At 59.9% G+C, this 227,324-nt stretch carries 204 protein-coding genes, 46 pseudogenes and 1 other annotated feature (2 of these 251 running past the window's edge); of the genes and pseudogenes, 141 read left to right on the forward strand and 109 right to left on the reverse strand.

Annotated features, from left to right (window positions below; genetic code table 11):
- The 5 genes from BJG93_RS33790 to BJG93_RS33810 all read left to right on the forward strand — a co-directional run.
- Positions 1–48, forward strand: partial view of a hypothetical protein gene (locus tag BJG93_RS33790; RefSeq protein WP_027196681.1) — the 3' portion only. The gene continues 411 nt to the left of window position 1, outside the view; 48 of the gene's 459 nt are visible here — the last part of the coding sequence; its start codon lies off the left edge, out of view; its stop codon occupies positions 46–48.
- A 343-nt stretch (positions 49–391) separates the two neighbouring features.
- A complete protein-coding gene (locus BJG93_RS36615) occupies positions 392–541 on the forward strand; it encodes a DUF3717 domain-containing protein (RefSeq protein ID WP_407675371.1) in 150 nt (49 codons plus the stop codon).
- Between the two features lie 121 nt (positions 542–662).
- Positions 663–1,682, forward strand: coding sequence for an ATP-binding protein (locus tag BJG93_RS33800; protein WP_027196682.1), 1,020 nt, complete (start codon positions 663–665; stop codon positions 1,680–1,682).
- Positions 1,683–1,792: 110 nt separating this feature from the next.
- A complete protein-coding gene (locus BJG93_RS33805) occupies positions 1,793–2,743 on the forward strand; it encodes a hypothetical protein (protein WP_027196683.1) in 951 nt (316 codons plus the stop codon).
- A gap of 7 nt (positions 2,744–2,750) precedes the next feature.
- Complete coding sequence (locus tag BJG93_RS33810) at positions 2,751–4,046, forward strand: vWA domain-containing protein (protein WP_027196684.1); 1,296 nt, start codon at positions 2,751–2,753, stop codon at positions 4,044–4,046.
- Positions 4,047–4,118: 72 nt separating this feature from the next.
- On the opposite strand, the gene BJG93_RS33815 is transcribed toward BJG93_RS33810, so the two are convergent.
- The gene (locus BJG93_RS33815) at positions 4,119–4,505 is read right to left on the reverse strand and encodes an H-NS family nucleoid-associated regulatory protein (protein WP_231337709.1); all 387 of its coding nucleotides are present in this window, start codon (positions 4,503–4,505) and stop codon (positions 4,119–4,121) included.
- A 64-nt stretch (positions 4,506–4,569) separates the two neighbouring features.
- Positions 4,570–5,034 carry a hypothetical protein gene (locus tag BJG93_RS33820; protein ID WP_027196686.1) on the reverse strand — a complete coding sequence of 155 codons (465 nt, stop codon included), beginning with the start codon at positions 5,032–5,034 and terminating at the stop codon, positions 4,570–4,572.
- Between the two features lie 269 nt (positions 5,035–5,303).
- Between BJG93_RS33820 and BJG93_RS33825 the strand changes: the two genes are divergently transcribed.
- From BJG93_RS33825 to BJG93_RS33875, 11 genes and pseudogenes are all read left to right on the forward strand, one after another.
- Positions 5,304–6,350 (forward strand): CpaF family protein, encoded by a 1,047-nt coding sequence (locus BJG93_RS33825; RefSeq protein WP_027196687.1) that lies wholly within the window; start codon positions 5,304–5,306, stop codon positions 6,348–6,350.
- A gap of 17 nt (positions 6,351–6,367) precedes the next feature.
- On the forward strand, positions 6,368–6,760 hold the full coding sequence (locus BJG93_RS33830; RefSeq protein ID WP_027196688.1) for a hypothetical protein: 393 nt from the start codon (positions 6,368–6,370) through the stop codon (positions 6,758–6,760).
- 6 nt (positions 6,761–6,766) lie between these two features.
- On the forward strand, positions 6,767–7,078 hold the full coding sequence (locus tag BJG93_RS33835; RefSeq protein ID WP_027196689.1) for a VirB3 family type IV secretion system protein: 312 nt from the start codon (positions 6,767–6,769) through the stop codon (positions 7,076–7,078).
- A complete protein-coding gene (locus BJG93_RS33840; protein ID WP_027196690.1) occupies positions 7,072–9,534 on the forward strand; it encodes a VirB4 family type IV secretion system protein in 2,463 nt (820 codons plus the stop codon). The genes BJG93_RS33835 and BJG93_RS33840 overlap by 7 nt, the downstream gene beginning before the upstream one ends.
- A gap of 27 nt (positions 9,535–9,561) precedes the next feature.
- Positions 9,562–10,296 (forward strand): type VI secretion protein, encoded by a 735-nt coding sequence (locus BJG93_RS33845; RefSeq protein WP_027196691.1) that lies wholly within the window; start codon positions 9,562–9,564, stop codon positions 10,294–10,296.
- 17 nt (positions 10,297–10,313) lie between these two features.
- Positions 10,314–11,354: a type IV secretion system protein gene (locus BJG93_RS33850; protein ID WP_027196692.1), complete on the forward strand. Its 1,041-nt coding sequence runs from the start codon at positions 10,314–10,316 to the stop codon at positions 11,352–11,354.
- On the forward strand, positions 11,351–12,745 hold the full coding sequence (locus BJG93_RS33855) for a TraI domain-containing protein (protein WP_027196693.1): 1,395 nt from the start codon (positions 11,351–11,353) through the stop codon (positions 12,743–12,745). Before BJG93_RS33850 ends, BJG93_RS33855 begins: the two co-directional genes overlap by 4 nt.
- Positions 12,742–14,612, forward strand: a pseudogene (traD, locus tag BJG93_RS33860) (conjugative transfer system coupling protein TraD). The gene BJG93_RS33855 and the pseudogene traD overlap by 4 nt, the downstream one beginning before the upstream one ends.
- Before the next feature lie 9 nt (positions 14,613–14,621).
- On the forward strand, positions 14,622–15,140 hold the full coding sequence (locus tag BJG93_RS33865; RefSeq protein WP_027196694.1) for a hypothetical protein: 519 nt from the start codon (positions 14,622–14,624) through the stop codon (positions 15,138–15,140).
- A gap of 22 nt (positions 15,141–15,162) precedes the next feature.
- A complete protein-coding gene (locus BJG93_RS33870) occupies positions 15,163–15,381 on the forward strand; it encodes a hypothetical protein (RefSeq protein WP_082194600.1) in 219 nt (72 codons plus the stop codon).
- Positions 15,371–15,976, forward strand: coding sequence for a DUF4400 domain-containing protein (locus tag BJG93_RS33875; protein WP_027196696.1), 606 nt, complete (start codon positions 15,371–15,373; stop codon positions 15,974–15,976). Before BJG93_RS33870 ends, BJG93_RS33875 begins: the two co-directional genes overlap by 11 nt.
- Positions 15,977–16,048: 72 nt before the next feature.
- On the opposite strand, the gene BJG93_RS33880 is transcribed toward BJG93_RS33875, so the two are convergent.
- Positions 16,049–16,456, reverse strand: a complete 408-nt coding sequence (locus BJG93_RS33880) for a hypothetical protein (RefSeq protein ID WP_027196697.1) — start codon at positions 16,454–16,456, stop codon at positions 16,049–16,051.
- A gap of 295 nt (positions 16,457–16,751) precedes the next feature.
- Between BJG93_RS33880 and BJG93_RS33885 the strand changes: the two genes are divergently transcribed.
- From BJG93_RS33885 to BJG93_RS33895, 3 genes are all read left to right on the forward strand, one after another.
- Positions 16,752–17,639, forward strand: a complete 888-nt coding sequence (locus tag BJG93_RS33885) for a hypothetical protein (RefSeq protein ID WP_027196698.1) — start codon at positions 16,752–16,754, stop codon at positions 17,637–17,639.
- 14 nt (positions 17,640–17,653) lie between these two features.
- Positions 17,654–19,360 carry an ATP-dependent helicase gene (locus BJG93_RS33890; RefSeq protein WP_027196699.1) on the forward strand — a complete coding sequence of 569 codons (1,707 nt, stop codon included), beginning with the start codon at positions 17,654–17,656 and terminating at the stop codon, positions 19,358–19,360.
- Between the two features lie 216 nt (positions 19,361–19,576).
- Positions 19,577–20,089 carry a hypothetical protein gene (locus tag BJG93_RS33895; protein WP_154671794.1) on the forward strand — a complete coding sequence of 171 codons (513 nt, stop codon included), beginning with the start codon at positions 19,577–19,579 and terminating at the stop codon, positions 20,087–20,089.
- 63 nt (positions 20,090–20,152) lie between these two features.
- Here the strand turns inward: BJG93_RS33895 and BJG93_RS33900 are convergent, their stop codons facing one another.
- The 3 genes from BJG93_RS33900 to BJG93_RS33910 all read right to left on the reverse strand — a co-directional run bounded on the left by BJG93_RS33900 (position 20,153) and on the right by BJG93_RS33910 (position 22,106).
- Complete coding sequence (locus tag BJG93_RS33900; RefSeq protein ID WP_027196701.1) at positions 20,153–20,545, reverse strand: bactofilin family protein; 393 nt, start codon at positions 20,543–20,545, stop codon at positions 20,153–20,155.
- Between the two features lie 13 nt (positions 20,546–20,558).
- Positions 20,559–21,392, reverse strand: a complete 834-nt coding sequence (locus tag BJG93_RS33905) for a hypothetical protein (RefSeq protein WP_027196702.1) — start codon at positions 21,390–21,392, stop codon at positions 20,559–20,561.
- A 90-nt stretch (positions 21,393–21,482) separates the two neighbouring features.
- Positions 21,483–22,106, reverse strand: a complete 624-nt coding sequence (locus BJG93_RS33910; RefSeq protein WP_027196703.1) for a hypothetical protein — start codon at positions 22,104–22,106, stop codon at positions 21,483–21,485.
- Between the two features lie 632 nt (positions 22,107–22,738).
- Between BJG93_RS33910 and BJG93_RS33915 the strand changes: the two genes are divergently transcribed.
- From BJG93_RS33915 to BJG93_RS33965, 11 genes are all read left to right on the forward strand, one after another.
- Entirely contained in the window at positions 22,739–23,005 is a 267-nt protein-coding gene (locus tag BJG93_RS33915) for a DUF7696 family protein (protein WP_027196704.1), read from the forward strand.
- A complete protein-coding gene (locus BJG93_RS33920) occupies positions 23,002–24,405 on the forward strand; it encodes a recombination directionality factor (protein ID WP_027196705.1) in 1,404 nt (467 codons plus the stop codon). Before BJG93_RS33915 ends, BJG93_RS33920 begins: the two co-directional genes overlap by 4 nt.
- Positions 24,406–24,589: 184 nt before the next feature.
- The gene (locus BJG93_RS33925) at positions 24,590–25,075 is read left to right on the forward strand and encodes an NADAR family protein (RefSeq protein WP_027196706.1); all 486 of its coding nucleotides are present in this window, start codon (positions 24,590–24,592) and stop codon (positions 25,073–25,075) included.
- An 85-nt stretch (positions 25,076–25,160) separates the two neighbouring features.
- On the forward strand, positions 25,161–26,579 hold the full coding sequence (locus BJG93_RS33930; RefSeq protein WP_027196707.1) for a metallophosphoesterase family protein: 1,419 nt from the start codon (positions 25,161–25,163) through the stop codon (positions 26,577–26,579).
- Between the two features lie 219 nt (positions 26,580–26,798).
- Positions 26,799–27,404 (forward strand): hypothetical protein, encoded by a 606-nt coding sequence (locus BJG93_RS33935; RefSeq protein ID WP_027196708.1) that lies wholly within the window; start codon positions 26,799–26,801, stop codon positions 27,402–27,404.
- Positions 27,392–29,713: a nuclease SbcCD subunit C gene (locus tag BJG93_RS33940; protein WP_027196709.1), complete on the forward strand. Its 2,322-nt coding sequence runs from the start codon at positions 27,392–27,394 to the stop codon at positions 29,711–29,713. The genes BJG93_RS33935 and BJG93_RS33940 overlap by 13 nt, the downstream gene beginning before the upstream one ends.
- Before the next feature lie 78 nt (positions 29,714–29,791).
- A complete protein-coding gene (locus BJG93_RS33945) occupies positions 29,792–29,998 on the forward strand; it encodes a hypothetical protein (RefSeq protein WP_027196710.1) in 207 nt (68 codons plus the stop codon).
- Between the two features lie 141 nt (positions 29,999–30,139).
- Positions 30,140–31,012 (forward strand): hypothetical protein, encoded by an 873-nt coding sequence (locus BJG93_RS33950; RefSeq protein ID WP_231337710.1) that lies wholly within the window; start codon positions 30,140–30,142, stop codon positions 31,010–31,012.
- Positions 31,013–31,077: 65 nt separating this feature from the next.
- Positions 31,078–32,862 (forward strand): adenine nucleotide alpha hydrolase family protein, encoded by a 1,785-nt coding sequence (locus tag BJG93_RS33955; RefSeq protein WP_027196711.1) that lies wholly within the window; start codon positions 31,078–31,080, stop codon positions 32,860–32,862.
- Between the two features lie 70 nt (positions 32,863–32,932).
- Positions 32,933–33,910, forward strand: a complete 978-nt coding sequence (locus BJG93_RS33960; RefSeq protein ID WP_027196712.1) for a deazapurine DNA modification protein DpdA family protein — start codon at positions 32,933–32,935, stop codon at positions 33,908–33,910.
- Positions 33,861–34,937 carry a zinc-dependent alcohol dehydrogenase family protein gene (locus tag BJG93_RS33965; RefSeq protein ID WP_071336752.1) on the forward strand — a complete coding sequence of 359 codons (1,077 nt, stop codon included), beginning with the start codon at positions 33,861–33,863 and terminating at the stop codon, positions 34,935–34,937. The genes BJG93_RS33960 and BJG93_RS33965 overlap by 50 nt, the downstream gene beginning before the upstream one ends.
- 159 nt (positions 34,938–35,096) lie before the next feature.
- Here BJG93_RS33965 and dapF read toward each other — a convergent pair.
- The 3 genes and pseudogenes from dapF to BJG93_RS33980 all read right to left on the reverse strand — a co-directional run.
- Positions 35,097–35,699, reverse strand: a pseudogene (dapF, locus tag BJG93_RS33970) (diaminopimelate epimerase); the annotation flags it as partial.
- Between the two features lie 202 nt (positions 35,700–35,901).
- A complete protein-coding gene (locus BJG93_RS33975; protein ID WP_027196713.1) occupies positions 35,902–36,636 on the reverse strand; it encodes a metallophosphoesterase family protein in 735 nt (244 codons plus the stop codon).
- 99 nt (positions 36,637–36,735) lie between these two features.
- Entirely contained in the window at positions 36,736–37,176 is a 441-nt protein-coding gene (locus tag BJG93_RS33980; protein WP_027196714.1) for a hypothetical protein, read from the reverse strand.
- Positions 37,177–37,256: 80 nt separating this feature from the next.
- On the opposite strand from BJG93_RS33980, the gene BJG93_RS33985 reads away from it, so the two are divergent.
- On the forward strand, positions 37,257–38,279 hold the full coding sequence (locus BJG93_RS33985) for an IS110 family RNA-guided transposase (protein ID WP_071336750.1): 1,023 nt from the start codon (positions 37,257–37,259) through the stop codon (positions 38,277–38,279).
- Between the two features lie 449 nt (positions 38,280–38,728).
- Here the strand turns inward: BJG93_RS33985 and BJG93_RS33990 are convergent, their stop codons facing one another.
- The gene (locus tag BJG93_RS33990) at positions 38,729–40,168 is read right to left on the reverse strand and encodes an IS1182 family transposase (protein WP_027196716.1); all 1,440 of its coding nucleotides are present in this window, start codon (positions 40,166–40,168) and stop codon (positions 38,729–38,731) included.
- Positions 40,169–40,559: 391 nt separating this feature from the next.
- Here BJG93_RS33990 and BJG93_RS33995 point away from each other — a divergent pair, with 391 nt between their 5' ends.
- Positions 40,560–41,720 (forward strand): extracellular catalytic domain type 2 short-chain-length polyhydroxyalkanoate depolymerase, encoded by a 1,161-nt coding sequence (locus tag BJG93_RS33995; protein ID WP_034478976.1) that lies wholly within the window; start codon positions 40,560–40,562, stop codon positions 41,718–41,720.
- 145 nt (positions 41,721–41,865) lie between these two features.
- Here the strand turns inward: BJG93_RS33995 and BJG93_RS34000 are convergent.
- Positions 41,866–42,114: pseudogene (locus tag BJG93_RS34000) on the reverse strand (IS3 family transposase); the annotation flags it as partial.
- 681 nt (positions 42,115–42,795) lie between these two features.
- Between BJG93_RS34000 and BJG93_RS34005 the strand changes: the two are divergent.
- Positions 42,796–43,149 (forward strand): BON domain-containing protein, encoded by a 354-nt coding sequence (locus tag BJG93_RS34005; protein ID WP_027196718.1) that lies wholly within the window; start codon positions 42,796–42,798, stop codon positions 43,147–43,149.
- A 34-nt stretch (positions 43,150–43,183) separates the two neighbouring features.
- On the opposite strand, the pseudogene BJG93_RS36730 reads toward BJG93_RS34005, so the two are convergent.
- The 12 genes and pseudogenes from BJG93_RS36730 to BJG93_RS34060 all read right to left on the reverse strand — a co-directional run.
- Positions 43,184–43,329, reverse strand: a pseudogene (locus BJG93_RS36730) (XdhC family protein); the annotation flags it as partial.
- A gap of 446 nt (positions 43,330–43,775) precedes the next feature.
- Positions 43,776–44,912 (reverse strand): phosphorylase family protein, encoded by a 1,137-nt coding sequence (locus BJG93_RS34010; RefSeq protein WP_027196719.1) that lies wholly within the window; start codon positions 44,910–44,912, stop codon positions 43,776–43,778.
- On the reverse strand, positions 44,909–45,358 hold the full coding sequence (locus BJG93_RS34015; RefSeq protein WP_027196720.1) for a response regulator: 450 nt from the start codon (positions 45,356–45,358) through the stop codon (positions 44,909–44,911). The genes BJG93_RS34010 and BJG93_RS34015 overlap by 4 nt, the downstream gene beginning before the upstream one ends.
- Positions 45,355–46,257 carry a hypothetical protein gene (locus BJG93_RS34020; RefSeq protein WP_202904073.1) on the reverse strand — a complete coding sequence of 301 codons (903 nt, stop codon included), beginning with the start codon at positions 46,255–46,257 and terminating at the stop codon, positions 45,355–45,357. The genes BJG93_RS34015 and BJG93_RS34020 overlap by 4 nt, the downstream gene beginning before the upstream one ends.
- A gap of 111 nt (positions 46,258–46,368) precedes the next feature.
- Positions 46,369–48,339, reverse strand: a complete 1,971-nt coding sequence (locus tag BJG93_RS34025; protein WP_202904074.1) for a hypothetical protein — start codon at positions 48,337–48,339, stop codon at positions 46,369–46,371.
- Positions 48,340–48,730: 391 nt separating this feature from the next.
- Positions 48,731–49,744 (reverse strand): tyrosine-type recombinase/integrase, encoded by a 1,014-nt coding sequence (locus BJG93_RS34030; protein WP_027196616.1) that lies wholly within the window; start codon positions 49,742–49,744, stop codon positions 48,731–48,733.
- Positions 49,737–50,711, reverse strand: coding sequence for a tyrosine-type recombinase/integrase (locus BJG93_RS34035; protein WP_027196615.1), 975 nt, complete (start codon positions 50,709–50,711; stop codon positions 49,737–49,739). The genes BJG93_RS34030 and BJG93_RS34035 overlap by 8 nt, the downstream gene beginning before the upstream one ends.
- Positions 50,708–51,667, reverse strand: a complete 960-nt coding sequence (locus BJG93_RS34040) for a tyrosine-type recombinase/integrase (protein ID WP_027196614.1) — start codon at positions 51,665–51,667, stop codon at positions 50,708–50,710. The genes BJG93_RS34035 and BJG93_RS34040 overlap by 4 nt, the downstream gene beginning before the upstream one ends.
- Positions 51,668–52,199: 532 nt before the next feature.
- The gene (locus BJG93_RS34045; RefSeq protein WP_154671791.1) at positions 52,200–55,457 is read right to left on the reverse strand and encodes a hypothetical protein; all 3,258 of its coding nucleotides are present in this window, start codon (positions 55,455–55,457) and stop codon (positions 52,200–52,202) included.
- A gap of 119 nt (positions 55,458–55,576) precedes the next feature.
- Positions 55,577–56,104: a hypothetical protein gene (locus tag BJG93_RS34050; RefSeq protein ID WP_154671790.1), complete on the reverse strand. Its 528-nt coding sequence runs from the start codon at positions 56,102–56,104 to the stop codon at positions 55,577–55,579.
- Positions 56,105–56,759: 655 nt separating this feature from the next.
- Positions 56,760–58,514, reverse strand: a complete 1,755-nt coding sequence (locus tag BJG93_RS34055; RefSeq protein ID WP_231337711.1) for a pyrroloquinoline quinone-dependent dehydrogenase — start codon at positions 58,512–58,514, stop codon at positions 56,760–56,762.
- Between the two features lie 431 nt (positions 58,515–58,945).
- Positions 58,946–59,914, reverse strand: coding sequence for a LysR family transcriptional regulator (locus BJG93_RS34060; RefSeq protein ID WP_027196611.1), 969 nt, complete (start codon positions 59,912–59,914; stop codon positions 58,946–58,948).
- Positions 59,915–60,063: 149 nt separating this feature from the next.
- Here BJG93_RS34060 and BJG93_RS34065 point away from each other — a divergent pair.
- From BJG93_RS34065 to BJG93_RS34090, 6 genes and pseudogenes are all read left to right on the forward strand, one after another.
- Positions 60,064–60,623 (forward strand): annotated as a pseudogene (locus BJG93_RS34065) (flavodoxin family protein).
- Complete coding sequence (locus BJG93_RS34070; RefSeq protein ID WP_027196610.1) at positions 60,620–60,919, forward strand: hypothetical protein; 300 nt, start codon at positions 60,620–60,622, stop codon at positions 60,917–60,919. The pseudogene BJG93_RS34065 and the gene BJG93_RS34070 overlap by 4 nt, the downstream one beginning before the upstream one ends.
- Positions 60,920–61,038: 119 nt before the next feature.
- A complete protein-coding gene (locus BJG93_RS34075; protein WP_027196609.1) occupies positions 61,039–62,064 on the forward strand; it encodes an aldo/keto reductase in 1,026 nt (341 codons plus the stop codon).
- Positions 62,065–62,163: 99 nt separating this feature from the next.
- Positions 62,164–62,607, forward strand: a complete 444-nt coding sequence (locus BJG93_RS34080) for a putative quinol monooxygenase (RefSeq protein WP_231337712.1) — start codon at positions 62,164–62,166, stop codon at positions 62,605–62,607.
- Positions 62,608–62,641: 34 nt separating this feature from the next.
- Positions 62,642–63,034 carry a DUF1330 domain-containing protein gene (locus BJG93_RS34085; RefSeq protein WP_202904071.1) on the forward strand — a complete coding sequence of 131 codons (393 nt, stop codon included), beginning with the start codon at positions 62,642–62,644 and terminating at the stop codon, positions 63,032–63,034.
- Between the two features lie 197 nt (positions 63,035–63,231).
- Positions 63,232–63,916: pseudogene (locus BJG93_RS34090) on the forward strand (carboxymuconolactone decarboxylase family protein).
- A 528-nt stretch (positions 63,917–64,444) separates the two neighbouring features.
- Here the strand turns inward: BJG93_RS34090 and BJG93_RS34095 are convergent.
- The 5 genes from BJG93_RS34095 to BJG93_RS34115 form a co-directional block, all read right to left on the reverse strand.
- On the reverse strand, positions 64,445–65,011 hold the full coding sequence (locus BJG93_RS34095) for an SOS response-associated peptidase family protein (RefSeq protein ID WP_322786947.1): 567 nt from the start codon (positions 65,009–65,011) through the stop codon (positions 64,445–64,447).
- A 14-nt stretch (positions 65,012–65,025) separates the two neighbouring features.
- Positions 65,026–65,508: a hypothetical protein gene (locus BJG93_RS34100; RefSeq protein ID WP_231337713.1), complete on the reverse strand. Its 483-nt coding sequence runs from the start codon at positions 65,506–65,508 to the stop codon at positions 65,026–65,028.
- A gap of 77 nt (positions 65,509–65,585) precedes the next feature.
- Complete coding sequence (locus tag BJG93_RS34105; protein WP_034478923.1) at positions 65,586–65,912, reverse strand: H-NS histone family protein; 327 nt, start codon at positions 65,910–65,912, stop codon at positions 65,586–65,588.
- Positions 65,913–65,921: 9 nt separating this feature from the next.
- Complete coding sequence (locus BJG93_RS34110; RefSeq protein WP_027196605.1) at positions 65,922–66,116, reverse strand: hypothetical protein; 195 nt, start codon at positions 66,114–66,116, stop codon at positions 65,922–65,924.
- 37 nt (positions 66,117–66,153) lie between these two features.
- Complete coding sequence (locus BJG93_RS34115) at positions 66,154–66,348, reverse strand: YqaE/Pmp3 family membrane protein (protein ID WP_027196604.1); 195 nt, start codon at positions 66,346–66,348, stop codon at positions 66,154–66,156.
- Here BJG93_RS34115 and BJG93_RS34120 point away from each other — a divergent pair.
- The 4 genes and pseudogenes from BJG93_RS34120 to BJG93_RS34140 all read left to right on the forward strand — a co-directional run bounded on the left by BJG93_RS34120 (position 66,259) and on the right by BJG93_RS34140 (position 69,302).
- Positions 66,259–66,570: a hypothetical protein gene (locus BJG93_RS34120; RefSeq protein WP_162162786.1), complete on the forward strand. Its 312-nt coding sequence runs from the start codon at positions 66,259–66,261 to the stop codon at positions 66,568–66,570. The genes BJG93_RS34115 and BJG93_RS34120 overlap by 90 nt on opposite strands.
- 274 nt (positions 66,571–66,844) lie before the next feature.
- Positions 66,845–67,396, forward strand: a complete 552-nt coding sequence (locus BJG93_RS34125) for an ATP-dependent DNA ligase (RefSeq protein WP_063828921.1) — start codon at positions 66,845–66,847, stop codon at positions 67,394–67,396.
- Positions 67,397–67,492: 96 nt separating this feature from the next.
- A pseudogene (gene ligD, locus BJG93_RS36620) lies at positions 67,493–68,744 on the forward strand (DNA ligase D).
- A gap of 336 nt (positions 68,745–69,080) precedes the next feature.
- Entirely contained in the window at positions 69,081–69,302 is a 222-nt protein-coding gene (locus BJG93_RS34140) for a site-specific integrase (protein ID WP_154671789.1), read from the forward strand.
- Positions 69,303–69,635: 333 nt separating this feature from the next.
- Here the strand turns inward: BJG93_RS34140 and BJG93_RS34145 are convergent, their stop codons facing one another.
- A complete protein-coding gene (locus BJG93_RS34145) occupies positions 69,636–70,529 on the reverse strand; it encodes a LysR family transcriptional regulator (protein ID WP_027196601.1) in 894 nt (297 codons plus the stop codon).
- A 101-nt stretch (positions 70,530–70,630) separates the two neighbouring features.
- Between BJG93_RS34145 and BJG93_RS34150 the strand changes: the two genes are divergently transcribed.
- The 5 genes from BJG93_RS34150 to maiA all read left to right on the forward strand — a co-directional run bounded on the left by BJG93_RS34150 (position 70,631) and on the right by maiA (position 74,973).
- Positions 70,631–71,044: a (R)-mandelonitrile lyase gene (locus BJG93_RS34150; protein ID WP_027196600.1), complete on the forward strand. Its 414-nt coding sequence runs from the start codon at positions 70,631–70,633 to the stop codon at positions 71,042–71,044.
- A gap of 11 nt (positions 71,045–71,055) precedes the next feature.
- The gene (locus BJG93_RS34155) at positions 71,056–72,039 is read left to right on the forward strand and encodes an aldo/keto reductase (RefSeq protein WP_027196599.1); all 984 of its coding nucleotides are present in this window, start codon (positions 71,056–71,058) and stop codon (positions 72,037–72,039) included.
- 15 nt (positions 72,040–72,054) lie between these two features.
- On the forward strand, positions 72,055–73,140 hold the full coding sequence (locus tag BJG93_RS34160) for an NAD(P)-dependent alcohol dehydrogenase (RefSeq protein WP_027196598.1): 1,086 nt from the start codon (positions 72,055–72,057) through the stop codon (positions 73,138–73,140).
- Positions 73,141–73,161: 21 nt separating this feature from the next.
- Positions 73,162–74,253, forward strand: coding sequence for an FAD/NAD(P)-binding protein (locus BJG93_RS34165; protein WP_051374355.1), 1,092 nt, complete (start codon positions 73,162–73,164; stop codon positions 74,251–74,253).
- 69 nt (positions 74,254–74,322) lie between these two features.
- A complete protein-coding gene (maiA, locus tag BJG93_RS34170; RefSeq protein WP_027196597.1) occupies positions 74,323–74,973 on the forward strand; it encodes a maleylacetoacetate isomerase in 651 nt (216 codons plus the stop codon).
- Positions 74,974–75,013: 40 nt separating this feature from the next.
- Here the strand turns inward: maiA and BJG93_RS34175 are convergent, their stop codons facing one another.
- The 3 genes from BJG93_RS34175 to BJG93_RS34185 all read right to left on the reverse strand — a co-directional run bounded on the left by BJG93_RS34175 (position 75,014) and on the right by BJG93_RS34185 (position 78,073).
- Entirely contained in the window at positions 75,014–75,625 is a 612-nt protein-coding gene (locus tag BJG93_RS34175) for a TetR/AcrR family transcriptional regulator (protein WP_027196596.1), read from the reverse strand.
- A 201-nt stretch (positions 75,626–75,826) separates the two neighbouring features.
- The gene (locus BJG93_RS34180; RefSeq protein ID WP_154671795.1) at positions 75,827–76,705 is read right to left on the reverse strand and encodes a DMT family transporter; all 879 of its coding nucleotides are present in this window, start codon (positions 76,703–76,705) and stop codon (positions 75,827–75,829) included.
- Between the two features lie 180 nt (positions 76,706–76,885).
- The gene (locus BJG93_RS34185; RefSeq protein WP_034478912.1) at positions 76,886–78,073 is read right to left on the reverse strand and encodes a CaiB/BaiF CoA transferase family protein; all 1,188 of its coding nucleotides are present in this window, start codon (positions 78,071–78,073) and stop codon (positions 76,886–76,888) included.
- Positions 78,074–78,354: 281 nt separating this feature from the next.
- Between BJG93_RS34185 and BJG93_RS34190 the strand changes: the two are divergent.
- The 4 genes and pseudogenes from BJG93_RS34190 (at position 78,355) to BJG93_RS34205 (ending at position 82,744) form a co-directional block, all read left to right on the forward strand.
- Positions 78,355–78,818: pseudogene (locus BJG93_RS34190) on the forward strand (RBBP9/YdeN family alpha/beta hydrolase).
- Between the two features lie 401 nt (positions 78,819–79,219).
- Positions 79,220–80,077 (forward strand): LysR family transcriptional regulator, encoded by an 858-nt coding sequence (locus tag BJG93_RS34195; protein ID WP_051374354.1) that lies wholly within the window; start codon positions 79,220–79,222, stop codon positions 80,075–80,077.
- Between the two features lie 127 nt (positions 80,078–80,204).
- Entirely contained in the window at positions 80,205–80,480 is a 276-nt protein-coding gene (locus BJG93_RS34200; protein ID WP_027196594.1) for a hypothetical protein, read from the forward strand.
- 377 nt (positions 80,481–80,857) lie between these two features.
- Positions 80,858–82,744 carry a tannase/feruloyl esterase family alpha/beta hydrolase gene (locus BJG93_RS34205; RefSeq protein ID WP_231337715.1) on the forward strand — a complete coding sequence of 629 codons (1,887 nt, stop codon included), beginning with the start codon at positions 80,858–80,860 and terminating at the stop codon, positions 82,742–82,744.
- A 393-nt stretch (positions 82,745–83,137) separates the two neighbouring features.
- On the opposite strand, the gene BJG93_RS34210 is transcribed toward BJG93_RS34205, so the two are convergent.
- The gene (locus tag BJG93_RS34210; protein WP_071336744.1) at positions 83,138–83,785 is read right to left on the reverse strand and encodes a TetR/AcrR family transcriptional regulator; all 648 of its coding nucleotides are present in this window, start codon (positions 83,783–83,785) and stop codon (positions 83,138–83,140) included.
- Between the two features lie 243 nt (positions 83,786–84,028).
- Between BJG93_RS34210 and BJG93_RS34215 the strand changes: the two genes are divergently transcribed.
- From BJG93_RS34215 to BJG93_RS34240, 6 genes and pseudogenes are all read left to right on the forward strand, one after another.
- On the forward strand, positions 84,029–85,723 hold the full coding sequence (locus BJG93_RS34215; RefSeq protein ID WP_071336743.1) for an AMP-binding protein: 1,695 nt from the start codon (positions 84,029–84,031) through the stop codon (positions 85,721–85,723).
- 29 nt (positions 85,724–85,752) lie between these two features.
- On the forward strand, positions 85,753–86,436 hold the full coding sequence (locus tag BJG93_RS34220) for a nitroreductase (protein WP_027193605.1): 684 nt from the start codon (positions 85,753–85,755) through the stop codon (positions 86,434–86,436).
- 110 nt (positions 86,437–86,546) lie between these two features.
- Positions 86,547–87,317, forward strand: coding sequence for an SDR family NAD(P)-dependent oxidoreductase (locus BJG93_RS34225; protein WP_027196592.1), 771 nt, complete (start codon positions 86,547–86,549; stop codon positions 87,315–87,317).
- A gap of 376 nt (positions 87,318–87,693) precedes the next feature.
- Positions 87,694–89,172, forward strand: a complete 1,479-nt coding sequence (locus BJG93_RS34230; RefSeq protein WP_082194592.1) for an MFS transporter — start codon at positions 87,694–87,696, stop codon at positions 89,170–89,172.
- An 87-nt stretch (positions 89,173–89,259) separates the two neighbouring features.
- Entirely contained in the window at positions 89,260–90,447 is a 1,188-nt protein-coding gene (locus BJG93_RS34235; protein WP_027196591.1) for an acetyl-CoA C-acyltransferase, read from the forward strand.
- Between the two features lie 854 nt (positions 90,448–91,301).
- Positions 91,302–91,911, forward strand: a pseudogene (locus tag BJG93_RS34240) (IS21 family transposase); the annotation flags it as partial.
- Here BJG93_RS34240 and BJG93_RS34245 read toward each other — a convergent pair.
- Positions 91,868–91,978 (reverse strand): annotated as a pseudogene (locus BJG93_RS34245) (IS5/IS1182 family transposase); the annotation flags it as partial. The pseudogenes BJG93_RS34240 and BJG93_RS34245 overlap by 44 nt on opposite strands.
- Positions 91,979–92,076: 98 nt before the next feature.
- Between BJG93_RS34245 and BJG93_RS34250 the strand changes: the two are divergent.
- The 4 genes from BJG93_RS34250 to BJG93_RS34265 all read left to right on the forward strand — a co-directional run bounded on the left by BJG93_RS34250 (position 92,077) and on the right by BJG93_RS34265 (position 95,491).
- A complete protein-coding gene (locus BJG93_RS34250; RefSeq protein WP_174566143.1) occupies positions 92,077–92,343 on the forward strand; it encodes an alpha/beta fold hydrolase in 267 nt (88 codons plus the stop codon).
- 234 nt (positions 92,344–92,577) lie between these two features.
- Complete coding sequence (locus tag BJG93_RS34255) at positions 92,578–92,841, forward strand: hypothetical protein (protein ID WP_027196590.1); 264 nt, start codon at positions 92,578–92,580, stop codon at positions 92,839–92,841.
- Positions 92,842–93,078: 237 nt separating this feature from the next.
- The gene (locus tag BJG93_RS34260) at positions 93,079–94,806 is read left to right on the forward strand and encodes a methyl-accepting chemotaxis protein (protein WP_071336742.1); all 1,728 of its coding nucleotides are present in this window, start codon (positions 93,079–93,081) and stop codon (positions 94,804–94,806) included.
- A 343-nt stretch (positions 94,807–95,149) separates the two neighbouring features.
- A complete protein-coding gene (locus BJG93_RS34265) occupies positions 95,150–95,491 on the forward strand; it encodes a DUF4087 domain-containing protein (RefSeq protein WP_051374353.1) in 342 nt (113 codons plus the stop codon).
- Between the two features lie 248 nt (positions 95,492–95,739).
- Here BJG93_RS34265 and BJG93_RS34270 read toward each other — a convergent pair whose 3' ends face one another.
- Positions 95,740–96,720, reverse strand: coding sequence for a lysozyme inhibitor LprI family protein (locus tag BJG93_RS34270; protein WP_034478907.1), 981 nt, complete (start codon positions 96,718–96,720; stop codon positions 95,740–95,742).
- 347 nt (positions 96,721–97,067) lie between these two features.
- On the opposite strand from BJG93_RS34270, the gene BJG93_RS34275 reads away from it, so the two are divergent.
- Entirely contained in the window at positions 97,068–97,811 is a 744-nt protein-coding gene (locus BJG93_RS34275; protein WP_154671787.1) for a hypothetical protein, read from the forward strand.
- 311 nt (positions 97,812–98,122) lie between these two features.
- Here the strand turns inward: BJG93_RS34275 and BJG93_RS34280 are convergent, their stop codons facing one another.
- From BJG93_RS34280 to BJG93_RS34345, 14 genes and pseudogenes are all read right to left on the reverse strand, one after another.
- The gene (locus tag BJG93_RS34280) at positions 98,123–99,568 is read right to left on the reverse strand and encodes an IS1182 family transposase (RefSeq protein ID WP_027196586.1); all 1,446 of its coding nucleotides are present in this window, start codon (positions 99,566–99,568) and stop codon (positions 98,123–98,125) included.
- A 396-nt stretch (positions 99,569–99,964) separates the two neighbouring features.
- Complete coding sequence (locus tag BJG93_RS34285) at positions 99,965–100,882, reverse strand: hypothetical protein (protein ID WP_231337716.1); 918 nt, start codon at positions 100,880–100,882, stop codon at positions 99,965–99,967.
- Complete coding sequence (locus BJG93_RS34290; RefSeq protein ID WP_051374351.1) at positions 100,882–101,916, reverse strand: PAAR domain-containing protein; 1,035 nt, start codon at positions 101,914–101,916, stop codon at positions 100,882–100,884. The genes BJG93_RS34285 and BJG93_RS34290 overlap by 1 nt, the downstream gene beginning before the upstream one ends.
- A gap of 396 nt (positions 101,917–102,312) precedes the next feature.
- Positions 102,313–102,678 (reverse strand): hypothetical protein, encoded by a 366-nt coding sequence (locus tag BJG93_RS34295; RefSeq protein ID WP_231337717.1) that lies wholly within the window; start codon positions 102,676–102,678, stop codon positions 102,313–102,315.
- Positions 102,679–103,261: 583 nt separating this feature from the next.
- On the reverse strand, positions 103,262–103,609 hold the full coding sequence (locus BJG93_RS34300; RefSeq protein WP_082194591.1) for a hypothetical protein: 348 nt from the start codon (positions 103,607–103,609) through the stop codon (positions 103,262–103,264).
- A gap of 301 nt (positions 103,610–103,910) precedes the next feature.
- A complete protein-coding gene (locus BJG93_RS34305; RefSeq protein ID WP_027196583.1) occupies positions 103,911–104,942 on the reverse strand; it encodes a WD40 repeat domain-containing protein in 1,032 nt (343 codons plus the stop codon).
- Positions 104,939–106,042, reverse strand: coding sequence for a CobW family GTP-binding protein (locus BJG93_RS34310; protein ID WP_082194590.1), 1,104 nt, complete (start codon positions 106,040–106,042; stop codon positions 104,939–104,941). The genes BJG93_RS34305 and BJG93_RS34310 overlap by 4 nt, the downstream gene beginning before the upstream one ends.
- A 232-nt stretch (positions 106,043–106,274) precedes the next feature.
- A pseudogene (locus BJG93_RS34315) lies at positions 106,275–106,999 on the reverse strand (ATP-binding protein).
- Positions 106,996–108,495, reverse strand: coding sequence for an IS21 family transposase (gene istA / locus BJG93_RS34320; RefSeq protein ID WP_027196582.1), 1,500 nt, complete (start codon positions 108,493–108,495; stop codon positions 106,996–106,998). The pseudogene BJG93_RS34315 and the gene istA overlap by 4 nt, the downstream one beginning before the upstream one ends.
- A 322-nt stretch (positions 108,496–108,817) precedes the next feature.
- Positions 108,818–109,760: pseudogene (locus BJG93_RS34325) on the reverse strand (IS5 family transposase).
- Between the two features lie 89 nt (positions 109,761–109,849).
- Positions 109,850–111,571, reverse strand: coding sequence for a nodulation protein NodU (nodU, locus tag BJG93_RS34330; RefSeq protein ID WP_071336795.1), 1,722 nt, complete (start codon positions 111,569–111,571; stop codon positions 109,850–109,852).
- 13 nt (positions 111,572–111,584) lie between these two features.
- Complete coding sequence (gene nodS / locus BJG93_RS34335) at positions 111,585–112,214, reverse strand: nodulation methyltransferase NodS (protein WP_034476973.1); 630 nt, start codon at positions 112,212–112,214, stop codon at positions 111,585–111,587.
- Between the two features lie 192 nt (positions 112,215–112,406).
- Positions 112,407–114,317, reverse strand: coding sequence for a carbamoyltransferase family protein (locus tag BJG93_RS34340; RefSeq protein ID WP_071336794.1), 1,911 nt, complete (start codon positions 114,315–114,317; stop codon positions 112,407–112,409).
- A gap of 51 nt (positions 114,318–114,368) precedes the next feature.
- Positions 114,369–114,581, reverse strand: a pseudogene (locus BJG93_RS34345) (hypothetical protein); the annotation flags it as partial.
- Between the two features lie 225 nt (positions 114,582–114,806).
- On the opposite strand from BJG93_RS34345, the gene BJG93_RS34350 reads away from it, so the two are divergent.
- The gene (locus BJG93_RS34350) at positions 114,807–115,754 is read left to right on the forward strand and encodes a LysR family transcriptional regulator (RefSeq protein WP_071336740.1); all 948 of its coding nucleotides are present in this window, start codon (positions 114,807–114,809) and stop codon (positions 115,752–115,754) included.
- 58 nt (positions 115,755–115,812) lie between these two features.
- On the opposite strand, the pseudogene BJG93_RS34355 reads toward BJG93_RS34350, so the two are convergent.
- Positions 115,813–115,978 (reverse strand): annotated as a pseudogene (locus BJG93_RS34355) (IS3-like element ISBvi4 family transposase); the annotation flags it as partial.
- An 82-nt stretch (positions 115,979–116,060) separates the two neighbouring features.
- Here BJG93_RS34355 and BJG93_RS34360 point away from each other — a divergent pair.
- Positions 116,061–116,168 carry a nitrogen fixation protein NifQ gene (locus BJG93_RS34360; RefSeq protein WP_231337738.1) on the forward strand — a complete coding sequence of 36 codons (108 nt, stop codon included), beginning with the start codon at positions 116,061–116,063 and terminating at the stop codon, positions 116,166–116,168.
- A 144-nt stretch (positions 116,169–116,312) separates the two neighbouring features.
- Here the strand turns inward: BJG93_RS34360 and BJG93_RS34365 are convergent, their stop codons facing one another.
- From BJG93_RS34365 to BJG93_RS36170, 10 genes and pseudogenes are all read right to left on the reverse strand, one after another.
- Entirely contained in the window at positions 116,313–116,798 is a 486-nt protein-coding gene (locus BJG93_RS34365; protein ID WP_027193785.1) for a hypothetical protein, read from the reverse strand.
- A gap of 78 nt (positions 116,799–116,876) precedes the next feature.
- Positions 116,877–117,174 (reverse strand): annotated as a pseudogene (locus BJG93_RS34370) (ferredoxin family protein).
- A pseudogene (locus BJG93_RS34375) lies at positions 117,171–117,755 on the reverse strand (hypothetical protein); the annotation flags it as partial. The pseudogenes BJG93_RS34370 and BJG93_RS34375, both read right to left, overlap by 4 nt.
- 15 nt (positions 117,756–117,770) lie before the next feature.
- Positions 117,771–118,907, reverse strand: a complete 1,137-nt coding sequence (nifV, locus tag BJG93_RS34380; protein ID WP_071336739.1) for a homocitrate synthase — start codon at positions 118,905–118,907, stop codon at positions 117,771–117,773.
- 220 nt (positions 118,908–119,127) lie between these two features.
- Positions 119,128–119,468, reverse strand: a pseudogene (locus tag BJG93_RS34385) (glutamine synthetase); the annotation flags it as partial.
- Between the two features lie 298 nt (positions 119,469–119,766).
- A pseudogene (locus tag BJG93_RS34390) lies at positions 119,767–120,454 on the reverse strand (glycosyltransferase); the annotation flags it as partial.
- A complete protein-coding gene (gene nodB / locus BJG93_RS34395) occupies positions 120,432–121,124 on the reverse strand; it encodes a chitooligosaccharide deacetylase NodB (protein ID WP_082194449.1) in 693 nt (230 codons plus the stop codon). The pseudogene BJG93_RS34390 and the gene nodB (BJG93_RS34395), both read right to left, overlap by 23 nt.
- Positions 121,121–121,753 carry a NodA family N-acyltransferase gene (locus BJG93_RS34400; RefSeq protein ID WP_027193781.1) on the reverse strand — a complete coding sequence of 211 codons (633 nt, stop codon included), beginning with the start codon at positions 121,751–121,753 and terminating at the stop codon, positions 121,121–121,123. The genes nodB (BJG93_RS34395) and BJG93_RS34400 overlap by 4 nt, the downstream gene beginning before the upstream one ends.
- On the reverse strand, positions 121,750–122,397 hold the full coding sequence (locus BJG93_RS34405) for a response regulator (RefSeq protein WP_154677404.1): 648 nt from the start codon (positions 122,395–122,397) through the stop codon (positions 121,750–121,752). The genes BJG93_RS34400 and BJG93_RS34405 overlap by 4 nt, the downstream gene beginning before the upstream one ends.
- Complete coding sequence (locus BJG93_RS36170) at positions 122,394–122,516, reverse strand: hypothetical protein (protein WP_018423232.1); 123 nt, start codon at positions 122,514–122,516, stop codon at positions 122,394–122,396. Before BJG93_RS36170 ends, BJG93_RS34405 begins: the two co-directional genes overlap by 4 nt.
- Before the next feature lie 381 nt (positions 122,517–122,897).
- Here BJG93_RS36170 and BJG93_RS34410 point away from each other — a divergent pair, with 381 nt between their 5' ends.
- Complete coding sequence (locus tag BJG93_RS34410; RefSeq protein WP_027193780.1) at positions 122,898–123,845, forward strand: LysR family transcriptional regulator; 948 nt, start codon at positions 122,898–122,900, stop codon at positions 123,843–123,845.
- Positions 123,846–123,904: 59 nt separating this feature from the next.
- Here the strand turns inward: BJG93_RS34410 and BJG93_RS34415 are convergent.
- A pseudogene (locus BJG93_RS34415) lies at positions 123,905–124,027 on the reverse strand (IS3-like element ISBvi4 family transposase); the annotation flags it as partial.
- A gap of 218 nt (positions 124,028–124,245) precedes the next feature.
- Positions 124,246–124,560, reverse strand: a pseudogene (locus BJG93_RS34420) (transposase); the annotation flags it as partial.
- A 397-nt stretch (positions 124,561–124,957) separates the two neighbouring features.
- Here BJG93_RS34420 and BJG93_RS34425 point away from each other — a divergent pair.
- The 4 genes and pseudogenes from BJG93_RS34425 to BJG93_RS34440 all read left to right on the forward strand — a co-directional run bounded on the left by BJG93_RS34425 (position 124,958) and on the right by BJG93_RS34440 (position 127,091).
- A complete protein-coding gene (locus tag BJG93_RS34425; protein WP_027193778.1) occupies positions 124,958–125,194 on the forward strand; it encodes a hypothetical protein in 237 nt (78 codons plus the stop codon).
- Between the two features lie 216 nt (positions 125,195–125,410).
- Positions 125,411–125,554: pseudogene (locus BJG93_RS34430) on the forward strand (ATP-binding protein); the annotation flags it as partial.
- A gap of 169 nt (positions 125,555–125,723) precedes the next feature.
- Entirely contained in the window at positions 125,724–126,512 is a 789-nt protein-coding gene (locus BJG93_RS34435) for a helix-turn-helix domain-containing protein (RefSeq protein ID WP_231337507.1), read from the forward strand.
- Positions 126,513–126,710: 198 nt separating this feature from the next.
- On the forward strand, positions 126,711–127,091 hold the full coding sequence (locus tag BJG93_RS34440; protein WP_027193775.1) for a CBS domain-containing protein: 381 nt from the start codon (positions 126,711–126,713) through the stop codon (positions 127,089–127,091).
- A 128-nt stretch (positions 127,092–127,219) separates the two neighbouring features.
- Here the strand turns inward: BJG93_RS34440 and BJG93_RS36625 are convergent, their stop codons facing one another.
- Positions 127,220–127,486 (reverse strand): group II intron maturase-specific domain-containing protein, encoded by a 267-nt coding sequence (locus BJG93_RS36625; RefSeq protein WP_407675373.1) that lies wholly within the window; start codon positions 127,484–127,486, stop codon positions 127,220–127,222.
- Between the two features lie 466 nt (positions 127,487–127,952).
- On the opposite strand from BJG93_RS36625, the gene nifA reads away from it, so the two are divergent.
- Positions 127,953–129,788: a nif-specific transcriptional activator NifA gene (gene nifA / locus BJG93_RS34445; RefSeq protein ID WP_051374168.1), complete on the forward strand. Its 1,836-nt coding sequence runs from the start codon at positions 127,953–127,955 to the stop codon at positions 129,786–129,788.
- A gap of 420 nt (positions 129,789–130,208) precedes the next feature.
- Here the strand turns inward: nifA and BJG93_RS34450 are convergent.
- The 14 genes and pseudogenes from BJG93_RS34450 to BJG93_RS36635 form a co-directional block, all read right to left on the reverse strand.
- A pseudogene (locus tag BJG93_RS34450) lies at positions 130,209–130,938 on the reverse strand (IclR family transcriptional regulator).
- An 11-nt stretch (positions 130,939–130,949) separates the two neighbouring features.
- The gene (locus BJG93_RS36300) at positions 130,950–131,153 is read right to left on the reverse strand and encodes a hypothetical protein (protein WP_322786929.1); all 204 of its coding nucleotides are present in this window, start codon (positions 131,151–131,153) and stop codon (positions 130,950–130,952) included.
- 41 nt (positions 131,154–131,194) lie between these two features.
- Entirely contained in the window at positions 131,195–131,368 is a 174-nt protein-coding gene (locus BJG93_RS36305; RefSeq protein WP_322786928.1) for a hypothetical protein, read from the reverse strand.
- A gap of 395 nt (positions 131,369–131,763) precedes the next feature.
- On the reverse strand, positions 131,764–132,063 hold the full coding sequence (locus tag BJG93_RS34465) for a ferredoxin family protein (RefSeq protein ID WP_027193773.1): 300 nt from the start codon (positions 132,061–132,063) through the stop codon (positions 131,764–131,766).
- Positions 132,060–133,370: an FAD-dependent oxidoreductase gene (locus tag BJG93_RS34470; protein WP_027193772.1), complete on the reverse strand. Its 1,311-nt coding sequence runs from the start codon at positions 133,368–133,370 to the stop codon at positions 132,060–132,062. The genes BJG93_RS34465 and BJG93_RS34470 overlap by 4 nt, the downstream gene beginning before the upstream one ends.
- A gap of 11 nt (positions 133,371–133,381) precedes the next feature.
- Positions 133,382–134,485: an electron transfer flavoprotein subunit alpha/FixB family protein gene (locus BJG93_RS34475; protein WP_027193771.1), complete on the reverse strand. Its 1,104-nt coding sequence runs from the start codon at positions 134,483–134,485 to the stop codon at positions 133,382–133,384.
- Positions 134,482–135,330 carry an electron transfer flavoprotein subunit beta/FixA family protein gene (locus BJG93_RS34480; protein ID WP_027193770.1) on the reverse strand — a complete coding sequence of 283 codons (849 nt, stop codon included), beginning with the start codon at positions 135,328–135,330 and terminating at the stop codon, positions 134,482–134,484. The genes BJG93_RS34475 and BJG93_RS34480 overlap by 4 nt, the downstream gene beginning before the upstream one ends.
- Positions 135,331–135,346: 16 nt before the next feature.
- Positions 135,347–135,685, reverse strand: coding sequence for a nitrogenase stabilizing/protective protein NifW (gene nifW / locus BJG93_RS34485; RefSeq protein WP_027193769.1), 339 nt, complete (start codon positions 135,683–135,685; stop codon positions 135,347–135,349).
- 5 nt (positions 135,686–135,690) lie between these two features.
- Positions 135,691–135,843, reverse strand: coding sequence for a hypothetical protein (locus BJG93_RS34490; RefSeq protein WP_154671662.1), 153 nt, complete (start codon positions 135,841–135,843; stop codon positions 135,691–135,693).
- Entirely contained in the window at positions 135,840–136,976 is a 1,137-nt protein-coding gene (gene nifV, locus BJG93_RS34495) for a homocitrate synthase (protein WP_027193768.1), read from the reverse strand. The genes BJG93_RS34490 and nifV (BJG93_RS34495) overlap by 4 nt, the downstream gene beginning before the upstream one ends.
- Before the next feature lie 216 nt (positions 136,977–137,192).
- Positions 137,193–137,465, reverse strand: a complete 273-nt coding sequence (locus tag BJG93_RS36630; RefSeq protein WP_407675303.1) for a hypothetical protein — start codon at positions 137,463–137,465, stop codon at positions 137,193–137,195.
- A 77-nt stretch (positions 137,466–137,542) separates the two neighbouring features.
- Positions 137,543–137,917, reverse strand: coding sequence for an iron-sulfur cluster insertion protein ErpA (gene erpA, locus BJG93_RS34505; RefSeq protein ID WP_071336678.1), 375 nt, complete (start codon positions 137,915–137,917; stop codon positions 137,543–137,545).
- Positions 137,918–137,983: 66 nt separating this feature from the next.
- Positions 137,984–138,118: pseudogene (locus BJG93_RS34510) on the reverse strand (iron-sulfur cluster assembly scaffold protein); the annotation flags it as partial.
- A pseudogene (locus tag BJG93_RS36635) lies at positions 138,110–138,459 on the reverse strand (aminotransferase class V-fold PLP-dependent enzyme); the annotation flags it as partial. The pseudogenes BJG93_RS34510 and BJG93_RS36635, both read right to left, overlap by 9 nt.
- Positions 138,460–138,843: 384 nt before the next feature.
- Here BJG93_RS36635 and BJG93_RS34520 point away from each other — a divergent pair.
- The 16 genes and pseudogenes from BJG93_RS34520 to BJG93_RS34595 form a co-directional block, all read left to right on the forward strand.
- A complete protein-coding gene (locus BJG93_RS34520) occupies positions 138,844–139,011 on the forward strand; it encodes a hypothetical protein (protein ID WP_154671661.1) in 168 nt (55 codons plus the stop codon).
- A 147-nt stretch (positions 139,012–139,158) separates the two neighbouring features.
- A pseudogene (locus BJG93_RS34525) lies at positions 139,159–139,335 on the forward strand (sigma 54-interacting transcriptional regulator); the annotation flags it as partial.
- Positions 139,336–139,532: 197 nt separating this feature from the next.
- The gene (nifB, locus tag BJG93_RS34530) at positions 139,533–141,128 is read left to right on the forward strand and encodes a nitrogenase cofactor biosynthesis protein NifB (protein WP_071336688.1); all 1,596 of its coding nucleotides are present in this window, start codon (positions 139,533–139,535) and stop codon (positions 141,126–141,128) included.
- A 41-nt stretch (positions 141,129–141,169) separates the two neighbouring features.
- Positions 141,170–141,364: a 4Fe-4S binding protein gene (locus tag BJG93_RS34535; protein ID WP_071336676.1), complete on the forward strand. Its 195-nt coding sequence runs from the start codon at positions 141,170–141,172 to the stop codon at positions 141,362–141,364.
- A 50-nt stretch (positions 141,365–141,414) separates the two neighbouring features.
- On the forward strand, positions 141,415–141,822 hold the full coding sequence (locus BJG93_RS34540) for a HesB/IscA family protein (protein WP_231337718.1): 408 nt from the start codon (positions 141,415–141,417) through the stop codon (positions 141,820–141,822).
- 15 nt (positions 141,823–141,837) lie between these two features.
- Positions 141,838–142,419, forward strand: a complete 582-nt coding sequence (locus tag BJG93_RS34545) for a hypothetical protein (protein WP_231337719.1) — start codon at positions 141,838–141,840, stop codon at positions 142,417–142,419.
- Entirely contained in the window at positions 142,416–143,135 is a 720-nt protein-coding gene (locus BJG93_RS34550) for a HEAT repeat domain-containing protein (protein ID WP_027193761.1), read from the forward strand. The genes BJG93_RS34545 and BJG93_RS34550 overlap by 4 nt, the downstream gene beginning before the upstream one ends.
- Positions 143,128–143,508 (forward strand): nitrogen fixation protein NifZ, encoded by a 381-nt coding sequence (locus tag BJG93_RS34555; RefSeq protein ID WP_071336674.1) that lies wholly within the window; start codon positions 143,128–143,130, stop codon positions 143,506–143,508. The genes BJG93_RS34550 and BJG93_RS34555 overlap by 8 nt, the downstream gene beginning before the upstream one ends.
- Complete coding sequence (locus BJG93_RS34560) at positions 143,505–143,780, forward strand: nitrogen fixation protein NifZ (RefSeq protein WP_027193759.1); 276 nt, start codon at positions 143,505–143,507, stop codon at positions 143,778–143,780. Before BJG93_RS34555 ends, BJG93_RS34560 begins: the two co-directional genes overlap by 4 nt.
- Positions 143,777–144,148 (forward strand): DUF3024 domain-containing protein, encoded by a 372-nt coding sequence (locus BJG93_RS34565; protein WP_231337720.1) that lies wholly within the window; start codon positions 143,777–143,779, stop codon positions 144,146–144,148. Before BJG93_RS34560 ends, BJG93_RS34565 begins: the two co-directional genes overlap by 4 nt.
- A complete protein-coding gene (locus BJG93_RS34570) occupies positions 144,130–144,549 on the forward strand; it encodes an aminotransferase class V-fold PLP-dependent enzyme (protein ID WP_231337721.1) in 420 nt (139 codons plus the stop codon). The genes BJG93_RS34565 and BJG93_RS34570 overlap by 19 nt, the downstream gene beginning before the upstream one ends.
- A 108-nt stretch (positions 144,550–144,657) precedes the next feature.
- Positions 144,658–144,876, forward strand: coding sequence for a putative nitrogen fixation protein NifT (nifT, locus tag BJG93_RS34575; RefSeq protein ID WP_027193756.1), 219 nt, complete (start codon positions 144,658–144,660; stop codon positions 144,874–144,876).
- 1 nt (position 144,877) lies between these two features.
- On the forward strand, positions 144,878–145,156 hold the full coding sequence (locus BJG93_RS34580) for a hypothetical protein (RefSeq protein WP_027193755.1): 279 nt from the start codon (positions 144,878–144,880) through the stop codon (positions 145,154–145,156).
- The gene (locus BJG93_RS34585) at positions 145,143–146,306 is read left to right on the forward strand and encodes a DegT/DnrJ/EryC1/StrS family aminotransferase (protein WP_071336670.1); all 1,164 of its coding nucleotides are present in this window, start codon (positions 145,143–145,145) and stop codon (positions 146,304–146,306) included. The genes BJG93_RS34580 and BJG93_RS34585 overlap by 14 nt, the downstream gene beginning before the upstream one ends.
- A gap of 10 nt (positions 146,307–146,316) precedes the next feature.
- A pseudogene (locus BJG93_RS34590) lies at positions 146,317–146,592 on the forward strand (SIR2 family protein); the annotation flags it as partial.
- Between the two features lie 77 nt (positions 146,593–146,669).
- Positions 146,670–146,957, forward strand: a pseudogene (locus BJG93_RS34595) (2Fe-2S iron-sulfur cluster-binding protein); the annotation flags it as partial.
- A 333-nt stretch (positions 146,958–147,290) separates the two neighbouring features.
- Here BJG93_RS34595 and BJG93_RS34605 read toward each other — a convergent pair.
- From BJG93_RS34605 to BJG93_RS34615, 3 genes are all read right to left on the reverse strand, one after another.
- Positions 147,291–147,527, reverse strand: coding sequence for an FmdB family zinc ribbon protein (locus tag BJG93_RS34605; protein ID WP_071336667.1), 237 nt, complete (start codon positions 147,525–147,527; stop codon positions 147,291–147,293).
- Between the two features lie 18 nt (positions 147,528–147,545).
- Positions 147,546–147,854 carry a thioredoxin domain-containing protein gene (locus tag BJG93_RS34610; RefSeq protein ID WP_322791100.1) on the reverse strand — a complete coding sequence of 103 codons (309 nt, stop codon included), beginning with the start codon at positions 147,852–147,854 and terminating at the stop codon, positions 147,546–147,548.
- A gap of 291 nt (positions 147,855–148,145) precedes the next feature.
- Positions 148,146–148,820, reverse strand: coding sequence for an OmpW/AlkL family protein (locus BJG93_RS34615; RefSeq protein ID WP_071336666.1), 675 nt, complete (start codon positions 148,818–148,820; stop codon positions 148,146–148,148).
- A gap of 502 nt (positions 148,821–149,322) precedes the next feature.
- On the opposite strand from BJG93_RS34615, the gene hemN reads away from it, so the two are divergent.
- The 6 genes from hemN to BJG93_RS34645 all read left to right on the forward strand — a co-directional run bounded on the left by hemN (position 149,323) and on the right by BJG93_RS34645 (position 156,243).
- Complete coding sequence (gene hemN / locus BJG93_RS34620) at positions 149,323–150,726, forward strand: oxygen-independent coproporphyrinogen III oxidase (protein ID WP_231337739.1); 1,404 nt, start codon at positions 149,323–149,325, stop codon at positions 150,724–150,726.
- 477 nt (positions 150,727–151,203) lie between these two features.
- Positions 151,204–152,100 (forward strand): ubiquinol oxidase subunit II, encoded by an 897-nt coding sequence (cyoA, locus tag BJG93_RS34625; RefSeq protein WP_034476734.1) that lies wholly within the window; start codon positions 151,204–151,206, stop codon positions 152,098–152,100.
- A 3-nt stretch (positions 152,101–152,103) separates the two neighbouring features.
- Positions 152,104–154,110, forward strand: a complete 2,007-nt coding sequence (cyoB, locus tag BJG93_RS34630; RefSeq protein WP_231337722.1) for a cytochrome o ubiquinol oxidase subunit I — start codon at positions 152,104–152,106, stop codon at positions 154,108–154,110.
- 3 nt (positions 154,111–154,113) lie between these two features.
- A complete protein-coding gene (cyoC, locus tag BJG93_RS34635) occupies positions 154,114–154,722 on the forward strand; it encodes a cytochrome o ubiquinol oxidase subunit III (RefSeq protein ID WP_071336664.1) in 609 nt (202 codons plus the stop codon).
- Positions 154,723–155,055 carry a cytochrome o ubiquinol oxidase subunit IV gene (gene cyoD / locus BJG93_RS34640; RefSeq protein ID WP_071336663.1) on the forward strand — a complete coding sequence of 111 codons (333 nt, stop codon included), beginning with the start codon at positions 154,723–154,725 and terminating at the stop codon, positions 155,053–155,055.
- Positions 155,056–155,160: 105 nt separating this feature from the next.
- On the forward strand, positions 155,161–156,243 hold the full coding sequence (locus tag BJG93_RS34645) for a fatty acid desaturase (protein ID WP_231337723.1): 1,083 nt from the start codon (positions 155,161–155,163) through the stop codon (positions 156,241–156,243).
- Between the two features lie 9 nt (positions 156,244–156,252).
- Here BJG93_RS34645 and BJG93_RS34650 read toward each other — a convergent pair whose 3' ends face one another.
- The 3 genes from BJG93_RS34650 to BJG93_RS34660 form a co-directional block, all read right to left on the reverse strand.
- On the reverse strand, positions 156,253–156,765 hold the full coding sequence (locus tag BJG93_RS34650; protein WP_071336685.1) for an ankyrin repeat domain-containing protein: 513 nt from the start codon (positions 156,763–156,765) through the stop codon (positions 156,253–156,255).
- Positions 156,766–156,841: 76 nt separating this feature from the next.
- On the reverse strand, positions 156,842–157,450 hold the full coding sequence (locus BJG93_RS34655; RefSeq protein WP_027196574.1) for a hypothetical protein: 609 nt from the start codon (positions 157,448–157,450) through the stop codon (positions 156,842–156,844).
- Positions 157,451–157,486: 36 nt separating this feature from the next.
- Positions 157,487–157,906, reverse strand: a complete 420-nt coding sequence (locus BJG93_RS34660) for a group II truncated hemoglobin (protein WP_071336662.1) — start codon at positions 157,904–157,906, stop codon at positions 157,487–157,489.
- A gap of 379 nt (positions 157,907–158,285) precedes the next feature.
- Between BJG93_RS34660 and nifH the strand changes: the two genes are divergently transcribed.
- From nifH to BJG93_RS34745, 16 genes are all read left to right on the forward strand, one after another.
- Positions 158,286–159,167, forward strand: coding sequence for a nitrogenase iron protein (nifH, locus tag BJG93_RS34665; RefSeq protein ID WP_071336661.1), 882 nt, complete (start codon positions 158,286–158,288; stop codon positions 159,165–159,167).
- 103 nt (positions 159,168–159,270) lie between these two features.
- On the forward strand, positions 159,271–160,734 hold the full coding sequence (gene nifD, locus BJG93_RS34670; protein ID WP_231337724.1) for a nitrogenase molybdenum-iron protein alpha chain: 1,464 nt from the start codon (positions 159,271–159,273) through the stop codon (positions 160,732–160,734).
- Between the two features lie 62 nt (positions 160,735–160,796).
- On the forward strand, positions 160,797–162,356 hold the full coding sequence (gene nifK / locus BJG93_RS34675) for a nitrogenase molybdenum-iron protein subunit beta (protein WP_231337725.1): 1,560 nt from the start codon (positions 160,797–160,799) through the stop codon (positions 162,354–162,356).
- Positions 162,357–162,836: 480 nt separating this feature from the next.
- Positions 162,837–163,520 carry a hypothetical protein gene (locus tag BJG93_RS34685; protein ID WP_231337726.1) on the forward strand — a complete coding sequence of 228 codons (684 nt, stop codon included), beginning with the start codon at positions 162,837–162,839 and terminating at the stop codon, positions 163,518–163,520.
- Complete coding sequence (locus BJG93_RS34690) at positions 163,438–164,244, forward strand: AAA family ATPase (protein ID WP_231337727.1); 807 nt, start codon at positions 163,438–163,440, stop codon at positions 164,242–164,244. The genes BJG93_RS34685 and BJG93_RS34690 overlap by 83 nt, the downstream gene beginning before the upstream one ends.
- A gap of 331 nt (positions 164,245–164,575) precedes the next feature.
- Positions 164,576–164,737, forward strand: a complete 162-nt coding sequence (locus BJG93_RS34695; protein WP_231337728.1) for a hypothetical protein — start codon at positions 164,576–164,578, stop codon at positions 164,735–164,737.
- A gap of 500 nt (positions 164,738–165,237) precedes the next feature.
- The gene (gene nifE, locus BJG93_RS34700; protein WP_231337740.1) at positions 165,238–166,695 is read left to right on the forward strand and encodes a nitrogenase iron-molybdenum cofactor biosynthesis protein NifE; all 1,458 of its coding nucleotides are present in this window, start codon (positions 165,238–165,240) and stop codon (positions 166,693–166,695) included.
- Between the two features lie 50 nt (positions 166,696–166,745).
- Positions 166,746–168,137, forward strand: a complete 1,392-nt coding sequence (gene nifN / locus BJG93_RS34705; RefSeq protein WP_231337729.1) for a nitrogenase iron-molybdenum cofactor biosynthesis protein NifN — start codon at positions 166,746–166,748, stop codon at positions 168,135–168,137.
- A gap of 22 nt (positions 168,138–168,159) precedes the next feature.
- Positions 168,160–168,573 (forward strand): nitrogen fixation protein NifX, encoded by a 414-nt coding sequence (gene nifX / locus BJG93_RS34710; RefSeq protein WP_027193739.1) that lies wholly within the window; start codon positions 168,160–168,162, stop codon positions 168,571–168,573.
- Positions 168,566–169,051, forward strand: coding sequence for a NifX-associated nitrogen fixation protein (locus BJG93_RS34715; RefSeq protein WP_231337730.1), 486 nt, complete (start codon positions 168,566–168,568; stop codon positions 169,049–169,051). The genes nifX and BJG93_RS34715 overlap by 8 nt, the downstream gene beginning before the upstream one ends.
- 24 nt (positions 169,052–169,075) lie before the next feature.
- Positions 169,076–169,276, forward strand: coding sequence for a CCE_0567 family metalloprotein (locus BJG93_RS34720; RefSeq protein WP_018423155.1), 201 nt, complete (start codon positions 169,076–169,078; stop codon positions 169,274–169,276).
- A 25-nt stretch (positions 169,277–169,301) separates the two neighbouring features.
- Positions 169,302–169,613, forward strand: coding sequence for a ferredoxin III, nif-specific (fdxB, locus tag BJG93_RS34725; protein ID WP_027193737.1), 312 nt, complete (start codon positions 169,302–169,304; stop codon positions 169,611–169,613).
- 11 nt (positions 169,614–169,624) lie between these two features.
- Positions 169,625–170,185 carry a nitrogen fixation protein NifQ gene (locus BJG93_RS34730; protein WP_027196569.1) on the forward strand — a complete coding sequence of 187 codons (561 nt, stop codon included), beginning with the start codon at positions 169,625–169,627 and terminating at the stop codon, positions 170,183–170,185.
- A 297-nt stretch (positions 170,186–170,482) separates the two neighbouring features.
- Complete coding sequence (locus BJG93_RS34735; RefSeq protein ID WP_407675375.1) at positions 170,483–170,986, forward strand: globin family protein; 504 nt, start codon at positions 170,483–170,485, stop codon at positions 170,984–170,986.
- A 53-nt stretch (positions 170,987–171,039) separates the two neighbouring features.
- The gene (locus tag BJG93_RS34740; RefSeq protein ID WP_231337731.1) at positions 171,040–171,531 is read left to right on the forward strand and encodes a DUF2325 domain-containing protein; all 492 of its coding nucleotides are present in this window, start codon (positions 171,040–171,042) and stop codon (positions 171,529–171,531) included.
- A gap of 79 nt (positions 171,532–171,610) precedes the next feature.
- Positions 171,611–171,895 carry a hypothetical protein gene (locus tag BJG93_RS34745; protein ID WP_027196567.1) on the forward strand — a complete coding sequence of 95 codons (285 nt, stop codon included), beginning with the start codon at positions 171,611–171,613 and terminating at the stop codon, positions 171,893–171,895.
- Positions 171,896–171,939: 44 nt separating this feature from the next.
- Here BJG93_RS34745 and BJG93_RS34750 read toward each other — a convergent pair whose 3' ends face one another.
- The 5 genes from BJG93_RS34750 to BJG93_RS36640 all read right to left on the reverse strand — a co-directional run bounded on the left by BJG93_RS34750 (position 171,940) and on the right by BJG93_RS36640 (position 176,087).
- Complete coding sequence (locus BJG93_RS34750) at positions 171,940–172,728, reverse strand: ABC transporter permease (RefSeq protein ID WP_071336793.1); 789 nt, start codon at positions 172,726–172,728, stop codon at positions 171,940–171,942.
- Between the two features lie 3 nt (positions 172,729–172,731).
- Positions 172,732–173,646 (reverse strand): nodulation factor ABC transporter ATP-binding protein NodI, encoded by a 915-nt coding sequence (gene nodI / locus BJG93_RS34755; protein ID WP_071336792.1) that lies wholly within the window; start codon positions 173,644–173,646, stop codon positions 172,732–172,734.
- 271 nt (positions 173,647–173,917) lie between these two features.
- Entirely contained in the window at positions 173,918–175,276 is a 1,359-nt protein-coding gene (gene nodC, locus BJG93_RS34760) for a chitooligosaccharide synthase NodC (protein ID WP_071336791.1), read from the reverse strand.
- 14 nt (positions 175,277–175,290) lie between these two features.
- The gene (nodB, locus tag BJG93_RS34765; RefSeq protein ID WP_027193732.1) at positions 175,291–175,950 is read right to left on the reverse strand and encodes a chitooligosaccharide deacetylase NodB; all 660 of its coding nucleotides are present in this window, start codon (positions 175,948–175,950) and stop codon (positions 175,291–175,293) included.
- Positions 175,947–176,087 carry a GNAT family protein gene (locus BJG93_RS36640; protein ID WP_154671659.1) on the reverse strand — a complete coding sequence of 47 codons (141 nt, stop codon included), beginning with the start codon at positions 176,085–176,087 and terminating at the stop codon, positions 175,947–175,949. The genes nodB (BJG93_RS34765) and BJG93_RS36640 overlap by 4 nt, the downstream gene beginning before the upstream one ends.
- Positions 176,088–176,340: 253 nt before the next feature.
- Here BJG93_RS36640 and BJG93_RS34770 point away from each other — a divergent pair.
- Positions 176,341–176,514 (forward strand): annotated as a pseudogene (locus tag BJG93_RS34770) (group II intron reverse transcriptase/maturase); the annotation flags it as partial.
- 159 nt (positions 176,515–176,673) lie between these two features.
- A pseudogene (locus BJG93_RS36645) lies at positions 176,674–177,814 on the forward strand (IS4 family transposase).
- Positions 177,815–177,999: 185 nt separating this feature from the next.
- Here BJG93_RS36645 and BJG93_RS36735 read toward each other — a convergent pair.
- Positions 178,000–178,236 (reverse strand): annotated as a pseudogene (locus BJG93_RS36735) (IS110 family transposase); the annotation flags it as partial.
- 153 nt (positions 178,237–178,389) lie between these two features.
- On the opposite strand from BJG93_RS36735, the gene BJG93_RS34795 reads away from it, so the two are divergent.
- Complete coding sequence (locus tag BJG93_RS34795) at positions 178,390–179,736, forward strand: IS4 family transposase (protein WP_034476926.1); 1,347 nt, start codon at positions 178,390–178,392, stop codon at positions 179,734–179,736.
- Between the two features lie 54 nt (positions 179,737–179,790).
- Here the strand turns inward: BJG93_RS34795 and BJG93_RS34800 are convergent, their stop codons facing one another.
- The gene (locus BJG93_RS34800; RefSeq protein WP_082194445.1) at positions 179,791–181,179 is read right to left on the reverse strand and encodes an MATE family efflux transporter; all 1,389 of its coding nucleotides are present in this window, start codon (positions 181,177–181,179) and stop codon (positions 179,791–179,793) included.
- A gap of 307 nt (positions 181,180–181,486) precedes the next feature.
- Positions 181,487–182,584 carry an NAD/NADP octopine/nopaline dehydrogenase family protein gene (locus BJG93_RS34805; protein ID WP_082194444.1) on the reverse strand — a complete coding sequence of 366 codons (1,098 nt, stop codon included), beginning with the start codon at positions 182,582–182,584 and terminating at the stop codon, positions 181,487–181,489.
- Positions 182,585–183,099: 515 nt separating this feature from the next.
- On the opposite strand from BJG93_RS34805, the pseudogene BJG93_RS34810 reads away from it, so the two are divergent.
- Positions 183,100–183,802, forward strand: a pseudogene (locus BJG93_RS34810) (IS256 family transposase); the annotation flags it as partial.
- Positions 183,803–183,942: 140 nt separating this feature from the next.
- On the opposite strand, the gene BJG93_RS34815 reads toward BJG93_RS34810, so the two are convergent.
- From BJG93_RS34815 to BJG93_RS34825, 3 genes and pseudogenes are all read right to left on the reverse strand, one after another.
- On the reverse strand, positions 183,943–184,341 hold the full coding sequence (locus BJG93_RS34815) for a LysR substrate-binding domain-containing protein (protein ID WP_231337735.1): 399 nt from the start codon (positions 184,339–184,341) through the stop codon (positions 183,943–183,945).
- Positions 184,342–184,355: 14 nt separating this feature from the next.
- Positions 184,356–184,592, reverse strand: coding sequence for an IS4 family transposase (locus BJG93_RS34820; RefSeq protein WP_231337736.1), 237 nt, complete (start codon positions 184,590–184,592; stop codon positions 184,356–184,358).
- Positions 184,593–184,603: 11 nt separating this feature from the next.
- Positions 184,604–185,734: pseudogene (locus BJG93_RS34825) on the reverse strand (IS4 family transposase); the annotation flags it as partial.
- Positions 185,735–185,884: 150 nt separating this feature from the next.
- Here BJG93_RS34825 and BJG93_RS34830 point away from each other — a divergent pair.
- From BJG93_RS34830 to BJG93_RS34840, 3 genes and pseudogenes are all read left to right on the forward strand, one after another.
- Positions 185,885–186,625: pseudogene (locus tag BJG93_RS34830) on the forward strand (IS3 family transposase); the annotation flags it as partial.
- Positions 186,163–186,279, forward strand: a sequence feature (AL1L pseudoknot). It overlaps the preceding pseudogene by 117 nt.
- 681 nt (positions 186,626–187,306) lie before the next feature.
- A complete protein-coding gene (ltrA, locus tag BJG93_RS34835) occupies positions 187,307–188,824 on the forward strand; it encodes a group II intron reverse transcriptase/maturase (RefSeq protein ID WP_027193726.1) in 1,518 nt (505 codons plus the stop codon).
- 84 nt (positions 188,825–188,908) lie between these two features.
- A pseudogene (locus tag BJG93_RS34840) lies at positions 188,909–189,406 on the forward strand (IS3 family transposase); the annotation flags it as partial.
- Positions 189,407–189,771: 365 nt separating this feature from the next.
- Here BJG93_RS34840 and BJG93_RS34845 read toward each other — a convergent pair.
- The 7 genes from BJG93_RS34845 to BJG93_RS34875 all read right to left on the reverse strand — a co-directional run bounded on the left by BJG93_RS34845 (position 189,772) and on the right by BJG93_RS34875 (position 197,431).
- Positions 189,772–191,010: an SLC5/6 family protein gene (locus BJG93_RS34845; RefSeq protein ID WP_071336800.1), complete on the reverse strand. Its 1,239-nt coding sequence runs from the start codon at positions 191,008–191,010 to the stop codon at positions 189,772–189,774.
- Positions 191,011–191,352: 342 nt separating this feature from the next.
- Positions 191,353–192,429: a porin gene (locus BJG93_RS34850; protein WP_231337685.1), complete on the reverse strand. Its 1,077-nt coding sequence runs from the start codon at positions 192,427–192,429 to the stop codon at positions 191,353–191,355.
- 210 nt (positions 192,430–192,639) lie between these two features.
- Positions 192,640–193,434, reverse strand: a complete 795-nt coding sequence (locus tag BJG93_RS34855; protein ID WP_027193724.1) for an ABC transporter ATP-binding protein — start codon at positions 193,432–193,434, stop codon at positions 192,640–192,642.
- Between the two features lie 85 nt (positions 193,435–193,519).
- A complete protein-coding gene (locus tag BJG93_RS34860) occupies positions 193,520–194,218 on the reverse strand; it encodes an ABC transporter permease (RefSeq protein WP_027193723.1) in 699 nt (232 codons plus the stop codon).
- A gap of 4 nt (positions 194,219–194,222) precedes the next feature.
- Positions 194,223–194,912, reverse strand: a complete 690-nt coding sequence (locus tag BJG93_RS34865) for an ABC transporter permease (RefSeq protein ID WP_027193722.1) — start codon at positions 194,910–194,912, stop codon at positions 194,223–194,225.
- Positions 194,913–195,229: 317 nt separating this feature from the next.
- Complete coding sequence (locus BJG93_RS34870; protein ID WP_027193721.1) at positions 195,230–196,012, reverse strand: ABC transporter substrate-binding protein; 783 nt, start codon at positions 196,010–196,012, stop codon at positions 195,230–195,232.
- A gap of 519 nt (positions 196,013–196,531) precedes the next feature.
- Positions 196,532–197,431, reverse strand: coding sequence for a LysR substrate-binding domain-containing protein (locus tag BJG93_RS34875; RefSeq protein WP_027193720.1), 900 nt, complete (start codon positions 197,429–197,431; stop codon positions 196,532–196,534).
- 208 nt (positions 197,432–197,639) lie between these two features.
- Here BJG93_RS34875 and BJG93_RS34880 point away from each other — a divergent pair, with 208 nt between their 5' ends.
- The 7 genes from BJG93_RS34880 to BJG93_RS34910 all read left to right on the forward strand — a co-directional run bounded on the left by BJG93_RS34880 (position 197,640) and on the right by BJG93_RS34910 (position 205,716).
- Positions 197,640–198,785: an NAD(P)/FAD-dependent oxidoreductase gene (locus tag BJG93_RS34880; protein ID WP_027193719.1), complete on the forward strand. Its 1,146-nt coding sequence runs from the start codon at positions 197,640–197,642 to the stop codon at positions 198,783–198,785.
- Positions 198,775–199,137 carry a (2Fe-2S)-binding protein gene (locus BJG93_RS34885; RefSeq protein ID WP_027193718.1) on the forward strand — a complete coding sequence of 121 codons (363 nt, stop codon included), beginning with the start codon at positions 198,775–198,777 and terminating at the stop codon, positions 199,135–199,137. Before BJG93_RS34880 ends, BJG93_RS34885 begins: the two co-directional genes overlap by 11 nt.
- On the forward strand, positions 199,134–200,525 hold the full coding sequence (locus tag BJG93_RS34890; RefSeq protein ID WP_027193717.1) for an FAD/NAD(P)-dependent oxidoreductase: 1,392 nt from the start codon (positions 199,134–199,136) through the stop codon (positions 200,523–200,525). Before BJG93_RS34885 ends, BJG93_RS34890 begins: the two co-directional genes overlap by 4 nt.
- Positions 200,526–200,670: 145 nt before the next feature.
- Positions 200,671–201,015 (forward strand): RidA family protein, encoded by a 345-nt coding sequence (locus BJG93_RS34895; protein WP_027193716.1) that lies wholly within the window; start codon positions 200,671–200,673, stop codon positions 201,013–201,015.
- Between the two features lie 785 nt (positions 201,016–201,800).
- Positions 201,801–202,568 carry an ABC transporter substrate-binding protein gene (locus tag BJG93_RS34900; RefSeq protein ID WP_027193715.1) on the forward strand — a complete coding sequence of 256 codons (768 nt, stop codon included), beginning with the start codon at positions 201,801–201,803 and terminating at the stop codon, positions 202,566–202,568.
- A gap of 213 nt (positions 202,569–202,781) precedes the next feature.
- Entirely contained in the window at positions 202,782–204,185 is a 1,404-nt protein-coding gene (locus BJG93_RS34905; protein WP_051374128.1) for an MmgE/PrpD family protein, read from the forward strand.
- 370 nt (positions 204,186–204,555) lie between these two features.
- The gene (locus BJG93_RS34910; protein WP_027193714.1) at positions 204,556–205,716 is read left to right on the forward strand and encodes an enolase C-terminal domain-like protein; all 1,161 of its coding nucleotides are present in this window, start codon (positions 204,556–204,558) and stop codon (positions 205,714–205,716) included.
- Between the two features lie 655 nt (positions 205,717–206,371).
- Here BJG93_RS34910 and BJG93_RS34915 read toward each other — a convergent pair.
- The gene (locus tag BJG93_RS34915; RefSeq protein ID WP_154671658.1) at positions 206,372–206,770 is read right to left on the reverse strand and encodes a porin family protein; all 399 of its coding nucleotides are present in this window, start codon (positions 206,768–206,770) and stop codon (positions 206,372–206,374) included.
- Positions 206,771–206,980: 210 nt separating this feature from the next.
- On the opposite strand from BJG93_RS34915, the gene BJG93_RS34920 reads away from it, so the two are divergent.
- Positions 206,981–208,321: an EAL domain-containing protein gene (locus tag BJG93_RS34920; RefSeq protein WP_051374127.1), complete on the forward strand. Its 1,341-nt coding sequence runs from the start codon at positions 206,981–206,983 to the stop codon at positions 208,319–208,321.
- Positions 208,322–208,335: 14 nt separating this feature from the next.
- Positions 208,336–209,265, forward strand: coding sequence for an HTH-type transcriptional regulator ArgP (locus tag BJG93_RS34925; RefSeq protein WP_027193713.1), 930 nt, complete (start codon positions 208,336–208,338; stop codon positions 209,263–209,265).
- 295 nt (positions 209,266–209,560) lie between these two features.
- Here the strand turns inward: BJG93_RS34925 and BJG93_RS34930 are convergent, their stop codons facing one another.
- Positions 209,561–210,799, reverse strand: coding sequence for an SLC5/6 family protein (locus tag BJG93_RS34930; protein WP_071336799.1), 1,239 nt, complete (start codon positions 210,797–210,799; stop codon positions 209,561–209,563).
- A complete protein-coding gene (locus BJG93_RS34935; RefSeq protein WP_231337686.1) occupies positions 210,786–211,661 on the reverse strand; it encodes a fatty acid desaturase family protein in 876 nt (291 codons plus the stop codon). Before BJG93_RS34935 ends, BJG93_RS34930 begins: the two co-directional genes overlap by 14 nt.
- A 421-nt stretch (positions 211,662–212,082) precedes the next feature.
- On the opposite strand from BJG93_RS34935, the gene BJG93_RS34940 reads away from it, so the two are divergent.
- Together BJG93_RS34940 and BJG93_RS34945 are read left to right on the forward strand one after the other, a co-directional pair.
- Entirely contained in the window at positions 212,083–212,748 is a 666-nt protein-coding gene (locus tag BJG93_RS34940; protein WP_071336786.1) for an O-methyltransferase, read from the forward strand.
- A 123-nt stretch (positions 212,749–212,871) separates the two neighbouring features.
- Positions 212,872–213,564 carry an alpha/beta fold hydrolase gene (locus tag BJG93_RS34945; protein ID WP_231337687.1) on the forward strand — a complete coding sequence of 231 codons (693 nt, stop codon included), beginning with the start codon at positions 212,872–212,874 and terminating at the stop codon, positions 213,562–213,564.
- A gap of 93 nt (positions 213,565–213,657) precedes the next feature.
- On the opposite strand, the gene BJG93_RS34950 is transcribed toward BJG93_RS34945, so the two are convergent.
- Positions 213,658–214,203, reverse strand: a complete 546-nt coding sequence (locus BJG93_RS34950) for a hypothetical protein (protein WP_154677420.1) — start codon at positions 214,201–214,203, stop codon at positions 213,658–213,660.
- Between the two features lie 189 nt (positions 214,204–214,392).
- Positions 214,393–215,023: pseudogene (locus tag BJG93_RS34955) on the reverse strand (LysE family translocator).
- 500 nt (positions 215,024–215,523) lie between these two features.
- On the opposite strand from BJG93_RS34955, the pseudogene cysS reads away from it, so the two are divergent.
- Together cysS and BJG93_RS34965 are read left to right on the forward strand one after the other, a co-directional pair.
- Positions 215,524–216,932: pseudogene (gene cysS / locus BJG93_RS34960) on the forward strand (cysteine--tRNA ligase).
- A 699-nt stretch (positions 216,933–217,631) separates the two neighbouring features.
- Positions 217,632–217,763: pseudogene (locus BJG93_RS34965) on the forward strand (DUF1488 domain-containing protein); the annotation flags it as partial.
- Between the two features lie 142 nt (positions 217,764–217,905).
- On the opposite strand, the gene BJG93_RS34970 reads toward BJG93_RS34965, so the two are convergent.
- Positions 217,906–219,084, reverse strand: a complete 1,179-nt coding sequence (locus tag BJG93_RS34970; protein ID WP_027193710.1) for a tyrosine-type recombinase/integrase — start codon at positions 219,082–219,084, stop codon at positions 217,906–217,908.
- Between the two features lie 58 nt (positions 219,085–219,142).
- On the opposite strand from BJG93_RS34970, the pseudogene BJG93_RS34975 reads away from it, so the two are divergent.
- From BJG93_RS34975 to BJG93_RS35020, 10 genes and pseudogenes are all read left to right on the forward strand, one after another.
- Positions 219,143–220,125 (forward strand): annotated as a pseudogene (locus BJG93_RS34975) (DNA-binding protein); the annotation flags it as partial.
- A 53-nt stretch (positions 220,126–220,178) separates the two neighbouring features.
- Positions 220,179–220,337 carry a hypothetical protein gene (locus BJG93_RS34980; RefSeq protein WP_167544182.1) on the forward strand — a complete coding sequence of 53 codons (159 nt, stop codon included), beginning with the start codon at positions 220,179–220,181 and terminating at the stop codon, positions 220,335–220,337.
- Positions 220,338–220,479: 142 nt separating this feature from the next.
- Positions 220,480–220,935 carry a type II RES/Xre toxin-antitoxin system antitoxin gene (gene parS / locus BJG93_RS34985; RefSeq protein WP_027193709.1) on the forward strand — a complete coding sequence of 152 codons (456 nt, stop codon included), beginning with the start codon at positions 220,480–220,482 and terminating at the stop codon, positions 220,933–220,935.
- Entirely contained in the window at positions 220,932–221,402 is a 471-nt protein-coding gene (locus tag BJG93_RS34990) for an RES family NAD+ phosphorylase (protein WP_154677419.1), read from the forward strand. The genes parS and BJG93_RS34990 overlap by 4 nt, the downstream gene beginning before the upstream one ends.
- A 646-nt stretch (positions 221,403–222,048) precedes the next feature.
- A pseudogene (locus BJG93_RS34995) lies at positions 222,049–222,516 on the forward strand (acyl-CoA dehydrogenase family protein); the annotation flags it as partial.
- Between the two features lie 110 nt (positions 222,517–222,626).
- A pseudogene (locus BJG93_RS36650) lies at positions 222,627–223,653 on the forward strand (CaiB/BaiF CoA transferase family protein).
- Between the two features lie 278 nt (positions 223,654–223,931).
- Positions 223,932–224,570 carry a nitroreductase family protein gene (locus BJG93_RS35005; RefSeq protein ID WP_027193706.1) on the forward strand — a complete coding sequence of 213 codons (639 nt, stop codon included), beginning with the start codon at positions 223,932–223,934 and terminating at the stop codon, positions 224,568–224,570.
- Positions 224,571–224,798: 228 nt separating this feature from the next.
- Positions 224,799–224,918 (forward strand): annotated as a pseudogene (locus BJG93_RS35010) (helix-turn-helix domain-containing protein); the annotation flags it as partial.
- Between the two features lie 39 nt (positions 224,919–224,957).
- Positions 224,958–225,182 (forward strand): annotated as a pseudogene (locus BJG93_RS35015) (thiamine pyrophosphate-binding protein); the annotation flags it as partial.
- 1 nt (position 225,183) lies between these two features.
- Positions 225,184–225,318, forward strand: a pseudogene (locus tag BJG93_RS35020) (integrase); the annotation flags it as partial.
- Positions 225,319–225,410: 92 nt separating this feature from the next.
- Here BJG93_RS35020 and BJG93_RS35025 read toward each other — a convergent pair.
- Positions 225,411–225,590: pseudogene (locus BJG93_RS35025) on the reverse strand (transposase); the annotation flags it as partial.
- Positions 225,591–226,030: 440 nt separating this feature from the next.
- Between BJG93_RS35025 and cynS the strand changes: the two are divergent.
- Both cynS and BJG93_RS35035 read left to right on the forward strand, forming a co-directional pair.
- A complete protein-coding gene (gene cynS, locus BJG93_RS35030) occupies positions 226,031–226,474 on the forward strand; it encodes a cyanase (protein WP_027193704.1) in 444 nt (147 codons plus the stop codon).
- Between the two features lie 144 nt (positions 226,475–226,618).
- A pseudogene (locus BJG93_RS35035) lies at positions 226,619–227,119 on the forward strand (IS6 family transposase); the annotation flags it as partial.
- Positions 227,120–227,191: 72 nt separating this feature from the next.
- Here BJG93_RS35035 and BJG93_RS35040 read toward each other — a convergent pair.
- A pseudogene (locus BJG93_RS35040) lies at positions 227,192–227,324 on the reverse strand (IS6 family transposase); its annotated part runs 52 nt beyond the window's last position; the annotation flags it as partial.

Here is a 227,324-nt window from a genome sequence, read left to right on the forward strand (position 1 = left end):
ATTGCCAGAATCGATGCAGCACGAGCCGCGCAGACAGCGTTGCTCTGACGGCCCTTTCCTGAACCAAAGCCGGCGCATGCGCCGGCTTTTTTTTCGCCCGCCGGCCCGACGGGAAATGTCTAAGCGGGGTCAATCTGCTCATCATTCGGGCAAAACCGTCGCGCGGGGGCCTCTCATACTGGCTCTGTTACCCGCGTCCATGACGCATCGACCCGCCGGAGATCCGGCAACAACTCTGCCCCTGGGGATCGCGTCCCTTCGGGCGTTGTTCAGGGGCGCTTCCTTCGAGGACTCTTCCCATGAACCATCCGAGCGCTGTTTCCGGAGCACAGGATGTTTCGATCGCGCAGATCGAGATCGCAATCAATGTCTGGCGCAACCGCAACCCGCCGTGTCCGATGATGACGTGCTGGTGCTGTGCGTCGAGGCACGTTGCCTTGCCGATCTCTACGGCGCGATGATTTTCACGCGCGAGACGTCGGTCCCACGCGAAACCCTTACGCAGGCGCAAGTGGCGGCATTGACCGGCGCGCACGCGTAACGCTTTATCCAGCGTCGATCGACGCATCGAACGGCCGCGCAAGCGGCACTCAACTCGCCCAATTGGGACCACGTCCCCTGGGGCGTCGTTTCGTGGGGCATTTTCCGTTTAAGGCTCCCCCATGAAAGTCAATCCTTCGCAACTCATCCAGCTTCTCACCTCGTTCATTCCGAGGCGTCTGCCGGTTCTGATCACCGGCCGACCTGGCATCGGCAAGAGCGATATCGTCGACCAGGCAGCACGAGCGACTGGTCATGAGCTCCTCATCAGCCACCCGGTTGTCGAGGACCCGACCGACTCCAAAGGCCTGCCGTTTCCCAATGGAAACATTGCCCGCTTCCTGCCGTTCGGTGACCTTGAGCGCGCTCTGCGGGCGACGTCGCCTCTGCTCTGGTTCCTTGACGATCTCGGACAGGCGTCGCCCGCCGTGCAGGCAGCAAAGATGCAGCTGCTGCTTGCGCGTCGCATCGGTGAGCACGTTTTGCCTGACTGCGTCACCTTCGTTGCGGCGACCAACCGGCGCAACGACAACGCGGGCGTGACGGGCATCCTCGATCCCGTGATCTCGCGTTTCGCAACCGTCGTGGAACTGGAGCCAACGATCGACGACTGGACAGCGTGGGCAGTGCAAAACCACATCTCTCCGGAGTTGATCGCGTTCCTGCGCTTCCGCCCCGATCTGCTGTCCGTGCAGAAGACGTCGCGCGACATCGAAAATGCGCCGAGTCCCCGTACCTGGGGGTTCGTCGCGAGGACGATGGGCGTCGTGCCGAAGGAGCTTGAACTGATCTCCTATGCGGGATCGGTGGGCGAGGCGGCCGCGACCGAACTGATGAGCTTTCTGGCCATCTACCGCGAGCTGCCGTCGCCCGACGCCATCATCCTTTCACCCGATAATGCGGCGATTCCGGAAACGCCCGCCGCGCTCTACGCGATCAGCACAGCCCTGGCCGCGCACTCGACCGAAGGCAACTTCGACCGCGTGCTGACCTACAACGACCGGCTCATCGATGCGGGCCGCCGTGAATTTGCGGCGCTTCTCGCGCGCGACGCGGTTCGGCGCAAGCCTGAACTGCAGAACACGTACGCGTTCATCCGTGCGCAGGGTGGTCCACTCGGTCAGATCATCCGCGGCCAGTAAGCGCGCGCCTTTCCCGTTTTCCGCTTTTTTCTGTTGCCACGGCCCGCCACGCGCGGCCCGTGGCTTTTTTCTTTTGCTGCATCCAATCCCTTTCTATCCTGGAGTTTTCCATGAACATCACTGAACTGAAATCCCGCGTCATGCTCTCGGCCGTCACGGTGTCTGCCTGGCAGGCGCGCTGCTTCGACGTGAAAGCGACCGAAGAAGTCGAGAAGAACCATCAGGCGAAGGATATCGGGCGCTTCAACAAGCGCCTGTTGCCCGAACATGCGCCGAGCTACAAGGAAGTGGTGTCGATCGGCACTCGCATTCGCCGCTATCACTACGACCACTCGCTGAAGTACGACCAGTTGGGCGTGCGCCTTCTGCCGACGACGATCTACATGGACTTCGCCGACCAGATGCGCAAGATGAAAGACGAGTTCGACCTCGCAGTTTCCGTCTTTCTGACCGACTACCTGAACCTCAAGGAGCAGGCACGGGTGGAACTAAACGGGCTCTTCAACGAGGCGGACTATCCCACGCTTGCCCGCATGTCGGAGAAGTTCGGCGTGAAGCTCGCCGTGCTGCCGTTTCCTGACGCGAGCCAGTTTGGCGTCGATCTGACTGCCGATGTGCTGACCGATCTTCGTTCGGAAATCGACCAGCACGTGCTTGCCTCGATCTCGACGGCGAACAACGATCTGGTCGGGCGTCTGTACGAAGCGGTCTCGAAACTGGCCGACAAGCTGTACGGTGCCACCGATGTTCGTCTGGGCGTCACCAACCAGGTGCGCGAACTGTGCGAGCTGCTGCCGAAGCTGAACTTCACGAACGATCCGAAGCTCAACCACATCCTGGAGCAGGCGAAGACGCATCTCGCGGTTCACACCGGCGCGGATCTGAAGGAATCGCGCGTGCTGCGCTCACAGGTCGCGGCCAAGGCCTCCGAAATCGAGGGGCTGATGGCAGCGTTCATGGGCGGGGCGCCCGAGCCGATGGCGCATCAGCCTGCGGCGTTCGCGCCGTTGGAGCAGGTTGCGCAGCCGGAACCCACCCCGCTTCTGCGACTCGTCGCGTGAGGCGGCCATGGACCCGCGTATCTCGAGGCAACGCACCGCACTGGTTCTCGATCAGCCATTCTTCGGGGCGCTCGCGCTCCGGCTGAAGGTTCTCGAAGATCCGTCCTGCAAGACGTTCTGGACCGACGGGGAATCGCTGGGCTACAACCCGGCCTACCTCGGTGGCCTGAACGATCTGGAGACCCGGGGCGTGCTCGCGCATGAGGTGCTGCACGTGGCCAACGGCCACTGCTGGCGTCAGGGCGATCGCGATCCGGAACTTTGGAACGACGCGTGTGACTATGCGATCAATCCGATCGTGCTTGAGGCAGGCATGCTGCTACCAAAGCGTGCGCTCGTCGATGCCCGTTTCAGGGGCAAATCGGCCGAGGAGATCTATGGAATCCTCGCGCAGGAGAAGCGGCAGAAGGAAAAGCAGCAAAAGCAGCAGCAGGAGGGGAAGGGCAAGCAGGACGGTGGCAAACCGGATGCGCAGTCTGGCCAGCAATCGGCTCAACCGCCGAAGCAGCCGGACGGCGCAACCGGGGGCAACAGCCCGCCACAGTCCACCAACGCGAACGGCGCGACCACTCCGGGCGCGAGCCCCAACCCTCACGCGACTCCCGATGCCGCACCCTCCTGTGGCGAGGTCCGCCAGTACACCGGCGAGGACAAGGCCCTGAAGGAAGCTGACTGGAAGGTGGCCGTGCTGCAGGCCGCGAAAGCGGCCAGGATGCGTGGCGCGCTGCCCGGAGCGCTGGAAGCGATGGCGACGGATGCCGTCGAACCCGTGGTCGACTGGCGGCCGATCCTGCACCGCTTTGCGCAGGAATCGTCGCCGACTGACTACAGCTTCGCGATGCCCAATCGCCGCTATCTGCACATGGGCCTGTATCTGCCGTCGTTGAACGAGCCAGCAGTTGGTGATGCTGTTTTCGTTCGCGACTCGAGCGGCTCGGTGTGGGATGAGACGCAGGCGCAGTTTGCTGCGGAAATCATCGCTGTGAATGCTGGCGTGCAGCCGCGCCGGCTGATTGTGATGGACTGCAACACGCGCGTGACACAGGTACAGATCTTCGAGCGCGGCGACGCGGTCGAGTTTGACCTGTTACCCGTGCGCGGCGGCGGTGGCACGTCGTTCGTCGAGCCGTTCGAGCGGCTGGCGAAAGAGGGCATCCGGCCGGCCTTCCTCGTCTATCTCACCGACATGGACGGCCGCTTTCCGGACGATCCTCCGGACTATCCCGTGCTGTGGGCTTCGACGACGCCGCTCAGGCGCGCGAAGAAGCCGCCATTTGGCGAGACGGTCGAGGTGATCTGTTAGTGACGATGTTGTCCATCTCCTTAACCCGAACCCGGCCGCGCGCCGGGTTTTTTTTCGCCTGTTCTCTCCGTTTCAGAAGAAGAGGTCAAGCTGGCGCGGGTCGATCTCACCGGTTTGAGCGGCGGGGTGTGGAGCTGGCCTCGCCTCAATACGGAAGAAGTCGGGATTGACGCCGGCATTTCGGGCCGCCCGCAGCCAGTCGGGCATATCGCCCACGCCGTTCCATTCGTTGCCGCGCGCGTCGCGATAAAGCGGCGGGTGGTCGATGTCATGCTGGATCGACTGCGCGAGTGCTTCGAGCGTAATGCCGAACTCGTCCATTCGCCGGCGAAGCCAGATGATGAGCCGCTCGCGCGCCTCGCCGTCTGCGATTTTCCCTTTCATCGTTGTGCTGTGCAGTGAAAGCAGGCAAGAAAAAGCCCGCACATAGGCGGGCTGAATCCATATCAGCGGAGACATGGAGGAGACGGGGGTAAGTATAAACCCGTATTCGAAACCGTGCACGTTGGGTGCGAACCGGTGTTCATGTCCGCCTGGGGGCGATCTGATCGAATGAGTCGCCCGCGCGGAAGCGGTCCAGTCTGTCGCTCGCGTCGGCGATCGCGGCGACTGGCGCGCGCCGAAGCTGAAGGTCGTAGGTACTGACGATCGTCGCGAATTGCGCGAAGCCATCATCATCCAGCATCCACACACCTCTATCGCGACCGCGGTCGAATGCCGAGGCAATCACCTCTTCGGCGCGCTGCATCTGTTCGAACGTTGCCGAGCCGTATCCGGCTTCCGCCAGCAGCCCCACAAGGATCATCACCTGGCACAGTGTCTGGGCGGCGCTCACGTTGCCTTGAGCTCGTCGCATTGCATCGAGGGCTATGTGCACCTGCAGGGAAAGTTCATCCGCCTGGACGCGCGGCATCGGCAACAGCAGGGTTTTCGAGCGGCGGGCACGGGCGGCCTGCGGGCTTGTGTAAAACGGAATTGTTCTTGCCATCGAGAATTGATGATTGGAAAGGCAATTGCGCCGCGGACATATCCACAATTTCCAGCTGCAGTTAGCCCCGAAAGCTATACGGTTTTTGTGAGCTTTCCGGGTTAAACCCATCAGCCGGCTGACGCGAGCGAGCCCGGCGCGATGCACAGCCGCGTGCATCAAGGCATCTATCGTCGGCGACGCGCAGCACGACGCTTCCCCCGAAAGCTCGCTGATTTGATCGTTCTTTCGGTCCGCTTCAGGTCGCAGCCAGCCTGAACAATAGCAGCATGTCAGAAGCTGCCGAGAATCCCCTGCTCAAACTGCGCCCGCTCGAAGAGAGCGCGGTACGCATGTTTTTCGAGTCGCTGCGTCCGTTGCGCGAGTACTTCGACGCGCCCGACGTCGCTGAAATCATGATTAACGATTTCAGCAACATCTGGATCGAACGCCGCGGCCAGATGCATCGGCTGGATCTCGCCCTCAATGAAGCGGTGCTTGACGGCGCGATCAGCGCGCTGGCGGCATCGGTCGACAAGTCAGCGGTCGCTGGCACCGCGCAGGGCATTATCAACGCGGGTCACAAGAACCTGCGTATCGCATCGGTGATGCGGCCCACCGCGATCGACGGCAATGCGCTGTCGATCCGCAAGCATCGTGACCAGCACCTGTCGCTTCACGACTACGTGAACATGGGGGCGTTTTCCCTTGTGAACGCCCGCCAGGACAAGGAACTCGATCTCTTCCCGCCGGGCATCCAGGACGATGCCCTGCGTGAGGCCCTGACCGCGATGGTCCGATCCCGCCGCAACGTTCTCGTCGCTGGCGGCACGTCCTCGGGCAAGACCACGTTGCTCAACGCGCTCAATGCCCAGATTCCCGAGGACGAACGCGTCATCACGGTCGAGGACACGATGGAACTGAAGCTGAGCGCACCGAACCGCGTGCGGCTTCTGTCGAACCCAGACAAGGGTGTGACCACCCAGTTGCTCGTCGCCCTGTGCCTGCGCTTTCGGCCCGACCGGATCATCGTGGGCGAAGTGCGCGGCGGCGAGGCCTACGACTTTATCCAGGCACTGAGCACCGGGCACGACGGCGGCATGGGCTCGATCCACTCGAACGACGCGCGGGGCGGTCTGAGCCGCCTTGAAAGTCTCGCCATGCTCGGCGTGCCGCCGGGTAGCCGCTGGGAACTGGCGGATATGCGCAAGGCAGTGGCCGACTGCTTCCACTACGTCATTCACCTTCGCCGTACAGGCGAGCTGCGTCACGTTTCTGAAATCCTGGAAATCCGGGGATTCAAGGACGGCGACTACGTTCTCAACCGCGTTTTCTAACCCATCGGAGTTGCCGAATGAAGAAATACCTGCCTGAGTTTCTCGCAACCGCGCGCGCGCGCGCGCGAGCGTTGAGCCGCTTTATCTGGACGCGTTTCCTCACGCGCCGGGAACTGCGTTCGACCGTCGTTGCGGCATCGCTCACCGCGATGGCACCCTTCGCCTCGGCCACCGACCTGACCGATCTCGGCTCGGCGACGGACGTCATCTGTCTGATCTCGGCCTATATCAGTGGCCCCTGGCTGTATGGCATCGGCATTGTGCTGATCATCGTCGGCGCCGTCGCGATCGGCAATTCGGAAAGCACGATCGGCAAGATCATTTCCACAGTCTTCGTTGGCCTCGGCCTCGCGGCGTGTGCCATTCCGATCGTGAAAAACCATCTTCACGTCACCTATACCTGCACCTGAGTCCCCATGCGTCAGCCCACACGCGTGAGCCGTTCTCTTTCGCTGCCTCGCCAGATGGGCGGGGCAGATCGCGGACTCGCGATTGCAAACGGCACGATGACCATGCTGCTCTGCTACACCAGCATGACGCCGACGTTTCTCGTCGTTGGCATCGCTGTTCACTGGCTGTTGCGCTGGAAAAGCTCGAAAGATCCGTGGTGGAAACAGGTCATGCTCGTCTACAACCGCTATGCGGACGTTTATGAGCCACTGCCGACGACCAGGTTTTCGGCCCGGTTCAAACGGCCCTATGGTTTCGACCAGGACCTGCCATGCTGAAGAAAAGTCTGAAGCGTCGCTCGATCCAGGAAATCGCCCCATGGGCGACGATGGTTACGCCCGAACTGATCCTCGACAAGGACGGGTCGCTGCTGACCGTCTATACGTTTGATGGCGTGGACGCCGACAGCCCGAACGCATCCGACATCTCGGCCGCGCGCGATAACCTGGATCACGCATGCAAGAACTTCGACCACCGCATCACCGCATGGTGGAAGCTCTCTCACCGGCGTGTCAAAGGCGACATCGGCGGGACGTTCGAGTCGTCCATGGACGCGCGCGTCGACGAAATCAACCGCGCCCACGTCGCCAGCGGCCGATATTTCCGCAACACGCACTCACTTGCGCTCGCCTTCACGCCCGAAACCGGGGTCAACAAGATCTTCGAGAAGGTCGCGTACCACATGACGGTGGGCGGCAAATCGATGCCGCTGGCCATCTTCGAGACCGTCAAGGACTCGGTGCTCGCGCGAAGTGCCTTCGCGTTCGATATCGAGCGGCTGACCGCGGACATCAAGCGGTTCGAAGGCGTCATCGATGCGTTCAAGGGCGGGGTCACGCGCCTGAGAATGAAGCGTCTGCAGTTGCAGAACGCGCTCGCGTTCCTCCATCAGGCGGCCAATCCATCGGTGCCTCCGCGGCGCGTCCGGTATCCCGTCACGATGCTCGATACCCACCTGACCGAGAGCGAAGTCACGATCGGTGCCGACACGCTGATGTTCGAATCGGCGCACGGCAAACGGTACGCGAAGATCGTCGCCGTGAAAGAGTGGATGGGCTTTCAGGAGGCGGCGCTCGACGTGCTCGCGGAAGTCGACGCCGAACTGGATATGTGCGTGATGTTCCGCTTTCTGAGCACGACGAAGGCGAGCGCGTACATCGAGAAGATCCGCAAGTTCTACAAGGTCGCCGCGTTCAACCCGTGGTCGATCATCAAGGCGTATTTCTCGAAAGAGGAGCAGAAAAACGACGAGGGGCGGGAGCGCCTCGCTGACGAAGCGGAAAAGGCGCTGGCCAAACTCGTCGCGGACGGGCAGCAGTTCGGCTTTGCGAACATCTCGGTGATCGTTTATGGCGATACGCTCGAGGAGTGCGACGACGCGACGCGGGAGGTGATCGGCCGCATCGGTAACGCGGGGTTCGGCGTCATTCTTGAGCGGGACAATCTCTTTGCCGCATGGCAGACGACATTGCCGGGCCGGTGGGACCAGCAAAGGCGCCTGCAGTTTGTCGAAACACCCGCTGTTTCCGACATTGCGCCGGTGCGCAGCGTATCGGAAGGCGATACGGTCAATGCGTGGCTCACGCAGCAGTCCGGCGAGAAGACGGGGCCACTTACGATGCTGCCCACGCGTCACAGGACGCTGCAACGTGTGAGCCTGCACCATCCGGGCGGCAAGTCGCACGCACTCGTGATTGGCCCGATCGGCGCCGGCAAATCAATCTTCCTGAATTTCCTCGTCTCGCAGACCGGGCGCCACAAGGCGCGGCGAATCCGCTTCGACAAGGACCGCTCGACCCGCATCCCGACCGTTCTCGCGGGTGGAAAATTCGTCGACGCGACGGGGCGCTTCGAGGCCTCGACCTCGGTCAATCCGCTCTCGCTCCTGCATGATGAAAAGCACTTCGCGTACGTTGCCGAGTGGGTGCAGATGGCGATCGAGGACGATGACTTCAGATGCTCGCCGCAACAGCAACGCACGATCTTCGAGAAGGTTACCGTCCTCGGCAAAGGCTACGCGCGCGAACTGTGGACACTGTCCAACCTGAACGCCCTTCTGCCGGCGGAGCTGCGCGACCGGCTTGCGGTATGGACACAGGGCGAGAAGAACGGTCGCTTCTTCGATCACGTCGACGACGCGTTCTCACTGTCCGACGACATCTCGATTGAAATGGGAGATCTGTTCCAGAACTATCCGGTCGCCGCGGCACTTTTCATGGACTACGCGTTCTACCGGATCGCGCAGTGGCTTGACGGCAGGCGCTACACCGTCATCGAGGTCGAGGAGGCGGGCTTCTTCTTCCAGTATCCGCGCTTCTACCAGCGGCTGGAAATCTGGGCGGTGACGATCCGCAAGCTGAATGCGACCTTACTGCTCGCGACGCAGTCGCTGTCCCAGGTCGCGCGGATACCGAACTTTGAAATTCTCAAGGAAAACATCCCCAACATCTTCTATTTGCCCAACAAGGATGCAAAGAACAATCTGCATCTGTATCGCGATCTGTTTGGGCTGACGGAACACCAGATCGACATGCTGGCCAACGCCGTGCCGAACCGGGACTACCTGTGGGTGACGCCTGACCAGACCCGAATGCTGCAGGCGAGCTTCCCGAAGGAAACGCTGGCGATGTTGCGCTCCGATGGCCGCGCGCAAGCCGTGCTCGACAGGCACTACGCGCCCGGCGCACCGGACTGGCGCGAGGCGTACCTGCGCGAAATGATGACCCTCGACTGACCCGACGTGAAAAAAAGGAAATCAACGATGAAACAGATCCTTGGCCGCCTGACGCTCGGCGCAGGCCTGATGCTCGGTATGTCGCAAGCTGCGCATGCCGTGCTGCCCGTCATTGACGCGTCGAACCTCGCACAGAACATCATCACCGCGGCGAAGGCCGTCAAGACCGAGATCTATCAGGACAGCAACATCGCCTACCAGTACCAGATGATGGCTAACCAGCTGCTGCAGGCGACCAATCTCGACCCGGCTGCCATGAAGGCACAGTACGACCAGATCACGGGCGACATCAGCAAGTACAGGCAGCTTGCGAGCACTCTCACTGACATGTACGGAGACCTCAGCCAGGGTAGTCAGTGGATCAGTCACGTGCAGACCCTGATTTCCCGCTCGGGCAAGTCGAATGACCAGTGGTTCGCGGACATGGCGACGCTCTACAACCAGCGTGACAGCGAGGCGACGCGTCTTTTCCAGACAGGCAATGACGTGATGGTGCATGCCCAGACGCTGGCCAAACGCCGCGAGGACTTGCAGTCGCAGCTGTCGCTCACTCCGACAGCGCAGGCGACCGCCGAGATGACTACGCATTACCTGGACATTGTGTCGAGCCAGATGAGTGATCTGATCCAGATGACGGCCGGCAAGCAGCAACAGGATGCGCAGAAGCAGTCAATTGCCAACCAGGATGACAGGAATCGCGCGACGGCCGCCAGGAGCTTCCAGGACCAGCAGGACGCAGAACGCGCGTCCTACGGCTTCTGAAACGGCAGGGTCAAAATATGCTTCGTTATCTGAACCGGATTTTTCTAACGTTGCTTGTGCCGTTGTGCGTGTTGGCGTGCCCGCGCGTCGCGTTTGCCGACGATCCTACGACCCTGCCGGACGGCACGGTGGTTCCAGCTTCCAACGTCCCCAGTCCATCGACGTCGGCGGTCTCGGCTGCCTCGCTCGTCAAACCCGGAGAACTCGGAAAGGGCGCTTCAAAGGCGATCACGACGATCACCGCGATGTTTGCGTCGGTGGTCAGCACCGCGGCCGACGTGAGCAGGAGCATCAGCCAGGAATCGGACAAGTTCGCCAGTGGCCTTGCCGTGCTCACGATCGTGCTGGCCGCAATCCGCTTCGCCGCAACGAAAGACCCCGTCATGGCGTGGGTCGCGCTGTTCGAGGAACTCGGGATGCTGGGCATTTTTGCATCGTTCTACATCGGATACGCGACCTGGGTGCCATCGTTTTACAAGTGGTTCCAGACACTGTCGTCCGAGATCGCCGGTGGCACGAACATGGGCAGTTCGCTCAGTATCATCGGCAATGCCGCGAGTCAGCTCTTCGACTCCGTCGTACTGGCTTTCAAGGGTGCCGGATGGACCGAATACATCTCGGTGCTGGTCGGCGTCGTGCCGCTTCTTGCAGCGTATCTGCTCCTGTCGGTCACGGCGGTCGTGTTTCTGTTCTTCATCAACGTGGGACAGCTCCAGTTCGCATGTGGCGCGGTGATGGGCCAGATCGCGTTCGCGCTCGGGTTTTCGTCATTCACGCGCAGCTACTTCAAGTCGTGGCTCGACTTCATGATCAGCGCGGGCATGTATATGGTCGTGGCCGCCATCATGATGAAGCTGGTCACGGGTACTCTCGTCAACGCAGTCCATGACGCGGCCGCAGCGGGACTGAGCACGGCACTCTCGGCAGGCTACGTGTTTGACCTCGCGGTGTTCGTGTTCCTGGTGTCATTCGAGATCCCGAAGATTGCCGGGATGTTCGGTGGTGGGACAGGCGTAACCGGCGGGGCACTGGCCAAACTTGCGAAGCCGCTGCTATGACCGCGCACGCACCCATGAGCGTGGACGCGCTGATTGCACAGTATCAGCGTCGCGAAGATCTGATCGTCCAGTGTGCGAACGAAGCTAACCGGAGCGAGCTGGAGCGCAAGTGGCTCGCGGTGCTGCGCGGCTGCGCATCGTGGTTCTCGTCGTTGCCGCTAGGCCCGGATCTGTACCGCGAACCGGGTGGCGCCTTTCGCGCGACGATCGAGACGGCGTTCTATGCCATGCGCCTGGCCGGTGGCCAGAAGTTCGGCACCAACCTGCCTTCGGAAAAGCGCCGCCGCATCGAACCGCAGTACAACTATGCGGTGTTTTTGGCTGCGGTTTGCTCGCGGCTCGATGAACCATACCGGCACTTCGCCATCGAGCGCGAGAGCGACCGTGCACTGTGGAATCCGCCGGTTCACGGCCAGTTCGGTCCGTGGCTCGCCGGATCGTCATACCGCCTGACGCGGCACGACAATCCGCTACCGGTCGAACGGATGCGTACCGGCATGCTGGCACAGATGCTGGTGGGCCCCGAACTGCTGGCAGGTCTCGACGCCGAAGTGCTCGCCGAACTGTTTGGTGCGATCAACCCGAACATGCGCCCCATCGAGGCCGAGTCGCTCCTGCATAAGGTGGTCCGCCAGGGGGTAAGCACCGCCGATGAGTTCGACCGCAAGGCGCAGCGTGGGGTGTTCGCACCAGTGCAGTTCGCCGTGCCGTCAGCCGTGCACGTCGCCGCCGAGTTGGAGCCCGTTGCAGCGTCGCCGGCACCAGCCGCAGTCGTGCCCGCCGCGGCCGCACCGACCGCACCGACCACACCGACCACACCGACCACACCGACCACACCGACCACACCGACCACACCGACCACACCGACCACACCGACCACACCGACCAATCCGGCACCGACCAGTCCGGCTCCGCCCGTCGCCGCTCCCATTTCGCCCGCTCCGGCAGTTGCTCCGCCGTCCGGCACGGCCGTTGACCCATCGACGGGAGAAATTATTCCTTCCCCGGGACATGCGGACATGGCAACCGCCCTTTCCCCTGCACCGGCGGCCGCTGCGGTCGATCCCGCTGCCATGCGCACACCGGCAGCCGCGGCCAGTCAGTCGAAGCCGACGAAGGCGCCAGCATTCGACGAGGTACTCAAGGGCCTGCCTAACTCCGTGCGTGAACTGTTTCAGGCACTCAGTGAAGACGTGGCCAGTGGTAAGGCGGCCGTGCAATGGACCGAAAAGGGACTCGTCGTGCCAAAGCGTCTGATCGGCAGCTACGGCATTGCCGCGAGCACGCTCGTTGAACACATGCGCAAGCGCAGCCTGATGGTCGCCGATGCGCCGACCGAAGTCACGCTCGCACCCCGCGCGGGGCAACTCATACTCGCGAGCCCCCAGTGAACAGCTACATCAACCATTTCAGGCCCATCTACGAAGTACGCGCGGCGGCGTTCTGGCTGACGGCGATCGTACTATTGCCCGTGTCGGGCATGCCCTATGGCTGGGCGTTCGCACTGGTGGCGCTGGCGTTTTTCGGTGTGCGCTTCCTGCAGATCTGGCGCGCGCTGAATTTCCGCATGGCCATCTCGACCAAGTGGCTGACGACGCTTGAGGTGCCAAAGCTGCTGCAGATCCAGAAACGCATGCGCGCCGAAGCGAATTCGATGTATCTCGGCATCGGCTACGAGTGGACGCAGAAGCATTGCCAGATTGCCCATGACATCCTGCGCATGCCGACGACGGATATTCCGGGTTTGCCGCACTGGCTCAACCGGACGAAGACAGGCCGCAGGATCGAGGAAGCCATCGAGGGCATGTTCGCCCCCAAAGACAGCATCCGCGATCGCATGCCGCAGGGCTCGTCCTGGATTCACGGCATGGAGCCGAAAAAAGCGCTGGTGCCGTTTCACTACAAGGCGATGGGCGGTCACACGCTGGTCGGCGGCACGACAGGCGCGGGCAAGACGCGCGCTTACGAGGTGATCTCGACCCAGGTCATCCACCTGGGGGACGTGCTGATCATCGTTGACCCGAAGAACGACGCCGAGTGGAAACGGCGCGTCGAGAAGGAATGCCAGCGCGCCGGCCGGAAGTTCCTGTACTTCAACCAGGCCAAGCCCTCCGAATCGATCCGGCTGAACCCGATCGAAAACTGGTCGCAGCCGTCGGAAATCCCGAGCCGCATTGCACAGCTGATGGAAGAGGGGCCGTTCCGCGACTTCGCTTTCCTGTTTATCGACCGTGCCGTGAAGGGCGAGCTCTACATTGGCGACAAGCCGACCCTGCGCTCGATCCTCAAGTATGCGCAGTCGGGCATCACATCGCTGCTCGAAAAAGCCCTGAAACGCTTCTTCGTTGAACAGGGGCTTTCCGACTGGGAGCAGCAGGTCGCTACCGAAACGACGCGGCAGGGGCAGCGCAACAATGCCGCCTCGCTCGTGGACGGCATGATCGGGCTTTATAACGCGCAGTTCGCGTCACAGGAGCGTGGCAACGAAGCCATCGACGGGCTGATTGCGACCCACGTGCACGACCGCGAGCACTATATGCGGATCATCGCATCGGCGCTGCCGCTGCTGCAGATGCTGGCAACGGGCGAGACGGGCCTGATGCTCGCGCCCAAGGCCGACGACTTCGAGGACGAGCGCGAGATCTGGGACATCGACAAGGTCATCAAACAGAAGGCTGTGCTGTACATGGGGCTCGATTCGCTGTCGAACAACATCGTGCAGAAAGCGATCGCGTCGATGATCCTGTCCGATGTGGCGGCCGTCTGCGGCTCGATCTAAACTTCTACGATTCGCCGCCTGAAGTCGTGCTGATCATCGACGAGATTGCAGAAGCGATCAACGAACAGGTGATCCAGATCCTGAACAAGGGGCGCGGTGCGGGCTTCAAGGCGTTCGTCGCATTCCAGGCGCGAGCCGACCTCGAAGCCCGGCTTGGAAACGCCGCCAAAATGCTGCAGGTTTTGGGCAACCTGAACAACCAGATAATCCTACGATTGGAGGACAGCGATACGGCGCAGTGGTTCTCCGACAAGGTCGGCGAAACCGCGATTCGCAACCTGACGCTCACCGGCAGCACGAGCACGGGGAGCGAAGCGCATATCGGTGAATTTACTGGGTCCGTTTCACGTTCGCTTCAACTGGAGAAGGTTCCGCTGATTCCAACCCGCCTGATTCACGGCCTGCCGAACCTGCAGTACTTCATGCGCATTTCGGGAGCCGCGGTGTATCAGGGCCGTATTCCAATACTTCAAGGCTAAAAACCACGCATGTCTTCCGTATTCAAAAAAATCATCCGCGAACACAAGTTGTCGTCCCGCCTGATTCCCGTTTTTACCGTGGCGCCGGAGCTTGAACTCGCGTGCGCACGCGTGGCCGATTTCATCGGGGAGAAGTTCATGGGCGAGCGCGAGCCGCTCGTCAAGGAGATGCTGGACTGCGGGCTGGCCGCCTACAAGCGCACCCGTAAGACGGGCAACCCGCACATCGCGTTCATGCAGGGCCTGTTTTCCCGCGCACACCTGCTCTATGCGCGCCGCTACGTGGCGGTTGACGGCGACCGCTATCACGTCTGGCCGCCGATGTTCGAGCCTGTGACGACGTTCGAAGCCCGATACGCGAAGCTCGAAACGGGGATATTCGACGAGCGCTGCCCGGAATCGATCACCCAGCGCTCAGCCGCCTTCCAGCTGGCCGCGCGCGCCCTGACTGGCGAAAACTTCCGACTCTATTTCGAGGACTATGATGTCGGTCACGCTTTTTCTGATAGCGAAGCTCTCGAGGGTTGAACCGGACATCGCGCGCCGAGCGATGTCGACTGCCAGCGCGATCGACGAGATGGAAGGGGGGCGGCCGGCAGAGTTCTCGCGCGGACCGAACGCGATGGCCTTCGCGCTGGCGCTTTTTGTGGCGCGGCGGCCCGTGCATTTCTATCTGGGCCTCGCGGGGCTGGTCGGCTTTCCGGTCTACATCCTTGTGCGCATCGGGTCGTTCCTGATCGAGTGGGGGATGCACGCGTATGGCCAGTAGCCGGTTTGTCTCCCACGTCAAATGGTGGTTCTTCTTCGTCCCGCTGATTGCCGTGTTCATCATGCCGGCCATTCCTGACCCGTCGCTGTTTGCGGTGCCGCCCGAGGAAGCCGATTCCGTTGCGGCGATTGTCGGGGTCGAGCGGGGCGACGAGGTGGTTGAAAAAACCAACGAACGGTTCAGGGCCTGGTTCGTACAGACCGGTCTCGTGCGCGCAACCATGAACGCGACGCGAAGCGGCGATGTTGGCGATGGTGGAGTTTCCGACTTCGCCCGCACCTGGGTGCACAATTTCTGGCACGAGCTGTATCGGGTCGTCTACCGCGCGAGCGTCATGAAGCTGTGGATCTTCGGCACACTGATTTTCTGTCTGGCGGCGTTCTTCGACGGTGCGACGCGTCGCAAGATCAAGGCGTCGGCAGCGGGTTTTGCCAGTCCGCTGTCGTTCCACCTGGCCGGTCACGGCATCCTGCTGGTGTTCGGTGTTGCCTTCGCCGTTCTCGTCGCGCCCATCCCGGTGCTTGCGCCGTGCTGGATCGCCATCGCCGCGGTCCTCGGCGCGCTGTTGTGGCATGCGGCGTCGTCGTACCAGTAACCGGTTGCCCCAAAAGCTATACGGAAAACGGCATCATTCCGGGTTAAGGCCGTCAGCCGGCTGACGGCATATTCATTCCGGCTCACCTTGGGGGCAGAGCGTTTTCAACGCCCCATAAAGCCACGGCGCGTTGATCCGGCCCCAGGCGGCCCCGTCAAACCGCTGTCTGGCCACCACCTCACCCGATTCATCGAGCAAGGTCGTTGCCCTGCGCATGATCGTCAGACGCTCGCAATTGAGGACCTGTTCAGAGACCGCCTGGGTGAAGAACACCTGCTGCTGATATGTGGGAGGCAGTCTGGTGCTGACACGGGTTGGAAAGGTTTCCTTCTCGAGAAAGCTTATGAGTCCGTCGTCATGGCGTATCGAATCGAAATCGATGTAAATACGATGGGGCCTGTCGGCCTGTTGAACCCAGTTCTCAGCATGTGCGGCGATGGCACTGCAAAGCATGCAAAAACTGATGATTGTCTTTTTCATGTCGCGCTCTTAACTTGTGAGGACCGCGAGCCCCGGCCCGAATCCCCGTCGTCAAACACGCGACAGTCTACTCGACTGTTGATCGGAGTCGGGAGTGATTGTGGGTCACGCGACCACCGCGGCTAAAGCCGCTCACGCACGCAAGCATGGGCGAGGCGGTAGCTTGGTCTGATTCCCGACTGGTCGGAAAGACGCTTCAAATCATGCATGTTTTGACGGTCCAGGCGAGGTGAGGATCGCAACAATAGGGACATGCCGCGCGCGTGCGCGTGCACTTTCCACAGGGACCCCTCACATGAGCACCATCTCCGAAGAGACCAACCTCGACGCCGCAAACCAGCCGTCGGCTGACAACAGCGATGCGGCGGCGGGCCACCGGGCAACTGCTGACGATGCCGCAGGTGTCTCGCCGGCGAACCAGCATGCGACTACGGATGGCGCGGACGGCGGCGAGATCGAACTCGAGCTGCAGCAGATGGAAGACGCGGCAAACACCCTCGAGAAGGAAGGGATGATCAGCGATTCCGAAGCTGCGCAAAAGCGCGAGCAGGTCGCCCGTACGCGAAAGCTGTTCCGCGAATTGTCGCCGGCCGAGCGCGCCGCGATCGTGCGTCGCCGCCGCGAAATCGGCCGCGAACTGATGGACCGCCAGCTCTCCGGCGCCGCAGTGGTCGCCGCGACGGTGCGCCTGAATCACACGCGCCTGAAGCCGCTGTTTGAACAGTGGTGGCCATACCTGAACCGCATGAGCATCAACATGCAGCGCTTTGGCCGCTCGACGTTCGGCGCAGAGGACCAGGGCACGGTCACCGCGTGGCTGGAAAAGCAGGTCACCGACCTCGAAGCGTATGTCGATGAGCAGCTTGGCGTCGCTCAGGACTTCCGGGAGAAGACCGAGCAGAAGCTGCGTGAGCAGGGCGACATCGTGTTCGCGCCGACCGTGACGAAGCCGTCACTCTCGATCGAGGTCGAGGCGTATTCGCGCTTTTCGATGCGTCTGCTGTCGCTGCTGATGAAGTTCGACCGCGTGATGGACAACTTCGATTTTCTCGTCTGGAACGGCATTCGCGACCAGTCGGACGTCGACGAGGAGACGGCGCGATTTCTGCGCAAGTTCCATCCGATTGGCGTGCGTGGGTACATGACCCACCTGCGCCTGATGACCACGGTGCGCGGCCGCTGACCGTTGGAGCGATCATGCTCGATGGCCTGAATCCCCAGCAGCGCGAGGTTGCCGAACACCGCCGGCACTGTGTTGCGATCGCGTGTCCGGGCGCGGGCAAGACGAAGACGATTGCTGCCAAGGCCGCGCTCCTCCTCTCGCAGCGCACGGCGATCGTCGGTGCCGTCACGTTCAGCAAGGATGCGGCCGTGGAGTTGCGCGACCGTATCCTGGCGCTGGCGGGCAGTCAGGCGAGGAGTCGGCTCGTTGCCGGGACCTTCCACTCGCTGGCGTTCCGGCAGTTGGGTCAGCCCGGGGGCAAACGGCGGGACATTGCATCCGATGGCGATCGCATGGGTCTGATTGCCCGTGTGATCGCGGAGCTCGGGCTCGAATGGAAGCCTGAAGAAGTCGTGCCCGTGATCGAGCGGATCAAGACCAATTTTGGTCGCGTCGAGGCGGGCACCGCGGACGCGCAGCTCTATGAGGCGTATCAGGAAGCGCTTGCCCGCAACGGCAAGATCGATTTCCAGGACATGCTGCGTCTCGCGGTGGCGGGCATGGAGGCGGGAGACATCACACCATACGGCTTTACGGATCTGCTCGTTGACGAGTTCCAGGACACGGACCCGCTGCAATACCGGTGGGTTGAGCTTCACGCGAGAGCCGGGGCGCAGGTGACGATCGTGGGCGACGACGACCAGAGCATCTATGGTTTCCGCGCCGCGCTTGGCTTTCGCGGAATGGAAAGCTTCGCGGCGTCGTTCAATGCACAACGGGTGGTGCTGGGCAGCAACTACCGCTGCCGCAGTGAAATCCTCTCGGCCGCTGATCGGGTGATCCGCAATAACGCCGATCGCATTCCAAAGGTCCTGCAGGCCGAACGCGGCGCCGGCGGCTCGGTCGCGACGAGGCGCTCCGACGACGAATATGCGGACGCAGTGGCGGCGGTGGAATCTCTGCAACCGCTGCTCACGTCCGGGAAATCGTGCGCCATTCTTGCGCGCACGAACCGCATCCTCGACCCTATCGAGGCGGTTTGCCGATCGCATGGCGTACCGTACTACCGGGCGTCCGGCAGTTCGGTACTGAACCGGCCACAGGGCGCGCTGATGTGCAACCTGCTCGAAATCGTCGAGGGCCGCAAGCACAACGGGCTTGATGCGGTCCTGGGCTACATGGGGATGAGTTCGGCTCACCTCGGGGCACTGCACCGCGACATGGGGGCGGCGCTCGTGCAGCGGCAGAAGAAGGATCTGGTCGCGCTCGGGCTGTCTGAAGACACGGCCACCACCTACCGCGCTTTCATGAAGCGTCTGGGCGAATGGCAGCTGATGTGCGAGCGCCGTTTCTACTCGCTTGCGCTCGACGGCGTGCTGGAACTGATGATGACTTACGCGAAGGCCGATGCGGCGATTCGCGCGATCCAGGGCACATACGACGTGCTGTCGCGACTGAACGGCACGTTTGCCGAGCGGATCGAATATCTGAAGCGGGACAACAACAAGCCCGCGGACGGCGCGCTCGTACTCACCACGATGCACAGTTCGAAAGGACTGGAATGGGACCACGTCTGGATCACGCGTGCCGAAGAGGGGGTCGTGCCCGACGAGAAAAGCACCGAGTCTGAGGAACGCCGGCTTTTCTATGTCGCGATGACGCGCGCTCGCGACGGCTTGACCATCGCGACGATCAGGAAAAATCCCGTGTCGCGATTCGTCATCGAATCGGCCATCCAGTAGGCATTTATCCTCATGCTTAAGCGAGTGTTAGAAAAATTCGGCTACGCATCGATGCCGACGCTGAGTCTCGTGCCACGGTGCGACCCAGCCCGGCGAGCGTGCCCTGCGTGAACTGCACGCCGACGGATTCGAGCGGGAAAGGGCGAGGATCGACGCGCTGTGCCGTGGCATGAGGACGGTGACGGCTTTCACTACGCGATCGGCCGAGAGAACTGGATGCCGCTGGCGGTGGCCGGATTCTCGTTGACTGGCAACGGCGAGTGCCAGGCGTGGCTACAACAGACGCTACGGGCGCGCGTGGGTATTGGTGAGGACGTCCTCTCGTCGTTGTCCGCAGCTAACAGACCCGCGGCGGATTGCTTTCGCGCCGGCCTCGACAGATCCGAGGCACCGCGTGGTGCCGCATCGACAGCGGGTGCAGAGCAGGACATCGCACCGCTGCTCAAGGCAGATGAAATGGCGGAATTGTTTGCGCTCACGTGGATGCGCTATCACCTTGCGTCGCCTTTTGGCAGGCTCGGCAATTCGGCGGCGTACAACAGGCTCGCCGTGCATCACTCGCTGCGACACGCGGCGCAGACCAACCAGCATGCGCTAGATCGGGTGCTGGAATGGCTGACATTCTGGCTCGAAGCGCGCGGCATGCCGGTCGACGGCAAGGAGCACACGGTAAATGTGCCGGGCTATCAGGCGCTCTATTTCCGCTCCGATGCCACGATGTCGCCGTGATGCCTGACGCTGCAAAATAGAAGGGGCGCCGTGCGCCCCTTTCTTCTTTTCCCCTTCGGGGCATCAGACGTTCGATGCCGCTCGTGACAGCTGCTGCACGTTGCTTGCAGCGTTTTCTATGGTCAGGTCGCTCTTGCGCCTGAGCTGACCCTCGAGCGAGGCATGCGGGCCGAGCCGGATGGTGCCGTAGTAGAACACGTTGCCTTTTACGCGACCGTTGATTTGGAGAATGCCGCGTGCATGCACGTCGCCCTCGACTGTGCCGTCGATCCGGACGTGCTCGCCCTGAACCTGCCCCTTGACCATGCCGCCCTGACCAACGTGCAGCAGGCCAGCGTTGGACACCACGTCGCCGTCCACTATGCCGAAGAGACTCAGGCCATGATCAAGGATCACACTGCCGTGAACGGACAGGCCTGCGGAAAGCAGCGTGACGTTTGGACCTTGTGACTTCATCGCGGGGATACTCCTAGAAAAGTTGAACGTCGCCGGATTTCGCGGCAGGCGCTTTCGACGGCGTGGGCGTGGTGGTCGCCGGCGCGGCGGGCTGCTCGTTCGCCGCCGGCTCGTGACGCGTGATGTGATGCAGGGGGCGCAAGGCGGGCTTTGCGGATGCATGCGACTGCTCTGCTGGCGCGGGTGCAGCGGGTGCCGTCGGCGCTGCAGTCGCCGCTCCGGGCGCGGGCGAGGCAGTGGGTGTTGACGCATTCTGGCCCGGTGCCGGTGTTGCCGTCAGTGCCGGAGCCTGCGGTGCGGCGGCCGCGCGCTGAGCGTGGATCGGAGACGCAGCGGCGCCTTGTTCCGGACGGGTCGATTCGGCTGCCGTCCGCGGGTCGATGCGGGCGGCCGCCGGCGGCATTGCGAGCGAGCGGGCATCGACGTTCGCGAGACCGGACGGGCCGCTCGCTTTCTGCATGTCGAAGTCACCCGCCGTCAGTGGTTTCGCGGGCGCCGCATTGACAGGCATTGTGCTGTCGTCCGTGGACTGCGCTGCGGTGGAGGCGCGAGCTGATGCGGGAGCCACAGCCGCTGGTGCCGGTTGAAAGCTCTCATGTGTGGCGTGCCACACGCGCGCCGCGCTCATTCCGGCCAGACCGGCAAGGGCCGCGACGGCAACGCCGATCAGCGCAGGGCGTCTTGCGGTACGCAGTGCCGCGGTCAGCGTACCGCCATGAGAGCGCAGGAATTTGCCGCCTTCGGGCGCGGGTAACGCGGGCATCGCGGCGTTGTGGCTGGTGATGTCGATGACGACGGGTTGTCCTGAATACTGGGCGTGCAGTGCCTGAATTTGCCGTAGATCCATATGTTTTCCTCAGCAGGGTGACAGGTCGAGCGTATCCATCCGGCAGCAGAGTCAAGCGAGCCGGAATCCTGAAGGCGTGAAAGAGGTCGATCAGCTTTCGCGGCGCTGGCCGTCGGGGTCGTACTGGTCGTTGTCGGGCATGCACACCTGAACGATGTGCTTCAGTCGCCGCTCCGCGTTCGCGAGAATGTTCGCGCGATTCTGGTCCGTGATCTTTCGCTCGATCATTCGCTCGGTCGAGCGCACGAAGACCCGGTCATACTGGGTCAGGCATCGCACCAGCAGACCTGCGAGCGGACGCGTGATCGTCAGTTCGATCAGTTCGTGTGGCATTTCCAGGGGACGCGCTTCGTGGCGCGCCAGCCACTCATCGGTCTTGCCGAGCCAGTTCGAGGTATCACGCAATGCTTTTTCGAGGGCCTTGACCTTGCCCCCGCGTGCGACAGCAATCTTCGACGCGCAGAAGTTGTAGTCGGACCTGATGTAGTTGCGGGCGAACTGCGAGCTATACCGGAGCACCGTCTTGGCATCGGACTCCGGGTTGATCCGTCCAATCCGGCTGTCGCTCGTCAGGCGTGCGATGGGCGTCAAGCCGCTTGCGGACGGCGAGGGGGTAGCCGGTGCGGCAGGACTGGCGACACTCAGCGCTGTACGCCCGGTGCTGCCTTCCGGCTGCCGCTCGGGCTCGGGGGAAAGTTCAAGGACTGCGGCCATGGTTTTTTCGGATGTGGTCTCTCTCACCGTCCATTGTCAACGCGAGTCGTCTGACGAATGCAGGCAAAAGCTATGCCGTTTTCGTTATCTTTCGGGGGATCGAAGGCAGGGTTTTGCGCAATACTGACTCTACTTCTCGCGTCCCTGACGCATCGACACTGACCCGGCTAGCCCGGAGTCCGTCTTCTGTCCCAAGTCGTGCCCTGCGCATGCTCCGACCAGCTGGCAACTGGTGTGGAATCTTCTGCTGATGAGCGCCTAGCCCGCGCTCCCCATCTTTCAGTCATAAAACTCGTCGCCGGCCGCATTCATTTGCGCCGCGGCATCGTTCGGACCCGGATCATTCGGGTGTTCTCTCTCCAGAGCCCATCTGGGTAGAACGATCGTAGTGGACTGATCCGTGATCCTGCGGCGGAATGCATTTTCCGAAAATGGGCTGTTGCGCAGCGTGACCATGCTGCGCGAGGGCGACTTACGCCCTCGTATCTGAGCCTCACGGCTCCCTGAGCGCCACGACCCCGGAAGGGTTGTGGCGCTCGGGTCATTTCATCCGAATCCCGAAGCGCGTTCCTCTCACCGAGGAACGCGCTTTTTTTTCGTCCTTCTGTTCCTGTCCCGCACGGAGGTCTTCCATGCTTGCCGACCGTCTTGACGAGCGTATTGCCGAAGCGATCAGCCACACGATCGCTCAGGAACGCGCATCTGCTGATACCGCATCGCCCGCATGGCGAATGCGGTGCGAGGTAGCAAGGATCGCGACATATAGCGAACCCGAGCGCCGCATTTTTCTTTTACATGTTGCTGAGCGCCGCGGCGAGGCAGCGGCGCACGAACTGGAGCAGTCGGCCAGCGAAATGCGCACTACGGCAATCTTTTTTCTCGCGAGGAAACCCTCATGAACGCAGTTCCCAGCTTGCTCAACGGCCCTGCGCGCAGCGTCGTCGAAGAACGGGCCTTGCGCCCGCCGGTGATCGGACACATCCGGCCTGGCATCAAGGTGCTCACGTCGAGAGCCCGCGCCAACAATCGCGCCGTTGAAATCTATAACGACCTGGTTGCGGCGGGTGATTCGTTCGACACGATCGGCAAGGTGATCGAATCGAAGTGCAACCTGAAAAATGCTCTTGCGCCGAAGAACACGCCGTATTTCACGTGTCGCCGCTCGGACTTCACTAATCCCGACGTCGCCGACGAAATCCTCAGGCTGTATGGCGAGGATCGTGGCGAAGGCCTGAAGCTATACCGCTTCCCGGTGCTGTTCGCCTTCAACGACTGGATGCAGAACCTGCCGAACCAGATGGCCGTCTACGGCACGAACGGTCGCAAGTTCTTCTCGCAGTACGAGCGCGATGGCATCCGCTACTGCATGACGTACGCGAAGGTGGAACGCGATCAGCGTGCGCAACGCGCAGTTCGCCACTTCGGCGGCCGCACCGTCATCCGGCGGCAGGACGAAGCGATTCCTGACGGAATCTGCGACCCCGAACAGTGTCCGCAGTATCAGGCGCGACATTGCAACCTGTCGGCGAGCTTCATCTTCGCCGTGCCGGATATCAAGGGTCTGGGGCTCATCGAGTTGCCGACGAATTCGATCTATGTGCTTCAGAAGGCGTATTCGGCCATGCAGACCGTGCAGCTCGCCAGAGGCAAGCTGACCGGGACGCGTTTCTGGATCACCAAGCGCGAGTTCGATATTACGCGGATCAACGAGAACGGCGAAGCGGTCCGGGCGAAGCAGTTGCTGACCGTGCTCGACGCTGACATCGACATCGGTGCGCTGCTCGATGGGGCCGATGACGCGGTCCCGGCGATCGAAGCGGCCGCCAATGCCGTAGCGTTGCTGGAACCCGGCGGCAACGTTGTCCCAATCGGAGGCGGACTGACGGCGGCTGTTGCAGACGACGCAGGTGACGGGGTCACCGGTGAAGTCGACGACCGCTTGCCCACCGAACAGGAATCGGGACGGCCACAGCCAGTAGCTGTCGACAGCGGCTCTGAAGCGGGGCATGCGCATCAAACCACGCCTTCACTGCAAGCTGATGGGAACACCGAAGGTGTAGCCGAGTCGCTCGCGGACAAGCTGGACCGTATGTCGGACCTGCTCAAGCGTCTAGGCTTAAGCGCGGAAAACCGCAAGGAGGATTTCCGGGTTTTTGCGCACACAACCTATGGCCGCGGATGGGTCGAGCGGCCACAGGACGTCGACAGCATGAACGAGCGTCTTGAAAGGGCACTGGGTGATCGCACAGCGCTCGATCGCGAGATTGCGGCGATCAGGCAGCCGAAGTTCTTCGACTGACCTGCTTCATCCCTTGCCGCAAAGTCTTATGCCAGCCCTTCGGGGCTGGCTTTTTCTCCATTCCCATTGTCGAGAACATTTCAGCAAGCCGGTGTTTGCTAAAGCGTTTTCGACCGCGCATTTGCGCATCGAAACCATGCCGCCTGAAGCGGCCATTCCATGTCAATCACCAGGGAGGTCGTCCATGCGCACGATCGGGCGCTATACCGCGTTTTTCGGCGCGGACGATGTGTTGAGCAACTGGCATCCGTGCCGTTTCACCTATCACGGTGTGTCCTTCTCGTGTGTCGAGCAGTTCATGATGTACGCGAAGGCACGGCTTTTTGGAGACGACGCGTCCCCAGCGAGGATTCTCGCAACGCATGATCCCATGACGCAGAAGAGGGTCGGCCGCAAGGTCAAAAACTTCGATCTGGATGCATGGGTTGCGCGGCGAGAATCGATCGTCTTCGTTGCCTGCCGCGAAAAATTTGCGCAAAACCGTGAACTACGGTCCGTGTTGCTGTGGACAGCGCCGACGGTGCTGGTTGAGGCTAGTCCCTACGACCGGATATGGGGTGTTGGACTTGGCGAACGGGATCCACGCCTGACCGACGAGTCGCAATGGCGAGGCCAGAACCTGCTGGGCATCACGCTCATGAAGGTTCGGGACGTGCTCACTGCGCACTGACCACCTGCATTTTTCCTGCGTCCTTCCGGGCGCGCATTCCTTTCTGGCTGCCGTATGGCGGCCATTTTCATTTCGGGAGGCGATTTTGCGACTCGCACATTTCTCTGACCTGCATTACGCGCCGGACAATCTCGCGGAGTCGGATCGCTGTTTCAGCTTCGCCGTCGGCGACGCGATACTCAGTGGCGCGAAAGTCGGCGTCATCTCGGGCGACTCGACCGATCACCGGCTCGACGCACATGCACCGTCGCTCAATGCACTGGCTACGCAGATTCACCGGCTCGCGACCGCGATGCCTGTTCTCATGCTTCAGGGCACGTTCTCGCACGAGCCGCCAGGTACGCTCGATAACTTCGCGCTGATGGGCGGCACGCATCAGATCTTCGTGGCCGACCGGTTCTCACAGGTCGCGCTCATCGACGGCCGATTCTGGGCATCGACAGGGCCGGTGTTCTCGGATGACGAACTGCGCGGGTTTATTGGCGTGAAACCGGAAGTCGTCTTCACCTGCCTTCCCACAGTCAACAAGGGCCAGCTGGCTGCGAGCGTTGGCGCGCTCGAGGCCGGTACGGGAGTGGGCGACGTGCTTGCCGCATTTCTGGCGGCGGCAGGCCGGGTGAACAGACAGCTTCGCGCAGCAGGAATCCGCACCGTCGGTGTCTCACATGGCACGGTCAACGGCTGTACGACCGAGCACGGTGTCGTGATGGCGGGCTTCGATCACGAGTTCTCCCTGACCGCGCTGTTCGACGCCGACTGCGACGGCTTCATGCTCGGCCACATCCATAAGGCGCAGCAGTGGGAACGCGACGGCAGGCTTGTCGCATACCCCGGCTCGATTGGCCGGTTTCACTATGGCGAAGAAGGCGACAAGGGCTATCTGTCGTGGGACGTTGAACCGGGCAGTGCGACAGCAACGCTGGTGGCGACCCCGTCGCGTCAGATGATCTGTGTGGACTTCGACGGACCACCGGATATTGCGCAGCTTCAGGAGATCGCAGCGCACGCCGGCGACAAATTCGTGCGTGTGCGCTGGCAGATCGATGAAGAGCACCGTCAGGTTGTGGATCGTGACGCGGTCAGGGCGCTCTTTTCCGGCGCCGCGGACCTGAAGATCGAGTCACGCGTGTTGCCGGTTGTTCGCAGCCGCGCCCAGGGCATCAGCCTGGAGACGAGCGTCGAGGGGAAACTCGGGCGCTGGTGCGAACTGGCCAACATCGACGCAGGCCCGCTTCAAGACCGGTTGCAGCTGCTCGCCTCTGGCGACGTGGACGCGATCGCGGCCGGCGTGCTCGCCGGTATCGATTCTCAGCCTGAATCGCCCCCTGAGTTGCACCCTGAATCGCACCCTGAAACGTCGGCGCTCGCCACGGTGCTCGCGCACCCGGCAGCGTCGCTGGACACGGCAGACGAAGCCGCGGCCAGGCCCGTCGAATCGGAGACGCAGGTGCCCGTTGCACGGGCGTCGCTGGACTGGCTCAACGATGATCTGTTTGCGGCCTAGCCGCCATGGCGGGAGTGGCCTTCAAGGCACTCCCGCACGGAACACAGCCGTGTTCCGGAAGCCCGTCCGCCACCGTATCGCGGCGGGCTGCCGGAACAAGGTTCACCCGCGGCCCTGACGCATCGATCGCAGTCCGCTACATCTATCTTCTTCCCTAACCCTGGCGGGGATTCATCCCCTCAGGGGATGCACTCCGCCGATCTACTCCGGAGTGTCATCATGTTTGGTCTTTATCCCGCCGGCGCCCAATGGGTCCGGCATTTCTCATCTACCCGTACGCCTCGCGAGATCCAGAAGGTCCTGACGGACCACGCCGGCTACCGCGCGAGCATCTTCCACCTTCCGTTTGGAGAACAGCGCGGCGCGGTGATTGCGCAGTCCGACCGCTTCCTCGTCCTCGCTGCGGCCGTCAACGCGACAACGGCGGATCTCGCTGTTGTGCCTGACGTGCAGTTGCAGAACCTGCTGTGGTCGTTCAACACGGGCTATGCAAACCAGTGGGGCTCACGCGAGCTGTTCGCGCTGACTGGCATCGATAACTGGGACGCGCTGATCCGGCGCACCAGTGCGGCCTATGCCGCCGTCTGCAGGACGGTCGGCGAAGCGGTCGACGGATCATTGGAGAAGAGGGCGGCTGAAACGGCGGCTCAGGCGGCTCAGGTGGCTCAGGCGGCTCAGGTGGCTCAGGCGGCTGCCGGGAAACCTTCAGGCGCGCCTGATCCGATCGTTGGACGGATGTTCTCCAACGACGATAATGCGCCGTGGCTGCCGTCGGACTATCTGTACGACGCGCCGCTCCAGGAAGGTTTGTCATGCGCCCACTGAAACTGACACTGACGGGCTTCATTGGCGTTCGTGACGGCATGAAGCGCGACACCCTGACGCTCGATCTCGAAGCGCTTCCGGCAGGCCTGATTGCGCTGACGGGTCCGAACGGGGCGGGAAAGTCCACAATCATGGACAACCTGCATCCGTACCGGATCATGCCTTCGCGCGCGACCAAGCTCTCTGTCGACGGGTTTTCCTACTGGGACCACGTCTATGGCGCGCAAGCTCTCAAGGAATTCGAATGGGAGCACGGTGGTGTGCGGTATCGCTCGTCGTTTGCCTTCCGCAAACCCGGAAAGACGGGCAAGGCCGAGTATTTTTTGGCGTGGCGCGATGCACAGGGCGCTTGGCACCCGATGCAGACAGGGGACGGCACCGTCTCCGATGGCAAGGCCGAGTCCTATGATCTGTGCGTCGAGTCGGTGTGTGGCTCGCTGGGGTCATTCTTTACCAGCGTGTTTTCCGCGCAGAACCGGCGTCCGCTCGCATCTTATGGTGCGAGCGAGATCAAGGCACTGCTCGCGGAACTGCTGCACATCGACGATCTTCGCACGCTGTCGGCGAAAGCCGCTGACGTCGCGAAGGCGCTCGGCCGCGCGCTCGATTCCACGCAACAGCAACTCGTTGCGCTCGGTTCGAAACGCGATCGCGTTGCGCAGATCGATCAGGCCATCGCTTCCGATGCACAGTCCGTCACCTCGGCTCGCGAGAGCCGGGAGACGCTGAACGCAAAGGTGGCAAGCCTGACCGACCAGCGCGCCGTGCTCGCGGCCAGGCAAACTGCCAATGCCAGTGCGCAGGCCCGCTTGCGCGAGCTACGCACGCGGCGAAGCCAGATCACGACGGCCATGCAGACGCTTGTGACGGATGCGAGCGCCGACGAGCGGCGCCTGGATCAGCGGCGCACCTCCTTGCGCTCGGCAATTGCGCAGCACAATGCAGTGATTGCCCGACGTGACGCGATTCTGGGTGCCGCATCGGCACGCGACGCCGCCCAGGCGCGTATCGCGAGCGAAGAGGCACGGGTCGAGCCGATCCAGAGGGAGATTTCTGCCCTCGAGGAAAAGCAGCTCGCGCTGACCGCGGCGACGTCCAGTCTGAAAGGGCTGGAGTCGGAGGGGACGTCGAAGATGACTCTCCTGAGGTCGCTGGAACAGCAGGCGGGTGCGATCAGTACCGTGCCGTGTGCCGGTCATGCGATGCACAACGCCTGTCCCTTGCTCGCGCAGGCCCGTCAGGCAGATGGACAGGTTCAGGAGCACCGCATTTCGCTCACGAACCTTCGTGCGAACTTCCGTGCCAGACGCGATGAGATCGAACTGCTGACACCACAGGTGCAGCATCTTGCGGGAAGGCGTGCGGAACTGAAGGCGGTCAATGAAGCGATCGCGGCCGCGCGCCGCGACCTTCAGAAAGCCGTCGATCTCGCCGCACGCAAGCCGCTTCTCGATGCCGCAACCGAAGGTCTGGGCAAAGCCAGTGAAGAACTGGCCGCGCTCGGGGCCGAGGAAGCAACCCTGCGTGCCCGTCGCGAGGCTCAGCAGGCCCGGCTCTCGGAGGAGGTGAAGGAACTGGACGCGGAAGTCGCACGCCTCGGCGTCGACGACGTGACAGGCGCCATCACCGATATCGACCGGCAGCTCACGCAGTGCCGCGAAGCCATCACTGCAGCCGATGCACGGATCGAATCACTGATCCGTTCGCAGACGATGCGTGAGGTGGAGCGGCGGGCGATCGCAGACGAGCTTGCGGGCTTCGACGCGACACAGTCGCGCGCGAACCGCCTCTCCGATGAGATCGCCCAGTGGAAGCTGCTCGCCAAAAGTTTGGGCAACGAAGGCGTCATCGCCCTGACGATCGACGATGCCGGCCCGGCACTGACGAAGATGGTGAACGACCTGCTGCTCGCCTGCTACGGCATGCGCTTCACGGTCGAGATCCAGACGCAGCGTGCGCTCGCCAGCGGAGAACTGCGTGAGGGATTTGAAATCCTCGTGCATGACGCCGATCACGACAGCACCAAGGCCGTCACGGTGATGTCGGGTGGCCAGAAAGTCTGGATCAACGAGTGTCTGACGCGTGGCATCGCGCTGTATCTGGCAAGCAACGCTGGACAGCCTTACGAGACGCTATTCAGCGACGAGTCCGATGGTCCGCTCGATCCGCAGCGCAAGCTGCAGTTCATGCGGATGAAGCGGGAAGTGCTGCGGCAGGGCGGGTACGAGCGTGAGTTTTTTATCTCGCAAACACCCGATCTGGTTGCGGAAGCTGATGCGGTCATTGACGTCCAGGCGCTCGCTGCCTGACGTCGTTTCTTTTAACCCTGTGGGGAACGCTCCCCACAGGAGCGTTCCTTCGCCTGTTTCAACAACGAGGAATCCCCTATGCAAAACCTTCTGATGCTGCTCCTTGCGGCAGGCAGTTCATCGCTATGCGCATGCACGATTCACACCGGAGCGCGCGTCGAACCGGCGAAGCCGGCACCGACGATCGCTGTGCAGAAGCCGCGTGGCGAGCCCGGCGACTTCATCCTTTGCAAGGATGGCCGCGTGCTGGTTTTTCCGGCCGCGCATCCGAAGACCTGTTCCTGATCTCGCGAAGCCTCGACCTCGGCAGAGCGTCGGGGCTTATCGCATCAACCGTGGAGGCAACTATGAGAAAGCAGATTGCAGCCGCAACCGTGATCGGGGCCATGCTTGCACTGGCATGCCTGCTCTGGGAACAGCAGTCGATTGCTGCACTTCACCAACACGCGACTCGCGCGCCAGGCATTAGTCCGTCGCCGTTCGACCGGCAACTTCGTCGCGCCTGACAGCCGTCGTCGCATCTTTAACCCCTACCGGGCAGACCTCCCGGTCAGGGGGCCGCCCGGCATTCTTCAAGGAACCGAATTGTCCTATTCATGCAGTGATTTCCTCGACGATGTCATGCGCAGTCTGGTCGACTCGCGCGCGATCACAGAGGCACAAGTACCTGCCGGCGATCCCGGGAAGGCCTCTGACGTGGCGACCGCGGCGATCGTGACGATGCACCGCGCAGGCCTGTCTGCGCGCTTCATGCGCGAACTGTTGAACGCAGTCGAAACGCTGGGCGCCATCGCTGAAGTCTATGGCGTCGGCGCGCTAGCCTTCCTCTCCACCAGGCGTTACCGTTCCTCTTCCTGGGAAAGTGTCTGCGCAGCATCCGCCGCGGTGCCTGCGGAGTTCGCGCGGCACTTGCGAGACAACGCCCGTCCGCTGCAGATCGCCTATCAACGCCTCATGGCCTTGTATGACGGTCAGCCGGTCTGTATCGAGTGCCGCATGGAGGATCGCGAGTCGTGGGCATTCGTGCTTCCCGATGCGTCTGGCGCAAAGTCCTGGCGCATCCAGCAGTTCGACCCGGACGGTTTCGTTGGTCATCTTTGCTTCGACTCCCTCGACGGTGCAGTTGAAGACATGCTTCAGATGGGCTACCGCGTGATCGATCCCGGAGCACTCGATCGCATCGGTTCGACTGCCCGCTGGGCGCTAGGTGTCCGACGTGCGGCCATCATGCAAAAGCACCAGCAGGGCCTTGTTACGTACCGCCAGATGGTCGAAGAACTGTCTGCACTCACGACCTGACTTACTAACCCCTACGGGACACGCTCCCGCAAGGGGGCGTGCTCCACCTCCTAGCCGGAGCAATCATGTTCGACGAAATTCTTGAAAAGATGGAGGCAGCAATTGCCGTTCTCATGGACCTGATCCGCGCGGGCCATCCGTTGTGCGGCACCGCAAGCGGCAAGGACTCTACGTGCGCGACGATTCTGATGCTCGAAGCCGTTCGCCGCGTCGCCGAAGTGGGTCATGCTCAACCCGCGCACTACATTTCTTCGGCCAATACGACCATCGAGAACAGCAGCCTTGCGCGACATATCGAGACGATGCTGGAGGAGGTTGACGATTACGCGGCCGCGTACGGTCTCGGCGTGACGGCACACATTGCCACGCCGTCGCTCGCGATGCAGTTTGTCGTCTCTACCATTGGCCGCGGCACGCTGGTGCGCACCGTCGAAAACGGCGTGCGCGATGGCAAGCGCATCAGAGCATGTGCCACGGACTGGAAGCTGATCCCTCAGGGGCGGTTGCGCGCGGCGCTCGAGCGAGATGCTATGGCCCGGGGCGATCGCGAGATCTGCACCGTCCTCGGCAATCGCATCGCTGAAAGTGCCTCACGCGGCGCTGCCATGCTGGTGCGGGGGGAAAGCGCGATTGCACGCACGCGCGACGTCAACAGTGCGCTGACTATCTCGCCGTTACGCGACTGGTCGGTCGATGACGTCTGGATCATGCTGACTATGTTTGCCGACGAAGAGAAGCGCCCGTTTCCCTGCGCGTTCTCGGTGCGGTCGATCGAACGTCTGTCGGAGCTTTACCGCGCCGGAAACGATGGCATGTGCGGGGTCGTCCTCGGTGAAAGTGGGCAACGCACGGCGTGCAGTTCGCGATTCGGCTGCGTGTTCTGTTGCGTCGTCGGCGACCGCGACAAGTCGCTCGAATCCGTGATCCGTGAGCCCGAGCATGCGTACATGGCGGGCCTCAACGATTTCCGCAATTACCTGCTCGCGACGCAATGGGATCTGAAGCGCCGCGAGCTGGTGGGTCGGTCGCTGAGTCCTGCCGGATATGTGCGTGTGCAGCCCGATGTGCTGTCGTTTGGGGAGCGCATGAATCTGTTGCGCTATCTGCTCACGCTTGACGCGCTCGAAATCGAGCGCGCCGAACAGCACGATGCGGATCTCGCCGCTGGCCGGATCCCGGACACGCCAGAGAACCGTGACCTCTGCGACGTGCAGTTCGAGATGATCACGCCGGCGCAACTGGTCGCGATCGACTTCATGCTGTCCATGCACCACTACGCACCGCATGCGTTTCCGGCGGTGTCCACCTGGTACGAAGTCCACAGACTGGGGCGCCGCTACCGCATCCCCAAAGTTGACACGTTTCCAAAGGTGCCAATCACGAATCACGGATGGTTCCACGTCGGTCAGTTCAACGCAGATGCGCCAGCCGAAGGTTTGCGCGATTTTGCCGCGGAGCAGTGGAATCGCTACCGGCATCCGGGTCGCGTGTCCGCCCATGCACAGACGACTGCTGGCGAACGCGTTGTGTATTTCGAGCAAAGCGATCACCTCGACGTCGATGCCGAAAGAGCCTGTGAGTTTGTCACCTGCTCGTTTGATCCCGCGTGGTATGCGCGCGTGCAGGCCAACGCAGGCATCGAATCGGCACGCTTCTGGCTCAACGAAACGATCCTGACACTGCCTAGGGGCAAGGCGCAGCGATATCAGGAGATGGCGGTGCGCGGGCAGTATTTCGCACGACTCGCTGAGCGTCTGAACCTGACGCCGGCGGAAATCGATCAGTACCTAATCAGCAATGCCGTGAAGGAAGTGCAGCAACAGTTCGATCTTTTCTCGATGGCCGCGTAGCGGTCACATTCACCCTTGCGGGGCACGCCCCGCAAGGGGCTGCTCCGCGCTTACCATGGGAGTGGCTCACATGTACCGTGAAGCATCTGATATCGCAATGCCGGTTCACCAGCGTAACGCCAATGTAGCCGAGGGCCTGCTTGTCCGTGTCGGCATCCCGCACAGCGGCGGCCGCCTGGCATATCACGCATTCAACGAAGCATACGCGGGGATGGTTTCCGCTTCTGCTTTCTGGAATCCCAAAACGGGGCGCTTCCGCGTTCCTGAAGCGACGGACCTTACGGAAATCGATTTTGCCCTGGACAGCGCGGGGTTCACCGCCATGCGGCTCTTCCAGATGAAAGGCCGGCAGCGCGGCATCGCCGGCGTATATCCTTGGACGATGGAGCAATTTGTCGAACTCGCCGCCTTTTCCGGGGCGACGTGGGTCGCTCAGCCCGATATGTGCTGTGAGCCCGAGGTCTCCGCCGATCAGGCGGCGATCAACTATCGCATCAACGCGACGGCGACGCTGCTTGAGGGCATGCTTCGGGTCGTGTATGCGTGGCAGGACCAACTGGCTCGAACGATGAATGCGAATGCTGTGCAGAACATGGTTCGCATCCCCGTACCTGTCGCACAGGGGTGGACCGTCGACGATTACCGGCGCAGCATCGATCTCATGATGCAGGTGTGGGAACGCTGGATGCCCTGGATCGCGCCCCCGACCCTGATTGGTCTGGGCTCCGTCTGTCGACGGCACCTGACCGATCCACGGCATGGACTTTTCGCCATATTGGAGGGGCTCGAGGGACGTCTTCCAGCAGGGGTGCGCGTCCATCTGTTCGGGGTCAAAGGACCGGCGCTTGCCCGCGTCAAGATGTATCCCTGGGTGGCGAGTGTGGACTCGATGGCGGCCGATTTTTCTGCGCGTGTGAAAGCACGGCAGGCTGGGATCCCGAACACCATTGCGCACCGTGCGGCCGAAATGAATCGCTGGATGGCAGCCGCATCGAGACGTGCTGCACCTGCAGCTGGTGATCAGTTCCGCCTTGGCTTCAATGCCTGAATGCAACGCCATCTTCTCGATACCGCCCCGCGCGTTCCCGTCTGGAACCGCGGGCTTTTTTTTCTCGCTGGTTTGCGGGAAAGGTGAAGCGGACGAAGTCCTTATCCGTCTGCTGGCCGCGAGCCTGAATTACCTAGACCTGATGGTGGTGTCGGGGCGGTTCGGAAACGCTGGCATGCCTTCGTTCATTCCAGGCACGGACGGCGCGGGAGAAATCGTCGAAATCGGCAGCCGGGTCAAAGGATGGTCGGTGGGTGACAGGGTCGTGCCGGGTCTGATGGTGGACTGGGTCTCGGGTCCCATTACGCGTGCCGCGTCGGAGCGGTTGCGAGGCGTCACCATGCCGGGTTCGCTCGCGGACTACGCGGTCGTGCCGGCCACCTCTCTTGTTCGCATCCCGGAGCGGATGCAGTTTGTGCAAGGAGCCAGCCTGCCAATCGCGGCCACGACCGCGTCGAACGCGATGCTCGCTGGCAACGTCCGGCCAGGGTCTATCGTCGTGCTGCTGGGAACAGGCGGCGTAAGTCTGTTCGCGCTGCAGTTCGCGAAAGCAGCGGGCGCACGCGTCATCATTACGTCGTCATCGGACGAGAAACTGGAGCGCGCTCGCAAGCTGGGCGCAGACGTAACGATCAATTACAGGTCGACGCCGGAATGGGACGAGGTCGTCCTCTCGGAAACTTCTGGCGCTGGCGCGGACCTGATCGTCGAAACGATTGGCGCAGCTACCTTTCCCCGCTCACTTAATGCGGCAGCCGTCGCGGGGACCATCTTTGTAGTGGGTTTTGCCAGCGAAATAGATCTGATGATTCCCGTCTTGCCTATCAATCTGAAGACATTGCGTATCGTCGGGAACAATACTGGTTCGACGGCGAATCTCGCCGATGCGGTTCGCGCGATCGCGGAAACGGGAATCAAACCTGTCATTGACCGGACGTTCGATTTCGATGACGCCCCTGCCGCCTATCGATTTCTCGAGGGCGCGTCGCACTTTGGTAAAGTCGCAATAGAACTCGATGCACAATAAGGATTCCAGGTGGCGGCCGCTCCTGGGGACCGGCGGCCGGCTCGTGTCCGTTCCGGCTCGCATCCGGTCGTCATTTTCGCAGAAGCTTGCTCGACCTTAACTTGGCAAATGTTGCAGACTGCCAACTGACAGTCGTTATGCACTGAGCGCTGATTGTTGACGCTCCCAAATGCGCAAGCGGATGCGACCACGATCAATGACCTGAACGAAGTGCACATTGGTCTTATCGCGGAAAAGCGGGTTCGTCTCGATCATCGGCCCAATAGCTGCCACGTTCACAGACTCCAAATTCTCAACGAAAAAAGTGCAATGCGGATTGCCCATGCTGCAAGCCGTGGGGCCGCCGGAGAGGGGTAGCGCGATGGTGTCCAATTCCTCAGTGAGGGGAATATCCTGCCAATTAAAAGGCGTCCCCATATCGACCGATACGCGTTGATCTAGGTCCCGCGTACAGGTGACCAAGCCGCGATTCGTTCTCAGCACGAGGCAGGGCCTGTTTGATTCGCGCATGAGCATATCCGCGACGCCACGGGTTGCGCTGCCGCAGGTATCAAGCATGGAACCGTCGGCATTCCAGAACAGTAAATGCGCCGCTGCGTCGTCGCAGTCAAGGATGACGGCAAGCTGATTGAATCCGATTGCTCGATATCGATCACCCAACCTGCGAGCTACTTCGCTCGTTATCGGGTTGGCTTTGCCGCGCATGTCGAAAATAACGAAGTCGTCGCCGTGCGCATGCATCTTCGCGAAATGTACAGTCATATCGCAGATCTATTCTTGAATGCAAGACAGATTGTCAGCGATCGGAGCATCCAAGTCGAGTGGCCGGAAGCGGTCGACCACTGTCTGATGCAATCAGCATGCAGTCGAATCTGTTAAGACTACGATCGCCGGTACTCGACCCACTAGCGACGGTGGCCTTTCCCGAAAGCGGACATCCCACACTGAAACCGCGCGAACACTTTCAACAATATCCAGTTCGAAGGGCAGTTTCCCAATCAGGCCGTCCGTTCAGTGCGGCTACATTCGCAGCCTCATGCCAGTCATATTCGACGGCCCGAAAGTCGACGTCCCATCCCGGCGCAGTCCTCGTGACGAGGGCATAACGAGCGTGCGGGGACCCCATTTCCATACGGTGTGGAAACGGGAGGCTGTCCTCGTATGCTTGCAATCCAACACTGCCGGGATTTACGATCAGACGCCCGTCATCGAGTCTCATCGATCGTTGCAGATGCGTGTGTCCACAGAGAATCAATGTCGCGTTGGTGTTGCCAGCACGGCTTTCGACCTCATCGACCGTCGCGACCCGGCAACCGTGTTCTGTCACAGTATCGAGGAAGTAGCTCAAATCGCTTTCCGGCGTGCCGTGCACAAGCAACACGTCTTCGACAACTTTCAGTGTTGCCGGCAAATCGCGTATCCAAGCCAGTTGATCGTCCCGTAGAGAGCCCCGGGCAAAGCGGTCCGACAGGCCCATTCGAGACAGATCGTTGGAAAGGAGTTGTCTTTCATGGTTCCCCCTAATCGTGGGCAGCCCAAGAGGCTTCAACCGATCCGCCGTTTGACATGGATAGAGGGCGCCGGAAAAAATATCGCCGAGGTTGACGATCACGTCGGCGCCCTGCCGGTGGGCGTCATCCAACACAGCATCTAATGCCGCCAGATTGCCGTGAATGTCGGAGAGGGCTGCGATTTTCATAAGGCTGAACCATTCATTGAGTCGGGGATCACTTGATTGTCAGCGATTCAGGATGATGTGTCGAATGGCTGGAACTGGCCGGACACGGCAGTTTGCCGATCAGGCTGAATGAAGGTTGGCTACGCAATCGTGGATTGCCTGCGCGAACTGCGGATTGGACAAATCGATACCGACACGCGCGAGCGAAAGCAACAATTGCTCGACGCCTTCAATAACCCCGACGATGCGCCCGTTTTCCATGGGATCGCTAAAGCTAGGTAGCGCTTCCGGCAAGTTGGATTCGATACTTGCGATTCCGTCTTCAACCCTTAGGTCGATTCCGAACGGCAGCAAAAACGCTCGATGCTTATCCATTCTTTCGATCTCGACGTCGTCCACAGCCGCATTGTCAGCGATCCAGCCAGCGATGTCGAACGGCCGGTTGTGGCCGAACCCGGACCGATAGCTGAATTGAGCACCGCTTGCCGGCCCGCAGCGGATGATCGTCGCAAGTCGACCCAGATGGAATGGACACCGCCCTCCCTTCGGGGAGGTGGGCACATTGAGGGCCTCCAGAACCGAACGGCATCAACGTGCCAAAGTGGAGCTGCGACACAACCACTGAGGAACGGAGGCCCTAAATGAATGCTACGACATATGGACTGGATGTTGCAAAGCGGGTGTTCCAGATGTACTGGGTCGACGCACAAACTGGTGAGATAGCCAATCGCCGGTTTGGACGCGACGATCTAATCGCGTTTTTCGCGCAACGCCCAGCAGGTCGAGTGGCGCTTGAGGCTTGCGGAAGTGCTCACTGGTGGGCGCGTAAGATTCGGGCGCTGGGGCACGAGGTCGTGCTACTACATGCACAATTTATTCGGCCATTCGTACAAACGAACAAGACCGACGCAGCGGACGCTCGGGCGATTTGGACGGCTGTACAGCAACCCGGGATGCGCACGGTTGCTGCAAAGACAGAAGATCAGCAAACGATGCTGAGCCTGCACCGCATGCGCTCGTTGCTCGTCAAGTTTCGGACGATGCAGGTGAATCAGCTACGTGGGTTGCTCTACGAATTCGGCGCGACGTTTCGGGCCGGACGATTGGCAGGACTCACTGAAATCCGCGAACGCATGGCAGAGTTAGAGGACACGTTGCCACGACCGATCGTCCTTAATCTGCAAGATCAGCTACGACGTATCAACGCGTTTGAGGACGATATCAGTCAACTCGAGAAGCGCATCGGTGCCTGGCAGAAACAGGAAGCGGCGTGTCGCGCAATCTCCGAAGTGCCGGGCATCGGCAGACTCACCGCCACCGCTTTGGTCGCAACAGTTGGAGATGCCAAGACGTTCAAGTCGGGACGTGAGTTCGCTGCATTTCTCGGGCTTGTTCCTCGACAAAACGGTACGGGCGGCAAGGTTAGATTGGGCTCGATCTCAAAGCGAGGGGACCCATACCTGCGCACGCTGCTGATTCACGGGGCGCGCTCCGTCCTGTGTCACGCCAAGGTACCAACTGCTTGGCAGAAAGGAATTCAAGAGCGGCGACCTGGCAACGTAGTAGCCGTGGCTCTTGCAAATAAGATGGCGCGAATTGCTTGGGCCATACTAGCCCACGAGAGCAGTTACGAAAAGAATCACGTCAGTGTGAGAGCTGCGTAGCAGTATCAGACTTGGAACGTTGAGAAATTGGTAGGTTGCTAAGATTGATTCCATGTGATGGCAAAACAGGTCGGACCGCAAGAACGCAAACCTGAACACAGCCTTGTGCCTGTAGCACGCGGCCCAGATGAGGACGTTCTTGGCGCATTCCATCAGGGCTCGCGGCTTCGGCTTGCGGAAAGCCGAATATAAGACCGCAGCCGATACCTCTTTACGGCGTCACATCAAGATCAACTTGGCAAACCGGGCGGTGTCCATATAAGGCTGTGTAAAAACGCGAACCGATGTGGCTCTACGACTTCGCGGCGTCGACCACGGCCATTGCCGGCTGTTTTAACCCGCTGCATGGCTGGAGGACGTTCAGGCCGGTCAGAATGCGAAGATTCGTCGACGAGCCCAGAATCTCTCCGGCTCGCCGCGGTGCAGCCTGTTTGATGTAAGGCCTCTCCTCAGGCCCTCATCTTTTGCATTAACGCCGCAGTACCCAAGATCGCCATGACGCGCTTGAGATTGTATGCGAGCACATGCAGACTCATCTCCGTGCTGACATGCTCGCGGGTCTTCATCAGGAAGTGCGCAGCGCCCATCCAGAACTTGAGCGTGCCAAACGGATGCTCCACGGTCTGACGGCGTATGCGCATCATTTCCGGCCTCTGGTGAAGTCGCTGCTGCATCGCCTCGACTACGCCCTCATGCTCCCAGCGCTTTATCCGGCGGGCCTGCTTTCCGGATGTGCATTGCTTTCTGATTGCGCAGGTAACACAAGCCGAACTTGAGTAGCAATGCAGCGTCATGCCGTGCTCGATGTTTGTGAAACGCCAGGTGAGCCGCTGTTGCGCTGGGCAACGGTACTCATCATCTTCGGCAACGTAGACAAAGTCCTGCTTGCCGAAGTACCCATCTGCTTTACTGCCCGACGTTAGTGGTTTGGGAACGAAGGCCGTAAAACCCGCCTTATCGCATTGCAGAATTTCCTCGCCCTTGAAGTAACCCCGGTCAGCAACAACGGTCAGATTTTCGATGCCGGTAGCGGCTCGCGCCTGCGTGGCTATGTTCGTCAGCTGGTTACAATCATTGCCAAGATTGGTGACCTCGTGTGCCACGATCAGATGCGACGTGGCATCAACAGCGGTCTGAACGTTGTAGCCAACCATCCCTGTTCCCCGACCGCTGGTGGCCATGGAGCGCGCGTCCGGATCAGTCAACGAGACCTGTCCATCGGGTGAGTCGCGCAGTCGCTGCTCCATTGCCTTCAGGCCTTGCATCTGCTGCCTGAGCTTCTTGATCTTGTCGCTGATGCGGCTCGTCTTCGCCTCGGCGACATCGGATTGCGTCCGGTCCGCTGTTTCCATCGCCGCAAGGTAACGCGCGATGCTCTCATCAATCTGCTGCATGCGTGCCCGGACCTTACCGCTCGTGAAGTTGCGATCACGATTGTTGACGGCTTTGAACTTGCTGCCGTCAATGGCCACAATCGACTTTGTGAACAGGTCCAGGTTACGGCACAACACGATGAATTGCCGGCATACATTGCGGATCGCTTTGCCGTTGTCACGGCGGAAGTCGGCAATGGTCTTGAAATCCGGAGAAAGGCGGCCTGTTAGCCACATGAGTTCAATGTTGCGCTGAGTCTCACGCTCCAGACGCCGACTCGACTGAATGCGGTTCAGGTAGCCGTAGATATAGATCTTGAGCAGTACGGATGGATGATATGAGGGGCGCCCGGTCGTTGCGGGAGCGGCTCCCTCAAAGCCGAGCTCATGAAGATCAAGCTCATCGACAAAGACGTCGACTACGCGCACTGGATTGTCCTCGGACACATAGTCCTCAAGATACTCGGGCAGCAAGACAGCTTGCGTGCGGTCTTTGCCTTCAACGAATCGCTTCATGTGCCCGTCCGACCTGAATGCGTTACTTCAGTTTAGGCGATCAGCGTGCGTTTTCACACAAGCTGGACCCACTGCGGCCCTTCAAGTCGGCGCGAAATCAACGGCAGCCTTCAAGGGTGCAACGGCCATTCGCTTAGATCGGCTAACGCAAGAGGACTGTTGGCTTGGCCAGCCGTCCCAACAAGCGTCATGCTGATAAGGCTTACGATTACAAGCGCTGCAGGAGCGATTGTTGCTAAATATCGTCGCTCGCATCGCACGCCGCAATCGTCTGTTCGCGCTTTATTGATGACTTGCGTTAGCGAGTCTTAGGCGGAAGCTGAAACGGCCGGCAGTTCGACGGGCGGTAGCGGTGTTACTAGTTTTATTCCGCTCCGACGAGGAGACGACAATGATGACGATGGCGTTAGGCCTACGGTTAGCGTCGGCAGCTGTGTTAGCGATCGGCCTCGCCGGGTGCGGGGGTGGTGGCGATTCGGTCAGTACGCATGCCGGTGCGCCGGCACAGGCGAAGGCGTTAGCCGCCACCGGGAGCCCGACCGCGGACGGTGGATCGGGCGCGTCCACGATCGTAAAACTTCAGCGCTATCGGATCGACCCGACGAAGGTCTTCGTCGCGGGTATTTCGTCTGGCGGTTTCGCGGCGGTGCAGATGCACGTTGCTCACTCCTCGACCTTCAAAGGGGCCGCTGTCTACGCGGGCGGGGTGTACTGGTGTGCCGGCGCCGGGGGAGCAGCGTCAGCTTTGGCAAACTGTGGCGGCTTAACGCTTCCGTCGAATCGGGCGTCGTACAACAGCATGCTTACGGAATCCGAGGCGTATCTGGACGCGCAATCGTCCCTCGGTACCATCGACCCGGCGACGAATCTGCGTGAACAGCCCGTCTACCTCTGGTCCGGCACGCAGGACCAGGTCGTCAATCCGCTCGAGATGGCCGACCTCAACTCGGAATACCGACGTTATGGGGCCAATGTTCACTTTGACAATGCCTATCCCGCCGAGCACGGCTGGGAATCGCCTGACGGCGAACTTGCATGCGGCACGCTCGGGAGTCCCTACATGGTGCGCTGCCTGGCAAATGGCGCAGTCTACGATTCAGTAGAAACGTGGCTGACGATGTTCCTCGGTCCATTGAATCCGCGCAACAACGGAAAGCTGTCGGGTACGCTGTCTTCATTCGATCAGACGGAGTTCGGGGCGTCGCCAAACGTTTCGATGAGTTCAACTGGGAGCGTTTTTGTTCCCAAAGCCTGCGCGCAAGGGAACAAGTGCGGATTCGTGCTTGCCCTCCACGGCTGCCTGCAGGAGGCATCACTTATTGGAAACCGCTGGGTCACCGAGGCCGGCATCAATGAATGGGCCGACACAAACAAACTCGTGGTCGTGTATCCCGACACGATCGCGTCGTCTGCGCCAGGGCCGACGAACCCGAATGCATGCTTCGACTGGTGGGGCTACTCCAATCAGTACGACTCGAACTACGCACTCAAGAGCGGCTTGCAGATGTCGGTGCTCTACGCGATGGTGCAGCGCGTGACTGGCCGACCGTAGGGCCGTCGGGGCACGGTTCGAATCGGGCGGCCGGTCGCCGCTGGCAGCAGCGCTTATCTGGGTGCGAAATGAAGGATGAAGGTGGGGCCGTCGAGGGGACGTCCACCCGACGGAGATTTTTTTGGGGCGGTGGACGCCGTCTGGTTCAAGGTGATGCCGATGCGACAGCGCTGCTGCTCGCTTGCCGGTGATCGTTTTCCTCCGCTTCCACAGGCAAGATAAAGCCCAAGGGTTCCATCGATCGATGGTGATTGAACCAGGCCACCCATTCGAGCGTGGCAAGCTCGACGGATTCGCGCGCTTTCCATGGGGTACGGCGACGAATCAATTCCGCTTTGTGCAAACCATTGATCGTCTCTCCAAGCGCGTCGTCATGACTGTCGCCGGGACCGCCACGATCATCCGCAAAGACTGATGAAGCAACGTTCATCTGCGCCCAACGAACGACCGTTTGCTGGGCGGATCCGACGTTCGAACGTCCGAAGGCCCTGACTCCCGAATGACGCTTGATGGGCCGATCTTTGTCCGACGTCGATCGACGGCACGCGAGCCACTTCTGCCCTTCGACTTGGCAAGACCGCAGCGGCAACTTCCAAAGTAGCGGCTGTTCCCTCGGATGTCTATGCGCCACACAAGGCGCGCACGACGGTCAAAAGGAGAGCCTTGACCGCCTGCCCCGAAGTACTCAGCTTCAACGTCCGATAAAAAGACTACGAGCGTCATATCACGCGGGCGCTAGCTGGAGCGCAAACACGCGCCAGTTGCGGCGCTCAGCGTTCCTTGCCATGTGTACTGGAGTCAGGCGCCTCCGTGCAGCGCGTTGAGGCGTGACCTTTCAGCACGCTGATGGTGCACGTGGTGAGGTGGCTTGCAATGCGTCACGCGTTCGGCTGTGTGGTGAAACCTCGCCAGCGATACTGCGGCTGCTCATTCGCGAACTCGCCCGATGATCGGCCTGCCAGCGGGCGCGCGTCTGGATACGGGCTTTCCCTTAATCCTGCAGGCAGCTTTGTTAGAAGCCGAATGTTGGCTATCTTTGACTCACCATCTGCCAGGCGGAACGAGAGAGGCAATCATGAAAGCATGGAACGTCGTGAATCTGCTTGTCGTCGTGGGATGCGTGACGTTGACGTGGAACGTCTACGCGCAAGCCAGCAACGCTATGCCGATGGGCTCGGGTCCGGCTGCAAGTTCAGGCAAGGCGACGCCAGCGGACAAGAAGCTGGCTCGGGATGTACGCAAGGCGTTGTCGAAAGCGCCCAACTTCAACGTGTCGAACGTATTCGTCAAGGCGCGCGGCGGTGTGGTGACATTATCCGGCAGCGTGTCGGACGGTCCTCAGATCCAGCAGGCCGCGGAAGTGGCGAAGGGCGTGCCGGGTGTAACGTCGGTGAGTAACCATCTGACGCTCTATACGAAAGGGTATTGACCTTCGAGGCGGCGCCGGGAAGTACTGGCCGTTTTCAGCCGTGAATATTGCAAGAAGAGCCGACGCTTCGTGAAATTTCACGCGCTCCCTTAGCGCCTTCGATTTGCAATAGCCTTGGCAACGTTACGCCGTTCTTCGCCGCTGTCACTCGGCAAGAATCGACACGAGCATTTTAGGCGGGGCCGATCTACAGTCAAGTCGCGCCAGAGCACGGATTCATGTTCCAGGCACGGCTCCGGCGCTTCTGTGAGGGGGCTCAGCACCGCCGGTCGCGATCGGCGGTGCCCGACCCTGAGCCGACGGTGGACCCAGCAGCACATATTCGGCAGCTTCCAAACTACAGCGGCCTTTCACTCCTGCCAGCCGCTCGGCGGGTCATCGGCCATTGCGCTCGTTAGCTTTTTTTCTTCGAGTGGCTGCAGTAGCTCGCTGAGCAGCCACCCATTCACAAGAACGTGATCGACTCGATCGCCCGAAACGCCTACGCGTGCAGCGTAGGAGCACTATTGCACCGCGAACCCGCCGCACAATAGCTTACAAACCATGTATCTGCACCTCGAAGATTACTGCCTTCGAGCAAACGGAGTCAAAGCGACGGCGAAGTTTCCCCTCGATACCCTTTAGCTTTATCGAAAGAAGTCGTGGATCGCTTTTAGCATGAACTTAGCGGAAATGTATGACCCGTAAGAGTGAAGGTCATCATCTTTGCCGGAATTGCATAGATCCACTACTGTCTTGGCGCAAATGCATGGGGGCCTCCGCGGTGATAGCTCTGCCGCTTGGTGCACAGCAAAGATCTCCATATCCAAAGCGCCAACTTTTCTATGGATGACCTGAATTTGGTCCAAATGTCTTTGGTCAGCTATAACAGCAGACCCGCTGGTAAATACGCTCAAATCAGGTTTGACCTGAGTGGTGGGGCGCTTCCCGCCACGGAATCCAGCCTCCAATTCATCAAGAAGCTGGTCGGTATTGAGCAATGCTCGCAATCTGGGTAGTAACTGTGGATCGGTTCCTACTTGATAGGGCTCGTGCCTGAAACCGTCGGCTGTCCATTTACCCGACTGGTACTCGTATGCCATGCTGGATACCAATAGTTGGCCCATTTCCGCACGGTCCTTGAAGCCTCCGCAAATCCCACTCATACCAACCACACTTGGTTTGAAGCGCTCGATACAAAGTGACGCGGTGATTGCGGCATTAACCAAGCCCATTTTAGGCATTAGCACGACTGTGCCGTTCTTCGCTCCGATCGAAACATCGAAACAATCGATGCCTGCTCGCGTGACCTGCCGTCCTTCAAGTAGAGCCACGTATGGATTTCTTTCTTCTTGCAGTGCACAAAACACAACGAAATCGAAATCGACGTTTCGATTAAGTTGGATAATAATGGAATCAAGCGTCGACTGCCATCCCTTGGTGTTTGCATAATTAGCCAAAATGCATCCGCGTGCCTCGTAAAATTCTCTCAAATCGGGAAAATCATTCGGGTATGAGCTAATAGCCAACAAAAACGCATTTGCTTTGCCCGCTTTGACTATCGTTTCGAGGATCGCCTTCCCATTTTGCGTCGCAGCGCCCTTATCTACACTCGGCAACTGGAGGTCGATTATAAACAAGCCGATGTCAAACTGAAGCCCCGCAGCAAAATCCGTCATGTTCTTCGCACGAACGATGTTCGACGCGACGACTCCCTTCTTTTGAAGGTAAGAATAGATAGCCTTTGCCTTCGAATCATTGTCTTCAATAAGCATGACTTTCATCGGCATTTCCTCAAGATGGAGGTAATCACTTGAAGCGTTTGCTTCGATTTGTAGTGGTAAAGGACTGCGCCGATCACGTTTTGATTGTATTTTTCCCGAATTATCTCAGGAGATTTTTTTAATTTCACCTTAGTGCTGCCAATGTAAAAATCTGGATACTGCGTGACTATGACGATGTGAGGCGATTGACCTTTTCGTTTCAACGCGCGAAGGACTTCGATCCCCCCTTGAGCTTGATCGTGACCTTTTTGCATATCCTCCGCGCTTTCTCCAAAAGTGGAGAGTGCCATGTCTAAAATGATAAGATCATAGTCATTTTCCAAAACACTTAGCACCGCGCTGTTCACGCCATCTACGATCTCTGGATCAGCCTTAAAGACCTCTCGAACGCAAGTCAGAATCTCATCGCGCTTATGAGTCTCATCTTCCACAAGTAGGATATTCAAGAATCCACTCCGGCAGAAACCTCTTGCGCAATTTCAACGTGCATAGAAAAGCTCAATGTAAGTTGACGTTTATCGCCGTACGATCGATATTGGACCGTATGCATTCCCTCTGATACCCGCGTTATAAATTTTACTTTCTTAATTCCGGTATATCCTTCCGTCACCATATCGATCCCCGCCTCAGCAGATTCAATAGCCTTTTGGATTCGCTCTTTACATCGAATGAACTCGTCGCCCGGGACCGTCGATGTAATGTCAACGGAAAGATATTCGAGAACAGAAGATGGACTTGAGTGTTCCGAGCAAACGTTCACAGTGACCTCACTGTCCTTTTCCCCGTGTTTTTGAGCATTCTTAAGAAGTGCAGCTAAGCAGTCGTATATCCTGTGAACCGAGATTCCGGTGAATTTATGGTCCAGGGCATTCCCTGAGAACTTCATGTCGTTGTGGCGATTTAACTCAAGAGCGATGATTTGGCATAGATCGGGTACGGACGCGGAGACAAAACCTGTCTGGGGCACCTGAAACCAATCCGCCACCTTCTTAAACACCTCATTGACAGCATCATGCAACTCGAGTTTCATTTGTGTTTCGATAATACTAAGTGTGCCGGAAAAACATTTGTCAAGCAAAGAGGTGGCTTCTTGGAGCATCTTCGTTCTGATGAACCGCGCCGCATTTTCCAACTGTGGCGCGATCTGCTTCCAGCAAAAAGCCACGACAAGATCGTTAAGCAATTCGCTCCCGCCCGCCGCGCGCAAAGCGCTCGATAGATTTCGAAGATTCTCTTGGGTGGCGATATCGTCAGTATCCAAATCAGCACTGAAAAGTGATCCATTGGATCTAAATTGTAAGTGCTCCCTTCGTAATCTATCAACTAACTCCTTATAAGCATTCATCCAGGACGCGACAACCTTTCGCATGTATGGATTCGACATAATTACCGAAAATTCAGTTTTTCGGAGGACCGCATCTACGGTATCAGTAGTCACGCCGTCGAGTGTATTATGTCAAATTCTTCGGCCTAAGTAAGATTGAATTCCAAACTCGGCATTTAAACAAAACTGCTCGAATGCATCTTTAGCGATCTGCTCAATTAGGTAGTCATACTCATCGAACAATTCGATGAGCAATATGGTGCGTTCTGGATCCGTACTATCCAGTGATGATATGCGTGCTTTCCATTCTGGATACAGTGAGCGATATTGCTCCGTCGCCACAGTAGGGTTACTGTCAAGCCATTTTTTCATGGCTACACTGTCGACATACATTCGGCTACTATCAAAGTATTTTTGCAACTTCGACAACTGCGTTCTTGTCGAAATAGCGTCGGCCTCGATGATGTATTCCAGCATGCCGAGTTTATTTCCCACCGCTCGAAGTATGTCACCTCTGGTTTGTGCAGCCTGTGATGCATTAGCCACCAACGTGTACATCTTTTCTAACGTTACCTCATCCAACGAGCTAACTATATAGATCGCGACGTGCGGCGAGTCTGTTAGCAAGTCTTCGATAAACCTGAGAATTGAACCGCCATGCTCTGTCTTTACATGAGAAATGAAGTCAGTTCTAAATTCAAAATCTACGTCTGGGTCGATAGACTTTGCCTTAAATAACGCTAAGGCCAAAACAGTCACTAGACTCCGCGCTTCCGATGGTGCCGCAAGGTAGAGCGCGCGAATCTCGTCTTCCGCCAGCAAGGTCTGCAAGCCAAGCGTTTTTTCTAAAATTATTTTAATGTCCGTTTTTGACAATTGCAAAATGTTTAATTTGTCTCCGACAAATCGCAAAAACAGGTACGTTCGAGAGAATGCGTCAAGGGCCACTTCGCTCAGTTCTTCGACCCGAGCGTTATTCGCCATCAACAATAAGTTTTTGTTATCAAATGACTCGGCCTGCCTACGAGATTTTTCGCCAATGATTTCAGCAAGCAGCCTTGCACCGAAAACACGGTCCAATTTATTTCTAAATTGTGCAAATTTAGGGCGCTCCAGAAACGCGGATGCGACGCGATAGAGATTTAGCGAGGCCTCATTTTCGGGATTTTGCTCACGATAGTATTCTGTCACCACCTCGCCATTGTTATGCGCCTCGGTGTCCTGAGCGAAATCTTCGATTATCGCTGCTAGGTTCGGATCGAGACGATTATAAATCTCACGCTGTACTGTCGCAAAAATTTCACCAAGGTTTAGAATAATGAGAGTCGCATAAACAGTGTCGATTAGCGATGATTCAGTCGCGCGAAGCAAGAACGCTGGCAAATCCTCACTACTCAGGGGCGTTGGAATGAAGTTGCTTAAAGCCAAAGAACGCCTAAATTCCCCTTTTACCTTGGCAACGAGTCCGCTGACGCGACGCTGAGCAACCACAAAGAGCGAGATTTTGGAGCTGATATTTTCGAGCGCGCTAAAATGCATCCCAACATTGTTGCGATGTTCGATTTCGCGCTCAATTCCCGCTACGACTCTCAGTTGACTGGCGGTCAACGAAAAAGCACTTCGCAGGTATGCCAACTTGTATGACAGGTAATTCGAAGCACCAAAATTTTTTGACAGTTCGTGCAAGACATGCAACGCCTCGTCCCGGTCGATCTTTTCCAGAAATCTGAGCTTTCTGACGTAGCCAATTATTTCAACGATAGAGTCGGTCCACGCGTTCAGGTATCCAATGGTGTAGCAAAGTTCGCTTTGCCAGTCGATAGGAGGGAAACTCGTGAGGCGATATAAATCTTTACTGGCTTTCTTCTTTATGAGCGTGCGCTCCAATAAACCGCCAGGGCCCTTGAGTATGGCCCCAACAGTCATACTGTCGAAAAGAGAATTTCCCTGACGGATTGTCGCTATTTCGTCAGAACTGACATTGGATTTCGAGTAGTAGCCACGAAGAACATTTCTTTTGTTTTCATTTCTGATCTTGGCGATCAAGCGAAATATATCTGCGCTGCGGCGAAAATTTGGTCTATCGTAAATGTTATTATCCACTCAGGTCCCCGATATAGAGATGCTTGCGGCCACCGCGAGTTTGAACGCATGGCACCGCACCGCGTCGCAAATTATATGACGAAAATACTTGTAATTGCATTGCTTCGCGACAGTATGCTGAAGGTTCCGTCGGCACCCAACGATCGTTGAGGACGAGTGTGAAAAGCGAGTTGAGCTGGAACTAGGAGTTCACCGAACGCAGGAGCCGCCGTTCGGCTGGCGGGCGGTGTGACCGTCGGCAATTGGCCCCACCGCTGACATAGAAGCCGAGCCGCTCCAGCGTCCGCAAAGGCCGATTATGCCAAGTCGTTGATTATGGAAAGTAGCAGGTCGGAACTCGCGTCGAGAGCTGATGGAAAGCGGGCAAGCACGAATTCCGGCCTTTGCATAATCACAGCGCCTTCAGGAAGTTGAGCAGCGAGTCAGGTGCCCGATAGCGCGGGACCTTGCTGCCTGGTTCGTGAAGCCTGGCAAGCGCACGTTCCTTCATGTTCAGGTCGGCTTCGACGTAATGGTGTGTCGTGACGGGGCTCTCATGTCCGAGCCACAACGCGATTACGCTGATGTCGACGCCAGCCTGTAGTAGGTGCATGGCCGTGGTGTGTCGGATGGTATGGGGCGATACGTGTCGCTCTGCCAGGCCGGGAGAGGAACGGGCTGCGTTCCTGGCAGCCAACGTCAGCCTCAACGCAACATTGGCTCTCGTCATTGCGTGACCGTTCCGATTCGGAAGCAGTGGCGATGTCGGCTGGAATTCCGGATTGACCCGCAACCATGCCCGTGCCGCCTTCACGGTAGAGCGCCAAAGCGGCACACTGCGCTGCTTGCGTCCTTTGCCGCGCAAATGAATGCAGGCAGAACTGTCATCAAGGACCACATCCGCGACTTTCACCCCGGTAATCTCCGAGACGCGCGCTCCGGTGTTGTACATCAGCAGGAACAGAAGGTGATCGCGTTGGCTCAGCCAGGAACCGCCGGGCGTACCGATCACCGTTAGCATCTCCTCGCGCGACAGATAGCTAAATATCGGGCGCTCGAAGCGCTTGAGCGGAACGCCCAAGGCGCGCTCAATCGCTTGTAACGACGCGACATCGCGGTGCGCGGCAAACTTCAGGAACGACCGCAGCGCTGCCAGACGTGCATTGCGCGTGCGTACACAATTGTGCCTTTGACGTTCAAGGTGATCGAGGAAGGCCATGATCAGTTCCGGCGTCATATCGGCGAGTGCCATCGTGGCTGGCGGCTTGCCCAGGCTCGCCTCTACGAAGTCAAGGAAGAGTACGAAGCTATCGCGATAGGCTGCAATGGTTTGCTCGCTGAGTGCCCGCTGCTGGGTCAGGTATTCGGCGAACCAGGCTTGCACGAGCGCGGCAAACGAAGGCGCTGTCTTAGTTTGCCTATACATTGCCGTCTCCGGCGAGATCGGCGAAACGCTCAAACTTGCCGCCGGCCAAGGCCATCAATTCCGGAACAGCCGTCAGATACCAGTACGTATAGAAGATCTCGGCATGACCCATGTAGGTCGACAGCGCCAGCATCATCTGATCGATGTCGGTACCCTCGGCATGCCAGAGCATCATGCGTCGCACGGCGAAGGTATGCCGCAGATCATGAAGCCGTGGCGCCGTATGAGCGCCGCGGTTCACCCAGCCAAGGCTATCACGTAGCGAGTTGAAGACACGATGAGCCTGTCGCTCTCCAAGGGGCTGTCCCAGTCGCCGACCACGACTGCTGATCAGAAACGACATGTCAGGGGTATTGGCAATCTGCTGAATGCGTTGCCGTCGGTAGCGCCTTAACGCGGCAACGGTGCCCGGATGGATCGGCAGTTCTCGCGACTTGGCGAACTTGGTCTGTCGAATGGTCAGCATCCCACGCTTGAGGTCGACGTCGGCATCGCGCAAATGAATGGCCTCGGAGACCCGCAGGCCAGTCGAGGCCATCAGGCCGAACAAGGTCTCGTAGGTAACTGGCCGGAGACTTCCCTTTGGATCGAGCCGGCAGGCCGCCGCCAGCAACGCAACGATTTCGTCCTCATGGAAGATATGCGGGGCAACACGTCCCCGCTCAGGACCGAACACCGCTTCCTCCGGGATTTCGGTATCCGGTTCGAACTGCTTCAGGTAGCGGGCGAAGTGGCGAACTATCGCCAACCGGGCCGCCCAGGTCGCCGGCGTGTCACGGTGCCATTTATCCTGCCGGGCCCAATCCGTCATGAGGTCGGCCGTAAGTGGGCCACGGTGATGCCGATCGGCGGCGTAACGGGCGAAACTGGCTAGGAGCGTGTCCCGCGAGCGCAACTCAAATCCCAGGGAGCGCCTCTCGACGAAGTAGTCGTCGATCCGCTGCTGCAAGCTGATGCGCGCGCTCATGATTGACTCCCCGGCCACGGCAGAGCGACTGCCGACAGCTTCGGCGTGTCTAGCTTGGCGTAGATCAGGGTGGTATTGAGCGACCGGTGACGCAGCAGGTCAGCCACTTCCTTGAGCGAGCTGCCGTTCTCGACGAGGCGACAGGCCAGGGTATGCCGAAGTGCGTGGGCACTGGAGTGCAGCAGACCGCTACGACTGCAGGCCCGCTTGATCACCTTCTGGACCGCCGTCGAGGTAACGGGCTGGTCTCGCCCTGCTACTCGCCGGACAAAGAGGGCCGGGTGGCTGGTCGCTGGACGTTCGTGTTGCAGATAGTCAGCCAGCGCCTGCCCGCATGCCATCGGCAACGGCATGACGTCCTGGCGCAGCGACTTCGTGCCTCTCAACGTCACGGTGCCTTCGCGCCAGTCGATGTCGCGGATCATGAGATGTGCGATCTCGCCAGAACGCAACCCCATGTCCAGTGCCAGCCGGACCATCGCATAGCTACGCTTCGGCCAGCGCCGAGCGCCTGCAACGGCGCCCAGGAGGCGGATAACTTCTTCTGGCTTGAGCGCACGTGGCAGGGATGCCAGCTTCCAGTGGACCGGATTCAGAATGACGGTGGAGAGCTTGCCGGGTTGGTCTCCGCAAACGGTCCGGTAACGCAGATAACTACGTAACGTTGCTGCCAGATGGGAGGCATAAGAAGCCGAGCCGCCTGCTCTCAACTGCGCCGAAAGAAACTGGCGAACATCGTCGGGGCGCACCTTTCTGAAGTCGATAGCGCACCGCTCGAATCTGTCTCGCAAGAGCAAGCCGACAACACGAAGTCGGTTCTTACGGGTCTCGGCTGCCAGTCCCCGTACATCGCGCAGATATGCCTCGTAGCGATGCAATTCGGCAGTAATGTGCGGTGGGAATGATGCAAAAGACGGCGCGTTGGACTTGGCCGGGTACAAACGGGTTGGCTTCATAACGGTCCCCTCAGGTGGAACCGTTACTCCAGATCATCGCTGAGATTATGTCGAGTTCGTGGGGCGTCACCTGCCGCCACACCCTGTGATTACCGGTTCGTGCCGCCGACCAGCACAGCTACTTTCCATAATCAACGACTTGGCATAATCGGCCTTATGCGAAGCTTTCCATAAGGCCGATGAAGCACCGTTCGTCCTCGCAAATTGAAAGGCCGCTTGGTGGGTGGATCCGACATCTGAACGTCCGAGCAACGGTGCGGGCGAATGACGCCTCATGGCCGAACCCGGACCGATAGCTGAATCGAGAACCGCTTGCCGGCCCGCAGCGGATGATCGTCGCAACTCCACAGCGGCCGCTTTGCCACCCTTCGCCTGGTTGGCACTGACTGACGCCCGCCGGTCCCTCGGTTCCGCTTCGAGGTTGACATCCGGCTGTTATGTCAAATCCGCACTGGTCCGAAACGCATCACAACCTTGCGCCTCGAGCCGGCTCCAATATTGCCGGCTGCGATCGCCTCGAACCTGCTGCCCCTCAGTGCTGGAACGGCTCCGGCGCACTCTGTACTACGATCGCCGCCGGCTCCTGCGGGTCATGGCGGGGCGAAAATACCGTAATCACCGAGCGCTCGGTCCAGGCACTGCGCACGATCCTTTCCACGGCATGCTCTCGGGCGTGATAGCGGTGCTCCACCCCGCAGAGATCCAGCAGCACGAACCCCTCGAAATCGCCGAAGCGGTCGTAGACGAGCCCCGACACCTTGCCTGTGTGCGCGGTGCGCTCTTCCGTTGGGCACGGTACCTCGTGCGGCGGATGATGGGGAGGATGGTGCGCGGGCGGCTTCGGTACCGTACCCGTCGGTGATGGGAGAACGGTATTCGGGTCACCCCCAAAGCCGTCCACGCGTCCGCCGATGAGGGCGAGATAACGATCCCACACCGGCCGCCAACGGCTGACGGCGGAGATGCTTTGCGAGATCCACTTAAGCCACGCGAGCAGCCGCTCCTCGCGATACAGTAGCTGCTCGCGCGTGCGGATGACTACGTTGAACTGGAACTGGCCGCTCGTGCGTCGCCAATCGATGGTGTTCTTGCCCCGCGCTGCGAGCCGCGCCCCGCGAGCGATGATCGGAGGCGGCTCGAGCTCCGCATCGGTGATCTGGCGCACCTGGATCGTGTACGCATCACCTTTCTCGATGCCGGGCGGCAACTCCACCGTGAGCAAGCCGGCATTCGCGGCAGTGCCCTCCGGCAGAGGCACAAACGTCACGCCTTCCGCCGGGAAGCCGATCGTGTGCGCATCGTCAACCGAGAGGCGATGGCTGGCGTACAACTGCCCTGCGAGCCCGACGACTTCGGTGGCGCTCACGGCGGGAAGATACAAGCTCGCGAAACTGCCGGCCGGCGTGTTGCCCCAGAAAATCATCAGCTCGTCAGGTGAATCGGCACCCGGCGCTGACGGCTTGATTTCGACAGGATGCGGCATGCGACGCGATTCAATCAGCCCAGGATTAGGCCCATGGATCCACGCGATGTTGCGCTGCGCGAGCTTGTCGCTTTTTCCGGCGTCCGCCCCGATCGGAATCGGTGTGTCGTCGTAGCTGATCTCGGCCACGAGGCACTGGTGCGGGGCGCGCGTAATGACTTGATTGATCGACGAGAGCGCGATGCCGTTCCAGCCACCGTCCGGGTTACCCCCGGGCGGCGCCGCAGGAAGGAAAGATTGCTGGGGCTGATTGACGTCGATCCAGCAACCGTAGAACGTGTCCACTTCGACACCCGGATTCACGACGATGTTCTTCGCGTTCGGTGGGTCGTTCTGCGTGCTCATGTCTGCGGGCGAGGCGAGGTTTACGCGCGGCGACGCGAAGCACGGAACCGTGACGTACTCGTTGTCGCGCACGCCCAGCAACGCAATCTTATGGCCGTTCAGTGCGCCATCGGAGGCAGTGCGATAAGTCGTGTTCGGGTCGAAGTCGGTCAAGGTGGTCTGCGCGTTCAGCAATCGGAAGAACACACGTACGTTCGTGGCCTGGACGCCCGGTGTCTTGCCGAGAAGGCGCACGCGCGCAACGGCGAAGTTGAATACGAAGTTGCCGTCGTCATCCTTTTGCAAGAACTCGAGTGCCGAGCGCTTCTCGTCTTGTTCAAGGTTGTCGAAGCTGTCCCCCGACACGTTTCCATCGTTAGTGGTCAGGTTCTGAATGACCGAAGCGATAAAGGTAGTTGCGTCGGCCGCATTGGTGGTCATCGTCGCGCCGAAGCGGCTCGCGGTGCCGCCGTTCGGTACTGCCACCTTAAAAAAGCGCAGATCGAAGCTTAGCCAGGCAGGCTGCGTGGGAACCGCGGGGTTCACATTCGTGAGGAACGGATTCTCGCCTTTGGTCAGTACGAGCGCGGCCGAGTCGTTGCGTGTGATCGAGCCGACCGAGAAAGTGGCTGTGAGCGTAAGCGTCACGGACTGATCGAGCCCGAGCTGTTCGAAGGCCGCGTCGCTCGCGAAGGAAATCGTGTACGGGTAGAGGAATAGCTGCGTGACCGATGAAAATGTCGGGTCCGCAGGGATCACGGGTGCCGTGAACCTTCCGACGGTTGGAAGGTTCACATTGATCGCGGAGATCTGAGGACCCGTGAGAGTGGGGTTGAGCAGTGGATCCGCGGTAATCGTGATGACCGGTGCGGGAGTTGGCGTCGGCTTGAACAGATCGGCGAAGGAATTGAAACCGAGTTCGGCGCCGGTGAAACCGTCCAAGGCCACCCAGTACGCATTCGGGTACTGCGCCGTGCCCGGAAGCTGAACCCGCACTTCGTCTTCGCCGTAGGTACTCTTGTCAACGATGAGGGTGCATGCCTGGTCGAGAGGCGCGTAGCCGCAATTGGCCCCGGATGCAGGGCAATCTGCTGCGCCTGCAGGCTTCACGATCGCGCATATGTAGTATGCAAACGTGAAGCCACCGGGCGGCGTGGCCTGATTGAATCCGACGAAGTTGTCGGAGGCGTCGAAATAGATGCGCGTGAGATTCTTGCAATTGAGGTCGCACGGGTCGCAGACCTCGGGATCACCGCCACCAGCCGCGGGATCCACAATCATCTCGGCGATCTCGTGGCTTACCACCATTGCATAGACATCGGCCGTGTCGGCGAGCGTGAGGCCCGTGGAGAAGACGCCTGCAACGATGTACGGGATATCGGCCTTGTCGTGATAACCCGCGTTGCCGCTCACGTCTTTGGCGGAAACGCCGCTGGGTACCACGACGAAGATGCACGAGTCGTCGCCCAATCCGTTGTTGCTCTTCAGCGAGTTCACCCAACCCTTGAGGTCATCGTTGTTGAAACTGGTGCCGTTGAGGCTAACTGTCTTCGTCAGCAGCGTCGACGAAATCGCTGCCTCGTTCTGGCCATACAACGAGCAATATTCCTGGATCGGAACGATTGCGTGCTTGGCGTACGCCACGATCTGATTCATGTCGGCCGTCGAGACAACCTTGCTTCCGCCAGACGTGTTGAAAGTGATCTGCGCCAAGTGGACTGTGCCGCTGAAGAGCGCGTCCCGTTTGGGCGGGCGCACTGTCGGGAACGGATGCGCGCGCAGCACTTCTGCGATCGCCTTGTGCCGGCGAAGTGCGGGAGCATCCGGGTGGATGCGATGAAGCGCACGCAGCAATGGGATGGGAACGCCAGTTCCAAAGCCCTCGAGATCTGCATCGATGGCAAAGAGCTCAGGTGCGTGCTGCTGCAGGTGTCGCGCGTTCTTGAGCGATCGGGTATGGCAGCGAAGGGGAGCGATAGCCATTGGAGCTTCTCCTTGGTTGTCGTACAACTCCGTAGGCACTCCTGCGTCGAGGTTCGCGCTGCGTCACCGCACGCTTCGCCGCAGGAAGAAGCAGCGCAGCAGCGACATTGGAGCTTTAGTCAGTGATACCTTGCACTCCGCCACGGTCGCGGTCCCTTCGGCGGGTTGGTTATCGGCGTGCCGTCGGCCCGCAATGAGCGCATCACACAGGCTTGCAAAGCAGGGACACGAGGAACTATACGAAAGCCAATGAGTAGTTTGATCTGTCTCCGGCTGCTCGGTTGATGAACGCAATGCCGAGTTGGGTGGTTGCATATTCGTTGAACGTAATCTGGATCAGTCCCAACAAGCACAGATAAATCCAGGTCAGCCTCGAACGCATCACCCCCTGGTTCCTGCCGTTGCTGCATTTCTTTTACGGCGGGCAAAATCATTCCGGACGATTGTTTTGCACCAACGTTGCGCAATGCGATAAGTACTCGTAGCGAGTTGGTGGTAATGGCGGCCTGCAATTTATCGTATGTCTTGTCAATGGTTTTCTTTGCCAACTCAGTAGGAGGGTCGGTTTTTCCTGCAAGCTCAAGGAGTTTCCCCAGCAGACCACCGGACGCACTGATAATCGCTGCTGCAATGGTGGGGTCAATCATGATGCACTCCTGGTTGCACTACGTTTGAAGTAGCGCGCGCTCCTCGTCATTGACTAGATCAAGGGGAACATTTCCGGCTGCCGCGGATGTGCCGCCAGCGGGCGGGGAGAAGCATGGGTTACGGCCATAGCGGCCCCGATGCTTCTTTTATAGACGAAGGGAGCGAAGCAATTCCCGTTAGATTCGGCCTTAATCCAGTACCAACTGGTCTCGGCTCCTGACTGCTAAATTCTTCTGTCCCAATAGAATAGGCCGAAGCGGGTATTGGCAATTCTTCGACCGGGCGCCAGATTTCGGGCGGTGCGATCAGTCCTGGAATCGGCGTCCGCAACACACCGGGGACCGGTCATCCAGCGGCCCGATGTTAATGTCTCGTCCTGGCCGGGTGCCGATTCATGCACTTTGCATACGCAGCTTGAACCCCGCTGGCCTGCGATCGGCATCACGCGACCCACTGCCGCCGTTCGACGCGGCGCCGCGTCAACGGCTGCTTCGCGGAGTATTACCGACCTTCGTAACTCCATCCAAGCGTGCGGGCCACACGCCGGTGGCGCAATGGGATCTTCGAGCCAGCAGCACGGAAGACCAACACGCTGGACCGTATGCGACGCCGCTTGGCAGTTGGAGAGCCTCTAGCGCAGGCAGTGCGTGCGCATTACGGCAGCGCGAACACAACAATCGCGTCGCCGCGCTTGTAGTCGAGTAGCTGGTTGCCGCCCGCCGCAACCGCCACATATTGCTTGCCGTGCACCGAGTACGACACCGCTGGGGCGTTGACGCCGGCGCCGCACTGGAACTCCCACAACTTCTTGCCGGTGCGCGCATCAAATGCGCGAAACAGGCCGTTGCCTTCTCCATTGAAGACGAGATTGCCCGCCGTCACCAATACGCCGCCGATCAGCGGCTGATCGGTTTTAAACGACCAGACGATCTTCCCGGTGTCGACGTTCACCGCTGCGAGCTTGCCCCACTGCTGTTCGCTCGGAATGGTCTTGAATGAACCGCCAAGCCACATCTTGCCGCCGCCCGGATACGGCGTGTCCTCGACCTGGTATGTCAACGGACGATGCAGGTTGGCCGCATACACGAGACGCGTCTCGGGGCTGTACGCCGTCGGCGACCAATTGACTCCGCCGTTCGCACCCGGCAGCATGTGCGCGCCCAGCGGCGTTGGCAGCGTCCACATGTTCTCTTGCGGGATCATCGCCGGCGAGAAGCGGATTAACTGGCCCGATGCGCGATCATGCACATAGACATGCCCGGTCTTTCCGGCATGGATTACCCCAGATACCATGCGTCCGTCGCGGTCGCGCACATCCACCAGGATTGGCGGGCTCGCCGCGTCGAGGTCCCACACGTCATGCGGGATGTACTGGTAGTGCCACTTGTACTTGCCGGTGTCGAGGTCGACCGCCACCATCGAGTCGGTAAACAGATTGTCGCCGGGACGTATTGCGCCATAAAAGTCAGGCGAGGGGTTCCCAACCACGAAGTACACCGTGCGCGTTTTCCGGTCGATCGCTGGCGTCATCCACACGCCGCCGCCGAGCGTCTTGTAGAAGTCGCTACCCTTCTCAGCAAGTTGCTTCTTCTCGGCATCGATATTGCGTTTAAGGTCCCGGCCGGTCGCATCCCTGGTCGCCCACACGCCTTCCTGTCCGGATTCGGGAATCGTGTAGAAGGTCCAAAGCAGTTGACCTGTGCTGGCGTCGAACGCTTTCACGAAGCCGCGAACGCCGTACTCACCCCCGTTGGTGCCAATCAGTACCTTGCCATCGACCACAATCGGCGCCATCTTCTCGCTGTAGCCCAGCTCGGGATCGCCGACCTCGGTTTCCCACAGGAGCTTGCCAGTCCCGGCGTCGAGCGCAATCAGCTTTGCGTCGAGCGTGCCCATGAATAGTTTGTCGCCGTAGATCGCCACGCCGTGGTTGGTCGGTCCGCAGCAGAAGGCAGTAACGGGTCCCAACTTGTGCTGGTAGTGCCATAACTCCCGGCCGGTCGCCGCATCGATCGCATAGACATGATCGAACGACGTGGTCAGGAACATCACGCCGTTCACCACCAACGGTGAGGTTTCGAGTGGTCCGTTGACCGCCGTCTGGAAGACAAATGCCGGCTTCAGTTTCGCCACGTTCGTGGTATTGATCTGTGCGCCCGGGTAGTAGCGCGTCTGATCATACGAGCCGTTGGGAAGCAGCCAGTCCGCCACGTTGGACGCGGCGGTGTCCAACTGGCTTTGCGTGACTGTCGGGCGTGGCGACGCCGACAGGAGCATATCGGCCGACCCGCCGGTGACCTCGGGCCCTGCAAGGGCGCCGGCTGGCGCCACCGTCAGCGTAGCCAGGAAGGCGAATACGAACGTTCGACGAAGTCTGCTATCGCGCCTTGTATGGGCGTTGGGCTGCATAGTGACCTCCTCGGGACGAGGAAACGTTCGGATCCGAACCAAGGACAGAACAACCCAATAAGTTTAGGTTGCGTGTACGACACCGACAAACTTCAATAAACAAAACACCTGAAGACCCGGACAAGTCGTCGCCCCGGCGCGGCCTTAACGGCGGCTTCCAAGGTTCAGCTGACGTTCGGGTGTCCTTGCGAATGCACGGGCGGATGACCGTACCTGGCCGGACCCGGAAGTTCGTCGTCGGTCGGTGACCCGCGGTCCTCCCGTGGTGCTGAGCTTCCGCAGTCGAGCCGAAGCAGCCCGTCACCGATCCCTGTTGGCAACGTCGGTAATGGGGTATTCATCGGTCGCTCCCGAGGAATTTCAGGTCATCGTGCATGCCCGACATGAAAGCAAAAGTTTCCTGAGGCGTCTAGATAACGCGTTGATGGATGTCAGCTATCCATTTCCACGGCGTATGCATCCAACGCATCCATTGGTAAATGCAGTTTCTTATCTGCCGTGAGCGCTTCCAGCAGATGTTTCAAGGTGACTTGCACCCGTGGCGCCATGAGTGCGCGATGGGGGTACTGCATCACCATTTCGTATGTTCCGGGCTGGTGGAACTCATGAAGGACTATTTTCAATGAGCCGGAACGCAGATGATCCAGAGCAAGATGGACCCCGACTTCAGCAATCCCAACGCCATCGCACGCTGCCTGGACCAGCGATTCAGGCGCTGAAAGCGTTAGCATTGCTTTGTTCCCAGGGTCGAGTGTAGTGATGCTTCCGTCGTCGGCCTTGAAATTCCACGGCGCAACGTGACCGCTCAGGAACCTCCGCGCGATGAGACGATGCGCTTGCAATGCTTCAGGCGCTCGCGGCGCGCCATGCCTTGCCAAGTACTCAGGAGAGGCAACCAGCACCGCATTCAAGCGACAGATGGGACGCGTCACAAGGGCAGAATCCGGGATGTTGCCACCCCTCACGGCAATGTCGTACCCGTCCCGGACGATATCGATGACCCGGTCGTCAAAATCGACCTCGATGGACAGGTGGGGATGGCGAGCCAGCAATGCCGGTAAGGCCGGGAGCACGTGATTGCGCCCGAAGGCCGAACTTGTCGAAATGCGAACTCGTCCGCTAGGCGCTGCTCGCTGTACGGCAACCGTATCAATTGCGGCATCAAGCGCCTCCAGAGCAACCCGCGCTTGCCGGAGAAATGCCTCGCCTTCTTCAGTCAACTTCAGGTTGCGGGTCGTCCGATTCATCAATCGCACGCCCAATGCTTTTTCCAAGCCCGCCACATTCTTACTCACGGCCGCCGACGTGACGCCCAGCAGCCGACCGGCCGCCGCGAAACTGCCGGCGTCCACGGCTTGAGCAAGCGAAATGATTGCTCGAACGCGCTGTGAAGAATCCATGCCATCCTCCAAACACCCAATACGCCTTCCGCAGCGGACAAAGATTCTAAACTGAGAGTTGATGGTGATTCAACCAGCCCAGAACTTCCGGTAATGGCTTGTAGTGGTCAAAAATGCGGAATTGCCTACTCATAGAGCGTAAAAACCAAATGCTGATTACCGTCCTGTATGACAGCGGCTACGGCCACACCGCAAAGCAAGCTCAAGCAGTTGCAGACGGTGCTCGGCGAGTGGCCGGAGCGCAGGCACAAATGATCGCCGTTGCGGACGGCGATGCGCCGTGGGAGAAGCTGGCTGCCAGCGACGCTATCATCTTGGTTCGCCCACCTACAACGGCACCATTAGCGCGCGGCTCAAAAAGGTGATGGAGGACTCGACTCGCTCAGCGTGGATTCCGCAGTCATGGCGCAACAAGATTGCCGCTGGCTTCACGAATTCGGGGGCCATGCACGGCGACAAGCTGAATTCACTCGTCACGATGGCCTTGTTCGCCGCCCAGCACGGCATGATCTGCGTAGGCCTGGACGTCTTTCCTGGCAAGTCGCCGGAGGAGAAGAATCGTGTCGGCGGTTGGCTCGGTGCGATGGCGCAATCGAATGACGAGTCGCCAGAGCTCTCTCCCATCAGAAGCGATCTGGATACGGCTGCCTATCTCGGCCAGCGCGTTGCCCAAGTGGCCGGGCAGTTCATGGCAGGAGCCGGGCGATGAAATTTCTTTGTCTCGACATACCGCTGCCTGGTGCCAGCCCGGAAAAGTATCGGCCGCACCTCGTGGAAGAGGCGCGCTACGGCTGGAGACTCTATAAATCTGGCTTTGTGCGCGACATTTACTTTCGTCAGGATCGTCCTGGCGTCGCGATCATTGCCGAGAGCGATTCAGTAGATGCCGCAAGGCAAGTCCTGGCTGAGTTTCCACTCGCCAAGGTCGGTCTCATCGACTGGGAGATCATTCCGCTCGGCCCGTTTGTTGGTTGGGAGTCGCTTTTCGCGTCTGGCGACGCTTGAGCGGCTCGGCAGCGTGCATCGCGACGCCAGTCCGTTGTTGATGGGTCGGCTGTAGAAGACAAGCCACGGGCTCCCAGCCGCATGCCATTGGTGTTTCCACAGATCATTGAGAGATGAATATGGAATATGTCAACCTTGGCCGAACAGGCCTGAAAGTGTCACGCCTTTGCCTTGGCTGCATGAGCTATGGGGAGCCGAACCGCCTGCCTCAATCCTGGTCACTGGATGAAGAGGCATCTCGTCCGTTCTTTCGGCAAGCCCTCGAAGCGGGTATCAATTTCTTCGACACTGCAAATATCTATTCGGGCGGAAGTTCGGAAGAGATCACGGGGCGGGCGCTCAGCGACATGGCACGGCGCGAAGAGATCGTCGTCGCCACCAAGGCCTTCTTTCCCTGGCGTAACTCGCCCAATACCGGGTTTCTCTCGCGCAAGGCGCTGCTGCAGTCGATCGACGACAGCCTGAGCCGGCTCGGGATGGATTATGTTGACCTCTATCAGATTCACCGCTTCGACCACGGCACGCCTATCGAGGAAACGATGGAGGCGCTGCACGACATCGTGAAGGCGGGAAAAGCCCGGTACATCGGTGCCTCGTCCATGGAGGCATGGCGCTTCGCGAAAATGCAGCACACTGCCGAACGCAACGGGTGGACGCGTTTTATCTCCATGCAGCCACAATACAATCTTCTTTATCGGGAAGAGGAGCGCGAGATGTTGCCCCTTTGCGCCGATCAGGGCGTCGGGGTTATTCCGTGGAGCCCGATGGCTCGTGGCAGGCTGACGCGCGACTGGAGCGAAACCACTCGCCGCACGCAGAACGATGCCTTCGCGCTGAAAATGTATCAGAACGCGGAAGTCCAAGATCAGAAGGTGGTCGAAGTCGTGGCACGTATCGCCGAAGTTCGCCAGGTGCCGCGCGCGCACGTTGCGCTGGCCTGGCTGCTGTCGAAGCCGGGCATCACGGCTCCAATCGTCGGCGCAACAAAACCTGAGCATCTTGCCGCCGCCATCGGCGCACTAGACTTCTCACTGACGCAGGACGAAATTGCCGCACTGGAAGCGCCGTATGCCCCGCATCCGGTCGATGGGATCGTGCCGCCGCTTCCGGAACAGCCGCCGACGATCACGCCGCCTCGAAGCTGATTGTTTCGACCACCGGAGCGGAAGGGTGGCCGTGTCTCGCGAACACGCCACCGCCCTCGGAAATGTTGTCCTGGACAAACGTCAAATGAAAAACGATATATGAACAGTCTGTTCATGGAATACCGCCGCCGTACCGTCTTCGTACTCGTGGTGATGTCCACGCTGGTGTTGTTGGGTAAACACAGTAACGTCTATGCGCAGGAGCCGAAAATGTTAGTGCGCATCTCGGAAATCGAGATATCTGATCACCATCTTGAAGAATATCAGCGCATTCTGAATGAGGAGGCTCAGACCTCCGTGCGCCTTGAACCGGGGGTGCTGTGCATCTTCCCGACCGCTCAAAAGGACAATCCAACGCAGGTCAGGATTCTGGAAGTTTACGCTAACAGCGATGCCTACGATGCGCATATAAAGTCGCCGCATTTCCAGAAGTACAAGAGTTCGACGTTGGGGATGGTGAAGTCGCTGCGACTGGTGGACATGGAAGCCTTGGATGCAGAGACGATGCCGCTAATCTTCAAGAAAATGAGCGGTCAGCCGTAACGCAAGCTGGTCAGATTGGAAGAAAAGGATTGCCATGAAAGAGATGATGTCTCTCTTGTTTAGGGCCCTGCTGGGCACGGCCCTCTGCTTGAGCCACCTGTCAGTTCAGGCTCAGGCCTCCACGGCTGCGAGGCCGGCGTACTACGTTGCTGAGTTTCAGGCGACCGATTCCGAGGGCATCAAACCCTACAGTGCCAAGGTGGAATCGACGTTCAGGCCGTTCAGCGGTCGCTACATCGTTCGCGGCAGTGAACTGGACGTGAAAGAGGGCTTTGGCGCGCAAGGGCGCCTGGTCATGATCAAGTTCGATTCACTGGCTCGGGCACAAGCTTGGTACAACTCTCCCGCCTATCAGGCCATCATTCCCATCCGCCATCGGTCCGGCAACACCCGGGCCTACATCGTTGAGGGCCTGGCGGAAAAGTGAACGCATCTGTGCCGGTGGTTGCGGACGCTCGGACGCACCGCATACGAGATGCAGCTTTCCCGCTCAGCGCCACCTTAAGAGGGGAAGCGGCAAAGCACCAAGCGTAGCGCCATGCTCCTCATGGTGGGCGCGATCTGCAACGGGGTAAAAAGCGTCGTCCCACACCGGCACACGTAGCCAATAGACGGAAACGCACCGTGACCCAATCCCAAAGGACAGCGTCCAGCACTTCAGAAACCCTCAACGTCCGCCAGCAGGCCATTGTGCCTATTGCGGCTTTTGCCGCTGCAGGCAACATCGCCAGGTTGAACACTGCTCTGAGCCAAGGGCTTCATGCCGGGCTGACCGTAAGTGATGTCCAGGAAGTCCTGATCCAGGTCTACGCCTACGCGGGCTTTCCGCGCAGTCTCAATGCACTGGGCGAACTGATGAAAGTGGTGGAGGCGCGCAAAAAGCAGGGCATACAGGACCCTGCCGGCCGAGCACCCAATCGCCCAGTCCCGAAGGGTGATGCGCTGATGGCAGCCGGAACCGCCAATCAGACGAAGCTGTCAGGTGGTCCGGTGAGCGGTCCTTTGTTCGACTTCGCACCAACCGCCAATCAATTCCTTCGGGCGCATCTCTTCGGCGACATATTCGAGCGTGACAACCTGGATTGGCACAGCCGCGAGCTGGCCACCGTGGCAATGCTCTCAGCACTGCCCGGCGCGGAGCCGCAGTTACTTGCGCACATGCGCATCAGTATGAACATCGGCATCCCCGAAGGACAAATTGCGCCAGCTTACCGAGGTATTGGCCGACCAGCTGGACGCGAACATGGCCGGCCGTGCGCGCGACGCGCTGGGGCGGCACACTGCACACCTTCCTGGCGAGAAGCAGTAATCTGCAGCGGTGAACGCCTCCGCACGGTCGGCATCCATGCGACCACGGGTGGTATGTCCCTCAGCCCGATCAGCCCACGGGCAAGATGCCGAGCACCTCGGAGGCGGCGGTGCTCCATATCGGCCCTTATTCGAGTCTTCTTTACAAAGCCGGCGCCAGTCGACATGCTTCTCGCTGCTGTCGCCGGCACGCGCGAGCGATAACTTACGCTCGGGCCGCCTTGTGCAGCTGTCCGCTTTGAGGAGTGTAGCTGCCTCTTGTATGTCCCACAGTTTATGAGACTCAATGACGACTCCTGGCCGACTACTGCCTGTCGGCAAGTGGGCACCCGAGAAAATCCGCAAAGAACGATCTTTTTTGGCCCGACGGTGCGAGAAATGCACGGATTGGAGTTGGCCCTGCCAGCTAGATAAGGGACGGTTGATCGCCCTCCTCGGGGCAGGCGCGGTCCATACGCGTGGCGGAAGCGGGTATGGCTCCGCCTTCAAGGCATCGGCCGGCAGCAACCGCAGGAAAGATCTGGCTTCGTCAGTGCTTCGGCACGAAAGTCAGTCGACGTGCTCGGATTGCGGAAGGACGACGACGGCGCGCTTCTCGACGCCGGGCTTGTGAAATCGCTTCATCAACGGATGCTCGTCGGCGTTGACAATTGACAGTCAACATGGTCATGGACAAGCTCTGCGAGCCGTCCGGGTTGTCCCACGCGCGCCATAGGCCCGCTATGGCACATGCGTTGTCGTCAGCCAGCCCGATGCACCAGCGTACAGGCTTCCCAGTCTCATACGATGGCTCATAGAACCTGTGACACGGGATAAGGGCGAGTTGCAGCCGGTTCCACGCTCCGCTGAAGCTGCGCTTCTGACCGACAGTCTCGGCCCGCGCGTTCATCGTGTCAAAGACCTTCACCCCGGGCGGAATCCGCTCGCGTGGGACCATTCCAAAGCTTGCAGCGTCGGTCGATAGCTGACCGTCGATGTGGCGGAAAATCGGGGCAGCGCAATCCTTGATCTCGCGGCGGTATTCAAAAGAGGGTTTGGGGAACAGGCTGAACGCTTCGAATTCCATCTGTCCGGGCGCCTCGTAGCTGGTACACATGACCTTTTCCTCCGTCAGTCGATGGGAGCAGGAATGGGGGAGCGCTCGGGTCCTTGCAGGAAGGCGAGCAGGCGCCGCTCGGCACCCTCGTACTGATGCAGCGGGGCGGTGCGCAGCTGGGCGTCGTGGAGGGCGAGAAGCGCGGTGAACGTGGAGACGCAATCTTCGTCGAGTGACCAGCCGTCCTGCCTACCGCTCTCGTGCGCCTTCATCAACGTGATTTCTCCGACACACTCAGCGGCCTTGAACAGTTCGACGGGTTCGCCGCCATACCCGGCGCACTGAAGGAACCACGCCATGTAAGTCGCCCGGGTAAGTTCGTTGACGATGCGACCATTGCCGTGGCCGCGACGCCAGCAGTCCAGCGCGACGTGATAGGACAGTGACCGCTCGCGCGCCAGTGCGGCGCTCATCGGCAACAGCCTCGTTTTGGTAAGTGGCCTGCGCGCCATCTTTTTCTCGCCTGCGCGCTTCCGGCTTGACGCCATCTTGTCCATCGCTCCGTTGGATCGCCCGCCATCATTGAACGGGCTTCACGAAATGGTAACAGCACGGGGCATGGTGCCCCGCCGGACTACCGGCTATCCGCTACTGCATTCGCGGGCGGAGCAATCGCAAAGGCCGCACGGGCTTTGCCCGCCATCCAGCCGGGCGCGCGTCCACGTCCACTCCAGATGGCTCCGCTGGACGGGTCTCTGTACTGTGGCTCCTGAGCGCCGGTCTGCCTGAGCCTCGGTTGACGACGGCCCGGCGCCTCCTGAAGGTCGTGCAGCGGGATATGCCACTCCTCCATCCTGGCCCAGATCTCGCGAATGGCTTCGGCCTTTTCCTTGGCGAGCGCACTGTCGATTTCGCGGTCTAGCGTCGCGAGCTCTGTCTTGAGCTTAAGGTAAGTCGACATGTAATTCTCCTATGCTTTCGTGTGCAGGTGCTGGGCCTGAGCCGCGTCGAGGCTATCGAAGTTGCCCCGGTGGTCACGACCCTCCCACAGCATGAAGCGCGGTACGCCAGCGACGACGTATCGCCCGATGGTCCAGCCACTAGGGTGCGACCAGCCATAGGGCGAATCCTGCTTCCATTCGGTCTGTGAGGCTACATCAGACATGGGGTGTCTCGTGGACTGAGCGCGTTGACTGGTTAATTCATCCGCGAGTCGCGAGAGCGCGCTCGATGTTCCTGTCAGTCTTGTACTGGCTCAATGCATAGACCGACCAGATCGCGGCCGGAATCCAGCCGATCAGCGTAAATTGCAGCAGCAGGCAGATGATTCCTGCAAAGGGACGTCCGATCGTGAAAAACTGAAGCCATGGGAAAACGACGGCAAGCAACAAACGCATAATGGTCCTTTGTGGTTGAGAGTCGTCAAGAAAGGCGCCAGCGACTGGCTGGCGATTGGGGCGGGTTTTCGCCGCAATCTGCTGATGAAAAGTTCGCGCGTCTACTCAGGGCATCGCGCCTTCGTCATCGCGCATGCAACGGAAATAACGGGGGTCATGTTTCTCAACACGTTCCAGTTTCCCTGTGGCCGCAAGCACGGCCTGGCCTGCAATGGCACCTGATGCATTATCCGGTCGTACTCGTTGACGATCGCTATCAAGTCGTCGCTCAATACGGCGGGGACGGTCCATTGCTCCCGGTCCTTGCCTCCTTCGAGCAGATGTACGACCTGCCGGCCTGTTTCGCGGATCATGTCCAACGGCAAGGCGCCGCGCCCTTCGGCCGTCAGAGTGGCTCAGAGACGCGCCACCGCGCGAGGCGGGCGTTTGACATGGGGCGCTGGAGCCGCGCGCCCTCCGCACGTGTTCGGCCATCGTCGACCCAGGGGGGAGCGGGATGCCGTCCCTGATCGAGCCTCAACTGGCGACGCTCGCAGACCGTCCGCCAAAGGGCGGCGACTGGTCCTACGAAATCAAGTTCGACGGCTATCGGGTGATGACCCGCATTGCGCGGGGGGCAACGCAGATCTTTACGCGTAATGGCCACGACTGGACATCGCGCATGCCGCGGCTGGCCGAGTCGTGCAACGAACTGCAAGTCGACGATGCGTGGTTCGACGGCGAAGCCGTCGTGCTTGATTCCATCGGGCGCCCCGCCTTCAACGCGTTGCAAAACGCGTTTGACCGGCGCAGCACCACTGAAACCTTCATGTTCGTGTTCGACATCCTCTGGCTGAACGGGGCCGACCTTCGCGAGCAGCCGTTGCGATCGCGAAGGGCGCTTCTGCGTGAATTGTTGGAAGGAGCGACGTCCCACGCGATCCGCTTTTCGGAAGACTTTCCGCAGGACCCTGTGTCTCTTGTCGCCTCCGCATGCAAGATGAAGCTCGAGGGCATCATCGGCAAACGCGCGGACGCGCCTTGTCGTCCAGGCCGCTCGACGGACTAGATCAAACTAAAGTGCCACGCCAAACAGGAGTTCGTGGTCGGGGGCTTCACCCGTACGAAATGGGCGCGCGCGGGCGTGCATTCGCTGCTACTGGGCGTGCATGAAAAGGACGGCTCGTTGCGCTACGCGGGCAGAGTAAGACCTTACTTTTCCTCCCGCGCTGCGTCTGCGTTTCTTGCGCGAGCAGAACCCCTGCGCTGCGAACAGACCGCTTTCTACAATCCACCACAGCCAGACAAGGAACGGGATCATCTTTGGCTTAGGCCGTCGATCGTCGCTGAGTGCTCCTTTCTCGAATGGACGCCGGGCGGGGAAGTGCGTCACCCCGTCTTTCATGCGGTCCGTGATGACAAGGCGGCGTCATCCGTTACTGAAGAACCTATGGTTGCCGTGGAGTTTGACGACCCGGTGGACGCAGACGCAGGCTCTACACGGGAAGTGTCCGGCCCGAGGGGCGCGGTGAAAATCGTGGGCATCCGGATTACCAACGCGCAGCGCGTGCTGGACGAGGTCACCGGTCACACCAAGAAGGAGCTGGCGGAGTACTACGCAGCGATCTCCGAGTGGGCCTTGCCGCATCTGCATATCCGTCCGCTCGCCCTTGTGCGCGCGCCCGACGGAATCAATGGCGAACTGTTTTTCCAGAAGCACAGCGAGAAAGCCCGTATCCTTGGCGTGATCGAACTACCCCCCGAATTACATCCGCGGCACCCTCCGTTACTGGTCGCCGGCAGCGAAGCGGCGCTGATCGGTTTGTCACAACTGAGTGTCATTGAGATCCACACCTGGTGCCGTCGCGCCAGATCTGGATCACCCCGACCGCATCATCTTCGATCTAGATCCGGACCCGGCGCTGCCGTGGACAGCGATGCTTGAAGCGGCCGAACTGCTGAAGGTCGTGCTTGACGAAATCGGCCTGCGCTCTTTTCCAAAGACGAGCGGGAGGAAAGGCTTTCACGTCGTTGTGCCGGTGACTCGCCGTCAGGGCTGGAGCGAGACGAAAGCTTTCGCTCACGCGGTGGCGCGGCACATGGCGCGGGTCGTCCCGCAGCGTTTTTCCGCAGTCCTCGGCCGTAAGAATCGCGTCGGCAAGATATTCATCGACTACCTTCGCAACAGTCGTGGAGCAAGCACTGTTGCGGCGTTCTCGGTCCGCGCCAGGCCAGGGATGGCCGTATCGATGCCTGTCTCTTGGGACGAACTGAAAGAGGTGAGCCGCGGCGACGAATGGACGATGAAAAAAGCGATTGCGCGCCAGCGGTCGCTCAGAGTGGACCCGTGGCTAGGCTACTGGCAGACGCGACAAGGCATCACTGCCGCCATGCGACGCGCCGTCGGGATGCATTGAATGCGCTGCTAAGTTGGGTGCGGCGGCAAACCTGCGAGCCGCAAAGATCGATGTCTTTTAGTTAGGCCGTTCGCCGATTCACCGAGGCATCGCCAGGGTTCCTCGGACGGGTCATTACACCGGAATCGATCTCAGCCGAGGCCGACGCCGCCTGTCAGCCGCCCCGCGGCCGTGCGCTGGCAGCGATCTCTTATACGATGCGACTTGCCGTTGCCGGACGGATTACCCTTTTCCGATGACACCGGGAAAGACGGGCGTTTATCATGGAAAGGAGCGCCCGACGTTTCTCTCTCGTAACAGGCTCGATTTTGAGCGTATTCCGAGAACGGAGAAACGATGAAAACCAAACGCGCACGCGTACTGTCCCCTTCCCAATCCAAGCATCTTCTACGCGTCACAGGGGCTACCAGTCGGCATCCCGAGCGCGACACGCTGATTTTTCTGCTCGGTCTTACCTGCGGTATGCGCATAAGCGAAATTGCCCGCCTCGAAGTAGTTGACGTGCTTTCGCCGTCAGGCAGGCTGCGTGAGGAAGTCAGCCTGCCCGGTTCACTCTAAAATTCAAGAAAATGGACAGGCCGCCTGTGCCGAGTTGGGCTGCCCTCAAGAAACGGATTTTTTCGTATTCTAAGCGCCCGAACCACGCGTTGTGAACGTCTTTGTGCGACCCACTCCGGCCCGACGACTTTCTCAAAACCGGTCGCTCGGCCACACTCAGAATTCGCGAAATGGGGTGCCCCTAAGCGGTCGTTGGCGATCTCTACCCAAACGGCCAGAAGCCGTCATTCACCCGCATTAACCATCGCCGATCCGGCTGGCAGATCAGGTCTTACAAGCGGTCGCTCATGGTCGAACTTTTGCGCCGCGCCGTTCGTCCGTGCCTGTCAACGCCTACCCTCGTTGGCGCAGCGCATTCGCAACGACCTCGAACGCAGGGGTCGGCTGTCGTCGGCTCGGATAGTAGAGGTGGAACCCCGCGAAAGGCTGGCACCAATCAATCAGCACGCGCGTCAATTCGCCACTCTTGATATGAGATAAAACGCGCTCTTCGGGCACGAAGGCGAGGCCCGCGCCGGCGAGCGCCGCTTTTGTCGCCATCGTCGCGGAATTGAAGATCAGTTGCCCTTCGACGCGCACTTTAAGCGCGCGTCCGCCCTTCTCGAACTCCCACGCATAAAGGCTGCCGGCCGTCGGCATCCGGATATTGATGCAGTTGTGCGCCGTCAGGTCCTGCGGCGTTTTCGGCTTTGGGTGCTTCGTAAAATAGCTGGGCGTACCAACAACTGCCATCCGCATATCAGGAGCGATGCGCACGGCGACCATATCCTTTGCGATCGATTCGCCAAGCCGAACACCTGCGTCGAGTCGCTGCTCGACAATGTCCGTTAGCCCGTTATCGATGACGATTTCGATGGTGATATCGGGGTAGTCCGGGAGTAGCCGTTCGATCGCCGGCCACAGCAGCAGCTCGGCCGGATGCTCTCCGGCGGCTATACGAACTGTGCCGGACGGCTTGTCGCGCATGGCCATCATCGCCGCCAACTCCGCCTCCACTTCTTCAAGCCGTGGCCCGACTGCCTGAATTAACCGTTCGCCGGCCTCTGTCGGCGAGACGTTGCGCGTTGTCCGCGCCAACAGTCGTAGTCCGAGCCGTTCCTCCAGATTGCGGATGGTCTGACTCAGCGCCGATTGAGAGACGCCGAGCTTTGCCGCGCCCTTCGTAAAGCTGCCCTCGCGGGCGACAGCCAGGAAGGCAGTGATATCGGAAAGATCGGAGCGCGCCATTTATAAGCCTGTCTTCTAACTTCATGCGGATTTTAGCTCTTAATCGCATGAAGCCACGCTGCTACATTGAATGTCAAGGCAATTACCGTATGGAGCTCCCTATGAAGATCACTAAATGCGGCTCGCAGCCCTCTGCAAAAGGCCCGGCTGAATACTTCACCGGAACAGTCAGGATCGACGCGCCGTTCACAGGCGAGGAGCCGGCCCGGATCGGTGGAGCAACAGTGACGTTTGAACCGGGCGCGCGCACGGCATGGCATACGCACCCCCTCGGTCAGACGCTGATCGTAACGGCCGGCCTCGGCTGGGTGCAGCGCGACGACGGTCCGATTGAGACCATCCGGCCGGGAGACATTGTCTGGATCGCCCCCGGTGAAAAGCACTGGCACGGCGCAACGGCGACCACGGCCATGACACATATCGCCATCGCTGAGTCACAGGACGGAAGCCCGGTCGCGTGGATGGAAAATGTGACGGACGAGCAGTACGAGGCCGGCACGGTCACAAACAAGTAAGGAGTCGAATGATGGAAAAGCGTGTTCTCGGAAAAAACGGTCTGGAAGTCTCGGCGATCGGCCTGGGCTGCATGGGCTTGAGCTACGCCTACGGCCCGGCCGCGGAAAAAGCGGACGCCATCAAGCTAATCCGCACTGCATTTGAGCAAGGCGTGACGTTCTTCGATACGGCGGAAGCCTATGCGCAGGGAGCGAATGAAGAACTGCTGGGCGAGGCCCTGGAGCCGTTCCGCGATCAGGTCGTGATTGCCACCAAGTTCGGTTTTGAAGGCGGGGATGTCCAGAAGGGCGTGAACAGCAAACCTGACAATATCCGCGCGGTGACGGATGCCGCTCTTAAACGGCTGCGCACCGATCGGATCGATCTTCTGTATCAGCACCGGGTCGATCCCGACGTGCCGGTGGAAGACGTTGCAGGCGCGGTCAAGGAGCTGATCCAGCAGGGCAAGGTCAAACATTTCGGGATGTCCGAAGCGGGGGTCCAATCGATCCGCCGCGCTCACGCCGTGCAGCCCGTCGCGGCGCTGCAAAGCGAATATTCGCTGTGGTGGCGGGAGCCGGAAAAGGAAATCCTGCCGCTGCTCGAAGAGCTCGGCATCGGCTTTGTACCGTTCAGCCCGCTCGGCAAGGGCTTCCTGACCGGCTCGATCGACGCGAACACCAGCTTCGATAAATCCGATTTCCGCAATGTCGTGCCGCGGTTTTCGGAAGAAAACCGTAAAGCCAATCAGGGCCTGGTCGATGTGCTGAAGCAGATTGCGGCCGGACTGAACGCAACGCCCGCGCAGGTTGCTCTTGCGTGGCTGCTTGCTCAGAAGCCCTGGATCGCCCCGATCCCCGGCACGACAAAGCTGCATCGCCTGCAAGAAAACGTAGGCGCCGCGGATCTGGAACTGACGGGCAATAACCTGCGCGACATCGACACTGCGCTTTCGGCTATCGCTGTGCAAGGCGACCGTTATCCGGCCCACCTGCAGGCGCGCGTTGGCAAATAAACAAGGAACACCACCATGAAAGCATTCGGTTTCGCCGCACAATCCGCTGAATCTCAACTCGCGCCCTTCAGCTTCGAGCGGCGCGCGCCCCGGCCGGAGGACGTCTCGATCGATATCCTGTTCTGCGGCATCTGCCATTCCGATATTCACTCCGCCCGCAACGAATGGGGCGGGACGCGCTATCCGTATGTGCCGGGCCATGAGATCATCGGCCGCGTGTCGGCCGTCGGCGACAAGGTTACGAAATACAAGGCGGGCGACCTGGTCGGCGTTGGCTGCCTGGTCGATAGCTGCCGCCATTGCGCGTCCTGTTATGACGGGCTCGAACAGTATTGCGAGAACGGTTTTACGGCGACCTATAACAGCGAAGACAGGATCGGCGGCACCCCGCATAAATTCACCTTGGGCGGCTACGCCGACAAGGTCGTGGTCGATGAGCGGTTCGTGCTGCGCATTCCGGACAATCTGGACCCTGCCGCGGCGGCTCCGCTGCTCTGCGCCGGCGTGACCACCTATTCGCCGCTGAAGCACTGGAAAGTGGGAGCCGGGCAGAAGGTCGGCATTATCGGCCTCGGCGGCCTCGGCCATATGGGCGTGAAGTTCGCGCATGCAATGGGTGCGCACGTCGTGATGATTACGACGTCGCCGGCGAAAGGCCAGGATGCAAAGAAGCTCGGCGCGGATGACGTTCTGATTTCCAAAGACGCGGACGCGATGGCGAAGGCTGCCGGCACGTTCGACTTCCTGCTCAACACCATCCCGGTCGGTCACGACACCGATCCCTACATGAACCTGCTGAAGCGTGACGGCACGATGGTCATCGTCGGCGCTGTCGAGACCCTGACCCATGCAAGCGGCGTCCCGTTCATCTTCAAGCGCCGCTCGATGGCGGGTTCGCTGATCGGCGGTTTGCCCGAAACCCAGGAAATGCTCGCTTTCTGCGGCGAGCACAATATCGTCTGCGACATCGAAACAATCGCCATGAATGACGTCAACACGGCCTATGACCGTACGGTTGCCGGCGACGTGAAATATCGTTTTGTGATTGATATGGCGACGCTCAGCGAAGCGGCGGGGGCTGCGATAGCGGCTTCGAGGTAAGCGGCACGATTCGGCTCGGAAATGAGATGCTCGCGCAAGAGCCTGCCGTTCTCCGGGCGTTCGGTGAATCAGAAGAGCGTGGGCGGGCGCGATGTCGCGCGTTTCTTCACGATCGAAGCGATCGAGGCACTGCGCATTCAGGCGCGGGCGATGCGCGGCAGCCCGCAAATCGACTTCGTCAACGAAGCGCTCCCGCTCGTTAAGGCGGACATGGCCTATGCGCGGCGGCTCGCGCTCGACGGCGTCGCCTCGCTAGACACGGGATGGGTGCCCGACGCGGCGGAACTTGCCGTGATCGACGCGATCCTCGATCCGCTTGCGGGCCGCTCGTTCACGAGCATGGCGGAGTTTGAGGTGTATTTCCGTGAGTTCCTGCTCGACGACCTGTGCGAGATCGACAAGGGTAATGTCCATGGGCCGGTCAAGGCCGCTACCGATGTGCTGCGCGACCTCCGCGATCATTTTCGCTTCGCCGCCGAGTACGCCGGCTTCACGCCTGAATCGCATGCTGTGTTCGTTGGCGAATTCGTACCGACGCTGAACCGGATCGTATTCGGGCCTCCGCGACACCGCAACGACGAGCTGCTTGCGCTGCTAGACGCGGGCATCGTCGAGCTTGCGGGCGGTCCGGTCGCGCACACCGGGGTGGACGAGGCGCGCGCGCAATTCGTCATCGAGACTACTTTCGCCGGTCGTGTCGAGCGGCGTCACGCCGATGTGCTAGCCCTGTCGCGCATCGACGTCTACAGCCCGCTCAACGATGCAGCGCCGCTGACAGCCGACATGATTCAGCGAGGTGTGATCCGGCCGCACATGAACGGCGACTACCACCCTGGTGGCATCGACATCGACACGAACAATAACGTGCTGAGCGCAGACGGCCGTGTGCAGTCGAACTTGTGGGCGATCGGCTATCTGGTCGAGGGGCCGCACTATTACACGCAGGAGCTTCCGCGCCCGGGGCGGCTGTCGCGGCTCACGCTCGATGCGCAGCAGTGCGTCGAGGCGCTGTTCGCAAGCCTGGCCGCCACCGCGCGGGGCGGCCAGATAGGCGGTGACGTGGGCGGTGAAGCGGCACTCGAGGATCGGCAACTGATCGGCGCGGCCGGCTGAGGCTTCGAATTGCGCCCGCGCGGCGTCGTTGCGGGCGCATCTATCTGTTCTGACACTAGGAGATGGCAAGTGCAACTTTATTCCTTTCATCGCTCCACGGCATCGTTTCGGGTACGCATTGCACTGAACCTGAAAGGCATTCCGTTTGAGACGATTTCAGTAAATCTGACCAGCGTGCCCGGCGAGCACGAGACCGACGTCTATCGGCAACTCAATCCGCAAGGACTTCTCCCCACGCTGGTCGACGGCAAGGTCGCTGTGCACCAATCGATCGCGATCTGCGAGTACCTCGAACACGTGCAACCGGAGCCCGCGCTGCTGCCGGGACATCCGGCCGACCGAGCGCGCGTGCGCGGGCTGGCCGCCGCGCTCGCCTCGGACATCCATCCGCTGCATTCTATTCGTGTCAGTCGACACCTGGCTCGCGCGTTCGGCGCGAGTGACACGCAGCGTGGCGCGTGGGTGCGTCACTGGATCGAGGAAGGACTGTCTGGCATTGAGCGATTGCTCGCGAATTCGACGCAAACGGGCTTGTTCTGCCACGGCGACGCGGTGACGCTCGCCGATGCTTTCCTGGTGCCGCAGGTGATTGCGGCGCAGGCGTACGACGTCGACACGGCGCGCTTTACGACCGTGGCCGCGATCACGGCGCGCTGCCTCACGCTGCCGGCGTTCGAGGCCGCGCTGCCGGCACGGCAACCCGATGCGGTGCCGGCATAGCGGCCCATCACGCGCAAATGTGCCGAGGCTCTTTTCGCCGCTATGCGGCCCGCCGGGCCTCGGCCTTCGTGGGCCGAGCGATCGCGCGGCCGGAGCCGGGCGACGGTTCGGGCAGCAAGCGCGAGAAAATTTCCCGTGCCGAATCGGCGCTGTCGGCGCGTCGCGAAACCTGGGCAGAGACGATCGCCCCATCCACGAGCATCATCATTTGACGCGCGAGCGCATTGGCTTGCTCGGGCACGGAGTCCATCAACACCGATTCGAAATACGCTTGCATGCTGGCCTTATGCTCCGCGGCTGCGCGCGCAATGTCGCCGCTGTCGATGCCGTATTCAGAAACCGCGTTGACGAACATGCAGCCGCTAAAGCCACTGCATTTGATGCGCTGATCGAGCCACTCGAAAATCGCGCGGATCTGCGGGCGGCCGCGCTTGGCACGCCCGACGAATTCCGTGAGCGAAGCGCGGGTGCGCTGGTCCCGCTCGCGTAGCACTGCGACCACCAAGTCGTCCTTCGAGCGGAAGTGGTTGTACATCGTCATCTTCGCGACGCCGGACTCCGCGATAATCCTGTCTATGCCGACCGCACGATAGCCATGTTCCTCGAAAAGGCGCAACGCGGTTTCGATGATGTCCTGCTTCTTCCTCAACATACGGATCCCCTGGCCGGCTCGAGTGGCCTTCGATAAACGCTCGCGCGGGACCGTCGCAGTCGGCGATCCAAGGCCGATGATACGGCTTGCGATTACATCAAAATATATACCGACCAGTACGTACATGTAAATAGCTTTGTCCGACTGCGGGCCCGTGCTCGTGGCGGCGCGTGCGAGGCGCCCCCTTGTCATGCCACGCCGTTACTTCGCGGCGGCCTGGCGCCGCGCGCGTGCCCGCAAATAGGCATTGTTCAGAATCAGCGCGGCGCCCGACATGCAGGCGCCTGCGATCTGCACATTGGTCGGGATCACGCCCTCCAGCGACGACACGATGAAGGTCGTGATCGGCACAACGTCCATGAAAAGCACGCCGTTGAGCGGCGTGAGGATCTTGTTGCCAAGGTTCCAGCACAGGATCCCGCCGAAGCCAGCGACAAGCCCCATGTAGAGCAAGTGTGGGCCGATAGCGCTCAGCGCGGACAGGTGGGGCACAGGGATCGCGTGGGCCGCGAACAGCAAAAGGTTGACTACCACGATTGTGCTGAGGCCGAGCCAGGTCGTCACCGTGGTGTACTTGAAGGCCGACCAGGTTGGGAAATACATTGCGCTAAACGTGTAGACCACCCAGCACGCCGCGCCGAGCACGATCAGCGCGTTGGCCGCGTAGTTCTGCGGTTCGTTCAGCAGGCCGAAGATGTCGCCCTTTGTGACGACGAGCGCTACTCCGCAGAACGACATCACGATGAAGAGGAACGAAAAGAGTGGCGGGCGGATCCTGCGCACCGCGGAGTTTAGCAGCAGGCCGATCATCGGCTGGGTGGCCATCATGATCGACGCAGTCAGCGCGCCGTCGCGGCCGGCGAGTTGCTGCCCGAGGAACACGAAAAAGCCGAAGCCGGCGAAGCCGATCGAGCCAAGGAACCAGGCAAAGCCGACCCGCTCACCCTTCAGACGCAGTGTACCGAAGCCCTCGCGCGCCACCAGCAGGATCAGGAAGGCGGTGCCGGCTATCAGGTAGCGCAGCGATGTGAACGTGAACGGATCGATGTGCAGTAAGGCGTCCGTCATCACCGGAAACATGATGCCGAAGGAGAGTGTGGCGGCGAGGCAGAACAGCACGCCACTCGTGTAAGAACCCCAGGCAGAGGCCTGGGACGGGGTGGCGGCGACGGCTGGCGACGGGTTGGTGGTGGACACGGCGAACTCCTGGCGCAATTGGAAAGGTTGGCTGGCCGCAGCCAGCCGGTTAGAGCGGGATGCTTACTCGGAATGGGCAGTGGCCTCGGCACGCTCGAGCCCGTAGCGCGCGAAGATTTCATCGGTATGCTGGCCGAGCGACGGCGGGTCGAGCACCGGACGCGACGAAGCGACGTCACGCCGCGGCATGCCCGGCACCGCGACGCGGCGCCCGCTTTGCGGCGGGTACTCGACTTCGAGCAAGGTGCCCCGTTCGGCGAGATGCGAGTGCGCGAGGATCTCGGGCACGCTGTTGACGGGCGCGACAGGCAGGCCAAGCAGGAGCATCGCGTCGAGCCAGTGTTCGACCGGCCGCGAGACCAGAATCGCTTCGAGCTCGACGTAGAGCGCGTCGCGGTTCCTATTGCGCAGCGCCTGGGTGGCGTAGCGCGCATCCTGTTCGAGAAGGGCGAATTCAGCGATGGAGCAGAGCTGTCGCCACCGCTTGTCGTTCGCGAGCGATACCACGATGTCGCGCGTCGCAGTGCGGAACGACGTGTACGGCGCGATTGTTTCGTGCGCGTTGCCGTAGCGCTTGGGCTCCTGGCCCGACATCTGGTGCGCGACGATCGGCTGGCCGAGCATCGTGATCAGCATGTCGAGCATGCTGATGTCGATCGCGCGGTTAGCGTGCGTCGTGCCGCGCGCACGGCCCAGTAGAGCGGCTACCACGGCGAACGCCGCGCCGAAACCGCCCCACAGGTCCGCGATGGGTACGGCCGCCTTTACCGGTCGTCCGTTGGGCTCGCCGTTCAGCGACATCACGCCGCTGATGGCCTGGATGATGAGGTCCATAGCGCCTTGCTGGGCGAGCGGGCCGTGCTGCCCATAGCCGGAGATTGAGCAGTAGATCAGCTCCGGATTGCGTGCCTTCAGCACCGGCTCGTCCACGCCAAAGCGCCGCGTTGTGCCGGGGCGGAAATTCTCGACCACCACGTCGGCATGTGCGGCCAACTCGACTAACTGGCGCTGACCCGCCTCTGTGTGCAGGTCGATCTCCACGCTGCGCTTGTTGCGGTTGAAGCCGATGAACGCGGCACCGCAGGTCTCGGCGAACGGTGCTCCCCAATGACGCGCCTCGTCGCCCGCGCCGGGCAACTCCACCTTGATCACGTCGGCGCCGAGGTCCCCGAGCACCATCGTGCAGAAGGGGCCGGACAAGGCGCGCGTCAGGTCCAGTACGACGATTCCATCCAGTGCTCCACGTTCCATCTCGCTTCCTCTCGGGTCTGAAGGCCGGCAGTCGCCTGCGGCGCGAACGGCCGTTTTCACGGCCGGCGAGCAACGATCCAAACTAGACAAATTCATCGTAAAATAAACGTACAGTTCTGTCTATAATTGAATGCGAAAATGGCGAATTTCGTCAGTGATGTGGCCGGTATTTTCGGAGCACGGGAGGGAGCATGACGATCGCAGTACTCACCGTGCCCGGCCTCTATGGCTCGGGCACAGAACATTGGCAGACGCGATGAGAGAGGAAGTTTGACGGCGTGATGCGCGCGGAACAGGACGAGTGGCGAACGCCGCGCGCGCACGACTGGATCGCGCGGCTCGATCGCGAGGTCGGGCGCTACGGCCCCGAACTGGTGCTGGTCGGCCACAGCCTGGCTTGCTGTCTGATTGCGATGTGGGCGGCCGCGACGGCTCACACCGTGCGCGGCGCGTTGCTCGTTGATCCGACGGATACTGAGGCCGAGACGTTTCCGGTAGGGCCGCGCGGTTTCACGCCAATGCCGGCGCAGCGGCTGCCGTTCGCGTCGATCGTGTGATGAGCGCCGACGATCGGTTCGTCTCGGTCGAGCGCGGCAGCCGATTCGCGAGGGCATGGGGCAGCGAGCTGGTGTTGTTGCCCGAAGGCGGCCATTTGGGCGCCGACAACGGCTTGGGCGACTGGCCGGCCGGGCTTGCCCGGTTGCGACGCCTGCTCGGGCGCGGCGCGCCGGGGCTCAGTGCATGACGGCGCCGCGTTCGCGGTGGTCACCATCCTTGTCATGGGTCGCAGCGGTCACAACGGTCGCATCCGATATCGATCGGCAGTCGGAGGAGGACATGGATTCATCGTTGCTCTGCGACGGCCGGCTGTCTCCGCGGCTCCCAAACGTGATTGCGACCAACAGCATCAGTTTCGTTGCGACCCAGCCCGACGTGACCATTTGAACGTTGCGCGGCTGCCGCGCTGGCTGGACTCGTCGCGACACGCGAGGCGCGTGTCGGGTTGAGCCGATAGAGGAACGACGCAACCGCGCCCCGCGGGTGGTGCGAACGATCGGACAGTTAGGAAAGGCGGCGAGAGCTTTGATATGCGGCACGCGGGCTGCGGTGCGCAGGAAGAAGACAACGACCACTCGAAGATAAAGCATGGATCTGATCGAGCTTGAAATTTTCTGCGCCGTCGCTGAGGGCCGCAGCATCACGCGCGCGGCGGCGCAGCTCAATCGCGTCCAGTCGAACGTTACGACGCGGATCAAACACCTCGAGCATGATCTCGGCGTCCCGTTGTTCTTCCGCGGCGGGCGCGGCATGACGCTGACGCCGGCGGGCGAGCGACTGCTCGGCTACGCGCATAAGATCTTGGCGCCGGCACGCGAGGCACGCCATGCGCTGGGAGCGAGGGTGCCGAGCGGCGTGCTGCGCATCGGCACGGTAGAGAGCGTCGCGGAACTTTGGCTGCCGTGTGTCATCGGCACCTATCACCAGCGTTGGTCCGACGTCCAGATCGAGGTCTCGACTAATACAAGTCGCGCGCTCGTCGATCAGGTACGCGGGGGCGCAATCGAATGTGCATTCGTGGCGCAGGTTGAGGGTGGGGCGCACGTTCAAGCCGAACTGGCAGCCGACTCGTTGATCGGGGAGTCCGGCCTGCATGCGACCAAGATCGGCGGCGATGAACTGCTGGCTGTGCTGCCCGCGTCGAGCGGTATGAGCGCGGCCCGGCGCTACACGATCGCGACTACCGCCGAGGGCAACGCCTATCGCGCGCTCGCCCATAACTGGCTCGCCGACAACGGCGTCGATATCGACCCGCAGCAGGAGGCAATTGAGCTGTCCTCGTACCCCGCCTTGCTGATGTCAGCGATGGTAGGCGATGTCATCGCGCTGTTCCCGAGATCAGTCCTCGAACCGCTAGAGTTGCCGCGCGGCAGCAGCACGGTGCGGTTCGCCGTCGAGCATCTACCTCGTCAGCAGCGCTGGCTTTACGAGCAGTGCGTTCGATGAACTGGTGCGCCTGCTGCCGGCGGCCGGCCGTTGTGACAAATCGCCTGCGCCGTGAGCAGGCCAGCGAGCAGGCGGTCGCTCGCTGGTTTGCGCGGGTGAGGATTTTCATGTCAATCAGGAGGGCGCAATGAACATGGTGGATGAAGCCGCGCACGACGTCGGCGAGCTACAGGCGGACATCAATTATCTGGAGCCAGGCGTCGATCGTCCGGTATCCTACATGTTCGACCCACCGCGCGGCGCGGCGCGGCCGACGCTCGCGCTGACGTCGCGGCGCATGCCGATTCTTGATGCGAGACCGCTCGGGGCGGCAGGCACGCTCGGGCTCGACACGAGGTACATCTCGAACCTCCGATTGGCCACGGTCTCTCCCGGCAAAAGGCCGGGTCTAGCCGATCAATGAAAGTTCGAACCCTCGTTGCTCGTTTCCTGGGTGGCGCCCCATTACGCCGAAAAACAACTGGCGCCTTTACGCCGAAAACGCCGTGGCTCCGTTACGCCGGAAATCCGTGGCGCCATTACGCCGAAAGCGAATCGGCGCCTATATACCGGAAATTCACAGCGCCCGTCGGTGACAGGCCTGCAGTGAGGCGGGCACCTGCGTAGCTCCCGCTTGGTATTAACACTGACGCGGTTCGGGTTGACAGCGTTCCTGACGACACCTATCGTTAACTGAAACTGCGATTCGCTTAAGATCGCATTTCTGCCGCGGCTAGCGCATGCGGCACTTCGCCTGCTGCCCCACTGTATCGAAAGTATTAAAACGACACGGAGACACAAATGAATGTCAGGATTTCGGCGATAGCCAGCGTAGCTGTCTCTCTGATGACGGTAGGGTGCGGCGACGGGGGTGTACAGACTGCGTCGCCGCAGCAGCCGACGTTAGCGGAAATGTGCACCACCTCGACCATGCAGAAAGCAATGCCGACGGGCGTCACGGTCAAGGACATCCCAAATTTGTGGACGAGCCTGCCGGCAGTATTCCGCGCGACCAAAGGAGGGGTCAACCTGCTAGCTGAGAATGCCTTGGGCGATGGTGCACCCGCCTATTGTCTGGTTACCGGGAGCTTCGTTACCAATTCCGTAACCGGCAAGACCGCAAATTTTGCAGCAGGATTTCCTGCTGCAGATAAGTGGAACGGCAAGTACCTCCAGATTGGATGCGGTGGCAACTGCGGAAACGTTGGTGAGTCGGGAGCTCCCAATCCAGCTCATCTCCGCGCTGGTTTTGCGGTCTGGCAAACCGACGACGGTCATGTAGACGGTTCCATTGCTGCAACGGGAACATCCCTCGAGTCCGACAGTAGTTGGGCCGTAAGTTCTCCAGGTGTGCAAAATACCGATGCCGTACAGGATTATCTGCATCGCGCGGTGCATACAATGGCGGTACTTGGCCAGCATGCAACGGCGTCTGCATACAACGTTCAGACCGTGAAGCGTTCATATTTTATGGGCTGTTCGGACGGTGGTCGCGAAGCGATGGTTGAAGCAACGAAGTATCCACTGGACTTTGACGGAATCGTAGCGGGCGCACCGTATAACCCCCGCAAAAATCATCCTAACTTCATGACGCGCGCACTTGTTCAGCTTCGCGGCACGAGTGCTCAACTATCAGGCGCGCAAATGAAGCTTGTTGCCTCCGCTATGACGACTGCCTGCGATGCAGCTGACGGTGTCACAGATGGGCTGATACAAAATCCAAACGCGTGCAACTTCAATCCCCGCAAAGACATCCCGATGTGTGCAGCAGGCGCTGCCGGAAGCGATTCGTGCTTGAGCTCGGATCAGATCGATAGTGTGGCCGCGATCGTCTCGGCTGCCCGCGACCAGACCGGCTCCATTCTTGCCGCGGGTTGGTCGCCGGGTACATTAGCGGACGCAGCCGACACCGCCGCCTTCCCGTCACAGCCGGCTGCGGGTCCCGACCCGTTCGGTCCTCAACCCTACCTCACGATGTTCAACGACTGGGCGTTTTCGAACTACACGCTCAAGAACATCGTTTTCAACGGTGACCCGAAATATGATGGAAGAACGACGCTCGGACAGACGTTTGGGCTTTCGGATCCTGCGGACCCTTCGACATTCCATGTCACGTTCCCCTCGCAGACTACGGGCGCGATCCAGAACGCGTTCCTCAATGGCACGTGGGATGATCCGGCGGCTCTTGCACCGTTCATTCAAAAAGGTGGAAAACTGTTCATGTATCACGGTCTCACCGATCCCTATCTGAATGCGAACAACACGGTCACGTACTATGAGAATCTTGCGTCCGCGGAAGGGGGATTTGCGGCGCTGAAGAAAAACGTGCGACTCTTCCTGGCCCCGGGCATGGATCATTGTCAGGGCGGAGCTGGTCCCAACGCTTTCGTAAGCCAGTATCAACAGTTCTCTCCAACAATTCCATTTGACCCGCAGCACGATGCACTTGCTTCGCTGGACAATTGGGTAGGAACCGGCCAGGCACCCGACAGCATTATCGCGACGAAGTATACCGACGACGACTCAACAAAACCTGTGTCGCGCACCATGCCGCTTTGTCCCTTCCCCGCACAAGCACATTACTCAGGTTCTGGATCACCGGCAGACGCTGCAAACTGGAGTTGTGCGGACGGGGACAACTCGATGCTCCGCCTGGGGACCGCAGGCACGTTAGCCGGGATGCAGTAACCATTGACTTGTAGTGGGGCAGTAGCTCACAAGCAAACTGCCTCACTCTTGTATTCAGTCAAAAATAAGCGTCTTGCCCGTCTTGCAGTTAATCACATCATCGTCGAAACCAGACCTGATGCGGCGTCTGCCAAGGGCTGAGCTTTCAGGAAAAGCCGTTGGGACCGGGGACCGTTGGCTTTTTTGGGGGGCAACAAAGTAAGCCCGGACTCGGGGCTCGTCAAACGCAGATTCTGTTCAAGCGGCAAGAGTCTCGCACCATGGCCGACTAATCCGCAGTAATCACCTCGAGCGACCGGCCGCGGTGAATGCCGGCAAACTGCACTTCCCGCTTGAGCCTCTCCAGTTTGTGGCCCATCGCCTAGCAAGCCGGTTCGTCGCCGAGCTTAGGATTCAATAGGCGGGAGGAGAGAACGGTCGCGAGTCGCCCGACACCCCTCGCAGACAGAAAGCGATAATCGCCGTGGCGTGGGCAGCTTGCTCCGGCGCAGGGTCTGCCGGGTTAATCGTAAGTGGCGCCACCAGGCCCTCAAACAGGCATCCCACGATGCAATCCGCCGAGGCGGCGGCATCCTGAACGGGGAATTCGTTCCCCGCGATTCCTTGCTCGATGATCGTCTTGAAGACTCGCGACAGCGCGCGGTGATAAACAAGGCGAGCTGCCTCCACGTCAGGCTCGACCGGCTCGGCAACGAGAGCATGTGCCAGGCGATGCCCGCGCAATGCTCTGCTTGCAAAAGTCCATGCCGCCGCACCAAGCCGATCGCGAGCAGTTCCATCACGCATCGCAATTCCGGCGACGACATCTACTTCTCGCTGCGCGGTCGTCTTTACAACCTCGACCATGAGTTCTGTTCTGGACGGGAAATATCGATAGAGCGTTCCAATCGCAAGCCCGGCGGCGTCTGCGATCGACGACATCTGCGCTTCGCGAAATCCCGATTGCGCGACCAGCGCACGCGCAGCCTTGAGGATCAGCGGATATTTGTCTGCGCCGCGGCGACGGATGCGAACGCGCGGTACGTTAAGTAGATCTTCCATTTCAGCTCACCGTCGGTGCGGATGTCCTATGAGGTCAGAAGGGGCTGCTGAGAGCGTCCTCTTGAAAGTCATTATGACATGGCAGTTTGCGACAAACCTCCAGACGCGCCGGAAGTGCGTGCTAATACCTAGGTTTCCGAGCTTGACAGCGAGGCGGTGCCGCACTATTGTTAAGCGAATCACAATTCTACTTAAACAAGATGATTGAGCCGCCCTCGGTCCTAAAAAATTCAGGAGACAGATATGGATATCAAAACGACTCTTTTGGACCCGCGCCTGCGGATAACCGAACTGGTGAGTCAATACTCCGATCCTTCTGCAAGTGTGGCCTGGCTTCTGTGCGACAGGCACAATCCGCAAAGCGTGGCGTACGAGGTCGTTGATGCGACGCTCGAGGCTAAACGCTTGACCTATGGTGAACTGAAGCGTCAGTCCGAGGCATTTGCCGCCGGTCTTGCATCGCTTGGGATTGGAAAAGGCGATAGGGTTGCTACGCTGGCCGGCAAAAGTCAGGAATTCCTGATCGCGCTGATGGCGATCTGGAGGCTAGGCGCGGTGCATGTGCCGCTCTTCACGGCATTTGCACCGGCCGCGATAGCGCTGAGGCTAGCCGGCAGTCATGCGAAGGTCGTGATCTGCGATTCCGCTCAAGCTCCAAAGCTAGCCACGGGCGAAGATATGCCGGAAAACCCTTCGTGGCGTGTTGTAGTGATCGGGGGTGAGCAAGCGGCAAGCGCCGATCCGCTGGCCGTTACTTTCGAATCAGTCCTCAAGGGCGGTGCGCAGCAGCCGGTAAGCGCGGCTGCCTCACTGGGCGGGGATGCCCCCTTCATCCACATCTTCACCTCCGGTACCACGGGTCGGCCGAAGGCGGTGGTCGTTCCGATTCGAGCGCTCGCCGCATTCCATAGCTATGTCGAATTCGGTATCGGCGTACGCGATGACGATGTCTACTGGTGCGCTGCTGACCCCGGCTGGGGCTACGGCCTATACTTTGGCGTTATCGGATCCTTGTGCACCGGCGTTCACAGTATCTTGCTGAAAGCCAGTTTTGACCCGCTGACCACGTACCGCGTCCTGGTCGATCGCAAAGTGACAAACTTTGCTGCTGCGCCGACCGTTTATCGCTCCTTGTTGTGTTCGGAAATTGAGCCGCCTCCCGGCCTTGCACTCCGTTGCGCCTCAAGTGCGGGCGAACCGCTCACACCGGATGTGAATGAATGGGCAGTCGGCGCCCTTGGCCTTGAAGTGTTTGATCATTACGGTCAAACGGAAGCTGGCATGCTCATCAATAACCATCATGACCCACGTCTCGCGCGGCCTGTGAAAGTGGGCTCAATGGGTGTCGCGATGCCGGGATGGAAGGCGGTTGTGCTCGATCGCGACAATGACGTCGAGATCGGAGTCGGCGAGGTGGGCCGAGTCGCGTTCGAACTGGCGGAAAGCCCGCTGGCCTGGTTCAAGGGCTACCAGGACGATCCTGCCAAAAGCGCGGAGCGGTTTGCCGGCGACGGAAGATGGTATCTGAGCGGCGACCTGGGCCGCGTCGATGAAGACGGTTTCTTCTTCTTTTCCTCGCGAGAGGACGACGTAATCATCATGGCTGGCTACCGGATCGGCCCGTTTGAGGTCGAATCGGTGATCGCCGCGCACCCGGATGTCGCCGAATGCGCAGTGATTGCGGTACCGGATAAGGTGCGGGGCGAGGTTATCGAAGCGTATGTCGTACTGCGTCGGCCTGAAAAGGCGGGGCCCGAAATGGAACATGACATTCAGCAGTGGGTAAAGACCCGCTATGCGGCTCACGCTTACCCTCGCCAGGTCCACTTTTCCGCCGAGCTTCCCAAAACTCCGAGCGGGAAGATTCAACGGTTTGTGCTGCGGGAGCAGCGCAAAAAAGACGGTTCTATTGCCTCGATTGGTGCCGGGACGAATTAGTCTTGCCGCTATTAAAGAGTGACCAACCTATGAATGCAACGCCTTCCGTAAGCGCGATCGAAGCTATTGTCCAACGTCGGTCGGTAAGACGGTTTTTGGATACGCTTATTACCGCGGGCGTGATCGACGACATTCTCAACCTGGCTGCAAGAGCCCCTTCAGGTACGAACATTCAGCCTTGGCACGTTCATGTGGTAACCGGCAATGCCAGAAATCGGCTGTCCGCAGCCGTATTGGAGGCCGCTCGCGAAGGCAGGCGGTGTGACGAGTATGCCTACATGCCGGAAAAACTGCACGACGTCCATCTATCGCGACGACGCAAGGTCGGCTTCGACCTATACAGTCTTTACGGGATTGAACGCTCAGACCATGTTTCCCGCAAGGAGGCGATGCTTCGCAATTTCAAGTTCTTCGGTGCCCCCGTCGGCTTGTTCTTCACCATGGACAGATATCTCCTGGCGGGCTCCTGGCTTGACAGTGGCATGTTCATGCAGAACGTAATGATCGCGGCACAGTGCTACGGAATTGCGTCATGCCCGCAGCAAGCCTGGTGCGAATATGGTGGCGTCGTCCACGACATCCTGAACATCCCTGACAGCCACATTCTGCTGTCGGGCATGGCGCTCGGATATGAGGATACGTCGGCTGACGAAAATAGATTGAGGACGGAGCGAGCGCCTGCTCGAGAGTTCGCGATTTACCACAATGAATAACGGCGTGGTGCGAACCAGCCAACGGAACACGCCCTAATAGCGCCATCCCGTTCCGGCGGGAAAAGCGAGCTCCGCGCCGCTGACGCGACCCGCAGACAATAAGGATCCCTATGCGTATCGAAGGTAAGACGTTTCTGGTGACAGGCGGCGCCTCTGGACTTGGTGCCGCCACCGTCGAGGCACTTGTGGGTAAAGGTGCTGTGGTTGTAGTTGCAGACCGGAATTCGGACGCCGGCGCCGCTCTCAGACAACGTTACGGGTCTGCCATCGAGTTCATTCAGGCTGACGTGACGAGCGAAGACAGCATCGTGAAAGCCCTCGACCTGGCTGTCGGCCTTAGTGGGACATTTTCCGGTGTCGTTAGCTGCGCCGGGGTCGCGCCGGCGGAACGCATCTTCGGCCGAAACGGAATACATGGGCTGCAAAGCTTTCGCGCAGCCGTGGACGTCAATCTCGTCGGAACGTTTAACGTATTGAGGGTCGCGGCCGACAGGCTGATCAAGCGTGACCGTACCGGCGGCGAAGAGGAAAATGGCGTAATTATAAACACTGCATCCGTTGCCGCCTACGACGGCCAGATTGGGCAAGTTGCGTACGCCGCGTCAAAAGGCGGCGTCGTCGCGCTGACGTTGCCCGCGGCTCGGGAATTGGCAAGGCATTCAATCCGCGTAGTGACCATTGCCCCAGGGATCATGGAAACGCCGATGCTTCTCGCAATGCCGGACGAAGTCCGGGCATCGCTGGCCGCGACGGTGCCCTTTCCGAGCCGTCTTGGAAAGCCACAGGAGTTTGCGTCGCTCGTTTGTCATGTAATCGAGAATCCGTATCTAAACGGGGAGGTGATCCGACTAGACGGGGCGATCAGGATGGCTGCGAAATGAGTGATGGCAAGGTCAGGCTGGAGCGGAATGCACTTGCATCGAACGACCAATGCACCTCACGGCACGTACTGGAATTCAATGCGCACTGCCGAGGCTTGGCTCGCCCACGCCTCGACCACACAAGGGCGAGCCGGTCCGGCGGCGGTGACGATAGACCGCGCAGCGGCGCGCCAACTCGTTGGGGGAAGCATTCCGGGCCCAGTTGGCAATATCGCCGGTTCTCGACCGTTGCGAATCCAATGCGGATACCCGTCGACCGAACGGGAGTGGCGTCGGTAAGTGAGGGCCGTACCTACTGCGCTGCCTGATTACATGAGCCAGCTTATGTAGCTAACAGTTCCAGCCGCACATCTGCTATTGACTGAGGAGATACAAAATGCATCGTATAGACGTACGTAAGTTGGCCGACGAAGCTAGCTTCAACCGGTTCCACGCACTGGTTCTTTTCTGGGGAGTGCTCATCCTTGTTCTCGATGGCTACGACCTCGCAGTCGTGGGCGCGGCGCTACCGTCGATCATGAAGGATATGGGCGTTGAAGCTACGAAGGCTGGCTTCATGGTCAGTTCAGCACTATTTGGAATGATGTTCGGCGCAATCTTCTTTGGTACCTTGGCTGACAAGCTTGGACGTCCCTTAATGATCGCCGTCTGCGTTGCCCTATTCAGCGTCTTCACGGCGACTGCTGGATTGACACACGAGCCGCTCACCTTCAGCATCGCGCGCTTCGTCGCCGGGCTAGGTATTGGCGGAGTTCTACCTATCGTCACGGCCCAGATGGCAGAGTTTGCGCCCCGCAGGATTAGAGCTCGGCTGGTGACCTTGGTCTTCGCGGGCTATTCGGTAGGCGGTGTCCTGGTGGCATTAATTGGGAAACAACTGATTGCAGCGTATGGCTGGCAGTCGATGTTCTACGTTGCAGGTGCACCGGTGCTATTCATTCCGCTGCTTCTGAAGACGATGCCGGAGTCAATGCCTTTTCTGATAAAAAACCAGCGCTACGATGACCTCCGGAAGGTCGCTAAGAAACTGGTACCTGAGTACGATCTTCATGAGACATTTGCCGCACCGACCGATGACCGGGCGTCAGACGCCTCGGTGTCCATGTTGTTCAGCGATGGACGCGGCCTCAGCACGGTAATGATCTGGATCGCCTTTGTGACGGGTCTGTTCATGGTCTACTCACTAAGTTCGTGGTTGACGAAGTTGATGGCTATGGCGGGTCACAGTCTCGGCTCGGCGTTGACGTTTGTGCTGATCTTCAACGTAGGCGCGATGATCGGTGCGGTGCTCGGCGGTTGGCTCGGCGACAGACTCAATATCAAGTACGTACTTATCGGGTTCTACGCGACTGGGGCGCTTTCCTTGACGTTGATGGGCTATACAAAGTCAACGGAGCTGTTATATCTCGTCGTGTTCATCGTTGGGGCTTCGACGCTTGGCACGCAACTCCTGGCATATGCATATGCTGGTGAGTACTATCCGATGGCGGTCCGCTCGACTGGGGTCGGATTTGCATCGGGTCTGGGACGTTTGGGGGCAGTCTGTGCGCCAGTAGTGATCGGTACCCTGGTGGCGATGAAGTTGCCGCTCGAGCAGAACTTCATGGCCATTGCGTTGGCAGGTCTGATAGGAATGGTCGCCGTCTCGTTAATCAATCAACGTTCGTCGGCTGCCACGCACGTCTATAACGCAGTTGCGGGGGCTGAGCGAGCCGGCACTGTATCGGACGTATCAGAAAGACATGCCCCGGCCATCGGTAGTGGCGGTCAAGGTGGCTTCCAGGCAACTGCCCGGTTTGAGACTGACGTCCATGTTACTGGCAGGACGCCTTCCAGATCGAGGAAGGAATTTTGAAAGCTAACGCCGTGGTGCCGTTCCAGATGGCCCTATGTGCCCAGCTCAACGTCAATCCCGGAACACTGTAAGAGGCATGGAGGATCTATGACACAACACGACCCAATCGTTATTGTCGGGGCTGCCCGCACACCGATGGGCGCACTGCAAGGGGATCTTGCGTCGCTCACCGCTGCGGAGCTTGGGGCCGTCGCTATACGTTCGGCGATAATACGGTCGGGGGTAGCGCCCGAACATGTCGAGGAAGTAGTAATGGGCTGCGTCTTACCTGCTGGCTTGGGTCAGGCCCCTGCGCGTCAGGCATCGCGCGCCGCAGGAATCCCTGATTCGACGGGTTGCACAACAGTCAACAAAATGTGCGGCTCAGGCATGAAAGCCGCAATGTTCGCGCACGATCTGCTGTTGGCGGGGAGCAACCGAATAATGGTGGCCGGCGGTATGGAGAGCATGTCTAACGCTCCATACCTGCTGGACAAAGCACGCGCAGGTTACCGGATGGGCCATGGGAAGCTGATCGATCATATGTTTGTCGATGGATTGGAGGACGCATATGATCGCGGGCGCCTCATGGGGACGTTCGCGGAAGATACCGCACAGACGTATGGCATTACTCGAGAGGCGCAGGATGCTTTCGCTCTGACTTCGCTTAATCGAGCACTCGCCGCCACTGCCGACGGCACGTTCGCAGACGAGATCGCCGCCGTCTCCGTCAAGGGACGAAAGGGTGAAGCTTTGATTGCACTGGACCAGCAGCCCCGGATGGCGCAGCCCGAAAAGATTCCCACACTCAAGCCCGCCTTCAGAGATGGCGGAACCGTTACCGCCGCGAACTCTTCTTCCATTTCCGACGGAGCCGCTGCGCTCGTGATGATGCGTCGTTCAGAGGCGCAAATGCGTGATCTAAAGCCTGTCGCGACTATCGTTGCCCATAACACTTTCGCCCAGCTACCCTCGCTCTTTACCACCGCCCCTGTGGGCGCGATCAAGGGTTTGCTCGAGAAGGCCTGCTGGAGTGCTGCGGAGGTTGACCTATGGGAGATCAACGAGGCTTTTGCGGTGGTGGCGATGGTAGCCATGCGCGATCTGGGCCTGCCTCACCAGAAAGTGAACATCCACGGCGGGGCCTGTGCCCTGGGCCATCCAATTGGCGCCTCGGGAGCACGGATAATCGTTACTCTCCTCTCCGCGCTAAAAAAATACGGGAAGAGAAGGGGGGTTGCGTCGCTTTGCCTCGGAGGGGGTGAAGCCACAGCGATAGCTATTGAGCTGGCGTGAGTTGGATCCGTCGTCGCTGCACGCGTGAGTGTCCGCGCAAGCCCACCCATAGAATTGAATAGAGCTGCATGTGTCGGACGAACGGATCTTCGCGCTCTCAAACGTTTCGGGGCGCACCTGTCCCATACCGTCGTGCATCCCGACTCGTATCTACACGACTTCCCGCTCATTCAGTACCGCGCGACGTGAATCGTGGGACCGTATTCCGAGCTGTGCACAGCTGATCCGAGGTCGCATGGACTGTAAGCGCTCGGTCATCCCGTCTTGAGTTGGGCTGAATGTCTTGGGAGCATCGTATCCACTTAAAACAGGTGGATACGTGAACACTATCGAAGAAGCGCCGACTGGAAGGCGGCGGCGTCGCCGCTACAGCCCGGAGTTTAAAGCTCAGGTTGTTACGGCTTGTCAGGGCCCGGGAGTGTCGCGCGCGGCCATCGCCCTGCACCACAAGTCGATAGCGGTTAGCTGGCCGACATCAGAGGCAGCACAATGCGCCGCCTGGCTGCGTGAGTGGCTCGCGTGATCCGCATCTGGTGTCCATAGCGCCTGTATGCGCCACGCCTGCTGTTGCTCGGGATGCCAGCCCGGGAGTTCAAAGGCCGCCCATCCGGGTGTCGCAAATACCAACCTGTTTCGAGCCGGAGAGCGGTCTGCGCTCAATAGCGCGATGCGCACTGTGGCAAGCCATCTGATCGGCGCACTCCTGAATAGCGACGACGCCGGAGCCTTACCGACTCCGTATGTCGCGACATCGCCCCCCGGCGGTCGGTCAAATTCCGCCGGGTATGGTCACTTCAAATTCCCCACCTGACGACCGTCGATTGAGCTGACGGGAGAAGTGTTGCAGGACGTCTATCTTCGTCTCCTTCGAACAAGAAGGAGTTCAGAGAGTGAACGTCTTGAAGCCGCACCTGCAAAGCACCGTATTCACACTACTCGAGCGTAATAAGAGCCAGCGCCAGATCCAGCGGCTCGCGGGCATCGACCGCAAGACGATCCGTCGCTATCAGGCGATCTTCGAGTCCGAGAAGTCCGCTTCGGCAAACTCCTCCATGGTGACCACCGGCTCCGCAACGTTCGTCACGCAAACTCCTCCACCGCCGCGACCACCGGCTAGCGACGATTCCGGCAAGACCACAGGGTTCAATTTCGCCCGCTCGGCAAGCGAACCGCATCGCGAATGGATCGAGCAGCAACTCCGCCTGAGGCGCAACGCGCAGGCGATCTATCAGGATCTGGCCGATCAGTTCGCATTCACCGCGAGCTACGAGAGCGCCAAGCGTTTCGTGCGCGCCTTGCGCCACATTGATCCAGAGCAGTTCGACCGTCTCGCGTCGCCCCCGGCGAACAAGCTCGAGTGGACTATGGCGAAGGCGCACTGACCCCGATCCGAAAACCGGCCGCTACCGACGCCCGCGGTTGTTCGTGATGCCGCCCCGATTGCCCGAAGAGAAGACGAATCGAGAATCACGCGTGAGAGGTCGAGTTGGCCAGCTGCGCGTAGCTCGGCGAGCAGCAGTTCGTGCCCTCGACTCTCTGATAGATCCGCCTTTGTTACCTGCGTGGCTCGCACCCACCGACCTCGACCAGTTTGTCCGGGCATTCAGCATTTCTGGCTTTCGCGGTGGATTGAATTACTACCGCAACCTCGACCGCAATTGGGAAATGCAATCGGCTTTCGAGGGCCTGCTCGTCAAGGTTCCCTCCCTGTACCTTGTCGGCGAGCGAGATACAGGTCTGGCAATGCCAGGCATGCACGAAATTATTGGCGGCATGCCTCAGATCGTGCCCAAGTTGTCAGCCTCTCGAGTCGTTCCGCAAGCAGGGCATTGGCTGCAACAGGAGGCGCCCAATTTCGTCAACGCGGCATTGATTGAGTTTTTCCGCGAGCTTTGATGTACACCGGCGCAGTGTGACGGTTCAACTACAGTTAGCAGCCGTTCTGCCCGCAGATCGGTATGTCGGAGAAGGGGCGATCCCGGCCTCTCGTTGCCACTGCGAAAAGCGCGCCGCTCGCTCAACATACGCAATCACCGATCCAGGCACGACGCCGATAGCCACGTCGGTCCCGCCGATGGCCGGCCTTTCTGGCCTAAGACATTTCAAAGGAGCATCCGTGCGAGGGGCATCATGAAAGCACTTATCGTTGCTGCGACATTGGCGGCTGGCTGTTCCATCACCTGCGCGCAGACTTACCCGCAGGGAGCGCTGGCTGACCCAGGCATGGGGGCCTACAGAGCGCAGTTGGAAGCGCAGAAGCAACAGATCGAACTCCAGAACGAACAACTCCAATTACTGAAACAACAGCGCGAGCTGGATTTGCTGAGGCAGCAGCGCGAACTGAATTCGCTGAGACAACAGCGCCAATTTGACTTGCTCAGACAGAAGCGCTAGATCGCTGTAAGGCGCGGCCCACGCCTCAAGATTTGGCTGAGGCGACTCCAGCCAACTTCGGCCAGTCACATCCGAGACCGGATCTTCTCGGAGCGGACGGGTCGCATCAAACAATCCATTACTTTGTAGCCAGGCCACCAGCAATAACCCTTAAGTTTTCCGTGTTTGTTGTCGTTAAACAGGATTGCCCGGCAAGCCGGTGGCCAGGTGGCAGATATTGAAAGATGGAACTCTCATATGCGATTGAGCAACATGAAAATAGGAGCGCGCCTCGCGCTGGCGTTCGCAGTCACGTTGCTGCTGACGTTCGCACTTGCAGCCGTATCACTGAGTGGACTGAGGGGCTTCAACCAGGACGTCAATAACGTCACGCGCTCGCGCATGCCGGTGTTGTGGGATCTGCACAAGCTGCTCGAAATCACTCGAGGGCAGGCGGTGATGGAACGCGACGCATTGGCCGCGTTGGCAGGCAACCAGTCGGAGGTCGTAAGCGGCAATCTGCAATCGATCGGCAATGGTCACGATATCGTGTCCAAGGCAGTCGAAGAAATCCAGCAACTCCTTGACACGGACCAGGGCAAAGAGCTCTGGGCCAATGTAGCGTCCGCCCGTCAGGCGTATTTGTCCGACCGGGCGGCAGTCATCGCGCAGATCAAGGCCGGCGACGCCGAAGGGGCACGCCAGAAGTTACTGAGCGAACAGGTGCCGCTGGAGAACCAGTATCTCGGCGCAGTCCAAGCCCTGATCGATTATGTCGGCAACCAGGTAGCGACCGAGCACGACGCATCGAGCGCATCGTATGCCGACGCTCGCATGCTCGTACTGGTGCTCGCGGCGCTCGCGCTGGCGATCGGAGGGATTTGCGCGCTGCTGGTCACGCGCTCGATCGTTCGGCCGCTGCATGTAGCCGTCGACGCGGCTGAGAAAGTTGCGCAGGGCAACCTGGCCACGGGGATCGACGCAGATGGCAGGGACGAGACGGGGCAACTGCTTCGCTCGCTTCGCACCATGACCGAAAGCCTGTCTAACACCGTCGGCGAGATCCGCATGGGCGCCGAGTCGGTAATGACTGGCGCGCGACAGATCGCGCAGGGCAACACCGACCTATCTTCTCGCACGGAGGAACAGGCGGCGTCGCTGCAGGAAACGGCGGCGAGCATGGAGGAACTCACGGCCACTGTCAAGCAGAATTCGGAGAACGCTCGCCAGGCGAGCGGCCTCGCGGACAGTGCGCATGCTGTTGCCAAAGAAGGTTCGGCAATCGTCGGGGAGGTAGTCGGGACGATGGCGGGCATCGAGGAAAGCGCGGGCAAGATCGCCGAAATCACCGGCGTGATCGAGGGCATCGCATTCCAGACCAACATCCTCGCACTCAATGCGGCGGTGGAGGCGGCGCGGGCGGGCGAGCAGGGTCGGGGCTTTGCGGTAGTAGCCAGCGAAGTGCGCTCTCTGGCGCAGCGCTCGTCGGTAGCGGCGAAGGAAATCAAGGAGCTGATCGAGACCTCGGGCAGCCGCGTGCAAGCCGGAACCGACTTGGTCGCGCGGGCAGGAAAGACGATGGACAAGGTTGGCACAGCGATTCAGCGCGTGACCGACATCATGGGCGAGATCGCGTCGGCTTCGAGCGAGCAGAGCCGCGGCATTGAACAGGTGCACCAGGCGATCAGCCAAATGGACCAAGTCACGCAGCAGAACGCGGCGCTGGTCGAAGAGGCGGCGGCCGCGGCTGGCTCGCTGGAGGACCAGGCGAAGCAGTTGCGCGCTGCGGTAGCGGTGTTCCGCACGGCGCAGACCGATATCGCCGCGCCAGCAGCGCGCCCGCTGTCTGTTGCGAAGCCGCCAGCAGCGAAGCGGCCCGTCTGTGTAGCCGAGCGTGCCGTATCAACCACGAAAGTCCCCGCGCCGATACCGCGGCGCGCTGACTCGCCGGTGACGGTCGAGGGCGCGGACTGGGAAAAGTTCTGACAGTGTCTGTGTGCGCTCGAATTAATTGAGTACGGAACGCAACTATAGTGAGTCTGCTTCGGGCCGCGTCAACGCCGTGTCAACGCCGCGACATAGCCTGGCGGCGCACTCAGTATTATCAGATGCGCCTCGTTTTTTTTGGCAAAGCAGCGGCAGGCAGGCACATCGTCGTCTTTTCCAGGCGGTTCGACGCTGGCCGGCTTGATGAGTTAATCAGCTCGATTACTCGACCGGTAGCCGAAAAGGGTCGCGAAGCCGATCTTTCATCGGTCCGTTTATAAGAAATTCGTTTATGATTCGCGTTGGCAGGACTTGGACTTGATCAACCTGAGAAATTCATTCGATGAAAAGCCGGCGTTTCGCCCTCGACGTTCCTTTCGTAACGATTTTGCTGGTCGCGTTATATCTGCCCCGGCCTGTGCTGGCAGCTCAAACGCGCTGTGGATGGATCGAGAACGACATGCCGTCCAGCCTCACCCTGTCGGATCGCGAAGGTACGTGGACCATTGCATCGATCGACACGCAAGCTAGTGGCTTCGACCATATGCCGGACACCGATAAGGGCGACTCATGCGGTTGCCTGTCGGTCGAGACCGACAAGACATCGATGACAATCACCAAGTTGCTCGGGGGGAGGCTCAAGCCTGTATCAGCTTGTCAACAGGATAGAAGCCTGAAGCAATAGTGGTCGTCGAATGGTCTCCAGCGCAACGTCGTGTACGTGCTGATCGGCGTCGTCGACCGCGTGGGGTCGATCTGGTGCGTTCGCCGTCGGCGCGCATTCGGCCAATTCCGGTCACTGGTCCATGCTATCGCGTGGGCATTCGGAGGTCGGCTTTGCAGCGACAATGGACCTTCACGCACCGGCGGTGTCATTCGTAGCGTCGATCGTTCGCGCTTCGCGGGGTCAGCGCGGGGGCCGCGCTTAAATCATCATCGCGGTATCGGCGCTCCTGGCGCAAGGAAACGATGCAGATCGGTCCAGGGTACGGTTAATTTGACAATACCGGACTCGAGTGCATCTGCCTCACCGGGGTCGAAGGTAATAAGAAGGCCCTCCTTGGTGAAGGACCACGCCGTCGGATCGCGCACGTCCTTGCTGACACGATCAGCAAAGAATGGGTCGACGTTCAACGCGCGCGAGGCGCGATCGCGTAAGAAGGTTTCCCATCCGCTACCCGGCTTGAACACGTCCTCGGCCTTAAGCCGATGCAGGGTTGGCTTGAGCCAGTAGGAGATGTTGTTTGTATCTTCAGATATCGCCCCCCCATGGCATTGCTCGAGGTGCTGCATCTCGACGTTGATGAAATCGGGCGTCGCTGACATGACCGTGAAACTCACAAACTGGTCGCTGGCATCTCCGGGGTCTCCGAAACACCGGTTGGCCCGCGCTGTCGCCGCCGCTCGAACTATCGCGGCATTCCATTGTCGTGCCAGCGTTGAAACCGGGTAATCGATTCTTGGCAGGCCCGTGTGCTGTTCCAAAGGCATGCCGGTATTTGTTTCCTTTCCAATTGACGTGTAATGGTCAATTCGGCTGAACATGAAGGGATCTACGGACATGGAGGCGCTGCGCAGATCTTCGAATCGGTCGGTGTACTGCCGTCGCAGACAGGAGGTAGGGCTTTCATTCCTCTTATGACCAAGACACAGGACTTTCACGACTTCGAGCCACTGATCCTGTCCTCTGCGCAGAATCATTCTTCCCGGCTCCGAAAGCAACGGCAAGGCCGCATGGTAACGCTGCGCCACCGCTGAGTCCTGAGCCGATAGCTTCGGATCCGCGCAAACCGTTTTCTCGAAACGGGTTTTGGCAATGTTGCAGTCAAAGCTTGCTGCCGTCACGGCTGACGGCGCTAAACAGGCAAGCAACAAACTCAAGATCAGTAAACAATGTCCATTAAGAATACGCATTGAGGTGTATGGTCGAACGTTGAAGTTGGCATTGGACCGGTGCGCTGCCGCGGGCATTGTACGTGTGGTCCTTCCAGCTCGCCATATTCAGCGAATTTTGCGGATCAAATGCCTTCCTGGATCTGCGCGGCCGGATAATCCGCCTCGATCCCCGCCAGGCAGCGCGTTCGATTTCCTGCTCTTTTCTTGATCGAGTCAGATGCTGTGGCCAACCGAGAGGAGCAGTGAGGCCGAAAGTCTGATATGGAAGACAGTCGGGGCTGGGTGGGCCAAACGCCACCATGACCGCGACGCACTGACGCACCTCTGTGCTACGCTCGTGCCCTTCATCGAGTGAAGGTGCCTGAATGAACTTCTGTTCTCGGGCGGTGTGCTGGTCCATGGTTGTGTCTTTCGCTGCCGGCGTTGCGGTGGCAGCGGAGCCAGCGCCGATCCAACTGGTCAAGCAGCCCAACGTCGTTCCGCATCTGGCGGCGTTCCCGCGCATCGCGGCACCGGATGGACCAGCGATGCAACGCATCAACCAGCATTTCGCGAATGCCGACGTCCGGGCACGGAAGGCGGCCGAAGGATGCGACTGGAAGCGCAGCGTTACTGCGACCATGCGGGGGCCGCGTTTCCTTGCGCTGATCGCGTCCGACGATTGGTATTGCCCCGGGACAGCCCATCCCGACGCCGACAGCTTCGCCTTGACCTATGACCTGAAGACCGGTGCGCCGCTGAATTGGGATCGGCTGTTGCCGAAGGCGCTGGGGATGACCGCCACACTCGATTACTCCGGCGACGCAACCCCGCTTGGCGTGGTGGCGTCGCCCAAGCTGACTGCGCTCTATGCGGCGGCTGCGAAGGCGAAAGTGGCTGATCACTGCCTGCAGGAGCTGCACGACTCGGACCTGCACTTCATCCTCTGGCCCGACGCGCGGCGCGAGGGCATTGCCATGCAGCCGTCTTACCTGGACCACGCTGACGCCGTTTGTGGGGTGGATGTCGCGATCCCGCTGCCGACGTGGCGCCAGTTGGGCGTGGCCCCGACGCTGCTGGACGCGATCGCCGCGGCACACGAAGCCAAGCTCTACGACCCTACTCCGTAGTGTCAGCCGGTCAGTGATCCTGAGCAGGCCTCTCAACGCCGATGCCTCGGCTGGGGAGCGCATGGTCACTTTGGCGGAACAAGGTAGTTCCAACGCAGCCGCTCAAGGGGGCAGAGGACCAGGCTCCAAGTGAACGGCCGCTCTGGTTATCAGGCCGTGTGGAAACTCGACGGAGTTGCAATCCGACGGGGAAACCTGGCCCGTCGGCGCGTTTGGCTGTCTTTGGGGGTGTCGCGGCGATGACGAGACGCTGAACGTCTCTAACGCGCTCCAAACAAGTTCAAGGGTCTAGTTTTAGGACCTACGGGTGCTCACGCACCCACCAGCCGCATCGCTTTCATCGTTTTCTTGAACCCCAGGATTCTCAGCGCTCGCATGAGATTGTAGGCGAGTACGTTCAAGCTCATCTCGGTCCCCACGTTGGGCAGCCTGCGTGTCAGGAAATGTGTGTAGCCCATCCAGTGCTTGAACGTTCCAAAGACATGTTCGACGGTCCGCCTGCGCACTGTCATCGCGTCCGGTGTCCTGTCGAGCCGACGTTGGACCGCGTCCAGCACCGACTCATGTTCCCATCGGGTGATCCGACGTTCTGTGCTCGGCGTGCATTGTGATTTCATAGGGCATCGAGGACAGGCACTGCTCCAATAACGACGCAGTTGCATACCGCGCTCCTCCCGGGTTAAGCGAGAAATTGCGCGTTCACGGGCTGGACATTGGTATTCGTCGTCCCGAGCAATGTAGATAAAGTCGGCCCTATCAAATCGACCATGGAATTTCGCGCTTGATGTCGTGGGCTTTGGCAGCATTACTGCAATCCCGGCATCCGCGCACTCTTTTATCTGAGGTGCATTGTAGTAGCCGCGATCGGCGACTGCCCGCAGTTTGGTCCTGCCCATCGCATCGCGCGCGGCTTTCGCCATGGGACCGAGCTGCGCCCTGTCGCTGCCAGAGTTTGTGACCTCGTGCGCGACGATCAGATGGTGCTTGGCGTCTACTGCTACCTGTACGTTGTAGCCCACCATTCCCGAGCCTTTGCCGCTCGTCGCCATGGAGCGTGCATCAGGATCGGTCGTCGAGAGCTGACCGTCAGGCTCAGTCTTGAGTTGCTCCTTGATCTGCTCAAGGTTTCGCATCTGCTCGCGCAAGCGCGCGATCTTGTCCTGCAAGCGGGTTGTCTTCGCTTCCAGCTCCGCGGGTTGCGTACGATCGGCGGTCTCCAGCGCGTTCAGATGCCGCTGGATGCTCCCCTCGATCTGCTTCCGACGCTTGTCGACCTTACCCTCTGTGAAGTTGCGATCGCGCGTATTGACTGCCTTGAACTTGCTGCCGTCAATGGCAACCAGCGCCTGCGAGAACAACTTCAGCTCGCGGCATAGCACTACGAAGCGGCGACATACGTTGCGGATGCCTGTTCCACTGTCACGACGGAAGTCGGCGATGGTCTTGAAGTCCGGCGCCAGGCGGCCGGTGAGCCACATCAATTCAACATTGCGTTGGCATTCACGTTCCAGCCGACGGCTCGACTGGACCCGGTTCAGGTAACCGTAAATATAGATTTTCAACAGCACGGCTGGATGATAGGACGGGCGACCTGTAGTCGACGGCATCGCGCCATCGAAGCCCAGTGATGCAAGGTCAAGCTCTTCAACGAACGCGTCGATAATCCTGACCGGATTGTCCTCGGCAACGAAGTCATCGAGGCACTCTGGAAGCAGCGTCACCTGCTTGCGATCTTCACCTTCTATGAATCGCTTCATCCGGTCACCCACGCTGAATGAGTTAATCCAGTCTAGGCGATCAGCGTGTTTTCACACAAGCTCGTTATAACAACGGTCGTCCACAATCGTGAGCCAGAAGGGCTGCTAGGGATCGGGAGTACGCACTGCCGACTGGCCGCTTCCAGGCAGCGGAATTCCACTGGCCGCTTTCCAGCGATGAGTTTGAAGAGCGGACTGACGCAGCCCGACTCACAGGGGACATTCAAACATTCTCGATAAGGGACACTCAGACGGCCGTGAGAGCGCCCGTCTTCTCGGTCAGAAGCCTGTACTCAATTAGGCCGGGTTCCCCAAGTGTGTCGACCGTTATTTAATAAAATCTGTCTGCGCACCGACTCGGACTGCTGCGAGAGCCCACCAGTCGGCGTCACACTGTCACTCGTAGCGCTGTCTCGCAGATGACCACCTGAAGGTACGAAGCCATTTTCCCGCCTGCTGCCGAAGCTGAATGTCATGAAAGCCACCGGTCTGGCCCGGCAGAATCACGAGCGAGTTGCTCGCGTCCCCCACGTCGTAACTATGGGTGCCGTTCGACTCACTCACGTATATCTCATAGTCCGACATTGGCCGTGCGAAAACGACGCGCAGAGACTTTCCCTCGACCCGGAAAAGGTACAACGCTTCAAAACCCGAGCCGCCGTCGGCAAAACCGGGCTCTAACCAACTCGCACGAACGCCAAACGCGTACTCGCCAGACTTGATCTGATAGGGTGCGAGATCGAATTGATTCCAACTGGTCGGCACGGACAGGGCGCCATCTTTCGGATCCCTCGCCTTCACTGCATCAGGCAGGACAATATCCGTGTCGCTCCAGTCGGTCGGTGTGGCGACAGGCCCGTCGGTACGCGCGACAAGCTTCGGTACCCCGCCGCCGGTCGTTTCGAAGACCCCGAACCATATATTGTCACCCACACAATAGCCTGGCCCGTCTTGCGTCGCTCCGACCGCGCCAGCCGGGTTGGTGAGGCATACCATCGCCACGTAAGAATTTGGACGTAGCGGCCATGCTTTTGCGGCTGACAGCACCATGCGCCTTGGATCTTGGCCCGGTGCCAGTTGCTGAACCAGAAACGCGCTGGTGAAACCCGCGGGCAACCTGGTGTCGAAGTTCGTCTCAAGGTCTAACAGCTTGCGCGCCTCTTGTGTCTTGATAGCGGCCTTGACGCCGTCCCACGACTGTATGGTTGTATCAGCGATAGCTGCCGACGCGTGAAGGACACAGATCAGGGGGTAGAGGATGAGGGAAGCAAGGCGCATTTTCATCGGCAGCGACAGAGAGTGGAAGCGCTGCATTAGAGATCCTTGAGTTGCATTTCCTTCGGGAGCCCATAGTGACCGCCGCGGTACTCAAGCTCGAAGGTCGCGCGAACTTGCGGCTGATCCTTGCTCACGCACGCGGACTTCGTTTGGGTGCTTATGCTGTGCGTAGTCTTTTCCGAAACCTTCAGCGCAGCATATCCGTCCTTGCCTGCCGGGCCGATTTCGATCGAGCGTGACATGGCGTCGAATGTGCCCGCACAGTTGCCATCCCAATCGCCATTGCTTGAGTCGACCTCAAGTCGGTCAAGTACGGGGCGCAATGTCTGGCCGTCAATGACGTACAGGCTCAGCGAAGTCCCCTCGTACGGGCTAACACGCGACGACCCTGAATACTTGATGCGCACGCCCAACGCGCGGTTGCCCGGCGTTAGCTGATAGCGTGCGGTGTCGATGGCGAGACCGGACAGGCGCACTGCATCATAGGTGATGGCCGACGGCTGGTATGTATGCGCCACGACGGCACCCGTTGCGCTATCAGTAACGAGCACCTCCAGGTCGTCAGTGCCCGAATCGTCGTTATTTCCTTTCTGTGGCAACGGCAACGCCGCCACCGTCAGGGCAGGATTTGCCGGCCATGCCTTGCAGGCCGCGTTGTCCGTGTCAACGGTACGCCCGGGGTGCAACTGCGCAACCCACGCCTGGAAATGATCTTCGCATCCGGCGTGAGCAAGAATGGGCGTCAGCAGGATCGCAGCAATGATGAGTAGCCTGTATTTCATATCGGTGGAGATGCCTGGAAAGGCCTTGGAAGAAATCGAGACGGGCATCAGAGCCGCGCCGCATGCGGTTCTGCCACCGAAGTACACAACCCGAATGCAGGGGCGGTCCTGATTGCCGGTGGCAATGATTGGAAACACGCCGCCCCTCTTCGGGCACGTGACAAGGCGACCATCCAGTGCGACCTTGATGCCTATGTGCGATAGATCCGGCGGTGCCTCAAGCACTTTTCCGCTGTGATCTGTCGTTTCACCCAGTCGGGTCATATCCTTCCCGTGTTCGTCCTTCATGTGAGGATTGTTGCCTCACGCGTTTCGTCTTACGGCAATGCCATGCAGCCGTTAGGTTCAATACGGGAACATCTCGTTGTCTTGGGGTGACGTTGTACTCTCAAGAAATGAAACCGTCTGCGATAATAGCCGATATTTGTCTGAAGACATGTCAACGCTTGAAAAGTTAATTCGGACGGTAAGTTGTCGGAACGGCCGCTCTCCTTGATGAGGCAATTTCAAAGCTGTCCAGCGACTGCCCGGTTGTGGCCGGAACACTCTTTCAATGTTCGCATTAGCGGATGATCGTGACCGATTGGTGCCGCGAAGCCTGAATGCGAAATTTCAATAGGCGACTCCCGCTGAACGAAGTGTGCGACTTCGAAAGTCGCTTCGTTATCGCACGCCGTCTCGATGTTACGTGAACGTTTCCGTGCGGGAGCCATAGTGCTTCGTGATCTCCGCGTCGGTCATCAGTTTGGACGATTTCAGGATTGGAGCCGTCACCGGATAGAGTCGATCGGGATCGGATCCGTACATATACAAATAGCCATCATTGCCGTCAACATGAAACTCGGTCTCACCAAGTTCCCCAGCGCCTGCACGTTTTTTCGCGCTTTTTAGTTGATTTTCCAGAGCGCGAATTCGCGGACGGTCCTTCGGGTAATAATCGAAATGGACCATCATTACCGGTGCTGGTGGTTTCTGTGACCGCTCCGAAGCTGCTGTGCTGCCCGCGAACAAAGCGAGGCACAGAAACGTGACGAATGCTCTTCTTAGCATGGGCACGATATCGTTGGCGAACTAAAGACCAATTGTCGACGATGTGGCAAACCCCGTCGAGCGTCTCTTCATGGCCGATTGGGTGAGGTCGCCAACGGCCGCTTAGTGGCACTCCCGTTTGCAAAACCTGAAATTGGCTGACTGACCGGTTTGGAGAAAGTTGTCTGACCGGAGTGGGTCGACTGCGGAAGCTCGCCACCACGGGAGGACCGCGGGTCACCGACCGACGACGAACTTCCGGGTTCGGCCAGTTAGAGTCATTCACAGACAACTTGGGACTGGCCGTTTTCAAGCTGACTTGAGCCGGTCGGCCGCCGATCTTGGGGCATGCACGCGTCTCGATGAGCGGGCGCCCCGATTCAGGAAGGCACGCGCTCGCGGCCGAATGACCAGCTGGTCATGCAGACCGCGTACCAATAGTTCAAGCTCACCTTGTACGGCAGACGCATTGTCGGGCTCGATACCCGCAAGCATTTTTTCTTCGAGCACGTGCATGCATCGGATCCGTAGCAGAACGGATCGGCAGGTGAGGTCCGCCGCCGAATGTTATTTTAGGGCGTTTCAGCCCCGTGCCATCAGCCGCTCACGCGAGGTCAACCGGGCCGTGGTCGTCGCAGTGATCGCCGTGCGGATGGTGCAGGTGGCCGTCGACGAGATAGTCGACGTGATCGCCATGCGGCACCGCTTCATGGCCGCACCCAGGTCCGTGAACGTGGCCCGGGTCATGGCCGCCGCAGCCAGGCGTGCATTGGTCCGGATTTTTGGCGCTCACTTCAAGCCGGTGCTCGTCTACATGATCGCCGTGCGGGTGATGCAGATGACCGTCATGCAGCTGATCAATATGATCGTCGTGCTTGATCGCAGTATGTCCGCAGTTCGGGCCATGCTCATGGTTGTGGTGAGCGTGGTGAGGTTCGTTGCAGGTGCTCATGTGAAGCCTCCGTGGTTGAAGCGCTGCCGTCAGCTGGGATGGTCAAACCCACAACGGGTCGACAGCAACGACCCGACAGCACGGTAGTCCGCGGACACTGCTGCCCCAATTGTTCAGCTGCTCACGTCCTTACCATGGTAGGTCATGCAATGGCTCGTTGCGTAGGAAAGTGGGCAGAAGAACCGGCTCGGCCGACCGATCGGCGTGATGGGCCTACCGCCAGAATCGCGGGCGACACTACCCCTGGACGATCGCGCCGGTCCCAGGTGAGGGCATGAGGACCGCCCTCACGCGGACGACTTTAGGTGCCCCGCGCCTCCGGACTGACGGATAGACTCAGCAGTCCACTCGCGTAACCCACCAGGATGGCACAATCGTCCGGGCTCCATGCCAGCACACTGACTGCTACGTCCCCGCGCTGACTCGCGACGCGGCTTTGCGAACCTGTATCGTAGACTGCCAGAATGCCGTCGTCGTCGCCACTCGCCATACGCGCGTCTGCATGGCTGAATTCGATGGTGTTGATGCGCGCCGTGTGCGCCGCCGCCGTCAATGGCTCCGTGCCCTGCGGTCCAGCACCGGCGAAATCCCAGATAACAAGCGATGCACCGGCCCCCGTGGCGAAGTAGCGGCTGTCGTACCGCCATCCCATTGCCGTGACTTTGGCCGGATAGCCGCTCATCTGGAAATCGTCAGCGCTTTCAGCGTCCCACAGGTGAATGGCGTTCTCCTGCGTGGACGCGGCGAGCGTGCGGCGATCCGGGCTGACGGCCAGTTGCGGCAGTGAGCCCTTCCACGCATAGATGCGTACTGGTTTAGCCGCGTCGGTACGCCAAACCTCAACGCCACCGTAGCAGGAGGTCATGAGCCGGTCCTCGCCCTGCCAAGACAAACCGGTCAGCGTACTGGAAGCCGGTTCGAAGGCGTACAGTTCGTCGCCCTGCGCATGCCAAAGACGTAATTCGCGTCCTGCGGTGGTCGCCAGGACTCCTTTTTCCGACCACGCCAGGTTCTGGACCCAGCCGCGACCCGCGTTCAGTCGGCGCAGTTCCGTCCCCTCGTCCGGCGCCCATAGCGCCGCACTGTTGTCCAGTCCGCCGCTTGCCAGAATCCGCGTGTCTGGCGACCAGGCGAGACTTCCCACCCCCATGGCGTGAGCGTCATGGCACCACATCTTGCGGCCATCAAGCGCGTCGTGAATTGCCAGGGTGCCATCCGCATGTCCCACCGCAACCCGTGTTGCATCTGGCGACCATGCCAACGCGCTCACGTAATCGCTCCCCTGTGCCTCCCACATGACCCGCAGCGGCGGTGACTTCTCGATGCGGCTCATACGAGACACGCTCTCAGGCCTTCAGTTAGCGCCTGACGGTCGAGTTCACGTCCGATGAACACGATCTCGCTGCGGCGCGGCTCACCGGCTTTCCAAAGCCGATCGACGCTGCTGTCCATCAGCATATGCACGCCCTGCAGGACGACGCGACGGTTCTCGCCCGCAATATTGAAGATACCCTTCATGCGATAGATGTCCGCGCCTTTTTCCGCCAGCAGTGGACCGAGCCAACGGTTGAGCTTGTGCTCGGACAACGCACCTTCGAGGCTGATACCCACCGAATTGACGGCCTCATCGTGAGTGTGGCCCGCGTTGAATTCGCGGCTAATCAACGGAGTGATGCGCTGCCCGTCCCGCTCGAGCCGCAGATCGAACTCGTCTGGACCGTGCTCAGTGACCAGTGCATACGGACCCGCCTGCGAAATGAGCAGTTGCACGCTTCGCTCCGCACCCTCTTCGGGAACGCGCAGGCTGACTGCGGTGCTACCGGCCATCAGCTTTGCGTTTGCGGGCTGTAACTTGCGCTGCCTGGTAAAGGCGATGTTCGCGCTGGCCACCACTTTGTCCATGTGTTCTGGTGTGACGCCCTTGGCCGGCGTCAACAGCGTGCCGATTGTGCGATCAGGGCCGCCACCGTAGCGCAGTTCCGTAATACCGGGCGGCAGTTCCCAGATGCCGACCCACTCGAACGGATATTCCGGTTCGAGGAAGGTCGGTCGATCTTCGAGTACCCGGCTCAGGTCAAAGCCACCCACATCCATCACCGTCTTTACGGGTATATCGGCGTTGACCGTGCGGTGGATGCGTGCCAGCCCGTTCATGCCGTGCAGACGCTGCTCCAGCATGTCCAGTTCCGGGCTTGCCACGAGGTCGGCCTTGTTCAGCAGGATCACGTCGGCAAAGGCAATCTGTTCGCGCACCTCGTCGGTGTCGTCGATATGCAGCTTCACGTGCTTCGCGTCGACGACCGTGACGATCCCGTCCAGTCGGAGTGCTGAGCGGATCTCATCGTCGACGAAAAACGTTTGGCATACCGGACCAGGGTCGGCCATGCCAGTCGTCTCAACCAAGATATGATCGAAGCGATCGCGACGACGCATCAGGTTGCCCAGGAGAGGACCTTGAATTCACGTACAAGCGATTGATTTTATGAGGATAATCCGTGATTCGTGTTCGTCCGTGTACTCATTGATGTACTCATTTGCGGCCAGCTTTAAATTCGTACCATTTTTTGCGTGAACGCAACGCTGGATCAACGTGGATAGAGTCAAGCAGGACGTCCGGTTTACCGACAAACATCTTGGCCGGTAGGCCGAGGTGATTGTCGCTGCGTCAGGGGGTCATTGTTGTCACTCCGTTCGGGTTGTCAGTGGGTAATTGACGGCGGCGCTCTTTCTGTTTGCCGCTCGCTGTGCGGCGCCGATAGCTTTCGACATTCAGCTCAAAGATCGTCGAGTGATGGACGAGCCGGTCGATGGCCGCCACCGTCATGCCGGGGTCCGGGAAGACGTCATTCCAGCCGGAGAATGGCTGGTTGGCGGTTATCAGAAGACTTTTCCGCTCGTATGTTTCGGCGATCAGCTCGAACAGCACGCTGGTTTTGGCCTGGTCCTTCCTCACATACGACAGATCGTCCAGGATGATCAGGTCGAACCGGTCGAGTTTGGCGAGCGCCGAAGGCAGTTGCAGACCTGACGTGCGACCTGAAGCTTCTGAACGATTTCGCCGGTTCGGGTGAACAACACACGATAGCCGGCATCGATCAGGGGGGTGGCCAGCGCCATCACATGCGCCTTTGAGACCATAGGCACAACACCGAAGTCGAAGGTGGCGAGCGTCTTGGTCGGATCCAGATGTGACTCGGCACGATGACGTTCGATTCTTCGTTTGGCGCGCTCGGCAAGTTCATGTTCGAGCAATGCACCGAGTAGCCGCGAAGCCTGCCAACTTTCCTTGTCCGAGCGTTCAGCGAAGTCCGGCCACAACCGTCCGATCGTTGGCAGGCGCAGTTCGTTGAGCATCAGCGCGATACGGCCAGCATCGTAGGCGGCGTTCATATGGGCACCTCCTCATCGAGCAACGTGTCATAGAGCGCGGCGGACGGCATCTCGACGACAACCACCGGACACTCGGACAGGCGCGGCGCGAACTCTTCGAACAGCGCCTCCAGATCGGGCAGCTCACCGAGTTCGAGCAATGCATCGAGTCTCTGCGCCAGCTGCGCCTCGACGCCGTGGTTTCCTGCCAGCTCAAGCAGGCCCACCATGGTCTTGCACGCGCTGCGCGGCGTCAGCGTCTCCTCGAGTCGCTCCCAGGTCCGTCGGTAAGCGTCACGCGGAAACAGATCGTCACGGAACGCGAGGCCCCTGAAGGCCTGCGGCTTGCGTTTGAGCGAATCGATGAAGTGCCGGTAGTCGATGCCGCGACCGCGCCGTTTGCTCGTGTGCGTGGCTCTCGCCGTGCTGTGCACAAGCGCGCCAGACAGATAGCAATCGAGCCGGTCACTGTAGAGGCGTACCTTCAGGCGATGACCGATCAGCCGCGACGGCGCGCTGTACAGGACGCAACGCACGGTGAACGTGCCACAGCGTGTCACGCGCGCCTCTTCCTCGGCGAAGTCGGTGCTCCGGTGCTCAGGTAGATCCAGCAGGTGTTCGCGCTCGATCTGGAACGCTGCAGCATTGCGCCGGTTGCGGCGCATTACCACCCCGCGCACAAACTCGTCGTACGCCGCGCGGTCTGCGAAGTCGCGGTGACCGCGCAACTCCAGAGCATGATCGACCTGATCCTTCAGATAACGATGCGAGAATTCGACGCTGCCATTCTCATGACCCATGCCACGGTTGTTGCGCGTGCCTTCCATCCCGTAATGCTCGAGCAGCGCCGCATAGCGAACCGTGAAGTCTTCCTCTTCCTGCCGGTTTCTGAAGGCCGCCGACAGGCTGTCGGAACGATGTTCTCGTGGGCAACCACCAGCCTGCCACAGCGCGTTCTGCAAGCCGGTCGCGATCGCCTGGAAGCTCTCCCCGCCATCGACCACGCTCGCGTACTCCCAGCGCGAGAACGCCAGCACGAAGTGATAAAGCAGGTGGTCAAACGGGACGCTGCCGATCGTCACGCCCAGCTTGCCCATGTGCGTGAAGTCCAACAGGCCTCGCGCGCCCGGCTGATACGTTTGAGGGAAGAACACTTCCTGGTTCGGCCCTTCGAGCGCGCGCCACTGGCCGACATGCCGTTCGAACGTGCGACGCATGCTGTCAGGAACGCGCTCGGGATGGTCCTCCTGCAATTTGCGCAGCAGGGTGATCGTCTTCAGCTTTGGCGAAGCGCGCAGCAATGGGACCACTTCGCTCTCCCAGACATCGGCAAACGGATCAGGGCGCGAGCGCCAGTAGCGCCGGGGCTGCTGTGACGGTAGACCGGCTTCGTGTTCGACACGCCGCGCCGTGAGCTCGCTCATGCCTGACTTCGCCGCAGCGAGCTTCTGCGGATGGTGTTTGCGATGGTTCATGTAGAGGCGGACCTGCTGCTCGGTGATGCGACTTCCAGACATGGGCTGACCGCCTCTTTTCAGGTTCAGTCAGCCATCCTAAGCCTCGCCGATCCGGCGCCGCCGGCAGTTCGTCGTCTCCGGCGGCTACGCCGCCTCCGACTCCTCACTACCGGCCAAGATGAATGTCGGTACACCGGACGTAGTCATTGTCGCCGCCCAATCAACGTTAAGGAATGTCTGATCAAGTTCGGCTGATGCGTCGGCGATCGACCGGAAGAGTCGATTTTTTGGGAATGGGGCCGAAGTGACCCATTTTCGCGCCGAGTCGCGGGCTTTTTCGCCCCGCAGCGCCCCTTGGGCGCGCACCAGGCGCATCTTCCGCTTACGTCAGCATCGCTCGCCTCGCCAGACAAAGATCGGTCAAGCCGATCAAGGTGAACACTTGGGCCGCGTTCTTCGCCAAGCCCTAGTAGCACACCTTGATGTAGCCGAACTGCCGTTTGATCACGCGAAACACATGCTCGACTCGGCTGCGAATCGATGACATCTTCGGGTCGAACCGCCTGTTCGCCTCAGTCAGCTTGTGCTGCGCGCTCGACTTCAGCGCCACGCCCCAGAACACGCCCGCTTGGCGTGCCGCACGCTTGATGCGGTTGTCCACATACCCCTTTGTCGCCTAACACGGCTCGGTCTTCTTCGCGCAGCAGCTTGGGCAACTGGCTCCCATCCGGCGCGTTGGCCGACGTCACCGAAACGGTATGCGCCAAGCCGCTTTCCACATCAGCCCTGACATGGATTTTCATGCCGAAATACCACTGATTGCCCTTCTTGGTCTGGCGCATCTCGGGGTCGCGCTGCTTGCTCTCGTTCTTCGTCGGCGGCGGCGCGTGAATGATCGTCGCATCCACCATCGTGCCGCCCTTGAGCGGCAGGCCCTTTTGCTCCAGCACTTCGTTGATCGTGTTCATGATCGCCGCCGTCAACTGGCGCGCTTCCAGCACGCGCCGAAACTTCAGGATCGTCGTCTCATCCGGCATCGATTCGTCGAACAGCTCCAGCTTCGCAAATGCCCGCATGCACGCAATGTCGCACAGTGCGTCTTCCATGCCCGGGTCCGACAGATTGAACCAGTGCTGCATGAAGTACATGCGCACCATCGTCTCCAGCCCTCGCGGCCGCCGGCCTCGGCCCGCCGTCGGGTAGTGCGGCTCGATCACCGCAATCAGCTCCGCCCACGGCACCACCGTTTCCATCTCCTCCAGGAACTGCTCGCGGGTCGATGAGCAACCTCCGCCCGGGATGAGTGCTTGCGAAAATCGAGCCAAGGGCGGCCTGCTGATCGGCTTCGGACAGTAGCGATAGAGCGAGCTGCCGGGACAATTGACCGCGTCGTACTGACCACTGAGCTGCAACGTCAGCAATCTTCGAACGGCGACGTAGCGAAAAGTGTTTCGTCGACTGACGGCGACAGACCAGTCCTGGTCAGTAACAAACCATCGCACCACACACGTTCGACGCGTCCCCACGCACAGGCTGAAGCAGCGTCCGGGAAGAAACCTCGTCCGTGATAGTTGGCGCTCGTGTTGCAGAGCAACGGAATACCCGTCAGCTTTTCGTATTCGACCAGAAGTTGCGCCACCGGATGCTCGGAAGTTCTTGAGATGGTCTGCAATCGGGCAGATCCGTCAAGATGCACGACGGCAGGGATTTTTTCTCGCCATTCCGCGCGCGTCTGATGATCGAACAACATATAGGAATCAGGGCTCCCCGGGTTAAAAATGGTCGGCGCGTGATCCTCGAGGCAAATTGGCGCCACGGGACGGAAGTGCTCTCGAAACTTGATGTCGTTGAGATGATCCTTCATTGTGGGCAAAGTCGCGGCGGCCAAAATGCTTCTGCCCCCCAATGCTCGTGGTCCGAGCTCGGCCCGGCCGGCAAGGAAAATGACGGGCTCGCTACTGGCGAGTATGCTGGCGAGTTCTGCAATGGAGCAAGTAGACGCCGTCCATCCGGGCGGTACTTGGCAACCTTTTAAGGCCGGTCCGCTATATACCGACCACTCCAGCGGCACGAAGCCCTTCTCGGCTGCCAGCGCGCAACAAGCGGCGCCAATCGCAGACCCGCTATCGTTGGGAAACGGGGGCACCCAGATTGCGTCGAACAAACCGCTCGCGCGCAGGGCGCTGTTCCATTTGATATTGAGTCCGCATCCGCCAGCGATGCACAAATTTTTCGGGCCCGCAATCGAATGGCGCTGCAGCGCGATACCCATTTCATGAACGAGAAGACGCTCGAGGAATACATGGAACGAGGCGAGTACGTCTTCGGGCGGCTTGGCTTCTAGTCGCAGCGCGCTTGCTTCGAAGAACTCTCCTACAGCCGCTAGTGACGCGTCCGCGCTGTGGATGTTCTCGCGATAAGCTTGCGCACACTCCGTGTCGCCAGCAAAGCGTGCCTGATAAAGCCCGCGAAATACCTCAACGATCTCTTCGTCAACGGAGCCCAGCGCGATGTAAGCCATCAGCTTGCCGGCCACACCCAGATCCCACCGGGCACCGCCCGGCTTCTTATAAGGACCAAAGTGATGACCCGCCGCAGCGTAGATGTGACCTATCACGGGGAACAGGCAGTCAACATGGCGGGCGTGGTGGCGTTCTACATGATAGAGGCGTGGGACGATGCCACCATCCCACACCAAACAGAATGCAGGTTGCCCGCTTTGGGCAAAGGGACTGGTGCAGTACGCGGAGGCCACATGGCCTGACACGTGAGGATAGCTTTTATAAGGAAAGGACTGGCCGCCGACAAGCAGTCCGGAGCCGTCGAGCGAAGCGAGAAGATCATCGGCTCGGCGTTCGGCATAAGGAGCCCCTTTCAGGCTGACGGGAATCGACCCACTGAGGACGCGAAACTGCGACTCGACTACTCCGTCCCAGCCGTCGATGACAAATTGGTCGATATCGTGCACACCGAAACCATGCTCGGCCAGTGCGATCGCGATCGCGTCGAGGTCGTCGATCGCCTGATACCGCGGATTGTTGTCTCGCTTTTCCTGCTCCACGCAAAAAACCAGTTTCCCATCCTCGACAAGGGCGATCGCTCCGTCGTGCGTCAGTTTTATCCCGCAGATGCGCATTATATCTCCCTGCCTAACGCTGGTAAGTTGGTCCACACGAAGGCGAAGCCGCGTTGCGAAAACGGGCGAGCAGACAGTCTTCATTCAACGACTGCCCGACGCACCTCAAACGATCGATTTCAACCAGTTCTTCTTCTAGGATGGCTATGACTGTCTCGGCTCCGGCAATGTGGCCCCATCGCCGGCAATTGGCGTCATGTGCCGATCCGAAAACCAGCTGTCCACCGGGCGCAAGCATCCGTGCTAAATTGCGGACAGCGGCGCGCACCTCGGCGCTGTCGTCGAGGTAATAGAGAACCTCCGCCACCACGATCAGATCGAACTGTTGCTCAGTCGAAAAATGCTGGACATCGGAGACGATCCAATTGATGTGTGGTGGGTCCATCATCCGTTCGCGTGTCCTGGCAATTGCGCGTGGCACGATATCGATCACGGTGAGCCGTTGGCAGTGCGGTGCCAATTTTTCCGTGAAGGTTCCGCCTGCGCATCCGACTTCGAGCGCATTTGTGACGGATCCCTGCGAAAGTGCCATCCGAAGCATTTGCCTGTGGCGCTCGTGCTCAAAGGGATTGCTGTCGAGCCGCCATGGATCGTCTGCGTCCAATTCCCGACGCAGCAATTCGAAGTTCGTTTGATGTGTCAATTCCGCCTACCTTTGTGGTGCGCCGCTGCAAGTGTCAGGACCTTGGGCCGGGACTGGTGCTCCGTTGGACACCAGCGTGTTGGTACAAGAACTGCACGGCGGCCAAACGCTATTGTTTAACGTTCTAGAAAAATAGCTCGCGAGCGCTGTTACCTAGTTTCAGATCTTCAGCCACTCATTGGAAGGGCGTCGTTACCGTGACAATGCCCGTGAGGGATGTAGCCGAACCCGACGCTGTTCCCACAATCCGCGCAGCTCCTTGACGAGGGTTTCACGTCGAGTCTGCTCATGCGTAATCGTATCGAGAAGATGTCCGAGCACGGCTTCGCCTTCGATCCGCATCAGCAGATCGAACAACTCATGTGAAATACGCACACTGTCACAGTTGGAGCCGCCGGTGCGAATTTCGCACACCGTCTCCTGACGATCCCGCGCTGTGTGAGCGCGGACTCGATAGAGCGATGCATAGGGCGGCAGTGAAACCGCGAGCGCAGTCCAATGTTCCTGCGTTGCGGGCCGCTTTTTGACGAGGTACGGCCCGACCACAAGTCCATCCAGCTCTGTCGTCAGAAATGTGGCAATCGCGTCTGCAACCGAGTCTACGATCGGCTCAGCGTTGTTATTAAAGGAAGTATTGAGCAGAATTGGGATTCCTGTCCGCTTCTTGAACGCATTAATAACCTCCCAGTAGGCGGGATTGGTCTTGCGCGATACTGTTTGCAGCCGCGCTGTACCGTCAATGTGCGTGATGGCGCCGAGCAAGGCACGCTTGGAGTCGCGCACGCGAACTACAAAATTCATAAAAGGGAATTCGCGGGTACCCTCTGGGAGGTCAAAAAATTCGTGCGCATCGTCCTCGAGCACTGATGGCGCGAACGGTCGGTAACCCTCGCGCTTCTTGACCATGGCGTTGATCCGGTCCTTGTTTGCGGCCGGCCTGGGATCGGCAAGAATGCTGCGGTTGCCAAGCGCGCGTGGCCCGAACTCCGAACGACCCTGCACCCAGCCGATCACGGCGCCATTGGCCATCCAGTCGGCTGCTCTGCCTGCCACGTCATCACTGCGTTCAACGTCGAGGTGTCCGGCCCACGCATTTAATTCTTGCCCCACGACTAGATCGCTCCCAATATCGGGCCCCCAATAAACGTCCTGCAATCGCTCACGCGGCGGGGGCCGACCGAAATCGTTTGATACCATAAGGGCAGCGCCTAATGCGCAACCGGCGTCGTGCGCTGCGGGCTGCACGAAGATGTCTTCGAAAAGTCCCGAATACATCAGCTTACCGTTCATGGTGCAATTATGAGCTACTCCTCCGGCTATACACAGCCGCTTCATACCGGTGACCTCGCGATGATGGCAGAGAATGTGAAACACGATCCGCTCCAGCGCTTCCTGCAATGAAGCACCCACATCTCGATGCTGCTGTGTGAATGGCATTCCCTTTCGCCGGACCTGGATGCTGCGGAGCAACGTCGGACCGATGCGATCCAGATAGACGCGGTACTCACCGTTGGCGGAGAGTTGATAGAATTGCTCGAAGAGCCCGCGATAGGGAGCGGGATCCCCATAAGGGGCAAGCCCCATGACCTTGTATTCGTCGAACAAGCCGTAACCGAGATACCGGATTGTTTCGAGATAAAACAGCCCGATCAGGCTTTCCTCGAATCCAGACATCGCAAACGCGCTCACGGCATGCGCCAGATGGTGACTCACGAATGAGACTCGCGAAGGATCGACCTCGGTACCGAATTCCTGCGTTAGTAAGTTACGCAGAAACAGCTTGGCATCCACCGGAATGGAGATGTTCGGCTGGGACAGGAACAGGCGTTCGAGCATGACGTTGCAATAGGCCTCGGTAGCGTAAAACGCGATGCGGTCGATATCGCTGAGCTGAATCCCTGCGGATGCGAGGCAGTATTGAATTGAACTGCTCGGGAATTTGTTAGAGTGCTTGATCCGGTTGAGGCGCTCCTCTTCGACGGCCGCTATTACGCGTCCGTCCCGGACAAGCACCGCAGCGCCGTCATGCAGAAATGTGTTCGGCAGTTCGAGTGGATTTTCATGAACTTTGTCTAGCCCGCCGCTCACTCCTAAGCACAGCATGTCTCTCTCCTTCATCGTGGTAGGAAGGCCCTATTGGCAAGACTCGAACCGCTACCACCTAAGTAAGGTAGGATATCGCTCGCCGCTGGGAACACCGGTCAGACGTACCAGCCCCAAAGAATCTCGCCGCAATTCATGAAAATTCTGTACCGTTTGGTCCAGGGGTTGCGTTTTTTGGCGCTGTAGGATGGCGCGACCAGAAAGCTGAAGCGCTGGAACCCCGAGGAAATCCCCAATCTCTGCCAAACATGCGGCGGGTTCGCGAGGAGGCTCCCGATGCATGTGATTGATCGACAACTGATGCAACGTCATTTCCTCGGCTTCGCTCAGTTCTACGGCACGCTTCATCCGCTACCCCCGGCACCACGAAGGCGCCAGCAGGTTGCGAAAATGAAATGGATCTACCAGGAACACTATCCTCCATGCCGTACGATTCGTAAAATCGATTGTTTTGATGGAACCCATCTACATTATGGATAATTTGGGATCATGCGTTTCAAGGGCCTCGATCTGAATCTCCTCGTCGCGCTCGATGCTCTGATGACCGAGCGTAACCTCACCGCGGCGGCACGCAGCATCAACCTGAGCCAGCCGGCCATGAGCGCGGCCGTCGCCCGGCTACGCGCCTATTTTTGTGACGAACTATTTACGATGAGGGGCCGGGAATTTGTCCCAACACCGCGTGCAGAAGGGCTCGCTGCTCCAATCCGCGAGGCTCTGGTGCACATCCAGCTCTCCGTTATTTCCCGGGACGTCTTCAACCCAGCCAAATCGGATCGCCGCTTCAGGATCATCCTTTCCGATTTCATGGCAGTCGTATTTTTTCGAAAGATCGTGGAGCGTATTGCACGGGAAGCTCCCGCCGTCGGCTTCGAATTGCTGCCACTTGCCGATGATACCGATGAGGTTCTCCGGCGCGGCGAAGCCGATTTTCTTATCCTGCCGGAATTGCTCATGTCGAGCGCGCACCCTAAAGCGAAGCTGTTCGAGGAGACACTCGTGTGCGTAGGCTGCCGCACGAACAAGCAGCTATCAGGGCAGCTCACATTCGAGAGATACATGTCGATGGGGCACGTTGTGGTCAAGTTCGGGCGTACGCGGCAGCCCTCGATCGAGGAGTGGTTTTTGCTTGAGCACGGTCTCAAGAGACGGGACGAGGTCATCGTGCAGAGCTTTAGCATGATCCCGCCCATGCTATTGAACACTGACCGTATAGGGACGATGCCCTTAAGGCTGGTCAAGCATTTCGAAAAAACGATGCCTCTGCGGATCGTCGACCTTCCGCTGCCACTTCCCGCATTCACCGAGGCCGTCCAATGGTCTGCCCTTCACAACAGTGATCCGGCAAGCAATTGGATGCGGGAGATAATATTGCAGGAGGCGTCACGCACGGTTCCTCGGCGTGAGACCACGCGAAGACCAATTCACCCAAGTTAGGAAATGGGATCTTTCAGCAAGCTTTTTGCGGCATGGATTTGTGGGGTTTCGAGGGTTTTGTGGCGACATAACGGATATGGCCACACCAGGCCTGATTCGTCGCGGTGACGGCAAACGCCTGATCGAGCAGGTTCGGCGCGACCGGCAAGCTGTTGCCTTGATCTGCGTTTCTGGTTGCAACGCAACCCCTCTTTGCGACGCAGTCTCTTTATCGGATATACGCCGAATCATCGGTACCGCTGGGCTACCGGTTTCCACGGCTCGCTGAAAAACGTCCACGGCATGAAGTGGAAAAAATTCCTCTACATGCACGTGTGCGAGCGCGAGGCGTTGATTATCTGCAAGGCTTCAAACTGCGGCGATTGTGCCGATTTCGGGATTGCTTCGGGCCAGAATGAAGATCTGGCTGTCTAGGTAGCCCTGCGTGCGCGCCCGCGCGAAGTGTGCGGTGAGTGTCGGCTTTGACTACTGAAACGATCGCCATGAACTGCAATGGAGCTCTGCCATCGCCATGCCGGGGACATAATGTCAATCTGTCAGTTGATCTTCCGGCGGCGGTTATCGGGACCCGGACTGTGCGAGCAAGGCTTCCACGACGTCCAAGCCTATGCAATCGATCGGGTCCAGCCTGCGCAGCTTGGCGATCAGCTTCAGTGCAACGACGCGCTCACCGCGCCGCACGCTGATGAACGCGAGCGCTTTCAGTGTGAAGAGCCAGAAGCGGCCCGGACCAGGAGTGGTGAAGTCGGTGTCGCCCGGCTGTACCGCACACCAGTCGCTGTCGAGCGACGCTTGCCGGGCGGCGACCGCCAAAGCCTTCGTCGCGACCTCCTGCGCCTCGCCAAGTTCACCCCGGTTCGCATGGAACTTATACAGCAGATAGTAGGGTGGCAGGCAGCGCGGGTACGACAGGACCGCAGTCCACAACGCGGCGGCCACGTCGTCATTGCTGTCGCCGCGGGTTCTCTCGATCAGCTGTAGCACGGGGGAGGGAACGCTGTCGCCGAAGAGATCGGTCGATTCGATACCAGTAATGAGATTCATCAATTTGCTCCGATATGGTGAGGCGTCCGGGCACTTTTTGCGTCGCTCGGAAGCCGATGTGACGATGGATGTGTTTATCTACCCGAACTTGAACTGGACGCGATGCCCGCCGCGCGGACACGCCCATTCGAGGTTGTGATGGTCCGTGCACAGAATGCGGCAACTACCGCAGTCCAGCCAGCCGCCGGTAATCAGCGTGACCGAGCCGTTGCTGTCCTTCCGATAACGAGGCCGGGCACACGAACGTGCAGCTTTTTCCGGCAAAGTCGTTGGTGCAGAGTTCAACGTTTTTGATGTGGACGTGCAGCCGCCCGACGTCCACGCGGTAGCGGTTCTGAAACAGCTTTTCCTCGATATTGACAGCGACCGTTTTCATCGGAAGGCTCTCCAGAAATTGTATGCGTCGCCGACCAGCCGGGCAGCGAGCGATTTTTGCGGAAACTGACCATGACATCATGCTTTTTGGTCTTCTTGCCGACGCCATCTACCGTAATCACGGTGCGGGCCGCTTGAACGACGAGATCAGGGTATGTTGTAAAGAACTGTAGATTGCGGTGCGGAATTTCTGGCATGTCGCGGTACTTGTTCAAATCCTTCGTCATGAAGCTCTTGTCGAGCGCGGCCTTATACGCCGACAGCACGTTAGCGCGTTAGCGCGGTAGCCGCGGCAGCCGGCTGCTTTTGCGGCTATCGCCGTCTCGGCGGCGAGGCGTCCTGCGGTCATGGCGAGGTTGGAAACTTCGGGATGCGCGGCGTTGACGAACCCGCCGGACTCACCGACGATCATCCAGCCATTGCCGTACAGTTAGAGAACCATTTGTCGAACTGCGCGCGGATGATCGTATAGCGGTTATACGGCGGTTTGTTGTAGTCGTCGCTGCGTGCGTGTGTTCCCACGAACGAAGTGTCGTCGAGTATCCACATGCGCTGCTCGATGATGTGGCGCTCGAGTGGCGCGCCCCATAACCACACTCACGACACGTTCACCCGCGTGCTGTGGGCTTCGGTCAGGAAGCGGCGCAGATCGCTTGCATTCGGCGCCTGCTTGTACTGCGTGACGAAAGAGCGGATGCGCGCAAGCAGGAGCGGGATGAGCCGCTCCGACACCCTCACGCCTAGAGCGTCGTAGGCCTCACGCACACTTTGAGATCCAGAATGTTTCCCGAGTATCGTCAACCGTTGCCGGCCGAGCTCTGCTGGATCGAATCCCTCGTAGGTCGTGGGGTGCTTCGCGAGGCCGTCGGTGTGAATGCCCGACTCGTGAGTAAAGATCCTCCTACCGATGATGCTCTTGCTGAAGGAAACTGCGCGGCCTGAGGCTTGTTCGACCAGTGATGAAATGTCGAGCAGCGCTCTGGTGTCGACGCCGGTGTCTCGTCGCAGCAGGTGCCGCGCGCCCATCACGACTTCTTCCAGCGCTGCATTGCCGGCACGCTCACCCAAACCGTTGACGGTGGTGCTCGCATGGGTCGCGCCGGCCCCGAGGGCGGCCAGTGTGTTGGCTGTGGCGAGCCCGAGGTCGTCGTGCGCATGGATTTCGATCTCCAGATCGACGGCGACGCGCAGCGCTGCAATGGCGTAGAAGGTCTTAAAGGGGTCCAAGATACCGACAGTGTCGGCAAAGCGCACGCGCTGGGCCCCGTGCTGCTGCGCGCATTGAGCCACTTCTATGAGAAATGAGCGATCCGCGCGCGAGGCGTCTTCCATGCCGAGGGAAATCTTGGGATGGTTTTTCGCTGCCTCGTCGACGACGCGTGCGATCTGCGCCAATACCCAACTGCGCGACTGCCCCAGCTTGCGTTGCAAATGAATATCCGAAACGGGAACCGAGAGATGAACGATATCGGCATCGCAGCGCAATGCCGCGGTGAGATCCTCGTCGGTGAGGCGCCCCCAAACCATCAGGCGGGCGTCGAGGTTCAGGTCGACGATTGCAGCGATGCACGCCATTTCGTCTTCGCCCATGGCGGGAATTCCGATTTCGAGTTCGGGCACGCCGGCTTGCGACAGTGCGGCGGCGATTGCGCATTTTTCCTCGGTGCGAAACGCGACGCCGGCGGCCTGCTCGCCGTCACGAAGTGTCGTGTCATTGATGATCGGATTGAGCATGTCAGGTCTCTTGAGTTGTCGGCGAGGGATTGCAAGCGTTGTGCCAAGCGAGCATCTACAGTCGGAGCACAATTTGCGGGATGTTGACCGGCACAATGTCGGATTATGGCGGTGCATCGTCCGTTTGTTCGTGTCGCGAATGTTACGTTCCGGACAATGCGGCCGCGCTGGAGGTGGCTCGATCGGTTCCATCCGCTAGCGGACAGAATATCCAACTGATGTCGATGGCGTCCCGCAGCGTTTCCGGGATTCCGGTAGCTCAGCATCCCGATAAGCGTCGCCGACAAGCGGGTCTGGCAACGCCAGCTTCTCGTCGATGCCCGCAAGACCCGCCGCGATCAGGGCCGCAAAAGCGAGATTCCGATTCAGATCCGCACCGCCAATGCGGCACTTCACGCGGACGGCGTCCGAGCCTTCGCCGTAAAGGCTGAAACCGACCGTCCGATTGCCTTGGCGCCATGCGACCTTGGTCGGCGCGAACGTACCGATCTGAAATCGCTTGTAGGAGTTGATGTCGGGCGCTAGAAAGAGGGTGATGTCCTTCGAATATTTCAGCAGGCCGCCAAGGTAATGGTGCATCAGATTAAGACGTTTATATGCGGACGCGGTACGAAGGCTTTGCCGCGGGGCAAGGTTTCACAAGGCAATCTTGTTCGTGCAAAGACTGGCGGTGGGCGAGTGCGGAGCTGCTTCCGGTAAGGCTCAGTAGCTCCAAGTTTTCACGGAGTCGACGGATGCACAAATCGTTAGTCGGTAAGCGATTTTATAAATCATCTGCTAGATTCTCAACGAAAAGCACGATCGTCTCTAGATGCTCTGGGAGTGCAGTGGAAGTGAGCCCGCTGGAGTAAAACGGGTTTTCCGTCTCGTGCTGATCGAGCAGCAAAAGGAGCGCGGACCGGCGGTACATGGCACATGGACCGCAGCAGCACGTAACGGCACCGAAGTGCCTGTGCCGCGCGCTCTTCGTTGCAAGCCAGCCAGTACTCCATATCGATCAACCGGGTCAACCAGGCGTCGCTCCGGTTGTTGGCGGTCAACCGACCCATGGCCGCGCCGATCGCTGGATTTTGCATTTTTTCAATGCAAGCTTCGTGACCACGTCTGAGCCGATTATCGTGTCCGCGTCGACGTTAAGCACCAAATCTCCAAACGAGCGGCGTATCGCGGCGATGTATGCCTTGCGCTTTCCCATATTTGGGGGGAAGCGTAATGAAGTTGAATCTGTGGTCGCGCGTGTAGGCATCGTATATCGGCCTCACGGCGTCGAGATTCGCAGAAACATCATCAACCACATAGACCCGCAGTTTTCCGGCGCAGTCGTGGATTGCAATGGACTCTAGGCATGCTGAGAGCGTGCGCGGGTCCTCGTTCAAGCAGGGAACGATGACATCCACGCCCGGCAGAGTGTCGGAGTCGACGAGGCCGTCCGAGAGCGATGACACGTTTGTCGGCTGAGCATAAAGCGCGTGCGTGCTTTTATAGACAGTCGAGAGCAGCGCATAAAACGAGACAGCGACAGTGCTAGTTGCGGCAAGCACGTTCATAGGGTGTCTGGTTCGTCCGGTGAGGTTGAGGAAGCGATCGGATTGCAAACCCCCGGTCATGCAATGCCGGAATCATGAGGGAAAGCGCCGTGAGGGTCTGCTCGCGCCGACCAGCGTGAGCACATTGTCCCAACTCATCGGGAGGGCATCCGTCGTGCAAGAGCACAATTGCACCCGGCCGGACAGAGGCCAGCACTGCGCTGACAATCGCGTCTACGCCGGGACGAGACCAGTCTCGCGGGTCTACCGACCAATGGAGGGGCGCCAGACCAGCGCTCGCTGACGTAGTGAGCACTGTTTCGGTCCACATGCCATACGGGGCACGCATATACCGCGGCGAAGCCTGGGGGCTCGCCATCCTGATGACCCTGCTTGCCGTTAGTATTTCCTGTTGTACTTCGGTGGGTTCGCATCTGGATAGGTCCGGATGAGTCATCGTATGGTTTGCGACCTCGTGCCCTTCTGCGATCATCCGTCGGATCAGCTTCGGCTGGTCCGTTGCGTACGCGCCGATGACGCAGAAAGTTGCTGTCACCCGGTGTTCGGCCAGCACATCGAGGATGTCCGGTGTGCAAAGTGGATTAGGGCCGTCGTCAAACGTCAAATAAACGCTGCGACGTCCGGTGGTGTCAGCGCACTCGCTGCGCGCTTCGGATAAGCAGTGCCTCACAGCTCTGGCCCGTTCCGATCAATGATCGTTCCGGTCGGCCAATCGCTCATTGACCGTCCAATCGGTAAGACGACAATGAGTACGTCCTCGATGCGCGTGGGCGGCGTGTCGAGATGCACTTCTCGAAGGGTCGACCTCACGCGAACTCCAGACACAATAGTCGCCAGACCGGGTCGGCCGAGCAGCCTTGCAATATGTTGCCGCAACGCGTGTCGAACCGTGCCGAAGCCAAATGGAACGCCAAGTTCCTGCAACACGGGATACATCACGCGCATTAATTGAGGGATTCCGAGTCCCTCAAGATCCGGACGTACCGCGTACAATCCTAGTTCGGCCACTAGTAGATCGACTGCGCCAACCTTGATGAAACGACGCAGTGCGCCGATATGAGCCGCTACGCCGCGCGCGTCGTAGCCGATTGCACGGAACTCTGGCCTCGCACCAGCCCAACTGTGATTGCCTTCGAATGGTTTTGCATTAAACGCCCCGGTCGGTCCGTAGGACTTTCGGAAGAACTCGGACAGTTCGATGTGGTCGGCGAGTCGCAACTCATTTTCCCAAACCAGCCTCCACCGCACCTGAGAGCGCATGGAGAGAGGTCCTCTATCTGTGGACACGGCCAAATTCACGACTGCCTCCTATGCGCCGTCCGGCCTTTGAGGGCGGACCTGACGGACGCGAAGGACTTGCTGAGAAAGCGGTTCGATTTCAAGAAATCATCTGCACTCTGGAACAGTTCTGGGATGAAGCCCGAAGAAAAGAGTATTTCCGTCAACGCTTCACGGACCGTTCGAACCTCATCCACGATGGAGATTACATCGAGTGCGCGTGCCTTTCGTACCAGATCTACCAAAGACTTCCCCCGCATCTTCCGCACGATCTGACCGCGATTGACACGAGATCCATTTGGCCGGGTCGCTGAAGCATTTGGCACCTGCAATCGGCTGCTCCCGATTCGACGCGAAGCCAAGGCGAAGTCGAGGGTTGCCTCAACTGTACGAAGGTAACCGGCCGATATAGGAAGGGTTTGGAAAACTTTGCGAAGGTTTGCCGGTAGTAAGTGCCTACGCGACCTGCCAGACGCTTGTCGCGTCGTGTCGGCGCGATCCAGCTTGCCCATGCGGCCGAAGGCCGTGGCCGCATTGGACATGTGCCTCGGTGGATGCTCGACGTACACCTGAGGATTTTTCTCGGAGTCAAGGCAAAGATCGACAACCGTCTTGATATGCCTAAATTCTATTTCTCCGGCCCGACGTTTTGCTAGAGGATTCATGAGAGCGTCCACGAGAAATTGACTTGAAATTTGGTGCCGTATCCGCCGAGAAAGTTCAGCGAGTTCGGCATCGGCGTTTCCTTCGTGCAGGTGATGAAGCGTCGCCAGTGGTGCTTCATGTTCCCACCGTTATGGCCGCCCGTCGGGCCATACACGCCGATGTTGCGCCATGCGTGAGCCAGTCACGGACCGACTGCCCGCTCACGCGGAGTTGCTCGGCGGTGAGCTTGCAATTGGTCCTGTGTCCGAGCAGCGACAGGGCTGCCGCTCGCGTGCGCGTGTCCCGATGCATGTGCTTAATCGACAACTGCTGCAACGTCATTTCCTCGGCTTCGCTCAGTTCTACGACACACTTCATCCACTACCCGGGCACCACGAAGGCGCCAGCAGGTTTTGCGAAATTGAAATGGATCTACCAGGAACACTATCCTCCATGCCGTACAATTCGTAAAATCGATTGTTTTGATGGAACACATCTACATTATGGATAACTTGGGATCATGCGTTTCAAGGGCCTCGATCTGAATCTCCTCGTCGCGCTCGATGCTCTGATGACCGAGCGTAATCTCACCGCGGCGGCACGCAGCATCAACCTGAGCCAGCCGGCCATGAGCGCGGCCGTCGCCCGGCTACGCGCCTATTTTTGCGATGAACTATTTACGATGAGGGGCCGGGAATTTGTCCCAACACCGCGTGCAGAAGGGCTCGCTGCTCCAATCCGCGAGGCTCTGGTGCACATCCAGCTCTCCGTTATTTCCCGGGACGTCTTCAACCCAGCCAAATCGGATCGCCGCTTCAGGATCATCCTTTCCGATTTCATGGCAGTCGTATTTTTTCGAAAGATCGTGGAGCGTATTGCACGGGAAGCTCCCGCCGTCAGCTTCGAATTGCTGCCACTTGCCGATGACCCCGACGAGGTTATTCGGCGCGGCGAAGCCGATTTTCTTATCTTGCCGGAAATGTTCATGTCGAGCGCGCACCCTAAAGCGAAGCTGTTCGAGGAGACACTCGTGTGCGTAGGCTGCCGCACGAACAAGCAGCTATCAGGGCAGCTTACATTCGAGAGATACATGTCGATGGGGCACGTGGTGGTCAGGTTCGGACGTACGCGGCGGCCCTCCATCGAGGAATGGTATTTGCTTGAGCACGGTCTCAAGAGACGGGACGAGGTCATCGTGCCGAGCTTTAGCATGATCGCGCCTATGCTATTAAACACTGACCGTATAGGGACGATGCCCCTAAGGCTGGTCAAGCATTTCGAAAAAACGACGCCTCTGCGGATCGTCGAACTTCCGTTGCCGCTTCCCGCATTCACCGAGGCCGTCCAATGGTCTGCCCTTCACAACAGTGATCCGGCAAGCAATTGGATGCGGGAGATAATATTGCAGGAGGCGTCACGCATGGTTCCTCCGCGTGAGACCACGCGAAGACCAATCCACCCAAGTTAGGAAATGGGATCTTTCAGCAAGGTTTTTGCGGCATGGATTTTGTTGGGTTTCGAGGGTTTTGTGGCGACATAACGGATATCGCCACACCAAGCCTGATTCGGCGCAGTGACGGCAAACGCCTGATCGAGCAGGTTCGGCGCGACCGGCAAGCCGTGTGTCAATCTGGTCGTTGCCTTGAATTGCGCTCCGAAGTGCCTTGCAAGCGTTCGGCCCCATAACTCTCACGGGAGCGCTGATGTGCGGCAGTATCTCCACCTCAAGCCGGGCCCCTGCTGCGCGCGGTGACGCCGCCATCGCTCTATCCACGAATCAAAGACATAGTGCGGGTAGATAGTCGATCCTGCAAAATTCAGTTTGCGGTGGCGAGCCAACCAAGGGTGCGCCTGTCGGCGAACAGGAATCAGCCCATCGAAAGCGGTTGTGCCGAGCAAGCGCTCGGCTGCAGCGTGACATTGGCGAGCCAATGCAGCACCGCGAGGATAAAAAATGCAGGCCCCAGGCCCAGACGGACGATGGCGCGCAGCAACCAGCGCAGGTTGTAACCGGCAGCACACAGTACCGCGTGTAGCGCACCGCCGGTTTGCCCTTTGAGCCAGCAACGCCGCATGCCGTGGTCGTCCTTCACATGGCCGATGACCGGTTCGATCGCGTGCCGTCGCTTGAGCCAACGTCGCTGCGTGCTGGTCAGGGTCTTCCGTTTTCCGCGATTAATCAGTTATACTGATGACACTTAGGCATTGACGCCCCGAACCCCGAGATCGATCGGCACGGCCTTCGGTTGCGGCGTACCCGGGCAGATCCTCCAACAGAATGGTGTCACGGATCGCCGTATAGGAGCCATTTGATGATCGGCGCATAGGCGCCACCTGCGCTGTGTAGCAGAACGCGGTTCGAACTTTCCCCAACTGGGTACGCTTCGCTCTTTTCTGAGTGGAGCGCCCATGGCCAACCGGAGATTCGAATTGTTTGAGTACCGCCAAGTCCTTGTCCGCATGCGGCAGGGCGATTCCGACCGCGACATCGCGCGCGTCGGGTTGATGGGCCCGCCGTGAGGCGGTGTCGCCCTGGAGCTCGGCTGGCTCGATCCAGCGCAGCCGCTGCCGGAAGACACCGTGATCGCCGGACGCTTCGGCCGCACACCACACCTGCCCAGCATCTGCGTGTCGACGCTCGAGCCCTTTCGCGAGCGGATTGCTCGCTGGTTCGAGTCCGACGTCCAGGGCACGACGATCCACAGTGTCCTCAAGCGCAACCACGGCTACTCCGGCAGCTATTCCGCGGTGCGCCTAGACAGCGTCAAGCAGCACGGCCGGTCGGCCAAAACAATTGTCGCTGCCCGACTCATTTAGAACCTGCGAGAAGAGCTCCAGCAGAGCATCACCGCGCCCTTCTCGGAGCTCTTGCAATCGCTGTGGGGAAACAAAGTATGTTGCCAACATGACGTCCTCCTGTAGTGGCGATCGGCCACGAAAGACATTATCATTATGCGGGGAGACAGGGGTTAGATCTGTCGCGTTCACGGCCCCATGGGGCTGACACTTCGCGTAAAAATAGACCCTGCATTTAACCTTGACGTCAGCGAGTGGGGCGAGGCATTCGCCGGCAACCGCATCCTCCGTGCCGCTACGCTCGACCGTCTACGCCACGGTGCCCACCGCATCGTGCTTGACGGCGACAGCTTCCGGTCACCCAAACCGATGCCCGAACACGATAAAACTCGCGGGGGACACTTGTCGCCCCGACGGATCGGTCTGCTTTGCTTGATCTGGATCATGGTTTGCCTCGATTCAGTTGTGCGACAGTTAGCCGCGCAATTTCGAGATGACAAAGACGGGTTTGTGAAACAGACTTGGACATCGATTGAGTAAGGAGAATCACATGGCAATTGCGCACAATCGCCTTACCGCGCCACAGACCGACACGTTTCGGCCTTCGACAACGGCTTCGCGGACGAAGCCCATGGGTTCGAGTGGCACGTCATGCAAGACCTGCACGATGCGTCCGTTTTGCGCGGTGAACCCCGATGAGCTCGCCTGCGACCGGCAAATGGACGACCTCGTTCTCGGCTATCGCCACGTGAGAAAAGGCGAAGCATTGCACCGCGCGGGCGATTCATTTTGCAACGTCTATGCGGTTCGCACGGGATCGTTCAAGAAGCTCTCGCTGCTTCCGGACGGGCGGGACCAGGTCACTGGGTTTTATGTTGCCGGCGATCCGATGGGCTTGGACGGCATCGCTACTGGCCATTATGCAAGCGACGCCATCGCCCTTGAAGACAGCAGCGTATGCGTGATGCCGTTCCATCTGCTCGAGTGGCTGAGCCGGGAAGTCAAAGCGGTGCAGAGTCACGTCTACCGAATGCTCAGCGCGGAACTCGTGCGGCAACGCGGTGTCAGTACGCTGCTCGGCACGATGGCGGCCGACGAGCGGGTTGCGTCGTTTCTTCTGGATCTCTCGCGGCGTTGGCGGGCACGCGCCTATTCGCCGACCGAATTCATCTTGCGAATGACGCGCGAGGAGGCCGGCAGCTTTCTCGGGTTGAAGCTGGAGACGGTCAGCCGCATATTGTCGAGGTTCCAGAGGCAGAGGCTCATCACCGTGAACGGTAGAGAAATCCGCATCCTCGACTTCGCCGGATTGAGCAAGGTCGCTAGTCTTTCGGCCTGAGGTAAGAAAGCGGCTTCCAACGCGGACAGGTCCGGTTGTTTCATGAATCGCATCGCTTGTCCAATCCGTTCGTGACTCCCCCAGAATCCCCCGAATGGAAATCGTCCGCGTGTTTTCGCACCATGATTCGGTCAAACCAGTGCGCAGAGCCGGGGGCGGCGATGCGATTTAGTCGCCTGATCGCTCCACGCGTTCCTGATGTCTTACTTGACCCAAATCAAGGCGCAGGCAGACGGTGTTCGATACGCTTGCGTCCATTTAAAGACGAGAATGATGGTTCGCCGGGAAGCCATGCCGAATCACACGTTGGATGTCGAAATCGGACGACTTGTATCGTGGCCGATACTGGAGTTCATGCTGCAGACGACCGTAAGGCACGCTGCCATGCAGATGGCGGCGCGCCGGTGCCTCCTTGAAAGCCGGATGCGTCATATCGGCGTGCTGGGCGAGCAGCATACGCTGATCGGGCCGCTTGGCTTGTCCGGGCCCGACCGCTGGCCGGCAGGCCCGTTCCTGGTCCAACCAGAGGCGTATCAGCTGTCCTCGGCCCGACAGGGTGTTCACCATTTCGAACCATAGCGGTGTTCAAAGGAGTGTTTCCATGCCGGGTCAAAGGGATTGGCTTCGCCACGGATTTACGTATGTTGCCGGATTGGGACGTCGGATGCTTTGCGTAGCCTCGTCCCGGGTTCCCTTCTGCCGTTAGTTCACCAGTATCGCGGACAATACCCAGTGCCGCGTTCCTTCACGATGGAAGTATCGCGCTCTGATCCATCGTGCGCCCTTGCACGGATGCCGCCCGCAGCACCACTTTCACAACGCCTGCCAGATGGCAGCGTCGACTGCGCTATATATTGTTTCGAGACCAAGCATCGATGACAGTTCGACCAGCCATCGATGATCGGGCTGAGCAGGCCGATGAGAGTGACCTGTTCGGCCGATGCATTGTCGTTGATGACTGAGCGCACTGTCACTAGAAACGTTTGAACATTCTGTTTTGATGGCTTGATGAGTAGCTTGCCGTTCGGATATTTTCGAATGTTATGCCCGAGAAATCGAACCCTTGCAAGACGTGCGTGATCCTGGTCTTTCCGGAGAGAGCGTCAGTCCGCGCTCCTGCAGAAAGACCCCGACCAGTGGCTTGACCTCGTCTTCCAGCAACTCTTTCGAGTAACCGGTGATCAGAAAGTCATCGGCATAGCGAACCAGACTGAGGTAGCAATTAATGAGGGACGACGCCTGTAATCGGCTGCACCTGGAGTAGACAAATTGCAGTTTGAGCGACATCAATTGGACTCGCGTTCTTGGCGGAATCCGCGCGGCGAGATGGCAAGAGGAGAAAATAGGCAAATCAAGGCACTATAGTTTCACCGCCCTGCCATGAAAAGACGTTATCTCTTGAAGTCAGTCCGTGAAATTGGGCGCGAGATCGAGGATGATATGCAACACAATACTCGTAAATCCGAACAAGGTGACAGGGAGGATGGCCCCAACAACGGAGACGTCGTCATGCTGCATATCGCTTCCGTACGCGAAAGGCGTATCTCAAAGTCCGAGACGGACCACGCGGTCCCTATTGTGCAGTGGTACGAGAGCGCGCTTACCGGCATCTTGGAAATATCGAAGGTACTCACCGCCCCCTGCCGGCTCGAAGTCATGTTGGCCAACGTCGTCGATCTCCTGCAATCGTTTGTGCAGATGCGGCTCGGTATCGTCTCTCTCTTCGACGATGATGGCGTACCGGATATTACCGTTGGTGCCGGCTGGGGCGAAGGCAGCGATGAGCGCTACCGGATGCGCCTGCCGCAGAAGGCAATTGACCAGATCATGGCGACGGACAGGCCGCTCGTCGCCGAAGACGTAGCGGTGCATTCGGGCTTCAGTACCGCCGACATGGGCGTGCTCGGTGCTTCCGACAACGTGCGAGTGTCGTTCATCGGCGTTCCTATTCGCATCGACGCAAAAGTCGTGGGCACGCTGACCATCGACCGCATCCTGGATAACGGGGCGAATCTCCGGCTCGATTACGACGTGCAGCTGCTTTCCATGATGGCCAACCTAGTGGGGCAGACGGTGAAGCTGCATCGCTTATTTAAGAGCGACCGCGACCGACTGATGGCGGGGAGGGACGGGCTGCAAAAACAATTGTCCGAGCTCAAGTACCCTGCACAGGAGCGTAAGAAGTTTCAGGTCGAGGGGATCATTGGCGACAGCCCGGCGCTGCGCGGCCTGCTCGAGAAGATCGCGGTGGTAGCTAAATCGAACAGCACAGTTCTCTTGCGCGGGGAATCCGGTACCGGGAAGGAGCTGGTCGCCAAGGCCCTTCACGAGCTGTCGCCGCGAGCCAAGCGGCCCTTCATCAAGCTCAATTGCGCGGCGCTCCCTGAGACGGTGCTGGAATCCGAATTGTTCGGTCATGAGAAGGGTGCCTTTACCAGCGCCTTCAATTCGCGCAAGGGGCGCTTCGAACTCGCCGACAAGGGGACGCTGTTTCTGGACGAGATCGGCGAGATCTCGGCCTCGTTCCAGGCAAAGCTGCTGCGCGTCCTGCAGGAGCAAGAATTCGAGCGAGTCGGCAGCAACCAGACCATTAAGGTCGATGTTCGCGTGATTGCCGCCACGAATAAGAACCTGGAAGACGCGGTGGCAAGGAACGAGTTCCGCGCCGACCTTTATTATCGCATCAGCGTGGTTCCCTTGCTGCTGCCGCCGTTGCGTGAAAGGCGCAGTGATATTCCGCTCCTCGCCGTTGAGTTTCTCAAGAATTTCAACAGCGAGAACGGCCGTACCCTGACCTTCGATGCGAGTGCGATTGAAGTATTGATGAACTGCGGTTTTCCCGGCAATGTCCGCGAGCTCGAAAATTGCGTGCAGCGAAGCGCGACCTTGGCGCCGGGACCAGCGATCGTGAGAAACGACTTTGGTTGCTGCCACGGCCAGTGCCTGTCCGCGCTGCTGTGGAAGAGCGGATCGGACGAAATCGCGCTGCAGCCCGGGCGAATCGTACCAGTGCCCGGGAAGCCGGCTACGCCTCGGGTTGAGGCTGTTACGTCGGGCGCAATTGCGGTCCAGCCTGTCGGCAGCGAGAGGGCTCCGTTAACGGCTGGTGGGGCAGTCCTCGGAAGTGATGCGAAGATGACCAACCGCGAGCGTCTCATCGCCGCCATGGAAAGATCCGGCTGGGTGCAGGCAAAGGCGGCGCGGCTGCTTGGACTGACGCCGCGCCAGATTGGCTACGCGCTGAGAAAATACGGTGTCGAGATCAAGCGTCTCTGAAAGGACTGCCTGACTTGCGGCGTGTCGGGGCCGCGACATCGCGACTGAGGCGAATGGCTCTGACAAGTCAAATCTGGATTTGACGTGGACGTTGGCACGATCACGATCGTGGATGGCACGACAGGTTAGAGCGTGGTCGGCAAAGCCGGGAATGTCCGAGCACCGTCGAGTGCGCGAAAGCGACAAGGAACCGACCAGCGAAACCCGTCAGGCTCAGCGGCACAGCCACCTTGAAAGTCCGAATGTACGGTTGCAATCTACCTACCCATCATCATCGATTGAAAAGTTGGCAAACTGGCGGCGTCCATGTACTGACATTCGTTGAGTCGAAGTTGGGATCGACGGCGGCTGGCCGCAATGGCCAACATTAAGACATTCAGTAAAAGCGATTAACAACGCAAGTTTGTTCCTCACGCATCACTACCCGTCTACCTGGCCCGGCTTTATTCCGCCAAGGTATCGTGTGAGAATTCGCCCGGAATTCCTCACTATCTCCGCCCGGAGTCCAGTCTCTCGCGGGGCATGGTCAGCGTAATGACACCGGCGAGTTGCCCGGACGGGCCGAACACCGGCGCGGCGATACCTGTCAATTGCGGATCGAGGTCTCCTGCTAAGGCGATGACCTGCTGGCGGCGGATCTGTTGACCGAGTGCCTCGTTGCCCTCATGGCAGTAGGCTTGCAACACCCGGCCTCCTGTGCCACGATCCAGCGGCAGTAGCTCGCCCACGCGGATGTGATCTCGCACAGGCTGTGGCGAGTCGACGCGATACAGGCATAGCCGTTGCGCACCTTGACGTACGTGAAACGCGGCGCTTTCACGGGTTGCGGCCACCAGTTCCTGCAGCACGGGCATCACCAGCGACTCGCTGGAGGACGATTGCGCATGGACGGCATGCAGCCTTGCGACGCCGGACCCGAGCACGTAGCAGCCATCGGCGCGACGTACCACGAGATGCGCATGTTCCAGCGACGCGCGCAGGCGCAGCACGGTGCTCTTTACACGCGCGTGCGTTCCGCGAGCGCGCTCAATGACAGCACGGGCGTGCCGTTGCCGAAGGAAGCCAGCAGGGTCAGCGCACGGTCGACTGCTGCCACGCCGGCTGCCAGATTGTCGTCGGCCAACGATGCGATGGCGGGCTGTTTGGACATCGTGCTTCTCCTCAGACGGACCGTTGCAGCAACGCTTCCACTGCGCCGAAGCCGATGTGATCCGCCGGATCGAGCTGCCGTAGTTGTGCGACCAACTGTGTGGCGGTTTCGCGTTCGCCGCGCCGCAGGCCGATGAAGGCGAGCGCCTTTAGCGTGAACAGCCAGAAGCAGGCGGGACCGGGCGCGTGGAAGTTCGCGTCGCCGGCTTGTACCATCCGCCAGTTCTCATTCAACCCGGCGGCATGCGCAGATGCTATTAGTCCCAGATGGGCCGCGTGCTCTGCCTATCGAGTTCGCAGCGTCCGGCATGGAACTTGTAGAGCAGATAGTAGGCGGCAAGGCTTTGCGGAGACGTCAGCGTGACGCTCCACAGGACCGCGACGATCTGCTCGGCCGGCGCGCCGTGCAGGCCTTCGATGAGGCGCCGCACGGCGGCCGACACCTCGCCGCCGAACAGTTCGGTCGACTCGACCCGACCCCGGACAGCAGGTTCACCACACCGTCTCCGCAGGGATGAGGCGCTGCACCCGTTCGCCGCCTTCGAGGTGACGCGTGAAGATTTTCTCCACGTCGGCCATCGTCACGCCGCTGTAGAGCACCGCGTCGGGATAGACGAGCCCGTGCGCGCCCTGATCGCACGGGCCGAGACAGCCCCGAAGACGTGATCGCGACTGTATCGGGCGCCTGGCGTTTCTGTTGTTCCGCCCAGAAGGCCTTCAGCAGCGCGGTCGAGCCCTTGCCGCCCGGCGCCCCGCGGATGCGGCGGCGGCCGGTTCTCGGCGCAAGCAAACACATGTCGTTCTGGTCCGGCCATGACGATGTTCCTCAACCGAACTTGAACAGGATGCCGTGACCACCGCGCGGGTAGTCCCACTCGATATTTTGGTGGTCGGTACAAAGGATGCGGCAACTGCCGCATTCGAGGCAGCCGTCGGTGATCAGCGTCACCGCGCCGTTGCCTTCGGCCTTGTAGCACGAGGCCGGGCAGACGAAGGTGCAACTCTTCGCGGTGCATTCGCTCTGGCAGACGTCGGCATCCTTGATGTGGACGTGCGGCCGTCCTGCATCGACGCGATAACGGTTCTGGAACAGCTTTTCCTCTACGTTGACGGGTAGGGTGCTCATCGGAAGGCCCTCAGGAGTTTGTAGGCGTCACCCACGATGCCGGAAAGCGAACGGGCTGTGCGGAAGCTCGAAAAAATCTCGCGCTCCTTGCTTTTCTTGTCCTTACCGTCGACTGTGATCATCGTGCGCGCGGCGCGCGCCACGAGGTCGGGGTAGGTCGTAAAGAACTGCGGATTCTGGTGCAGCACGGCCGGCATGTCGCGGTACTTGTGCAGGTCTTTCATCACGAAGCTCTGATCGAGCGCGGCCTTGTAGGCCTTGAGCGTGCCGGCGCGGTAGCCGTGGCCCGCGGCTTTCGCGTGGATCACCGTTTCGGCGGCGAGGCGTCCCGTGGTCATCGCGAGATTCGATCCTTCTCGGTGCGCAGCGTTCACGAAACCGCCTGAATCACCAACGATCATCCAGCCGTTGCCGTAGACCTGCGGGATTGCGTGAAAACCGCCTTCGGGAATCAGATGCGCGCAATACTCCTTCATCTCGCCGCCCGCAATCAGCGGTGCGATCGACGGGTGCTGCTTCATCTTTTCGAGGAGCACGTAGGGGCTCGTGCGGTTGGGGTTTTTCTTGAAGTCGCTCAGCATGCAGCCCACGCCTATGGTGAGCGATTCCTTGTTGGTATAGAGGAAGCCAGTGCCCATCATGCCGTCGGTGATCCTGCCGACCATCTCGATCACGACGCCGTCGTCCTCGCCGACGTTGAAGCGCTGACGGATCGTCTCCTCTGGCATGAAGAGAATCTCCTTGACGGCGAGCGCAACGTTGCCGGCCCCGATCTCTCCATGAAAGCCCGCCTTGCGCGCGAGCGTCGAATTCACGCCGTCGGCGAGCACCACCACGTCGGCATAGACATCGCCGTGCTCGCGGTCGCACTGCACGCCGACCACCCGGTCGCCGTCCATGATCAGTTCCTTCACCGTGGTCTCGCAGAGCAGCAGTGCGCCGGCTTCGCGCACTTTCGATGAAAACCACTTGTCGAACTGCGCGCGGATGATCGTGTAGCGGTTATAGGGCGGCTTGTTGTAATCCTCGCTGCGCACATGCGTACCGACAAACGACGTATCGTCGAGCATCCACATCCGCTGCTCGATGATGTGGCGCTCCAGCGGCGCATCGTCGCGGAAGTCCGGGATGATCTCTTCGAGCGCCTTCGCGTACAGGATCGCGCCCTGAACGTTTTTGCTGCCCGGATATTCGCCCCGCTCGATCTGCAGCACTTCCAGACCTGCCTTGGCCATCGTGTAAGCGGCAGCGTTGCCGGACGGACCGGCGCCGACCACAACCACATCGAACTGTGAAGGTTTTCTCATCGTGATTCTCCTCAGGCAGCCTGCTCGCGGCGTCGGGTCAAATGCTCCACAAAAGCCTGCTTCAGCGCGGGCAACACTTGCAACGCATTGCCGACAATCCCGTAGTGTGCAAAATCGAAGATGGGTGCGTTCGGGTCGGTGTTGATCGCCACGATCACGTCTGCGCTTTCCATGCCCACGCGGTGCTGGATCGCGCCGGATATGCCGGCGGCGATGTAGAGCTTGGGCCGCACCGTCTTGCCGGTCTGTCCCACCTGGCGCTCCCCCTCGACCCAGCCGGCCTGCACGCATGGCCGGGTCGCACCCACTTCGCCGCCGAGCACGTTCGCCAGTTCGAACGCCAGCTGGAAGTTCTCCGGGCTCTTCAACCCCTTGCCGCCGCTCACGATCACATCGGCATAGGGAAGGTTGATCCGGTTGCTGCTCGCATCCGGGATAAAGTCGAGCAGCCTCGTGACGATGTCCGTCTCGATCATCCCCAGCGTTCCATGGACGATGTTGCCGGTGCGTTCGGCGTCACGCAGCGGCATCGGCATCACGCGCGGGCGCACCGTCGCCATCTGCGGACGGTACGCGAGCGTCATGATCGTGCACAACAGCGAGCCGCCGAAGGTGGGGCGCGTCGCCGCCAGCGCCCGCGACGCGGGATCGATGTTGAGTTCGGTGCAATCGGCGGTCAGCCCGGTCAGCAAGGTCGTCGCTACGGAGCCGGCGAGGTCTCGGCCCATCGACGTCGCGCCCAGCAGCAGGATCTCGGGCTGATGCCGGTTGACGAGGTCAGTCAGCCCTTTCGTGAACGGCTCGTTGCGATAGCCTTGCAAGACCGGGTCGTGGACGATGTACGCATCGTCCGCGCCGTAAGTGAAGGCTTCTGCGGCGAACTGTTCGAGCGGTTCATTCGCGCCGCCGAGCACCGCGATGCCCACTCGGCTGCCGAGCGTGTCGGCCAATCTGCGCGCTTCACCGAGTAGTTCCCACGAGACGCTGTGGACGTGTCCACGGTCGTGCTCGATAAAGACCCAGACGCCTTTGTAGGCCTTCAGGTGTTCCGGCAGTTCGAGGTTGCGTCCTGCGCGGCCGACGGGTTTCTTCGCGGGGGCGGCGGGTGCGTTCATGACCCCTCCTTCATCAGCAGGTCAGCTTCCAGGGTTGGATGGCGCGTGAAGATCTTTTGCAGCAGGTTCACCGACACGTCGCGCAGACTCGATGCGTCGAGCTCGAGCATCTCCGCTTTCTCGCTGCGCGGCGTCGGTCCAAAGACTTTTCTGACCGCTGTCGGCGAGCCCTTCAGGCCGATCTTGCTGAGGTCTTCGATGCCGGCCTGTTCGCAGTTCCATTTGCGCACCGGGTAGCCGGCCGCATGAATCATCGCGGGCAGCGTCGCAAAACGCAGTTCGTTGGTGTTCTCCAGCATTGTGATCAGGCACGGCAGCGCAGTCCTGAGCACGTGCACGCCGCCCTCGGCGCGGCGCTCGACGGTGATCGTGCGCGCGTCGAGAGCGGTCTCGACGATGCGCGACACGTAGGTCAGCAGTTGCAGCCCGAGGCGTTTGGCGATACCGGGGCCGACTTGCGCGGTGTCGCCGTCGATCGTCTGCTTGCCAGTGAACACGATGTCCACCGCCTGCTCCTTCGCGATCTGCTGGATACCCGCTGCCAGCGCGTACGACGTAGCGAGCGTATCCGCGCCAGCGAATGCACGGTCGGTGAGCAGCACGGCGTCGTCCGCGCCGAAGCTGATGCACTTGCGCAGCGCTTCCTCGGCCTGCGGCGGGCCCATGCAAAGCAACGTGACCTTGCCGCCGAAGTGGTCCTTCAGTCGCAGCGCCTCTTCGAGTGAAAACAGGTCATACGGGTTGACGATCGCCGGAACACCCTGGCGCATGATCGTGTTGGTGACCGGATGAACGCGGATCTGCGTCGAGTCCGGGACCTGCTTGATGCAGACGACAATGTGCATGGTCTTGCTCCACCTGTCAGGCAAGGGTGCGCGCGGGCAGCGACGCGCGCAGACTGTCGAGTGAAACGTGCTGTCGTCCATTTGTGTCCCGGAACACCTTGAACACTTTTTCCTGCGCCGGCGTGGAGGTGACGAAGTCGCCGTAAGCCTTCAGCAGCAGCGCGTGATATGACGCGAACAGGGCGGGTTCGTCGCCTTCCGGCAGCGCGTCCTGCTGCTGGATGTACTGAAAGAAGCGCTTCAGGATGTGCAGTCGACTCACGTTGACGACCTTCTGGTCGAACGGAACGCCGAAGAACTGCAGGAAGTCCTCGGCTGAGGACAGCGCCTTGAGTTGCTGGACAAAGCTTTCCATCACGTTTACTCCTTGCAAGCGGATGAGGATAGGTGTGGACAGAACGTCGGCTCGGCGAAGTACTTGTCGCAGGCGCCGCTGGTGGCGCACGGCGTCGTCGTGCCCGACTGTTCGGGTTGCGCGACGCACTTCGTGAAGCCGACCACAGCGCCGCTCATGACAATTCTCCGACGGTGTAGCGCAACTCGATCAGGAAGCGATACAGGTCGGCGGCGCTGGGCGTTTGCTTATGCTGGGTGGCATGGTGGCGGATACGGGTCAGCAGCAGCACGAGCAGCTTTTCACTGACGGCCAGACCGAGCGCGTCATAAGCCCGGCGCACGCTTTGCGAACTCGAATGCTTGCCGAGCACGACCGAGCGTTCGCGACCGAGTTCGGCGGGATCGAAGCTCTCGTAGGTCGATGCATTCTTCGCGAGCCCGTCTGTGTGGATGCCGGACTCGTGCGTGAATACGCTGGCGCCGACAATGCTTTTGTTCAGCGCGACCGGGCGTCCTGAAGCCCGTTCGACAAGCCGCGAGATGCTCAACAGCGCGGTCGTGTCGACGCCGGTGTTGCGACCCATGATATGGCGCACGCCCATCACGATCTCCTCCAGCGCGGCATTTCCGGCGCGTTCGCCGAGACCATTGACAGTGGTGTTGGAGTGGGTTGCGCCGGCGCGCAGTGCGGCAAGGGTGTTCGCGGTTGCGAGTCCGAGGTCGTTGTGCGCGTGGATTTCGATTTCCAGATCGACCGCGTCGTGCAATCGCGCAATCGCTTCATAGGTCGAAAAAGGATCGAGGACGCCGAGCGTGTCCGCAAAGCGGATGCGCTGCGCACCGCACCGTTGCGCGTGCCGCGCCACGTCGGCAAGGAACGCGGGGTCCGCGCGCGAGGCATCCTCCGCGCCCAGCGAAACCTTGCGGCCGCTTTTGACGGCGGCGCTGACCACGCGATTCACCTGCGCGAGCACCCACGAGCGCGGCTGGCGCAATTTGTGTTGAAGGTGGATATCGGACACGGGGATCGACAGGTGAATGATGTCGGGATTGCAGCACAAGGCCGACGCCAAGTCCGCGTCGGTGAGGCGGCCCCAGACCATCAGATCGGCGTCGAGATTCAGCGCGACGATGGTCTGGATGCAATCGATTTCCTCGGCACCCATCGCGGGGATACCGATCTCCAGTTCGGGTACGCCGGCGCTTGAGAGCGCCTCGGCAATCGCGCATTTTTCGGCAACCGTGAATGCGACGCCAGCGGTCTGTTCGCCGTCGCGCAGTGTGGTGTCGTTGATGATCGGATTCGACACGGGAAGTTGTCCTTTAGGCATTTGATCATACGGTTTGCAAGTACTGCGCCATGCACGGTTAGTGCGAATAGCCGCTTGCCGCGGGGCTTTCCGGTGTTCGCTGGCGCTGTGATGAAGCGGTACCAACGAAGACCTGTCGCGAATGTCGTGTTTCGAACAGCCAGGTGTAGCGATGAACACGGCGCTGCAGAAAGCGATGCGATGCGATGGGCGTGGTCAGCCAGGACGTGCGGACGCGGTCGGCGCGATGCAAACGCTGTATGGATTGGCTATCCATTGCAACGGCGATGCGGGAAGATAAACACAGGCGGCGGCTATCAGCGCGGCTATGCGCTCGCGGCGATGACCGCTATGGCGCTTGAAGAGGCCGCACAGCGCTAAGGACGCATGCCCCCAATGCTCACGCGCGAGCTCGCGCGTATGTGGCGGCTGTTCGATCGTCAGGTCGGCGTCGCGCAGCTTCACGCAGCACGCGAGACGCGGTTGCACGTCGAGGCCTCACGCATTGTCGAACTGGTCGTTCTCCTCGTCGGGAGGCGCCAGTCAGTGAGATTTTCATGATTGCCTCATACGGAAAACGAACTGCCGCAGCCACAGGTGCTCTGCGCATTGGGGTTGTGAATGACGAAGCGCGAACCTTCCAGGCCGTCTTCGTAGTCGACGCGCGCGCCGGGCAGGTATTGCTGGCTCATCGAATCGACCAGCAGCGTGACGCTGTCCGTCACGATCTGCATGTCGTCGTCCGCCACCTGGTCGTCGAACGCGAAGCCGTACTGCAAGCCCGAACAGCCGCCGCCGGACACGTACAGCCGCAGCCTCAGGTTGGGATTGCCTTCCTCCTCGATCAGCGAAGCCACTTTCGCAGCGGCCTGAGGCGTGAATTCGAGTAGACGGGGCATGACGCCGGGTGTGGCGGAAGCCGGTTGGGCGAGCGTTTCCATGGAGGTTCCTCTCAGGCTTGAATGGACTCACTTCGGGCTAGACGAGCAGGTCGGTTGCTCGGCGAGTTACAGGTCGTCGGCTGCTGCGCCTCGAATCGTCTGGCGCGAGCGAAAGTCAGACACGGCCGCCTTGATCGCGTCCTCGGCGAGAATCGAGCAGTGGATCTCGACCGGCGGCAATGGCAGTTCCTCGAGGATCTGATGCGTGCACAACGTCCCGAGCCCATGCCGCGCTCGTGGACGCCGCCGTGCATTTGGCACGCGATCGGCATGCGCGGCCGGAGCTCCACATACAGCGCGCCAATGTCTTTGGAGCCGTCGATCTTGTGAGCCGAGGACGACATCAGATCGACCGGCAGAGCGGCGAGATCGATCGACACCTTGCCGGCGGCCTGCGCGCTATCCACGTGCGGCAGAATGCCCCGGGCGCGGCGGGGCGCGCCGATTGCGGCGATGTCCTGGATCACGCCCGTCTTGTTGTTGACGAACATCACCGACGCAAGCACGGCGCCCGGCTGGAGCGCTGCTTCGAACATGGCGAGACCGGTACTGACGCGTTGGAAATCCGACATCGCAGGCTCCTGAAAACGGGGTAATGCGACCTTAAGGGCAACTTCCATGCCAGTGGATTTTCACGCTCTGGTGGCCTCTTTCAGCTGGGCCGCTGTTGTTTCGCTGTTGTTTTTGTGTCGATGCGCCCGACGAGTGAGGATTGTCGCCGTTCTTTTTGTCGGATTTGTCGTTACGCGCGCGGGATTGCCATGCGCGATGGCTTGCGTGGAAATGCGCTTACTTCAAACGCCGTGTCTTTGCGTCGATCGTGCGCCTTGCGCTGGTACATCGAAAGCGCTCAGCGCACGAAGGGGAAGTCAATGGTGAACATTCAGGCAAGCGTTGCCCGGCAAGCGCTGGACGGCATCTACTAGGTGAGCAAGACGCTGGTTTCGTCGCTCGATGTGGCGAAAGCCTTCCGCGAGTCCCTGAACTATCTTGTGCAGACGATGGAGTGGCGGCGCGCCTTTGTGGTGCTGGCCGAATCGGACGGGCAACTGCGCGCCCTGAGCGCTAAGGGTCTTTCGCGTGACGAGCAGTAGGGTCTTCAGTTCCGGCCCGGCGAAGGCACCGTCGGCCGCGCGTGAAGGAGCGGCATTGGGGTGATCGTGCCCAACGTGAACGATGAACCGGCGCTCCTGTTCGCATGGGTGGCGCGGTCCAGATAGCAGCGAGTCGTTCGTCGCGACAATTGCGCGGCGTTGATGGAGTGCCTGCGGGAAAGCGGGCTGTTCGGCCACGAGAACGGTGCGTTCACCGGCGCGGAGGGGCCAAGTAAGCGCTGCTTCGAACTGGCGCACGGCGGTAGGCTGTTCCTTGACGAGATCGGCGATATCTCGCCGTCGTTTCAGGCCTCGCTGGTTCAGAACATGCTGTCCGGGTCGTGTGAGATTTGTCGCAACACCGACACGACGCAACGAAATTGTAGGGATACGTCGCGCGCCGGGATCAAACAGAACTGCGAAATATATCCTAACCCGTTGATTCCTGGCGTTCTTGTCGAGTGGCATGGATCTGGCTCTATGGCTTGCGCGCGGCCGCCGTTGGTTGCGAGGAGATATCCATGCAAGCGAGTTCAAATGCGAGCGACTTGCCCGCAGCGGCCTACATCAGCGTCGGGCAGATTAAATCGCTCGGCGTGAAGATCGAAGACCCGTCCACCGGTGGCGGCTGCGGCACGCACGGTGGCGAGGGTAGGACCAGCTGCGGCGCGTCGGGTAGTCTCGACGACATGCCGCCGGACATCTGGGAGAAGGTCAAGAATCACCCGTGCTACTCGGAAGAAGCCCATCATCACTATGCGCGCATGCATGTGGCGGTGGCGCCAGCTTGCAACGTCCAGTGCAACTACTGCAACCGCAAATACGACTGCGCGAACGAGTCGCGTCCCGGCGTGGTCTCTCAGAAGCTAACGCCGCAACAGGCAGTGAAGAAGGTCGTGGCGGTCGCAAGCGAGATTCCGCAGATGACGGTGCTTGGCATCGCCGGTCCCGGTGATTCGCTGGCGAGCCCGAAGAAGACCTTTGAGACGTTCCGGATGCTGCAGGAACAGGCGCCGGACATCAAGCTGTGCCTGTCGACCAATGGCCTGGCGTTGCCCGACCTCGTGGACGAAATCTGCAAGTACAACATCGACCACGTGACAATTACCATCAACATGGTCGACCCGGCGGTGGGCGAGAAAATCTATCCGTGGATTTTCTGGAAGCACAAGCGCGTGACCGGTTACGAAGCAGCCTGCATCCTTCATGACCGGCAGATGAAGGGTCTCGAGATGCTCACCGCACGCGGCGTGCTGACCAAGATCAACTCGGTGCTGATTCCCGGCATCAACGAGGAGCACCTGATCGAGGTCAACCGCGACGTCAAGAAACGCGGCGCGTTCCTGCATAACATCATGCCGCTGATCTCGGAGCCCGAGCACGGCACTCACTTTGGCCTGAGCGGCCAGCGCGGACCGACTGCGCAGGAACTCAAGGCCGTGCAGGACGCCTGCATGGGCGGCGCCAACCTGATGCGTCATTGCCGCCAGTGCCGCGCGGATGCGGTTGGCCTGCTGGGCGAGGACCGCAGCGAGGATTTCACGCTCGACAAGTTCGAGCAGATGGAAGTGGTCTACGACCTCGTCCGCCGCCGTGAATACCAGCAGCGCGTCGAAGCCGAGCGTCAGGCGCAGCACGACGCGAAGCAAGAAGCGCTGGCTGTCTCTCGCGAGATCGACGTCGCCGACGACATTAAGGTGCTGGTCGCGGTCGCAACGAAGGGCGGCGGCCGGGTCAACGAGCACTTCGGCCACGTCACGGAGTTTCAGATCTTCGAGGTCTCGGCAGCCGAAGCGCTGTTCGTCGGCCATCGCCGGGTGGACCTGTATTGCCGGGGCGGATACGGCGACGACGAGCAACTACCGTCGGTCGTGCGCGCGCTCCACGACTGCCACGCGGTGCTGGTCGCGAAGATCGGCGCCTGCCCGAAGGACGAACTTGCACAAGCGGGCATCGAGCCGGTCGATCAGTACGTCGGCGAATTTATCGAAAAAGCGGTGCTTGCTTGGTTCAACGACTACCGCAGTCGCATCGCCAGCGGCGCCATCGTGCACCGGGACCGCGGCGATGCTTCGATCCGCCAGGGTGCTTACACCTCGTCAGCCTCAGCGGCGTGACAACCCCACACCCTTCCAGACAGGACAACAGGAGAGCCTCCATGCCTCTGAAGATTATTGCGTCCACCTGTACGGGATGCTCGGCCTGCGAACCGGAATGCCCCAATGTCGCGATCATCGAGAAAAGCGGCGTGTTCGCGATCGACCCCAAGAAATGCACCGAATGCGAAGGCCACTTCGACGACCCGCAGTGCGTCGCCGTGTGTCCCGTGGACGGCTGCATCGTTCAGGTTTGAGTCTGGCTCGTGGCCGGGCCGGCCATTGATCCATCAGGAGACTACGCATCATGCTGTCCAACGTAACTGTTACGAGCGCCGCCGAGAAGTTCATGCGTCGTATCGTGCGCTTTTCGGGCCTGCCGGCTGGCGCCGGCTTTCGTCTGGTGGTGAACGCCGGCGGCTGTTCCGGCTATACCGCGGAATTCACCGCCGAGCCGGCGCTGCAACCAGGCGAACAGGAACTCGACATCAACGGCCTGCGCATATTCCTGCCGGCTGAGAGCCGGCTGATGCTCGAAGGCATAACGATCGATTTCGCCGACACGCCAACCCAGTCCGGCTTGATCTTCTTCAATCCGAACCAGGCCGCTTGTGGTTGCAGCAGCAGTGCGGAGTCGGCGCCGCCGGGCCTGGCGACCATCGATGTCAGCGCGATTGGCCGCGGGCGGCCGCCGCTGCCGCGTCAGATCTCCTGAAGAGGAGCGATGGCGATGGACTCCGGCGACCGTGCCCTCGACGACGCAATGACCGCGTTTGCGCAAAGGGCGATTGGCGGCGGCTTGCCGTCGGGCGTCAATGCATTGATCGCCGAGGCGGGTCGGTTGCGCGAGCGCCCCGACGAGGCGCTCGCGCTGTTGCAACGCGCCCGCGCCGCCGCGCCGCGCCATCCGGTGCCGTTGATCGCGCTGTACCGTTTTTACTTCTACGGCCATCAATTGGCGCAGGCGCGTGCGATCGGCGAAGACGCGCTGGCGGTCGCCCGCACCGCGCTGGGCTCAGATTTCGGCGACGAACCGCTTGCTGCCGCGATCGTGACCACGCGTTATGACGCGGCCGCGCGTTTTTATCTGTTCACTCTGAAAGGCCTCGCGTACCTCAACATGCGTCTCGGCGACTTTGAAGAAGCGCGCATGCTACTGCGCGAATTGCGCCGGCTCGATCCCGAAGACCGGGTGGGGGGCGCGCTGCTTTCGCAGGTCTTGTATCGTCATGAGACCGGAGTCGGGTCCGACGATGCAATGGATGCGCTGAGTGAGTATCCGACGCGCGGCTGGACGGGGACGCAACCATGAGCGTACAGAACGTGCGCGTACCAGGCGGCGACATTGCACCGCGCCACTGCCAGGGCGGCCCGCTCGACTGCGCCGGCTGCGGGTATGTGCGGTTCCGCGAGTTGCCGGCGGAGCACGGTTGCGGGCCAGCGAGTCACGCTGGTGTGTTTTGTCTGCCCGCATTGCTCGGCGACCCGGACGAGATGGTCCGGCTGCAGCTCGCGTTGCGATTGCCGCAGGCGCAATTGGCGCGCCTGATCCACGATCCACATCGCGAGGTGCGGATTCTCGTGGTGCAGCGCCTGTCGCCTGCTGCATTGGTCGGCATGCGGGGCGATTCCGACTACGGCGTGCGCGAATGGGTGGCGCAGCGTCTGCCGCTCGCGCTGCTGCGGCAGATGATCGGCGACCCTGATCGCGTAGTCCGGATGCGACTGGCAGAGCGTCTTGAGATGCCTGCGCTGCTGCGTATTACCGACGACAGCGAGGCCGAGGTACGCCGCATCGTCGCCGAGCGTCTGCCCGCGACGCTGCTATCGCGCCTCGCGTTCGATCCCGATTGGCGAGTGCGCTGGGAAGTCGCGCGGCGCGCCGCTGGCGATATCGTGGCGTCGCTGGTGGATGACGCGGACGAAGAGGTGCGCGCGCTCGCGCGGCAGCGCCGGCAGTCGGGCGAGGTCGCTAACCTGATGACCACCGGACAGACGCAACGATCAGCAGGAGTGAAGCATGGCTGACATCAATCGCGACGACGACCTGATCGAGGTCGCGTTTCCCCCGCGCTTCAACTACGGCGAGCGCGTGATCGCACGCGCGGTGATCCGCAACGACGGCACCTACAACGGCAAAGACATGGGCGAAGTGCTGGTGAACAAGGGCGAGATCGGCTACGTCACCAGCATCGACACCTTCCTTCAGCAGTTCTATATCTACGCGGTGGATTTCGTCGAGAGCGGCCACCGTGTCGGCATGCGCGCGAAAGAGCTATGCACGCTCGACAACCTGCCCGACGACGTGCTGCAAGGCCTGGGCGAGCGGGCCGAAGCGCTGCACAAGATCGGCACGCGGGTCCAGCCGGAAACGTCGCAACCGCAGGAGCCGTCAGCATGAGTATCGAACCGGTTCAGCCTGCTTATCAGTGGGGCATGCGCGTGATCGCGCTGGATGACCTGTGCAACGACGGCAGCTTTCCGGAGCGCGGCCAGGACGATTGTCTGGCCGAGGCGGGTACGGTCGGCGAAATCGTCAACGTCGGCCAGGTGGTTGAGAGCGGCGAGCCGGTCTATCTGGTGGAGTTCGGCAACTGTGTCGTCGGATGCACGGAGAATGAAATTGCGCCCGCACCCGCCGGCCTGCTACCCGAAGAAGGAGCCATGTCATGACGGCTCAGGCGAGCGCGCCAGAAGCGGCGCCGCCGCGCGACGGTTTGCGCGCGGGCCGCCCGTTCGACCTGACCCAGCGCCAGATCGAGCAAGCGTTGCGCGAGCGTACCCGCTACCGCTATGTGCAGCCGCGCGTGCTGCGCGATGGGCGGGGGTTCCGTGTCGAGAGCCCGTGCTGCTCCCGCAATGTCGACGCGAATGGCGGGATGATCGACATAGCCTGGCTCACGCGCGATGAAGACGGTATGTGGCACCTGAGCGCGCGCGATCATGCGTCGCACCGATGGATGCCCCAGCATGAGAGCACCGATCTGGGCGAGCTGCTGGACACGCTGTGCATCGATCGCGAATGCGTGTTCTGGCCGTGAAGCAAACTAACGGAGCCGGGCGACGATCTATTCCGACCACAACGCGACCATGCCGCCAGCCTCCGCCGTGGCAGGCGACGCTGTACATCCTGACGGATGTGTGGGGCAACGCGTCGTCGCAGCATGCCGTCGGTCAGCAGGCGAAGGGCACGCTCGCTGCGGCCCGCGCGACGATCGCGCGAGCGCTCGGTTGCAAGCCCACAGAGCTGAGCTTCGCCAACGGCGCCACCGAAGCCAATCACCTCGCCGTGTGCGGGCTGCACGCGGCGGCGCCGGAGGGCCGGCACCGTGGCGTATTCAGCGCGATCGAACATGCTGCGCACCTGAAGCTGGTGCGTGCGCTGGCTGCACGCGGCGGTGCGGCTGTCGCTCGGCGAAATCACTACGGCGCAGGATATTGAGTACGTGCTCGCCCATCTGCCGCCGTTGCTTCGTCCCTTGCTGGAGGAAGCAGCGCATCTCGCTTGAACCTGGTTTGAACCTCTCATCAATCTCCGGAGTCCGCAACCATGAAAGTCATAATCCGCAAGGACAGCAAGGGCGCGCTGAGCGCCTACCTGCCAAAGAAGGACCTGGAAGAGCCCATTGTCGCGATGGCGCAGCCCGAGATGTGGGGCGGTCTCGTCACGCTCGCGAACGGCTGGCAACTCGAATTGCCCGCGATGGCCGACGATACGCCACTGCCCATCACGGTCGAAGCGCGGCGCATTACTGGCGTGGAGGAGTGAGATGAGCCTGAACGCCGAGCAATTGGACTTTGCGGCGGACCTGCTCCGCACGGCACCGACGCTACGCGACGCTGCCGCGCAATGGCACGAACGTTATCCCGAGGTGCGCACAATGCATGTCAGCGCAACGGTGATGCGCGACCAGACAGCAGCGCTCCGGTTCGGTGTGCGCAGTATCTATTTCGCGATATCGGCCGGGTATTACAGGTCCATCACGCAGCGGCCTGAAGAGGCCGATGCGTTGATCCTGACTGAGGACAAGGCGCATGGAAATCGATGAGATCGCGTTGAGCGAACCGGCTTGCGCGGCGCGCGAGATCGGTCTCGTCAACGCGGTGCTGCAATCCTCACGTTGGAGCGACGGGCCGATGCTTGATTCGTTCGAGCGCGCGTTTGCGGGCTGGGTTGGCCGGGAGTATGCGGTCGCGGTCGCGAGCGGCACGCTCGCGACCTGGATTGCGTTGCGCGCGACGGGGATCGGCCCGGGAGACGAGGTGGTCTGCGCGTCGCACACCTGGCATCAGGTGGCGCAGGCGATCACGCTGGCGGGAGCCGTGCCGGTGTTCGCCGACATCGACTACTGGAGCGGTTGTCTGAGCGCCGAAAAAGCCGCGCAGAAGATCGGCCCTCGCACGCGCGCGATCCTCGCCGGCAACACCAACGGCCACCCGGCCGCGTGGGCGCTGCTGCGCGAACTGGCCGACGCGCAGCGCTTGCGGCTGATCGAAGACAGTACTGAGGCGTTGGGCTCGCGCTACCGGGGCCGCAACGTGGGCTGTTTCGGCGACGTATCTGTGTTCGACTTCTCCAGCCCGTCCGCGCTGTGCACAGGAGCGGGCGGCATGCTTGTCACCGACGATGACGAACTCGTCCATGAACTGCGTTATCTGCGCGAGCGGCGCGTCACGGACCGCGCGTCCGTCTCGGTCGGCTCGTGGGTGCCGCTGCAGGCGGGCATCAGTGATCTGACCGCCGCGCTCGGTCTCGCGCAACTGGCCGAACTCGACACGCGCCTCGCGCAGCGAAAGCAGGTCGAGACTTGGTATCACGAAGAGATGCAAAGCTTCGAAGGGATCAAGCCGGCCTACGTGGCCGAGGACGTCGAAGAAGTGCACTGGATGCTCTATGTTGTGCATTTGGGCAAGCGTTTTACGCAGAGCGCGCGCGCCCAGATGATAGACGACATGAAATCTTGCGGCATTGAGACGGTGGCCTACAGCCATCCGCTGCATCAGCAGTTTCACTACATGAACGCGGGCGATGCGATCAGCCGCAGGAGCGGCCTGTTGCCCGACACCGAGCGCATCGGCGATCGCGCGCTGGCGCTGCCGCTGCACACGCTGCTCGACACCGACCAGGTCAAGTACATCGTCAAGACGCTGAAAGACACCGCGACCAACGTGGGCGCCGGCGCCGCCATTTATCTGTGAGGCGCACTCCATGAACGTTTCAGTCCAGACCATCGCCGAACGCCTGTGTGCGGGCGGCGTCATTCCGTACCTGGGACCAGCGCTGCTCGCGCTGTGCCCCGATACGGCCGTCCCAGCCACGCCGCTCGCGCTCGCCGAAATCATCACGGCCAAGGTCAGCGTGCTGCACAAGATCCGCACCCGGCTGACCCAGGCGGCGCAGTTCATCGAGAACTTCAAGCATCGCAAGTCGCTGGTGAGCGTCATGAATGAGGCCTTCGCAATGACGCCGACGCCGTCGGCACTGCGCAACCCGCACTGGCCGCGTGAAGCGTGGCCGCTTTTCATCGTTCTTTATCCGTAGCCTTTTATGAAGATCCCATCATGACCACAATGACCGTACTGCCTTCGGGCAAGACCTACGACGTTGCCGCCGGCGCGACCCTGCTGCAGGCACTGCTCGCCGTAGGCGAGAGCATCGAGCACAAGTGCAACGGCAAGGCCGACTGCGGATCTTGCCACCTGTTCGTACAGGAAGGGCGCAAGAGCCTGTCGAAGATCCAGCGGCTCGAAAACGACAAGCTCGATAGGCTCGTCGGCGTCGGCTCCAAGTTGCGCCTCGCCTGTCAAGCCGTGCTGGCCGAAGAGCCGGTGACCATCGAACTGCTGACTTCGTCTGAGCGGCGAGATGACCGCGGTCGAATCGCTGGTGGTCGACGTGGCCATCGTCGGCGCGGGTCTAGGCGGCCTCGCGCTGGCGCGCGTACTGCATGCGCAGGACGTTTCCGTCGTGGTCATCGAAGCGCGCGAGCGCGAGGGCGGCCGTGCTGACGCAATGTTGCGAAGCCACGCGTCGAGATACGGGCAGATGCCCTTCGCGCGTTCCAGCAGGCTGTCGGCGGTGGCCTGATCCAGCGTGCCGGCCATGGAGACGGTGAGACTGAGTGCCATCCCGTAGGCGCCCTCGAGGCTCATCTACATCGACAGCGCGATTCCCCGTTGGGCTCAGCGCAGCAGCTTGCGGCGCTCGGCCGGCGAATAGTTGCTGAGGTGCCCTTCGCGCGCCGCCTGACGCCGCGCGCAGGAGATGATCGCGCGGCTCTTGCCGGGCGAGGCCGGCGCGCTGACCTGCTTGTCCAGCGCGGTGCCGCCGCATTGCGGGCAGACGGGCGCGTGGCCGGCGCGCACCAGCGTTTCGAATGCGTGGCCGCAGGCCGCGCAGCGATAGTCGTACAGGGGCATAGTGATCAGATCTCCGTTTCAGGTGGATGCGGCGCAGCGGATCGCCCGTTGGTGCGAGCTGTGGTCCGTCATTGCGGCGCAGCCTTCGTACGGCATGTCCGGGGCCGGTGCTTGCGCGCCGAGCCCGATCCAGGTGTTCACCAAGGCCGCATTGAAGCCGACCATGCGGCGCTCGTCGCATTGCATCCGCGGCCGGCGGATCAGCAGCGGCTCGGCCAGCAACAGCGCCAGGGCGACATTGGCGCCGATCGTTTCCGGCACCACTTCGCTCGACTTGATGCGCGGTGCCGCGCGGTAGAACCTCTCGCTGACCGGCCGCGGCGCCATGAAGGCCCGCAGCGTGCGGCGATCCAGAGCCAGCTCAATAGGTTGCGCACGTCGAGTGTGTGGCCGGCTATGCGCAGCAGGGCTTTCTGGCGCGCATTGCCGGAGCAGCCGGGTTTTTGGGTGAGGTGGGCCATTGCCGGGGTTTTCAGGTTTGACGCAGCAGTTGCAGGCAGTCGAGGCTAGCCGCCATGTCGTTGGCAGTGAAGTCGTCCTGGTAACGCACAGCCGGATCGGCGACCAGCCTGAGCAGCGTGCGCACTTGACAACGGAATGGGACACTCGCTGCGCTCGCTAGAACTTCATCCCGACGCCTATTCCCAGTACCAGTGGGTCGATGTCCAGTCGGCCCAATGAACTGCCGCCGACCGAGGCGTCCGTGTGCATCCAGATCTTCTTGATATCCGCGTTGAGAAAGACGGTCTTCGTGATCTGCACGTCGACGCCAGCCTGCACCGCCGGACCGAAGCTGCTGCGTGACACCTGGATGCCTTCGGATCTCGCGCTCAGGCCGTCGTTGTAGAAGTACGTGTAGTTGACCCCCGCGCCGACATACGGTCGGATCATGCCAGCATGGTTGAAGTGATATTGCAGCAGCAGCGTCGGTGGCAGCACGTTCACGCCACCGAGATCGCCGAGGTCAGACGTCACGTGGTGCCGCGGGGTGGCGAGAATCAGCTCGATGCCGATCGCGTCGCGGATCATATAGGTCAGGTCCAACTCCGGCACGAGTGCGTTATTGACACTCACGCCGAGCGACGACAACGTGCCGCTGGTGTGTACTTCGGGCTCGATCGAGATGGCACGCAGACGCACAAGCACGTCACCGGCGTGGATCCCATCCGCCGGCACCTCGCCTGCCATCGTGCTTCCGTTCGCGCTTACGTCATCCGCGTATGCCCGCACTTCGAACAAACCGGTAGCGCACAGGCTTGCCACGATCATCACGGCCTTAATCACGTGCTTCATCGCTTTCCCCTTGTTGATGTATGCGGGGAATTGTCGACGCGCAAATCAGGGCTGCCCTTGCGCGGGATCAACCGGTCCCGATCCCGAAGTCAAGATGCGACATCGGGTCACGCGTAGGAATGTCGAGATAGCGGGAGCCTTGAGGCCGGACTTCTGCCGTCGCCACCAACACGAGCTCGCCGGGGCGTGCCGTCCCGTTGCCCGGTCGCAGGCACGTAATTTCAGGCGGCCGCCTTCGCGAGATTGCGCGCCTGAGCGTAGCGCTATTCCAGAACGAACGTCCGTGTATATCACGAACACGTCCCGCGCCTCGCCTCTCACCTACACAGGACTATCGTGCTCACGACACCTCGTATTGATACAGATCAGCGCTTTCCAGGCTCCATGCAGGACAATCGGGGCAGCCGTGTTCGCCGCGCTGTCCGCGCAGAAGGTTCTGGAGATGGGGATGAAGAAACGAATACACCGCGAAGCAGACTATCAGCCGAAGCAGCGCGCGCGGATGCGGGAAGCGGCATCCCGAGCGCCTGACAGTCCGGAGATTCCCGCGGAGGTGGTTCGCCACTTCGACCGTTCGGGGCCTCGCTATACCTCATATCCCACCGCAGATCGATTTCACCCCGGGTTCGAGGAGCGGGCATACGAACGTCAGCTTGCCGCTCGTGCTACTGCTGAGAATAATCCGCCGCTCTCGCTATATGTTCATCTGCCGTTTTGCAGATCGCTCTGCTACTTCTGCGCATGCAACAAGGTCATTACGCACGACCATGGCTGCAGCGCTAGATATCTGAGCTACCTCGTTCGTGAGATGGACCTGGTCGCGTCACATCTCGGACCTGACCGGCGAACCGTGCAGCTGCATCTGGGAGGTGGAACGCCGACCTTCTTCCCCGTTGCCGAGCTCGAAGAGCTTGTCCAGCAACTGCAGAACCGCTTCGCGTTCTCGATCGACGCAGAACTCGCCATCGAAATTGACCCGCGAACCGTCAGCACTAAAACGCTTTCACCACTCGCGCGCCTCGGCTTCAACCGAGCGAGCTTCGGCGTACAGGACTTTGCTACCAACGTCCAGCAGGCTGTCAATCGCATCCAGCCACTCGATGTGGTGGAACGCGCACTCAGCGGCGCACGCGATGCGGGATTTTCCTCAATTAACGTCGACCTGATCTACGGTTTGCCACAGCAGACTGTCGCCAGCTTTGCCCACACACTGGACGAGGTGATCCGGCTGGCGCCCGATCGCGTCGCGCTCTACAACTACGCGCACCTGCCAGACCGCTTCAAGGCCCAGCGATTAATTGACGCAGCCCGATTGCCATCGACCGAGGAGCGCCTGCGCATATTTATGCTCTCGGCCCAGCGCTTTCTCGATGCCGGATACATCTATATCGGTCTCGACCATTTCGCCAGACCCGACGACGAGCTGAGCATTGCGTTGCGCAACGGTAGCCTCCATCGCAATTTCCAAGGCTACACGACGTACGCGGAGTGCGATCTGGTCGGCTTCGGTGTGTCGGCCATCGGCAAGATCGGCAGCGCGTACAGTCAGTCGACGAGCTCGTTGCAAAGCTACTACCGATCACTCGACGAAGGCCGGCTTCCGGTCGAACGCGGAATTGCCCTGTCGCCTGACGATGCGTTGCGTCGGGAGGTGATCATGACGCTCATGTGCAGCGTGCCGCTGAATTTCGCGGCGATCTCGCTAGCGCATCAGATCGACTTCGTCCGCTATTTCTCAAGTGAGCTTACCGCCCTGGAACCATACCGGGAGGCGGGACTGGTGAGCATCGATGGAAACGGCATCTCGATTCCCCCAAAAGGCCGGTTCTTCGTGCGCGCAGTGGCCATGGTGTTCGACGGTTATCTGGAGCGCCCCTCGAGCGCGTCCTGGTCAAAACTGATCTAGCGGCACGACCGTCGGTGGCTGGCGCAAACAACGCGACAAGAAGTGTTCGTCGAACTCCGAAATAGCAACGCCAAGGTGCGTATTTGCTGATCCGGATCAGATTGTCCCGCGCATCGAGAATGCTGCGAGCGTTGCATTACCCGCAAACTGCGCCGTCAGCAAGGTGTTCCCCTGTTCACACGGGCGCCGTAAAGTCTGTCCTTCGTTCCCCGCCACGTGCCCCGTTACGATCCTCGATTGCCAGATCGAGGCCATCCCTCGCAGCCTGGCTCTGCTTCAGTTCAGCCATGAAGACATGGGCGATCGCCTGATATAGCCCGCGCACTGCGTCAGTGCACCGCACCCGCCGCTTTGTTCATCCTTGATCGACATCAATCACAAAGCTGGCCGGTTGTCGGACCATGACGCTGCGAGTGTGATGCCGCATGCGTCAAGCCAGCCTCAGGTCAAAAGTGCCACAACCCGGACTTAACCACTATGACAGACAGAAAAGCCTTAAGGAAACGGTCGATAGCCATCGTCACGACATTGAGCGCCTGTCTATCGGGATGTGATCTGACTGTGCTTGATCCAAAAGGGAGCGTCGGCGCGGCCGAGAAGTCGCTGATCGCCACTGCCACGTGGGCGATGCTGATCGTCGTGATCCCGGTGATCCTGCTGACGCTGTTCTTCGCGTGGCGCTACCGTGCGTCGAACCGTCACGCGGTCTATGCACCCAAATGGGCGCACTCGACGGCGATCGAGATCGTCGTCTGGACGATCCCCGCCCTGATCATCCTGTACCTCGGTATCCTGACGTGGCGCACCACGCATGAGCTCGACCCGTACCAGCCGCTGCAGTCGAGCGTGAAGCCGATCGACGTCGAGGTGGTCGCGCTCGACTGGAAGTGGCTCTTCATCTACCCGGACCTCGGCATTGCGTCGGTGAACCAGCTCGCCGTGCCAGTCGATACGCCGGTGAATTTCCGGATCACGTCGGACTCGGTGATGAACTCATTCTTCATCCCGCAACTCGGCACCCAGGCGTATGCAATGGTCGGCATGCAGACCCGTCTGCACCTGATCGCGGATGCACCGGGAAATTTCGAAGGTATGTCCGCCAACTTCAGCGGCAAGGGATTCGCCGACATGAAGTTCCGCACGCTCGCGACGAGCGCCACCGACTTCGACGCATGGGTGCGGAAGGTCAAGGCTTCGCCGGACCGCCTGAGCATGGACGAATACGCCGAAGTCGCGAAGCCGAGCGAGAAGCAGTCGGTACGCTACTTCTCATCGATCGACCAGCACCTGTTCCGCAACATCGTTGCCCGATACAACAACGGCAACGTCACGGCCTTCCGCGACGCCGCCTGTCGCACGCAGACCACGGAGTAAGCCATGTTTGGAAAACTCACGCCCGGCGCGATCCCGTTCGATCAGCCGATCATCATGGGCGCGGCCGCGTTCATGGCGCTCATCGTGCTGGCGGTGATCGCCACGCTCACGAAGCTCTGCCGCTGGAAGTGGCTCTGGACCGAGTGGCTGACAAGCGTCGATCACAAGAAGATTGGCATCATGTACATCATCGTCGCGGTGCTGATGCTCGTGCGCGGTTTTGTCGACGCCGTAATGATGCGGCTTCAGCTCGCGATCGCGTTTCACGGCCCCGGTTACCTGCCGCCGCACCACTACGACCAGATATTCACCGCGCACGGTGTCATCATGATCTTTTTCATGGCGATGGCGCTGATGGTCGGCCTCTTCAATCTTGTCGTGCCGCTGCAGATCGGCGCGCGCGACGTCGCCTTCCCATTCCTGAATTCGCTGAGCTTCTGGATGACGGCGATCAGCGCGATCCTGATCAATCTGTCGCTCGTGGTCGGCGAGTTCGCGCAGGTCGGCTGGCTCGCGTATCCACCGCTGTCGGAGCTGCAGTTTAGTCCCGGCGTCGGGGTCGACTACTACATCTGGAGTCTGCAGCTCTCTGGCGTCGGTACGCTGATTACCGCGATCAACTTCTTCGTGACGATAGTGAAGCTGCGCGCGCCCGGCATGACGCTGATGAAGATGCCGGTGTTCACGTGGACCGCGCTGTGCTCGAACGTGCTGATCATGGCAACGTTCCCGATCCTGACCGTGACGCTCGCACTGCTCGGCCTCGACCGCTACGCAGGCATGCACTTTTTCACAAATGAGCTCGGCGGCAACGCGATGCTGTACTTGAACCTGATCTGGGCGTGGGGCCACCCGGAGGTGTACATCCTCGTGCTGCCCGCGTTCGGCATCTATTCGGAAGTGATCGCGACCTTCGCGAAGAAACCGCTGTTTGGCTACAGAACGATGGTCTACGCGTCGTGCGCGATCACGGTGCTCGCATTCCTCGTGTGGGCGCACCACTTCTTCACGATGGGTTCCGGCGCGGACGTTAACGCGTTCTTCGGCATTATGACGATGGTCATCGCGATCCCCACCGGCGTGAAAATCTTCAACTGGCTGTTCACGATGTACCGCGGTCGCATCGAGTTCACCGCACCCGTGCTGTGGACGATCGGCTTCATGGTCACGTTCACGATCGGCGGCATGACGGGCGTGATGATGGCGATCCCGGGCGTGGACTTCGTGCTGCACAACAGCCTGTTCCTGATCGCGCACTTTCACAACGCGATCATAGGCGGCGTCGTGTTCGGCTATCTCGCGGGCTTCCATTACTGGTTCCCGAAGGCGTTCGGCTTCAGGCTTAACGAGAAGCTCGGCAAGCGGGCGTTCTGGTGCTGGTTCGTCGGCTTCTACGTGTCGTTCGTGCCGCTCTACGTGCTCGGCTTCATGGGCATGACCCGGCGCCTGAATCACTACGACAACCCGGCCTGGCATCCCTGGCTGTTCGTCGCCGCATGCGGCGTGGCGCTGATCGCACTCGGTGTCGTGCACCAGATCGCCCAGGTCGCCGTGAGCGTGATCCATCGCAACGAGCCGGAATACGGCGACCTGACGGGCGACCCGTGGAACGGCCGCACGCTCGAATGGGCCACCGCGTCGCCGCCCGCTGTCTACAACTTCGCGCGCATACCGGTCGTCCACCAGCTCGACGCGTTCGCGCACATGAAGGAAAGCGGCGCAGCAAATGCCGCACTGGCGCATTACGAGGACATCCACCTACCGTCGAACACCGCGGACGGGTTCCTGATCGGCGCATTCAGCCTTGTGCTCGGCTTCGCTGGCGTCTGGCACATCACGTGGCTCGCCGTGCTGGCCTTCGTCGCGATCGTCGCCGCGCTGATCGCGCGTAGCTTCCGCGACGACCATGGCTACGTGATTCCGGCCTCGCGCGTGCGCGAAATCGAAGCACGACGCGGCAGCGCACCCACCCCGGCCGACCTTGAATTACCCGAATCCGCGGAGACCTGATCCATGACGCAACCTGCATTACTCGTCTATCACGGCAGGTCGAGCGCTGACCACGGCCCAACGCCCACCGTGTTCGGCTTCTGGCTGTACCTGATGACCGACTGCATGCTGTTCGCGTCGCTGTTCGCCGTGTTCGCCGTAATGGCGCACCAGTTCGCGGGTGGCGCGTCCGGACGGGACCTGTTCGACATCCCGGGTGTCGCACTTGAAACCGGCGCGCTGCTGCTGAGCAGCACCACCTACGGCTTCGCGATGCTCGGCGCGCAGCGCCAGGGGCGTGGTGCCGTGATCGGCTGGCTCCTCGTGACGTTCGTGCTTGGCGCGCTGTTCCTCGCGTTAGAGCTGCGCGAATTCTCGCACCTGGTCGCCAACGGTGCTGGGCCCAGTCGCAGCGCCTTCCTGTCGTCGTTCTTCACGCTGGTCGGCACCCACGGCCTGCACGTGACAGCGGGCCTCGTCTGGATGGCCGTGCTCGTCGTGCATGTCGTCCGCTCACCTGAACTGTCCGGTCGCGACCTCACGAGTCTGACATGCCTGAGCCTCTTCTGGCACTTCCTCGACATCGTGTGGATCTGCGTGTTTTCGTTTGTCTATCTCGGGAGCATGCTCTAAATGGTCCATTCACACTCGACGTCCACGACCGCCTCGCGTGGTGACGTCGCCGGTTATATCACCGGTTTCGTGCTTGCCGTGGCGCTGACTGCTGGCTCATTCTCGATCGTCACGCAACGGTTGCTGCCGTCCGGTTCCGCGATTATGGCGCTCGCGTTGCTGGCGTTCGTGCAGATCGTCGTGCATCTGGTGACGTTCCTGCATCTCGACCTGTCGCGCGGCCAGCGCTGGAACGCGCTGGCGTTATGCTACACCGCGCTCGCCGCGCTGTTCCTGATCTTCGGCACGATCTGGGTAATGCACAATGTCAGCATGAACATGATGTCGCGCTGACTCGCCACCAGCGCGAAACTGTCTGGTCACGTCATCGCGGACCCGGCATGCAGCCGTCGACCGCGCGCGTAGTGTTGTGCTGCACCGTTCTACCGGTCTTTCTTCATGAACAGTCCGAATCACCCTGTTCCCGCCAATGAGCAATTGCCCCATCGCAAGGTCATCCGCTCGTGGCTGACACCGTTCGCCGAACGCCGCACCGCCTACGCGCTTCTGCTGCTCGTGTTCGACTACGTTTTGCTATTGTGTGCGCTCGCCGCGAGCGTGTTCGCGCACAGGTTCATGCTGAAGACCGTATTCGGATGCATGGCGGGCTTCGTCATCGGACGGCTCTTCGTCATCGGTCACGACGCATGTCATGAGAGCCTGACCCGGCACCGCACGCTTAACCGCTGGCTGGGCCGGATCGCCTTCCTGCCGTCGCTCACGCCTTACAGCCTGTGGCAAGTGGGTCACAACGTGGTGCATCACGGCTACACGAACCTGAAAGGCGTCGATTTTGTGTGGGCACCGCTGACGATCCAAGAATATCGCGCCTTGAGTGGGCCACGGCGCGCACTGGAACGTATGTATCGCAGCGGCTGGGCGCCCGGTCTCTACTACATGATCGAAATTTGGTGGACGAAGATGTTTTTCCCGTCGCGGGCCGCAATGCCGACGCGGCGCCCCGTGTTCTTCCGTGACTGCACGCTGGTATCGGTGTTCGCACTGCTGTGGATCGGCGCGCTCGCGTGGATCGCTCGCGCGACGCAGCGGGGGGTGGTCCCGTCAATCGCATGCGGGTTCGGGGTGCCGTTCCTGTTCTGGTGCGCGATGGTGGGTTTCGTCGTGTACGCGCACCACACGCATCCGCAAATCCGCTGGTACGACGATCGCGCGAAATGGGGGCGTTCGGATCCGTTCGTATCTACGACGGTGCACTTGACCTTTCGCTGGCGTTTTGGCGCGCTGTTTCATCACATCATGGAGCACACCGCGCATCACGTCGACATGAGTCTCCCTCTATACGGGCTCGTCGGTGCTCAGCGAACCCTCGAAGCGATGCTTCCGGAACGGATCGTCGTGCAGCGGTTTTCGTGGCGTTGGTACTTCGACACCGCACGAGGCTGCAAACTATACGATTTTTCGACTGATCAGTGGACCGATTTCGCTGGTCGCGCGACGTACGTTCCTCTTAAGACTCGCTAACAAAGCCTGTCATCCGAAAGCAAGCAGCAGTTGCAGCCCGAGGTCGGCTGCCATGTCGAGCGCGCTGCGGCCATCCGGTGCGCACAGTTCTGCGTTCGCCCCATGCGCAAGCAGCGTGTGCAGGACGTCGAGGCGACCGCTCGCGGCTGCCTGCATCAGGCATGTGATGTCTTCGTCGTTCACATAGTCGATCGGCGCGCCGGCGTCGATCAGCCGCAGGATGGTCGCGGGGCCGCCGTGCAGGCACGCGAACCAGAGCGCATGGTTGCCGTCGTCATCGAGCGCGTCGGCGCGTGCGCCGAGTTCGAGCAACGCTTCGACGACCGCGTCCTCGCCATGCTGCGCGGCGCGCATCAACGGGGTTTCGCCGTTCACGCAGCGCGAATGCGGATCAGGGAAGCCGTGGTACTCCAGCCAAGTGGAAAGTGCGGCGGGCGCGATCGTTTCGAGTTGTGCATCGGCGTTCCGGACAACGCGTGAGGCCAGGCGTTCGCGGACGACGAAAGCAGTGTCGGTGTGCATGATCATGGTCGCGTTCGGGTGCAAGGGAACATCGGTTGGCGCAGCCGCGCGGGCGGCAGCCGTCGGGACCCGCGCCTCAGACGGGCCGGTTCTCGTTGGGGTTGCGCACCGGCCCCATCAATTCAAGTCCTTCGCGGTAGCTGATCATGTCGAAGGTCACGTCGAACTTGATGGCCGCGTCCGCTACCGCATCCAGCTTGCCGCCTGAGTCCTTTTTCTTCAATTCGTTCTTTTCGAGGTACAGCAGTTCGAGCATCTCGTTGTAGACGGTGGACTCGAGAATCGGCAGCACATAGAACATCGCGCCCTTGTACGGCACCTGATATCGCTTGCTCAGGTCGATGTTGTCGCAAAACAGAAAGTACTTGCCATCCGCCGAGAGCGTGTCGCTGAGTACCTCGGCCACATCCTTCAGATGCTCGAAGCTCAACAGATACCCGGCGAAGAACGGCAAGTGCTTATGTCCGATCGTCGCGCATGCCATCACCTGATCGCAGGTCAGCTCAGGAGGCCGCGCTTCGTCGGCGAGCTTTGAGGCAAACCGCAGCGCAAGTTCGCCGCGGAAGCCGACCCGGCCGGACTTGTTCGTCAGCCCCTTGAGAACCGGATTGAGCAGACGGCCTTCGTGTTCGAGACGGGCGAACGCGGTGTCGTCGATCTCCTTGTGGGCGAGCGTTTCGGTCATCACAGATCCTTGGGTTAAACAGCGTTGAAGAGGAATTCACGTCTGCGCATTTCGCATCCGGTCGGCGATTTTGAAAAAGGCCTGCATCAGTTCGTCGCGCAGCGCCGGATCGACACCCGTCTCGTCGAACGCGGCGCGCATGCAAGCTAGCCACGCATCCCGTTCGGCGGTGCCGATCGCGAATGTGGCATGACGCCTGCGCAGCCGTGGTTGGCCGCGCGGTGCCGAGTACTGCTTGTCGGCGCCGAGCCATTCGCACAGATACAGCACCAGCACGGCCTTCGTCGAAGACAGGTCCGGGTGATGCATCGCCCGAATGCGCTGCGCGTCGGCCCGCGTATCCATGTGCCGATAGAACGCATCGACCAGGCGGATGACGGCGGTCTCGCCGCCTAGACGGTCGAAGTGTGTCTCGCGCGGCACGGGTCGAGAAGGTTGGGTGGCTGGTGAGTCCATGGCGCGATCAACGCAATAACCGAACCAGGCCGCAACCCGGCGATTGTCCGGCTGCACGCAGGCCAATGCGACAGAAATCGCACGACAACCGCGCCCGAATGGTTTCATTGGCGACGAAGTTCGCGTGGTTTGTCGCGAAATCGACAAGACAGAACAGGAGTCCGAAAAAGTCCCGAACCAACCGCCGCAGCGCGGCGGGTCGGACGCGTCGCAGTACCGCCGGTGACGTGGCACAGAAGCTGCGTTTGGAGTCCATCGCGGACACAGGTCCGGCCGATGCGTGACTCGATATAAGAAGACCCATACAGGCACGACAGGCTGACATGGTCGCGGTTACGCAACCCTGGTTTCAACCCTTCTTCCTGAATGGAGAAATGCAATGTCTAAGCTTCGGCAAATCGCTTTCTACGGTAAGGGCGGTATCGGCAAGTCGACCACCTCGCAGAACACCCTGGCAGCCCTGACTGAACTCGGGCAGAAGATCCTGATCGTCGGCTGCGATCCCAAGGCGGACTCTACCCGCCTGATCCTGCATGCAAAGGCACAGGACACCATTCTGTCGCTAGCGGCCGAAGCCGGCTCGGTGGAGGACCTCGAACTCGAGGACGTGATGAAGATCGGTTACCGCAACATCCGTTGCGTGGAGTCCGGCGGTCCGGAACCGGGCGTCGGCTGCGCGGGCCGTGGCGTCATCACGTCGATCAACTTCCTCGAAGAAAACGGCGCCTATGACGGCGTGGACTACGTGTCGTACGACGTGCTCGGCGACGTGGTGTGCGGCGGTTTCGCAATGCCGATTCGTGAGAACAAGGCGCAGGAAATCTACATTGTGATGTCGGGCGAAATGATGGCCATGTATGCGGCCAACAACATTTCAAAGGGCATTCTGAAGTACGCGAACAGCGGCGGTGTGCGGATCGGCGGGCTCGTGTGCAACGAGCGTCAGACCGACAAGGAACTCGAACTCGCCGAAGCGCTGGCGAAGATGCTCGGTTCGAAGCTGATCCACTTCGTGCCGCGCGATAACATCGTGCAGCACGCCGAGCTGCGCCGCATGACGGTGATCGAGTTCGCGCCCGAATCCAAACAGGCGGAAGAGTATCGCCAGCTCGCCACCAAGGTGCACAACAACGCGGGCAACGGCACGATCCCGACGCCGATCACGATGGATCAACTGGAAGACCTGTTAATGGAGCACGGGATCATGACGTCCATCGACGAATCGCAAGTCGGCAAGCCTGCAGCCGAACTGATCGCCTAAGCGAGCGCCGCTGCGCGCGGCCCGGTGTTCTTCTGCACGCGATGAACCGGGCCGTGCCGGTTACCCGCTGCCAGGCTTGATACTCACCCTATGGAGCATTCCCATGAGCGTCACTGTTGAAGAGCGCAAGGCCGCGAACAAGGCCCTGATCGATGAAGTGCTGAAGGCCTATCCGGAGAAGATGGCCAAACGGCGCGCCAAGCATTTGGGCACCTTCGATGACGGCAAGCCCGACTGTGGCGTGAAATCAAACATCAAGTCATTGCCGGGTGTGATGACGATTCGCGGTTGCGCGTACGCCGGCTCGAAGGGCGTGGTCTGGGGGCCCATCAAGGACATGATCCACATCAGTCATGGTCCGGTCGGTTGCGGCCAGTACTCGTGGGGCGCGCGTCGCAACTACTACATCGGCACTACCGGTATCGACACCTTCGTGACGATGCAGTTCACGTCAGACTTTCAGGAAAAGGACATCGTCTTCGGCGGCGACAAGAAGCTCGACAAGATCATCGACGAGCTTCAGGAACTGTTTCCGCTGAACAAGGGCATCTCGATCCAGAGTGAATGCCCGATCGGCCTGATCGGCGACGACATCGAGGCCGTCTCGAAGAAGAAGAGTGTCCAGTATGAAGGGCACACCATTTTGCCGGTGCGCTGCGAAGGTTTTCGCGGCGTCAGCCAGTCGCTGGGCCACCATCTCGCTAACGATGCGATTCGAGACTGGATATTCGACAGGGCCGATCCGGACAAGAGGCCTGAATTTGTTTCGACGCCTTACGATGTTGCGATCATCGGCGATTACAACATCGGCGGCGATGCTTGGTCGAGCCGGATTCTGCTCGAAGAGATCGGCCTGCGCGTGATCGCGCAATGGTCGGGCGACGGCTCGATCGCCGAGCTCGAGAACACGCCTAAGGCCAAGCTCAATTTGCTGCATTGCTACCGCTCGATGAACTATATCAGCCGGCACATGGAAGAGAAGTACCGCATTCCGTGGGTGGAATACAACTTCTTCGGCCCGTCGATGATCGAGAAGAGCCTGCGCGAGATCGCCAGCCACTTCGACGACACCATCAAAGCCAACGCGGAGAGGGTGATCGCCAAGTATCGTCCGCTGGTCGATGCGGTGAACGCGAAGTTCAGAGCGCGCCTGCAGGACAAGACCGTGATGCTGTTCGTTGGCGGCCTGCGTCCGCGCCACGTGATCGGCGCCTACGAGGACCTCGGCATGAACGTGGTCGGCACCGGCTACGAATTCGGCCACAACGACGACTATCAGCGCACCACGCACTACGTGAAGGACGGCACACTGATTTACGACGACGTGACCGGCTACGAGTTCGAGAGGTTCGTCGAACAGGTCCAGCCCGATCTGGTCGGTTCCGGCATCAAGGAAAAGTACGTATTCCAGAAGATGGGCGTGCCGTTTCGCCAGATGCACAGCTGGGACTATTCCGGTCCATATCACGGTTACGACGGCTACGCCATTTTCGCGCGCGACATGGACATGGCCATTTCCAGCCCGGTATGGGGGCTCGCCAAGGCGCCCTGGAAGGCAACCCCCTAAGCGCCGGCCACCGCACTGATCGCCGGCCGGAAGGCCTTTGAATTGAATATCAGGAGCATCCCGTGCCCCAATCCGCAGACCAGATTCTCGATCAGGAACTCCTGTTCCGTGAGCCCGAATACCAGAAAATTTTCCAGGCGAAAAAGGAAAATTTCGAGTTCAACCATTCAGACGAGCAGGTCAAGCAGATCGTCGAGTGGACCAAGAGCGAAGACTACCGGCAAAAGAACTTTGCACGCGACTCGCTCACCATCAACCCAGCCAAGGCCTGCCAGCCGCTCGGCGCAGTGTACGTGGCCAACGGCTTTCACAAGACGCTCAGTTTTGTGCATGGCTCGCAGGGCTGTGTAGCGTTTTACCGCTCGCACTTCTCGCGTCACTTCAAGGAGCCGACCTCATGCGTCAGCTCGTCGATGACCGAGGACGCGGCGGTGTTCGGCGGCACGAACAACATGATCGACGGGCTCGCAAATGCGTACAACCTGTACAAACCCGACATGATCGCGGTCTCCACGACCTGCATGGCGGAAGTGATCGGCGATGACCTCGACGCGCTCATCAAGAACAGCAAGCAGAAGGGCAGCGTGCCGGAAGACTATGACGTGCCGTTCGCGCACACGCCGGCCTTCGTCGGCAGCCACGTGACCGGCTACGACAACGCGCTCCTCGGCATCCTCAAGCACTTCTGGGACGGCAAGGCCGGCACAGCGATGCCGCTTGAGCGCGTGCCCGACGACAGCGTCAACTTCATCGGCGGCTTCGACGGCTACGTGGTCGGCAACATGAAGGAAATTCGCCGCATCTTCGATCTGTTCGGCGTGACGGTGAACATCATCTGCGACCCATCCGAAACCTGGAATACGCCGACCGACGGCAAGTTCCGGATGTACGAAGGCGGCACGACCAAGGAGGAAGTCGAGCGCGCGTTGAACGCGAAGGCGACCTTCGTGTTCCAGGAATACTGCTGCGAGAAGACCAGTAAGTTCATTGGCGAGCATGGCCAGGAAGTGGTGGTGCTGAACTCGCCGGTTGGCGTCGCGGGCACCGATCAGTTCCTGATGGAAATCTCGCGCGTGACCGGCAAGTCGATTCCGGCGCAACTGGAGAAGGAGCGAGGCCAGCTCGTCGATGCGATGGCCGACAGTCAGGCCCACCTGCACGGCAAGCGCTTTGCACTCTACGGCGACCCGGACCAGATGCTAGGCTACACGCAGTTCTTGCTGGAACTCGGCGCCGAGCCGGCTCACGTGCTGGCGACCAACGGCAACGAAACCTGGGCTGCGAAGGTGCAGGCGCTGTTCGACGCGTCGCCCTACGGCGCCGGCTGCAAGGTGTATCCGAAACGCGATCTGTGGCACATGCGCTCACTGCTGTTTACCGAGCCGGTGGATTTCCTGATCGGCAACACCTACGGCAAATATCTCGAGCGCGATACCAAAACGCCGCTGATACGCATGGTGTTCCCGATCTTCGATCGCCACCATTACCATCGCTTCCCGACCTGGGGCTATGAAGGTGGGTTGCGGGTGCTGGTCACGCTGCTGGACGAGTTCTTCGAAGCGCTCGACGCCAACACGATTGACGTGGCGAAGACCGACTACAGCTACGACATCATTCGCTGACGAGGAGAGCGCGGCTATGGCAGACACAGCGGATGTATCGGGCGCGGCAGACGCAGCTCTGGTCAAGATGACGCAGGACGGCCATAACGTCGAGGTCATCAACGACTAGGTTTGCCTGGCCGGTGTGGGCGAGGCCGACCACCTCGTCCCGCTGCCCGAACACCGGAACTCGCAGATGATCGCCCACGGGCTGCCCGGGGGCCCGCGCATGTGGCCGGCCGGTTGCCATTGACGCACGAGGAGATTGCGATTGCACAGCGTGCGATGTCGGCGGCTCGACGGCAGTTCGACGCGAGCCCGGCGGGCATCGCGCCGCGGTTACCTCGTGCGGTGTGGGCGAAGATTGCGGCGGAGGGTGTCGAGTAGCGGGGCACCGCTGAAAACGAAATTGCTGCGCTGCATGTAGCTAGCTGTAGCGACTCGTTGTTGCGCGTTCGCATCGGTACTTGGCGCCGCCATCTAATGTCAAGGAGTCCGTTCATGAACCAGTTCACCGATATTGATCACAAGAACCTTGACCCGGTAAGGCAGCAATTTGCATGGGAAGCGCTAGCTGCGCATTTTGATGATCGGTCCCCGGAAGAGCTCACCTCCTCGCAGCGGCAGTTTCCCCATCACACGCGCCCCGAGCTTCAACAGACGCTCTCCCGCCTGCTGACGCCGTTCGCTCCGCGCCTTCTCGGCCTCAATCAGGTTCATGAGCGGTTTCCGTTGACAATTTCCTCGCTGTTTGTGCAGAGTACCGGCCCGATGTCTACCACGGTGTCCCTTGCTCCTGTGAAATACCGGGATGTCGATGTCGGAGAAGAAACACCGGTCGCGGTACTCGACAACGGCTTGTGGCTGATCACCGATGGCGAGCTGAGAGCCGCTGTGCTGTTCGAGCAGCACATGGAAGGAATGAACACGTCTATCGCGAGCGTGGAGATTGTCAGTCTGCCCAACGCGCGCGGGCTGGCCTTCGGCAGCGAGGTGTATGCGGGGGCTGGAGCAGGCAATTCGCGAGTCCCGTCTGTACCGGGGCAAGGTTCTTTCCCTCGAGGTAACCGAGGATTATTCAGGCCAGCCCCGCAGCATCGTCGTGCACCGTCTGCCTGCCGTGGAGCGTCAGGACGTCATCCTGTCACCGCAAACCATGGAGCTGCTGGATCGCAATATTTTTGAATTCGCACGCACCAGAGAAGGATTAAAGATATTACGCCAGTCGTTGCAAAAGGGTGTCCTGCTGTACGGGCCGCCCGGAACGGGCAAAACCCATACGATCAAGTACCTCGCCAGCAATCTGCCAGCGCATACCACCCTTCTGATCAGCGCCAATCAAGTGGGGCAACTCGACAACTATATGCTGCTGGCCCGGTTGCTACAGCCAAGCATGGTGGTCATCGAGGACGTCGATCTGATCGGGAGACATCGCACCGAGATGCGCGGCCCGAAGGAAGAGAGTCTGCTCAACCGCTTGCTCAACGAAATGGACGGACTTCACCAGGACGCCGAGATCCTGTTCGTGCTTACCACCAACCGGCCGGAGGAAATCGAGGAGGCGCTCGCGGCCCGTCCAGGCCGGGTTGATCAGGCCATTGAAATACCGGCACCTGATGCGGATTGCCGGGCGCGCCTGCTCCGGCTCTACGGTTCGAGGATGAGCATCCCGGCAGACGTCGCAGCGTTTGCAGTGGAGCGGACTGAAGGCGTCAGCGCTGCATTCATCAAGGAACTGGTGCGCCGGTTGGCCCAGCAAAGTATTGCGCGTAAGGCACAGGGCGAAGTGAGCATGGAGGATGCTGAAAACGCGTTGCAGGACATGCGGGTGCGCAGCGGATACCTGAGTCAGGCGCTCCTTGGCGGCGCACCCGCACGGGAAAAAACCGCAAGTACGAATCGTGGGTGACCGGTGCTTCTGAGCGTTGCAGGGAACGAGGGGTCCGGTCCGGAAGAATGGTCGGAAAGGGCCGGCGGCCCATATGCCGCCCCTGACTCACCATTTCATCTGCTGGCTACCGGCGTGCCCGTCGAGCATTCTCACTGATTGTGGATCCTGGCCGATGTTATCGAGCCGTTCTCAGTTAACGTGACCCCGCTCTCACTTAATGTGGACCTGGACGCGCCGATATTCTCAGCCAATGTAATCCCAAAAAGGCGCTGTTATCGGGCCTTGGAGATTTATGTTATCGAGCCGCTACAGCTAGCCTGCGTGACGAACCTCAGCGAGGGAGCGGGGCATGATCTATGTAGTCGAGCAGTCTGACTCAGTGCCGCTGCGTGTGTGGTTCGCCTACGACGACTTTGAGCGCGAGGTGGCGGCGTCCGACCCGTTGAGCCTCGCGGAGATCAATGACGAGGTAACGCCGCGCAAACTGCTCGCGCTGGTCGACGACGACTGAGCCGCCCAGCGGGGCAGGCGGCGCGAATGGCGCATACACACTGGAAGAGCGTTCGGGATATGCGCACAGGCGCGCTCGGTGCATTGCTCGAACGCGTACCGGCCGAGATCAGGCCTGAGCGCTTCGAGCGCTTGCTGGAAGTCTGTCTCTGCGACTTTGCGGCGTATCCCGGTCATGGTAGACGGACTACGCGAAAGCTCCACGGAGGCGCCGCGCGCTGACTGCTTACCTGGCGGTTCGCGAACCCTTGAGGCCGGATGCGTTGCTGGAGGCGCGCGCGAATGCGATCGCACGGGTCCTGCTCAATACGGAACGGCAAGGCAGGCAGTGAACGTGTGTTGTCGTTTTCTGTGTCGCGAACCGTCTGTCGCAAACCGTTCAAACTCGCCATGACGATGCGCGCGAGCGACTGCTTCAGCGCCAATTGGCACGTCTCCAAGGCGTTTCCCGGTGGTATGGAACTTGCCACTAGAGAAACGTCCATCCATCAGGAGCACGTCATGTCTGCTTCGCTCAATGCCCAAATCGCCGAAGTTTTCGACGAGCCGGGTTGCGACAAGAATCAAGGCAAGAGCGAGAAGGAACGCAAAAGGGGCTGCACGAAGCAGCTTTCGCCGGGTTCGGCCGCAGGCGGGTGCGCGTTCGACGGCGCGAAGATCGCTTTGCAGCCGGTGGTGGACGTCGCACACCTCGTGCACGGGCCGATTGCTTGTGAAGGTAACTCGTGGGACAACCGGCACGCCGCTTCGTCCGGTCCGCAACTCTATCGCACGGGCTTCACCACCGATATCAACGAACTCGACGTGGTGTACGGCGGCGAGAAGCGCCTGTTCAGGAGCGTGCGCGAAATCATCGAGAAATACGATCCGCCCGCAGTGTTCGTCTACCAGACCTGCGTCACTGCGCTGATCGGCGACGACATCGAGGCAGTCTGCAAGCGCGCCACCGAACAATTTTGCAAGCCGGTGATTCCGGTCATTTCCCCCGGTTTCGCGGGGCCGAAGAATCTGGGCAACAAGCTTGGCGGCGAGGCGATCCTCAACTATGTGATCGGCACGCGCGAGCCCGAGTTCACGACGCCGTATGACATCAACGTCATTGGCGAATACAACCTGTCGGGCGAACTTTGGCAGACCAAGCCCCTGCTCGACGCGCTGGGCATCCGTATCCTCTCGTGCATCTCCGGCGACGGGCGCTACAACGAGATCGCAAGTTCGCATCGCGCCAAGGTCAACATGATGGTCTGCTCGAAGTCGATGATCAACATCGCGACAAAGATGCAGCGGCGCTACGGCATCCCTTACTTCGAGGGCTCGTTCTATGGCATCGGCGACATGAGCAACACGCTGCGCCATATCGCCAGCCTGCTCGTGCAGCAGGGCGCACCGGACGATCTGCTCGAGCGGACCGAGCGCCTGATCGCCGTCGAGGAAGCGCGCGCGTGGGAGCGCATCGCGCACTACAAAGCGCGCCTTACCGGCAAGCGGGTGTTGCTCATCACAGGTGGCGTGAAGTCTTGGTCGGTGGTTTCCGCGCTGCAGGAAGCGGGGCTCGAAATCGTCGGTACCAGCGTCAAGAAGAGCACTAAGGAAGACAAGGACAAGATCAAGGAGATCATGGGCGACGACGCCCGCATGATCGACAGCATGACTCCGCGCGAGATGTACGCGATGCTCAGGGACGCGCGGGCCGACATCATGCTGTCGGGTGGCCGCTCACAGTTCGTCGCACTGAAGGCCCGCATACCGTGGCTCGACATCAATCAGGAACGCCACCACCCTTATGGCGGCTACGAGGGGATCGTCGAGCTGGTGCATGAGATCGACCGCGCGATCTACAACCCGGTATGGCAACAGGTGCGGATCCCTGCTCCGTGGGGCGACGACGGGGGAGCGCTCGGTGTGGTCCAAGCGGAAGCCGCGCGCCCGCCGTCGAGCGCCCCGGTGTGGGGGCGATGAGCCTCGAACCCGGTATACCGACCTGACGCCCCCGAACTCGAGAACATGCCATGGCCGATGTCGTCGAATCTATGAAAGCCTGTGCGGTCAATCCGCTCAAGATGAGCCAGCCGCTGGGCGCGAGCCTCGCGTTCCTTGGGCTCGATGCCTGCATGCCCGTGATGCACGGCTCGCAGGGCTGCACGTCGTTCGGCCTCGTGCTGCTGGTGCGCCACTTCAGGGAGGCGATCCCGCTGCAGACGACAGCCATGGACGAAGTCACCGCGGTGCTCGGCGGCTATGAGAACATCGAGGCCGCGCTGCTCAACATCCGCAAGCGCGCTGCGCCGAAGGTCATCGCGATCTGTTCAACAGGTCTCACCGAGACCGAGGGCGACGACGTGGCCGGCTATCTCGTTACCGTGCGCAAGCGCAAGCCCGAACTCAACGACACTGAGATCGTCCATGTGTCGACCCCCGACTATGTCGGCGCATTCGAAGACGGCTACCGGCATGCGATTACCGGCATCGTCAACGCGCTGGTCAAGGCGTTGCCAACGGTGGCCAATCAGGTGACGCTGCTGCCCGGCAGCCATCTGTCGCCTGGCGACATCGACGAACTGCGCGAGATCATCGAAGCGTTCGGCTTCGATGTCATTGTGCTGCCCGACATTTCCGGCTCGCTCGACGGCCATATCGCGCCGGACTGGCGCGGCACCACACTGGGCGGTACCACGCTCGCGGAGATCCGGGCCGCGGGTGCATCGGCATTTACGATCGGCGTGGGCGAGCAGACGCGCGACGGCGCGGAGGCATTGCATGCTATCGCCGGCACACCGTTCGAAGTGTTCGGGCGGCTCACCGGACTGGAACCCAACGATCGTCTGCTGCAATTGCTCGCGCAGCGCTCCGGACGACCTGTTCCCGCGAAATACCGGCGTCAGCGCAGCCAATTGCTCGATGCGATGCTAGACGGCCATTTCTACACTGGAGGCATCAAGGTCGCGATCGGCGCAGAGCCCGATCTGCTGTTCGCGGTCGGCAGCATGCTGCACGAGATGGGCGCGCAGTTGCGCTGCTGCATCAGCACGACGCGATCGCCCGCGCACGCGTTGCTGCCCGCTGATCAGGTCGTGATCGGCGATCTCGAAGACATGGAGCGCTCCGCGGCGGACTGCGACCTGCTGATCACGCATTCGCACGGCAGGCAGATGGCCGAGCACCTACAAAAGCCGCTCTTCCGGATCGGTTTTCCGGTCTTCGACCGGGTTGGGAACTCACATCGACGCTACGTCGGCTACCGCGGCACGATGAACCTGATCTTCGAGATCGCCAACCTGATGATCGAACGGATTCCGCATCACGATCCGGCCGACTGGCCGCTGCCGCAGGCCGCTATCGATATGGCCGCGCGCGATCCGGCGCGGGAAGCGAACATTCCTGTCGTCGCGGCCGGTGCTTGACCCACCTAAAGGAGCACACAGCATGAAGATCGCCTTCGCCACCCAGGACAGGCAGTTCGTCGATGCGCATTTTGGCTGGGCGAGGAGCATCGTCACCTACAACGTCACACCGGACGGCTACCAGTTCGTCGAGGCGTTCGACTTTGGTGGCAAGCTCGAAGAGGACGGCGACGAGGACAAGCTCGTGCCCAAGCTCGAAGCCGTCAAGGATTGCGCGATCCTGTACGTCGCCGCAATCGGCGGCTCGGCCGCGGCGCGAGTGGTCGCGCTGAAGATTCACCCGATCAAGGTGCCGCGGCCCGAGTCCATCGAGGAGACTCTCGGCAAGTTGCAACAGGTGCTGAAGGGCACGCCGCCGCCGTGGCTGCGCAAGGCGCTGGTGAAGGGTGGCGAGCGTGTATACGACTTTGAAGACGATGAGGTATCCCATGGCTGAATCATCCGCAATTCCGTCCAAGGCCAGCGATGAAATGCTGCTGGTCGCACCGTTTGTGCAGCAGCTCGTCAGGCAGTTGCGCGCGCAGGACGCCCGCGGCGTGTGGGACGGAAAGACCGACCTGCAACTGCTCAAGCCGTACATCCACACGCCGGAGGAACGCCGCGCGATTCCGATCATGGGCGACCCCGACCCCGAAACGCTGTGGCGGCTCGAGCTTTTCTATAGCGCGATTGCGGTGGCGATCGAGCGTGAGACCGGCCAAATGGTTTCGCCGATGATGAAGGTGAGCCACGAGGGCTTCGGGCGCATGGTGTTGCTCGCGGGGCGGCTCGTTGTCGTCAACAAGCAGTTGCGCGACGTACACCGGTTCGGCTTCGCTTCGCTGGAGAAGCTCGCCGAGGCGGGCGCAAAGCTTCTTGACGAAGCGGTCGAGGTGATCCGGAGGTACCCCGCCGTCGCACAGTACGGAGCATGAAGGAATCGTGAGGGGACCGAGACGATGAGCACCGATGCCGATGAACTCAAGGCGCACCTGAAGAAACTCAACGCGCAAGCGACCCAGGCGAAGTTGGACCTGCACGACCTCTCAGAGGAACTCCCGACCAACTGGGAGAACATTCTCGCTGTCGCCCAGCGCTGTCATGACGCCCACGCCGCGCTGATGGCAGCCCGCAAGGCTGCCGCTGAGGCAGCTGCCTGAACCAGCGAAGCCACGGAGCCACATCATGAGCGATACCTTCAGCGTTACGCTGCCGAGCGGCGCCACCTGGACGCCGACCTTCGTCAACAGGCTCGACGAAGAAAAATGCATTGGTTGCGGACGTTGTTTCCGTGTCTGTCCGCGTGGCGTGCTGCAACTCGTCGGGCTTAACGAGGACGGCGCGCACATCGCACTGGACGGCGACGACGAAGACGAAGACGACGAGTACGAGAAGAAGGTGATGACTATCGTGCATCGGGAACTGTGCGTCGGCTGCACCGCGTGCGCGAAGATCTGCCCGAAAAAGTGCTACACGCACGCCGCGGCCGTTCTCTGAGCGATGCCGCGATGAACGCCTATGCAACCCTGATGGCGTGCGCGGTGGAAGCGGGCGATCCCACCGTGCTAGCACTGGCCGGCGTGCTATCGAGCGGGTTCGAGCACCACGGCGTCGATGTGCTGCCGATGCCCGGACTGGACGCCGACCAGACGCGCCGAATGCTCGCGCGCTGGTTCCCGGGTGCCGGGCCGGCGCTCGGTCTTACGTGCGTCTTGTCGCCCGCCACGATGCCGCGTGACGACGAACTGGAAGACCTGGTGGCGTTGCTCAATCACCATGCCGATCCGCGCGCCGGCCCGGCAGACGAGGCGAACTGCGTGGCCCATGCATTGGCCTGCGCGAGCCTCGGGCAAAACCACCTTTGGCAAGACCTGCTTCTGCCGTCGCGGCGCGAGTTGTCAGCATTGATCAGCCACTGGTTTCCGCGGCTGGCCGCGAAGAATACGCATGGCATGAAGTGGAAGAAGTTCTTCTACAAGCAACTGTGCGAGCGCGAGGGCCTGGTCATCTGCAAGACGCCGAGTTGTGGCGTCTGTTCTGACCATCCGCTTTGCTTTGGCGCGGAGTAGCAAAAATGCCCGGCCCGCGCCCCCCGTTGAGCAGGTGCGTCGCCGGTCCGCCTTGCCGGGCTTCTTCGGTAGATTCACAGTGAGAAAGCGCGGGACCTGCTAAAGCATGCTCATCGTTATCTATTCAGGCATCCAACCGAGAAATCGCACCACAAACCTTACATACCTATGGATTCGTTCCAACCTGCTGCGTCTCCGGGGCCCCGCCCTCGCTATACACCCTGCACCCGGGCCTGCTACCTGACGCTGCAATGGCCCGTTGCGGAGTCGCAGCAGCAAGGGCCGCGCGCCCGGGCATTGCCGCCCGCTTGCGTGCCCGCGCTGCCGCAACCGCCGCACCGGCTACTCGCGATCTGCGACGAAGCGGGGTTGCGCGATCTGGCGCTGTGCCAGTTGCAGCGGCTCAGGCTTATGCTGCTGTTTGCACGCGTCGGTCACCGCTTCAAGTGCGTCGCGTCGCAGGTGGCCGACTTCGTGGTCGAGTCCTGCGGCAGGCTGCTGTATTACGGCGAGCGGCATGCGCATCTGCAGGCGGGCTCCAAGCCGCCGTTGCTGCTTGACGAAGAGGGCCGCGAACCCTGGCTGGTTCAACTTTGGTATGCGTTCGACGACGTCGGTTTCCCGCCCGCGCTGCGCGCCGACTTCTGGGGCTGGGCGAAGCCGCTGTCCGAGCATTGGCTGGCGCCGCACGCGCGTCATGCCGGCCCGACGCGCTACACGTACGACACGGTGCGTAGCTGGTTTCTCACTCCGGCAGCGGGCGAACGGCTTGCGGGCCATGCCACGAGGCGCTCGCCATGAGACCCATGCCGCCTGCCGTTGCCGTAACGGTGCGATCCGAAGCGCAGCCCGTCATGAATCAGAACCGCGGCACATGCGTTCCCGACAGCAGTGCGAGCCTGTCGCAGGAGCGCACGCGGGCACATGTCGCGAGCCTGCAGCACGAGTTGTTCGCGGTTGAGCAGGCGCTGCTCGACGACCGCGCATTGAGCGGGCGTCGATGGGTTTATGTGGGCGGGCGGCCAAGCATCAACGCCGTGCTGCGTGCGCTGGTGGATGCGGCGGGAGGCGAGTTCGTTCATCACACCGGGACCATCGACGACGATAGCCGTGCCGAAGGCTTCGAGGCTTTGCTCTCAGGCGCCTACCGGGTGCTGTGCCCATTGGATCTGATCGACCCGGACTCGCTGGTCGCGCCGCGGCGGTTGTGCGCGCGTCACCGCGCGCCGTGGTCCGCTTTGCGTTCGTCGAGCGTGACGAGCTTCATCGCGGGCGTGTTCCGGGCTCGGCCTGCCCAGCGGCGCGGCGTGGTCGCAGCGTCGCGCTTCTGCCTGAGGCATGGCTGACGTCGTCAAGACTTTACGTACCGCGAGATGTGGGCGCAAAACTTGCCTTTGACGTGGTCTTTCCACGAGAGGGCCTGCCATGTCGGATTCCGCACAACGCTACGGCCTTTTCCTCAACGTCGAGAACCCCGACGGCGACGCGCGCGATGCGCTGACGCAAGCGGTGCGTAACGCGCCGGCCGCCCGAACGTTCGGCTACCACGAGGTGTGGCTCGCCGAGCATAACTACAGGTCGTACGCGAACAGCAGCGCGCTGGCGCTGCTGTTCGCCCACATCGCGGCTCGTTTCCGTTGCCATATCGGGCTGCGGGGATATTGTCGGCGCATGAGTCGCGTGCGCGGATGCACGAAGCGTTCGCGTTGATACGACATGGTGTTTTCCCACTCATTCGTACTGGCCATAGCAGATTAAGACATGAGGCGTCGACGTAACAGCGCCACTGACAGGAAGAACGGCAACACCGTGCAAATGCAGAGAGCGCCAATATGCAGGGCAACATAGCTCACCGGGCGTCCGAGCATCGGGGGACGGATAAGGTCGACGGAATGTGCCAGCGGTAAGAAGCGCGCTACGTCACAAAAAACGGCAGGTAGCTTACTGATCGGGAAGATCACGCCGCTCAGGAGCACCATGGGCGTGAGAACGAGCGTTTGATAGAACACGAAGTAATCGTGACTGGGTGCAAGCGCCGCGAGGATCATCGCCAGACTCGCGAAGGCGAGGCCAGTCAGGGCGATGGCAGGCGATGCGTAGAGAATGGATGACCACGCTGCATAACCCAGCACGGTGGCTACCACCATGACGGCAATGCCGGCAAAAAAAGCCCTGGTGGCGGCCCATGCCAGTTCACCGAGAACGATATCGCCGAGCGTGAGCTGTGTACAGAGGATCGCTTCCCACATGCGCTGAACATGCATGCGAGAGAAGGCTGCGTAAATCGTTTCGAAGGTCGCGGCGGTCATTGCGCTCGTCGCGACCATACCCGCCGCGAGAAACGCGATATAAGATGCGCCATCGACGCGACCTACCATTATCCCGAAACCAAAGCCGAGGCCGAACAGATAAATCATAGGATCGGCAAGGTTACCGAGAATCGAGGCAAACGCGACTTTTTTCCATGCCAGATAGTTGTGGCGCCACACTGCAACCCAGTTCCACAGGTTCGCGGGCAGGGCCGCTGCATAAAACTCTCTCATCGTTCACTCCTTCATCCCGCGCCCGGTTAGCTGCAAAAAGACATCCTCGAGATTTGCTGGGCGCTGTAAAAGGCGCAGCGCCGTGCGCCCGCGCAACTGTATGCACACCCGTTCCGGATCGGACACATAGCAGAAGAGGGTCTCACCACTGACCTCGATACGCTGCGCGTGCGGCGCGATCAACGTGCGCAGCTCATGCGGATTGCCGCCGTGGATCTCGATCACGTGGCTCCCGATCTGTTCTGCGATCAGCGCGCGAGGCCCGCCTTCGGCGATCTTTCGACCCTCCGCCAGCACACACAGTCGGTCGCACAACCGCTCGGCCTCTTCCATGAAATGGGTGGTCAAGAGGATCGTGGTGCCGCGCGCCAGCAGGGAACGCAGCCGTTCCCAGATCAGGTGGCGAGCATGCGGGTCGAGACCCGTTGTTGGCTCGTCCATGACCAACAACTGTGGATCGTTGATCAGCGCGCGAGCCAGCATTAGCCGCCGCTTCATGCCGCCGGATAGCTCGGTGACGCGCGCATTGACCTTGCTTTCGAGGCGGGCGAATTCGAGCAGCGATGGCACGACCGCTTCAATTTCACGTGTGCTCATGCCAAAGTAGCGGCCAAACACCAGAAGGTTCTCGCGCACGGTGAACCCGGGCTCGAGGTTGTCGAATTGCGGCACTACGCCAATGCGCATACGTGCCGAGCGAGCGCGAGCCGGCACTGGCTCCCCGAGCACGATGATCTTGCCTGCGTCGGGCGGCGCCATGCCGAGAACCATACGCACCGTCGTGCTCTTGCCCGCGCCATTTGGCCCTAGCAGGCCGAAGCACTCTCCAGGCGCGACGCTGAACGATAATCCGTCGACTACGATCTTGTTGCCATATGACTTCCTTACGCTAGCGAAGCTGATTGCTGCCTTGGACATGGGGATAAGAAGGAAAATTACGCGCTCGTCTTGGAGAAAAAGAAGCAGTTCTGCTGCCGCGGCCCGATTGAAAACGCCCTGTCCGATAGAAGATCCTTACCTGCTGCGGAATAGTTACTCACAATGGAGTACCAGTACTCCGGTGAATGCACTCGCGTTCGGAAGGCGCCAATTGAGCCATTGCGTGAGACGATCGCACTCAAGCGGGCCGCTGCCGATGGTGCGCGGTTCTGGGTTGGCGCAAGGGTCGAGGTCCTATATGTACGATTAACTAATTGCCATCGAATGCTTCGTCAGACGTTGCTAACGTTGAGGACTCACACGCGTGATCCGGTCGACGGTGCGGAGTCGCAAGTCTTGACGCTGAAGTCATGATCGGCTTCGTAACCGGATCCGGAGTATCGGGCTGTTTTTCTCGAACGTTCGATACGTTGCCTGAAGAGCCACGGGACAGCCAATCGCTATTGCTCAATGTGCACAGCGCATAGGCTTTCAGCGGGAGCAAGAGAAAGAGGTTAATGGGTGTGTGAAAAGAAAAGCCAAGAAATCGAATCTGGCGAGCGCGAACCGATGCCACGCTACAGCGGATCATCGTCAATGATGCGATTATCAGGGCAGTCCACCACGGCACTGTCGCTGTTAATGCGAGCTGCGCGAGCGCCGCTAGAAGCGATAAGGCGAGAAATAGCGAGCCCACATTCAGTCCGATCACGTCCAGCGTAAGGTAGCGATGGAGACAGGGCAGCAGGCGCAGCGAAAGCAACGTGTCCCGATAAGTACTGCGCGCCCAGCGCAGTTGTTGGCGCAGATACGCCCCCAGTCTGTCCGGAACCACTGTCGCCGCAATGGCGTCCGGAACGTACTCGGTCCGATAACCTGCGGTCAGCATGAGAATCGTGAGATGGCGGTCCTCGCCGAAGTCGCTCGGTTTCCCGCGAAAAAACTGCGTCTCGTACTGGTCTAATAGCAAAAGAAGCACGGACCGTCGGTACATGGTACACGGACCGCAGCAACACATAACAGCGCCGAAGCGAGCCTGTGCCGCGCGTTCTTCGTTGCAAGCCAACCAGTACTCCATATCGATCAGGCGGGTCAGCCAAGTGTCGCTCCGGTTGCTGGCCGTCAACTGCCCCATGGCGGCGCCTATCGTCGTGTCTCGCATTGTCAATACGAGCTTCTTGACGACATCGGGCGCCAGCGTCGTGTCCGAGTCGACGTTGAGTACCAGTTCCCCGGATGAAGAGCGTATCGCGGCGATCTGTGCCTTGCGCTTTCCCATATTTTGGGGAAGCGTAATGAAGTTGAATCTCGGGTCGCGTGTGTACGCATCGTATACCGGCCTCACGGCGTCGAGATTCGCAGAACCATCATCAACCACATAGACCCGCAGTTTTCCGGCGTAGTCCTGGTTTGCAATGGACTCCAGGCACGCCGAGAGTGTGCGCGGTTGCTCGTTAAAGCACGGCACGATGACGTCCACGTCCGGCAGAAAGTTGGAGTCGGCGGCATTGGGCGACTTCGGCGGAGCACTCGTGGGTAGGCCATGGAGGGCCTGTGCGCTTTTGTAAACAGTCGAGAGTAGTGCATACAATAAAACCGGGGCAGTGCTGATTGTGGCAATGGCATTCATAGATGTCGGTTTGTTCAGTGTGGTTGGGGTAGCGAGCTGATTACAAATCCGCTCTCATGCAGTGCTGGAATCAGGCGGGAATGCGCCATGAGGGTTTGGTCGCGCAGCCCAGCATGACTGCACCGTCCTGACTCGCCGGGAGGACATCCGTCGTGAAAGAGCACAATTGCGCCAGGCTGGACAGAGGCCAGCACTGCGCTGACAATCGCATCGACGCCGGGGCGAGACCAGTCACGCGGGTCTACCGACCAGTCAAGAGCCGCCAGCCCCGCCTTTGCCACTTCAGCGACCACTTCGTCCGTCCATATTCCGTAAGGGGCACGCATATGCCGAACTGCGGCCTGGGGACATGCCATCCTGATGATCCTGTTCACGTCCAATATTTCGCGTCGTACTTCATCAGGTTCGCATCCGGACAAATCCGGATGAGTCATCGTGTGATTGGCAATCTCGTGTCCCTCGGCGAACACTCGCTCGATCAGCTTCGGCTGGTCCTCTACGTACGCGCCGATGACGCAGAACGTTGCTGGCACCCGGTGTTCTGCCAGCACATCGAGGACGTCCGGTGTGCAAAGTGGATTAGAACCGTCGTCAAACGTCAAATAGACGTCGCGACGTCCGGCGCGATCGTGGCACTCGTCGCGCACCTCGGATACGCAATCGAAGACCTTCACAGCTCTGGCCCGTTTCGTTCAATTATCGAGCCAGTAAGCCGCTCCACAGTCGATCGTCCCATCCGGAAGGCCGCCACGGGCAGGGTTTCGGTAAGCTTAGGTGGCGTGTCGAGAGATACATCCAAAAGTGTGGGCATTATGGAGACATGCCTAAATATGTCGTACTACTTAGGTTTACAAAATACGAAGTATTCGATCAATCAACTTCTATTTCCATTTCCGCAACGACCGGTTTCACTGTGCAACACAAAGATCGATTTGTAAAATTGATTGTGTTGATGCCTTACATCTATAACGTGGATACGTTGAAAAATGCGTTTCACAGTAAGTGGATGAAATGGGTGACAGATCTTGCCCCCAAGTGATCGTTGGGCGCGTGAGAGGTTCGCGATGACCGTCCCGGCCGTGTCGGATTGCATAGCGCAGATGGTGGTACGGCGATATCTCGAACCGCTTCTGGAGCCAGTGTGCCATGACGACTCGTATGGTTATCGGCCGCGCCGCTCAGCGCATCAGGCGCTCACAGTCGCGCGTCAGCGTTGCTGGCGCTCAGACTGGGTGCTTGGATCTTGATATTAAAGCAGTGGTGTCCGGTTTATTTGAGGTCGACAGGCGCGAGAGCGGTTGTTGACAGGGCATTCGGGGGTTTCATGGGTATCCACGATTTGAATTTTGAAATCAGCATTTGCGATCCTTTCGGGTTTGCGCGACTTGGGGTAGCGCATGAACGTGGGCAAGACGCTGTTTGCGCAAGTCATGGAGTTTGTGCCGTATGGAAGACGTTTGGCCGCATCATCGAGCGACATCGCGGCGACGCGGGGGCGCATGCTTGAATGTGCCGATTTGTTCCGCATCATGGTCTTCGCGCAGTTGACCTGGCGCGAGTCCATGCGCGACATCGAGGCCCGCCTGTCTGCGAATCGAGACAAGCTGTTTGATATGAGATTGAAGAACGTCCCGGCACTCTCGACGTTGTCGGATGCGTTGAATCTGCGCGACTGGAGCATCTATCACGCGCTGGCAATGCGCCTTGTCACCCGCGCCCGAGCGCTTTACGCGACCCAGCCGCTGGACATAGATCTCGATGCGACGGTCTATGCGCTCGATGCCACGACCATAGATTTGCGCCTGTCCCTGTTCGAGTGGGCGCCGTTTCGCACGACCAAGGCGGCGGTCAAGATGCATACGCTGCTGGATTTGCGCGGCGCGATCCGCGCCTTCATCCACATCAGCGATGGCAAGATGCACGAGGTGGGCGTGCTAAATTTTCTGCCCATCGAAGCTGGCACGTTTCACGTCATGGAACGCGGCTATCTGGACTTCGCGCCGCTGTTCGAGCTGCATCAGGCAGGCGCCTTCTTCGTCGCACGAGCCAAACGCAACATGAACGCATGTCGCGTCTATTCGGATGCCACCGACCGCAGCACGGGCGTGATCTGCGACCAGAGCATCGCCTGAACTGCTTTTACGCCGCGCAGGACTATCCCGAGCGTTTGCGGCGCATCCGCTGATTTTTCTGACCAACAACCCGACGCTGCCGCCGCTGACCGTTGCACCGCTGTGCAAGAACCGCTGGCTTGTCGACCTGTTCTTCAAGTGGATCAAGCGGCACCTGCGCATCAAGCGATTCCTCGGCACAAGCGAGAACGCGGTGAAGACGCAAGTCTGGTGCGCCGTCTGCACCTACGAGTTGATCGCCATCGTCAAAAAGGAGCTTCAACTCGATGCCTCGCTCTATACGTTGCTACAGATTCTTTCGGTCTCCGTATTCGAGAAAGCCGAGATTTCAAGCGCCTTGCGGCCCGATCTATCACTCCCGGAAATGCCTCAATCTGGTGAGCAACTGAATTTGTTCGAAATTTAACCGGACACTACTGTGTTAAAGGCTTCTTGGATATCTCATAGCAATGCCCTCGAGTTCATGAAGTGTGTTCGAAGAAGTCCGGCTGATCGTTGGAGACCTTGATGCGCAAGCCTTTGCATCGTCCGCGACGAACCAGCACGGCGTCGAGCTCGCCGCGCTTTACACGCTGCAACACCGTTTGACGGGCACGCTTCACTGCTCTTGAAGATTTTAGCTATCTCGGCAGCAAGTTCGTCGAGCCATTGCTGCAGTGCCTTCAGTTGCTCGAGGTACATCGAGCCACGCAGTCTGAGCAACGTGGTAATGGGGGAATCGGGATTGTTGACGAGCTCAACCACTCCTTTTCTCAATTGCGGAAGCTCGACCGGGAAGATCACACTCTCTTCAGCAAACATGCTCCAGATCTGATTCGATTTCGCTGTATTCCCAATACCGTGAACATAGGTCGCGGTGCGGGGTCCACTGCATCTCCTTATACACAACTCGACGCTTGCGGAAACGATGGTGGAGTAGCAAAGCAGTCAGAAGGGGGTTGTTAACAACGCGGATTTCGCGTTTACTCTCGGATTTTCGGCATGAAGATCCGAGACGACGCGGGAGCATGGGTGGACGAGGAATTTGAGACGCTGGATTTGGGTGATCCACGGAGAGACCGGCGCGCGAAGGAGCTGGTCAAGCGGTTCGCCAGCCGGCCCACGGCCAGCATTCCGGGCGCGTGCGAAGGCTGGGCCGAGACGATGGCGGCATATCGCTTTCTGGGCAATGAGCGCATCGACTGGCGCGACATGATGCAGCCGCATTGGGACCGTACCACGGCACGCATGGGGCAGTTGCCGGTGGTGCTGTGCATTGCCGATACGACAGAGCTGAACTTTAACGGTCAGGATATCGAAGGGGCCGGCCCGCTCAGTTATGAAGCACAGGTGGGCATGCATCTTCACGCGACCTATGCGGTGACACCGGATCGGGAGCCGCTGGGTGTGATGAACGCATGGATGTGGGCGCGCGAGCCACGCGATGCAAACGGCAGGCGTGGCGGTGTCAGGGAAAGTGTGCGGTGGATCGAAAGCTATGAGATCGTGGCCGAACAGGCACGGGCCCTGCCTGGCACGCGACTGGTGTATGTGGCCGATCGTGAAGGTGACATCGCCGCGCTCATGCAGCGTGCGCAGGACCTGGGTGAACCGGCGGACTGGCTGATCCGGTCCCAGCACAATCGTGCCCTGAGGGACGAAGAAAAGCTGTGGGAAAAGGTCCATGCGAGTAACGTGCTCGGCCATATCAGCTTCGTACTGGCCGGGCGCAGTGGCCAGAAGGCGCGTGGAGTGAGGCAGGAACTGCGTAGCCAGCGCGTCACGCTGCCCGGGCGCGCCGGTGTCACGCTCACCTGCGTCGAGGCGTATGAAGTGGATGCGCCAGCGGGTGTGAAGCCCGTCATCTGGCGTCTTGTGACCAACCGCGAAGCGGGCGATGCGCATGCGCTCATCGAAGTCGTTGACTGGTACCGCGCGAGATGGGAAATAGAAATGTTCTTCAATGTCCTGAAGAACGCCTGCCGGGTTGAGGCGCTGCAACTCTCACAGATGGAGCGCGTGGAAAAGGCGCTCGCGCTGTACATGGACGTATCGTGGCGTATCGCGCGGCTCATGCGTGTCGGCAGGACGTGTCCGGAGCTGGAGGCGTCGCTGTTCTTCGCGGCTGACGAGATACACGGCGCTCACGTGCTCTGTAAGAAGGCACGTCCGAAAAAACCACCGACGCTCAACCAGGTGATACGGATGGTCGCGTCACTGGGCGGATTCCTCGGGCGCAAGAGCGACGGCGAACCGGGCGCGAAGACGCTTTGGATTGGCACGCAGCGAGTCATGGATGCTGTCATCACCATCCAGATCTTGCGCGACGGCTACGACACTTCTGTATAACGAAATGGGTCCACTGGGCGGCCGCCATTTCGATGACACCGGGCACACGAGACGTCATCGAGTACATTGAGAAATGATTCGCCGCAGGTGCTTGCAAATTGCTTTACTGCCACCGCTAGCAACCAGTGACATGATCAGTGCGCTCGGCAGCAAACCAAAAAAAACGCCGCACCAGACCCCGGTTGCTGACACGAGATTAACGCTGCCGAGCCAAAGCCGCTGCGTTGCGAACCCGTCTCCCAGAACTGCAACACCTATCCACAGGCTAATTATCTGCACAAATGCGGGAAACGCATTAATCCCAAGTGCACGCAGAGCCGCTGCGGCACTAGTTTGAAGGCAGTCAACGAAAATCACTAATGACAGGAAGATAAGAATTCTGTTCGAGATCGACAAAACTCTCTCGTCCGCCGTATGAAGTCGGAAGACAGCGGCTCCAAAAAACATATGTAAGCTGGCAAGTAAGAAGCCGACTGCCATCGTGACGAAGATCGCTGTTCTTGCTTTGCGGCCCGCTGCAATTTGTCCCTCAAGCCCGAATGCTTGACTTATCTTGACAGAAAATAAAACCGCTAGGGAAACGACCAATGTGTACCCGACGTTATAGACGTTAGAGACGATTTGATGGGCGCTCAGCTGGTCGGCGTCGAACTTGCTTATCAATATGGTCATGTATCCGAATGCTGCAACTTCGGAAAGCGTCGAAAATGCGACGGGGAGGCCAGTTCTCAAGAGAAGCACCAACTGAGATGGCTCTCGAGACAGAAAAAAATCAAATCGGAATACGGAAAATCGCCTATCGAATAAAAACAAAAGCGTGGCGCCTATACCCATGATATAGAATGCAATGGTGGTTGACAGGCCACAACCAATCAGGCCAAGCTGGAAGTATGGGCTGTCGACCAGCGCTAGGGATAGGGTAATTTTTACTATTAAACCGATGCCTTGCAGTACTGTAATATAGGCTGTGGCCCGAATCGAGTTTGCGATGCAGGCTATAATTCGAAAAAGGATGAACGGCAAAGCGCTAGACGTGAGAGCATCAAGATAATCTTGAGTCGCGACCACTAAATAGGGTGATTGGTTCGACCAATGATGGACTGTCGAAAAATACTTCATAACAAAGAAAGAGAATGAAGCAGCAAAAATTCCAGACGCAAATCCGTAGTAAGCGATGTATTTAAGTGTTGCTACGGATTTCTCTGCGATAATTCTCGATGCATTTATTGTGATTGACGAAAAAAACGCGGTTATGATTACACCAAGTGGGCCGTAAATCGCGTTCCCCAATGCCAGCGCACCGAGGAGATCTGGTCTTCTGTTGCCGACGATAAGAACGTCTACTACGGCATAGGCAACTACGAACAGTTGCCCGACCCAAATCGAAAATAAGAAAGAAAGATCGCGATTTAAATTGACTAAAAATGGTTCATGTTCGGACACTTGAAATCTCCGGTGTCAAGAAACCAGTACCCTCGACGTGTATGCAAGGCGCAGCTCTACGTCGACGCCTTCTAGCGCTTCGCGATCATTAAGCGGAGTGACGCAAGTGTTCCGTCTCCGACGGCGGTTTCACAGAAAGCTGATCGACGAGATGTCCCGCAGGCGCAGTCTAGTTGGCAAGCGTGTCGAATAGGATGTCCAGAGGATGACGAGCAAATCGCTTGTCCAGGGCGATCGGTTTCCGGTAGGCCGACTGCATTCCTAGCGACTGCTCGCCCCTGCCGGCATTGCACTGTTTTCTCTAATGTCACCGCGCCCATGGAAGGTGGCAAGTCGCGCTATCAATAAACCGCAACAGTTCTGTTTTCGACATGTGATCCATGCCAAGGCGCTTCAAATTGCGGCCACTTTTAAAATAGTCAACGCCGTTGATGACCGACGCGATGTCCACCACAGCCTTGATGGTCGGAGCCTGGACTTCTACTCTCGAGCCAAGCTCGTACCAAGGGACCAAAATATAGGGTACATCCTCTGACACGTATCTGTCTTGCATGTGAGTGGGCGTTATCTTGTGCGCATTGTGAACCTTAGTTTGTGACGCGAAATCCGAAAATGTCTCACAAGCTCCGCCGTAGAAACCGACCATTTCCTGCAAAACCGTCTGCAGTCGAAACCCGAAGGCTTCCGCGATCTTCAGGCGCTCGGCGTCTACCGCCTCTATAACGTTCCCGACTGAGGGGGAAATCCCATCACGATAGAACAGGAAGTCTCCTTTCCTACTTTCTATCCAACCTGTGTTGAGGATTCCTGCCGCCGGATGAATGACACCATTATTGGACTGCATTCCGATTTCAAAAACGTTGTTGCACCACAGGAGCGTCTTAGGAAATATCTCGGAGATTTGCGACCACTGCTTCTCCCCCATATTGTTCGGAAGCGCTGCGATGGGGAGGCTGCTCTTGACTCCGGTGATCGACACTTCGCCGTCCTTGACCCAAGAGGCGTATGGAGAAGCGTTGGTTTCTAGGATGGCCTGCGCGTTCAACTCGTTAGGACTGAGCAAGGCGAAGAAGTTGCCATTGATGACTACGATAACGTGATTACTGAGATCGAAGCCCTTCAAATCATTAATAATGTCGGCGTGCCCGTACGATGGCACAGTGACCACAAGAAAGTGTGAAAATTGTACCGCATCGGCCATCTCGGTGGTTAAAGTTGGATTAAATTCACCTTCTATCTCCATACGAGAGGCAAGGCAACCTTTTTTCCGGATCGCGTCAATATTGCCTCGGTGTTTGGGATGACCATAAAGAAGAACATCAATTCCTCGGCTGGCAAGGTCAGCCGCGAAGGTGCACCCAGTATTTCCGGCGCCGATGATTGAAACAGACAGCTTTGAAGACATCGCCTCTCCTTCTTCACAAATTGCAATTCGAATGATGGGTCTCGTAGACCCCTCGCCTAAAATGACAACGAATGTCGATGTGCAGATCCGACACCGCTGCCAATAGAGACTCGCAACAATCGCGCCAACTGCAAAAAAGCAGTCAAAAAAGTTTTCCGCTTGCCATGCCAATGGTCGAATAGAGCCCCGTTGGGCGCCCGGCCGATTACCACTGTGTCGCGGACTCGACAAAGCCCACACCTGCTGCAGGGTTGTCGAGTTCGCGACATATCGGTAGGTGCTCTGGTCCGTCTATGAAAGCTCCCATTTTTGACAAGCGGATCTGATGGGGCGTCGCTCAAGATGTCGGGGGCGCGAATGGCGACGGGAGACTGGACGCGTGCACATGGCTCGGTGAAGAGAGGCGATAGTATTATTGCCGACAGTGCAGGATGTTTGCGAAAGCGGGGTCAAGGTCGAGGAGATAGATGCCAAAATCGTTGGTTAGGAGACCTTAGCGGATTCGTACCTTAGGGGAAGGACGCGTGAGGGGATACCTGGCCATCGGCGTGAACATGGCCGGCCACAAGGAAGTCCTGGGACTGTGGATCGGCCCAGACCGAGGGGGCCAAGTTCTGGCTGCAGGTGGTCACTGGGCTCAAGACGCGCGGCGTGCAGGACATCTTTATCGCCTGCGTCGACGGGCTTAAAGGCTTTCCTGAAGCCATTGAAGCGGTCTACCCAAAAGCGGCCGTGCAACTGTGCATCGTGCATATGGTGCGCAACAGCCTAAACTTCGTACCGTGGAAAATGCAGCGGGAAGTCGCCGCCGACCTGAAGACGATTTACACTTCATCGACCGTCGAACTGGCCGAACAGATGCTGGGCGCCTTCGAGGCCAGGTGGAAGAAGGACTATCCGTCAATCGGGCAGAGCTGGCGACGCAACTGGGCACGGGTGATTCCGTTCTTCGATTACCCGCCGGAGATCAGGAAAGTGATTTACGCCCCGGAGGAAGTCCCCTTGCGGGACACCACGAATGCCATAGAATCGATCAACATGAGCCTGCGCAAGGTGATCAAGACCCGCAGCTCGTTCCCGACCGATGAGGCCGTCACGAAGCTGTTTTACCTGGCCCTGAATAACATCAGCACGAAGTGGACGATGCCGATCCGCGACTGGAAGGCCGCACTGAACCGCTTCACGATCCAGTTCGAAGAGCGGCTGGTGTCGGGTTAAACCTCAACCCGTTTACACAAAATTCCGGACACCCGCAGGGGCGCTGAGCATCCCATTGGCCTTGCACGACTGCCCCTGATATCGATGCTCCATCGCCTAAAGCAGAAAACCCTTACGTCTTCTACGCGTGGTTGTCCTCGCTACTGCCAGTTTACGATTTCCCGTTCAAACTGGTCTCGCAACAGCGCAGCAAACTCCTCCGCCAACTGCGAGGCTGCTCCATGTGGAGGGTAAAGAAGAAAGTTCGGGTAGTTGATGGATGGCGAAAACGGCAGTACCTTGATTCCCTGCCCTACGTAATCCGTAGCTACGAGGGGATGGGCCAATGTCACGCCGAGCCCCAGCTTTACCATCTCACAACACGTGGCACTGTATTGCGCTTCGAACGACAGCACACGTTCCACCCCCTCCTGATCAAAGACACGATCGGTTTCTTCTCTTGAGCCGTCTCCATGCACAAGCGAGATGTATTGCTCGCCGCGAAGGTCGGTAGCCTTCATTCTGAACCGCCCCGGATTTGGTCTCAGGATTACCCACAAGTAATGTGATGGTGCTATTCGTTTTGCCTGAATATTCTGTACATCACCGTGATTTCGTGCAGGACTAGAAATCCACGCCAGATGACGGTAGGGCCGGGCGGACGATCATGCTTTCGAGTGAGATATCCGCCGAGTCTGGCGATCCACAAGATGACCTGCGCCAGTGATGGCGGTTTATCAGGTATTTCAGTACTGCCATGCGTACGACAGTAGAGGCTCGCCACTCGATTGGCTGCAGCAATACTTCGCATGGAAGGTTGCCATCAAGCCTTGCAAGCAACATGGAGTACAGGATCCTCCAGCTTACTACGGCGAACAATGCGGTGGCGCGGACGAATCGATCGAGATTGCCAAATTGGCGGGCTTCAATGCGACAGCCACTTTTAAGCACACGATGCCACGATTCAATCGTCCATCGGCGCGCATACCATGCCAGACGCTCAAGGGCCTGAGCGTGCGTTTGTGTAGGCACCGAAGTCAGTAGAAGCCATTCCAATGGCTCTGCTCCTTCGTCCAAGTTCGTTTCCTGCGCATGAATTGCAAACACTTCAATTTCGGGAAGCTTCTCACGACGACGATTTTGCGGCTGACGAAGGCGTACGGGCATGCAGCGCACAAGCAGCCGTGCGGTGCGTGCCGGGCGGTTTTCGCGTGCAGGCACCTGCAGTTGCGCCTTTCCAAGCACTGGCGAGGCCAGCACGGTTTGCCACAAATATCGATCGAGGTGAGCAACGCGTCGGTTCCACGATGCGCGCACCAACCAGTCGACGCCGGCAGGCCGCTGCGCCAGGAACACATCATAGACATCGCCTTCACGGTCGCTCACGCCGATGACATGCGTGCACGGACAGTGCGTCTTGAGTACGCCCAGTTGCTCGATGCCTTCGAGCCATTTTGCGCTCTCTTTCCGTTGTACGGTTCGTTGCCCGCGCAGATGTTTCTTGCCCAACTCCTCGTGCCTACGTATCCAGGTCTTCATCCCGATCAGCCCGAGTGGCAGTCCCTCTGGCGTGAGCGCAAGCAGACTGTGTATCAGGAAACCACGCACGTGTGGATCGGAGCCGTATCCCAGACCTTCGGTTGCCCGCAAATGAGACAAATTGAACTCGGTGGTGTCCTGAACAGCAAGGACGACTGGCACCTGTTGCATACGACACAGCGTTTGACCGATATGCCCACCCAGCAAGCCATCGACATCCACGTGCGAGTTGTCGAAAAAACGATATGCCGCCTTCAGCTCCGAACCATTGAACGACTGCGGAAAAGAGCAATGTGGGCCCAACGAAAGCTTGCGTGCCAGCGTCACGAGCCGTCTGGTCAGGCGAGCGTCGCCGAGCTCGGCGGTGCCAAACTCTTCATTTGCCCAATCATCAAGGTCAGAGGTGTCCGACAATGCCCGGCATCACAGATCACGAACCGGATCAAAGTTAACATCGGTCATCACCGTTTACAAGCCATCGCCCTTCAATCGCACAGTCGCGAGCAACGCGTTGGTAGTCCTAATGGATTTGGTGGAGGCTCCAACTTTTGAGAAAATGGAGCCATGAACAAGTTGAACACATTTTCTACTGAAGTCCGGGAACGTGCAGTGCGCATGGTGCAAGAGCATCGGGGCGAGTATCCGTCACAGTGGGCGGCGATCGAATCCATCGCCCCCAAGATCGGCTGCACGAGCCAGACATTGCTGGGGTGGGTCAAACGAGATGAAGTCGATAGCGGCGAGCGCGAGGGCGTAAGCACGTCGGAACGCGAACGTCTTAAAGCACTGGAGCGCGAAGTCAAGGAACTGCGCCGCGCCAACGATATTCTGAGACTGGCGAGTGCGTTTTTCGCCCAGGCGGAGCTCGACCGCCGCCTGAAGTCCTGACGGCCTTCATCGATCAGCATCGCGACACCTTCGGGGTCGAGCCGATCTGCAAGGTCTTGCGGATTGCCCCGTCGGGCTACCGGCGCCATGCTGCACAACTTCGCGATCCGTCGCGCCGCTGCGCTCGTGCTATAGGCGATGAACGACTGCGGTCCCGAGATCCAGCGTGTCTGGCAAGCCAACATGGGGGTCTACGGAGCGGATAAAGTCTGGAAGCAGATGAACCGGGAGCGTATCGCGGTGGCTCGCTGTACTGTCGAACGGCTGATGAAGCAACTGGGTTTGCGTGGCGTGATGCGAGGCAAACGTGTTCGCACGACCATTTCCGATGCGGCGGCCGCGCGCCCGCTGGATCGGGTCAACCGGCAGCTCAGGGCAGACCGGCCAAACCGGCTCTGGCTTTCTGATTTCACCTATGGTACGCCCAGCCAGCGTAGCCCGCCCGCATGGGGGTGAAGTTGCTTGAGCATGTTTGGAATGCAGGACTCCCGAGGAGTTGACGTTGCAGTACCGGGGCATGCCCTTCCTCTGCTGCGAGAGGAAGTGAGCCGAAGCGGCGGTGACTTGCCGACACTGGCAAGGTGACGTAGTCCGTGGGAAACGGGGCTTGAGGCGAAGCGGTTACGCCAAGATGAGCCTCTAGGCTGAGCATGGGACGGTTGAGGAACACGAACCTGTTGAACCGCATCTGAAAGTTGAAATGTCACCCCTGCCCATACCGCTTTATGGGCAGGACGCGATCTGCGGCCGGTCACACGTATGGCCCGGCTGCACGAGTGCTGACTGGATATGTATGCCAGTCAGCATGGAACCACGGGGAGCGCGCAGCTAGACCGTGGTGATCGCGACGACTTGCGGCAAGCAAGGATAAAGACTGCGACAGGCAACCTCGCCCATGCGTTGAGTCCAGCATGTGAACTGGGGAAGGTCTGCACGGATGCCAAGGGAGTGTGCCCCCGATGACGTGCAGGCTGGCGGAGCCTCCGTAGTAGTCCGAGGTCGGGAAAGCCGGCTACATGGCGAAGGGAGGCAGTTTAAGTGGTTTGCGTGGCTAATTAGCTGACCGCAGTGAGGTGAAGACCTTTGATAATCAGTGAAATGCAAAGCAAACTGGCGACATGGTCGACGGAGAACAAAGAACGCAAGTTCGATCGACTTCTGAGACTGATTGCTGATAGGGATTGGCTGAGCGAGGCGGCCCGTATCACGCTGGCTTCCAGCGGAGCCCGCACGCCGGGTGTGGACGGTGTCGACAAGCGCATGATGGAAGCGTATCTCCCTCATGAGCTGACGACGATACGCGAAGAACTGTTGGCGGGCTCGTATTGCCCGCTGCCCGCGCGACGCGTGTATATACCAAAAGCGAATGGCAAGCTCAGGCCGCTCGGTATCCCTTGTCTACGGAATCGGATCGTGCAAAGGGCCATGCTGATGGCGATGGAACCGATATGGGAGAGTGATTTCCATCCGGCTTCGTATGGCTTCAGGCCGGCCCGAAGCGTACATCATGCGATTCGCACGGTGAAGCTTCAGCTACAGGATGGCGGTGAACACAGTGTCTCCGGACGCTGGGTTATCGAGGGCGACCTCGCCAGCTACTTCGACACCGTTCACCATCGTCTGCTTCTGAAGGGAATCCGCAAGCGGATCGCCGATCAGCGCTTCCTCGCCCTGCTCTGGAAGTTCATCAAGGCTGGATGTGTTGATCGTGATCTGTTTCGCGCCGCGAGCGAAGGGGTTCCCCAGGGTGGGGTCATCTCACCCCTCCTATCCAACATCATGCTGCACGAGTTCGATGCGTGGATGGAGAAGAACTATCTGAGCAAGAAGGTGCGCAAGGATCGGTGGGCGTGGAACTTCGCGATTCTCAAGCAGCGTCCGATTGCTGTACGAGAAAACCGGCAGTGGAAACCAGCGATTGCCTACTGCCGGTATGCAGATGACTTTGTGATTGTAGTCAAGGGGACTCGCGAACATGCCGAAGCGGTACGCGAAGCATGCCGTGGGTTCCTCGAAGGCGAACTGAAGCTCACACTGAACATGGAGAAGACCCATATCACGCATGTGAACGACGGCTTCGTCTTCCTCGGTCACCGGATCGTCCGCAAGCGTGGTTCACGCGGTCGCATGCGACCTGTGACGACCATTCCGTGGGAGAAATATCGGGGCTTTGCCGAGCGGTTGGTCAAACAACTGTCGGGGAATTACAGCATCAACCGGATGGATCTTATGGAAAGCCTGAATCGGCAGATTGCCGGCTGGGCCGCCTTTTATCAATACACCGACTTTACGGCCACCATGTTTAGAAAACTGGACCGCGTGGTCTTCTGGAAATTCGGCTACTGGCTCGCGCGCAGGTATCGGCGCGGGTTCAGGTCGCTGATGCGCGATCATGTCCGGGCACCAGAACCGGGACAGGCCAAGACATGGTTGCTTCATGGCCAGAATAGTCGGGGTTGGTACGGAGCGGTGGCGCTTCGGCGTCTCGTTACCAGCCGGAAGGGTCAATTCAGGTGGCGTAGCCCGTCGGAAAATCCGTACATTCTGCGCGATGAGACACGCAGCACCATCGAGTCGCGCTACGCTGATGTCGCCTTTGCTATGAGCAACGCTTGAATGGAGAGCCGGATGCGCTGAGAGGTGCAAGTCCGGTTCGGGGAGGAGGAGGCGGGGAAATAGTTCGACTACGCCCTGTCTCTTACTCCACTCTCGACGTGGCAGGGCTGGCTCTACGTGGCGTTCGTGATCGACGTGTTCGCCCGACGGATTGTCGGTTGGCGCGTCAGTTCGTCGATGACTACAGACTTCGTTCTGGATGCACCTGAACAGGCACTTTATGCGCGACGCCCAGGCGGCGATGGAACGTTGATACATCACTCCGAGAGAGGCTCGCAATACGTTAGCATTCGCTATAGCGAGCGACTGGCCGAAGCGGGCATAGAGCCCTCGGTTGGTAGCCGTGGCGACAGTTACGGCAACGCACTGGCCGAGACAATCAACGGTTTGTACAAGGCCGAACTGATTCATCGCCGCACCTGGAAAACACGGGAGTCCATCGAGTTGGCTACGCTGGAATGGGTGGCCTGGTTCAATCATCATCGATTGATGGAACCCCTCGGCTACATCCCGCCTGCTGAAGCTGAGGCAAACTACTATCGGCAACTTGAAACATCGGTCGCCGAATCCGCATCAACTTAAACCAACCAGCCTCCACGATTTCCGGGCGGTTCAGTGCCGGAAGGGCGATAAGGCGCGTCGCCATCTTGAACTTCGACTCGAGCTCCTGCCAGGTGACATGCTCGCCCTTGCCCTTCGGAGCAGTATCTCCAGAGGTAAACGTTCCGCTACCACACGTGATAGCCACGCGCGAATAGCGTTCTCTTGGATCGGGTGGGAAGATGCACAATTTTCCGTTTCGGTGTCGTCGCTGCGACAACCGGACCACCAGCGGAGTTGTGGGCCTCGGCTTGGCAGGCTTGTCGACCGTTTGATGGTGCCGGTTGGCCGCTACTTGGCTAACACGCAGAAGCACGATCGGGGCGGGTTCGGGTCGCCAGGCGATTCTATGGCCGCACGCGCCGGAGAAACGACGCGAACTGCCATGCGACCGGCACACAGGCGGAGGCGAGCAGCCCCGCCGGAAGCGGGAGCCAACCGGGCAGATTGCCGATACCGGTCCAGTTCATTGCCGAAACGAGCAGGGAAACGATGGCGCCAGACAGCAACATCGCTGATGCGCAGCGCGGGGGGACCTGTCGACCACTCTCGTGCAAGAGGAACAGCAACCCGACGGCCGCAACGTAGACGATGTTCAGCGAAACGATGGTCGACAGAATCGCCTGACCATCCGTCGCGATTGCGCAGCCAATGGCGACGATCAGCAGGCGCGACGCATAGCCGTAACGACCGTCACAGGCATGCAGGCCCTCAAGCGCCGATGACATCGCGCGCGTGATCGCGGTCCCTGATCCGAGAGCAGAAAGCAGGATGACGCCGATGCAAACCGATCCCATCGCCCCACTCGTTTGCAGCATGATCCACGGGATCGCGCTCGCGGTGTCCGTCAGGCCGGACAGCTTGCCGGCATGAAACGCTGCGACGACTGTTGCGGCCGGGAGAAACCCGGTCACCATGAGGAAGAGGCTCGCAAGTACGCAGCCGAGCCACCCGTCTCGCGGTCGGCGCGCTGAGACGACAAACTGTTGATAGTCCGATCCCGTGACGACCAGAAAGCCGACTGCCGCGATGGTCACCAGTGTTTCAGCGCCTGGCGCGGCGCGTGTCTCCTGGATGAAGGACGTCCACGCGTGAACGTACACGGTCAGGCCGTGCGATGCGACAAGCGCATGCAGGAGCGCGATGTTCATAGCCAGCAGGCAGCACGCGAAGAGCGCTGCGGCCATGCCGAGTTCGATGGAGGACATGACCAGCAGCGCCGCGGCGATCACCGCCAGTGCATGGGTTGCCGGCAGTCCCGTCGCGACTAGCACGGCGATACCGCCATGAATCTGGGCGGCCAGCACGCCAGACATCCAGACGAGCGAGAGCAGCGCGACGAGCTTGCGCACGACGGGACCGTAACGCTCGCCCAACACGTCCCAGATGAGTTCGCGTCCCCGCCAGAGCGTGGGTGCGGCCAGCGCGAGCGCGAGCACGCCTAGTGCGGTGACGATCGCATACAGACTGCCCGCCATACCGGCATGGAGTGCCATCTCGCCGGAGCCGAGCAGGAATGCGACGCCAAAGCTTGCCGAGACGAGCAGTGCGGCCACGTGAACCGCCCCGAGATTACGCTGCAACATTTTCGCCTCCATGGACCTCCCATTCATACACGATCAAGGCTTTGTCGAATTATTGAACTCCGTGCCTTTGTCAGGCATAGATGTCCACCTAATAGGCGGACACCTATGCTCTTTGCCTCTGCCGCGAATCGCCAGACATCATCGAAGGGCCGCTTACGATCGATATCGAAACCCCTCGTACTCCAGGCGTATCGATGCCTGACCGGTGACGCGGATAGTCGCGAGTCCAACTTAGGTATAAAAAGACACCCGGATCGCTCGGGATTCCACCGCTTAATTCTTGGTTGATTGAGGTATAAACACATTGTGGTAAGAAGTTCAAGCTACGTCCGAATGGCATGCTCAGAATTTGTGACGAATTGCGACACGAGCGACGACCTGGTTCTGGGCCGACGACACGTCAGCGGCACCTGGCACATAAGCGAAGTCGAGCACAGTTCCGGTTTGGTCGCCGCCAACGTGCTGATAGACGCCCTGAACGTATAGATCGGTGCGTTTGGACAGGTTGTAATCGGCCATCCAACCAACCATTTGGTAGCTTGGGTTAAGCTTGCCCGCGGTACTGTTGAAGTCGGCTCGCGTGTATGTGTACATGGCCCCCGCATAGAACGCCGAGGTGAACTGATACTTGCCGTTTATTTCGAAATTCTGAAAGCGCAGGCTGGAAAGCGTGCCTGCGGCGGGGGTAATGTCACCGACGTATCCGGATGCAGTCGGATTAGCTACGTACGTGTTCGTGTACGCGACGCCAACATTAGCGGACCCGAAGGTGTAGCTCGCGCCTGCGCCGAAAATACGCAATTTGCTTCCTACGAAGTTCTCGTCGCCTCCATTGTTGATCGCACCGCCGGCTGTAGCCGATGGATTGTTGGCCTGCAGATACGCCGCAGCGAGAAGCAGTCCACCGGTAGTGTACTGCGCACCGAGGCTGTATTGGCGATTGTTGGCAAAGTTCGTATCGTTCGAGAAGCTATACGTGCCGCCAAACTGAAACCCTGCGATCGTCGGACTGGTGTACTTTACGGTATTGTTTACGCGGAAACTGTTGTCCGTGTTGTCATTGTCATAGGGGTGCGAAAAAAGATAGCCCGCCCAGTTGCCGTTCGCGGTGGTCTGCGCCAGGTAGTCGACGACCGAATCATACTGTCGACCCAATGTCACAAAACCGAACTGATTCGAGGAAATTCCGACGTATGCCTGACGGCCGAACATCAGCCCGCCTTGCCCGAGGCGACCATTGTTGACATTGAAGCCGTTCTCCAGTTTGAAAATCGCGCTCAGCCCGCTGCCAAGATCCTCTGTTCCTCTAAGACCCCAGCGGCTACCTTGAGCGTAGCCGCTCTGGAGTTCATACACGTTCGAACCTGCGACATTGTTGGTGTAATCGAAGCCTTCATCAATCAGACCGTAAAGCGTCACAGTAGATTGAGCGAATACCGGAGTTGTGATAGTGGAAATAAAAAGTATAGCAAGTGTGATTTTTTCATTAAAGTCTCCGAATATTAAAATATAACTACATGAAAACGTCTTTATCGACGGGCCGGATTAACCACGTATGATTCGTACCCGATCTATCAGTATTACTGATGAAATAGCAGATGTCGCCGGCAGTTTGCTCACGGTCGCGGGCTACTTCAGGCTACCAGAGAGAAACTGCCTGAGTCGTTCGCTGCATGGCTTACTCAATACTTCCTCGGGAAGCCCCTCTTCCTCCGTGCATCCTTGATGAAGAAACACCACATGATTCGATACATTGCGGGCGAACCCCATTTCATGCGTAACCACGATCATTGTGCGTCCTTCGTCTGCGAGCTTTTGCATTACCTTGAGAACTTCACCTACCAGCTCCGGGTCGAGTGCAGATGTTGGTTCATCGAACAGCATCACGTCAGGATTCATCGCCAACGCGCGCGCAATCGCGACACGTTGCTGCTGCCCTCCCGAGAGATGCGATGGATACTGCTTCTCCACGCGCGGCGCGAGTCCGACTTTCTCCAGGTATTCACGCGCGCGCTCTTCCGCCTCGCGACGTGGCAGCCCGAGCACATGTACCGGCGCTTCAACAATGTTCTCGAGAACGTTCATGTGCGCCCAAAGATTGAAATGCTGGAACACCATCGAGAGTTTCGTCCGGATACGCTGCAGCTGCTTCGGGTCCGCGACGTCGAGATCGCCGGATTTATCGGCCTTCGTCTTTACGGCTTCGCCATCGACCGCGATGTACCCGGAGTTCGGCCGCTCAAGAAAGTTGATGCAACGAAGAAACGTACTCTTTCCCGAGCCACTTGCCCCGATGATGCTGATAACGTCACCCTTGTTTGCGTTCAGGGACACGCCCTTGAGCACCTCATGGTCTCCGAAGCGCTTGTGAATATCGTGAACTTCTAACTTGCAAGCTTCTGTCTGAGTCGTGTCCCTCAACATTCTGATCCCTTATCGTTAGTTTTAAAGCACCGGTGTGTTGGACACCCTGGCTGGACACCGACGTGCAGGCTTAATGAGCACGCGGTCAAAGGTAGCCGAGCCAGTGGCGTTCAGCACGCCGGAAGACAGCGACCATGGCGAAGGAGATGGTCATGTAAAGCAGCGCGGCAATGCCAAATGCCTGGAACGACTGGTAGGTTGCAGAGTTGGCATCGCGGGCGACCTTCAGGATATCGGGCACGGTCGCCGTGAAAGCAACTGAGGTGGCATGCAGCATAAGGATCACCTCGTTGCCGTAGAGAGGCAGGGAACTTCGCAACGAGGAAGGGATGATGATGCGTCTGTAAAGGGTGAACCAGTTCATTCCGTACGCGCGTGCCGCCTCAACTTCACCGTGAGACATCGAGCGCATTGCGCCAGCGAATATTTCGGTCGTGTAGGCGCAGGTATTAAGCGAAAACGCAGCAATTGCGCAGTGGTAACCGCTTCGAAAAAAGGCATCGGTAAGCTCATGCGACCGAATAAACTCGAAGCTATAAATACCCGTATAGATCAGAAGCAATTGCACGTACAACGGCGTGCCCCGGAAGACATACGTGTAGAAACGCACGGGCATGCTTATGCAGCGATTCGTGGAGACACGAGCCACCGCGAGGGGCACCGCCATCAGGAAGCCGACTACGAGAGATGCCACCAGCAGCCAGAGGGTGACGGCGAGGCCGGAGACGCGCTGCCCGTCCCAATACAGAAAAGCGCGCCAGAACTGGGTAAGGGTATCGATCATAAGCCTAGAGTTCCGCGTGACGAACGCCAGCCGAGAATCGTTTCTCGAGCCTGAACAGCACGAAATTGGAGATGGTTGTCATCGCGAGATAGATGAGCCCGGCACACATGACAAAGAAGAACATTTTGAACGTGCTCTTACCCGCATCCTGTGTGGCCTTTACGACGTCTGCCAGGCCGATAATGGAAACAAGCGCAGTCGCCTTGACCAGAACCTGCCAGTTGTTGCCGATGCCCGGAAGTGCGAAGCGCATCATTTGAGGAAACAGGATGCGCCGGAAAACAAGAGCCCCATTCATTCCGTAGGCGGCGCCCGCTTCCAGTTGCCCGCGCGGCACTGCAAGGAATGCGCCCCGAAAAGTTTCCGTGAAGTAGGCTCCATAGACGAAGCCGAGTGTCAGGACGCCTGCCGCGAACGGGTTGATGTCAAATTGCGCGAGACCCAAGGCGTCGGTAAGATTGTTGACCGCAATCTGGATGCTGTAAAAGACAAGGAGCATCAGGACAAGGTCCGGTACCGATCGTATCAAAGTTGTGTACGCTGAGCCGATTGCGCGAAAACCACGATTTAGCGAGAGCTTCGCGACGGCGCCCATGAGGCCAAGGACAACCGCGGCCGCAAGCGACAGCACCGACAATTCAATTGTCCGCACAGTGCCGGCCAGCAACTGCGGACCAAATCCGATTAGAAACACATGCGTCTCCGTGCTTGTTATAGATGGAAAACGGCGAGCCGAAAGTCCCCGCATCTCTGCTATGCGGCAACCGTTCAGTCACCCAGGCGGCAAGGAAAATCGCGGCGGCCCGGAAGGGGACTCACCGGGCGCGCAGGAGCGTCCTGTCCCACATCTCCTTCAACAAAGGCGTGGGAGAACAGAATAGGTAACGGCCCCTTTTCCGATGGCCATTGGTTAGCCTGACGGTCTCCAAATGCCGGACCTTTGGCCGCTGGCGATTGGCACCAAACTCGGCCGCCGTTTTCGCAAGTTCTCTCTGGATAGTTGCAGGCACGTCAGCCGCCATAGATGTCGAAGCTGAAGTATTTCTTTGAAATCCTGTCGTAGGTGCCGTCTTTCCGGATGCTATCGATAGCGCCGTTGACTGCGTCAAGCAGGGCCTTGTCGCCTTTCCTGATACCGATGCTTACGCCGGGGCCGAAGATGCTTTCGTCCTTGATGGCCGGTCCTCGGGCGAATCCATAATCACGTCCTTGTGGTGTCTTCAGGAACCCCACGTCGGCCTGTGGCGCAAAGGCCAAAGCCGCGTCAATGCGACCCGTCACGAGGTCGTTCCAAACCTGGTCCTGGGTCTGGTAAGGAACCACCTCAACGCCGTTGTTGCCCCAGTACTTGCGTGCATAGGCTTCCTGAGTACTGCCCTGCTGTACGCCGACACGTTTTCCCTTGAGAGACTCCGCGGTTGGCACAAGCGGCGAGCCGCCTTTGACGACAAGCGCCTCGACGGGTGCATAGAGCTTCTTGCTGAAATTGATAACCTTGGAGCGCTGCTCGCTCTTGGTCATGGACGAATTGATTGCGTCGAATTTGCGCGCCTCAAGAGCCGGAATCATCCCGTCGAACGAATTCTCGATCCACACACATTTTGCGTTGAGCTTCGCGCAGATGGCGTTGCCCAAGTCTATGTCGAAACCCACAAGCTCCCCGTTTGCAGCTTTCGCCTCGAACGGTGGGTATGAGGTGTCCACACCGAACCGGATCGTTTTAACGGTGTCGGCAGATGCCGTGAGCGGAAGGCAGGCTGCGGACAGCGCACTAAGAATTATCCAGAGTTTCATTGATATGATCCCTTTTGCGGTCAGAGAAGGAGGCTGCTACAGCGAAATGGCTTGTCGAGCCACCAGGCTTTCCAGAAAGGACAGCGCCCAAGTGTTTCCACTGACTTGCCACAGGCCCGACGAGAATCATGAGTGGGAAGCGATAACGGCGTCCAATTCAGAAAGAAAGGGAACCTATGCAAAATTGAGATAGCGGCACAACTGGAACACGACGTATGGTCCCCGTCCCAATGGAGGAAGCTGCTTGACGCAACGATTCGAGCGTGCAGTCGACGGGTCGTCTGTCCTGCGATGGTCGCCATCTGGGGGAGGCGGTGTACTTTCCGGCTAGTTAAACGAGGGCCGAAAGACAAGGTAGGCCGGGCTCCATCGGCGAATCGGAGGGATTGGATGCAGTTTTGCCGATGGAGCAGCCAGTCTGGGGGCGCCGGCGCGGCAATCACGGTTGTGTCTGGCCCTCAAAGGTGCAAACGATCGCGTGCGGCAGAAAACCGTCCGGCGTTCTACGCCTAGGGATTTTTACTGCCAGCTTACGATTTCCCGTTCAAACTGGTCTCGCAACAGCGCAGCAAACTCCTCCGCCAACTGCGAGGCTGCTCCATGTGGAGGGTAAAGAAGAAAGTTCGGGTAGTTGATGGATGGCGAAAACGGCAGTACCTTGATTCCCTGGCCTACATAATCCGTAGCTACGAGGGGATGGGCCAATGTCACGCCGAGCCCCAGCTTTACCATCTCACAACACGTGGCACTGTATTGCGCTTCGAACGACAGCACACGTTCCACCCCCTCCTGATCAAAGACACGATCGGTTTCTTCTCTTGAGCCGTCTCCATGCACAAGCGAGATGTATTGCTCGCCGCGAAGGTCGGTAGCCTTCATTCTGCTTTTTCCAGCGAGACGATGGCCTTTCGGCAGAAGGCAAACGACCTCGGCGTCCGGTAGCGCAATCGCTTGGCAGGTAGCGGCGGCAGATACGAACGCGACGATTCCGACGTCGCAGAACTGTGACGATACCCATTCCTCTACCGTGTTGGACGTATTGGTATGGATCGATACGGTCACATCGGGGCGGGACTGCCTGAAGCGCTGCACGACTCTGGGAAGGAAGCTCATCCCGATGCCGGGGATTGACGCAATGCGCAGGCGGCCGCTGCCGAGATTGCGAATGCTGTCGGCCGCGTACGCGAGGCTTTTCAGCCCGACGAAGACGCGCTCAACCTCGCGAAACAGAGCTTTTGCCTCCGGCTTTGGACTGAGACGTCCACCGGAGCGCTCGAAGAGAACGAGCCGCGTATCCGCCTCGAGTTGAGTAATGAGCCTGCTCACGTTGGACTGAGAAGTATGCAGTTCTTCGGCAGCGCCGGTGGTTGAACCGGCTTGCATCACTGCGCGGAAGGCCTCGATTTGACGTAGCTTCATCTTGAGTATCTCGTTTCGGCATAGGATTGCATTATATTGGCATTTGACTGCATAGGTAGGGGCCGTCAACATCCGTGCTACTACGCACGTGGCTCGTTGGTAGCGAAGACGCTTCAGGCAAAGCCGATGCTTTTTTCTCTGCTGTGCAAGGCGCATACAGGAGGGGCGAGCTACGGCACGAAATCATTATCTTCGGCAAGGACGCAGTATGAAGACACACCATTTGACGGGCTTCTACGATGCGATTGTCGTCGGCGGTGGGCTGGTCGGGTCTGCTGTCGCCTATGGCATCGCCCGCGAGGGCGCTCAAGTCCTCGTTATTGACGAGGGGAACGACACGTTCGGCGCGTCGGTGGGCAACTTCGGCCTGGTCTGGGTGCAGGGCAAAGGTATCGGACAACCCGCGTACACTGCATGGACCCGGGAATCCGCGGCGCTCTGGCCATCATTCGCCGACGCCTTGCGCGATGAAACCGGCGTGGACGTGCAGTTGCTGCAGCCGGGCGGTTTCGATTTGTGTTTTTCAGATGGCGAGCTCGAGGAGCGTGTAAAGCAACTGCTGCGGCTATCGAACGACGCCGGTGGCGACTATCCTTTCGAGGTTTTCGGCCGCGCGGACCTGAAGGCCCGGATACCGGAAATTGGCGGGTCCATCGCCGGCGCAACGTATACGCCAATGGACGGGCACGTGAATCCGCTAAAGCTACTGCTCGGCTTACGAAGAGGCTTGACCAACCGCAAAGCACACCTCGTTAACTCCGAGAGGGTGGTGCGCATTGACTCCCAACCCGGCGGATTCGTTGTACACGGACAGCGGGGGCACTGGTGCTCTGCACGGGTAGTGCTCGCAGCGGGTCTGGGCAACAAGGACCTTGCGGCCATGGTCGGGTTACAGGCTCCCGTCGTGCCCATACGCGGTCAACTCCTCATAAGCGAGCGCGTCGCGACGTTCCTTCGCTTCCCCACCGCCACAGTGCGGCAGACGATTGAAGGCACTGTCCAGTTGGGCGACTCACTTGAGAACGTCGGCTTCGATAGCGGTGTCACAACGGACGTGCTCTCGGAAATAGCAATGCGCGGGGTGAAAGCTTTTCCACTGCTTCGTGACGTTCGGCTAGTGCGGGCATGGGGGGCTCTCCGCGTGATGACTCCGGATGGATTCCCGATCTATGAGGAGTCCGCGAGCTGTCCCGGGGCCTTCAATATCAGCTGCCATAGCGGGGTAACACTTGCCGCGGCGCACGCGCTGCGGCTTGCGGGTTGGATAACCGGCGAACGGCGAGTTCCGAATTTCCAGTCGTTTGCCGCGGATCGCTTCCGAAAACCCTATGAATCTTTTTCCCATGTCGACTGAACCGCTCTTCGAGCAACTGCCGGTTGCGCAAGGTCCAAAGGTGCGCATTACCTTCAACAATGTACCTTATGAGGTGCCTGACGGAATGAACCTGGCTGCCGCGCTCCTTGCTGCGGGTGTCCGACGTTTCCGCAGTACGCCTGTGTGCCGATCCCCGCGGGCACCCTATTGCATGATGGGTGTTTGCTTCGAGTGTCTGGTCGAGATCGACGGGACTCCGAACTGCCAGAGCTGTCTCGAAAGCGCGCGTGACGGCATGGCCGTTCGGTCACAAGAAGGCGTGCGGCAGGTGCTGGCCGAATTCACCGCTGAGTCAGCAAGCACGATTGGTGGAAAGGGGCAGCGTCAATGATGCCAGAATCAGTTGATGTCGTAGTTATCGGTGCAGGACCAGCAGGCATGAGTGCCGCGACCACCGCCGCGCAGGCGGGACTTAAGGTTGTGCTGCTTGATGAACAAATGGCAGTCGGCGGCCAGATCTATCGGTCTATTACCCGCGCCGACGACAAACGTATTGACTTGCTCGGGCCGGACTACGCGTCTGGAAGCACTATTGCTGTGGCTTTGTCCGCAAGTAATGTTCGCCATGTAACCGGTGCCCAAGTATGGTTTGTGAGCAGAGAGCATGCGGTACATTACACGCAGCAAGGGCAGAGCAAGTCCTTGGTGGCGCGTCACGTTGTGCTCGCCACGGGCGCCATGGAAAGACCATTTCCGATTGTCGGCTGGACTACACCTGGAGTAATGACCGCCGGTGCCGCGCAGATTCTGCTGAAAGCATCTGGTACGGTACCTAGGCAGCCGGTCGTGCTCGCAGGCTGTGGACCACTACTCTATCTGCTTGCCTGGCAGTACTTGCGTGCGGGCGTGCCCATCCGGGCCTTCGTCGAGACGACTGGTCTTGCAGACAAATTCAGAGCGGCGAAACATTGGTCGAGCGCCCTGTTGGGGTGGCGCGACTTGACGAAAGGCCTCAACTTGTTGCGAGCGCTCAGAAGGGCACGCGTACCAGTCTACCGAGGCGCAGCAGAGCTGCAGGTTGAAGGCGAGCCGGTTGCCACAGCACTGACCTTCATAGCGAGCAGGAAGCGTCAACGCATTGATGCTCCACTGATACTTCTGCATCAGGGGATCGTGCCAAATACGCAAATCACTTGGTCGCTTCAGGCATCGCATCATTGGGACACGAACCAGCTGTGCTGGGTTCCGGACCGCAACGATGTCTTCGAGCTGGACGTGCCAGACGTTTTCGTTGCAGGCGATGGTGGCGGCATCGCGGGCGCGAAGGCGGCGGCGACGCAAGGACAAATCTGTGGGCTGGAGATAGGCCGCCGTCACGGCAGGATCGAAAGACGTGAGTTTGATAAGCGGCTCGACAGCTTGCGCTCGGAGCATGCCGGGCATCTTAGCGTACGGCCGTTTCTCGATGCGCTATATCGACCTAGCGACGGAACACGAATTCCGGCAGATGACGTGTTGGTCTGTAGATGCGAGGAGGTCACGGCAGCCGAGATTCGGCAATCGGTAGCGCTTGGATGCGTTGGTCCCAACCAAACCAAGGCGTTCAATCGATGTGGTATGGGCCCCTGCCAGGGCCGACTATGCGGGCTGACCGTCACGGAGATCATCGCGCGAGAGCGTCGTGTCTCCCCGGAAGTCGTCGGCTACTACCGGATCAGACCACCCATAAAACCTCTTACACTTGGGCAGTTGGCGTCAATTAGCGACCATGCCGAGTAACACGTGCAACGTTGAAACAGGACGCCGCGATCAGCAATGCGATCGCTACGAACCACAAGGACAGCAGTTACGACAAACCCGGGAAGATGCGCTTCATCTACGAGGTTCACGGCGACTGAATCCTGATTTTTAAAAAGGGAATTTTATGATAATCCGTCAAGGAATTACTGGAAGGCTGAGCAAAGCTTTGGTGGTGAATGGCTTTGCGTTTCTATCGGGTCTGACCGCCCGAGACACTACCGGGGGTGTCAGGGAGCAAACAGAAGACATCCTTGCCCAGATCGACAGTCATCTGAAGGCCGTCGGAACGGACAAGTCCCGCATCGCGGTTGCGAACATCTGGCTGCGGGACATTCGTACCTTCGACGAGATGAATGAAGCATGGGAGGCATGGGTCGACAAGGAGAGTCCGCCCGCACGGGCGACGGTCGAATCGCGTTTGGCGGGTGAAGCCATTCTGGTTGAGATCCAGGTTCAGGCGGTCGCGTGATGGACGCGCTCCCACACGGACTGTCCTGTACTTATATGACCTGATCTTGGAGGTTGCAGTTACTCGTGACCGTGAAGGTTTTGAGGAGCTTGGACAGCCCCTAGGCTCGAGGACTGGCGTCCGGGTAGCGAGTCGAACCGATTGAGCCGTCTTCGTACGGCCTAATGCGAGCGGTAAAGACCTCGATTGGGGCACGCCTGAGAACGTCATGCACTTCCAGTTGCTATCTCGCACTTTTTAAAGGCTGCACGTGGGTGACCTGCGCTCTGCTTTTCTCCCTCAGCCGGTAACGCTGGATGGTGACTTGACGGAAGTGACGGTGATCCCACAGTCGGTCGAGCGAGGAGTCCGGCGGACTTCGGCCAGGTGAGCGTTAACGGCCGCCGCCCGCCCATCGCTGGCCTATCTCAAATTCGCATAGTTGGCCCATTTATCCGCATTCCGAACCCATCTAACGAAGTGTACGATTTATGTGTAGGCGCTGGAGACCACGCGAGAGCCTGATAGATTAGGGCAAACGCGTCATTCTCTCGGCAGTTATTTTCGTTGCTTGCATTCAACTCCAGGGCATCTTCGCGATTGTTCCCATAGTTCGGATGGACGTCTGCTTCCGCTCCGGGTGTTGTAATCGGGGTGCCTTATCGGATTGGCGGGGAGGAGGCTTCTTGACCTTCGTTACGTCGCCGGGCGGCTAACACTGAGCCAAAAGTACTACCGAAAAGCCGTATGTTTTAAATGAATAGCTTAACCAATCACAAATTCGATCTATAAAGGAAGGGGCGGAGATGAGACAACTGGTAGCCTCCACTGTGCTTTGCTTGCTGGCGTCTTCTGCGTGCGCCGCAGATACTCTGCGCTTCGGCGTTGAGGCAGACTATCCGCCGTTTGAATATAAGCTGTCCAGCGGAGAATTGGCAGGTTTCGATATTGACCTTGGCAATGCCGTTTGCGCGAGACTGCAGGTCAAATGCAAATGGATTGAAAATTCGTTCGATGGCCTCATTCCCGCTCTTGAGGCGCGGAAATTTGACGCCATCAATTCGGCCATGTGGGACACAGAACAGCGCGAAAAAGCAATTGATTTCACATCCGTCATTTATGCGTCCCCGATCCGCCTGGTGGCGCGCTCGGAGAGTCACATCTTACCGGATGCAGAATCGCTCAAAGGTAAGCGCGTCGGTGTGCAACAAGGTGGAACGCAGCAATACTACGCGGAACAGAAGTGGGCGCCGGCTGGCGCTGTGGTCGTCACATATCCAAGTCAAAGCCAGGTATTCGCGGACTTGGCTGCCGGTCGAATTGATGCTGCCTTGCAATCGCAGCAAAGCGCGGAGGACAGTTTTCTGAAGAAGCCCGAAGGCAAAGGGTTTGCGCTGGTTGGCCCGCCACTGACCGATGAGAAGATATTCGGCCGCGGAGTTGCTTTCGGCGTCCGCAAGCAGGATCCGGAGCTCAAAGCTCGTCTTAACGAGGCTATCGCCTCCTTGAAACAGGATGGCACGCTTAGCAAGATTGCCAAAAAGTATTTTCAGTATCAGATCGTGACTCCCTGAAATTTCCCGCAAATTCCAACGTGGAGTTTCGCGTGCTTGGGACCAAAAGCGACTATTTATCGAGATTACTGCACACCCGCGCAACTTCTGCGGAGAGATCTCGCACAATGGAAGCAGGAACGATCTCATTGAGCAAAGCGAAGAAGGTTCGGGAGAGAAATCTCTAAGAGCCGTCCATGATACGAGGAAGGACCCTATGAAGAGGAAGCAGCTATGAAGTCGCCGGTGGCATGTCGGGACCCGCACACTACAGTCGTCGACCTGTTCGCATCCTATGTCGAAGAGGCTCGAGACAGGCCTGTTCCGCAACACGTTTCGGATGTCGCCATAATGCGTATTTTTGATCTCATGAGTGCGGCTGGAGCAGGCATCTATGAGCAGATCGCGGTCGTCACCCGCGACTTAGCTCTGGAAACCTTTCCGCCAGGGCGCGCACCGATCTGGTTCGCAGGCGCCGCCAGTTCCGTCATTGGAGCCGCTTGGGCGAACAGCGCAGCCGCTTCGGCGCTCGATCTTGACGACGGGGATGCAGTGGCGCGCGGCCATCTCGGAGCGGCGGTTATTCCCACCGCTTTCGCCGTGGCCCATGAAGTCGGCGCGACATTCGACGAAATCGTGCGAGCCATCGTTATCGGCTACCAAGTCGGTGCGACGATCGCTTCCGCGCGCACATCGTATGGTACGACCGGAACTTGGGCCCCCTATGCTGTAGTCGCGACAGCGGGCGCGCTCCGTGACATCGGCAGACGTGTATTGGCGCACGCACTTGCAATTGCGGGGGAAGCGGCGCCGAACTGCGCGTTTTTGAGTGCTCCTGCGCCCCATGACCCGCCCCCCGAAGGCAGTGACGTAAAGGAGGGGATTCCTTGGTCTGTCGTAACTGGCCTAAATGCCTTGGAGGCGGCTCAGAAGGGAATGACCGGACCACGAAATATTCTCGATAGTGTTCGTCATTACAAGTTTCCAGTTGATCTCGACGAAGTTATTCGTTCCGGTCCACGCATCAGGGATAGCTATTTCAAATTCTATTCCTGTTGCCGACACATCCATGGTCCGCTGGATGCGCTGCAGGAGTTAATGGCAAAGAACAAAATCAAAGCGCCAGATATTCAAGAAATTAAGGTCGAAATTTACGACGACGCAATGCGTCTTGAAAACAGGTGTGAGCCCCAAAATCTACCGGACATCCAATACAGCATCCCCTACTGTCTCGCACTCGTAGCTTTTTTCGGGCCGCAGGCCTTGCTGCCACTCAGTGGGGGGGCTCTGAACCGCGACGAGATATCTGCTCTCGCTCGAAAAGTTTTGCTGTCGTGTAGCGCAGATATTGAAGCGTTATATCCGCAGCAAACGCTATCGCGCGTGGCTATCACGTGTGGTAGCGGAACGTTTACCTCTGGAGATACTGCTCCGAAGGGCAAGGGCGAGCATGTCACCTGGCAGGAGCTCGAGTCGAAGTTCAAGACGGCGACACGCCTTGTCGCCCTTCCGGCACAGCAGAACAAGATCGTTGAGGCCGTACACCAAGCCCGGGCGGGGAATGCGTCAAGCTTGATGACCTGTCTCGCGGAGGTGAGATTTGACGAAGTGGACCAACGCACGAGCAACGAAACCTAGTTATCTCTAGTAGGAGAAGTATGAAGCCATCTACACCGGAAGATTAATGATGGGTTGGCGGATGTGGTTTGACCCGTTGAAACGACGTAGGATTTGGTTGCTTAGGCCGATTCGAATCATTTCCGGGAGATCAAATCGACCATGAAGTGGATCCAAAGCTTCCCGTACTGGGAATAATCACCTTTGCTGATATTTCGCAAAAGGCGATTGGCGCGGGCCACCCCACTTTCATGCGTGCTTTGGGCATCTGCCAATGAAACCGGCACTTCTACCAGGTGCTAAGCGCAGTAATTAAATATGATAGAAGAAACAGCGCCTGCGGATCTGCAGATGACTAATCTTCTGTCTGTGACCTTTTCCAGGAAATGTGATGCGAGATGGATCCGACGTTAATGCGATGGCACGGGTCGTCGCAGCCGAGGTGTTCGAAATTGAGGCGGCGCTTGTTACCCCATACAAGCTGTCCGAAGGAACACTGGTGTCAACACGCGCCGTATTGCTCAAACTGACGGACGCCGATGGCGTTGAGGGCTGGGGCGAGGCCAATCCTTACGATACCTTTACTGGAGGCACGGCCAGCGATGCTGCACGTGCCCTAAAGGAAACACTGCTGCCTGCAGTCATGGGATCTTCGGCTCCCACCCCCGGTTGCATCGACGAGGAACTCGATACACGGCTCGCCGGACACCTCAGCGCCAAAGGGGCCGTGACGATGGCTCTGCTCGATATACTCGGCAAGCGGCTCCGTGTCCCCGTTGCAACGCTACTGGGCGGGGCGCTGCGGGAGTCACTTCCAGTGCTTTGGCCGCTCAGCAATGGTACGCCCGAGGAAGACATCCGCGTGATCGACCAGCGGATTGAGCAAGGATTCTCAAGCTTCATGTTAAAGATGGGTACGTCGCCAATACGTAGCGAGATACAACGGGTGGCAGACCTAGAGGCGCGTTACGGGAGCCGTATAACGCTGATCGCCGACGCTAACGAAGGCTGGAACCGCGAGGAAGCTCGTGAGTTCCTGAAAGGAGTTAGTGGCTCCCGGCTTGCGTTCGTCGAACAGCCGTTGGAGAAGTCTGATCTGGAGGGAGCGGCGTCGTTGGCGAGGGACAGCAGGCTTGCGATCTCAGCGGACGAAGCGGTAGCTGGACTCTCGCATGCGGCGCGGATCGGAAGCGTCGGTGCCGCTAGTGTCTTTAGTGTTAAGAGCAGCAAAAATGGAGGCCCTTTGCGTGCTCAGCGCATTGCGGCAGTGGCCCAGGCGTTTGGGATTCGCTGCTACATGAATTCGATGATTGAATTCGGCGTCACGCAAGCCGCGTCACTGCAGCACGCCGTAACCATAGGGAATCTCGTCGACGTCGGCCATGCCTTTATGTCAACGTTACGCCTCGCCGAGGACCCGACCGATTTTTCTTCACTTGTGCGAAAGGGGGTAGTGCATCTTCCGGAAAGAGCGGGATTGGGCGTGGAGGTAGACGAGTCGCATGTGCGTCGGATGGCGGTAAGCGGATTTCATCTTCGCTCACCACAGTGAACTGCTACGGTCGCAGGTCGGCTGAAAAGCATGACGGAATGCGAGACCCAGGCCCGACTCCGGCCAGGCAGTATTCTGATTGAGGATAAAGCTACGGCTCATGCGAGAGGCTCGCGTGAGCGCGCCCCTTAATTCTGTGCCTGAGTGCAGTGCGGATTGCACGTCATGCGCTTTTAGGGCTTTTTATCACCGCCGCTACTCCTATCCGGCGAGCGTTATTCGCGTGAAACAGATTCGTGTTTGGCCCCGGTGCGCAGATCTTCGCCGCGGACCGGGTGCTGTCAGTCGGCGACTAAACAGAGTGCACTGAAGGGGCCTACAGCGCGTAACCAATCACAATGCTGTTCGGCAATCTTGCCGATGTATCCTGACGAGAGCGGGTCGGCTACATAGATATTCGAATATGAAATGCCAACGTTAGCCGAACCGAACGTGTAGGTTGCCCCGCGCCGAAGATACGAAGCCTGCCACCTAGAAAGGTTTCATCGGCGGCGGGATTGTTGCCGATTGCGTCGCCCGCAGTCAACGACTGGTTGTTTGCGTGTAGATACGCAGCCTCAGGGAGCAACCCACCGGCAACGATAATATGGGCAATACGTCGTTGTCGTACGGATGGGAGAAGATGCCGCCACCCGACGTATCATTTGACGTCGTTTCAGCAAGATAGCTGACGACAGAATCGTACTGTCGAGCGAGAGTAACTGTACCGAATCGGGTCTGATGCAATGCCGATCCACTCCTTAAGACCAAACATCAGGCCACCCGGATCGAGCTTGCCGTTGTTGGAATTGAAGCTGTAACTGGATACAGCCTTGAATCCGCCACCGAGATCCTCCGCTCCCATGAGGCCCCAGTGACACCCCTGAATGGTACCGCTCTGAAGCTCGAATATCTTACTACTACCGACACTATTTGAGAAATTGAAGCCTTCATCGATCAGGCTGAGACCTTTACAGTGGATGAGGAAGTTATGACGATTGTGGGAATGTCGTTGAGAAATATGGTGGAGGATTGGTTGGCGCCCGACCCGAAGAGAGGGTTTCGGGTCAGCCACTACGGACGATCCAGCAGGGGGCGATATGTGTGCGTCGTCGCAGACAATGGAAGCGGGTCGAAGGCGATGTTCTTTTTTCGACACCGAAACGGAAAATGGTGCATTTTCCCACCCGATACAGAGAGGCCTGCCATGCGCATCGCTGAAGTTTCGTATGCCCGAGGCGTGCAGCGAAAAGTACGTGTGGATGTTTAGCATACCGAGGTGGTTATGGAGCCGTCCGAAAATCCTGCTCATGAGCTGCCCAGATCCGCATCGATTCTGCCTGCCGGGCGGGAAGACGGTGATAGTAAGTGCGGCGCGCGGAAGGAGAGGTTCGATGATCAGCGACAGACGGAAGATCGTCCACGTTCTTACCAGTGGTCGATGCCCGCTCGAACCGACGCGCAGGCGGCGCCTGCCGGATTGGTCGGGGAGCTCTGCGTCGTCGCCACGATCGTAAACCTGCGCGAGATCGAGCAGGTTTATGGCGAGTCGACTGCGCTTGCCGTGCGGCATGCCGTCTATGAGCGGGCCCGGGCGCTCTCACGATCAGGGAGGGCTACCGTTGCAACAACCGGTGCGCATATCGTTTTTATCTTCGACCTTTCCTGCCTGTCCTACAAGGGCAACGCGTCGGAGGAGTTATGCGGGCCCATCATCGAGCACCGGGTAGGCAAGGTACTTGGCGCGCACGCCGTGCCACTGGGAGACGCGGTTATCATGCCTGTAGTACGCGCGTCAGCGATGCGCTCCGGGTATCAACCATTTCAGGATTTCATCGATGCGGCAAACCTGGCAACTGCGGGCCATCACTGGTGTGAGCGGTACAGGGCCGATATGGTGGTCGCAGCTGCCGTCTTCGCGGCACTCGAGGAGAAAAGGCTCGATTTCGATCGGGAACCCGTCCGCGCCGCCGGCGATTCGCAAGATGTGATGTATTACGAGCTACTGCTTTGCGAGATGAGGAACGGCCAGCGCATCCGTATCGGTAGTCTCGTGGGGGCTGTTGAGCGCCTGGGGATGGTGAGGCGACTCGACGAATGGGTCGTCGACTCGACGATCGCCGCATTGCGCCGCAATCCTGCGCTCCGACTCGGATGTAATGTGTCCGCGCATAGCGCCACACTCGATGCGTGGTGGACACCTATCGCTTCACAGTTGCATGCAGACAGATGCCTTGCTTCGAGGCTGACGATCGAGATTACGGAAACAGCCGCAATGACTTCGACGACAGAGGCGCGGAACTTCGTCAGGACGTTCCAGGCTCTCGGCTGCCAGATGGCACTGGATGACCTGGGGAAAGCCCACAACAATCTGATCGCCTTGATCGAGCTTGGCGTCGATATCGTCAAGATCGATCTGCGTTGCCTGAGACAGGGAGGCGGCACCCGAAATCCCCTGGGTCTGCGTCCGCTTATCCAGTTCGCGAAGACTTACGCGGCGAGCGTCATCGTCGAAGGCATCGAGACTGAGGACGACGCGCAACAGGCGCGGGAGTGCGGGGCGACGTGCCTCCAAGGCTATCTCTATTCAGGTCCCTCCGCACCAGACATTGTTGCGGAACGTTGACGAAACGCGCTTTCATGAAAGTGGGCGCGATGTTGAACATGATCGAGCTGGAGACGTTTGCCGCAGTGGTCGAACATCGCAGTTTCACGCAGGCGGCGGTCGCGCTGAATATCTCCTCTGCTGCAGCGACGCGCCGCGTGAAGCGGCTCGAACAGTCGATCGGGGCGCTGCTCCTGGTCCGCGAACCGACGGTGATGCCGACGAAAGCGGGCGAAGACGTGTTTCGTCATTTCATGGCGGTCCGGCTGCAGGAAGATGACCTGCTGCGGCGTGTCACGCCGGGGAGGGCGTTGACAACAGCGCTGGCCCTTGCCGTCAATGCCGATTCGCTTGCCACCTGGTTCGAGCCAGTCACGCGTGAGCTGGCGCAACACCATGTGGCGCTTGAGATCGTCGTGGACGATCAGGACCATACGCTCGAGGCACTGGCGCGCGGCGACGTCAAGGGCTTCCTGTCCACGCAACCGGAACCGGTTGTCGATCGTTTCGTGGCGGAGCCGGGCGGACAGATGCGCTATCAGTGTGTCGCCACACCCGGATTCGCCCGCGAACATTTCGCCGGTGGCCTGACCTTGCCGGGCGTGCTCGAGGCCAAAGCCATCCTGTTTGACCGGAAGGATGCCCTGCACGATGTGTTTTTCGGGTTGCATTTCGGGGTGACGATCGGCCGGTACCCCCGACACTATTTTCCTTCGCCAGCGGCGTTGCTCAATGCGATCCTGGACGACCTCGGTTACGGGCTGGTTCCCGCCATGCAGGCCGAACCGCTGATCAGTGGCGGCAGACTGGTTGCACTCGCCCCCGGGCATGACCTGATGATCGATCTTTACTGGCATCACTGGGAGCAGGAGCACGAGCCGCTCGCGACGATCAGCGCACTGGTCATGGCAGCGGCGCGGCGAAGCCTGGTTCAGCCGGTCTCGAGGGATGCGCGCGCGAGTTGACGGAGCATTGCGACGCGCCGACGCGATGCTTTGCGTCGACGCTTCCGGTCGCCGTTATCCTACCGCTCGTCGCCGGCATTTTTTAGGAGGCAGTAGACGCGATCAGGATGGTCGCGGCGCTGCCTGCGACTCGCGTGATCCAGGCAGTGATCGCGTCACTGTGAAAACTGCGATCACCCGCCACGTTGTGGGCCTCGGCTTGGCAGGCTTGTCGACCGTTTGATGGTGCCGGTTGGCCGCTACTTGGCTAACACGCAGAAGCACGATCGGGGCGGGTTCGGGTCGCCAGGCGATTCTATGGCCGCACGCGCCGGAGAAACGACGCGAACTGCCATGCGACCGGCACACAGGCGGAGGCGAGCAGCCCCGCCGGAAGCGGGAGCCAACCGGGCAGATTGCCGATACCGGTCCAGTTCATTGCCGAAACGAGCAGGGAAACGATGGCGCCAGACAGCAACATCGCTGATGCGCAGCGCGGGGGGACCTGTCGACCACTCTCGTGCAAGAGGAACAGCAACCCGACGGCCGCAACGTAGACGATGTTCAGCGAAACGATGGTCGACAGAATCGCCTGACCATCCGTCGCGATTGCGCAGCCAATGGCGACGATCAGCAGGCGCGACGCATAGCCGTAACGACCGTCACAGGCATGCAGGCCCTCAAGCGCCGATGACATCGCGCGCGTGATCGCGGTCCCTGATCCGAGAGCAGAAAGCAGGATGACGCCGATGCAAACCGATCCCATCGCCCCACTCGTTTGCAGCATGATCCACGGGATCGCGCTCGCGGTGTCCGTCAGGCCGGACAGCTTGCCGGCATGAAACGCTGCGACGACTGTTGCGGCCGGGAGAAACCCGGTCACCATGAGGAAGAGGCTCGCAAGTACGCAGCCGAGCCACCCGTCTCGCGGTCGGCGCGCTGAGACGACAAACTGTTGATAGTCCGATCCCGTGACGACCAGAAAGCCGACTGCCGCGATGGTCACCAGTGTTTCAGCGCCTGGCGCGGCGCGTGTCTCCTGGATGAAGGACGTCCACGCGTGAACGTACACGGTCAGGCCGTGCGATGCGACAAGCGCATGCAGGAGCGCGATGTTCATAGCCAGCAGGCAGCACGCGAAGAGCGCTGCGGCCATGCCGAGTTCGATGGAGGACATGACCAGCAGCGCCGCGGCGATCACCGCCAGTGCATGGGTTGCCGGCAGTCCCGTCGCGACTAGCACGGCGATACCGCCATGAATCTGGGCGGCCAGCACGCCAGACATCCAGACGAGCGAGAGCAGCGCGACGAGCTTGCGCACGACGGGACCGTAACGCTCGCCCAACACGTCCCAGATGAGTTCGCGTCCCCGCCAGAGCGTGGGTGCGGCCAGCGCGAGCGCGAGCATGCCCAGTGCGGTGACGATCGCATACAGACTGCCCGCCATACCGGCATGGAGTGCCATTTCGCCGGAGCCGAGCAGGAATGCAACACCGTAGCTTGCCGAGACCAGCAGTGCAGCCACGTGAACCGCCCCGAGATTACGCTGCAACATTGTCGCCTCCATGGACTTCCCATTCACGCACGGCTGCATCAGCGCCGGAAAAATACGCGTGGCAGACTCTGGCCGCGCCGGCGAAGACAGGCAATGCCAGCAGCTCGCGTTGCGCGTGTGCGAGGCGGTGATAGGGAATCGACGGCATCAGGTGATGCGTGAGGTGGTAGCCGTTGTTGCGCGGGTGAATGATCCGTCGCCATAGGCTGCGGGAAGAAACGTCGCGTGTGTAACCGAAGATCCCACCTTGCTCCAGACCAAAGTGGTCGCACAACTCACGAAACGTCGTGATCGCGTGAAAGACGGTGGCTCTCGCCAGCATCCATATGCCGAAGAAAAGGGCCGCCGCATGAACGCCCCATACAAGCGCCACGGCACCCAGTACGGCGGCCCACCATCCGACCATGCCGAAGCGCTGCATCCAGCTGAGCCTCGACAGATGCAGGTGTCCGAACGTCGAGCTCAACCAGGCCGCTGGCGCGAGCAGAACCTTGAAAAACGGTTGCCACCAGCGGTCGGCCGGATTCGGACGAACGGCGATGTAGTCAGGATCGCGCGCCGGGTCGCCCAGCCACGCATGATGGCGGGCGTGGAGCTCACGATACAGCGCAAGACTGTTGAAGAGCGCCGGTTCGATGAAGAGGCGTGCGAGGGCATCATTGAGGCGACATGAGCGGGCAAGATTGCGGTGCGCGGCGTCGTGCAGCAGGTTGCCGAGCGCACGCTGCCGGTTACCGACCCATGCAACGATCGCGGGCGACGACCACCATCCAAGGCGATGCAGGATCAGCATGGCGGCGGTGATACTCATCCAGTCGAATACGATATCGACGACGACATGGATTACGTCGGGCGATGTCATGGCATGGTGAATCGTGTCCCAATCTGGAAACGCGGAGCGATGACCTGATCCTCGAACGTCTGTCACGGACATTCGGTCACCTGTTCATCCGCGACTTCCGCTGGATTGCTCGCGCATCACACGCGCAGCGAAGTGGTGTCGCCTTTCAGGGTATCCGGGCAAGCGGCCCGGCACTGGGGAAAGGCGGTAGACGGCGTTAGCCGGCCCACTTGGAAAGTGTGGCATGTTCGGCCGTGTCCTCTTTAAAGGGAATTTGAATCGCCGCGTTGGATGCCCGCTTTTCTAACGTGCGACTACAGGGTCGAGTAGGGCCGATCGCATACGGCAGCAGTCGGCCATCAAGGGACACTCGACGGCATTGCCTACATCGTCGACAATCTCGAGGGATTTCTTCAAATGACATCTGCCGGGAGTGTTAAAGATGCAGTCTGCATGGACTCGTGTTGATGAATACATTGTCGATCGGCTTGTGCCTTCTGATTCTGCTTTGAAGAACGTCCTTTCCGCGAACACCGCTGCGAATCTGCCGCCGCATGATGTCGCGCCCAACCAAGGGAAACTGCTGCATATCTTCGCGCGAATGATTAGCGCGCGTCGCGTGCTCGAAATCGGGACCCTCGGTGGATATAGCACCATCTGGCTCGCTCGTGCATTGCCTGATGACGGCAAAGTCGTCACGCTTGAGGCAGATGCAGCACACGCCAAAATGGCGCGATCAAATATCGAAATGGCCGGGCTTGCCAGCGTCGTGGAACTGCATGTTGCTCCGGCACTGGAGAGTCTCGCAAAGCTTCCTGCTGAAGACCCCTTTGATCTCATTTTTCTTGACGCGGACAAACAGAATAATCCTGCATATCTTGGATGGGCACTCAGGCTGTCGCATTCCGGGACGGTCATCATCGGTGACAATGTTGTACGAGACGGAGCTATTACAGATGCTGACAGCATGGACCCGCGGGTGCAGGGTGTTCGCGGCTTCTTCGATATGATCGCCGATGAACCTCGCCTGACCGCCACTGCTCTGCAAACGGTTGGTAGCAAAGGGTGGGACGGCTTCACGATTGCGATCGTGAACGACCAATTCTGAGGCATCTAGATAAGCGCGGCCGGGCAATTTATGCCGACCGCGTCAGGCTCTGTCCGGCCACTTTCAGGCGTTCACACTCGTCCCTCAGTTAGACTATTCACCCACCAAAACCCGTGATTGAGCATGTCGCTGCCGATGATTTTCCTGCCCGCCATGCCCTGCGACGGAAGACTTTACGCCGATCAGCTTGACGGGCTAAAAGATCTCGTTTCACCCTCTGTCCAGGTGCTAGACCGGAAGACTTTCGGCGACAGTGCCGAAGCATTGTTAGCTTCCACATCCGGGAGCTTCATACTGGCGGGGACGGCCTATGGTGGATGCCTTGCAATGGAGGTACTGGCAAGGGCGCCTGAGCGAGTTAGCGGACTCTGGCTGATGAACTGTCAGCCAGGTACTCACCCGAACCCAAGCGTAGTCCGAGAGACCAGCCTCAGGATTCGTCGCGGCGAACACGAAGATGTCATCGCGGAGTTTGCAAATAACGCGATCCCTGCTGACGACATAGCTTCACGAGCGGCCTTCATCCGCATGGCGCGTGATACTGGCGCCGACACGTTCGCACGGCAGTCTGACGCAACGCTGACTCGCGCCGATCATTGGCAAACGCTGTCTACTGCCAGCAAGGTTCCAACGCTGCTGATATGGGGCGAGGCGGACCAGTTCGTTCCTGTCGAGGTCGGGACTCGCATCGCCAGGCTGATGCCACATGCCCGCTTTGAGTCGTTTCAGGGTTGCGGATACTTCCCGACACTAGAACGCCCAACTTTATGCACAAAGATAGCGCGCGATTGGCTGATGAGCTCGGTTATTTCTTGAGACCTGTTGGGACCCGGTAGACCACGTTCGTCGCGGCGAGACGTTTGAGACGGTCGTTCAATTTTTTGAGGCCAACAGGAACGGGTCGACGGCTCACATTTCGCCGGCGCAGAGATGCGGCTGTGAAAGGGCGAGCCACTCCCCGAGCGGTGTGAGACTTATTCCGGGTGAGACCGGACCACCGAAGGATTCGGAGACAAACGGCGCATCGTCCTCCGGGCGACGAACGACCTGAACAATGTGCGTGATGCCTCGTGGACGAGGATGGTTACTCGCCCAGGCAGGCTCTCCCATTTTCAGCCCAATGGCGGCGCAACGCGGGAGGCTGATGGCAGTGATCTCTTGCCCTTCAAGAATGAACTCCGTCCGGATCTCAATCTCGTGGATGATCCGTTCTGACCACGTCTGCACAGCCTGCATGTCGGCGGCCCCGAACACTGCGCGGCCAGCTGCGTCGTTTTCCGCTTGCATTGCTTTCGTGAGAAGCAATCCTGTCCATCCCGAGCAGTCGATGACCGGAGGGCTCGCCGATAGTCCTTCGGCTTTCACGCCTCGCTGGTATCCGGCGCGACCTGTATAAAGCTGTACCAGTCGCCACATCGTCGTTTCGGCCGTTTCGAATATCATGGGCGAATTCATTCCTGTCTCAGGATCAGTTATCCGTGGGAATTATGCACCGGCCGCCGCATGTGCATCGATTGATCGCTATGGCTCAACTGGCACCGATCGCGATAGGCAAGGTGCGGCCAGTTTGGGACATTCAATTGAGTCGCTTAGATCGTCGACAATTGCTGGGCCGTAGCGAAGCGCTCCTTTTCGTTTCGACGTTCACTTCCGGCTCGCGACAGCAAGTCTCGCCGCCAATCCGGCAAAAACTGGCGCAAGCAGGTATTGCGGGACTCGGGACTGGCGGCGTCGGCGTGCCCACCGCTCGCTAAGTTGACTTGCAGAAAGTATGACGACACCGTTCACAATCAGACCGATGAGGTTAAGCACGGTCGCAAGCGTCAAGATCTGAAAGGCGACTGCCCCATCTTGGGGTCGCACAAATTGCGGGAACAGCGCAAGGACGAACAACGCCATCTTCGGATTCAGCAAATTGGTCAGCAAGCCCTCACTGAAAATCTTTCGAATGGGAAAACGAGCTTCGCTTGCGGCGGGTGAAGTCGGTATGGGGAACGCGCGAAGGGTTTTCCAAGCAAGGTAGAGTAGGTAGGTGGCTCCGGCGAAACGGACGACATCTAGGCTATCGGAACTGCGAGAAACAACCGGGACAAGCCAAACGCTGCAAGCATTGCGTGACAATAGGTTCCAGCCAAAATTCCGGCAAGCGACGCAAAGCCAGCAGATCGCCCCTGAGCAACGCTTCTAGATGCTATGAGTAGCATATCCGGACCGGAGTCATCGTAAGCGCGATACAGGCCCCTGAAAAGAGTCCGAGAGTGGGAAGGCTAGGCATGAAGGGTCCCCTTTATGCGCATGGCGCAAAAGGGATCTCAGTTTATTGAACGCTTTTTATGGGTCAACCAATTTTGACCGGAGGGTTTCGGCGATGCTGTTGATCGGACTGCAACTGACCCGCAGCGCATGGATGTCCGTTCTGGAGAAATGCGGAGGACCGCTCCAGGTCGACTGCGGAAGCTCGGCACCACGGGAGGACCGCGGGTCACCGACCGACGACGAACTTCCGGGTTCGGCCACAAGCCGTCACTCGACAGTGGCTCTCGAAAGCGGCCGCTCACTGACATTGACCTACGGAGCGGCAGGCTCTAACATGCCTTTCATGCTCGCTTACGACCATTCCTCCTTCCGCGTTGTCCACGCATGCTGTCACGGCCTGCCAGGGGGAGCTTGCGTCTAGCGCGCCAATCTGCGTCACGTCCAAGCCTCAACTGGCCACCCGTTGCGAAACCGGTGGCCTTTTTGTTTTTCCGATCGCTCCACTACGCGAAAATTCCGATGCCACTTTTCCTGTATGACACCTGGTCGCGCGCCGTGCGCCCCTTCAAGCCGATACAACCCGATCACGTCGGCCTGTATTGCTGCGGGCCTACGGTGTACGACCACGCGCATATCGGCAATCTGCGGACCTACATGTTCGAAGACGTGCTCCGGCGCGTCCTGATGCTAAACGGCTACGCCGTGCAGCACGTCGTCAATATCACCGATGTTGGCCATCTGGTCTCCGATGCCGATGACGGCGAAGACAAGATGGAGAAAGGAAGCCGGCGAACGGGAGAGTCGGCATGGGCGATCGCCGAGCGTTATACAGAGGCTTTCCTGGCCGACTGGCGAGCGCTCAACTTGCTGGAGCCTTCGGTCTGGTGCCGCGCAACCGACCATATCGCGGATCAGGTTGCCTTCATTGTCACCCTTGAACGCGCCGGTTACACCTACCAGACCGCAGATGGCCTGTACTTCGACACCAGCAAGCAGGACGATTACGGCTTTCTGGCTCGCCTCGACCATGAGGGCCTGCAAGCCGGCAAGCGGGTTGCACTAGGCGAGAAAAAGCGCGCCACGGATTTCGCGCTATGGAAACTCAGCCCGGCTGATTCCCGGCGGCAGATGGAATGGGACAGCCCTTGGGGACGCGGCTTTCCCGGCTGGCACATCGAGTGCTCGGCGATGTCGGCCAGGTATCTGGGGTCCTGGTTCGATATCCACTGCGGAGGTGAAGACCACATCGCCGTGCATCACAGCAACGAAATCGCGCAGACGCAAGCCGCGCACGGTACCCGGCTCGCCAACTTCTGGATGCACGGCCATTTCCTTACACTGGACGCTACGAAAATGTCCAAGGCGGGCGGTGACTTCCTCCGCCTGCAGACACTGGTCGACCGCGGAGTCGATCCGCTGGCGTATCGCTACCTGTGCTTGACGGCGCACTATCGAAGCTCCCTGCGTTTCAACTGGGAAGCGCTTGAAGCCGCAAAGGTCGCGCTCGACCGGCTACGCAACGTCTATTCGAGTTGGCCCACCGGTGGTACGGCGGATGAGCGTTTTGTCGCCCGGTTCAACGCTGAGGTCAATCAGGATCTGAATCTGCCGCGCGCACTAGCCGTGCTGTGGGATCTGGTGAGGAGCGATTGCCCCCGGCCACGCGACGGGCCACCGTTGACAGCTTCGATTCGGTACTTGGGTTACGACTGCCCGATTGGCAGCCGGACAAGCTGGATATCCCGGCAGACATTGCTGCCTTGGCCGAGCAGCGCGAGAAGGCGCGCGCCAACAGGGATTGGGACCAAGCCGACCACCTACGTGACACATTGAGAGCCTTGGGATGGCAAATCGAAGACGGTGAGCGCGGGCTACGACTAACCCGGACTGTCAAAGAAATGACGAGACTTGGGGATGGCTGCCGGTGATGCTCGAAAGACTGGCGGCTGTGCGTCCTATGCGCTATGCGGGGCGCACAACCGCAGGCGAGATGGCACCGGCCCGGCGCGACCGGTTGAACGTCTGCTTCGCGTGCGATCGACGGGCAGCTTGGGGTCGGGAAGACTCGTTCATTGACAGGGAAAAGTGCCATTCGCCGACGCCGGCTTGCGAATGGCCGCAAACCTGTGGCCGACGCACCTCCGCCTGTCGCCGAAGGTCAGGTATGGCCGACAAGCAACGCTCTGCATCGCGAATCGAATGGCCGTTTCCAAGGTATCGGCAACAGCTGGCTCAGAGTCGACTTCAACCGATCTTCCCACGCGAAACGAAAACCAATCCGGCCTCCTTCATCCCGCGCGATTATCCAGGCCCTGGTGGCTTGACCAACTGATCGGGTTTCGAATTACCGCGTGCAACTCGCGTCCCGCAAAGGCTCACCTTGAGGACTTGAGTCAAACATATGGATGCAACTAACAGTCCGGCTTCATCACATCCATACCGAAATCCAAACCAAAACCTTGCCTCCAAAGGCAACGGGGCCGAGTGTACGCGACGGTTTATCTACGTGGCGGAAATCAGCGGCGCATCCGTCTTCCGTCTGTTCTGTAAAATTGAAGACAGGCGACGGCAGCTTAAAGGCCCCTGATTGAACTCACGAGGTGTAAAAAATGGACACCATTGACCTGATGCCAGATGTCGCGGCGGCCCGACATGAAATCTCGTTTCGCCTGGCCGGGCAATGCAGTGAGGTCGCCTGTGTGATCACGCGGGAAGCGCTCGAAGCGCAATTCTGGTTGCCCGGAGACGCTGATCAGGTCCGCATGCTCAAGGCATTTGCTGACGGACGGCGTCGCATTATCGCGGTCGCCGAACGAAAAAATCCGCCTGCGTCCGGGCAGACCGGTCAGGCTCACTACTCAGGATTTCGAGGCCGGAGATTAGTCCTCCGGTTGCCGCCCGTCACCAGTCAATGCGGTGTTTTTCATCAGTGTCGCGGTGCCGGCGATCATCGTCCACGTGCAGATACTGACTGGTTGTCGTCAGGGACGCATGTCCGAGGTTATCGCGCACGAGTCGCAGATCCAGTTGCTGGTCTGCCATATGTGAGCCTGCGCTGTGACGTAGCCAGTGCGCCGACGCCTGTTCGAGGCGGTCGGCGCGCAACGCATGGTCGTCGCCACGCGCGCGCAACGATCCTGCGGCGTCGCTGAAGACCTCCTTCACGATCCGGTGCAATGCGGCGCGCGTGAGTGGCCTGAGTGACTGGCCGATCGGCAGCACCAGCGGCGTTTCCTCGCCGGGTGAGGGGAGCGCTGGCAGTCCGCGGGCTCGCCGGTATGTGCCGAGTTCCATCATCATTTCCGCGGTGGCGGGCACCAGCCGCTCCTTGCCACCTTTGCCCATTACTTCGAGCCACCAGCGCTCCTTGCCGTTTTCGTCGCCCCGACGGAAAAACTGGCCCATCGTATTCGAGCCCACTTCCGTGATCCGCAGGCCACCCAGGTAGAGCAGGGTGAAAAGCCAGCGCACGCGCGCGTGATGTTCGCGCTCGCGACTGGTTTCCCTGGGCATGCCCTGAATGTACGTTTTGACTTCAAGCCACAGTTCGGGCGACAGATAGCGGACGATGCGCGGCCTGGCCCGGCGCGCGCGCTGGCGTGAGAGCGACAGGGGATTGCCGGCGAGATAGCCGGCCTGCACCAGCCACGCGAACATGACGTTGAGGATCGCCATCGCCTGCCGCTGGCTCGATGCCGACAGGGGGCCGTAGAACGGTCGCCAGCGCGGATCGTCGCGAGGCTGCTTGTTGCGTCCGCCATCAGCGGTCCACCGTGCCGCGGGTTGCGGATCGGCGAGAAAGTGCTGGTAGACCAGCAGGTCTTCGTGCGTGAGCGAGGAGAGCGGTTTGCCCATCTGCAGGACGGACCACAGCAGCAGCCGTTCGGCTTCCTTGCGGTAGTTGTCGAACGTCGTTTTCGTATCGACGAGGCGGGCGAGCCACGCGCGGATCGCATCGGAATCGGTCACCGCGGCGACCTGCATGTGGCCGGTTCCGCGGTTCGTGCCGTGGTGGCCGTCGAGACCGGCGGGCAGTTCGAGCGCGTCGATCGGGCGCGGGGCGGGGACGGCGGTTTTCATGGTCGCAGACGCGGCGGAGGTCGAGGTGTGACGTGGTTATGCCCGATCGCCGTTCGGGAAGCGCCTCAAGGCGACGTTCCCGAAGACCCGCGAACTGTACGGCGAGGTCTGCGCGCTGGTGTTCTTCCGCTTCGGCATCACACCGACCGCGAACCGCCTCTACCAGCTCGTGAAGCGCGGCAGCATGGGCACGCCGACCGAGGTGCTCGCGGAGTTCTGGACCGCCCTGCGTGACAAGAGCCGCTTACGGCTCGAACGGCCGGATCTCCCGCCGGACCTCCAGGCCGCCGCCGGCGACCTGATCGCGGCGCTCTGGGACAGGTCGACAGCCGCCGCGTACGCTGCGCTCGAAGAACTGCGCCTCGAGCTGGGCGCCGAGCGCGAGGCGGCCCAGGCAGCGATCGGCGTGGCGCGGGATGCAGCGGGCCGAGCCGAGGCCGCGCTCGACGAACGCAACGCTGCACTGCTCACCGCGCAGACGGAAATCCGTGAACTCGGGCAGGCGTTGGCGGTGGCTGACGCGGCGCGGCTCACGCTGGAGGCCGATATCGCCCGCCTGCAGCGGGAAAACCGTGACAGCGACGCCGCCTTGGCACAAGTCCGCGCGGACTTTGCGCGCGAGCTGGACAAGCTGCGTGAGGACGGCAGCGCTCGGAGGAGCGTCTGCGGGCCGCGGAAAGGCGCGCGCTACTCGAGATTGAGCGCGAACGCGCGCTGGCCACGCGACTGCACAAAGATCTGGAGGCTGCGGGGCGGCGGGCCGAGCAGCATGACGAGCGTCATCGCGCTGAATCGGAAACCTTGCGAGGCCAGCTGGGCGACGCCAGGCATCAGGCCGGGCTGATGCGGGGTCGGCTCGACGCGCTCGAGGCAACCAACGCTGCGTATATGGACGAGCTTGAGACTCTTCGACAAAACTTTTCCACTGTGCCGGCTTCTGGCGTGGGGATCGCAGGGCGCTCAGCGCGGCGCACCGGCGCGGCGAGGAAGCCTGTGCTGACCGTTCGCAAGGATCGCGGAGTAAAGGAGTCTACCGAGTGAAAAAGGTGCCCCGGCGGCGGCGTCGCCCAGCGTGTCCACCGATCGGAGCGCTGATGCGATACGGAACCCGGATCGTACGCGTGATTGCCGAAGTCAGTGGTCAGCGGGTGGTGATCGAATCAGTCAGCGAGGATGGCCGGGTGTTTCGCACCTCGGTCAAATGGACCAGTCTTTCGGAACTGGAAAATGGGCTGTTTCAGGAGGCCGGATAAACCTCGTATTGCGGTTGGGAGGGTTGGGAGAGATTGCTGGATATGGCACTGGCGGCCGCCGTCAACGGGAAGCAAAAAGCGGCGTGGCAGTCGGACGGCAAAATGCCTATAATGAATGGGCAAATTGCCGAATGGAGCCGCGATGATCACTGTCTCTTTCAAGCCAAGCGGAGCGGGCAACCCGCGCCGGGAAGAGTTCGCCCTGTTGCAGCGGCTGCTTGATGCGCCCGTGCGCAGCGGTTCCGACCTTGCAGAGCTCGCGACCGAACGGGTCGGCGTCGCCGTGATCGACCGTCTTGCAGAGCACGGACTGAAGGCCGACGAACTGTCTTTCATCATCCCCCGGCGGACGCTGACACACCGTCGGCAACAGCACGAGCGACTCTCGACGGAGGAGTCAGACAAAGCGATTCGTCTCGCCAAGATCGTCGCCCAGGCTACCTCAGCCTTTGGCAATGCCGGGAAGGCAATGCTGTGGCTGCGAAATTCCCAGAAGCGGTTCGGTGGGAGGACCGCGCTCGATATGGCGAGCACCGAGCACGGCGCCCGGTTGGTCGAGGAGGCGCTCGTCCAGCTTGACGAAGGGTACTTTGCCTGATGGTCCTGTGGAGAATCAGTAACTACGCTGATCTGAAAGGCATTGGTGGCCTGCGGGCAGCGGGCCGATGGCATTTCGCCGGCCAGCCGGTAGTGTATCTGGCCGAACACCCCGCGGCCGCCCTTCTCGAGATTCTGGTACATCTGGAAATCGGCAGCCCCGCTGATCTACCCGATACGTACCAGCTGCTCAGGGTTGAAGTGACAGACGACGTAACGATTGCGGAGATGACCGACGACGGCATCCCCGCCAACTGGCGGGACGATATGGCGTGGTCCCAGGATGCCGGGACTGAATGGCTGGGTGCCGGCGGCAGCGTGCTGCTTAAGGTGCCAAGCGCAGTCGTTCCTTACGCGCACAACTACCTGATGAATCCCGAACACGAAGATGCGGATCACCTCACGATCAGCATGGCAATCCAGGTCCGGCACGATCCCCGTATTCTGAAATTGCTGTCGAAAGCGTAGGGAAACGCTGACGAAATATTGCGTGAGCTACGAGCACAGCTTGTCGACCGCAGGTCGTCGCGGATCTTCCGGCAAACGTGCCGCGCGCGCTGCTGCCCGAATTCATCGCCGGGCTCATCTTGCAGCGTTCACCCTGCATCGGGCGGATCCGCAACCTGCGTATTCTCTGATCGGGTGCTCCGTGCGCGCGAGCTGTCACTTAGCCGTAGACCGGCCGGATGATCGCCGAAGCGAGGCGGTTAGTTGCGAGTGGTCGAGTCAGTTCGGGAGGATGGCCGGATGTTTCGCAGCGCGGCCAGCTTTTCATGGTGTTGCCAGCTGCTGCTACTTTTACTTCCGTAACGCTGCTACTTTGGTTCATCGCACGCCGCTCCACCGGCGGTGGCTATGTGCTTTGCTTCGTCGCGGTGACGGCCGTAGCTGTCGAAGGCGGCATTCGAAGCGTCTGTTGGAAAGGTGTGGGGTCGGGTGCACGATCTGCTGCTCGACAAGTTGCGCGAGGCCGGGCAGATCGATCAGCTGGGATACGCGCGAGCCCTGAACATAGGTGGAGGATTGCAAGCGGCGCGAGCCGCTTAGGTCCGCTCATCTCTCTGGAGCGGACGGTGAAACCAACGCGCGCAACGCTTCCCGTTTTGTGTGGGCTATCCGTTTCGTCGACGTACGCGTACCGCGCGCCAACGTGTTCGGCGGCGAGGGCAACGGTTTCAAGCTCGGCATGTCGCGTATCAACGTGAACCGCCTGCTGCACTTTCCGACGATGCTCGGGCTCGCTACCGCCGCCTATGAGGCATCGCTCGACTATGCGCGTACGCGCCGGCAAGTCGGCGGCCCGATCGCGCGCTTTCAGGCGATCCACCGCATGCTCGCCGACATGGCCGCCGCACTGCGGGCGTGCGAAAGCATGATCGAGCAAACCGCCGCGCTCGCCGACGCGGGCGCCGATCCGCGGATGAAGGCCGCGGCCTGCAAGTTGTTCGTGTCGGAACGTTGCTTCGAGATCTCGGATAAGGCTGTGCAGATTCACGGCAATGTCGGCGTGACGCGTCATCATCCGGTCGAGCAGACGTTCCGGAAGCTGCGTATGTTCGGCGTTTTCACGGGCACGAGCTAAATCCAGCGCAATACGATCGCCCGTGTCACTCGACTCCGCTGGCTCGCCGGCCCGAAAGAGCGGGCAACATGCGCACGAATGCTGGAAGCCTCTAAAAGGAAGCGATGCCGATGAAACCTGAATGTTCCTGCCTGAACGGCATCAAGATTAACGACCTGAGTCAGTTGCTGCCCGATCCGCATGCCACGTCGATGCTGACGCATCTAGGCGCGGACGTGCTACAGGTCGAACCGGCGGGCACCGGCGATCCGGCGGCAACTCGGACGCGAGGTGTTCGCCCAACTCAACCGCGGCAAGCGGTCCGTCGCGCTCGACCTGAAAAGTCCCGCCGGCACGGCGACCATGCTCGAGCCGGGCGCGATGCGGGCGCAGTCGTCGAGGGTTTCCGGCCAGGCGTCGCGAAACGACTTGGACTCGACTATCCGACGCTCGCCGAAGTGAATCCGCGCATCGTGATGTGTTCGGTTTCCGGATTCGGCCAGACCAGCCCGTACGCGGCCCGGGCTGGCGACGATCTCAATTACCTGGCGCTCGGCGGCTTCTGGTCGATTTTTGTTCAGGTCGACGACCGGGTCACGTGCCCGCGTGTGCGGCTTGCGGACTACCCCGCGTCGAGTCACGCCGCGATCGCGCTGGCGCTTGCAGTTATGAGCGCGCGTCAGAACGGTCGCGGCCAGCATTTTGACGTGTCGATTCACGACTGTGTGTTGGCGTGGACTGCATCGGCCGCGTGCACCTCGCACGAGTATGCGGACCGCCCGCTGGCATCGCCCGACGTCATGCCCGAGAACGATCTTTTCGCGACGCGAGACGGCCGGCATCTTGCGTTGGCGATTCTGGAGAACAAGTTCCGGTTGAACCTGTGGGAAGCGCTCGGAGCCGGCTATTCCGCGTTGACTGACGATCGTTTCGCGTCACGCCAGGGCAGGGCAGGCAGTAGTTCAAGCGTGAGGTCAACTCGCTGCTCGCGCAGATGTTCTTGCAGCGCACGCTTGGCGAATGGCTCGACACGCTCGCGTCTTTCGATCTGCCGGTGTCGCCGCCGCTCGATGCGCAGCAGCTGTTTCACGATCCGACATGATCGGCGAACTCGCTAACGGCGCGACTATAGCGGTGCGCATTCCCGTGAAGTTTTAAGCGGGCTTGCCCGACGCCGACGACGCCGTTCCATCGCTCGGCGAGCACAACAGCTGAAGCCGCTTGCTAGCAAGGACGCAAAAGACGTCCCCGCCATAGCGGAGACAACCCGAATGACAATCGAACAAAACCGATATCGACGTGGACTACATGATCGGTCGCGCCGAACCCGACGAGGCGGTCGCCGACTGGCATCTTTGAAGTGATGCCCGCTCAAGCTTAAAGTCTGATTCTGTTGTACTCTGGCTGCTTTCAAACTCAGATGTGAAGGCAATGTAATGACGGCTGTCAATGAAAGACTGGCATGGCGCTATGCAACCAAGAAGTTCGATGTGACGAAAGGCGTGCCGGCCGAAAAGCTCGAACGTATCGTTGAAGCTGTGCGGCTGGCACCGACCTCAAGCGGGCTCCAACCGTTTGAGCTGTTCATCGTGAGCAATGCCGATATCCGCGCAAACATTCGAACCGTGGCTTGGGACCAGGCGCAAATTACCGACTGTTCGCATCTGCTGGTATTTGCTGCGTGGGACGACATCACGGCCGATCGCGTCAATATGATGTTCGACCTGACCAACGAGGTCCGAGGCTTCAAAAACGAGGGTTGGGAAAACTATCGCCAAATGTTGCTTGGAATTGTCGCCGATCGAGGAACGGAGGCGAACTATCAGGCCGCAGCGCGGCAGGCTTACATCGGGCTGGGCGCTGCCTTGATTGCTGCGGCTTTTGAAGCGGTCGACGCTACGCCGATGGAAGGATTCGACCCGTCAGCGGTCGATGAAATCCTCGATTTGAAATCGAAAAACTTGCGCAGCGTTGTCATGCTGGCTCTCGGTTATCGGGAGGCCGAAGGTGATTGGCTTGTGAACTTGAAGAAAGTTCGTCGCAGCCGCGATAACTTCGTCACTGAAGTACAGTGAATCGGACATTGTCCACGTCTACACATTGGCGTTGTTCAGGAGTGACCTTAAGGCCGAACGCCTGCCTCACGAAACAAAGTAGGAACGGCCGTTGTACTTCGGAAGCGGTTGTCAGCGTCGGACCGCTTTCGTCGAAGTAAACCCCCCGGATTTCATTAGTGCGGTGCGCGGCAAGGATGCCGGCGCCGCACCGACTGGTCACCCGCCATATCGCCCTTGAGATCCGTCCTGGGGGTGTCGGTGGTCGAGCTGGGAGAAGTGATGACGATTCTGGAACTGCACCGGCAGGGGCTGAGTATTTCTGCCATCGCCGCTCGACTGAACATGGATCGCAAGACGATTCGCAAACCGGGATCTTCTACTGGCAATTACGACGAGATGCAGTTTATGAACACCCAGACATCGACCGCCGAAGACCGGATTACTGTGCGCGATGCGGTCATTGACCCGATGCGCCGCCTCGGCATACAGAAGCTTTTTGGCAATCCCGGTTCGACCGAGTTGCCGATGCTCCGGGATTTCCCGTCGGATTTTCAATACGTCCTCGGCCTCAGGGAAGCTGTGGTGGTGGGTATGGCCGACGGTTACGCGCAGGCGACCGGCAATGCGGCGTGAACAGAAGGTGGATATCCGTGTGATCCAGGCGCTGATCGGGCGCACCAAGCTTGAGAACACCGCGCTCTACGTCCAGTTGGCCACCGACCTGCTGCGCGAGGTCACCAGTCCGCGGGACGGCCTGCCCGTGTGAGTGAGCCCGCGCGCTGTAGCGCGGATATCTTCTGCAGGCCACGGGCCAGCGTGGCGAGCAACCGCACACCCGAGCCTGGGTAGCTGAAGGCACAGCCGGGTCGGCAGATGGTTCCATCGCATCCCTGTCTTCAGCACGAGCAGGATGCCATTGAGTGCTGCACGGTCCGAGACCGGCAGCCGTCCAAAGAACTGCTTGCGTCGCGGTTTGGGCGGTGGAAGTAGCGGTTCGATCAGTGCCCACAGTTCGTCATCGATGATAGGTGCCGGCATTCCTTGATCCGTTGTTCAGGTATCCAAGGTTAAGAAAAGTCGGACATTGTTCGTTAAGTCGCTTCGGGCGCGAGCGTGAGGTGGATAAGCGAGAGGGAAAGGGGAGCGGGAGGGGAGAAGGAGGTCCTGGTAAGGGGCAGTTGATAGACCGAAGGTACTGCGCTCTGGCAATGACACGGGCAAAAAGCCCGATGCCGGCTGGATGTTCGCACAAACCGGTTCGGGACGAAATGATATGGGCCGAGAACCGCCGAGCGTTATCTGCAGTTGCTGAATCGGATGCGAGCGCGGGCTTCGCGTTGCCGAATGGCGTGCTGGACACCAGCGTCGAAGAAAAGCGATCCCGGCTCCGGGTGGATGTTATCTCAACCAAGATTACTATTACTATCACTGCAACTCTCTTAACCGGTATCGCCGGGCTCTTCAAAAGGAACTCAATCATGGAACGAAATGAAGTCACGAAGAAAATCGTCGCCGCGAAGGTTGCCGGCAAACTGACGTGGGCCGAGATCGCCGCGAAGATCGGCCAGAGCAAGGAGTGGACGACCGCCGCGCTGCTCGGTCAGATGACGCTCGATGCGAAACAGGCGGGAGTCGCCCGCGAACTGTTCGACCTCACCGACGAAGAAACCGCGTGGCTGCAAATTGTCCCGTACAAAGGTTCGCTGCCGACCGCGGTGCCGACCGACCCGCTGATCTATCGCTGGTACGAGATCGTCAATGTGTACGGCACCACGATCAAGGAGTTGATCCACGAGGAGTTCGGCGACGGCATCATGAGCGCAATCGACTTTTCGATGGATATCCAGCGCGAGCCGAATGCGAATGGCGACCGGGTCCAGGTGGTGCTCAGCGGCAAATTCCTGCCCTACAAGTCGTACTGATAGCGTCATCCGGCCAGGGCAAGCGACACGCCCGGCGCGCCGCTTGCGATCGCGAAGCAGCTCGTCGATCCTACGCTTTCTGAGATTGCTCTTCCTGCCGTTCTTATGACCCAGCCTCGACAAGTTGACAATGCCAGCACATGACATCGGGACGAGATGTTCGTGACGCTGCGCGGCGAGCCGTACCTGTTGTGGCGAGCGGTAGACGAGCATGGTGTCGAACTCGACGTGCTGGTGCAAAAGCGGCGCGACAAGGCCGCGGCCAAGCGCTTCTTTCGGCGGGTGCCGCGATCCAATCCGGTGCCGCGCAAGATCGTTACCGACCAGTTGCGCAGTTATCCGGCGGCGAAGGCAGATATTCCTGAGCTCGCCCAAGTGAAGCACGTCTTCGTCAAATCGGCTGCGCGCGTGAACAACCGCGCCGAGAATAGTCACCAGCAAACCCGCAGGCGCGAACGCCAGATGTGCGGCTTTCGCGATGCCCGTCGCACGCAGGCGTTTCTCTCATGCTTCGGCCCGAGCCGGCAGCACTTCGCGTTGCCCAGACATCGGATGAGCGCGGCATGTCATCGCGCCATGTTGCAAGAACGGCTCGCTACATGGCATGACTGGACCGCCTCACTGGCAGCCAACCGGGCTATCTGATAAGGATAACTATTCTTGAGGCCGGCACGTAGCCTGTGCTCCTCAACTTGACAGTGCCCATGTGCTGCCCGGCTTGCGCCGCGCCGCTTTGGCGCAACGGGCGAATCCAGCGCCGAATTTGTCGCACCAGCAACGGATCGTTTCGTACGTGACCACGACACCACGCTCGAGCAACAACTCTTCAATGTCGCGCAGGCGAAGCTGA

The organism is Paraburkholderia sprentiae WSM5005, from assembly GCF_001865575.2.
In the GTDB taxonomy this organism is placed as follows: domain Bacteria; phylum Pseudomonadota; class Gammaproteobacteria; order Burkholderiales; family Burkholderiaceae; genus Paraburkholderia; species Paraburkholderia sprentiae.

Excerpts from the sequence above, each read along its gene's own strand:
- BJG93_RS33800 (WP_027196682.1), top strand. The coding sequence starts at position 663 with ATGAAAGTCAATCCTTCGCAACTCATCCAGCTTCTCACCTCGTTCATT.
- BJG93_RS33805 (WP_027196683.1), top strand. The coding sequence starts at position 1,793 with ATGAACATCACTGAACTGAAATCCCGCGTCATGCTCTCGGCCGTCACG.
- BJG93_RS33810 (WP_027196684.1), top strand. The coding sequence starts at position 2,751 with ATGGACCCGCGTATCTCGAGGCAACGCACCGCACTGGTTCTCGATCAG.
- BJG93_RS33815 (WP_231337709.1), bottom strand. The coding sequence starts at position 4,505 with ATGTCTCCGCTGATATGGATTCAGCCCGCCTATGTGCGGGCTTTTTCT.
- BJG93_RS33820 (WP_027196686.1), bottom strand. The coding sequence starts at position 5,034 with ATGGCAAGAACAATTCCGTTTTACACAAGCCCGCAGGCCGCCCGTGCC.
- BJG93_RS33825 (WP_027196687.1), top strand. The coding sequence starts at position 5,304 with ATGTCAGAAGCTGCCGAGAATCCCCTGCTCAAACTGCGCCCGCTCGAA.
- BJG93_RS33830 (WP_027196688.1), top strand. The coding sequence starts at position 6,368 with ATGAAGAAATACCTGCCTGAGTTTCTCGCAACCGCGCGCGCGCGCGCG.
- BJG93_RS33835 (WP_027196689.1), top strand. The coding sequence starts at position 6,767 with ATGCGTCAGCCCACACGCGTGAGCCGTTCTCTTTCGCTGCCTCGCCAG.
- BJG93_RS33840 (WP_027196690.1), top strand. The coding sequence starts at position 7,072 with ATGCTGAAGAAAAGTCTGAAGCGTCGCTCGATCCAGGAAATCGCCCCA.
- BJG93_RS33845 (WP_027196691.1), top strand. The coding sequence starts at position 9,562 with ATGAAACAGATCCTTGGCCGCCTGACGCTCGGCGCAGGCCTGATGCTC.
- BJG93_RS33850 (WP_027196692.1), top strand. The coding sequence starts at position 10,314 with ATGCTTCGTTATCTGAACCGGATTTTTCTAACGTTGCTTGTGCCGTTG.
- BJG93_RS33855 (WP_027196693.1), top strand. The coding sequence starts at position 11,351 with ATGACCGCGCACGCACCCATGAGCGTGGACGCGCTGATTGCACAGTAT.
- BJG93_RS33865 (WP_027196694.1), top strand. The coding sequence starts at position 14,622 with ATGTCTTCCGTATTCAAAAAAATCATCCGCGAACACAAGTTGTCGTCC.
- BJG93_RS33870 (WP_082194600.1), top strand. The coding sequence starts at position 15,163 with ATGTCGACTGCCAGCGCGATCGACGAGATGGAAGGGGGGCGGCCGGCA.
- BJG93_RS33875 (WP_027196696.1), top strand. The coding sequence starts at position 15,371 with ATGGCCAGTAGCCGGTTTGTCTCCCACGTCAAATGGTGGTTCTTCTTC.
- BJG93_RS33880 (WP_027196697.1), bottom strand. The coding sequence starts at position 16,456 with ATGAAAAAGACAATCATCAGTTTTTGCATGCTTTGCAGTGCCATCGCC.
- BJG93_RS33885 (WP_027196698.1), top strand. The coding sequence starts at position 16,752 with ATGAGCACCATCTCCGAAGAGACCAACCTCGACGCCGCAAACCAGCCG.
- BJG93_RS33890 (WP_027196699.1), top strand. The coding sequence starts at position 17,654 with ATGCTCGATGGCCTGAATCCCCAGCAGCGCGAGGTTGCCGAACACCGC.
- BJG93_RS33895 (WP_154671794.1), top strand. The coding sequence starts at position 19,577 with ATGCCGCTGGCGGTGGCCGGATTCTCGTTGACTGGCAACGGCGAGTGC.
- BJG93_RS33900 (WP_027196701.1), bottom strand. The coding sequence starts at position 20,545 with ATGAAGTCACAAGGTCCAAACGTCACGCTGCTTTCCGCAGGCCTGTCC.
- BJG93_RS33905 (WP_027196702.1), bottom strand. The coding sequence starts at position 21,392 with ATGGATCTACGGCAAATTCAGGCACTGCACGCCCAGTATTCAGGACAA.
- BJG93_RS33910 (WP_027196703.1), bottom strand. The coding sequence starts at position 22,106 with ATGGCCGCAGTCCTTGAACTTTCCCCCGAGCCCGAGCGGCAGCCGGAA.
- BJG93_RS33915 (WP_027196704.1), top strand. The coding sequence starts at position 22,739 with ATGCTTGCCGACCGTCTTGACGAGCGTATTGCCGAAGCGATCAGCCAC.
- BJG93_RS33920 (WP_027196705.1), top strand. The coding sequence starts at position 23,002 with ATGAACGCAGTTCCCAGCTTGCTCAACGGCCCTGCGCGCAGCGTCGTC.
- BJG93_RS33925 (WP_027196706.1), top strand. The coding sequence starts at position 24,590 with ATGCGCACGATCGGGCGCTATACCGCGTTTTTCGGCGCGGACGATGTG.
- BJG93_RS33935 (WP_027196708.1), top strand. The coding sequence starts at position 26,799 with ATGTTTGGTCTTTATCCCGCCGGCGCCCAATGGGTCCGGCATTTCTCA.
- BJG93_RS33940 (WP_027196709.1), top strand. The coding sequence starts at position 27,392 with ATGCGCCCACTGAAACTGACACTGACGGGCTTCATTGGCGTTCGTGAC.
- BJG93_RS33945 (WP_027196710.1), top strand. The coding sequence starts at position 29,792 with ATGCAAAACCTTCTGATGCTGCTCCTTGCGGCAGGCAGTTCATCGCTA.
- BJG93_RS33955 (WP_027196711.1), top strand. The coding sequence starts at position 31,078 with ATGTTCGACGAAATTCTTGAAAAGATGGAGGCAGCAATTGCCGTTCTC.
- BJG93_RS33960 (WP_027196712.1), top strand. The coding sequence starts at position 32,933 with ATGTACCGTGAAGCATCTGATATCGCAATGCCGGTTCACCAGCGTAAC.
- BJG93_RS33975 (WP_027196713.1), bottom strand. The coding sequence starts at position 36,636 with ATGAAAATCGCAGCCCTCTCCGACATTCACGGCAATCTGGCGGCATTA.
- BJG93_RS33985 (WP_071336750.1), top strand. The coding sequence starts at position 37,257 with ATGAATGCTACGACATATGGACTGGATGTTGCAAAGCGGGTGTTCCAG.
- BJG93_RS33990 (WP_027196716.1), bottom strand. The coding sequence starts at position 40,168 with ATGAAGCGATTCGTTGAAGGCAAAGACCGCACGCAAGCTGTCTTGCTG.
- BJG93_RS33995 (WP_034478976.1), top strand. The coding sequence starts at position 40,560 with ATGATGACGATGGCGTTAGGCCTACGGTTAGCGTCGGCAGCTGTGTTA.
- BJG93_RS34005 (WP_027196718.1), top strand. The coding sequence starts at position 42,796 with ATGAAAGCATGGAACGTCGTGAATCTGCTTGTCGTCGTGGGATGCGTG.
- BJG93_RS34010 (WP_027196719.1), bottom strand. The coding sequence starts at position 44,912 with ATGAAAGTCATGCTTATTGAAGACAATGATTCGAAGGCAAAGGCTATC.
- BJG93_RS34020 (WP_202904073.1), bottom strand. The coding sequence starts at position 46,257 with ATGAATGCTTATAAGGAGTTAGTTGATAGATTACGAAGGGAGCACTTA.
- BJG93_RS34030 (WP_027196616.1), bottom strand. The coding sequence starts at position 49,744 with ATGTATAGGCAAACTAAGACAGCGCCTTCGTTTGCCGCGCTCGTGCAA.
- BJG93_RS34035 (WP_027196615.1), bottom strand. The coding sequence starts at position 50,711 with ATGAGCGCGCGCATCAGCTTGCAGCAGCGGATCGACGACTACTTCGTC.
- BJG93_RS34040 (WP_027196614.1), bottom strand. The coding sequence starts at position 51,667 with ATGAAGCCAACCCGTTTGTACCCGGCCAAGTCCAACGCGCCGTCTTTT.
- BJG93_RS34045 (WP_154671791.1), bottom strand. The coding sequence starts at position 55,457 with ATGGCTATCGCTCCCCTTCGCTGCCATACCCGATCGCTCAAGAACGCG.
- BJG93_RS34050 (WP_154671790.1), bottom strand. The coding sequence starts at position 56,104 with ATGATTGACCCCACCATTGCAGCAGCGATTATCAGTGCGTCCGGTGGT.
- BJG93_RS34055 (WP_231337711.1), bottom strand. The coding sequence starts at position 58,514 with ATGCAGCCCAACGCCCATACAAGGCGCGATAGCAGACTTCGTCGAACG.
- BJG93_RS34060 (WP_027196611.1), bottom strand. The coding sequence starts at position 59,914 with ATGGATTCTTCACAGCGCGTTCGAGCAATCATTTCGCTTGCTCAAGCC.
- BJG93_RS34070 (WP_027196610.1), top strand. The coding sequence starts at position 60,620 with ATGAAATTTCTTTGTCTCGACATACCGCTGCCTGGTGCCAGCCCGGAA.
- BJG93_RS34075 (WP_027196609.1), top strand. The coding sequence starts at position 61,039 with ATGGAATATGTCAACCTTGGCCGAACAGGCCTGAAAGTGTCACGCCTT.
- BJG93_RS34080 (WP_231337712.1), top strand. The coding sequence starts at position 62,164 with ATGAACAGTCTGTTCATGGAATACCGCCGCCGTACCGTCTTCGTACTC.
- BJG93_RS34085 (WP_202904071.1), top strand. The coding sequence starts at position 62,642 with ATGAAAGAGATGATGTCTCTCTTGTTTAGGGCCCTGCTGGGCACGGCC.
- BJG93_RS34095 (WP_322786947.1), bottom strand. The coding sequence starts at position 65,011 with ATGTGTACCAGCTACGAGGCGCCCGGACAGATGGAATTCGAAGCGTTC.
- BJG93_RS34100 (WP_231337713.1), bottom strand. The coding sequence starts at position 65,508 with ATGGACAAGATGGCGTCAAGCCGGAAGCGCGCAGGCGAGAAAAAGATG.
- BJG93_RS34105 (WP_034478923.1), bottom strand. The coding sequence starts at position 65,912 with ATGTCGACTTACCTTAAGCTCAAGACAGAGCTCGCGACGCTAGACCGC.
- BJG93_RS34110 (WP_027196605.1), bottom strand. The coding sequence starts at position 66,116 with ATGTCTGATGTAGCCTCACAGACCGAATGGAAGCAGGATTCGCCCTAT.
- BJG93_RS34115 (WP_027196604.1), bottom strand. The coding sequence starts at position 66,348 with ATGCGTTTGTTGCTTGCCGTCGTTTTCCCATGGCTTCAGTTTTTCACG.
- BJG93_RS34125 (WP_063828921.1), top strand. The coding sequence starts at position 66,845 with ATGCCGTCCCTGATCGAGCCTCAACTGGCGACGCTCGCAGACCGTCCG.
- BJG93_RS34140 (WP_154671789.1), top strand. The coding sequence starts at position 69,081 with ATGAAAACCAAACGCGCACGCGTACTGTCCCCTTCCCAATCCAAGCAT.
- BJG93_RS34145 (WP_027196601.1), bottom strand. The coding sequence starts at position 70,529 with ATGGCGCGCTCCGATCTTTCCGATATCACTGCCTTCCTGGCTGTCGCC.
- BJG93_RS34150 (WP_027196600.1), top strand. The coding sequence starts at position 70,631 with ATGAAGATCACTAAATGCGGCTCGCAGCCCTCTGCAAAAGGCCCGGCT.
- BJG93_RS34155 (WP_027196599.1), top strand. The coding sequence starts at position 71,056 with ATGGAAAAGCGTGTTCTCGGAAAAAACGGTCTGGAAGTCTCGGCGATC.
- BJG93_RS34160 (WP_027196598.1), top strand. The coding sequence starts at position 72,055 with ATGAAAGCATTCGGTTTCGCCGCACAATCCGCTGAATCTCAACTCGCG.
- BJG93_RS34165 (WP_051374355.1), top strand. The coding sequence starts at position 73,162 with ATGAGATGCTCGCGCAAGAGCCTGCCGTTCTCCGGGCGTTCGGTGAAT.
- BJG93_RS34175 (WP_027196596.1), bottom strand. The coding sequence starts at position 75,625 with ATGTTGAGGAAGAAGCAGGACATCATCGAAACCGCGTTGCGCCTTTTC.
- BJG93_RS34180 (WP_154671795.1), bottom strand. The coding sequence starts at position 76,705 with ATGTTTCCGGTGATGACGGACGCCTTACTGCACATCGATCCGTTCACG.
- BJG93_RS34185 (WP_034478912.1), bottom strand. The coding sequence starts at position 78,073 with ATGGAACGTGGAGCACTGGATGGAATCGTCGTACTGGACCTGACGCGC.
- BJG93_RS34195 (WP_051374354.1), top strand. The coding sequence starts at position 79,220 with ATGGATCTGATCGAGCTTGAAATTTTCTGCGCCGTCGCTGAGGGCCGC.
- BJG93_RS34200 (WP_027196594.1), top strand. The coding sequence starts at position 80,205 with ATGAACATGGTGGATGAAGCCGCGCACGACGTCGGCGAGCTACAGGCG.
- BJG93_RS34205 (WP_231337715.1), top strand. The coding sequence starts at position 80,858 with ATGAATGTCAGGATTTCGGCGATAGCCAGCGTAGCTGTCTCTCTGATG.
- BJG93_RS34210 (WP_071336744.1), bottom strand. The coding sequence starts at position 83,785 with ATGGAAGATCTACTTAACGTACCGCGCGTTCGCATCCGTCGCCGCGGC.
- BJG93_RS34215 (WP_071336743.1), top strand. The coding sequence starts at position 84,029 with ATGGATATCAAAACGACTCTTTTGGACCCGCGCCTGCGGATAACCGAA.
- BJG93_RS34220 (WP_027193605.1), top strand. The coding sequence starts at position 85,753 with ATGAATGCAACGCCTTCCGTAAGCGCGATCGAAGCTATTGTCCAACGT.
- BJG93_RS34225 (WP_027196592.1), top strand. The coding sequence starts at position 86,547 with ATGCGTATCGAAGGTAAGACGTTTCTGGTGACAGGCGGCGCCTCTGGA.
- BJG93_RS34230 (WP_082194592.1), top strand. The coding sequence starts at position 87,694 with ATGCATCGTATAGACGTACGTAAGTTGGCCGACGAAGCTAGCTTCAAC.
- BJG93_RS34235 (WP_027196591.1), top strand. The coding sequence starts at position 89,260 with ATGACACAACACGACCCAATCGTTATTGTCGGGGCTGCCCGCACACCG.
- BJG93_RS34255 (WP_027196590.1), top strand. The coding sequence starts at position 92,578 with ATGAAAGCACTTATCGTTGCTGCGACATTGGCGGCTGGCTGTTCCATC.
- BJG93_RS34260 (WP_071336742.1), top strand. The coding sequence starts at position 93,079 with ATGCGATTGAGCAACATGAAAATAGGAGCGCGCCTCGCGCTGGCGTTC.
- BJG93_RS34265 (WP_051374353.1), top strand. The coding sequence starts at position 95,150 with ATGAAAAGCCGGCGTTTCGCCCTCGACGTTCCTTTCGTAACGATTTTG.
- BJG93_RS34270 (WP_034478907.1), bottom strand. The coding sequence starts at position 96,720 with ATGCGTATTCTTAATGGACATTGTTTACTGATCTTGAGTTTGTTGCTT.
- BJG93_RS34275 (WP_154671787.1), top strand. The coding sequence starts at position 97,068 with ATGAACTTCTGTTCTCGGGCGGTGTGCTGGTCCATGGTTGTGTCTTTC.
- BJG93_RS34280 (WP_027196586.1), bottom strand. The coding sequence starts at position 99,568 with ATGAAGCGATTCATAGAAGGTGAAGATCGCAAGCAGGTGACGCTGCTT.
- BJG93_RS34285 (WP_231337716.1), bottom strand. The coding sequence starts at position 100,882 with ATGCAGCGCTTCCACTCTCTGTCGCTGCCGATGAAAATGCGCCTTGCT.
- BJG93_RS34290 (WP_051374351.1), bottom strand. The coding sequence starts at position 101,916 with ATGAAGGACGAACACGGGAAGGATATGACCCGACTGGGTGAAACGACA.
- BJG93_RS34295 (WP_231337717.1), bottom strand. The coding sequence starts at position 102,678 with ATGCTAAGAAGAGCATTCGTCACGTTTCTGTGCCTCGCTTTGTTCGCG.
- BJG93_RS34300 (WP_082194591.1), bottom strand. The coding sequence starts at position 103,609 with ATGAGCACCTGCAACGAACCTCACCACGCTCACCACAACCATGAGCAT.
- BJG93_RS34305 (WP_027196583.1), bottom strand. The coding sequence starts at position 104,942 with ATGAGCCGCATCGAGAAGTCACCGCCGCTGCGGGTCATGTGGGAGGCA.
- BJG93_RS34310 (WP_082194590.1), bottom strand. The coding sequence starts at position 106,042 with ATGCGTCGTCGCGATCGCTTCGATCATATCTTGGTTGAGACGACTGGC.
- istA (WP_027196582.1), bottom strand. The coding sequence starts at position 108,495 with ATGTCTGGAAGTCGCATCACCGAGCAGCAGGTCCGCCTCTACATGAAC.
- nodU (WP_071336795.1), bottom strand. The coding sequence starts at position 111,571 with ATGCGCATCTGCGGGATAAAACTGACGCACGACGGAGCGATCGCCCTT.
- BJG93_RS34340 (WP_071336794.1), bottom strand. The coding sequence starts at position 114,317 with ATGCTGTGCTTAGGAGTGAGCGGCGGGCTAGACAAAGTTCATGAAAAT.
- BJG93_RS34350 (WP_071336740.1), top strand. The coding sequence starts at position 114,807 with ATGCGTTTCAAGGGCCTCGATCTGAATCTCCTCGTCGCGCTCGATGCT.
- BJG93_RS34360 (WP_231337738.1), top strand. The coding sequence starts at position 116,061 with ATGCACGTGTGCGAGCGCGAGGCGTTGATTATCTGCAAGGCTTCAAAC.
- BJG93_RS34365 (WP_027193785.1), bottom strand. The coding sequence starts at position 116,798 with ATGAATCTCATTACTGGTATCGAATCGACCGATCTCTTCGGCGACAGC.
- nifV (WP_071336739.1), bottom strand. The coding sequence starts at position 118,907 with ATGCTCAATCCGATCATCAATGACACGACACTTCGTGACGGCGAGCAG.
- BJG93_RS34405 (WP_154677404.1), bottom strand. The coding sequence starts at position 122,397 with ATGAATCCTCTAGCAAAACGTCGGGCCGGAGAAATAGAATTTAGGCAT.
- BJG93_RS36170 (WP_018423232.1), bottom strand. The coding sequence starts at position 122,516 with ATGAAGCACCACTGGCGACGCTTCATCACCTGCACGAAGGAAACGCCG.
- BJG93_RS34410 (WP_027193780.1), top strand. The coding sequence starts at position 122,898 with ATGCGTTTCAAGGGCCTCGATCTGAATCTCCTCGTCGCGCTCGATGCT.
- BJG93_RS34435 (WP_231337507.1), top strand. The coding sequence starts at position 125,724 with ATGGCAATTGCGCACAATCGCCTTACCGCGCCACAGACCGACACGTTT.
- BJG93_RS34440 (WP_027193775.1), top strand. The coding sequence starts at position 126,711 with ATGTCTTACTTGACCCAAATCAAGGCGCAGGCAGACGGTGTTCGATAC.
- nifA (WP_051374168.1), top strand. The coding sequence starts at position 127,953 with ATGCAACACAATACTCGTAAATCCGAACAAGGTGACAGGGAGGATGGC.
- BJG93_RS36300 (WP_322786929.1), bottom strand. The coding sequence starts at position 131,153 with ATGGTACAAGCCGGCGACGCGAACTTCCACGCGCCCGGTCCCGCCTGC.
- BJG93_RS34465 (WP_027193773.1), bottom strand. The coding sequence starts at position 132,063 with ATGAGCACCCTACCCGTCAACGTAGAGGAAAAGCTGTTCCAGAACCGT.
- BJG93_RS34470 (WP_027193772.1), bottom strand. The coding sequence starts at position 133,370 with ATGAGAAAACCTTCACAGTTCGATGTGGTTGTGGTCGGCGCCGGTCCG.
- BJG93_RS34475 (WP_027193771.1), bottom strand. The coding sequence starts at position 134,485 with ATGAACGCACCCGCCGCCCCCGCGAAGAAACCCGTCGGCCGCGCAGGA.
- BJG93_RS34480 (WP_027193770.1), bottom strand. The coding sequence starts at position 135,330 with ATGCACATTGTCGTCTGCATCAAGCAGGTCCCGGACTCGACGCAGATC.
- nifW (WP_027193769.1), bottom strand. The coding sequence starts at position 135,685 with ATGGAAAGCTTTGTCCAGCAACTCAAGGCGCTGTCCTCAGCCGAGGAC.
- BJG93_RS34490 (WP_154671662.1), bottom strand. The coding sequence starts at position 135,843 with ATGAGCGGCGCTGTGGTCGGCTTCACGAAGTGCGTCGCGCAACCCGAA.
- erpA (WP_071336678.1), bottom strand. The coding sequence starts at position 137,917 with ATGGAAACGCTCGCCCAACCGGCTTCCGCCACACCCGGCGTCATGCCC.
- nifB (WP_071336688.1), top strand. The coding sequence starts at position 139,533 with ATGCAAGCGAGTTCAAATGCGAGCGACTTGCCCGCAGCGGCCTACATC.
- BJG93_RS34535 (WP_071336676.1), top strand. The coding sequence starts at position 141,170 with ATGCCTCTGAAGATTATTGCGTCCACCTGTACGGGATGCTCGGCCTGC.
- BJG93_RS34540 (WP_231337718.1), top strand. The coding sequence starts at position 141,415 with ATGCTGTCCAACGTAACTGTTACGAGCGCCGCCGAGAAGTTCATGCGT.
- BJG93_RS34545 (WP_231337719.1), top strand. The coding sequence starts at position 141,838 with ATGGACTCCGGCGACCGTGCCCTCGACGACGCAATGACCGCGTTTGCG.
- BJG93_RS34550 (WP_027193761.1), top strand. The coding sequence starts at position 142,416 with ATGAGCGTACAGAACGTGCGCGTACCAGGCGGCGACATTGCACCGCGC.
- BJG93_RS34555 (WP_071336674.1), top strand. The coding sequence starts at position 143,128 with ATGGCTGACATCAATCGCGACGACGACCTGATCGAGGTCGCGTTTCCC.
- BJG93_RS34560 (WP_027193759.1), top strand. The coding sequence starts at position 143,505 with ATGAGTATCGAACCGGTTCAGCCTGCTTATCAGTGGGGCATGCGCGTG.
- BJG93_RS34565 (WP_231337720.1), top strand. The coding sequence starts at position 143,777 with ATGACGGCTCAGGCGAGCGCGCCAGAAGCGGCGCCGCCGCGCGACGGT.
- BJG93_RS34570 (WP_231337721.1), top strand. The coding sequence starts at position 144,130 with ATGCGTGTTCTGGCCGTGAAGCAAACTAACGGAGCCGGGCGACGATCT.
- nifT (WP_027193756.1), top strand. The coding sequence starts at position 144,658 with ATGAAAGTCATAATCCGCAAGGACAGCAAGGGCGCGCTGAGCGCCTAC.
- BJG93_RS34580 (WP_027193755.1), top strand. The coding sequence starts at position 144,878 with ATGAGCCTGAACGCCGAGCAATTGGACTTTGCGGCGGACCTGCTCCGC.
- BJG93_RS34585 (WP_071336670.1), top strand. The coding sequence starts at position 145,143 with ATGGAAATCGATGAGATCGCGTTGAGCGAACCGGCTTGCGCGGCGCGC.
- BJG93_RS34605 (WP_071336667.1), bottom strand. The coding sequence starts at position 147,527 with ATGCCCCTGTACGACTATCGCTGCGCGGCCTGCGGCCACGCATTCGAA.
- BJG93_RS34610 (WP_322791100.1), bottom strand. The coding sequence starts at position 147,854 with ATGGCGCCGCGGCCGGTCAGCGAGAGGTTCTACCGCGCGGCACCGCGC.
- BJG93_RS34615 (WP_071336666.1), bottom strand. The coding sequence starts at position 148,820 with ATGAAGCACGTGATTAAGGCCGTGATGATCGTGGCAAGCCTGTGCGCT.
- hemN (WP_231337739.1), top strand. The coding sequence starts at position 149,323 with ATGCGGGAAGCGGCATCCCGAGCGCCTGACAGTCCGGAGATTCCCGCG.
- cyoA (WP_034476734.1), top strand. The coding sequence starts at position 151,204 with ATGACAGACAGAAAAGCCTTAAGGAAACGGTCGATAGCCATCGTCACG.
- cyoB (WP_231337722.1), top strand. The coding sequence starts at position 152,104 with ATGTTTGGAAAACTCACGCCCGGCGCGATCCCGTTCGATCAGCCGATC.
- cyoC (WP_071336664.1), top strand. The coding sequence starts at position 154,114 with ATGACGCAACCTGCATTACTCGTCTATCACGGCAGGTCGAGCGCTGAC.
- cyoD (WP_071336663.1), top strand. The coding sequence starts at position 154,723 with ATGGTCCATTCACACTCGACGTCCACGACCGCCTCGCGTGGTGACGTC.
- BJG93_RS34645 (WP_231337723.1), top strand. The coding sequence starts at position 155,161 with ATGAACAGTCCGAATCACCCTGTTCCCGCCAATGAGCAATTGCCCCAT.
- BJG93_RS34650 (WP_071336685.1), bottom strand. The coding sequence starts at position 156,765 with ATGCACACCGACACTGCTTTCGTCGTCCGCGAACGCCTGGCCTCACGC.
- BJG93_RS34655 (WP_027196574.1), bottom strand. The coding sequence starts at position 157,450 with ATGACCGAAACGCTCGCCCACAAGGAGATCGACGACACCGCGTTCGCC.
- BJG93_RS34660 (WP_071336662.1), bottom strand. The coding sequence starts at position 157,906 with ATGGACTCACCAGCCACCCAACCTTCTCGACCCGTGCCGCGCGAGACA.
- nifH (WP_071336661.1), top strand. The coding sequence starts at position 158,286 with ATGTCTAAGCTTCGGCAAATCGCTTTCTACGGTAAGGGCGGTATCGGC.
- nifD (WP_231337724.1), top strand. The coding sequence starts at position 159,271 with ATGAGCGTCACTGTTGAAGAGCGCAAGGCCGCGAACAAGGCCCTGATC.
- BJG93_RS34685 (WP_231337726.1), top strand. The coding sequence starts at position 162,837 with ATGAACCAGTTCACCGATATTGATCACAAGAACCTTGACCCGGTAAGG.
- BJG93_RS34695 (WP_231337728.1), top strand. The coding sequence starts at position 164,576 with ATGATCTATGTAGTCGAGCAGTCTGACTCAGTGCCGCTGCGTGTGTGG.
- nifE (WP_231337740.1), top strand. The coding sequence starts at position 165,238 with ATGTCTGCTTCGCTCAATGCCCAAATCGCCGAAGTTTTCGACGAGCCG.
- nifN (WP_231337729.1), top strand. The coding sequence starts at position 166,746 with ATGGCCGATGTCGTCGAATCTATGAAAGCCTGTGCGGTCAATCCGCTC.
- nifX (WP_027193739.1), top strand. The coding sequence starts at position 168,160 with ATGAAGATCGCCTTCGCCACCCAGGACAGGCAGTTCGTCGATGCGCAT.
- BJG93_RS34715 (WP_231337730.1), top strand. The coding sequence starts at position 168,566 with ATGGCTGAATCATCCGCAATTCCGTCCAAGGCCAGCGATGAAATGCTG.
- BJG93_RS34720 (WP_018423155.1), top strand. The coding sequence starts at position 169,076 with ATGAGCACCGATGCCGATGAACTCAAGGCGCACCTGAAGAAACTCAAC.
- fdxB (WP_027193737.1), top strand. The coding sequence starts at position 169,302 with ATGAGCGATACCTTCAGCGTTACGCTGCCGAGCGGCGCCACCTGGACG.
- BJG93_RS34730 (WP_027196569.1), top strand. The coding sequence starts at position 169,625 with ATGAACGCCTATGCAACCCTGATGGCGTGCGCGGTGGAAGCGGGCGAT.
- BJG93_RS34740 (WP_231337731.1), top strand. The coding sequence starts at position 171,040 with ATGAATCAGAACCGCGGCACATGCGTTCCCGACAGCAGTGCGAGCCTG.
- BJG93_RS34745 (WP_027196567.1), top strand. The coding sequence starts at position 171,611 with ATGTCGGATTCCGCACAACGCTACGGCCTTTTCCTCAACGTCGAGAAC.
- BJG93_RS34750 (WP_071336793.1), bottom strand. The coding sequence starts at position 172,728 with ATGAGAGAGTTTTATGCAGCGGCCCTGCCCGCGAACCTGTGGAACTGG.
- nodI (WP_071336792.1), bottom strand. The coding sequence starts at position 173,646 with ATGTCCAAGGCAGCAATCAGCTTCGCTAGCGTAAGGAAGTCATATGGC.
- nodC (WP_071336791.1), bottom strand. The coding sequence starts at position 175,276 with ATGAATGCCATTGCCACAATCAGCACTGCCCCGGTTTTATTGTATGCA.
- BJG93_RS36640 (WP_154671659.1), bottom strand. The coding sequence starts at position 176,087 with ATGCCCACACTTTTGGATGTATCTCTCGACACGCCACCTAAGCTTACC.
- BJG93_RS34795 (WP_034476926.1), top strand. The coding sequence starts at position 178,390 with ATGAAGATCCGAGACGACGCGGGAGCATGGGTGGACGAGGAATTTGAG.
- BJG93_RS34805 (WP_082194444.1), bottom strand. The coding sequence starts at position 182,584 with ATGTCTTCAAAGCTGTCTGTTTCAATCATCGGCGCCGGAAATACTGGG.
- BJG93_RS34820 (WP_231337736.1), bottom strand. The coding sequence starts at position 184,592 with ATGCGAAGTATTGCTGCAGCCAATCGAGTGGCGAGCCTCTACTGTCGT.
- ltrA (WP_027193726.1), top strand. The coding sequence starts at position 187,307 with ATGCAAAGCAAACTGGCGACATGGTCGACGGAGAACAAAGAACGCAAG.
- BJG93_RS34845 (WP_071336800.1), bottom strand. The coding sequence starts at position 191,010 with ATGTTGCAGCGTAATCTCGGGGCGGTTCACGTGGCCGCACTGCTCGTC.
- BJG93_RS34855 (WP_027193724.1), bottom strand. The coding sequence starts at position 193,434 with ATGTTGAGGGACACGACTCAGACAGAAGCTTGCAAGTTAGAAGTTCAC.
- BJG93_RS34860 (WP_027193723.1), bottom strand. The coding sequence starts at position 194,218 with ATGATCGATACCCTTACCCAGTTCTGGCGCGCTTTTCTGTATTGGGAC.
- BJG93_RS34870 (WP_027193721.1), bottom strand. The coding sequence starts at position 196,012 with ATGAAACTCTGGATAATTCTTAGTGCGCTGTCCGCAGCCTGCCTTCCG.
- BJG93_RS34875 (WP_027193720.1), bottom strand. The coding sequence starts at position 197,431 with ATGAAGCTACGTCAAATCGAGGCCTTCCGCGCAGTGATGCAAGCCGGT.
- BJG93_RS34880 (WP_027193719.1), top strand. The coding sequence starts at position 197,640 with ATGAAGACACACCATTTGACGGGCTTCTACGATGCGATTGTCGTCGGC.
- BJG93_RS34885 (WP_027193718.1), top strand. The coding sequence starts at position 198,775 with ATGTCGACTGAACCGCTCTTCGAGCAACTGCCGGTTGCGCAAGGTCCA.
- BJG93_RS34890 (WP_027193717.1), top strand. The coding sequence starts at position 199,134 with ATGATGCCAGAATCAGTTGATGTCGTAGTTATCGGTGCAGGACCAGCA.
- BJG93_RS34895 (WP_027193716.1), top strand. The coding sequence starts at position 200,671 with ATGATAATCCGTCAAGGAATTACTGGAAGGCTGAGCAAAGCTTTGGTG.
- BJG93_RS34900 (WP_027193715.1), top strand. The coding sequence starts at position 201,801 with ATGAGACAACTGGTAGCCTCCACTGTGCTTTGCTTGCTGGCGTCTTCT.
- BJG93_RS34905 (WP_051374128.1), top strand. The coding sequence starts at position 202,782 with ATGAAGTCGCCGGTGGCATGTCGGGACCCGCACACTACAGTCGTCGAC.
- BJG93_RS34910 (WP_027193714.1), top strand. The coding sequence starts at position 204,556 with ATGCGAGATGGATCCGACGTTAATGCGATGGCACGGGTCGTCGCAGCC.
- BJG93_RS34920 (WP_051374127.1), top strand. The coding sequence starts at position 206,981 with ATGGAGCCGTCCGAAAATCCTGCTCATGAGCTGCCCAGATCCGCATCG.
- BJG93_RS34925 (WP_027193713.1), top strand. The coding sequence starts at position 208,336 with ATGAAAGTGGGCGCGATGTTGAACATGATCGAGCTGGAGACGTTTGCC.
- BJG93_RS34930 (WP_071336799.1), bottom strand. The coding sequence starts at position 210,799 with ATGTTGCAGCGTAATCTCGGGGCGGTTCACGTGGCTGCACTGCTGGTC.
- BJG93_RS34935 (WP_231337686.1), bottom strand. The coding sequence starts at position 211,661 with ATGACATCGCCCGACGTAATCCATGTCGTCGTCGATATCGTATTCGAC.
- BJG93_RS34940 (WP_071336786.1), top strand. The coding sequence starts at position 212,083 with ATGCAGTCTGCATGGACTCGTGTTGATGAATACATTGTCGATCGGCTT.
- BJG93_RS34945 (WP_231337687.1), top strand. The coding sequence starts at position 212,872 with ATGTCGCTGCCGATGATTTTCCTGCCCGCCATGCCCTGCGACGGAAGA.
- BJG93_RS34950 (WP_154677420.1), bottom strand. The coding sequence starts at position 214,203 with ATGAATTCGCCCATGATATTCGAAACGGCCGAAACGACGATGTGGCGA.
- BJG93_RS34970 (WP_027193710.1), bottom strand. The coding sequence starts at position 219,084 with ATGAAAACCGCCGTCCCCGCCCCGCGCCCGATCGACGCGCTCGAACTG.
- BJG93_RS34980 (WP_167544182.1), top strand. The coding sequence starts at position 220,179 with ATGCGATACGGAACCCGGATCGTACGCGTGATTGCCGAAGTCAGTGGT.
- parS (WP_027193709.1), top strand. The coding sequence starts at position 220,480 with ATGATCACTGTCTCTTTCAAGCCAAGCGGAGCGGGCAACCCGCGCCGG.
- BJG93_RS35005 (WP_027193706.1), top strand. The coding sequence starts at position 223,932 with ATGACGGCTGTCAATGAAAGACTGGCATGGCGCTATGCAACCAAGAAG.
- cynS (WP_027193704.1), top strand. The coding sequence starts at position 226,031 with ATGGAACGAAATGAAGTCACGAAGAAAATCGTCGCCGCGAAGGTTGCC.